This is a genomic window from Halorientalis pallida (genome assembly GCF_004118325.1).
Lineage (GTDB): Archaea > Halobacteriota > Halobacteria > Halobacteriales > Haloarculaceae > Halorientalis > Halorientalis pallida.
This window is the reverse complement of sequence record NZ_RDFA01000001.1, coordinates 752,735-957,082: the sequence shown is the minus strand read 5'-3', so window position 1 is coordinate 957,082 and position 204,348 is coordinate 752,735. Positions and strand designations below refer to the sequence as shown.

Below are 204,348 nucleotides of genomic sequence, written 5' to 3'. Positions count from 1 at the left end.
CATCCACACCCTGATTCTCGGGGAGGATCTGACCGGGTTCGCAGCCTACGAGTGAGCCATGACTGGTGAAGCACGCACGTCCGACGGGGACGCGCAGCCCCTCGATGGACTGACTGTCCTCGACGCCTCGCGGGTTCTCGTGGGACCGTTCTGCACGATGCAACTGGGCGATCTGGGTGCGGAGGTGATCAAGATCGAACGGCCGGACGGCGGCGACCAGACCCGCGGCTGGCACCCGCCGACCTACGGCGAGGAGAGCGCCTACTACGTCAGCATCAACCGCAACAAACGCTCGCTGACGCTGAATCTCGCCAGCGAGGAGGGTCGCGAGGTGTTCCGCGATCTGACGACCGAGGCCGATGTCCTCGTCGAGAACTTCCGGGTCGGAAAGATGGAAGAGTGGGGGCTGGACTACGCGACGCTCAGTGAGGGCAACCCAGAGCTGGTGTACTGCTCGCTCTCGGGCTACGGCGAGTGGGGGCCACAGAAGGATCGTCCAGCCTACGACATCATGATGCAGGCCGAGGGCGGCCTGATGAGCATCACTGGTGAGGAAGGCGGGCCGCCGGTGCGCGTCGGCGTCGCGATCGCCGACATCGGGGCCGGGATGTACGCCACGCAGGCCATCCTCGCGGCGCTGCTCTACAGAGAACTGGGCGACGGCACCGGTCAGAAGATCGACGTGAGTCTGCTCGACGGCCAGGTCGCCTGGATGAGTTACATGGCGTCGTACTACTTCGCGACCGGTGAGCCGCCGGGCCGCATGGGGAGCAAACACCCGACCATCGCGCCCTACCAGGCGTTCGAGACCAGCGACGGCTACGTCGTCGTCGCGACCGCCTCCGAAAACCTCTGGCCGAAGTTCTGCCGGGCGCTCGACCGTGAGGATCTGATCGACGACGAACGCTTCGCAGTCAACGCCGACCGCGTCGCGAACCGATCGGAGCTCGATCGAATTCTCGACGAAGAGTTCGAACAGTATTCGACAGCCGAGGCCGTCGCGCGGATGGAAGACGCCGGCGTCCCGGCCAGTCGCGTCCGCGACATGGAGGACGTGTTCGAGAACCCGCAGGTGCAGGCCCGGAACATGCACCAGACCGTCGACCATCCCACGATCGGGTCCATGGAGATGGCCGGGAGTCCGATGCACTTCTCGCGGACGCCGACCGCGATCGACCGACACCCGCCACTGCTGGGTGAACACACCGAAGAGATCCTCGACGAGTTCGGCTACGACGGCGAGACGATCGCCGGCCTCGCCGAGCGAGACATCATCTGACGGGCCAGCATCGACTCGCCAGGGGACCCCCTCCTTCATTCTCTCCGTGCTCTCGACCTCGACGCTCGCTCCAGTCCGATCGTGTCTTTCCCGGTGTGGCTCCGTCTCACGGACCGCCAACGACGATAACGACAGCTATTATGATCTCCAGAGTATTGTGTTGAATTGTGGCTACTACACACAACAAATCGCGCGTCCGGACGGAATCGCTGACGACGTTACACTGGCTGGCGGTCGCACTGGTCGTCGTGACGGGTGTGTTGCACGTGTACGCGGGCGTCGTCGAGGGTCGGCCACCGGTGGCGCTGGCGGGTGTCGGATACGCGGGCGCGCTGGTGCTGTTTCTGCTAAACTATCGACGTCGGTTGCTCTACGCGATCGGGATTCCGTACACGGCCGTCCAGATCCCGATCTGGGTGGCAGTCAAATCCGAGTACACGACCGTCGGATACGTGGACAAGACTGTCCAGGTCGTGTTGATACTGGTGCTGGTCGTGCTCTACCGCAACTACTCTGACTGACACGCAGATGCCACACCAGGGACGTGTGGTGGCGCCACCACTACTTCGCTAACGCTTCGATCAGCGTCTCGGCCTCGAAATCGTTGAGGGGGTTCTGTTCGTCTTTGACCGTCGTGATGACGAACTTGGAGGAGGTTCGCTCGAGCTCTTCGATGGCTTCGTAGTCCTCGACGAGCGACTCGACCATCTCGCGGTTGGCGACGTGGGCGATGGCGACGAAGTCGGTGTCGCCCATGGTGAAATACACCTGATTGACGCCCTCGACGGCGGCGAGTTTCTCGCCGACGCTCTCGTGGTATCCCTCCTCGAACTCCGCCCAGATCTCGGAGATGAGTGTGATCGAGAGTCCGGCCTTCTTCAGGTCGATGTCGTAGAGGTCGTTGGTGATGACGCCGGACTCGCGAAGCTGGTTCAGCCGGTAGTGGACCGTCGATTTCGGGATGCCGGTCGCGTCTTCGATCTCGTCCGGACTTGCTGTGCCCTCTTTGGCGATCGCGGTCAGAATCTGAATATCCTTCTCATCCATAGGAGGCTTCTGAACACTGTCCAATGGTCGGGTGAACATATAAATGTATACTGATCGGGGATTCGAGGCGCTGTTCGGCGGGGGTCGACCGTCGGGTCGTGGCTCGCGGACGGTCAGGGGGCGTGTCGCTCGATGGCTTCGCAGATGACGTTCATCCCTGCGGTGGCCTGTTCCTGTGTCAGCACGAGTGGCGGGATCAGTCGCAGGACGTTCCCGCTTCGGCCGGCCGACCAAACCAGCACACCGCGCTCGTAGCAGTCCTGCTGGATCGCCTTGACGAGTTCTTTCCCGGTCTGCTCGTCCGCGTCGGCGAACTCCGCGCCGACGAACAGGCCGCGACCACGCACGTCGACGAGTCGCTCGTTCTCGCCGGCGGACTCGCGCAGGCGGTCGCGGATGTAGCTCCCGACCTCCCGCGCGTGGGCGAGCAGGTCGTTGTCCCGGATGTACTCGATGGCACGGACGCCACCGACCATCGCGGGGGCGTTGCCGCGGTACGTGCCGACGTGACCGCCGGCGTCCCAGGTGTCCAGGTCCTCGTGGTACATCGTCCCCGACAGCGGGAGGCCGACCCCGCCGATGGCTTTTGCCATGGGCATGGCGTCGGGCGTGACGTCGAAATGGTCGCTGGCGAACCACTCGCCGGTGCGGCCGAATCCGGTCTGGATCTCGTCGACGATGAGTGGGATGTCGTTGTCGTCGGCGATCTCCTTGAGGCCAGGGAGGAACCCCTCCGGCGGCGTGACGATCCCGCCTTCGCCCTGGATCGGCTCGACCCAGATCCCTGCCGGGTTCGCGAGGCCGCTGTAGGGGTCTTCGAGCAGTTCGCGGACGTTCTCCAGTGCCCGGGCACCGGCTTCCTGTGGATCCAGTCCCTGCTGGTGTGCGTAGGGGTAGGGGACGTGGTGGACGTTCGGGAGCATCGGCGCGTAGTCTTCCTTGTACTTCTTGCCCGCTGTGAGGCTGAGCGCGCCGGCGCTGCCGCCGTGATACGCGCCCCGGAACGCGATGAGGCCGTCGCCGCCGGTGTTGTACTTGGCCAGCTTGATGGTGGCTTCGACGGCGTCACTCCCGGTTGGACCGCCGAAGACGACGCGGTTGTTGTCCGGCAGCGCCCCCGGCGCGATATCGTTCAGTGCCTCGATGAGGTCCAGTCGCGCCTCCGTCGGGAAGTCGATGGTGTGGACGACATTCTCGGTCTGTTCCTGGACTGCCTCCATCACGTACGGGTTCGAGTGACCGACGTTCATCACGCCGATGCCGGCGAAGAAGTCGAGGAACGTGTTGCCGTCGGCGTCGCGAATCGTCGCCCCCCTGGCTTCGTCGATGGCGATCGGGATGACTTTGGGGTAGGCGACGGCACTGCTGTCGATGTCGCGCTGTCGTTCGATGAGTCGCTTCGACTCCGGTCCGGGAATCTCCGTCTCGACCGTCGGCTCCTGTGCGAAGTGAAGGTCGTCGAACGCCTGTTCTACGGCCATGGTGGTACAATATCCTACTAGATACTAAATCTTCGTATCTAGTCCAATATTAGATCTTATTACTGAACGAAGTCCACTCTTCGGGCGGCCGGACAGTGCCGAGGCGGGATCGGTCCGCCGTCGTCAAATATCGGATCGTGTTCCACTATTTGTGGGAATACTGGATTTGGTTCTATTGAACGCGTGGATTTAATATCGAGTATCGTCATCGGTCGAGTGATGCTACACACAGTGGGCGACCTCCTGTCGGTAGACCTGACCGCCCAGCGCACGGAAACCGAGTCGATCGACGGCGTCCTCGAATCGTTCATCGGCGGGCGTGGCGTGGCGACGAAACTGGCACACGATCGGATTCCGTTCGATGCGGATCCGCTCGGTCCGGAGAACCGCCTGTACTTCACGACGGGGCCGATGCAGGCCTCGAACATGAGCTTCACCGGCCGGACCAACTGTACCGGCGTGTCACCGCTGACCGACGGGCTGCTCTCGTCGAACGCCGGTGGGTTCCTCTCGCGCAACCTCGCGGCCACGGGCTACGGCGCGGTCGAGTTCCGCGGCGAGAGCGACGAACTCGTGGCGGTCCACGTCTCGGACGAGGGTGTCGAGTTCGAACCCGTGCCGGAACTGGCCGGTGCGGAGGTGCCCGAGACCGTCGCCGCCCTCACCCAGCGGCCGGATCTGGACGTCGACAACACGGCGGTCATCGGCCCGGCGGGGGAAAACGAGGTTCGCTTCGCCTGTATCATGACTTCGGAGACGCGCGCGTTCGGTCGGGGCGGGCTCGGGGCGGTACTGGGCGGCAAAAACGTCAAGGCCATCACGTTCGACGGCGACGCCGCGCCCGATCTCGACGTGCCCGACATGCAGATGGAGGTCCACCGCGAGGCGGCGACGAGCGACCACATCATGAAACGACAGGGGACGACCAGCGTCACCGAGTACGCCAACGAGATCGAGGCGCTGCCGACCCGGTACTTCTCGGAGTTGTCCTTCGAGGGCGCAGCCGACATCGGCGGTGATGCCGTCGAGCGCAAGAAGTTCGAGAAGGGGACCTGCTCGGCCTGTGCGTTCGCGTGCAAACTCCCCACGAGAGACGAGGAGACCGGCATCGAAACCGAGGGGCCGGAGTACGAGACCGTGATGGCCTTCGGGTCGAACGCGGGCGTCGACGACGTGGTGGACGTGATGCGCTCGAACGAGCAGTGCGACCGCTACGGCCTCGATACGATCAGTACCGGCGACGTGGTGTCGGCCTATCTCGCGGCCGAAGGCGAGTTCGGCAACGTCGATCTCATCGCGGACCTCGTCGAGAAGATCGCCCACCGCGAAGACGAGGGCGACCTGCTGGCGGAGGGCCTCGACCGCATCCACGACGAACTCGGCGTCGCGAACTGGTCGGTCAAAGGGATGGAGTTCCCCGCCCACGACGGCCGGACGCTCAACGGGCAGGGGCTCGGGTACGCCACGGCCAATCGCGGGGCCGACCACATGTTCGCGGTGTTTTACTCCTACGAGTACCCGCTGGTCGGCGAGGACGCCGCCGTGGACCGCGAGGGACTCGACGGGAAACCACAACTCCTCGTCCGGCAGGAGAACCAGCGCGCACTCGAAGACTGCGGGATCATCTGTCGGTTCTCGCGTGACTTCCTGACCCACGACCGACTCGAACAGCTGTTCGGCCGGAACGTCAACGCCCTGCTGGCCGTCGGTGCCGAGGTCATCGCGCTCGAACGCCACTTCAACAACCAGCGCGGCTTCGACCGTGCCGACGACCGCCTGCCCTACGAACTGCCTGGCTTCGAGGATGCCCTCGACGAGTACTACCGGATCCGCGGCTGGCGTGCCGACGGCACGGTCCCCGACGAACCCGTCGTCGCCGGTGACTAGATCGTGTCCCGGACCGCCCCCGACGTGGTCGTGTTGCGAGAAGGGACCGAGGGGCTCTCGATGACTGACTACGCCGACGAACTCACTGCCCGCCTCCCGGACCACACCGTCAGGCTCGCCCGGACGCCCGACGCGGAGCGTGACCTCGTTCGGCACGCGCCGGTCGTCACCGGCAACGACATCGACCGGGACCTGCTGGATCGGGCCGAGAAACTGGAGTTGTTCGCCTGTACGTTCGCCGGGACGGACCACCTCCCGCTCGACGCGCTCGCGGACCACGGCGTCACGGTGACCAACGCGAGCGGCATCCACGCCCCGGGCATCGCCGAACAGGTACTCGGCTACCTGCTCACGTTTGCCCGCCGGTTACACGTCAGCTGGGAGCGAAACCGGCACGGTGTCTGTCGACACGTCCAGTCGACCGAACTGAAGGGATCGACGGTGACCGTCGTCGGACTCGGGGCCGTCGGCACGGCCGTCGTCGACCGCCTCGACGGCTTCGACACCGAGACGATCGGCGTCCGTCACTCCCCGGCGAAAGGAGGTCCCACCGACGACGTGTTCGGGTACGACGCGATCCACGAGGCGCTCGCCCGGACGGACTATCTCGTCCTCGCGTGTCCGTTGACAGACGTGACGCGGCATCTGCTCGACGCCGAGGCGTTCGCGACGCTGGAACCGTCGAGCGTCGTCGTCAACGTCGCCCGGGGGCCAGTCGTCGACACCGACGCGCTGGTCGCCGCCCTCCGGACCAGCGGTATCCGCGGGGCAGCACTCGACGTGACCGACCCCGAACCGCTCCCGACCGACCACCCGCTCTGGGGGCTCGACAACGCGCTCCTCACGCCCCACACCGCCGGACACACGCCGGAACACTGGCCTCGGCTGGCCTCGATCCTCGCCGGCAACGTCCGGACACTGCTCGACGACGGAGACGAGATGCCCCTGGAAAACGTCGTGCAACGCGACTGACCGCCCTCGGTCGCCACCTCGCCCTCCAACCGGACTGGTCGCGCCCATCCGGTCTCCAAAACTGCTGTTCGATGCAACTTCTGTCGTGCGAATGGTGATAATGTTGGATACAGTTCGAACTTTTGGCTAAAAATTGGACTCAGTAAGATATATATGGGCCACTCAAAACAAGTGCGTATGGGTGACACGCAAACGGATGGTGAGTTTTCACGCGTTCTCTCGAAACGGGACGTGTTCGTACTGGCGTTCGGTGCGATGGTCGGCTGGGGCTGGATCATCCAGTCGGGCTACTGGATCGACCAGGGCGGTGTCACGGGGTCGGTCGTGGCGTTCGTCCTGGGCGCGTTCATGGTGGCTGTCGTCGGGCTAATTTACGGTGAACTCGCGTCGGCGATGCCGTTCGTCGGGGGTGAACACGTCTACAGTATGCGTGCGCTGGGGCCGATCGGGTCGTTCGTCTGTACCTGGTCACTGATACTGGGGTACGTGGGCGTGGTCGTCTTCGAGGTGGTCGCGTTCCCGTCGGCGCTCGCGTACGTCGTGCCCGGGTTCAACGCCATTCCGCTCTGGTCGATCGCGGGACAGACCGTCTACGGGACCTGGGTCCTCGTCGGCGGCGTCGGCGCGATCGTCATGACGTCCCTCAACTACAAGGGCGTCCAGCCGGCCGCGCAGTTCCAGACCATCCTGACGCTCGTCATCGGGCTGGCGGGTATCACGCTGGCTATCGGCGCAGTGGCAAACGGTCACACCACGTCGACGCCACCCTTCGCCGACTCCGGACTGGCCGGCGTCCTCACCGTCGCGATCATGACACCGTTCATGTTCGTCGGGTTCGACGTGATTCCTCAGGCCGCCGGGGAAGCCGACGTCTCCGAGCGGGTACTGGGTCTGCTCATCGTGGTCTCCGTGTCGGTCGCCGCGCTGTTTTACATCCTCGTCATCTGGGCGTCGGGACGGGCACTGCCCGGGGCCGTCCTCGTCGAAAGCTCGCTGCCTGCGGCCACCGCCATGGAGGCGCTGTTCAGTAGCGCCGTGATCGGGAAGATCATGGCACTGGCAGGTATCGCCGGGATCCTCACCAGCTGGAACTCCTTCCTGCTCGGCGGGAGCCGTGCGATCTACGCGCTGGCCGAGTCCGGCATGCTGCCCGAGACGCTGGCCACGGTCAACGAGAGCACCGATACGCCGTCGCGGGCGCTCGCCCTCATCGGTGGCCTGTCGGTGTTCGCGCCGCTGTTCGGGGAACAGATGCTCGTCTGGATCGTCAACGCCGGGGGCTTCGGGATCGTCGTTGCGTGGGTGATGGTCGTCGTCTCGTTCCTCGTCTTGCGCGTCCGCGAACCCGAGATGGACCGCCCGCTGAAACTCCCGGCGGGGAAAGCTATCGGCGTCCTCGCGCTGGCGCTCACACTCGGATTCGTCGGCATGTACCTCCCGGGCGCGCCGTCCGCGCTCCAGTGGCCCTTCGAGTGGGGCATCGTCCTCCTGTGGATCTTGCTGGGGGCCGGGCTGGCCGTCCAGTCGCGCCGCTCCGGCAACCAGACACACGTCGACGCGCACGGCTTCGACGGCGACTGATCGTCACCGTACAGTTTCGACTCTCCGAGTTTCGAACCCGTCGCGCCAGTCGAGACGCGACGGCGCTCCACGGTAGAACGTGACCGAGACCGTCAGGAAGACCCGTCGTTTCGTGGGCGACGTACCGAACCGTGGCGGCCGCCAGCGACCGTCGACAGTCAGTGACGCGTCGATCGTGGCCGGCCGATCAGGGCCAGAGACCGCGCGTGCTCTTGGCCTGTGCGACACGGGCGAGGGCGACGACGTACGCCGCGTCACGCCACGTCACGTCGTGGGCCTCGAACTCCCGACGGACGTCGGCCCACGCCGAGAGCATCTCCGACTCCAACTCCTCCCGGACGCGGTCGACCGTCCACTGGCGACGGTTGATGTCCTGTAGCCACTCGAAGTAGCTCACGGTGACGCCGCCGGCGTTCGCGATGATGTCCGGGATCACCGCCACCTCACGCTCGGCGAAGATCCGGTCGGCCGCCGTCGTCGTCGGGCCGTTCGCCCCCTCGACGACGATGTCGGCCGCGACGGCGTCGGCGTTGGCCTCGGTGAGCACGTTCCCGACTGCCGCCGGAACGAGGATGTTCACGTCGAGTTCCAGCAACTCGGCGTTCGTGATCTCCGATGTCGCGTCCACGCGCGTCACGGCCCCGGGCTGTTCTTCGTGGGCGCTGATCTCCTGTGTTGCCAGCCCGTCCGGATCGTAGACGCCGCCGTTCACGTCGCTGGCCGCGACGACGGTCGCGCCCCACTCGTCGAGGAGTCGCGCGGCGTTCGCGCCGACGCTCCCGAACCCCTGGACGGCGACCGTCGCGTCGTCGAGCGACAGATCGTAGTAACTGGCCGCCTCACGGGCCACGATAGCGACGCTCCGTCCCGGTGCCTCTGCACGGCCGTAGCTGCCGCCGATGAGCGGCGGTTTGCCGGTGACCACACCGGGGACCGTCTCGCCCTCCTGCATGCTGTAGGCGTCCATGAACCAGGCCATCGTCTGGGCGTCCGTGCCCATGTCCGGTGCGGGAATGTCTCTGGTCGGCCCGACGAAGTCGCGCATCTCCTCGGCGAATCGGCGGGTGAGCCGTTCGCGTTCGTCCTCGCTCAACTCCTTGGGATCGGCCACGATGCCGCCTTTCGCACCGCCGAAGGGAAGGTCCATCACCGCACACTTCCAGGTCATCCACATCGCCAGCCCCACGCACTCGTCTTCCGTCACGTCCGGGTGGTACCGGAGCCCGCCCTTGTACGGGCCGCGCACGTCGTCGTGCTGGGCGCGGTAGCCGGTGAACACTTCGACGGTCCCGTCGTCGCGCTCCAGTGGAATCGACCCACTGAGTACCTTCGTGGGGTGTTTCAGCCGCTCGACGACACCGTCGTCGACGTCGACGTGCGCCGCCGCGCGTTCGAGCTGGTGGCGGGCCGTCTCAAGCGCTGTTTCCGGGTCTGTGTCTGTCGTGACTTCGGTGTGTGCTGACTCTGCCATCGTGTCTCCTGTCCCGAGTGGTCGGCCACTCGATAGACGGAAGCTAGTTCAATAATATAGTATAAAATCCTTTTGAGTACAATAATTTTGTTTAGAGTTGAACCAAGTACGAAATACGAACCCCATCAACCGCTGGGGGAACGTGAGAAGTGTGTCGACGGTCGCGTGGGACGCGCAGGGGCAGAGAAGGAGGTGGGCGGTCGGGCCGCGGGACTCCCGTGGGCGGGAAAGCTCCCGAGTTCCTCAGGCGAACTCGGTACAGACGGGGATTCCCATCGTGCCGAAGTCGGTCATCGCGTCCAGTCGGTCGGGGATCTTGTGGATGTCGATCGTCTCCGAGACCAGTTCCGTCGGGTCGATCTTCCCGGTCTTGATCATGTCCAACATCTCCGGGTAGCGTGATGGCTGCAGGCCCAGCGAGCCCACGAAGGTAATCTCCTTGGCGACGAACTCGTCGGTCGGCAGCGGGATGATGCCCTGTTCGTCCGAGGTCGTCAGACCGACCTGCACGTGTGTGCCGTTCTTCCCGAGGGAATCGACCGCGTTGCGACAGGTCGTCTCGATGCCGAGGGCGTCGACGGAGACGTCGGCACCCCCGTCGGTCATGTCCTGAACTTCCTTGGCCGGGTCGTCGACAGCCTCCGCGTCGACGGTCGCGACGGCGCCGAGTTCCTCGGCTTTGTCGAGTTTCTCGTCCATCAGGTCGACGCCGATGACGTTGGCCCCCAGTGCATCGGCGATGTGGAGGGCCGAGAGCCCGATCCCCCCCAGACCGTGGACGACGACGTCTTGCCCGTTCCCCACGTCGCCCTGATGAGCCATCGCGTGATACGAGGTCATAAATCGACAGCCGATCCCGGCAGCGGTGTCCGTGTCGATCTCGTCGGGCAGCGGGACGGCGTTGATGTCCGCGTTCGGGATGTGCACCTCCTCGGCGAACGCGCCCGGTGCCTCGTTCATGAACCCGAGTCCGATGTGATTCTCGCAGATGTTCTCGTGCCCGTTCCGACACAGCGAACAGTTCCCACAGGCGAAGTTGAACGGAATGGCGATCTCGTCGCCCTCCCGGACGTTCTCGACGTCCGGGCCGACTTCGATAACCGTCCCGCAGGGTTCGTGCCCCAGCACGTGTGGGGGATCCGGTCGGTAGCCGAACCAGTCCCAGTCGCCCTGCCAGCAGTGCCAGTCGCTCCGACAGACCCCACAGCCGTCGACTCTCGCGACGACGCCGTCCGACTCCGGTTCGGGGCGCTCTACCTCTCGCACGTCGAGTGGTTCCTTGAACTCCTCGAGAACCACGGCATTCATTGACATGGCACTAGGTACCACGGCGTGTCGCAGAATAAGAGCGGGGGGTAGCTATCTTCGGGGAGACGGGTCCGCTGGCCGATGTGACGACGGGTCGTCCTGTTCGGGCAGTCAGGGGTCGGACACCCAGACGGACTTTCGGTTGACGAACTCGCGGATGCCCTCCCCGGAGAGTTCCCGGCCGTAGCCCGAGTTCTTGATGCCGCCGAAGGGGAGTTCGAGGTGCGAGGTGACGAACTCGTTGACGAAGACACAGCCGGCGTCGATCTCCCGTGCTACGGCCTCGCCGCGCTCGCGGTCGTTCGTCCAGACCGTCGCTCCGAGGCCGTAGTCCGTGTCGTTGGCGAGATCGATCGCCGCCGCCTCGGAGTCGACCTCGAAGACGGCGGCGACCGGACCGAACAGTTCTTCGGCCGCCGCGGGCGCGTCGGTCGGAACGTCGGTCAGGATCGTCGGCTGGTAGAAGAACCCGTCTCGATCGAGGGGTTCGCCGCCGAGCTCGACCGTCGCACCCGCCGCGACGCTACGCTCGACCTGGTCGTGGAGATCGTCGCGGAGATCCGCGCGAGCCATCGGCCCGACATCCGTCTCCTCGTCGGTGGGATCGCCCACGGTCAGGCCGGCCATCTCCGCCCGGAGTCGATCGACGAACTCGTCGTACACGTCGGTGTGGACGACGAACCGTTTCGCCGCGATGCAGGACTGCCCGGAGTTGTACGTGCGGGACTGACAGCCGACCGCTGCTGCGCTATCGACGTCGGCGTCGTCGAGGACGACGAACGGGTCGGAGCCACCGAGCTCCAGCACCGTCTTTTTCAGCTGTGCGCCGGCCTCGCTCGCGACGGCGCGGCCGGCGGCCACACTCCCGGTGAGCGTGACGGCACGGACACGGTCGTCGGCGATCACCTCGGCCACGGTCTCGTCGCCCACGCGGAGGGTCTGGAACGCGTACTCGGGGAAGCCGGCTGCCTCGAAGATGTCCGCGATAGCGTCCGCACAGCCCTGGACGTTCGGCGCGTGTTTGAGCAGACAGACGTTCCCGGCGGCGAGAGCCGGCGCTGCGAACCGGAACACCTGCCAGAACGGGTAGTTCCATGGCATCACCGCCAGCACCGGCCCGAGCGGCTCGTAGGCGACGAACGTCTTCGCTCCCGGTTCGATGCCGACCCGCTCGTCCTGGAGGAACGTCCCGGCGTTCTCGGCGTAGTACTCACAGACCCGCGCACACTTCCGTACCTCCGCCCGAGCCTGATTGATCGGTTTGCCCATCTCCGCCGTCATGAGCTGCGCGTACTCCGCTTCGTTGGCTTCGAGCACGTCGCTGACACCGGCGAGCAACGCCTCCCGGTCCGTGACCGGTCGCTCCCGCCACGTCTCGAACCCCCGACTGGCCCGTTCGAGTCGATCCTCGACCGCCCCCTCGTCGTGTCGGTCGAACGCGTCGATCTGTGCCTCCGTCGTCGGATCGATCGTCTGCATCCTGCTTGCCACTCTGGGGTCAATATTGTATAAAATTTCGTTCTATAGAGAAGGTTCGAACTACGTCTAGAACGGGATGGATCAGCCGACGGCGTCGGTCGAGAACCGACCCGGCAGACAGGACGGTGGGATTTTACAGTTCGGGCGGCTACTCCGGGGTAATGAGCAAGCCGAGCCCCGACGTCTACGAGCAGGGCAAGGGGATGGACGCCCACAACAAGGCGATGCGGGAGATCCGTTCTCGCAAGGACGAGACCTACGACCCCCGCGAGCCCACGCGGGTCTGGATCGACGAGGACAACACGCCCGACGGCGTCTACCAGTCGCTGACGATCATCCTCAACACCGGCGGCTGTCGGTGGGCCCGCGCCGGCGGCTGTACGATGTGTGGCTACGTCGCCGAGTCCGTCGAGGGCGGTTCGGTCGCCCACGAGGACTTGATGGCCCAGATCGACGTGTGTCTGGACCACGAGCAGGAGAACGCCAAGGACCCCTCTGGGCTCATCAAGATCTACACCTCCGGGTCCTTCCTCGACGAGCGGGAGGTCCCCGCCGAGACGCGCCGGGCCATCGCCGAGACCTTCGCCGACCGGGACCGCATCGTCGTCGAGTCCCTGCCGGACTTCGTCGACCGCGAGAAGATCGAGGACTTCACCGCCCACGATTTGGAGACCGACATCGCGGTCGGCTTAGAGACCGCGACCGACCGCGTCCGCCGGGACTGCGTGAACAAGTACTTCGAGTTCTCGGAGTTCGAGCGGGCCGCGGCGGACGCCCGCGACGCCGGTGCGGGGATCAAGGCCTATCTCCTGATGAAGCCGCCTTTCCTCTCGGAACCGGACGCCATCGAAGACATGAAGCGGTCGGTGCGGAAGTGCGCCGCCGTCGAGGGTTGCCACACCGTCTCGATGAACCCCACGAACGTCCAGCGCCACACGATGGTCGAGGACCTCTTCCACGACGGCGGCTACCGCCCGCCGTGGCTCTGGTCGGTCGTCGAGGTGCTGAAATCGACGGCCGACGGTGAGGACGTGATCGTCGTCTCCGACCCGGTCGGCCACGGGAGCGACCGCGGGGCCCACAACTGCGGCGAGTGCGACGACCGCGTCCAGAAGGCGATCAAGGACTTCGACCTCCGACAGGACCCATCGGTGTTCGAGCAGGTCTCCTGTGACTGTGAACGGACCTGGGAACTCGTCCTCGAACGCGAGACGGGCTACAACCAGCCGCTCGTGCGGTGAGCGACACAAGACCTTTGCCGGGACCGTCGCGACGGTCCGCATGCGCCACCCTGCACTCCTGCTGGCTGCCCTCCCTCTGCTGAGCGGTTGTTTCGGGACCACGCCGTCCGACTCGTCGCCCACGGATGCAGTTTCACCGGCGCCGACGCCGTCCGCCGGAGCAGCCGACGTGTCGCCCACGCCTCGGTCGCCGCCGCAGGTGCAGGCAGCTGATGGTGTGGGCGGTTCGAGTGTCACCCTGCCCGACCGGGCGCGTCGTGACAGGCCCGAGGCGTTCCAGGGGTTCGCCGTCGGAGACCCGGCGACGAAGCGGTTCGATGGGACGACCATCGTCTTCGTCCGGAACGCCGGCCCGAACCGGACGCTGAACGTGACGATGACCTACGGCCGGAACAACACGACGATCTACGACCGACGGCTTCGGTTCCCGGCCGAGGGGATGCTCACCTTCGGATGTACCGGTCGGGAGACTACACGATCGCGCTCGTGCACGCGAACGGCTCCCGGACGGTGGCACTCGGTACCGGTGCCTTCGACTGCAACGATCAGAGTCATTGGATCTGTCTCGACGAGACTGGGAGCGTTCGGGACCTCTCTGCCACCACGCTATTACGGTGTGAGACGCCGACCGGGTAGCACGCTCACCGCTCCGGCGGCACCGTCACGCCGGGCTGGTCGACGATTTCGGTTCCGTTCTCGGCGTACGAGACGATGGCGTTGAAGCTCGTGTTCGGGGGACGTCGCCGAAGTCGGCGGTCCCTGCGAAGGTCCCTTCCGCGTCGACGGTCGCCTCGAAGTCCTTCAGGAACGGGTCGGACCCGGTCGAACGGAGGTCGACTTCCAGCACCGTGCCCGCCGACAGGTCGGTCTTCCCGAGTATCGACCGGTTCGGGGCCGCCTCGACGTGCACGACGCTCCCACTCGACCGCCAGAGCGCGACAGCGGGATTCTTCGAGACGTACTCGTCGGCGACGATGACACCGGTCGCGTTCGCCAGTCGCGTTCCGTTCTTCGTGACGACTTCGACCTGGAACGTCTCGGTCGACGCCGCCGGCGACAGATCCATGCGCGCGGCGACCGTCCCGTTCTCGCTCACCGTCGCCGTTTCGCTCCGGGCCCATGGCTGTGACCCGGCCGAGCTGACGCGGACCTCGACTCCCGTCCCCGGCGGGAGGTCGGTCTCGCCGCGGAGCCACTGCTTCGTGGTCCCGACGACGTGGAGGCGGTCGTCGTCACCGGTGACGAACGAAACCGTCGGGTCGTCGCCGGCCGCCGATCCGTTCGCTTCGGGTCCGTCGTCGTCCGACGGACCGCCGTCGAACACGCCGAGGACCAGGCCGGTCCCGACGGCCACCACGGCGACGATGACGACGGCGACGGCGGCGAGACGGCGGTCCGTCACGGCCACGCCCCCGTCGTCACGATGCTCGACTGTCGATGCTCGATGCGGGCGCGAGCCCGCCGGACGCGTCGTTCAGGGCGACGAGTCATCGAAAAAGACGTTCGCTTCGAGTGATAAAAACGCTTCCGAACCCGCGAACGGCGCCGACCCGCGCTCCAGTTAGATGCCGCCTTCGGGCTGGCTGCCGCCGGAGGAGCCACGACCCAGCAGGCCCCCGATCTTCGCTTTGAGTTCGTCGTCGTCGTAGTGGCGCAGCAGTGCCCAGGTGGCGATCTGCACGACGACGCCGACGGCGATCAGCGCGGCGGTCCAGCTCGGGGGTGTCGGCACGGAGAGGTTCGCCAGCGGGTCGACGATGGCACTGGCGTCCAGGCCGGCCCAGATCAGCACCGCACCCCAGGCCGCGCTGACGAACACGACGACGACCTTCTGGAGGATCACCGCGAGGACCGCGCCGATGACCGGCCCGGCGAGGATCACGGGGTCGAGCAGGTTCGTCAGCGGGTTCATCGAAGTTCCCGTCAGCGCCAGCGCCGCGCCGAACCCCGTCACTGCGCCCGGGACGACGAGCATGACGAGGTACACCTTGTTAGCGACGGCGAGGCCCACGAATCCGAGCAGGAGGATCACGGCGATGGTGGGGATCGGTCCCAGACTGGCGGTACTGCCCGCGAAAAAGCCCGCGCCGCCGCCGAGCAGGAACCCGAACAGCTTCAGTCCGGTCCGGTAGAAGAAGACGCCGCCGACGGTCAGCGCGATTCCGACGAGCAACAGGACGGCTGTGAGTACGATGTTCGACACCTGAATCACCTATCGGACACGTCGGTCAGCCGACGGATAAGTGTGCTGGGCGGAGGCCGAACGGGGAGTACAACGACCCGTGAGGCGGCGGGCGAGCGGGGAGTACAACGACCCGTGAGGCGGCGGGCGAGCGGGGAGTACAACGACCCGTGAGGCGGCGGGCGAGCGGGGAGTACAACGACCCGTGAGGCGGCGGGCGAACGGGGAAGAAGGAGCCACGACGCCGGGCGAGCGTGTAAAAAGGCCAGCGACCTACAGCGTGTCGTCGCGGTCGTGTTTCTCCGTCATCCGTTCGACCTCGCTGGCGTACCGCTCCCGGGTCTCCGGGTCGTCGACGGTCCCGAGGTTGTCGGCGTCGACGTCCAGCGACACCTGGGTCGCCCGGCCGGGGCCGGTGAAACTCGGGAGCGCCCGCTCTTTCCGGTAGTCCCGCCGGCCGTCCGGCGTGGCGTAGGTCAGGATGATCATGTTCTGCTCGTCGTCGCCGTAGGTGCGTTCGACCAGCCAGACGCGCTCGGTCTCGACGGCCTCGTCTGTCGTCGCCATACACGAAGATAGGGGCCAGCGAAATTTCAGTCTGCCGTGGATTCCCGGAAGAAGAAAACGAACGCCGGACTTTCGGACGCCGGGAGCACCTATCTTGATACAGCGAGAGAATCCCGCCCTTCCCGTGAGTGACGAGTGTTCAGACTGGTCGGAACCGAGGAGCGAACAGGGCGGGCGTGAATCGCGTAAGCTCAGATACGTCTCCGCGGGGTAACAGCCGGGCCGGATATTCTATGTTCACTTTCACCCCGGTTGGCCACCACTTATCAATTCCACACACAACAGGCTATGTATGGCGAATCAGGTCACTCGCACCCACGTTGCATCCATTCGCAACCACCAGCAGGTGTGCGACGATCTTGATTCGCTCGGGTTCGCTGCCTCGAAACTCTGGAACGTCGCTCGATGGACGTGTGACCGGATTTGGGATGAAACCGGTACGATACCAAACGACGGCGTTCTCAAAGCGTACCTCAAGAATCACGAACGCTACGCGGATTTGAACGCACAATCCAGTCAGGCAATTCTCGAAGAATTGGTTGAAGCGTTCGACTCGTGGTACACGCTCCGTGGGAACGGTGACGAGAATGCGAACCCACCCGGCTACCGCAAACATGGCGACGAGCATCCACGCTCGACAGTCACGTTCAAAGAGGATGGATTCAAGCACGACTCCGACCACAACCAGATTCGACTCTCGAAGGGGCGAAACCTGAAAGACGGACGGCAGGATTTCATCCTCTGTGAGTACGACGCTGACCCAGATGTGGCCATCAAGAACGTCCAACAGGTCCGAACAGTCTGGACTGACACCGAGTGGGAGTTGCACATCGTGTGCAACGTCGAGATTGACGACCCGGACCCACCGGGCGACCGGGTAGCAGGTATTGACCTCGGTATCTGTAATTTCGCCGCTGTTGCGGTTGGCGACGATGCTCTGCTGTATCCCGGTGGCGCACTCAAAGAGGATGAATACTACTTCCAGAAGGAGCGGGCGAAGTGCGACGATAGTGACTCACAGAAGGCACGGCGACTGGACCGGAAGCGAGACGAGCGCCGGACACACTTCTTCCACGCCGTCTCGAAGGATATAGTAGCCGAGTGCGCCGCACGTAACGTCGGGAAAATTGCCGTAGGCGACTTGACTGGTATCCGCGAGGACGCCGACTGGGGCGACCACGGCAACCTCGACTTGCATGGGTGGGCGTTCGATAGGTTCACCGAGATGCTGGAATACAAAGCCGCTGAACACGGTATCAGCGTCGAGCGTGTAGATGAGCGTGACACGTCCACGTCTTGCGCGTCCTGTGGAACGACCGAGGGCAGCCACCGTGTTGAACGTGGGCTGTACGTCTGTGAGGAGTGTGGACTGGTCGCCAATGCCGAGGTAAACGGGGCCGAAAACATTCGACAGAAGGTACTCCCGACTCTCGCCTGTGATGGGGGAGATAGGGATAACGGCTGGATGGCACAGCCAGCGGTGCGCCTGTTCGACAAATCCACGGGGCGAGTTGCCCCACAAGAACAGGTGCGCCGCAAATCATAATATCCCAACGCTTGGGAAACCGCGCCGTTTACCGCGCGGAGGATGTCATTCGGCGAAGCCTTCCAGCACGCCCTGGCCGTCCGTGGGACCGATGTCGGGTAGTGCGGCTCGTTCGGGGTGGGGCATCAACACGGCGACGGAATCGCGTTCGCCCAGCACGCCGGCGACGTTGTGTTTCGACCCGTTGGGGTTTGCGTCCTCGGTGACCTCGCCCTCGGCGTCACAGTACCGGAAGAGGACTCGATCGGCGCGTTCGAGTTCGTCCAGCCGTTCGTCGGTGACCTCGAAGCGTCCCTCGCCGTGGGCGATGGGGAGTTCGACGACCTCGCCCTCCTCGTAGGCGGCGGTCCAGGGGGTGTCGGCGTTCTCGACGCGGAGGTGGACGTGTTCACACTGGAAGCGGGCGCTCCGGTTGGTGGTGAACGCGCCGGGGGTGAGGCCGGACTCGGAGCCGATCTGTGCGCCGTTACAGACGCCCAGGACGGGCGTTCCGTCCTCGGCGGCGTCCCGTACTTCATCGACGATGGGCGAGCGGGCGGCCATCGCGCCGGCCCGCAGGTAGTCGCCGTAGGAGAAGCCGCCGGGGAAGACGACGCCGCTTGTGTCCTCGGGGAGGCCGTCCTCGTGCCAGACGAGTTCGGCGTCGACGCCGATCTCCGCGAGCGCCTGCACGGCGTCGCGGTCGCAGTTCGACCCGCCGAACTGGACGACTGAAACGGTCACGCGAGCCACCTCTTGATGGCGAGTGTGACCAGGGAACGGGCGGCGAGCGTCCGCCGGACGTGAGCGGGAGTGAGTGAGGTCATGCGTCCCGTTCGGCGACCTCGATCTCGTAGTCGTGGATGGTCGGGTTCGCGAGCAACCGTTCGGCCATTTCGTCGGCGCGTTCGGCGGCCGCGTCGGCGTCGCTCGCGTCCACGTCGATCTCGAACTGGTCGGCCGACCGGAGGTCCTCCAGGTCGAAGCCGAGCCGTTCGAGCTGGCGCTGTGTCGTCTCGGCCTCCGGATCGAGCACCCCGCGTTTCAGCCGGACCGTCACGGTCGCGGTGTACGCAGTCATTGTCGGGAGTGCCGTGACCACCGACGTTAACGCTTGTTATCTCCGCCCGACGACGGAATTCGTTTCTCCGAGAAAGACCGTACAAAAAACTCACCGAGCGTCGGTCTGTTTAAAACATCCTCGTCATTGGGGCACCAGGGTTAACGCCGAGTGTCGTGTGGGCAAGTACCATCCCATGACACAGATCAGGGACACCAGTCGCGACATGCGCATCGATCCGGAGTCGTTCGCCGGGGGGTACTTCCGCAACGCCGTCTACCGGCACTGGGACCCCTACGAGGACATCCCGCAGGAACTGCTCGAACAGGACCGCGAGCGCCTGCTGGCCCACGACGGCGACGAGGAGAAGTTCGAGGCACTGCGGACGACGCTCGCGCTGTTCGGCGCGGGCGAGGAGGCCGTCACGGAGGACCTGATGCCGCTGGGGATGGTTCTGGAGGACATCGACGACCAGATGTTTCTCTCCACGCAGATCTACGAGGAGGCCAAACACACGCAGTTTTTCGACCGCTACTGGCGCGAGGTGATCGATCCCGTCGCCGAACAGGAGGACGCGGCGGTCACCCAGCCCACGGACCAGCGGTACTTCCCCGAGGGCTACGTCGAGCTGTTCGACCGGACCGAAGAAGCGATGGAACGACTCCTGACCGACGACACGCCGGAGAACCGCGCGAAAGCCTACTGCCACTACCACCTCACCGTCGAGTCGGTGCTGGCACAGACCGGCTACTACGGCATCTCCGCGCGGTTCAGCGAGGGTGGTCCGGACGTGTACGACGACGACGTCGACACGCCCGAACTGGAGGGACTGGTCGAGGGAATCAACTACATCCGGAGTGACGAAGGTCGACACGTCGGCTTCGGGATGCACAAGGTCCGGCACCTCATCCACGAGGAGGGTGTCGACGAAGCCGTCGTGCAGGACACGCTCATGGACCTGCTGCCGTTCGTCTCCGAGGCTGTCGAGGCGACGCGGACCGAAGACGTGGATCCGACGCCGCTGGTCGAGTACGCGACCGACAAGGTGCGTCGCCGGATCGACGTACTGACCGAGGAAGCGGCGGAGCTGCCGCCGGTCGAACAGCTGGTGACGCTCGAAGAGGAGCGCAGCGAAGCTTAGAACTCCTGCCAGCCGTCGGGCTGGTCGGGGAGGCCACGGACGCGGAGCCGGTAGTCGCCGTCGTCGGTCCGGCGAACGTCGACGCGACCGTCGAACGTCTGTTCGACCGAACTGATCGTCTGTTCGTCCTGTGCGCTCGGGTCGATCAGGCAGGTCGCCAGCCCGTCTGCCGACCGGACACGGCCGGTGATCGTGTGGAGAAACCGGTAGACCGGCTGGAATTCCTCGGCGTACATCAACAGCGTCGAGATGGAGAACAGCCCGATCCGCACGCGCTCGACACCTTCCGTGTACAGTCCCTCGTACAGCGAGGAGAACTCGATGCCGATGCCGGTCAGATCGCTGGGCGAGCGCACGGTTCGGATGTTCCCGTCGTCGCTGTCACCGCCCGGCGAACCACACTCGATGACGGCCATCCGCGCCCGGTCGAACGTGCCACCGACCCCGGCGTACGCCTCCAGCGTCGCCGTGCCCGTGTCGTCGGCGGCGACCAGAACGAGCCCCTCTTCGGTCAGTCCGCCGGCCGCCAGCATCCGCAGCGCGACCGCTTTCGTCCCGGCGAACGGCGGCCCGGCCACGAGCAGGTTCGTCCCCGGTCGGACCGGCTCGATCGGCAATCCCTCGAACTGATAGCGCCGCTGCGCGTCCTGACTCATCGGTCGTCGCCCCCCGTCCGAGCCGCCTGCAACTGTCGTCTGAGATCGAGTTGCTCGGCCGTTTCGTCGGCTAGCAGGCGGACGAAGTGGATCTCCTCGTCGGTGAACGCCCGGGGTTCGGCGTCGGTGAGACAGAAGCTCCCGAGGGCCGCGCCGTCGGGACCGTGGAGCGGTGCCCCGACGTACGAGCGGATGTCCAGTCGATCCAGCGCGTCGTTGTGTTTGAACCGGTCGTCCTCGTGGGCGTCCTCGACGACGAGTACGTCGGGTTCGAGGATCGCGTGGGTACACATGGTGTTCTCCCGCTCTAGCGGGTCGAGATCCGCCCCTTGACAGGAGACGAACCGCTCCTCGTGTTCGCCGACGACGCCGACGAACACCTTGTCAACGTCGATGAAGTGGGACGCCAGTTTCGTCAGCCGGTCGAGCGTCTCCTGGGTCGCCAGGTCGTCCACGTCGTACTTTTCCAGTGCCGCCAGCCGTGCGTCCTCGTCGTCGGGGAGGGGATACCCGACCTGCGTCCGGCGAGTGACGAGCTCGTCGACCAACTCCCGCAGCCGCTCGTGTGCATTCGGCGTCTCGCTGGGGAGATACTCCGCGACCAACCCCTCGAAGGCCGCCGTGTCGATCTCGCTCGTCGCCGCGTCGGTAAAGAGGATACAGGGCGTGTCGGGCGCCGCCTCCCGAACCGTCGAAAACAGCTCGAGTCCGGTCCCGTCGGGGAGCTTGTACGCCGTGACGACGCAGTCGACCGCCGTCGTCCCGATCGTCTCCGTCGCCGCGTCGAGAGTTGCGGCCTCGTGCACGTCGAGCCCGGCCGAGGACAGCCTCTTCGCTGTGGCCGTCCGGCCCGACTCGTCGCCGTCGGCGTACAGCACAGTGACCGGCATGCTCGACTCGTCGGGTGTAACCACCCCACGTACAAATGTCTATCTTGATTCCGCGAGAGAATCCCACCCTTCCCGTGAGCGAGGAGCGTTCCGACACTTGCTGTCGGAACGGAGGAGCGAACTGGGCGGGAGTGAATCGCGTAAGCTTCGGGAAGATGCCGCCACCGTTCCTGCTGGCTGGATATTCTACGCCGGCTCACCGTCATGAAGTTACTATACTGTCATTGGCTATGTGTAGTGGATCTAGTTACGACACGCACCATTACGTCGTCACTCACCAATGAAGAACGTCCGCGCGCATGAAGACTGGGGCCGCCACGGGGACAAACGCCTCCACGACTGGGCGTTTGAAACCATTCTGAATCACATCGAGTCCAAGGCTGAACAACGTGGGATTGAGGTAGAGCGTGTTGATGAGTACGAGTTGGCCACGTCGATCACCTGCTGTGAGTGTGGTAGGAAAGCCGATTCGAACCGCGTTGAGCGTGGTCTGTACGTCTGTGAGAACCGCGAACTGGTCGCTAATAGTGACCTGAACGCGGCCGAGAATATGCGTGCGACGGTAACGCCGAGTCCCTCTGTGGATAGGAGTAACGGCTGTCTGTCCCAGCCATCGGTCCGCCTGTTCGATAAATCGACGGGGCGAGTAGCCTCACAAGAACAGGTCCGACCGTAGACCGGCAAATATCCCACCGCTCGGGAAGCCTCGTCGTCGCCGGGCTCCGCCCGGCTGCCTGCGGAGCTTCGCTCCGCTCTGTTCACGACGGGGAGGCGGTCACGGCAGTCCTCACGCTCCCGAGACGACGATTGTGTACCTGGACCGATAGGACCTCGAAAAACAACTTTTTTCGCCGGGCGTTGCCGAGAGGGACCATGACTGCAGTCGCCGACAGCGCCAGCTGGTGGTCACCGTGAAAAAACACAAACTGACTGAGATTACCGTCGTCGGCGAAGACGACACCGGCCTCATCGCGAACGTCACCTCGCTTCTGTTCGAGCGGGGCATCAACATCGAGGACCTCGACCAGGCCGTCCGGGAGGGCGTCTTCCGGATGACCATGCACGTCGACACCTCCGAGATGGTCTGCACCGAGGAGAAACTCCGGGAGGACGCCGACGAACTGGGCGAGGAACTCGGCGTCGACATCCAGGTGCGGTTCCCCGCCGAGCGCGAGACCCAGACCATGGCCGTCCTCGTGACCAAGGAGTCACACTGTCTGGAGGCCATCTTCGAGTCCTGGGCCAACGGTGACCTGGGCGCGGACGTGAGTGTCGTCATCGGGAACCACCCGGACCTGCGGCCGCTGGCCGAGAAGTACGACGTGCCCTTCCACGACATCGGCGACGAGAAGGGGACGCCCGACGAGGACCACCTGCTCGACCTCCTCCAGGAGTACGAGGCCGACCTCGTGGTACTGGCCCGCTACATGCGCATCCTCAGCCCGGACGTGGTCTTTCGCTACGAGAACAGGATCATCAACGTCCACCCCTCCCTGCTCCCCGCGTTCCCCGGCGCGTCGGCGTACATGCAGGCCATCGAGGAGGGCGTCCGTATCGCGGGCGTCACCGCCCATTACGTCACGACCGACCTTGACCAGGGGCCCATCATCACCCAGCGGGCGTTCAACGTGCCCGACGACGCCAGCGAGGAGGACCTCCAGCGGATCGGCCAGCCGCTGGAAGCCGAGGCGCTCATCGAGGCGATCAAACTCCACCTCAACGACGCCGTCTCGGTCCACCGCGGCCGGACGAAGCTCCGCGACGACCTCGACACCGACGACGTGCAACTTGGATCCCCGGAGGTGCTCGACGACGCCAACCCCGACCGGCCTATCGACGGGCTCGGCGAGGTCGTGGCGAATCGCGGCGGGGAGGAGAGCGAGGCCGACGATTGAGCGGTAGCGAAAGAGGAGGCCTCGAAATACCGAGCGGGGAGGTACGACCCGCGAGGAGAGCGAGGCCGACGACTGACGGGAGGCGCGACCAGCGGGAGCGTCTCCGTATGCGCGAGCGGCGAAGCCGCGAGCGGGTGGAGTGAGTGAGTCGGCGTCGAAGTGAACGGCGAACCGCCCGACACGGGTACGGACCTACCCCGTAATTAAATACCGGATTTCATCGGGTGCATTTATTAATACCGGAGGTAAAACTACACGGACGATGGTGTCGAACAAATTGACCGAACTGGGGGGTGTCGTCCTCATCTTCGCCGGAATGTTGACCGTGGGCTATCTGACACAGGACGACAGGTTCGGGTTCATCGTCCCGATCCTGTTCGTGATGAACATGGGGGTCGGCATCTCCGGGATGGGACTGCTGGCACTCTCGAAACCGAAACTCGCGCCAGTCGGGGGCGTCGTCGCGATGGCGCTGTCGGTCACGACGTTCTACGTGATCTGGAGCGCACCGTTGTGGATCGTTCCGACGGCGATCGGTGGGGTCCTCTGTATCGTCGGTCCGGCCTCCGCACGATTCCTCCGGCCGCGGCCCTCGGGGTCCGGCTCGGGCTCCTAGAGGCGCTGGACGGCCTCGACGGCTTCGGAGAGCGGCGGTGCGTCGAACAGCTCCCGTCCGATGTAGGCGTTCGTCCCGGCCGTGTAGAGGTCCCTGGCGGCGTCGACGACGTGGTCCGGGAGGGGCTTGGGCTCGTGGTCACAGAGTGCCTTCCAGTCGGCCACGTCCTCGGCTTTGGCCTGGTCTTTGGCCGCCGACACGGCCTCGACCCACTCGGACTGGGTTCGCTTGTGGTACTGTCGGATGACTTCCTTCGAGACTTCTTGGCCGTCGTAGGAGAAGCGGTTCTCGTCGAAGGTGCCGACGACGTCGGCGACCCGGACCTCGCCGTCGAAGTGGAAACACTCGATCTTGCCGTCCTCGTGGACCAGGCCGACTTCGTCGGCGCGCTCGGTGACGACTTCGTTCACGTCGAGGGCGAGGGCTTCCAGGTCGTCGACGTCGACCGGGCCGGCGATCCGGTCGGCTTCCTGGCGGTCGAGGTAGCGGTCGGACGTCTCCAGTTTCGTCGAGAACTCCACGACCGGGTCGGAGAGGTCCACGACCTCGTCGGGCCACTCCTCGAAGTCGAGGCCGAAGTCGCCGGGGTCGGCGCGGGACCGCAGGCTCGACCCGACGGGGACGGTGTTGCGGAAGACGATCTCCAGGGGGATCAGGTGGTTCTCGCCCGCCTCGGCGTAGTAGGCGTCGTAGTCGTACTCGCGGCCGTCGTGGGGCAGGTCCGGGACCTGCGTGAGTTCGATAGCCATCTCGCGGGGCGGGTCGGCGACCGCGGCGAGTTCGACTGCCTCGCCGCCGCTGACGACGCCCTCGTAGTGAGTGGGGATGTCAGCGGCTTCGAGCAACTCGAAGTTGTACGCGCCCATCGCACAGAGGCTGGCCCCCTTGTTCGGGATGTCGTCGGGCATCTTCCCCCAGTCGAACACGGAGTAGTCGTCGGTGAACACGAACGCGCCCCGGCCGAGTTCGGCGGCCGTGGCCGCCTGGTCGACGCGGAAGTCCTTGACGCTCGTCATCGGTTCCACCCCGTCGGTCCGCGGCCGATCACGGGCGTGGCTGGTACAGCAGTCATCGTCCGAAGGTCCCCGCGGCGTCACTAAGGGGTTACTATCGCCGACTTTGCGGGTCCGACCGACGCCGACCCGCCGACGAGCCCCCGTGATTGCACGGGCTTTCCGTGTGGAATCAAAACTGAAAATTCGGGGCGAACCTACAAGTTGGTTTGTAGCCGATGGTCGATAGCACGGATGCTGGCGAACGCGCTGTGGGCGGGTTGGTACCTGTTCAGTACGGTGGTGATGGCGGCTTTCGCGTACGTGTACTGGACGAACCGGAACGTCCGGGGACTGGAGTACCTGCTCGCCGCCGCGGTGCTGGGCAGTCTGCAGTCGCTTTTGTACCTGCTCTCGCTGGTCGCGCCGACGGTGACGACGAAGGTGATCTTCTGGAAGCTGTTCGGCGTCCTCGCGGCGGTCGTCGTCTTCCTCTGGTACCTGTTCGTGGTCGCCTGGACCGAACGGGCGGTGCTGGCTCGTCGCCCGACGCTCGCGCTGGCCGGCGGCCCGCTGGCGGTCAGCGTCGGTCTGCTCGTGACCAACACCGCGCCGGCGGTGCCGGGACTGCACTCGCTGTACTGGTCGTCGGCGTCGGTCACGACTACGGACGCGTTCCTCTCGCCCATCGTCTTCACGACCGGGCCGGCCGCGATCGTTCAGAGTCTCTACTCGCTGGGCCTGCTGGTCGCCAGCGTCGGCCTGCTGGTCGCCTTCACGCTCCGTTCGGAGCAGCGACTCTACCGCTGGCGCAACACGATGCTGGTCCTGGGTGGCGCGGCCGGCCTCCTCTTCGCCGTCGGCTTCGCCTTCCTCGACCTCCCCTACGAACCCCATCCGCTGGTGTACGTCCTGGTCAACAGCTTCGTCGTCCTCGGCGTGGTCCGCTTCGGCAACTACGACGTGGTCTCCCTACCCGAGAACAGCCTCATCGAGGCCATCGACGGCGCCATCCTCGTCTACAGCGTCGACGGGACCGTCATCGAGTTGAACGAGGCGGCGAAACTCGTCCTCGGCCTGACCGACGAAGCCGTCGGCCGCGGTATCGTCGGCGTGGTCGAACTCTCCGAGTCGTTGCCGAGCGTTCGCGGCGGCGCGGCCGGCACCGCGGCCTCGGCCGCGGGCGTCGCCGACTTGCTCGACGGCCACGAGTTCACGACCGCCATCAACGGCGTCTCCCGCACCTTCGTCGTCCGGGTGTCCAGCCTCGACGACGACGGCGAGCACCTCGGCTGGACGGTGCTGTGTTACGACGTGACCGACCTCCGGCAGAAACAGCAGGAACTCGACCTGCTCAAGCAGGTCCTCTCCCGCGTCCTCCGGCACAACGTCCGCAACGACCTCTCGGTGGTCAAGGCCAACGCCCAGATGCTCGCCGAGGAGACCTCCGGCCTGCAGGCCGAACGGCTCCAGACGATCATGGACAAGAGCGACAACCTGCTCGACGCCAGCGAGAAGGCCCGCACCGTCGAGAAACTCCTCTCGGGCGAGCGCACCCGCAGCGAGTTCGACGTCGTAGAGATGGCCACCGACGCCATCGAGACCACCCGCCGGGAGTTCCCCGACGTCTCCTTCGAGACCGACCTCCCCGACACCTGTCCCGTCCACGCCCACTGGGCCGTGTCCCACGCCGTCGAGAACGTGATCGAGAACGCCGCGATGCACAACGACTCCGAAGACCCACAGGTCGTCGTCACCGCCGACTGCGGCGACGACCACGCGACCATCCGCGTCGCCGACAACGGCCCCGGCATCCCCTACAAGGAGATCGAAGTCCTCGAACGCCGCGAGGAGACCGCCCTCGAACACGGCTCCAGCATCGGCCTCTGGTTGGTCGACTGGATCGTCGACCTCTCGCAGGGCGACATCGAGTTCGAGAACACCGACCGGGGCTGTACCGTCACCGTCGAACTGGAGGCCGCCATCCCCGAAACCGACGTTGACGACGAGGAGGCGACCGACCTGAATCTCGGGATCGGGGCCGACGACGACTAGCCACCTTTTTTCCGCTCGGGTGGCCTGCGGCCACCACTCGCGGCAAAAACGTGGGCGAAAAAGGCTGAATCCCGGCCTTCGGCCTCGATTCAGTGAACCGCGCTCGCTTCGCTCGCGCGGATGCTAGTTTCAGCGCGAATAGTGGACAACTGCCGATAGATTTGGACTGCCTATCAATCACCAACTTCTAAGTATGTTAGCCGACGGCAGGGTAGAGTCAATCAGAAGACATTTACTATATTGATATCGATCCGATATATGTACTATTTCGGTCGCCGTCCCCGTCTATCGCTATCCGTTCTTGGAACCACATCCATCCTAACCGAATATCTCCTCAGCGGAGAGCTTTTCCACGGGTATTCACTGTCGGTCAATGCCGTCCTCCTTCATGCCGGAGTATTTTCACTGCTTCTGCCAGGGACGATGACACTGTGTGTAAAGACATCTCTACGTTCTGATCTCTGTGGAGTTGTGTCTGCACTCCTCACGCTCGCCGTTCTGTATCCACTCGCGGTGGGGTTCATCTGGTACGATCTTGTGGTTACGCTCCCGCCATACAATGCTGGCAATCCAACTCTCGTGGGCATGGCCCGTAACCGACTGACGTTCGTGCTTGGACTTGCCCCGATCACAGCAGGCGTGATCTCCGGTGCATACGTGGCAACACCCCGGGAAAAGCGGTCACTTGCGGTCCCAATACTCGCCTGCGCACTGGTCATCGGCGGCCCCGCGCTGGGCTATTGGCTGGCCGTTCAGAGTGGAGCGCATGGCGGGTTTGCGATGCTCCTGTTCGTCCTCCTCGCACTGGGTGCCGGGCTTGGATCACTGCCACTCGCGGTCTTCACAAAACTCGAATATGACGCTTTCAGTGACGAACAGGAGTCGTAATCGAACGAAACTCATGCTCTCCCCCTTGTTGGATTGAAGCTCTCGGTCAGAACAAAGACTGCGTACCGTTTGTAGCGTGTCAGAGGAATCCCCACGAAATTCTTGACTCGATCAGTACAGCATCTGTACCGAACACCAGCATCCGCGCGAGCGAAGCGAGCGCGGTTCACCGACTGCGAGGCGAAGCCGAGCAGTCGGCCTTTTTCGCCCACGTTTTTTGCCGCGAGTGGTTCGCGCGAAGCGCGAACACGAGCGGGAAAAAGGTGGAAGGATGGCGCCACGTATATAGGGGTCCCGCCCCTGCCACGAGTCAATGTCTGATGCGGTTACGCCGTCGGTTCCGCGGGGCGAGTTCGATTTCCAGCACCGCCCCGAGACCGACCAGTCGTTCGAGAACGCGCTCGCGAAGGCCCGGGCCGGCGACCGGCTCACCGTCGCGGACGGGATCGAGTTGCTCACGACCGGCACCGACCGGCCGGGCATCGACCGCGAGCGGAAAGAACGCGTCCTCGAAGCCGCCGACCGCCGCCGCGCCGAGGTCGTCGGCGAAGAGGTCACTTTCGTCGCCAACCTCAACAACAACGTCACCACCGCCTGCAACACTGGCTGTCTGTTCTGTAACTTCAAGGACCGCTCCGAGCAGTTTCGGACGAGCAATGGAGCGGATCACGGCGGATTCACCAAGACGCCCGCCGAGTCCCGCGAGATCGTCGCCGACGCCGTCGAACGCGGCATCTACGAGGTGACCTCCGTCTCCGGCCTCCACCCCGCGTTCGCGCTGGACGAGGAACACCGCGAGATCCTGGAGACGAGCGAGCGGGGCGACCTGAACTACCGCCCACCAGCCGAGTACGAGACCGACCCCGGAAACTACGTCGAACAGATCGCGGCGATGAACGTCGGCGGCGTCCACGTCCACTCGATGACGCCCGAGGAGGCCTACCACGCCCGCCGGGGGACCGACTGGTCCTACGAGGAGGTGTTCCGTCGGCTGAAGGCGGCAGGCCTCGATTCGGTGCCGGGGACTGCCGCCGAGATCCTGGTCGACGAGGTGCGGGAAGTCATCTGTCCGGGGAAGATCGGGACCGACGAGTGGCTCGAAGCGATGGAGGCGGCCGCCACCGTCGGCCTCGACACGACGGCGACGATCATGTACGGCCACGTCGAGAACGAGGCCCACCGTGCCCTGCACCTGGACCGTGTCCGAGACCTCCAGGATCGGACTGGAGCCATCACGGAGTTCGTCCCCCTCTCGTTCGTCCACGAGGAGACGCCCCTGGCCGAGCGGGGGATGGTGACCGGCGGCGCGACCACTCACGAGGACGAGTTGATGATCGCCGTCTCGCGGCTCTATCTGGACAACATCGAGCACGTTCAGTCCTCGTGGGTGAAGTACGGCGACGCCCAGGGGCTGAAGATGCTCACCTGTGGGGCCGACGACTTCATGGGGACGATCCTCTCCGAGGAGATCACCAAACGCGCCGGCGGCGGCTTCGGCGAGTGTCGCTCGATCCGGGAGTACGCAGACATGATCGCCGCCATCGGCCGCATCCCCGTCGAACGCTCGACCGACTACGAACACCGACGCCGCGTCGACCCCGGCGCGGACACCCTCGGCCCCAGACTCGGCCCACGGGCCGACGGCACGCCACTCCTCCGGGACCACTGAGGACTTGTCGAGTCCCCGACCGCGAACGGTGGCCGTTCGACCACTACCACTCGTTTATAAGCACATTCCTTCAGGAACGAATGCATATAAATCCACTTTGAATAGGCGGGTCAAAATCCAATATAGGTCCCACTCTATCCGGGAGGTGCGGACGGGCCAATTGGAGTGTACGGCCCAGGAATCCCTGATTCGGTGGCTGTCGCCGCCGATCGATTCCCCATCCCCCCTTCTCCACTTTGCACCGGCAAAAGAAATATCTCACAGTTGGGATAACGATCGGACGATGCGACACGTGACCGTTCGGCTCTCGCTGGAGGCGCCGCAGTTCCACCCGTTCGTGGGGGAGTTGCTCGCCGACCCCGTGGTGTCCGTCCAGCGGGTCCACCGGGCCGATCTCCTCGACGACGGGACCCTCGTCGTCCTCGCGGAGGGGGGCGGTGACCGGGAGCGGTTCGAGGCCATCGTGGCGGCCGCGGACCCAGTCCGGGAGTGCAGTCTCTCGGGGGAGCGCACGTGGTACGCATACCTCTCCATCGAGCCGACGGAGTTCGCACGGACGCTGATGCAGACGCGACGTTCCTCGGACGTGTTCGTCAAGTGGCCCATCAGTATCGTCGATCAGAAGACGGTGGAGGTGACCTACGTCGGGCACGACAGCGGTTTCCGCGAGAAACTCGCGGAGTTGCCCGAGGCCATCGACGTGGAGATCGTCCGAACCGGGACCTCCTATCCCGACGCCGCGCAACTGCTGGAGAAGCTGACCGAGCGACAGCGCGAGATCTTCACGGTCGCCGTCGAACAGGGCTACTACGCGGATCCGCGCCGGGTGACCCACCGGGAACTGGCCGACGAACTGGACTGCTCGGCCGCCAACGTCGGCGAGCACCTCCGGAAGATCGAGGCGACGGTGTTTCGCGAACTCCGCGCGCTGGACGGCACCCCGGAACCCGACGAGGATGGCACGGCGACCTCTTTCGAGTGACCTCGAGAAGAGGGGTGGGACTACGACACGTCGGGGGCCGCCTCCTCCCGCGGGCGGAACTCGAACCGGGCACCGCCGCTGTCGCCGTGTCGCTCGGTCTCCCCGGGTGCCGCCCGTGTGTCGTCGGTCACCGCGGCCGCGCCCTCGACCGCGCTGTCCGTCACCGCCACGTCCCAGCCGTGGGCCTCGGCGATTCCCTTGACGATAGTGAGGCCGAAGCCCGTCCCGTCCGTGTCCGTCGTGAAGCCCGACTCGAAGACGGCCTCGCGCTCGGACTCGGGGATGCCCGGGCCGTCGTCTTCGACGTAGAATCCCCTGCGAGCGCGGTCGGTTCGCTGACCCCTGCTCGCATCGCTGGCGGGAGCGCCGTCGGCGAGTGGACCGACGGTGACAGTCACGTCGGGACCACCGTGTTCCACGGCGTTCCGAAACAGATTCTCGAACAATCGGCGCAGCCGGTCGGGGTCGGCCTCGACGTGGGTGTCGTCGGTCACCGTGAGCGTCGCCCCGTCGGTCCGGACCGTCGCCCACGCCTCGTTGGCGACGGTCGCGACCGATACCGGTTCGGTCTCACCGACGGTCCGTCCCTGTCGAGCGAGTTCCAGCACGTCGGCGATGATCGTCTCCATGCGGTCGTGTGCGGTCTCGACCCGCTCGAAGGCGTCCTCGTCGCCGGTGCGGCGGGCCTCGTCCAGGTAGCCCTCGGCGATCTGGAGGGGGTTCCGGAGGTCGTGAGAGACGACGTTAGCGAAGTCCTCGAGCCGTCCGTTCTGCCGTTCCAGTTCCCGTTCGCGGTGTTTCCGTTCGGTGATATCCCGGGAGTTGACCACGACGCCTCTGACGACGGAGTTCTCCAGCAGGTTCCGTGCGATCCCTTCGAGGACGCGCCACTCGCCGTCGGCGTCCGAGATCCGGAACTCGAAGCGCACGGTGGCCCCGGGCTCGTCGACCAGCGACGCGAACCGCTCGCGGAGTTGTGGTCGGTCGTCGGGGTGGATGTGCTCGGCGACGCGTTCACCGACGATGGTGTCCGGGTCGATCCCCAGCACCGTCTCGTGTGACGGGCTGGCGTAGGTGACCGTCCAGTCCTCGTCGAGCACGGCGATCACGTCCGTCGAGTGCTCGATGAGCTCCTGGTAGCGCTTCTCGACCTGACGGCGTTCGGTCACGTCCCGCAGGAGGAGCAGGCTGCCCAGCCCCTCGTCCGTCTCGGACAGTGCCGAGCGGTTGGCCGCCAGGTAGCGGCGCTCGCCGGCGACCTCGACCGACAGTTCCGTCCCGGTCCCATCGTCACCGTCGAGCAGCGGTTCGATCTCGGGGAGGACGGACCGCACGCCGGACCCGATCACGGTCTCGTCGACTTCCAGGAGCCACTGGGCGGAGGGGTTCAGGTCCACGATCCGCTCGTCGGCGCCGAGGACGACGTACCCCTCGCGCATGTTCTCGACGACGCGTGTCCGGGCGATCGGTTCCAGGTCGAGCAACTGGTAGCGTTTGATCGCGAAGATGAACGCGGCCACGGAGAAGGTGAAGGCGATGGGCGAGAGTTCGACCGTGGCGTGGGGCCCAAGTCCGAGGACGACCCACAGGCTCACGACGATAGGTGCGGCAGCCGCGACGATCAGGGCCGCCATCTGACTCCGGTACAGCGTCGGCGACGTGAGCATGAACCGCCCCAGCAAGGCGACGCCCAGCAGTGCGACGCCGAACGAGACGCTCACGAACAGGTAGTACGCGACCGTCCTCTCGTAGGTCAGGGAGGTGAACGACCCGTGATCGACGACGGCCGGTGCCACCCACATGAACTGGTGCAGGTCGTTCGTGAGCGCGAGGGCCGTCCCGACGCCGAGGACTAGGGTAAGCGACCCGATCACGGGCACCGACAGCAGATCGTCGTGATCGGTGTAGCTGGCGGTGAACACGAACCAGCCGATCACGACGATCGGCGTGCCGACGTAGGTCCACTGCTCGGCCCCGACCATCAGCGAAAACGAGGTGGTCGACACCTGCACCAGCGCAGCGCCCGCCCACACGAGCGTCCCGAGACTGACGACGGCGAGCGAGCCGACACTCGCGTCCCAGCCCCGGCAGTGCGCGTCGTACAGCAGGTACCCGCCGAACACGAGACTGCACAGTACCGTCACTGCGAACGGGATCGTGTACGGCGTGTATTCCCAGGCCATCGTTCGGTGACAGCGACCGCCCGCTGATTGCCTCCAATTTCGACTGGGCAGGGATCAACTTCGCGTTTCGTTTCCGAAGCTGATAACTGGAGATTTCGGGGACGGGAGTCGGAAATATCGAACCAGTATCAATCGGACGATGCACTGGTCGGGTTCCGGCCACGGTCCCGGACGGCCCGGAACCGGTCGCCGGCCGCATCGGGAGCGCCGATCGCCGCGGCGATCCGGTCCGAGAGCCACTCGTCGGTCGCGTAGCGGTCGTACACGGGCAGGCGCTCCCGGAGCGGGACGCCCGCGTGGTCGGCGATCGCCCGGAGTTCGTCCAGCCCGGGCCACTCGTAGTCGGGGTTGACGTGATCGACGGTGACCGGCGACACGCCGCCGAGATCGTCGATTCCGCAGTCGACCACCTCGCGGGCGGGTGCGAGGTTCGGCGGCACCTGCACGCTCACGGACTCGGGCAGGCAGTAGCGGGCCATCGCGACCGCACGGCGGAGCGTGTCGACGGTCGGCGAGCCGCCGCGCCAGCGCTCGTTGTCGACGACCGGCTGGACGATCACCTCCTGGACGTGCCCGTGGCGCTCGTGGAGTTCACGGATCGCGAGCAGTGACTCTGCCCTGTCTTCCCAGCCCTCCCCGATCCCGACGAGGATGCCCGTCGTGAAGGGCACGCCGAGTTCGCCCGCCGTCCGAATGGTGTGGAGTCGCTGGCCCGGGTTCTTCGCGCGCGGGCCGCCGTGGGCCTGTACTTCGGCAGTGGTCTCCAGCATGACGCCCATCGAGGCGTTCAGGTCCGCGACCTCGGCCATCTGCTCTCTGGTCTGGTCGCCGGGATTGGCGTGGGGGAGCAGCCCCGCTTCCAGGGCGATCTCGCAGGCCTCCCGCAGGTACGTGTGGATCGACTCGTGCCCCCACTCCGCGAGCTGGTCGTGTATCCCGTCGTACCGGTCGTCGGGGTCGTCGCCGAAAGTGAACAGCGCCTCCGTACAGCCGGCGTCGGCCCCGCGCCGGACCGTCTCCCGGATCGCTTCGGGACTCATCAGCGTGGCCTGTCCCGGCGGGTCGTAGTAGGTGCAGTACGTGCAGGTGTACCGGCAGGCCGTCGTCAACGGGACGAACACGTTCCGGCAGAAGGAGAGTTCGGGGGCCGGGTCCACGTCCGCGGGCGTCACGTCGAGCAGTCGTTCGACGTCGTCGTCGTTGACGGTCAGGTCGACGCCGTACTCGTCGGTCCCCGGAATCACAGGTTTCGGTCGGGGTTCCTGACTCTTCACTCTTGTGCGCGCGTCGCGGTCGCGCGCCCGTCCGTCGCGACCTCGAACCCGGCGTCGACCAGCCACTCGCGAGCCCGTCCCTCGCCGTGTAACAGCACCTCCACGAGGTCGTCGGGCTCGTCCACGTCGGTCGCGAGCCGGAAGCTGTCGACTTCCGTCACGTCGGCACCGACGGCCCGGGCGGCTTCGCGGTGGTCGCGGATCGACGCACCGTGGTAGTCCGTCCGGAACTCCGGCTCGCTCACGACGACGGCGTTCGTCCCGCCGCCACGGCCCGGGGCCAGCACCACGTCGCCGTCGGCCCCGAACAGCCGGCCGAGCGCGGTCGGCGTCACGAGTGCCAGATCGGCCATGACGATTCCGACGCGTTCGGCCCCCGCCTCGAACGCGTCGTCGAGCGCGGCGTTCACCGCCTCCGTCAGCGGTCGGTCGTCGACCCGGACGGGAGCGTCCACGTCGACGGCCGCAGTGGCGAGCACTTCGGGAGCGTGGCCACTCCCACGGATCGAGTCGAGTACGTCCGCACACGTCGCGCGAGCGAACGCCGTCCGTTCGGCAGAAGTGAGCGTCCCCGCGAGCCGGGTTTTCGGCTCGTCGACGGCCAGGGGGACGAGAACGTCCATCAGCGCAGCTTGTCGTAGTCGTCCTGCTGGTTGCGCCAGTACCAGACGCCGCCACCGATCAACGCCAGCGCCAGGACGCCCACGCCACCGTAGATGAGCAGCTGGGTCGTCTGCTGGGACTGCTTGGTCTGTTTGGCCGACTGCTCGGCGCTGTTCGCCTCACGGATCGCGCTCTGGAACTGCCCGCTGTTGTAGAACTCGATCGCGCTCTGGTAGTCGCTCCGGGTCGAGTCGGAGACGCTCCCGGCCTGGTCGATGGCCGCCTTCGCCTGATCGATCTGTTCGCGAGCCTCCTTGCTCTGCTCGGTGTAGTAGGGGACGTGAACCGTCCCGATCTCCGTCTCGCCGCTGTCGGTCACGCGGTAGAGCGTGATCGCCGAGAGGTTCTGCTGGGGCTCGTAGTTGTACACCGACCGGTTGGGCATCGTGCCGGTGACGGTGAGTGTGATCGACTCGTCGTCGTTGCTCTGACTCACCGCGGTCTCGATGCTCGTGCCGGAGCCGCTCTCGTTCTCGATCCCGGATCCGCCGAACTTCCGCTTGCTAATCTGCCAGGTCCGTTCCCCCGTCAGGTTCGTCTCGGCCCGGAGGGTCCACTCGCTGGGCGCACCCTCGTACGGCTCGTCCAGCGTCACCGTCACGCTCGTACCGGTCTCCGCTTCGACTTCGTTGGGTACGTCGTCCTCCGTGACCGTGACAGCAGCCGCTGTCCCGACCGCACCCACGACCGCGACCGCGAGTAGTAGGAATACGATGCTCCGTTTAGAACAGGGGATCGAGTTCATCATCATCGTCCTCGACTAACTCCTCTAAATTCGCTTTGCTTTCCTGCCGGATCTCGTCGATGTTGTCCTGGGCCTCGATGGCCACCTGCTGGAGCTCCTTGATGCGGGGCACGTTGTGCACGCCGGACAGCAGGATGACGCTCGCGACGTAGCCCGACTCGGGGACCGGGTAGTCGCCACCGCGAACCTCCATGCTCCCGGTCTGCTCTTCGAGCCACTTCCGACCGCGCTCGATCCCTTTCCGGTTGAGGTGTCGGGGCGGGCCACTCAGCACGAGCAGTGCCCGCTCGGCCCCGTCGATCTCACAGGGCAGGGTCAACCGTCCCAGCGCTGCCTTGCGGACGAGGCTGGTGATGCGGTTCGTGGTGTTGGCGGTGTCCATGCCGTCGTCGGTGTCGTCGCCCTTGAACCGCGAGAGCAACCCGCCGCCGTCCTTCTCGGGCTCGACCTCCTCGGCGGCGTAGCCGACAGTGGAGACGCCGCCGCCCGCGAGCGTGTTGATGATCTCGCTGGAGTCGACGACGCTCTCCGCCACTGCGCCGCCCTGTTCGACTTCGCCCGCGCCGAAGAGGATGCCGAAGCGCTTGACGATCTCGTCGTTGATCTCGTCGTAGCCGCCCTGCACGCTCTCTCCGGATTTCCGCCAGGCGTCGTTGTCGAACACCAGCAGGTTGTCGACCTCCCGGACGAACGTCTGGAAGGATCGAGCGGCGTTGAGGGTGTAGATCCCACCTTCGTCGCCACCGGGCAGGACGCCCATTCCGTACACCGGTTCGGTGTAGATACGTTTGAGATGTTTCGCCAGGACGGGGGAGCCCCCCGACCCGGTCCCGCCGCCGAGGCCGGCGACGATGAGGAAGGCGTCGACTTCGTGAACCGGGATGTTGTCGATCGCACCCTGGATCTCGTCGATGTCTTCCTCCGCGATCTCGGCGCCGAGCTCGTTGTCGGCGCCGACACCGTGTCCTTTCACCCGGGCCTGTCCGATCAGCACCCGGTTGTCTTGCGGTACGCGTTCGAGGCCCAGTAGGTCGGCTTTAGCGGTATTGACGGCGACCGCGGAGCGGACGATCCCGCTCCCGGTTCGCTCGTCGTACTCCAGGAACTTGTCGACGATTTTCCCGCCCGCCTGGCCGAAACCGATCATCGCGAGTTTCATGACTCGTCTCCGTGTGGAAGGAAACAGTCACATTACGGCTATAAGTTTTACCCCCAAATATCAGCAAATAGAATACCGAGTTTAACACACAACCGCCTGAAAGCAGCCCAGTTAATCGGGGCTTAGCGCCCGGGAAAATGGGTGCTTACGCCCTCGAATCGAGGTATTCCCCGAGCGTCGTCAGCTCCTGGCGGTCGACGCCGAAGGTCGCGACGTCGTTGTCGCTGGTCGTGTTGTCGAACTGCAACGAGCGGTACTGGTCGCCGCCCATCGGGAACCCGGGAATCGACCCCGCGACCTTGAGGCCGACGCCGGCCAGCCCCATCGGGACCGGGAGGATCACACTGCCCCGGACCATCTTGGCGATCTCCCGGAGCGACAGCACCTCGGGCCCGCCGATCTCGTAGGTTTCGCCGACGTGGTCGTCGTCCTCCATCGCGTCGGCGAGCATCGGCACGAGGTCGCCCACCCAGATCGGCTGGAAGTTCGTCTTCTTGCCGCCGCCGGGCAACGGCGCGAGCCCGGGCGGCGTGAGCTTCTTGGTGAACGAGACGAACTCGCCGCCCTCACCGAACACCACGGAGGGACGGAAGATCACCCAGTCCAGTTCGGAGCCAGTCACGATGTCCTCGGCCTGGCCTTTCGCCTGGATGTATGCCGTCGGCCCGTCCGGATCGGCGCCCAGCGCGCTCATGTGGACGAACCGGTCCACGCCGTGTTCCTCTGCCGCCTGGACGACGTGGCGCGTCCCCTCGGTGTGGATCTCGAAGTGTTTCTCGTTGCCGCCCTTTGGCTTGAACAGCGGCGAGAGCGCGACCAGATACACCACCGCGTCCATGCCCTCGAAGGCCCCCTCGATGGAGTCGTAGGCGGTGACGTCGCCCGAAACCGCGTCGACGCCCGCCGGGAGCCCCTCGCCCTCCGGATCGCGTGACAGGACCGTCACGTCGTGGCCGCGCTCGTTCAACTCCCTGCTCAGATTCGTCCCGATGAAACCGCTGCCGCCGACGACGAGAACGTTCATACGGAATACGCTTCGGCTTTTATATGTTTAAAAGTACCGTGCGACCAGTCGGGTATCCGACGGCGGCCACAGGTCCCGGCGTCTTCACGGGTCGAGAACCGTCCGCAAATATATCAGGTCTGCAGAGGGATTTCGGGTACGACGCTGGTCGTTCCGTTCGACGGGTCTCCGCTGGCCGAGGCTGCCCTGGTTCGCGCCACGGCGTTCGGGATCGTCTTCGAGGAGGACGTGCTGGCCGTCAGCGTGATCCCGAAGGATAACGCCGAGTACGCGCGCGGACACGACTGGATCGAGGCCGACGAGGACCCCGACCTGGGGACCGTCGTCTCGCGACTCCACCGGCAGGTGACCGAGCTGTGCCCGACGGCCAACTTCCGCCACCGCGTCGTCGACAAACGCGCTCCCCCCGGTGAGATCGCCAGGCGCCTGCGGAAGCTGGCCGAACACGAGGACGCCTCGATGGTGTTCATCGGCAGCGAGAACGTGGGCCACCTGGTCACCTCCCTCTCCAGTGTCGGCAGTAGCGTCGCCGCCGAGGAGTCCTACGACGTGGTCATCGTCCGGGACCGCAGTCCCGCCAAGGTCGCGAAGCTCAAAGACGCCTCCCCACACCGGAAGGACAAATCCGACTTCTACCCCCCGACTGACCGGGAGCGGCCGATTTACAAGCACTGACCGCCCAGCACCGGCATGCTCATGACACTGGAGGGGATCGACGGCAGCGGCAAGACCACCGTCTGGGAGGGCTTACGCGAGGAACTCGACGGTCCGGTCACCTTCACGCGCGAGCCCACCGACTCCTGGTACGGCGAGGCCGTCGCCCGTTCCATCGGGGACGACGACGCCGACCCGCTCGCGGAACTGTTCCTCTACACCGCCGACCACGCCGACCACCTCTCGCGGGTCGTCCGCCCCGCGCTGGCGGCCGGCGACCTCGTGATCTCCGACCGCTACTCCGATTCGCGGTACGCCTATCAGGGCGCGACCCTCCGGGGAGAGATCGAGGACCCGATGGCGTACGTCCAGCGCGTCCACGACCCGTTCACACGCGCGCCCGACCTGACGCTCTACTTCGACGTGGACCCCGAGACGGGGGCCGACCGCAGCGGCGCGACCAACAAGTTCGAGGCCGCAGACTATCTGACTCGCGTGCAGGACAACTACGAGCGGTTGATCGAGGCCGAACCGGACCGGTTCGTCCGGATCGACGCCACGCAATCACCCGATGCGGTCCTCGCCGCCGCGCGCGACGAGATCGAGCGCCGGCGTTAAGTCCGCTGTCGGCGGTTGTCCGGGACGCTCACGTCGTCCGGTGCGGGCATCCAGAAGAAGTCGAAGGCGATGCCGATGGCGAGGGGCACGAGCACCGTGATCGCCAGCACGGTGCTCGCGCTCCCGAGGTTCGGGCCGAGGATGCTCCCGAGCAGGATCGTCGTCCCGACCAGCGGGACGGGCGTGAGGACCACGGCGTAGAGCGCACTCCCCCACTGCGTGTTCAGTCGGACGCGGAAAAAGCGGGTCGCCAGCGCCGCGATGGCGGTGTTGAGTCCCACGATGACCAGCAACCCGGCGATGTCGACGGCCGAGACCATACCCCCGTTACGGACCGGGACTCCTTGGGGGTGTCGGATTCCCGACCGGCCCCCGCGTTTAAGCGCCGTCGCGACCTGTGTGGGGCCATGCACCGGGTCGTCGGGGAGCGATCCATCGCGGACCCGAGCGAGGCCGACACCGCCCGCACCCTCCTCGCGGAGCTGATCCGCGCCCGTGTCTTCGACGACCGCGCCCTGGCGCTCCAGCGCCGGGGCTGGATGAGCGGCTATCCCCCGTTCCGCGGCCAGGAGGCCTCACAGGTCGGTGCCGCCCGGGCGATGACCGACGACGACTGGCTCTTCCCGACCTACCGGGCCAACGCGCTCCAGTTCGCCCGCGGCGTCCCGCCGACCGATCTCCTCCTCTTTCGCCGGGGCCACCCCGAGTTCCACTCGAACCACGACCTCCCAGTCTTCCCCCAGGCCGTGCCTATCGCCACGCAACTCCCACACGCCGTCGGTGCCGGGATGGCCGCCGACTACCGCGACGCCGACCACGCCGTGCTCGCGTACCTCGGAGACGGTGCGACCAGCGAGGGCGACTTCCACGAAGCGATGAACTTCGCGGGCGTGTTCGACGCGCCCGTCCTGTTCTTCTGTGAGAACAACGGTTGGGCGATCAGCACGCCGCGGGAGCGGCAGACTGCCGCGCCATCCATCGCCGCGAAGGCCGAGGCTTACGGGTTCGCGGGCCGGCAGGTCGACGGCAACGACCCGCTGGCGGTCCGCGAGGTCGTCGCCGACGCGCTCGACCGGGTGCGGCGTGACGGCCCGCTCCTCGTCGAGAGCCTGACCTACCGGCAGGGGCCACACACCACCAGCGACGATCCCGACCGCTACCGGTCGGAGCCGGATCTGCCCGAGTGGCGCACCCGGGACCCCGTCGACCGGTTCGCCGAGTACTGTCGGGCGGAAGGTATCGTCGACGAGCAGTTCCGTGAGCGCGCCCGGGCAGGTGCCGAGCGGGCGATCGACCGGGCTGTCGCGGCCGCCGAAGCGGTCCCAGAGCCCGACCCGGGCGACGCGTTCGATTTCGCCCACGGGACACTGCCGCGGCGGGTGACGACCCAGCGGGAGGCAGTCCGCGACCGCCACGGCGGCGGGTGACGGGCCGCCCGGCGATCACCGCCGGCCGACTACTCCAGGCAGATGTAGGTTCGCGTGTCCGCGACTCCGTCGAGGTCGCGTACGTCCGTCGCGACCGAGTGCATCACGTCGTAGACCTCCTCGCCCTGGGCCTCGATGATGATGTCGTACTTCCCGGCGACGACGTGTGCCTCGGTGACACCGGGAAGCGTCCGCGTCGCTTCCAGTAGTGCCTCCGATTTGCCCGCCGCCGTCTTCACCATGATGTAGGCCCGGACCATGGCCCTTGCTACTCTACCACACATCAAAAGCTTTTATCCGGACGCGATGCCCGCCCGCACCGCGATCGCGAGGGCCACCGGGATAGCTTTAAGCCGTCCCGTGGCAGAATGTGCCATATGAGATTCGTTATCGTGGGTGCCGGTCGCGTCGGGCTCCGGACCGCCCGCGTCTTACAGGAGAGCGGCCACGAGGTCGTCGTCGTCGAGGACGACCCGACCTCGGTCGACCGCGCCCGCAAGGAAGGGTTCGACGTGATCGAGGGCGACGGCTCCACCGAGGAGGTTCTCGCGAAGGCCGACCTGGCGACTGCGGACGCGCTGGGCGCGCTCTCGGGCGACCTGAACGACAACTTCATCGCCTGCATGATCGCCAAACACCACGGCTGTCGCACGGTCCTGCGGATCGACGAGGACTACCGCGAGGACATCTACCGGAAGTACGCCTCCGAGGTCGACGAGGTGATCTACCCCGAACGGCTGGGTGCCATCGCCGCCAAGAACGCGCTGCTGGGCGGCTCGATCCGCGCCGTCGCCGACATCGCCCGCAACCTCCAGATGGTCGAACTGACCGTCACCGCCGACTCGCCGATGCAGGGGTACACCCTCAGCGAACTCGAACTGCCCGCCAAATCCCGCGTCCTGGCCTTCGGCAAGCAGGACGAGGTCTACGGCCTCCCCGACGCCGACGCCTCGCTGGAGGCCGGTGACCGGCTGGTCGTCCTCGCCGACTTCGGCGTGCTGGACGACGTGCGCCGCATCGTCGTCGGCGAAAGTCAGGGCCGCGCCGCGGCCGCTGGAGGTGTCTGACGGTGGTCGTCGCCTACGTCATGGTCAAGGCCCACGCCGGCGACGCCGACCGCATCAAAGCCGACATCGACGCGGTCGACGGCGTCGTCGAGTCCTCCATCGTCGCCGGCGACGTGGACTTCATCGCCAAGGTCGAGGTCGACTCCCCCGCCGCCGTCAAGGACGTCGCCGCCTCCGGCATCCAGGAGATCGACGGGATCGAGAGCACGCAGACGTACATCGCGATGGACTAGCACCCACTTTTTATAAGAGGGGGTGCGCCAGGCGCACCCCCTCTTCCAAAAACTTGGGGAAAAACTCCCCGCGAGTCGCGCCTGCGGCGCGCTCGCGGCGAACCGGCGCGCTCCGCGCGCCGGATGCTGTCCTGACCGCCACCGCACCGCTCCGGTACGCACTTGTTTCTGCCAGCCGACAGCTTCACCATGGCCCAGTCCCTGACCCGCCTCGATGCCATCACCGGCGGACTGGCCCTGCTCACGGCACTGGCCGGTCTCGCTGTCTACCCCCGCCTCCCCGCCGAGATGGCGATTCACTTCTCGGCGTCGGGGCAACCCGACACCTTCGCCCCGAAGGCCGTCGTGGTGGCGGTCATGCCGGTCGCGATGGTCCTGACTCACGTCGTGTTACGGTGGTCGGCACGGGTCGATCCACCCGCCGATCCGCGGACGATGACTGGCATCACGGTCGCGACGATGCTCCTGCTGGCGGCGGTCCAGGGGCTCGTCCTCGCGTGGAACCTCGGCTACGCCGTCCCGTTCGATCTCGTGCTGGTCGGTGTCCTCGCGTGGGGCGCGCTGGTGGCCGGTTACGCAATCGTCCGCGAGTACGGCCTCGCGCTCTGATCCCGACCTACAGCGGTGTGCCGCCGCGCTCGCCGTCGCCGCCCTGACTCGCCGCCTTGCCCAGGAGGTCCGCGACGACGCCCTCGTAGTCGTAGCCCGGCACGACGCCCTCGACGTAGGTCCCCTCGACGTACTCCGCGAAGGCTTTCACCACGTCCGGCGCGTGGTCGGCGTTTCCGAACTCGAACTCGAACGCGACGACCGCCTCGTCCTCGTCCTCGGTGAGCACCACCGCGTCGAGGTCAACGTCTGCCCGGGTGACCGACGGTGCGTCTTCGAGGCGGCGCTCGAAGGTGTCGAACCAGCCCGCCTCGACTGCGTCGCCAACGTCGCCGTCGACGGCCGCCGAGAGCATCGGCGTTCGGACCACGAGCCGGTAAGCCAGTGCCCAATCCTCGGTCTCCTCGGCCGTCACGTCTCCGTCGAATCGCGTCGTCGTCACCCGGTAGCCGCCGCCGTCGCGCTCGAAGGCGTCGTGGCCCTCGAACGCCCGCTCGGCCCGCTCCGGAATCTCGTCTGTCATTGCAGCCCCGTACGCGGGCGGGCGGCAAAAGCCCGTTGTGTCGGACCCCCACTCAGTCTCCCGTGGGACCGTCGACGGCATCTCCTGCCTCTTCGTCCGCCCCGCGGTCCAGCGCCGCGGCGAGTTTCCCCGTCCGCTTGGGCCCGGTCCAGCCCATCTCGCGGCCGCCCACCACGTCGAGGACGCTCTTCAGCATCACCGCGTCGAGGAACTGCCGGTAGCCCAGCACGAACAGCGGCGCGAACGCGGCCAACCTGACGTCGCCGTCACCGATCCGCACCGCGAGCACGGAGACGAGAAACTGCAACAGCGTGCAGAACGTAAACAGCGCCAGCACCTGTACCACCGACCCGAAGAGGAGTTCCCCGACGATGGAGACGACAATCAGGACCCCGACGAACGGGAGCCGGGCGTTCGAGAACAACTCGATCGGAAAGGCCAGGCTGTAGAGGATGCCGTGGCGCGGCGACCAGAACACGTCGCGGTGTTTCAGCAGGGTCTGGGTCCGCCCCCGGTACCACCGCAGTCGCTGGTTGTAGCGGTCTCGCCACGTCTCGGGGGCCTCCGTGAGACAGAGCGCCTCGTTGGCCTTGGTAATCCGCCCGCATTTGAGCACCTTGATCGTCGCGTCGAAGTCCTCGGTCAGCGTGTCGTCGTCGAACCGGCCCACGTCTTCGAGCGCACTCCGTCTGTAGGCCCCGAACGCGCCCGGAACGATGGTGACGGTGTCACAGAGGTCGAACGCCCGCCGGAACAGCTGGATGCCGACGACGTACTCCAGTTCCTGTAATTCCGTGATGAACTGCCCGCGATTGGCGATGGTGATGTTGCCCGCCACCGCCCCGACCTCCAAGTTCGCCTGGAACGCCCCCGCGATCCGTTTCAGGCCCGCCGGTTCCAGCAGGCTATCGGCGTCGACGGTGACCACGATGTCCCCGCTGGCGTGGTCGAGCCCGTGATTCAGCGCCGAGTGTTTCCCGCCATTCTCCTTCCGGAGCAGCGTCACCTGACTGTCGGCGTAGACGTTCGCCTCGAAGGCCGTCTCGTCGGTGCTCCCGTCGTCGACGACGATGATTTCCGTCTTCTCCTCGGGGTAGTCACACCCACAGAGCGCCTCGACCGATGGCCCGATACACCCCGCCTCGTCGTACGCGGGCACGATGACGCTGATCGACGGATACGGTGGTTCGGCCTCCGGTGCGTCGGCCTCGCCGTAGCTCACCAGCACGAGCGGCAGGGTGAACGCGTAGTAGAAGAACACCGTCGCCAGCGCACAGATCAACAGCGCCGAGAACAGCGTCAGTGGGCCCCCCACCACATTCGTGACCGCGTACGCGTACGGGATGGCCAGCACCCCGACCAGACAGAGCCGTGCCACCCTGAGGCTCGTCCGACGCCCCGGGTTCTCCTGCAGGTAGATCGGCACGACGCTGGCGACCGCCCCGCCGACCCCGACCACCCCACAGAGGACGAACACGTCCCGGGGAATCAGCTGGTACAGGAGCCCGAACGACGCGAAGATCGCGACGACCAGTCCCCGTACTCCAGTCGCTCCCTATACCTCGTGCTCGACTCCGATAGATGTCTCTCTCATTCCCTGTCTCCTCCTGGCGCATTCGTCCTAACTTACACTATCTACTCTATTTCAACTTACTAGAAGCTTGACGAACGTATCTACGCGGTGTGGTTCGGAATCGGCCGTAAGAGTGTTGTACGGACCTCCAACCGGTTGGTCGCTCGTATCACACTGCCGACCATGCCGGTCGAGACTGATCGGCTCTCCGTGGTGTCGACCAGCGCGCGACGAAGTGTGGCGCGACTCCATGCGAGGGAGGGGAGTTGAACTACGCCCGAGAACCTGCGCCCCACCCAGAGCCTCGGTCTACTTCAAACCTATCAGACGATTCACCCGCGCCACGACGTGTGGCGCGGTCTCATGCGAGGGAGGGGATTTGAACCCCTGGACCCCTACGGGAGCGGATCTTAAGTCCGCCGCCGTTTCCAGGCTTGGCTACCCTCGCACACTCGACCCTCCATCCGTGAGAGGTTTGTCGGTTTCGGTCCGCCACGACGCTGCCTGCACGTGCCGGCCAGTGGCTTATCCACCGCCTCGGCCTACCCCCACACATGCCCGACATCTCCGACTCCGTCGTCGCCGAGATCGAACACGAGGGCGAGGCGATGACGACGACCGACCTGCTCGCGCTGATCGAACGCCACCATCCCGAAACAGCGGGCCTCGACCGCGACACGCTCGACGCCTACGCCCAGCGTCTGTCCGACGAACGCGACTACGCCTTCGACGCCGATGCGTTCCGGACCACAGTCGAGGACGCGCTCACCGACGCTACCGAGTGGGCCGACGACGGCGCGATCTACCGACTCGACGACGACCGCATCAGCGTCTACCCGCCGGCGTGGCACGACGAACTCGGCGGTTCGACCGACGCCGAAGCCTACGTCGGCTATCTGCAGGATGTTGACGGGCTCCCGACCGCGTCGGCCGACACCGACCTCGGCGTCCCCGAGCGCGAACTCGAGTCCGTGCTGAGCGTCGTCGGGCGAATCAGCCGGGCCGAAGCCCGGACCGTGATCGAGCGCCAGCGCGAGGACGACCGCCTCGTCGAGGACGCCGATCAGCACCGCAACGCCGGCGTGTACCGTTCCGAAGACGCGGAGGGACTCCGGGACACGACCGACTCGTCACAGCCACTCCGCGACGAGAACGCCCACCGCTGACTACCAGTCGACGCTGAGCGTCCCGTCGCCCTCGGGATCGGGCGCGATCTCCTCGTTCGTCCGGCGGTCGACGACGTGGATGATTCCCCTGTCCTTTTTCGCCGGACAGGCCTCCGCGGCCGCGATGTTGTGATCGAGCTCCTCCTCGCCGAAGAAGTAGGTCTCCGGCTTGGCGATGCCCGTCGAGATGTCCAGGTTCCAGTTGTCCGAGTACTCGGCGCACTTGCCCGCGCCGAAGCACTTGTTCGCCTCGAAGATGATCTTGTACGGCTTCTCCGCGACCGGCGGCGCGTCCTGCTCGCCGATCTCGCTGGGGTCCACCGGTCCGTCCGCGTCGCTCATGTCACCGGTTTGGTCCCGGCCGGTCTTTCCGTTGTCGCTTTCGGTCCGGGAGAACCACTCGCCGGACGTGAGCGGTCGTCGACGCTACCGGTGGATCGTGACGCTCTCGATCTCGACGGGATCGCGAGGCTTGTCCTGCCCGTCGGTCGGCACGTCGCCGATCTCTTCGACCACGTCCATCCCCTCGGTCACCTCACCGAAGACCGCGTGTTTGTCGTCAAGGTGGGGCTGGGCGTCGAGCGTGATGAAAAACTGCGAGCCGTTCGTGTTGGGGCCGCTGTTGGCCATCGAGAGCTTGCCGGGGCCGTCGTGGCGGAGTTCGGGGTGGAACTCGTCGTCGAACTCGTAGCCGGGGCCGCCCCGGCCGGTCCCTGTCGGGTCCCCACCCTGAATCATGAAGCCGTCGATGATCCGGTGGAAGGTGACGCCCTCGTACAGCGAGTCGCCGCGGGTCTCGCCTGTCTCGGGGTCCTCCCATGTCGTGGTCTCGACGGCGGGTTCGTCGTCGGCCGCGGGATCGTGTTCCGCGAGGTTGACGAAGTTCTCGACCGTCTTGGGCGCGCGCTCGTCGAACAGGTCGATCTCGATATCGCCATGGTTCGTGGACAGCGTCACTGCAAGGTCACTCATACCTCACACTCCGCTCGGTCGGGAGAAAAGTCTGGTGTTAGTCCCGACCGACGATCGCGGTCACGCCCGCCTCGTCGAAGGTGAGTTCGACCAGCCCGAACGGCGTCCCGCCCCGGACCTTCGTGACCGCCAGACAGGTCTTGACCGACCGATCCACCACGTCCATCCGCACGTCCCACACCTGATCGGCCCGCGCGAGCGTCATGTCCCGACGCAGGACCGACGGCGTGTTCTCGTGGCAATGAAACAGTCCGACGCTGTCGGTCATTCGGAGCGCCCGCTTGCAGGTGTCGAGGAACTCCCTGTACCGGTGCCGGTCGCCCTGCTCCAGTTCCGTCGTCGGGTCGACGATCAACAGCGAGCCCGCGTCCAGCCCGCCGAGAAACTCCTCCGGTGACCCCAGCACGTCGTCGCCGTCGACGGTGCGCACGTCCACGTCCAGCGCCGCCTTCCCCATCGGGACCGCCGTGGTCAACGCGTCGGCCACCTCCTCGGCCGGCCGGAGCGTCGAGAGATATCGGGTCGAATTTGCGGCCGCCATCGCGTACAGGAGCGGCTCACTCTGTGCGCGTGGCAGTGCCGACACCGCGACGAGACTCCCAGCCCTGACGCCCCCGCCGAGACCGCTGTCGAGCAGGTCCACGCCCGTCGAGAGCCGCCCGCTCGGTGTCGTGTCGTCGCTCATGACCCGACCCATGCGATAGGGACCGATAAGCCTGCCGCCCCACCGTTTTCTGCGTCGGGTTCGCGCCGCTGGCGCGAACCACTCTCCGCTCACGGGCCGCGAAGCGGCCCGTTCGCATGGTATGAGGGACCTCCGGTCCCTCACTACTCGAAAAAAGCTGGAGCAAAAACGGGCACGAGCGGCAAAGCCGCTCGCGCGATCCCCGCGAGTGACCACAGGGAACGAGTGGGGGCTCGTCAGACCGTCGCTCTGACGGTGACCGGCGCGCGGAGCGCGCCGGACGCTGGTGCCCCCCGCAACCGCCACCGCATCCGCACCGCCCCCGCCCGACCCAGACAGTGCCTGTTTTACGTGCCTGCCCGCAACGCTCCCGACATGAGCAATCGAGAGGCCGACGCGTCCGGGCCGACGGGGTGGCTGAACCCGGAGAAGGCCATCATCATCGTCTGTGCCGCCATCGCACTCCCGGTCGTCTACGGCCTGACCGAACGACTCGGGACGATCACGTACCCGGCGATCTTCCCGACCCTCGCCATCGTCTTCATGCCGCCCTTTATTTACCGTAGCTACTGGCCGACCACCTACGACGTGGTCCGTGCGACGGGCTGGGGCCTCCTCGCTGGTATCGCCGTCGCGGCGCAGTTTCTCGGCGTGATCCTCCTCGCCGAACCGACGCTCGGCGGCGACGGTGCCGTCCTGCTCGCGTTCGGCGTCGTCGTCCCGGTCGACTACGCCCTGGCCCGGTTCGTGATCGGCCGCTGACGACGCGGGTCAGAACGCCCGGAGGTCCTCGAGCACGTCGGCGGCGTCACCGCTCTCGATGGTCTCGCGAGCGACTTCGAGCCCGTCGTCGAGACTGTCCACGTCCTCGCGAGCGTACATCCGTAGAGCGGCGTTGACCGCCACGGCGTCGGCGAACTGGTCGTCGCGGTCGCCCGCCAGGACTTCCTCGGTGATCGTCGCCGAGTCAGCGGCGATGTCCTCGACTTCCAGGTCATCGCCGCTGAAGTCCATGCCGTAGTTCGCGGTCTCGATCTCGAAGTCCTCTAGCTCTTCGCCCTCGGACCATTCGGCGACGACCGTCGACCCGGGCCGGATGTCGTCGTAGCCCTCCTGACCCTGGAACATCAGGACGCGGGAGACGTCCTGGGCCTGGACTTCCCGGAACGTGTCGACGATCTTCTCGGCGAAGGCGAGGTGGTAGAAACTGCCCAGATGCACGTCGGCGTCGGCGGGGTTGGCCAGCGTCTCGATGGTGTTGACGAACGAACGCACACCCATCATGTCCCGGCGCTCCCAGAGGTCGTCGACCCCGGGGTTGAACGCGGGCTGGTAGTAGTAGCCGAAGCCGACTTCGTCGACCATCTCGGCGCTCTCTTCGGGGTCCAGTTCCGTGCGGACGCCCAGGTCGTCGAGTACGTGCTTGTACGCGTCGAGTTTCTGGGTCGGGACTCGATCCCCGGAGTGGACGACGACTGGCGTCCCGGCTGCGGCGGCGACGGCACCGGACGCGACGCCCAGGATGGCCGTCGAGTGTTTGCCGTCGTAGTTGGCCCCGCAGTCGACGGGGTCGGCGTCGGGCGCGGCCACCTCGACGGACTCCTCGCGCATCACGTCGGTGTAGGCCGCCAGTTCCTCGGGGCTGTTGCGCTTCCAGCGGTTGGCCAGCCAGAACGCCCCGAGCGTCGTGGGGTCGGGCTCGCCGGCGAGGATCCGCTGGAACGCTTCCCGGGCCTGGTCGCGGTCCATGTCCTCGGCGGACTTGTGCCCGGACCCGACGACCTCGGTCATCAACCGTTTGAGCGGCCATTCGCCGAACTGCTGGCTCGCTTGTGCCATACCCGACAGTCGGCACGCCAGCGCGAAATAGTTCACGAAGCCGTCGCTTCCGATCCGTTCGAAAATCGCGTCCCGAACTGTGCGATCCGGGTCGCGACCGCCTACTCCCCGGCCGCTCGCTTCTCGATCATCCCGAGTCCGATCCACGTGATGACCGGCTCGTCGTCCTGATTGTAGCCGGTCAGGCGGCTGTCGACCTCGCCGACGTCGGGGCGGTCGCCCTCGCGTTTCTCGACGACCTCGTACTCGATGGAGAGCTCGTCGCCCGGCCGGACCGGCTTGATCCAGCGGAGTTCGTCCACGCCGCGGGCCCCCTGCGAGGCCCACCCGGCTTTCTCCATGGTCTCGACCAGCAGGCGCATGCAGACGGCGGCGGTGTGCCAGCCGCTGGCCGCGAGGCCGTCGAACATCGTCTCTTCGGCCGCCTCGGGGTCCGTGTGGAACTCCTGGGGATCGTACTGCTTGGCGAACTCGACGATCTCGTCCTCGGTGACCTCGTAGCTGCCGTGTGCCTCCATGTCGCCGACTGCGATGTCCTCGTAGTACGTGGGCATTGGCGAGGCCAAACGCGCCGGCGACTTAGCCGTTTCGCGCCCGAGAAGCGACACCGTTACACGACACAGGTCCTAAGACGAGCCAATGAGTCTCCAGTCGGGCGACTGGCGTGCGGAGCTGGACGACGTGGACGCGGCGCTCGTCGACGGCTACCAGAGCGGCTTTCCGGTGGCGGAACGCCCCTTCGAGGTCGTCGGTGACGACCTGGGGATCGAGGCCACCGACGCGCTGGCCCGCGTTCGGGACCTCCGTGAAGCCGGCGTCTTCCGCCGATTCGGGGCGGTACTCAACCCACCGGTGATCGGCTCGTCGACGCTGGCGGCCGTCTCGGCTCCCGCCGACCGCTTCGACGAGGTGGCCGAAGCGATCAACGACCACCGGCAGGTCAACCACAACTACCGCCGCGAGCACGAGTGGAACATGTGGTTCGTCGTCACCGCCGGCTCCCGGGACAAACGCGACGCGATCATCGACGACATCGAGACCCGGACCGGCCTGGACGTCCTCGTCCTCCCGATGCTGACCGACTACTACATCGACTTGGAGTTTCCCGTCGTCAACGGCGACCGGTTCGCGCGGGAATCGATCAGCGAGACCGACGCCTCGGCGACCCGGATCAGCGAGGACGCCGCCGCGAACCTCTCGGCGCTGGACCGGCGACTCCTGCTGGAAATTCAGGACGGGTTCCCGCTCTCGGAGACGCCCTACCGGGACGTCGCGGCCGCGGTCGACGCGTCGGTCGAGGACGTCCTCGACAGCGTGGTGCGACTGCGGGAGGACGGCTGTATCAAACGGATCGGCTGTGTCGTCAACCACGTCACGACGGGCTTCGACAACAACTGCATGGTCGTCTGGGACGTACCCGACGAGAAACTCGACGTCTGGGGTGAAGCCGTCGGTTCGCTCCCGTACGTCACGCTCTGTTATCACCGCCCGCGCCGCCCGGAGCAGGACTGGCAGTACAACCTCTTTACGATGATCCACGGCCGCGAGGCCGAGGCCGTCGACGCCAAAATCGACGAACTCGCCGCCGAACACCTCCCCGTCGAACACGAACGGCTCTACTCGACGGAGACCCTGAAACAGACGGGCGCGCGATACGACGACATCGTGGGGGAGTAGCGAGCGCGGGTGCCGACGCCGGTCACTGCAGACGAAGTATCAACCAGATGTGTCCTTCTCCGGGCCGAAACGCCCGGAAGTCTTATCCTTCTGTTAGCGTGTATTGACTAGCGATTGGATGAGTACAGGTGACCTCCCCACCGTGCTGGTGGTGGACGACGAGCCGGACGTGGCCGACGCGTATGCCGCCCAGCTAAAACAGGAGTACCACGTCAGGACGGCCTACAGCGGTGAGGAGGCACTGACAGCGCTCGGACCGGACGTCGACATCGTGTTGCTCGACCGGCGGATGCCGGACGTGTCGGGCGACGACGTCCTCGAAGAGATCCGTGAGGAGGGCTACGACTGCCGTGTCGCGATGGTGACGGCGGTCGATCCGGACTTCGATATCATCGAGATGCCGTTCGACGACTACGTCATCAAGCCGGTCTCCCGGGAAGACCTGTTCGACACCATCGAGCGCCTGCTCGTCTGTGCCGAGTACGAGGAGAAACTCCAGCGATACTACTCGCTGACGTCGAAGTACGCGACGCTCCTGGCGAACAAGAGCAACACGGAACTGGAAAACAGCGACGAGTTCCACGACCTCCGCGACGAACGCGACCGTGTCCGGACGGACCTGGAAGACACCGTCGCACGGTTCGACGACGAAGCGTTCGCCACCGTGTTCCGCGAACTCCACGACGGATCCCGCCCCGTCACCGAGGAGTGACGCGACCGAACGACGCGAGCCCCCACGTTCGGTTTCGAACGGTTCGACCGAACCCCGCCTCGTTTCCGCTATTCCGCCCGTTACGGAGTTCGATAACTGGGTATGATGAACTTCTCACCCCTCGCTTGCGGCTCGTCCCGACTTTCGATGTCTGATTTTCACTTCTGAACACCAGGCGGAAACTTTTTTGTTACCGTTCACCACTTTCCACAGTGAGTGGATAGGTTTGGGCGAAACAACAGTCCTCATCGTCGACGACGAGTCCGCCGTTACGGACGTGTATGCGGCTCACCTACAGGATGAGTACGACGTTCGGACGGCGTACAGTGGATCGGAGGCGCTCGAGGAGCTCGACGACGATGTCGACGCCGTGTTGCTCGACCGCAGAATGCCGGGGATGTCGGGGGACGAAGTCCTCGAACACATCCGCGAAGAGGGCTACGACTGCCGTGTCGCGATGGTGACGGCAGTCGACCCCGACTTCGATATCCTCGATATGGGATTCGACGAGTACGTCGTCAAGCCCGTCTCGCGGGACGACCTCTACGATACGGTCGAACAGCTCCTGACGTACTCGACGTACGACGACACGTTCCAGGAGTACTTCTCGCTGGTCTCGAAGCGCGCGGCACTCGAAACCTCGAAGAGCCGATCCGCACTCGAAACCAACGAGGAGTATCAGAAACTGACCGACGAGATCGAAGAACTCGAAACCAACCTCGACGACGCCGTCGGGGATCTCGAAGAAGACGAGTTCGGCGCGCTGTTCAGGATGCCGGAACCCGATCTCGACTCGATGGATTCGCCGTCACAGCCGTAGCGTAGCGCGGCCCCACACATGGCCTGGCAATACACACCCTTTGCACTCCTCTATACAGGTGTCGCCGTAGTCGTTGCCGGGCTCGCCGCGTGGGTGTACCGAGACCGGATGACGACCGGGACGCGACCGCTGGTCGGCCTGCTGGCCGCGACCGCCTTCTGGACGTTCTGTGCCGGCCTCGAATTCGCCCGGACGGACGTGGTCGGCCAGCGCGTGTTCGCGAACGCCACCTACCTGGCCATCGCGACGCTCCCGGTCCTGTTTCTGTACTTCGCGGAGTCGTACTCCGGCCAGGAGACGCCGCTGACGCGGTACGGACCCGGGCCGTTGTTGATCGTCCCCGCGATCACGCAACTTCTCATCTGGACCAACCCGTTTCATCACCTCATGTGGGATCGGTCACAGCTGTTTCAGGCCGGCGCTGTCGCGACGCCGTCGGTGCTCTCCAAGTCGTGGTTTCTCGTCCACACGGCCCACTCCTACGCCTTGCTGGTCGTGGGCTCGTATCTCCTCGTGCGGATGCTCGTCGTCTCGGAGAACGTCTATCGGAGTCAGGCGGTCGCTATCCTCCTGGGGACGTTCACGCCCTGGATCGCGAACGCCCTCTATCTCGGGAACGTCGTCTCCTTTCCCTTCGACCCGACGCCGGCTGCGTTCTCGGTCACTGCGGCGGCGTTCGTGGTCGCCATCTATCGCCACCGACTGCTGGAGATGGTCCCGGTCGCCCGCGAGGTCGCCCGGGACGAACTGATGGACAACCTCGTCGAGGCTGTGTTCGTCCTCGACGACGACCGGCGGGTCATCGACTACAACCAGCGCGCCGAGCGGATCGTCGACGACACCGGCGACTCGCTGGTCGGTCAGCCGGTCGCGGAGGTGTGCCCGGATCTGGAGTCGGTCGTCGCCGAAGCCACGGACGTAGGCCCGGAGACCGACGCCGTCGGCGCGGAACTGGCGCTTCGACGGGACGGGAAGCTCCGGTACTACGACGTGCAGGTGACGGCGTTGCGGCGGGCGGGCGGCCTGCTGACGGGCCACCTCGTCAGTCTCCGTGACGTGACCGAACAGCGCCAGCGCGAACAGCGGCTGAACGTCCTCAACCGTGCGCTCCGGCACGACCTGCGCAACGAGGCCAACGTCGTGCTCGGCTACGCGGAACTGGGCAAGCAGAACAACCCCGAGGCCGAGTGGGTCGACGCCATCGAGAGCCACATTTCGGGCCTGATCGATCTGAGCGAGAAGGCCCGCCAGCTCGAACAGGCGCTGGACAGCGAACACGTCGCCTCGCGCCGGCTCGACGCGGTCGACGTGATCGAGACCGTCGTCGACGACTTCGAGGCCGACCGACCCGACGTGAGCATCGAGACCGACCTCCCCGAAACAGCCCACGTCTCGGCCATCGAGTTCTTCGCCGACGCCGTGGGCAACGCGGTCGAGAACGCCATCGAACACAACGACAACCCGGAACCGCTCATCGAGGTTGCCGTCTCCGCCTGGGTCGAGGACGACGAGGTGGCCATCGAAGTCCTCGACAACGGCCCGGGCATCCACGACGAAGAGCGTGCCGTCCTGTTGCGCGGCCGGGAGACCCAGCTCCGGCACATCAGCGGGCTCGGACTCTGGATCATCAACTGGATCGTCACCGAGTCCGGTGGCACCGTCCAGTTCGAGGAGAACGACCCGCGCGGCTCGATCGTGACGATCCGGTTGCCGGTGGCCGAAGGCGAACCGGACGAACAGGAGGCCGTCTCCGACGAAGCGACAGAGGGCGACGTGGACACCGAGGACGCCGACCCTGCCGTCGGATCACGGGCCCAGGACGCCCACAGCTGACGGCACGGGCCGCCCTCAGTCGTCGCCCAGCACGCGGTCGGCGATGGGCTGGGCCCCTTCGCCGGGCGTCTCGGCGGCCGCCTAGTTGCGGAGTTTCGCCACCACGTCGTAGCCGAAGATGGCGGTCCCGAGGCTGATCATCGTGTCACCCGGCAGGCGCGCCCAGAACAGCGCCTGGACGAGGTCGCCCTCGTAGGAGGACAGACTCCGGCCGGCATCCTACCCCGCCGTGAAGACCGCCTCCAGCTGGAGGCAGCCCACGGGGAGCACGGGGACGAACACCATCAGCACGAGGCCGAGGTTCCACAGATAGAACGACCAGCGGAGCCGGCGTTCCGACCAGGCCCCGCCCCGGGTCGTGAGCCGGAGCATGTAGACGGCCATCCCGATTGCGAGGAAGTCGGACGCACCGAACGTCGCGGCGTGGGCGTGGCCAACGGTGAAGTAGGTGCCGTGTTCGTAGTAGTTGATCAGCGGGCGGTTGATGAAGAAGCCGAGCACGCCCGCGCCGACGAAGTTCCACACGCCGCTGGCGACGATGAACACGAACGGGAGCGTGCAGGGGACCCCTTCGCCGGAGGTGGCCATCACGCGGTACTGGCCCAGCGCCTCGTAGAGGACGAAAACCGGTGGGATGAGTTCCAGCGTGGAGAAGGCGCTCCCGACTGGCACCCAGATGTCGGGCTGGCCGATCCACCAGTAGTGGTGGGAAACGCCGGACGGCGGCGCAATCACTCGCTGCTCGTCGGCACTGCGTTCCCGGTTCGAGGTTTGCCTCGCACCAATGGTCGTTTTCGAAAGCCCTAACGAAGGTTCGGTCCTAAGGAAGTCCCAATGAGTCAGCAACTGCCGGACGTTCAGGCGACCAGTCCAGACGTGTCCGTCGGACTGAACCGTGTCGGTGTCACCGGTGTCGAGAAGCTCGTGAAACTCGGCCGGACCGACCAGCGCCCCATCGTACTGATGGCCGAATTCGACGTATTCGTCGACCTGCCGTCCTGGCGGAAGGGTGCTGACATGTCCCGGAACATGGAGGTCGTCGACGAGACGCTGGAAGCTGCGGTCGCCCAGGAGGTCTACCGCGTCGAGGACGTCTGTGGCGACGCCGCCGAGCGGCTGATCGACAAACACGAGTACACCACCAAGGCCGAGGTCAAGATGGAGGCCGAGTACGTCACGCGCGAGCAGACACCGGAGTCCGAGCGTCCGACCCAGTCCACGGCCGACATCATCGCCTCCGCCACGGCGACCGAGGACGGTACCCACGAGGAGATCGGCGCCCGCGTCACCGGCATGACGGTCTGTCCCTGTTCGCAGGGGATGAGTACCTCCCGGGCCCGCGAGACCCTGCGCGGACTCGACGTGGAAGACGAGGTCATCGACGAGTTCCTCGAAGAGGTGCCCCAGCCGGGCCACTCACAGCGGGGCCACGCGACGCTGACCGTCGAGAGCGAGGGCGCGCCCGAAGCCGACCTCAACGAGATCATCCGCGTCGCTCGCGACTCGATGAGCGCCCGCATCTACAACCTCGCCAAACGGCCCGACGAGGACCACATGACCTACGAGTCCCACAAGGACGCCAAGTTCGTCGAGGACTGCGTGCGCGCGATGGCCGAAGGAGTCGTCGAGGAGTTCCCCGATCTGCCCGACGACGCTATCGTGACGATGAAACAGTCGAACGACGAGTCCATCCACCAGCACAACGCCCACGCCGAACGGGTGGCGGAGTACGGGGACCTGAAAGACGAAGTGAACGGGGAGGACTGAGGCAAGCATCCGACGGCCTCCGGCCGTCGGTTCCCGGGACCGAGCGATGCGAGGTCCCGCTTTTTCGCCACCGAAAGACGCAGAGCGTCTTTCGAGCCTCCGTTCGCCCACGGCTCACGGAGACCACGTTCTTCGAGTAGTGAGGGACCGGAGGTCCCTCATACCATGCGAACGGGCCGCTTCGCGGCCCGTGAGCGGAGAGTGGTTCGCGCCAGCGGCGCGAACCCGACGCAGAAAAGGTGGGTGGGCAAACTTCTTGTCTGTCCTTCTGAATTGAGTGGTGTATGGGGGCTGTCTGTCCGTCGTGTGAGACCGAGGTGTCGAACACATACGACTGCCGGAACTGTGGGGACGCGTACTGTGTCGACTGTCGACTGCCCGACGACCACGACTGTGATGCCGAGGTCGAGGCCGAAGCCGACGGTGGGACGCCGGCGGCCGGTGACATGTCGGACCTCTCGCTGTCGATTCCTGCGGGGCCGAAGATTACGGCGTTCGTGCCGGTCTGGCGCCTGCTGCCCTGGTGGGTGTACGCGGCGCTCGCGGTGGTGCTGATCCCGCTCAGCACGGTGATCTTGGCGCTACAGGTCTACCACGAGCGGGTGACCGCGAGCGAACACGCCTGGCGGCCCAGTCGTGTGTACTACGTGCCGCTGATGGTGTTCGTGATCGCACTGCTGATGTCGCGGCCGTCGCTCCCGGGTATCAACACGCACTGGGTCGTCGTGGCCGGGTTCGGCTACTTTTGGGGGCTTCCGGCGACGGTTATCTACGCCGTGCAGCGACGCGGGCGTTGAGCTACAGGGTGAGGGGTTCGGCTTCGTCCCACCGCGGGTCGAACTCCGACCGGACGTTGGCGGCGAACTCCCGGTCTTTCAGGTCGATCACGGCGAACGTCTCGTCGGCGTTGAGCGGGTGTGGCACCTCGATACAGACCTCCGCGTTGTCGATGAGCTCGAAGGTGCCTGAGACGTTGGGTGCGGTGCGGACGGAGAACTGTTCGTGGCGGGCCAGGTGCGACCGGTAGCGCTCGCCGACGCTCTCGGGCAGTTCGTTGACCAGTTCCGGGCGCATCAACAGCGAGACGTCGACGCCGCGGTCCAGCGCGTTCCCGAGTTCCTCGACGATCAGGTCACCGACCGTGTCCATGTCGAACTGCTGGGACGAGGAGGAGGCGACCATGATGATGCGCTCGTCGGCGGCCGCGAGTCGCTCGACGAGGAGATCGACGGTCTCGTCGGGACCGACGGCGGCGGTCCAGAACGTCTCCTCGACCGGCTCGGCGCTCTCGAGTTCGCCGACGAGTTCGTCGACGATCCCCTCGTACTGCTGGGCCTTCTCCTCGAGTTCGCGTTTCTTGTCCTCGAGCAGCCGATCCAGCGCGGTCTGTGGCTCGACGGCGACGTACTTCTTGGGTCGGCTCGCGCTCTGACTCCGCACGAGGTTGTAGGTCTCGATGCTGTTGAGCACGTCGTAGATCCGGCCCATCGGCACGTCGCTGACGCGGGACAACTCTTTGGCCGTTGTGGGTCCCGTCTTCAGCAACGCGCGATAGGCGCGTGCCTCGTACTCCGACAACCCGAGGTCTCTCAGACTTGCCATTGTAAGCGGGTCGACTGCCGGGGATATAAACGCATCGCAGGTTTACCGCAGTGGTTTTTACGAACCCGTCGCGAGTTCAGCGAGGCCGTCCGGCGTTTCCGCGGTGCCGGTCACCGTCCCGTCGTCGACGACTTCCGCCTCGTCGTCGAGCTCCTCGGCGGCGGGGACGACGACGGCCTCGTGGTCCGCGACGCGGAGCGCGGCCCGGTGGAGGTCGCTCCCGGCGGGGGCGCCGATCCGGAAGACCCGTAACGACTGGAGCCGGGAGGCGACCGTGGCGTAACTCGCGACCTCGACGCCCATGCGCTCGGCCGCGCCAGCGAAGGCCGCGATGGCCTCGCGGGCCCGCTCGCGGTAGCGGTCCTCGCCCGTGAGCGCCGCCAGGTCGATCAGTGCGTCCGCGAGTTCGACGTTGGTGTCCAGCGGATAGAGCGGTTCGTCCAGCAGTCCGGGCCCCTCGGGCGTGCCGTCGCGGAACGCGCCCTCGCCGTCACCGAGTTCCGTCAGGGCGTAGTCCGCGACCGCCGTCGCCGCGTCGCCGTACTCGCCGGTGACCTGCCAGGCCGTCGTCAGCCCCTGCAGGAGGCCGGTCTGGTCGGCGAGGAGGCCGGACTCGCCAGTCTCGTCGTCGGTCCGGTAGTGGGTCACCTCGCCCTCGTCGACCAGTTCGTCCAGAACGTGATCGAGTGCCCGCTCCGCGTAGCGGCGAGCGGGTTCGTCGCCCGTGTACGCGTGGAGCGCGAGCAACGCGCCCGCAGCCATCCCGTTGCGGTCGGCCAGCACCGTCTCGTCGATGCCCGGCGGATCGGCGTCCTCGCGGTCGGTCGGGCTCATCCGGTAGTAGTCGTCGTCGCCGGCCTGGCTGGCGGCGAAGGCTTCCCCCGCCCAGAGGTCGGTGGTGAGGTACTCCACGGTCGTCTCGGCCGTCTCCCGGTAGGAGTCCTCGCCGGTGTAGCGGTACGCGCGGGCGAAGGCCCGGACGAGCGCGGCGTTCTCGTCGAGCAGTTTCTCCCGATGAGGGTCGCTCCAGTCCCGCCCCGTCGCGAACCGGTAGAACCCGCCGTCGTAGGTGTCCAGCAGGTGGGTCTGGATCGCTTCGAGGGTGCGCGTGGCCTGATCGCGGGCCCGGACCAGCGCGAATTCGACCGTGCGGGGGAGCGGGAACTTCGTGTCCGAGCCCCACCCACCGAACTCGTCGTCGAAGGCCCCGAGCAGTTGCTCGACCATGTGCTCCTCGATGCGGGCGCGGACCTCGCCGCTCGGGGGCGTGCCGTCCCGGAGCGCGCGGGGCACGCGGCCGGCTTCCTCGCCCTTGCCGTCCCAGGTGCGTCGCACGGAGTCCAGAATCTCCCGGAAGCCGTCGACGCCGAGGTAGCCCGCCCCTGTCAGGATATCGCCCGACGGCGTACAGAAGACCGTCGAGGGGAACCCGCCCATATTGTAGCGTTCGCGGACCCGCGGGTTTCGGTCCACGTCGACCCGAACCGGCACGAAGCCGTCGTTGATGTTGGCCGCGATGCGTGGCTCGGTGTAGGTGGTCGCGTCCATCTGGTGACAGTGGGCACACCAGGGAGCCGACAGCGAGAGGAGGACGGGCTTTTTCGCCCGTGCGGCCTCGTCGAAGGCGTCCTGGCCCCACTCGCGCCACTCGACGTTGGTGCGCGCCGCGGAGTCGTCCATACCGGGCGGTAGCCGTCCCCGAACAAGTATCCTGCGTCCCGCGCTCGGCGCACGCCCGAAATCCGGCCGGAAGCGGTTCTATTTTGAGTGCTGGCCCGCTACTGCTCCCCATGCTCCGTATCATCGGGCTCCTCCTGCTCATCCCGCTACTGGACATCGTCTTGCTGGTGGCCATCGCGGGCTGGATCGGGCCCCTCTACACCGTGGTGCTGGTCGTCCTCACCGCGCTCATCGGGATGCTCCTGGTCCGGGCCGAGGGCCGCCACACCCTCCGGAAGATCCAGGGCAAGCTCGCGCAGGGCGAGCCCCCGACCGACGAACTCATCGACGGCGGCCTGCTGTTGATCTCGGGCGCGATGTTGCTGACGCCCGGCGTCGTCACCGACCTCGTCGGCCTAGTGCTGGTCGTGCCGTTCACCCGCTATCCCGTCCGCCTGGCGACCAAGAAGTGGGTCGTCACGCCCTACGTCGACGCCAAGACCAGCGGCTTCGCCAGCGGCAACGTCTACGTCGGCGGCTTCCCCGGCGGCGACGGGCAGGGCCAGCCCGGTCCGGGCCAACCTGGACAGGGAGGGCCTGGTCCGGACTCCCAGGACACCTACGACGTGGACAGCGAGTCCTACGACGTGGACGACGACTCGAACGAGCGGGTGTGAACGCCCGTCACCCTCTCGGTGAAAAGAAACGCTTAACATAGGCAGGGCGGAACACTCTGATGCGCTCACCTGGGCCAATAGCTCAGTCAGGTTGAGCGCTCGGCTGATAACCGGGAGGCCTCCGGTTCAAATCCGGATTGGCCCACTTTCACGCGGGCCGAATCTCCCCAGCCACCTCATTTCGGCGTCGTAACGACCCGGAGAGCGGGGACCGTACTCGTCCTCTCGACAGTTGCGTGTCGAGTACCACGTGGGCTCACAGAGGACCCGGTGTCGGACTCGATTCGCTATGGGTGCTCGTCTTCCTGATCGCTCCCGGCGAGATTCGGCAGACGAATCCGGACCGTCGTTCCCGTTTCGTTCTCGAACGAGAGTTCACCGTCGAGCGCGTTGACTCCCCATTTGAGTTGCCAGAGGCCGAGCCCCCGGCTGTGACGGAGGTCAGTTTCGGTACCGGCTGCCAGTGAGTCGACTTCGTTGGCTGGAATTCCCGGGCCGTCGTCGCTGACGACGATGCTGTACCCATCCGGTGTCGACTCGACAGAGACCGTCACCAGCGAGTCGGCGTATTTGATCGCGTTCTCCAGCGGACTCACGAGCGCCGTCCGGAGCGTCTCACTATCCGTCCGGAGCGTGACCGCGGACGGAACGTCGGTTTCGACGACGATTCCGTCGGACTCGACGTCATCGAGGAGGTCGTGCAGCAGCGTCGTGAGATCGACCGCGGACGGGTCGCGGTCACGCGTCATCAGACGGTCGATACGGCGGGCGCGGGTACTGATCTCCGCCAGCCGATCCGTTTCCGACAGTATCGCTTCGGCATGATCGCCGTCGGTCTGTTCGGCCAACTGTTCGGTGTGACTGTTGATCACGTCGAGTCGGTTCCGAAGGTTGTGTCGGAGCACTCGATTGAACACCTCGAGCCGCTGTTCGCGACGTTCCCGTTCGGTAATGAACTGCTCGAGGTCGTCACGCATCGCTACCATCGCCTCACCTACCGGGCCAGGAATGTCCTCGTCGAGGGATTCGTCGTCGAACTCTCGCCGCGCTATTTTTTCGGCCTGTTGTGTAATCGTCTCGATGTACGATTTCGTCTTGTGCAGACTCCGCTGGAGCTGGCCAACCTCGTCGACCCGCCCGTCGTCCGAAATTTCGACCGTCAAGTCACCGCTGGCGATCGCGTCCGCTCGCTTCGACAACCGTCTGATCGACCTGATGGGGCCGTAGTGAATCATCCCACCGAGGAGTAGCAATCCGACGAACACGAGCGCGATCAGCCTGACAAGATTGCTCTGGACCTGACTGGTCACCGCCAGTGCGCTCGAGCGTGGCACTTCCTTGACGACTACCCAGTTGACACCGTCACTCGGCACGCTGTGATAGCCTCTCACCTCCGTCTCGCCCAGATTGGAGCCGTTTATCGGTGCAAACTGATCCGCACGGCTGTCGATCCGAGACTCGACCTCGGTGACGGTGGAGTCGCCTTTGTACGGGCGGAATTCGTTCGGGCTGTCCTTCTCGAACATCACGTAGCCACTCACGCCGCCGAGGACGACAGTGTTCGCGCCCTCGAATGCATCCGCTGTCCCCGCGACCCGGGTACTCGGATGGTACTCGCCGATCAACACGTGATTCCCGTCACGGGTCGGTGACGCGATCGCGACCGACATGTCGCCTTCATCGAGATAGACCCACGAAACGAGCACCTCCTCGGTGTCGTTGAACTGGAACAGCACTTCCTCACCGTCGGCATCTTGGCCCCAGTCGATGCCGGTCGCGGCGAGTGCCTCCCCTTCGACGGGTTCGGTGCTCGAGACGATCCGTTCAGTCGTCCCGTTCGACGGCTGTTCCGTGGCACGCTCGACGACGTGAAGACTGACGAGTTCGTCCGGTGCCTGCGCCAACTGACGTGTGAGCGTTCCGTTCGTAACCGTCCGGTTGGACGGCACGACGCCGTCGTGTGCAGAGAGCAGACGAATCGAGTCCTGTTCGCCCTCGAACCATCTGGCGAGGCTCTCGGCTTCGAGTTCCGCGCTGGCCTCGACCGACTGCAACTGTTCTTCAGTTACCCGGTCGGACACCTGATACGCGATCACTGTCCCGCCAGCGACGATTACCGCAGTGATGAGCAGCGAAACGGCTAAGAACTTGACTGCATACCGGGAGCGAACCTGTTCTCGAAGTCGCTGTCCACCGCCCATCGGGTGGTGAAATATAACAGCTACAACGGTAAAAAAGTCGCCTGTCGGACATGAAACCCGAAACGTGCCCAGTAGCCGCACGGGGCCACCCTGGGGGACGACGAACGAGAGCGCTCCCGTGAACGGCGAGCGCCCGGCTGGTCACGGGTGGTTGGTCACGACCGATTCGGGGTGTACGGAGTCGTGGTCGGTATCAGCCACCGACGCGGCGTCACTGCACGCTTGTGTCACCGCGCATCGAGGAGTGGACCGTACAGATGTAGTAGTCCGTGTCGGCGGCCAGCGCCTCCGTCAGGGTGAACGCGAACTCGTTCCCGTCGTCGACCCAGTTCACGTCCCGGTCGTCCTCGTACCGTCCCTCGGCGTCCTGCGAGAGCAGCGGGCTGTCGTCGCTCGCCCGGAGCGCGAACGGGTGAAACGACCAGCCGTTGTTCTGAACCGTGTACCTGACCCCCGTCTCGAAGGTTATCGTGGGGTTCTCGGCCTCGATCTCTGCCACCTGCCCACTCTCGTCTTCGGTGACCTTCCAGGCGGTGAACCCCTCGTTGTCTATCGTCAGCGCCACCGTCTCCGTCGGCGTCAGCGGTTCGTCCGGTGTCGCCGTCGCCGTCTTCGTTTCGGCCGGTGTGTCGGTCTCCGTCGGTGTGTCATCCGGCGTCTCCGTCTCGGCCTCGGTCGGGGCGTCCGTCTCGGTCGGTGTGTCGGTCTCCGGTTCGGTCGCCGCCGTTCGGTCCGTCGTCCCGGGAGCGGTCGTCCCGTTCGGTGTCTCGCCGCCGGTCGGCGATCCGTCCTCGGTCCCCTGCTGGTCCGTTTCTGCACACCCTGCGAGGGCGCCTGCGATGGCCAGCGCCGTCGTTCCGAGGACTCGCCGTCGATCCTGATCCATGTCCGTCACACGGGCTGCTGACACATAATTGCGTCCCGCGATTGAGGGGGTGGTTCGGCCGCCGACCCGTTCGACCGGAGAGATAGCTTTTCGTGTGCGGCCCTCCTCTGCAGAGTGCGATGATCGTCGTACACGCGAGTTTCCCCATCGATCCCGACAAGCGCGAGGAAGCACTGACACACATCCGGGAGTTGGCCGAGCAGTCCCGCGCCGAGGACGGCATGCTCGACTACCGGGCGACCACCGACGTGGAGGACGAGACCGTCGTCCGCTTCGTCGAGCGCTACGAGGACGAGGCGGCCTTCGCAGCCCACTCCCAGACCGAGCACTTCACCGAGTTCCTCACGGCGCTGAGCGACTGGCTCGCCGGTGACCCCGAGATCCTCCAGTTCGAGGTCGACTCGATGAGCGAAGTGGAACTCTGACCGCCGGTATCCACTCTCTTATAAACGGACCTTCGTATCCGTACGAATTTATATAACGTAGAGTACGGTACACGGTGACACGATGCGTGATTCGGGTGGCTCGGGGTCGGGGGCCCCGGGTCGACGGGGAGCGGAGCGCACTGGGACGTTGAACCGACGGCGATTCGTCCAGGCGGCGGCGTTGTCCGGGCTCACGGCTGGACTGGCCAGCGGCACGGCCGCCGGCGAGACCGGTGGGGACGCGGGTGGACCGCTGACTGCGGGGGTCGCGAAGCGCGACATCACGCCGGAGAACGGCGGCTCTTTTTTCGGTTACGTACGGCCGGACATCCGCGCGGAGGGCGTGGCGATCCGGTTGTTCGCCCACGCGCTGGTGCTGTCCGACGGCCAGCGGAAGCTCGCGCTGGTGTCGGCGGACCTCGGGAAGCCGGCGGTCCGGGACGAGGTGATCGAACACGTCCGCCCGCTGGGGTTCGACCGCGGGTCGGTCCTGTTCGCGGCGACCCACACCCACGCCGGGCCGAACTCGCCGGGCGGGTGGATCGCCGGGCAGATCGGCGACGCCATCGCCGAGGCCGACGCGAACCGCCAGCCAGCGCGGGCGGGCTGGGCCACGGGCACAGTGGAGGAAGGCAACTGGAACCGCTCGATCGAGGCTCACCTCGCCAACTTCGGCCTCGACATTCCCATCGGCGAGGGGTCGCCCGAGGACCACCCCGTCGATCCGGATCGGGCGCGGGACACCACGGTCAGGCTGCTCAGGGTCGAGGGGACCGACGGGACGCCGATCTGTGCGTGGACGCTGTTCGGCACCCATCCGACGGCGTTCACGCCGGCCAACACGACCTTCTCGGCGGACTTCCCGGGCGTGGCGACGCGGTGGTTCGACCGCCGGTTCGACGGCGACGCGCCGATGGCGAGCTACACGACCGGGCGCGTCGGCGACCAGATCCCGCGCTACGACGACTACGCGCAGTACGCGGTCGCCGAGCGGACGGCCATCCGCGTCGAGCGGGCGATGTGGGACGCCTGGCAGTCGGCGGGCGACGCGCTCGCCCGGGACCTGCCGGTCGGCGGTCGCGCGACCCACGACGAGTATCGGGGGCAGGACGTCGAACCCGGCAAGCCCGTCTCCAGCCACGCCATCGTCGGCGTCCCGACGCTTGACGGCGGTGAGAACGGCCCGACGCCGTTCTCGGGCCTGGAACTGGAGGGGAAACGCCGGCCGGAGTGGCTCGCCGACGACGTGCAGGGCCGGAAGATCCCGCTCGCGCCGGCCCCCTACTCGACGGACGTGGAAGTCCAGGCCATGCGGGTGGGGGACCAGTTGCTCGTGACGGTCCCCGGCGAGCCGACCGTCGAGATGGGCCGACGAATGGGCCAGGCTGCGAGCGCGGCCGCGCCCGACGCCGTCGCGGACGTGGCCGTCGTCGGCGTCACGAACGGCTACAACGGCTACTTCACCACGCCCGAGGAGTACAACAAGCAGGACTACGAGGGCGGCAACACCGCGTTCGGGCAGTACTCCTCGCTGTTGATCCGGAACCGCCAGCGCGACCTCGCCGCCGCGTTCGGCGACGGACTGGGCGAGCCTGCCGAGCCATCGGGATCACGCCCCTCGACTCCGGACGCACCCGTGGGCGGCGGCGACGACGGCGGTGAAATCCAGGCCCAGCCCGCCCGAACCGTGGAGCGGATGGACGTGGTCACGCTGGACTGGGAGGGTGGCTGGGCCGGGAAAGACCGCCCGGTCGACGAACCGTTCGTCCTGCTGGAGCGCCAATCGGGCGGCGGCTGGGAGACGGTCACGACCGACCTGGGCCTCGGCTTCGTCTGGACCGAGTGGTTCGGCGACTACACCGTCCGCTACGACGTGCCGCCGGATCTCCCCACTGGAACCTACCGGCTCCGCGTGAACGCCGCGAAGTACGACCTCACCAGCCGACCGTTCGAGGTCGTCCCCTCGACCGGACTGCGCGTGCGGGGCGTCCGCGCCGAGAACGCAGGGCCCGGCGACGAGGCGACGCGGCTGACGTTCGTCGCGCAGAACCCGCCGCCCGAGCCCGAGAAAAATCTCCGCGTGCGCCCGATCAACCCCGAGGGCGGGTCGCTGACCGTCGAGGCCGGCGGCCAATCGTACGAGGCCCAGTGGGACCCCGACACCGAGGGCTGGGTCGCCACAGTCGAGGGCGTCGCTGCGGGCGACACCGTGACCGTCCCCGAGAACGGGCTGGTCGACGGCCTCGGGAATCGGAGCGGCGCGGCGACGGACCTGACGGTGGGGTCGGTCGCGGAACTGGACTGGCCCGACACGATGGGCACTGGCGGGGGCGATCCGCCGGGCCTGTTCGGGATCGGGACGTTCCCGACCTGACCCTCACAACCGACCCACAACCATTCTTACCCCGGCGCTCCTCACCCTGGCCATGACCGACATCGAGGTCACACGCGAAGACGACTACGCGACAGTGACGATCAGCAACCCCGACCGCAAGAACGCCATCAGCGCCGAGGCCTGCGAGGAGATGGCCGCGGAACTCCGCTCGCTGGAACACGACGCCGGCGTCCGCGCGGTCGTCGTCCAGGGCGAGGGCGACGCCTTCTGTTCCGGGATCGACCTCTCGGGCGGGATGGACGGCAAGGGCGTCGTCGAGGAGCTCGAAACCGGGCTGAACGCCATCGCGGCGGGCCTCCTGCGGATGGAGAAGCCCACCATCGCCGTCGTCCGCGGCGTCGCGGTCGGCGCGGGGGCCTCGCTGGCGACCGCCTGTGACTTTGTCTACGCCCGCGACGACGCCGTCTTCGGCTGGGGCTTTACCGACATCGGTCTCGCGCCCGACACCGGCGCGACCTACGTCCTGCCGCGACTCGTCGGCGTCCGCCGGGCGCTCGACCTGCTCATCACCGCCCGCCGCGTCGACGCCGAGGAGGCCGTCGACATGGGTATCGCCACGGAAACCTTCGACGACGAGGAGTTCGAGGACACGGTGGCCGAACGTATCGCCACGCTGGCCTCGCGCCCGACGCTGGCGGTCGGTGAGACAAAGCGCCTGGTCCAGCGCGCTACCCACCGCTCGATGGAGGAGGCGCTCCGGGCGGAGGCCCGCGCCCAGGACCGCATCTTCGAGACCGAGGACTTCGCGGAGGGCGTCGGCGCGTTCTTCGAGGGTCGCGACCCCGAGTTCCAGGGGCGCTGACGCGGCACTCAGCGCGACTGTCGCCCGGACTCACCCGTGCCGATCGTGCGCGTCGCGGACGGCCGCGACGAGTTCCTCCCGGTCCGCGTGGTGGTACAGGTGCGCCGGGCAGTCACAGTCGGATGCGCCGAAGCCCTCGACGACGCCCGAGACCGTCTCGGCGATCTCGGCCGCGACGGCACACTCGATCTCGGCTTCGGGCGAGCGGGCCACCGTCTCGATGCGCGCGGCGGTGTCGCCCAGCAGGTAGTCGATGTGCCAGTGGCGCGTCTCGCGCTCGCCGACGGCCAGTTCGTGGTGGCGGTCCACCCGCTTGAAGCCGCCCGGACCGAACGCGCTGCCGGTGTAGGCGTAGTATCCGGCGGGTACGTCCTGTCGGCCGAGCGAACCGACCGTAAGCGTCTCCGGTTCCGGAAGGTTGACCACGATAGTGTACGTTCCTTCGACCACGCCGGGACTTCACCTCGCGCCCAAATCGACCTTCCGGATGTCGTCACGGACGGTGACGGTGTCACTTGCTACCATAAATGGGTTTAAATACGGGAGGCACTAACCCAAGGTGAAGGCCACCCCCGGCTTTCGATGCAAACTATGCAGGGAAACGCACAACAGCAGGCCTACGACCGGGGCATCACGATCTTCTCCCCGGACGGACGCCTCTATCAGGTCGAGTACGCCCGTGAGGCCGTCAAGCGCGGCACCGCAAGCGTCGGTGTCCGCACCGAGGACGGCGTCGTCCTCGCAGCCGACACGCGGGTGCGCTCTCCGCTCCTCGAGCGTGAGAGCGTCGAAAAGTTGCACAAGATCGACGATCACATCGGCATCGCCAGCGCCGGTCACGTGGCCGACGCGCGCCAGCTGATCGACTTCGCGCGGCGGCAGGCACAGGTGAACCAGCTCCGGTACGGCGAGCCCATCGGCGTTGAGTCGCTGACGAAGGGTATCACCGACCAGATCCAGCAGTACACGCAGACGGGCGGCGCGCGCCCGTTCGGCGTGGCGCTGATCGTCGGCGGGATCGAGAACGGCGAGCCGCGCCTGTTCGAGACCGACCCGTCGGGCACGCCCTACGAGTGGCAGGCACTCGCCGTGGGTGGGAACCGCGAGGACCTCATCAGCTTCTTCGAGGAGGAGTACCGCGACGACCTCGATCTCGACGGCGGGATCGACCTCGCGCTACGGGGCCTCGATACGGTCAGCGACGAGGGAATCGACCCCGAAGGCGTCGCCCTCGGGACCATCGACGTCGAGACCGAGCAGTACCGCCGCCACGAGACCGAGGAGATCGAACAGTACGTCGAGGAAATCGACACCGGAGGTGACGAGGAATGAACGACATGAACCCAGCAGGCGGCCCGCCGAGTCTGGAGGAAGGACTGCAGAACCCCTACGAGCCTGAACTCGGCCAGCTGCCCAACACGACCGGACAGGACAACGAGAAGGTAAACGAGACGGGGACGACCACCATCGGCATCGCGACCGAGAACGGCGTCATCGTGGCGACCGACCGCCGCGCGTCGCTGGGCGGCCGGTTCGTCTCGAACAAGAACGTACAGAAGGTCGAGCAGATCCACCCCACCGCGGCACTGACGCTGGTGGGTTCGGTGGGCGGTGCCCAGTCCTTTATCCGCTCGCTGCGCGCCGAGGTCAACCTCTACGAGACCCGCCGGGGCGAGGACATCAGCATGTCCGCGCTGGCGACGCTCGCGGGTAACTTCGCCCGTGGCGGCCCCTTCTTCGCGATCAACCCGATCCTCGGGGGCGTCGACGACGAGGGCAGCCACGTGTTCAGCATCGACCCGGCCGGGGGCGTGATGGAGGACGACTACACGGTCACCGGCTCCGGGCTCATGGTCGCCTACGGGACCCTCGAGAGCCAGTACGAGGACGACCTCTCGATGGAGGAGGCCAAGACGGTCGCCGCCGACGCGGTCAGCGCGGCCGCAGAGCGCGACACCGGCTCCGGGAACGGCCTCGTGGTCGCCGAAGTCACCGGCGAGGGCGTCGAGATCGACACCTACGAGTACGACGACCTCCTGTAGACGCCCTTCCTTTTCAGTAAAACTATAGTCCGTCCCGGGCGAACCGACAACGTACTGACAGTGTCTGCGTTCCGTTGCGCGGGTGGGGTGCCCGATGGCTGAGGGGGGATCGCCCGCTCGCCAGCGACAGCTCGCCCTGCTCGCGGTGTGTGCGCTCGGTCTGCTCGTGGCGGCCTTCGCCGCGCCACAGGTCGACGCGGGACTGGGTCTCGGATCGGGCGGTCCGGACGGCCCCGGTGAGCGCCCGGACGCCCCGACGGGCGGCGGCGGTGACGGTTCCGGCGACGGTGGCGTCGGATTCGGCGACGCCGTCGAGGAACTGCTGGAGTGGCTCAGCAGTGACGACGAACCCCGAGACGGCGAACCGGCCAGCGTCTGCACCGTGCGGTTCGCCGCGGAACCCGCTCCCGGTGCCACCGTCCCGGTCGTCGTCACCGACGAACGCGGCCGCGTCGAGGGCGCGCGCGTCTCGCTCGACGGCGAAGTCGTCGGCACCACCGACGAGCGTGGCACGGTCCCAGTCGAGGTGCCCTACGAGCGCGAACTCACCCTCGACGCGACGCTCCCGGCGGGCTCGACGTGTTCGACCAGTCGTGACACCGCCGGCGTGGAGGCGGCCCCCGCCAGTGCCGCCGTCGCCCCGGTCGCGGCGGGCGTCGGGGCTCCGGAATCGAGTCGCTGGACCGCCGCGGCTCAGGTTCGACCCGGTGAGGACGACGGCGACGACGCCGACGGGCCGCGTGTCACCAGGGGTGTCACCGTCGACGGCGAGGTCAGGATCGCGGTCGAGGGCGAGCCCATTCCGGGCGAGCGAGTGACTCTCGGGGCCACCGTCGACGGCGAGCCGATGCGCGAGGCGACGGTGTCCGTCGACGGTCAGCGGGTCGGGACGACCGACGACGAGGGACGCTACCGGCTCCGGGTTCCGACCGACGGCCCCGACTCGATCAGGGTCCGCGTCGAACGCGGCGAGTTCGGCGGCGAGAAACGGATCGACGTGACGAATCTTCGGGCGGTCGTGCGACCGGCGACGATCCTGGCGATCCCCGGCGGCGACGCGGTGGTGGTCGCGCGCCTGGGCAACCGGACGGTCCCGAACGCCACGGTGACGCTGGGCGGCGAGCGACTGGGCACTACCGACGCGCAGGGTCGCCTGCGGTTCTCGCTCCCGAGCGATCCGACCGCGGTGATCGCGCTCCGAGCCGGTGACCTGACCGCGCGCCAGTCGCTGGTGCCCCTGTACGCGGTGACCGCGCTCGTCGCCCTGCTGGTCGTCCTCGCGCTCGCGCTCGTGGTCGCGAAACTGCGTGGTCGGACCGGAAACGTCCGGGGGACGGCCATCTCGCTGACCGAGCGGTTGCGGCGCCTCGCGCGGTGGCTCGTCGGACTCGCCTTCCGCGTCACCGCCGCGCTGGAGGGACTGCTCGACTGGCTGGCCGTCCGACTGCGGGCGCTTCGCGCCGTGCTCGCGTCGCTGACGGCATTGGGCTCCCTGGGCGCGGTCCGCGACGCGGTGGCTGGCGCGCTCGCGTGGCTACTGGCGCTCCCGGGCCGTGCGTGGGCCGCACTGTTGACGATGGTGGCCTGGCTTCGCGGACTGCCCGGCCGACTCCGCAGGCGCGGTGCGGACGACGGGACGGCGACGGCCGACGACTCCGTGACGGCGACCGGGGCCGACGAGAGGGACGACCCAGCAGGACTGCGCGAGCGCTGGCGGGCGTTCGCCCGGTGGGTCGCGCCGGAGCGCTGGCCACAGCGCACGCCCGGCGAGGTGGCGCGCGAGGCCGCCGAGACGGGCTTCCCCCACGAATCGGTGCGTGATCTCACCCGGGTCTTCCGGGACGTGGAGTACGGTGGGCGGCCGGAGACGCCCGAGCGCGAGGAACGCGCCCGGACGGCGTTCGACGCCCTCCGCGACCACCGCGAGGCCGACGCCGTCGACGATCGGCCGGACGAGGAGTCGGAGGTGACCGACCGTGGGTAAGTGGCTCTCGCGGCTCCGGATCGCCTTCGGCGTGGTCGCGATCCTGGCGAGTCTCGTGATCGCCGTCCGGGCGACCGTCTCGGGCGCCGTGCCCGAGTCGAACTCGGCGTTGCGCTACATCGCCATCCTCCTCGTGCTGGTCGCCGTCGGCTGGGCGCTGTGGCGGGTCGGCAAGTCCGAACCCGTCGAATCCGCGACGGGGCCGCTCCTGTCCCCGGCACCCGAACGGACGCCCGCGGACACGGCGCTGTCCGGCCGGGCGCTCGCCGACACCACGATCGAGGCCGGCGAACGGGCGCGGGCGGCACGCTCCGTCGCGGTCGGCGTCGACACGGTCCGGCCGACGCTGTCGCGGGCGCTCGAGGACGCGCTGGTCGCGGGCGGTGCCGACCGATCGGCGGCCCGCGAGTCGATCCGGGCTGGCACCTGGACGGACGACCCGGTGGCTCGGGCGGTCTGCTCCTCGACGGTCTCGATGCCCGAGCGGTCGGTTCGCGCGCGACTCGCGGGCTGGCTCTATCCCGAACGGGAACTCAGGCGGCGCGTCCGACGCGCGGTCGCGGCTATCGACGCGGCGGCCGGCGAAGCACTCCCGACGGTCCCCGGACAGGACGCCCCGAAGCGCGTGCGGATCGTCCGACCGCGGCTCGAGACGCTCCAGCGGGACGTAGACGGGAGTCTCCAGCCCGCCGCGGACGGCCCGGCACCTCCGGGGGAGGACGAGGGATGAACCCGACCGCACGGTGGACAGCCGGGCTGATCGCGGCGGCCGTCCTCGCGACGGTCGGCGCGGCGGCGGGCTACGCTAGCCTCTTGCTCGCGGCCGTCGTGCCGCTCCTGTACCTGACCTACGGCGTCCTCTCGACGGCCGACGCCGACGTGGCACTGCGGGCCCACCGCGAGATCGAACCGGCGACCGCACCGCCGGGACAGGAAGTCACCGTCACGCTGACCGTCGAGAACGCCGGCTCCGACCCGTTGCCGGACGTGCGCGTCGCCGATGCGGTCCCCGAGTCCCTGGGCGTGATCGACGGGTCGCCGCGGGGCGGGACGGCGCTGGAGCCCGGCGAGACCCTGTGGGCCGAGTACAGCGTCGTGGCCAAGCGCGGCGAGCACGAGTTCGGCGCGCCGCGCGCTCGCGTCCGGAGTTTCGGCGCGGGTGCGGCAGCCGACCGGGCGGTCGAGGCCAGCGGCGAGCGGCGACTGCACTGCCGACTCGACGCCAGCGCGCCGCCCATCGAACAGCAGGGGGACCGTTTCGCCGGCGGGATGCCGACCGACTCGCCCGGCCAGGGCCTGGAGTTCCACTCGACGCGACCCTACCGGCGCGACGACCCGGCCTCCCGCATCGACTGGCGACACTACGCCAAACGCGACGAGTTGACGACGGTCAACTACCGGGAGCGGCGCGCGTCCAGCGTCGTGCTGGTCGTCGACGCGCGCCCGGCCAGCCGCGTGGTCGCCGGCCCGGCCCGCCCGACCGCGGTCGAGCTGGCTGCGTACGCGGCGACCCACGCGCTGGAGGACCTGCTCGGGGCCGGCCACGAGGTCGGCGTCGCCGTCGTCGGTGCGGACGGCCCCGACGACGCCGGGCTCCACTGGCTCGCGCCAGGCTCCGGCCGCGACCGCCGGGCACGGGCGCGCGACCTGCTGGCGGCGGCGACCGAGGCGACCGCCGGCGAGAACGCGGCCGATCCCGACGCGCAGGCCGCCCGGATCGCGACGCTCGCGCCGCCTCGCGCACAACTCGTCCTCTTCTCGCCGCTGCTCGACGACTGGCCGGTCGAGACGGTCGAGACGTGGGGCGTCCGCGACTACTCGCGGGTCGTCCTCTCGCCGGACGTACTGACACACAACACGGTGACCGGGCAGTTCGAGTCGGTTCGTAGACACACCCGGCTGGCGAACTGTCAGGCGGCAGGCGCGCGGGCGGTCGACTGGAGTCGGGCCACGCCGCTGTACGCCGTCCTCGAAGCGGCCTTCGCGGCCGACGCCCGGGGCGCGCTCACGGGGGGATCGTCGTGATCCTGCTGATCGGGCCGCGGCTGGATCGGCCCTCCGCCATCGGGGACGAGGGGCGGGCACGGGCTGCGAGCCTCGGCGTCGCGGCGGTCGTGACCGTCGTCGTCACGCTCGCGGCCGGACTCACGAGTGGGTTGCTCGACGCGGTGCAACTCGCGGGGCTCGGTGGCGGACTGGTGGCCGCGGGCACGGCACTGCTCGACCGCGAAAGCCTCGACGGACTGGCGGTCGGCCACTTCTGTTTCATGCCTGGCGGACTCCTCTGTCTCGGCGGTGTGGCCGCCGCGACGCTCGTCGGCGGGCCCGGCGGGTTCCTGCTCGCGCTCGGGAGCACCCTCGCCGCGCTGGGGCTGGCCAGCGCGTGGGCGAACGTCACACACGACACGACCGTCCGTGCGATGAAGCAGGGCTGGGCCGGCGTCTTCCTCCCGTTCGTCGCCGGCGTCGTCCTGTCCATCGTCGCGGCCTTCGCCCTCCTGCTCTGGGAGTTCGGGGTCGCACCCGGTGTCCCGTCGCTGTCGACCCTGCTGTTCTTGCTCGCGTTCACCGCGAGTGCGGTCTGTCTGTCCCTGATGCGGCTCCCGCTCGCGCACCTGCTGGCGGTCCCCCGTGAAGAGCTGGCACAGCGACGTGCCCAGTGGCGCGACACGGCGAGAGTGTTCGTCGCCGCCTGCCTCGCGGGCTGGTTCCTGGTCGGCGTGCTGGAACTCGTCGGTGCGACGACCGGCCTCTATCGGACGCCGGGGCTGGCACTCCTCCTCGGCGTGCTGTCGACGGTCTGGGTTCGTCTGCCGGCGTTTCTCGTCGGCGTCGGTGCGGTGCTGGTCGCACTGCTGGCCGCACTCGCTCGGCGCGCGACGGCTGGGAACGCCGACTGGCTCGCCGGGCCGGCCCTCGGGATGCTCGCGCTGTTCGCGATCCCGTTCCCGATTCTGGTGCTCTTGCTCTCCGGTCGTGGCGGTGCGGCCGGGCTGGCAGGCGCGGCCTTCGTCGCCGCCCTGATCCTGGTCGCCGGCATGCTGTTCATGCTGTGTTACTCGGCCGGGCCGCTCGCGGTCCAGGTCGGCGTCCTCCCGGACCGGGCCGGGTCGCTCTCGCTCGCCAGCGCCGGTCTGCTGGTCGCGGGCATCGGCGCGGCCGCCCTCCGGGTGCCCGGACCTGTCGTCTTCGCCTGCGTCGCGGGGTCGATGGTCGTCTGGGACGTGGGCGAATTCGGCCTCGGACTGACGGTGGAACTGGGCCACCGGCCGGACACGCGCCGGCTGGAACTGCTCCACGGCGTCGCCGCCGTCGGCCTCGCCGTGGGTGCCGTGGTCCTCGCGACGGGACTCGCGGTCCTGTTCGGCCGCGTCGGCCCGCAGGGTCCCGTCCTCTCGGCGGTGGTGCTGGCCGTCGCGGGCGTCCTCGCCTTGCTCGGTCCGATCCGCGGGTGAACCCCGGGCGTTCATGTCGGTGGGCTGTGACGTGGCGGGTATGACCGACGCACTGGGGATTCGGGAAGCCGCCGAGCGCAGCGACGCGGTCCTCGACCGCATCGGGTCGGCGGCCGTCGTCGACCGTGAGGTGCTGGAGACGATCCTCACCGCCGTGCTCGCGCGGGGCCACGTCCTGCTGGAGGACGTCCCCGGCACCGGCAAGACCGTGACCGCTCGCGTGCTGGCGGAGGCGCTCGGACTGGAGTTCGCCCGCATCCAGTTCACGCCCGATCTGCTGCCCTCCGACATCACCGGCTCGAACGTTTACAACGAACAGGAGGGTCGTTTCGAGTTCGCCGAGGGACCGGTCTTCACCAACGTGGTGCTGGCAGACGAGATCAACCGCGCGCCGCCGAAGACCCAGGCCGCACTGCTGGAGACCATGGAGGAGCGCCAGGTCAGCGTCGACGGGGAGACCCACCAGTTGCCCGACCCCTTCGTCGTCGTCGCCACGCAGAACCCGATCGAACAGGAGGGGACGTTCCGCCTGCCCGAGGCCCAGCGTGACCGGTTCAGCGTCAAGACGTCGATCGGCTACAACGACGTCGAGGACGAGATGGAGTTGCTCGCCCGCCGGGCCGACCGGCGGACGCTGGCCCCGAGCGTCGACCCGGCGGCCGACGCCGCGACCGTCCGCGCGATGCGCGAGACCGCCGAGGACGTGCGCGTCGACGAAGACGTGCGTCGGTACATCGTCCACCTGGCGCGGGCGACCCGCGACGACGACCGCGCCGCCGTCGGCGTCTCGCCACGGGGCATCCAGCGGACGTTCGAGGCGGCCCGCGCCCGCGCCGTCCTCTCCGGGCGCGAGTACGTCACGCCCGACGACGTGAAACGCATCGCCGAACCCGCGATGGCCCACCGGATCGTCCTGACCACCGACGCCGGCGTCGAGGGCGTCGACGCCCGCGAGATCGTCCGCGACGCGATGGACGCCGTCGACGTGCCCGGCGTAGCACCTGAAATGGACGAGCCTCCGTCCGAGGAGAGTCCGACCGGCGGCGACGGAAACTTCCATCGCCCGGTCGACGGGGACGGCAACGACGACGCCGAGTCCGCGGCCGGTCCGGGCGAGACCGACTCCGAGGAGGACCTGTTCTAGCCCGCTTTCCGCCCCTCGATGTAAACACCAATGAGGGAGCCACGAGCCAACACGGACGGGACATGCGACGGACGAACTGGCACGTGGCAGGCAGTGACAGTGGCGTCGACTCGCGGAGGGATCGACTGCGATGACGGGACCGACCGGCTCGGTCGGTCGCCGGGAGTTGCTCGCAGGTCTCGGCGGCGTGACCCTCGCCTCGGTCGCCGGCTGTACGGCTCGGGAGGACGCCGCGAAGGACACGCCGACCGGTGCCGGATCACCGACCGGTGCCGACGATAGGGGAGCGACCGCCGCGGCAGGCGACGTGACGATGACGTTCGACGCCGACGACGAGATTCTCTCGTCGCCGACGGTGGCCGACGGCACCGTCTACGTGGGCTCGACCGACGGCCACCTCTACGCCGTCGACGCGACGAGTGGCACCCAACGGTGGCGGTTCCGGACGGACGGGGCGGTGTACTCCTCGCCCCAGGTCGTCGACGGGACGGTCTACGTCGGCGCAGGGCTCGAGGACGGACCGGGACGGAGCCTCTTCGCCATCGACGCGGCCACCGGCACGGAACGGTGGCGGTTCGAGACGGGCGACAAGGTGAAATCGTCGCCGACGGTGGCTGACGGGACGGTCTACGTCGCCTCCCGGGACGGACGCCTCTACGCCCTCGCGGCCGAGTCGGGCGAACAGCGGTGGGTTGCCAGCCTCGGTGCGACGGCCGAATCGTCGCCGACGGTGGCCGACGGCACCGTCTACGTGGGTTCGTTCGATGGCGCGCTGTACGCGTTCGACGCCGAAGTCGGTGCCCGTCGGTGGCGGTTCGGAACGGGCGACTTCGTCCGGTCGTCGCCGACGGTCCACGATGAGACGGTGTACGTCGGCTCCTCTGACCGGTCACTCTATGCCGTGGACGCCGCGACTGGGCGTGAACAGTGGCGTTACGGGACGGGCGAGAGCCGTTTCGGGGTCCAGTCGTCGCCGACGGTGGCCGACGGAACGGTCTTCGTGGGTGCTTACGACGCGACGGTCCACGCCGTGGACGCGGGGACGGGCGAGCGAACGTGGGCGGTCGAAACTGGCGATACTGTCGTCTCGTCGCCGACGGTGGCCGACGGGACCGTCTACGTCGGGTCCTGGGACGGGCGGCTGTACGCTCTCGACCGGGAGACCGGTGCGGAGACCTGGACGTTGGCCACGGACGGCGAGGTGTTCTCCTCGCCGACGGCAGCGTCGGGGACGGTGTACGTCGGGTCCGGCGACGCCACGCTGTACGGCGTCGCCCTCGACGGGGCGGGATCGAGCGACGGGTCGCGTGTCCGCTCCCGGACGCTCGGGCATCTCGGGCCGTAATCCGCCGTCGGTTAGGCCGCTCAGTCATCGCGTCGCTCCCGGGGGACGTACGACCGCCCGACGCGCCGGCCGAGCAGCCACTCCCGGCGTGAGAGCCGTCGCTCGACTCCGTCCTCGCGGGCGATGTCGAGTCGCTGTTCGGTCGTCTGAAAGTAGTTGACGACCGTGACCAGCAGGACGCCGCCCAGTGTATTGCCCAGCAGGACCGGGAGCACGAACTCCACGAGACCGGTGGCCAGCGCCGTCCGTCCGCCGACGGCGAGATAGACCACTTCGGTGAACGAGACGACGACGTGAAAGAGGTTCCCGGCCGGGATGGCGAGAAAGGCGACGTAGACGAGGACGACCCGGGAGATGGCGTCCCGGACGGCGTAGACCAGCCACACGACGCTGGCGACGATCAGGCCGGCGAAGGCCCCTTTGAACACCAGGTCCGGGAACGGCGTCGCGACCCCCTCGCTCGCGATGGCCGTCGCCGTCACGGCCACGCCGGTCGGGAATACGCCAGTCTTCGCGAGGACCACCGCTCCGAGGCCGCCGCCGACGAAGTTGCCGGCCAGCACGACGGTCCAGGTCCAGAACAGCCGGGGGAGACTCGCCAGTCGTTCCAGCACGAGGACCACTGGCGGGAGCGTGTTCTCGGTGTACAGCTGGTAGCCACCGACGACGATGAACAGGAATCCCAGCGGGTACAGCACGGCGCTCACGAGCGGGTCGCCGTCGGTCGCGGCCGTCAGCGACGCGTACAGCAGGAAAGTCAGCGTGATCGAAAAGCCCGCCGCGAGGCCGCTGAAGAACAGCTTTCTGGTGCCCGTCGTCGCCTCTACGTCGGCGGCCGCGATGATCCGCTGGAACACCTCGTGGGTCTCGAACCGATCCCGGACGACCGCGCCGGACGCGGGTGCGCCCGATCCAGGGTACTCCTCGGCCGCCGTCGTCCCGGACCACTCGCCGGTGCCGACGGACGGCTCGTCCGGTCCGGTCGTGGAGTCTCGCATCCGGCCGCACATCCACGCCGGCCGGCAAAACGCCTCCCTTTCCGTGGGGAGCCCGCAACCACTCGACATTGACGTCCTCCCACCCCTGAAAGGGTGGGCTTCCGCTCGCTATGTGTCAGACGCCGGGTGGACTCCCCTGGCCGATCCGGATCTCGTGGGCTTCGACGTCCTCGACGGCGGCGACCTGGCCGCCGACCTCGACGGGGCCGTCCTCGGTCTCGACGACCAGCGTCGCGGTCTGTCGGCCAGCCCCGAACGCGGCCTGATCGACGGAGCCGTCGATCTCCAGGTGCTCGCCGGTCACCACGTCCCGGCCCTCGATGGAGGCGTAGAAGTCGCCCTCGGCGTGTCGGAGGTCGGAGATACACCGGCGGATCGTGGCGTACCGGCGCGGGAACGGCCGGTCGTCGACGCCCTCGGCGACGGTCTCGGCGGTCGTCCAGAGGACGGTGTTGAGAAAGCCCGAGACGAGAAAGCCCAGTTCCGAGCGGTTGAAGATCACGCCGTAGCGGTCCCGGTCTCCCTGCAGGGCGTCCTGTGTGGCGTAGATCGAGTAGTTCCCGTCGGCGACTGCGACGACGGGGGTGGTGATGCCGCGGCGCGCGCGGACCGTCGTCGCCACGTCGAGGTAGTCGAACTCCTCGGCGTCGGGCACGTCGGCGGCCGGCGACAGCAGGAGTTCGATCGCGACGCCGGCCTCGTGCTGGGCGCGCAGGTCGTCGGCGAACCGGTCCAAGAGTTCGGGATCGAGCGAGAGGATGAGTTCGTACTCGGCGGCGTCGACGATCTCCGCCAGGTAGCGCAGGATCGTCGACCGGGACTTGATCAGCGAGACGGCCTCCGTGTCCCGTGCTGGGGCGGTGTACCGCCGGGAGAGTCCGTCGACGAGGTCGTCGAGCGAGGTCTGGAAGTCCGCGAAGGCCTCCTCCGGGTCGATAGCGAGCACGCGCATCGGGCGGGATTCCTGGAGTTCCACGAGGCCCAGATCGGCCAGGTCGCGCACGGTGTCGTACACCCGGGGCTGTGGAATGTCCGTCCGGTCGGCGATCTCCGAGGCCGTCAACTGGCCGTGCTCAAGGATCGTGAGGTACGCCGCCGACTCGTACTCGCCGAAGTCGAAGCGGGCGGCGACCCGCTCCAGCGTCGCGTGGAGGTCCTCCTCGCTCATTGTGCACTCCCAGGCCGACGACTCAAATCAGTGTGTCCCTTCACTCGTCGTTGCCCACGCGGATGACCTGCACCAGCGAGTACACCGGGACGCCCTCGATGTCGGAGACGCCCTGCTTGTCGACGAGGACGACGCAGGCGACCGGTTCGCCGCCCTGGTCGCGGATCGCCTGCACGGTTTCGGTCATCGTCGTGCCGCTGGTGATGGTGTCGTCGACGACGTAGCAGTCTCGGTCGCGGATCTGGGCGAAGTTCCGGGAGAACGTGCCCCCGAGGTCGTCCATGTCGTCGTCGTCCCACTGGTGTTTCCGGGGGGCGTACGTCCCCAGGTCCGTGTCGAGTTCGCGGGCGACGGTCGTCGCCAGCGGTGCGCCCGCCTTCTCGATCCCGATGGTCAGGTCGACTTCCTCGCCCTGCTTCGAGAGGAGATCGGCCATCGCGGCGCCGACGTGGCCCAGCCGGTTCGAGTCACGGCCGATGGCGTTCCAGTCGACGTGGATATCCTCGGGGCCGCCCGGCGCGGCCTCCTGCGTACTCTCGGCCTGTGGGCCGTCGCTGCGCTCGACCAGCCAGCTCGCGGTCTCGCGGGACACGTTCAACTCGTCGGCGATCTCGCCTTTCGAGAGCCCTCGCTCGGCAAGCTCCGCCGCGCTGGTCATCAGGTCGTCGATGTTCTTCATACCAACGTGGTTGACCGCCGCCGGTAATGGCCTTTTCCCGTTCTCGGGCCACCCTCCTCACTCTCCCTCCGAAGGGCTTATTCTAATTCGAGTGAAAAACGAAGCGACCGGGTACGCGGGGGCTTCGACGCCGGGAGTGAGCCGTTGTCTCACTGGTTGCCACCCGCTCCCTGGCGACCCCGAACCCGGTCTTCCTCCCGCCCGGTTCGTTCCCAGAGCCTTTTGCCCGTCGCCAGTGCAGAGGGGACATGGAGCGTTACGATCAGCTGTATCGGCTGTTCGACGAGTTCGATACCGGGCGGTTGCGGGCCTACCAGGGCTTCGTCGACCTGTTCCCGCCGGTGGACTCGCGGGTGGCGCTGGAACACTGGCAAAACGCCAGCGAGGAACTCGCCGACGGCAAAGACGAGATTCGCGAGGCTTTCCCCGCGACCGGCGAGACGTTCGCCGACATCGCCGCGACCGCCACCCGCGAACAGGCCTTCACCGCGCTGGACCTGCTCGCCAAGTACGACCACGCGGTCAACGCCCTCGTGCTGGACGTCGACGAGACGCTCCGGTCGGCGGGGCGGACCGACAACGAGATCCCCCGGGACACCCTGCACCTCCTGACGGAGTTCCACGAGGTCGGGATGCCCATCGTCGTCTGTACCGGACAGACCTTGGAGAACGTCAAGGGCTTCCTGATCCAGGGGCTGGGCAACGAACTCGTCCACTCCGGGGACGTGAGCGTCGTCTACGAGGCCGGCACCGGCGTGTTCACGCCCGGTCACGGCGGTGACACCAAGCAACTGCTGTACGAGGACCTGGACCCGGAGATCCAGGCCGTCTTCGACGCGGTTCGATCCCGCGTCCTCTCTGACGCCCCAGAGGCCCTCCGGCGGGGCTGTCACCTGCAGGGCAACGAGTTCAACGTCACGCTGAAACCGAACTTCGAGACGGGGAGTCCCCGCGCTCGCGAGGTGATCGACGACGCGCTGATCTACATGCTCGACCTGCTCGGTGACGCCGTCCTGCAGGAGGTCGACGACGACGCCGAGAACGCCGACGCCTGGGCGCGAGCGTACTACGCCGCCCAGGACCCCGAAATCCGGACGGTGCTGGAACAGCAGGGCGGGACGGTCGACACCGATCCCGACGACGTGCCCGACCCCGTCGCCGCGGTGTTCGACCGGATCGACGTGGCCTACTACGAGGCCGACGCCGCCGAGATCGGCAGTCTCGAACTCAACAAGGTCGCCGGCGTCGAGGCAGCCTTCGACGTGCTGGGGATCGACGACCCCTTCTGCGTCGTCATGGGCGACTCGAAGAGCGACCTCCGGGTGATGGAGTGGGTCGCCGAGAACGACTACGGGCTCGCGGCCGCGCCCGAACACGCCTCTCGGGACGTGCTGGAGCACGTGATGAACACCGACGAACTCGTCTTCGATCCCGGGGACGCGACCGACGTGCTCGCGACGATCTACGCGCTGAATCGGCTGGCGCGGCTCGAGTCGTAACCGCTCGATTCACCCCGATCAGCGGCGGTACAGTGTCTCAGGGCGTGAGGACGACCACGTCTCTGCTGGTGGTGGCCGGCACACCGAGTTGCGCTCGTGTGACCGTTCCACTGGGGGTCACCACCCGAACTGTCGCGGTGTCGCCCGGCTGGAGTCCGTCGTCGATGCGCCAGGTGTCGAGGTGGATGGTCACCTGCTCGTCGTCGGACAGCACGGCATCGTCACCCACTACCGGAGACACGGAGAACTGGTCGGCTGTCGGTTTCCCCGTCGTGTACGTCAGATCGGCGATTCCATCGTCGCTCACGTACGACACGGTAGCGTCACGGAGGTCCACCGCCGACGACCCCGGCGAGAGTCTGACGGTCAGGTCCACGCTCGTGACGTTTCCGCTCGGTCTGGTGAACCGGACCGTTTCGTCGGTATCGGCGAAGTTCGCGATGCTGACGTACCCGGTCCCATCCGGATTGTTGAGGTTGATGAGCTCGTCGTCCGGTCCGGTCGATTCGTCGATAGAAATCGGTGGTGTCGCGGTCACGATCACCTCGTCCCGCGTCTCGTCTCGCACTCGAATCTGGTCCCGGGCGTCGTCACGCTGGACTCTGGTGAACGAGACGAGATCGCCGTCGGAGAGGATGTCCGTCGACTGGCCATCGAATATCAACCTGTCGTCCCCACCCGAGACGTGCCACACGTCGGGGCTGTCACCGGAATCGAGCAAGAGACAGTCGTACGAGATGCCGCCGACGTCGATGCCGTCGATGCGAATCTCGCCCGATCCGTAGCAGGCCGTCTGTGAGACGTTTCCAGTTACACTGTGCACCTGCACCCGGTTGGTGACACCTTGCTGGGCCTGCTCACCGGTTTGCTGGGACTTCGACTGGAGCAGTCCGGCCGTTTCGATCAATGCGCCAGCACCGATACTGGCGACGAGTACCATCGCGATGAAAACGATCAGCGTCCCGATTCCCACCTGTCCGCGACGGCCCTCTCGCGGGGTGGGAATCCGACTACTCATCCCGACCGTTCCGCCTGTGCTTCCGGACCATCACTTCTGCTGTCAGCTACCGAATGGGTGTCAATAAAGCCGAGGTTCGTTTCACCTGCCACGATTCGGGTGCCAGCTGTAGAACGACCGTGAGTGAAGTCGCTCCCCGCGGTCGCGAAGAAGCAAAAACAGAGTGTCTTAGGCCGAGCCGCTCACTTTCTCGTGTTCGGAGGTCAGGTGGAAATCCAGACTGTCGCCGGGCTGGAGGGCCGTGTCGGCGGTGACCGATTCGTGTTCCGTGTCGGGATTGCGGACGGCGATTACGTCCGAGCGCAGGCGATTCCCGTCGAGCATGCCGCTTGCGACCTGGGAGCCGTACTCGGCGGCGAGCCGGTCGATCACGTCACGTACCGTATCGCCCTCGCGCACACCGATGTGTGCTTCCTGGGCCCCAACCCGCGCCGCGAGCGAGCGGCTGATGTCGATGTCGCACATGGATACTCACTCGTACTGGCTCCAGCGTGAAAAAGTTAACTCACACTCGAAAAAGAGAATTGGTTGGGTGGTGTCGGGTGCGGGAAAGGGCTTACCCGCCCGGCCGTGGTGGGTGGTACCGATGGCAGATCCGACCGCCAGGAGCGACGATCCGCTCTCCCTGCACGGTGTGGTGCCACCGATCGTTACGGCCTTCGACGCCGACGAGTCGGTCGACCTCGACGCGACCGCGGCCCACGCCCGCTTCGTCGTCGAGGCGGGCTGTCACGGCGTCTTTCCCCTCGGAACGAACGGCGAGTTCCCCCTCCTGACGCCCGCCGAACGCCGCCAGGTCGTCGAGACCGTCGTCGACGAGATCGAGTCTGTGCCCGTGGTCCCTGGGGTGGGCACACCGAGCACGCGACGGACGGTCGCCAACGCAGAACACGCGGTCGACGCCGGCGCTGACGGCGTCATCGTCGTCACGCCGTACTACTACCCGCTCTCCGACGAGGCGGCCGTGGACCACTACCGCCGGGTCGCCGCGGCCGTCGACGTGCCGGTGTACGTCTACCACATCCCCTCTCGGACCGGCAACGAACTCTCACTGGCCGCGCTCGACTCTATCGCCGCCATCGACGGGATCGCGGGACTGAAAGACTCCAGCAAGGACGTGCCCTGGCTCGCACAGGCCATCGACCGCCACCCCGAGTTGAGTTTCCTCGCCGGGTCGGACTCGCTTCTGTTCCCCGGGCTGGAAGTCGGCTGTTCCGGACTGGTGAGCGCCGTCGCCAACGCCTTCCCCGAACTCGTCGTCGACCTCTACGAGGCCTACGCCGACGGCGACGAGGCCCGCGCTCGCGAGTTGCAGAGCCACGTCTACGACGTGCGCGACGTGATGAAACGCGGGCCCTACATGGCCGGCGTCAAGACCGCGCTCTCCCTGCGCGACCTCGACTTCGACGTGGGGCCGCTCCGGCGGCCGCTCCGCCGGATGGACGAAGACGACCGCGCCGCCCTGCGGAGAGACCTCGAGGACCTCGGCCTGCTCTGATCCATCCCAAACGTTGATGCTATTGCCGGGGCGACTCGGTGACATGTTGCGGTCGCTCAGTCGGCTGGTCACCCTTCCCACGGTCGTCGTCCTGTTGCTGGTCGGGGTCGCGATCATGATCCTCGCCGCTATCCAGAACAGCCCGACCGCACAGCTCTTGGCCGGCTTCGTCGCCGTACTGGCGGTCGCCGCCAGCCTCGTATTGCTCTTTTTCGTCTATCTCAAGCGGCTCAACGCCGACATCGACTCCGACCGACACGAACTCCGCCGGGAACTCGACGAACTAGTCGAGGACGACGACGCCGAGTGACCCCGCGTACCCTTTTAGGCCACGCGCGTGGAACGGACGCCATGGGAATCGACTACGAGACGCTTCGCGACCCCAACGCCGAGTACACGATGCGGGACCTCTCGGCCGAGTCGATGGGCGTCCGGGCGAAACGCGGCGGTGGCCGCGACGTGGAGATCACGGACGTCCAGACCACGATGGTCGACGGCAACTTCCCGTGGACGCTCGTCCGCGTGTACACCGACGCGGGCATCGTCGGCACCGGCGAGGCCTACTGGGGTGCGGGCGTCCCCGAGTTGATCGCGCGGATGAAACCCTTCCTCGTGGGCGAGAACCCCCTCGACGTCGACCGGCTCTACGAACACCTCGTCCAGAAGACCTCCGGCGAGGGGTCGGTCGAAGGCGTCACCGTCACCGCCATCGCGGGCATCGAAGTGGCGCTGCACGACCTCGCGGGGAAGATCCTCGAACTGCCGGCGTACCAGCTGCTCGGCGGGAAGTACCGCGACGCGGTGCGGGTCTACTGCGACTGTCACACCGAAGAGGAAGCGGACCCCGAGGCCTGCGCCGACGAGGCCGAACGCGTCGTCGAGGAGCTGGGCTACGACGCCCTGAAGTTCGACCTGGACGTGCCCAGCGGGCTCGAGAAGGACCGCGCAAACCGCCACCTCCGGCCCGGTGAGATCCGTCACAAGGCCGAGATCGTCGAGCGGGTCACCGAGCGCGTCCGCGACCGGGCCGACGTGGCCTTCGACTGCCACTGGACGTTCTCGGGGAACTCCGCCGAGCGGCTGGCAGCGGCCATCGAGGAGTACGACGTGTGGTGGCTCGAAGACCCCGTGCCTCCCGAGAACCTCGACGTACAGGAGCGTGTGACGCGCTCGACGACGACCCCGATCACGGTCGGGGAGAACCGGTATCGCGTGACGGAACTCCGGCGGCTGATCGAACGCGGGGCCGTCGACATCGTCGCCCCCGACATGCCCAAAGTCGGCGGGATGCGCGAGACCCGGAAGATCGCCGACGTGGCCAACCAGCACTACGTCCCCGTGGCGATGCACAACGTCTCCTCACCGGTGGCCACCGTCGCCGCTGCCCACGTGGGCACGTCGATCCCGAACGCACTGGCCGTCGAATTCCACTCCTACGAACTCGACTGGTGGGCGGACCTGGTCGAGGAATCGGTCATCGAGGACGGCCGGATCGAGGTTCCCGAAGCGCCGGGGCTCGGGGTCACGCTGGACATGGATTCGGTGGCCGAGCACGTGGTCGACGGTGCGGAACTGTTCGATGCGGCCTGACTACAGCTCGACCCGCTCGCCGCGCTCGCCGGCCTCGTAGATCGCCTCGATGAGCCGCATGTCGGTCAGCCCGTGTGCGCCGTCGCCCTCGGGGTCCCGGCCAGTGAGCACGCAGTCCGCGAAGTAGTCGAACTCCTCGCGCATCTCGTCGACCTGCTCGAACTCCACGTCGACGGTCGTTCCGCCGCTGGCGACGGTCACCTGCCGTGGCTCGCTGGGGAAGAACGCGGGGTCGATACGGGCGCGACCCTCCGTCCCGATCACTTCGATGTGACTCGACTGGGTGGCGTGCTGGCTGGCCGTACAGGTCGCGAACACGCCCCCCGGAAATTCGAGGGTGAACGCGGCCCGTTCGTCGGGCACGTCGGCGAAGGCCTCACCCGAGGAGTCCGTGGAAGCCTGCACGGCCACGGGATCGGATTCGAGCAGGAAGCGGGCGGTGTTCAGCGGGTAGAGCCCGATGTCGGTGACGGAGGCTCCGGGGCCGGCCAACTCGGGGTCCAGCCGCCACTGATCGGGGTTCGGGATCATCTCCAGCAGTGGCTGGGACATGTGGCCGTGGACGGCGACGGGATCGCCGAGTAGTCCCTCCCGGAGGAGGTCCCTGACCCGGCGCACGGCGGGTTCGGTGTGCATCCGGTAGGCGATCATCAGCGTGATGTCGGCGCTGTCGGCGGCCGCGACCATCCGTTCGGCCCGCCCCACGCTGGCTTCCATCGGCTTCTCACAGAGGACGGCCTTCCCGAAATCCGCGGCCGACTCGACGTATTCGAGGTGAGTGGCGTTGGGCGTCGCGACGTAGACGGCGTCGTACGCGTCGGTCGCCGCGCCGTCGTGGAACGCCTCGCCCGAGAGGCCGTGTTCGATCCCGTCGACGCCGTTCGCGACCTCGCGGGCCTTCTCCCGGGTCCGGCTGACGGCGACGGTCGTCTCACACAGTCGCGAGTCGGCGATAGCGGGGATCGCTTCCTCCCGGGTCCACCAGCCGAGCCCCACCACGGCAACGCGGAGCGGACCGGCGTCGTCGGCCGCGACCTGCCAGTCCCGCGCGGTGAACTCGTCGAGCACGGTGGCGAGATCCATACCTCCGGTTCGACCCGCACGCGAAAATGCGTGTGGGTCGGGGCAGCGACAGATCGCCGTGACCCCCGATTCCTCCCATTCTGTTATCATCACTGATACCTTCGTGCGTACACTTAACCGGTGAAACGACGAGATCTAGCCATGCAAACCGGCATCCCTGTGCTCGCAGGGTTGCTCGTCATCTCCGGTGCGCTCTCGACTGCGGTCGCGGCGTTTCTCTGGAACGAACGACCGAAGTCGGGAACGACGCCGTTGATGTTCGTCGAGGTCAGTCTTGCGCTGTGGGCGTTCGGGCAGGCGCTCGTCGTCGCTGGCGGGCAGGTGGCCGTGGCCGCCGGGGCCGCCCTCTCGCTGTTCGCGATGTCCTTTATCGGCGCGGCGCTGTTCCTCTTCGCCCGCCAGTACACGGGCCACACGGGCGCGGTCTCGACGCGACTCGTGGCCGGTCTGTCGGTCGTTCCGGTCGCCGTCTTCGCCGTCGGCGTCCTGAGCGTCGCTGGCGCCGTCGGCGTCGGTCCAGTCCGTCTCGGTCACGCCGGTCAGCCCACGCTCGCGGCCGACTTCGGCCCCGTCTTCTGGGGCGTCGTCGCCTACTCGTACACGCTGCTGTTCGTCGGCGACTACTACCTGTTCGGGAAGTTCGTCGGCTCCCGGAACGTCTACCGGAAACGCACCTTCTTTTTTCTGACGTACAGCCTGTTGCTGACGGGCTGTCACCTGCTGAGTACCCTCGGCCTGAGCCCCGTGCCACAGTACACGCTCGCCCCGCTGGCGAACCTCGTGTTCGGTTCGCTCTCCCTGCTGGTGTTCGTCGGCTACCGGTCCTACGGGTTCCTCCCGCTGAAGCCGATCCTCGAACTGTTCGGCTCACAGTCCAAGAGCCTCGCGCCGGTCGCCCGGACCGCGATGATCGAGGAGATGGGCGGCGGGATGCTCGTGACCGACCACCGCAACCGCGTCGTCGACATCAACCCGATGGGTCGGAAGATCCTCGGCGACCCCGACGCCCGCGTGGTCGGCCGCCCGCTCGAAGAAGTCCTCCCGCCGGACATCTTCGTCGACGACGACGATACGCGACTCCTCGACCCGGGCGTCGCCGGCAACTTCTCCGGCGTCTGGGTCCGGACGCCGACCGGCGAGAAGCGCTGTTTCGACGTGATGATCACCGAACTCGACGGGGCGGGCGCGACCGGCCGCGTCTCGTTGATCCACGACGTGACCGAGCGCGAGCGCCGCAAACAGACCCTCGAACAGCGGACCGCCGAACTCAGACGACAGAACGAACAACTCGAAGATTTCGCCGGGATCGTCTCCCACGACCTCCGGAACCCGCTGAACGTCGCGTCGGGCGCGATCGAGTTGACCCGCCGGAACGAGCAGTTCGAGTTCCTCGACCGTGCGGAGAACGCCCACGAGCGGATGGAAGTCATCATCGAGGACGTACTGACGCTCGCCCGGCAGGGACAGACCGTCGACGAGACCGAACCGGTCTCGCTCCGTGGCGTCGCCACGGAGGCCTGGGCGAACGTCGACACCGACCGGGCGACTCTGGAGTGTCGGGACGACGCCGAGTTCGAGGCCGACCGGAACCGCCTCCTGCAACTGTTCGAGAATCTGTTTCGGAACAGTATCGAACACGGTTCAACGGATCCCGACTCGCGAGCGGACGCCGACCCGTCCGAAGACCACGTGGTGACGGTGACCGTCGGCGTGATCGACGGTGAGCCGGACGGGGACGAGCGAGGCGTGACCGGTCCCCGTGGGTTCTACGTCGCCGACGACGGCCCGGGCATCCCCGAGGACGAACGCGAGGCCGTCCTGGAGCAGGGGTACACCACCAGCGAGGACGGGACCGGACTCGGCCTGTCCATCGTCAGGACCATCGTCGACGCCCACGGCTGGCGGATCAACGTGACCGAAAGCGACGCGAAACGCCGTTCCGCGGGCCGTAAAGGCGGGGACTCGGGAGGCGAACCCGGCGAGTCTCCCGGTGGTGCTCGCTTCGAGATCACCGGACTCGTCGGCGACGAACCCGCACTGGAGGACGAAGCGGTCCCCTGACTCACTCCACGTGCCGGACGACGGTGTGACGACACTGCTCGTGAGGAACGAGGTCGTCCGCTCGTTCGGGCGTCCCCGACGGATGTTCGCCGGCCGCCTCGCGGATGATCGACTGCAGTTCGCCGAGGCTGACCGGCCCGCGTTCGTCGATGGCCGTCCGGACGTCCGCACACACCGGCGAGTCGTCATTGCCGACCGAATCGATCCAGCGGAACCGGACCTCGTCGCCGGCCTGCTCGGTGAACTTCCGGACGCGGGCCAGGTTCCGGATCGACGCGACCTCCGTGTCGACGATAGTCCGGGCGCGGTCCGCGTCCATGTCGAGTTCCCGGGCGACCCGGTCGGCGATCATCGACCGGGCATAGCCCTCTTCCCGGGCCAGTTCCGCGGACAGAATCTCCGCGACCTGGCGGGCGTCCTCGCCCGAGAGCCCGTAATGCTCCAGGATCGACCCGGCGCGACGCTCTACGTCGACGGCGAGTTCGAGCTGTCCGTCGCCGGCGTCGCCGGCCTGCGGCCGGCTGACAGAGGGACTTCGTCCCTCGCTGTCCTCGGTCGCCTCCACCCCGTCGCCGAGCAACCCGGTGACCCAGCTACGCAAACCCATGTCCCCTGCTATCCCGTGTCTCCGATATAAAGTTCCGGCGCGTTTCACGCTGGAAACTGTTCCCGGCCGGTTCACCCCGACCCCGAATCGGTCTCGCGATCAGCTCTCGACCAGCGCCGCCTCCAGAATCTCCAGCGGGTGGCGGATATCGTAGCCCGTCCCGTGTTCCATCTGCATCGCACAGGTCGGACACTCCGTCATCCCGGTCCGACCCTCGGCCTCGTCCATCTCCTCGAACATCTCCTCGCCGATGGCCATGGACTTCTCGTACTTCTCGGCCTTCCAGCCGTACGTCCCCGAGATGCCCGAACAGGAGTCGCCCACGTCCTCGACCGCGACGCCGTCCAGATCCCGGAACAACTCCACGGCCTGCCGAGCCAGCCCCTGGTTGCGAGCGTGACAGGGCGCGTGGTAGGCCAGGTCCTCGCCGTCCCCGTCGACCTCCGCGCCGGCGAGCGCCCCGCGGAGATCCTCGTGGATGCGCAGATACTCCAGGGCCTCGTAGGTGTGGGCCGCCACGTCGGCGGTGCCCTCGAACGTAAAGAGCTCCGGATACTCCTGGCGCAGCGCCATCGAGCAGGAGGTGCAGGAACAGATCACGTCGTAGCCCTCGTCGATCAACTCCGAGAACGACGAGATGTTGGTCGCTGCGTCCCGGCGGGCGTCGTCGAGCATCCCGTTGGCGAACATGGGGGTACCCGAACAGCCCTGCTCGGGGACGACGATCTCGTAGCCGAACTGCTCGAAGGTTCGGACCATCGCTTTGGCCACTTCGGGGGTGTTGTAGTTGGCGTAACAGCCGTGGAAGTAGGCGACGCGTTTCTCCTCGCTCTGAACCTGCGCGCCACCTCGTTCCGCCCACCACTCCCTGAACGTCTGCGTGGCGAAGGCGGGGAACTCACGTTCGGCAGTGAGGCCGAACAGTTTCTCGCCGAGTTTCCTGAGGGGGCCGTTGTTCGCGAGGGCGTTGGTCAGGCGCGGGAACTTGCTCCCGAGCCACGCCCCTTTGCGGTAGTTGGCGAGGACGCGGTTGCGCCAGTACTCCACCGAGAGTTTGCTCATCTGCTCGTCGACGTACTCGGCGCGGGCCTCGTTGTGCATCTGACTGAGGGGCACGTCGGACGGGCAGGCGTTGTCACAGCGCATGCAGTTCGAGCAATCCATAATGGAGGGGTCGATCTCCCGGTCGTCCTTGCGCTTGAGCCGCCACTGTTCGGGCCCCTGGAACTTCGGGCCGGGGAACTCGTCGTCGACCTCGGCGACCGGACAGTTCGTGTCGCAGGTCGAGCATTTGTAACAGTCGTCGGCCCCGGAGCGCAGGTCCAGTTCCGACTCGGGGAACACGTCGACGGGCTCGAACTCGTCGTCGGGGATCTCGTCGTCCGGTACGCCTGGGTCGTGGGGGGAGTCTGCGTCGCTCACGTATTCTCACCTGCCAGCCTGCCCGCGTGGAAACCGGTCGCCAGCGAGACGCCGCTGCCGGACTTCTCGGCCGCGAAGTCGTAGTTGCCGAGCACCGCGCCCGCCGCCCGGAGGTTGTCGAACTCGACTGCGCCTCGGCCGTTCCGGGGCCGCAACTCCCGGTCGGGATCGACGCCGAACCGGGCGAAGCGGTGGTCCCCGAAGGCGCGGTCGTCGAACCAGTCGTAGCGGTCCGGCGGGTGGCCGACGTGGCAGTCGAAGACTGGCTCTTCGACGCCCTCGCGGTCCGAGTCGATGCCCTTCCCGACCAGTCCGCCGGTCGCCAGCACGAACTGTTCGGCCGCGTATGGGACCGTCGCACCCGACCGGTCGACCGCCACCGCCTCGACCCGGTCGCCGTCGGCACCGGCCTCGTAGCCGACCACCGGATTCCCGGTCTCGATGCGCACGCCTTCGGCGTCCAGCGCGTCGTAGAGCCGGTCTTCGAGCCGAAGACCGGGGAGGCTCGGCGGCCCCATCGGAACCTCGAACACGTCGACGCCGAGGTCGGCTTCGAGGTCGGCCCGCACCTCCTCGGGGTGGTCGTCGCCCAGCACCGCCGGGAATCCGACTCGCTGTTCGCCGTCGAGGTGAGTGACGACGCGCTCGACCAGCGCCCGCCGGACGCTTCCTTCCTGACGCTCCTCGCCGGCTTCGTCCCGGTCGAGCAGGTGGGCGAAGCGAGTCACCTTCGGGTCCGCACTCAACGCGACGGGAAACTCGACGGTCGCGCCGCGAGCCTCGAAGGGCGCGCCGGCCGCGTTCAGCCTGGCGGCCGACAGCGGGGCGTCGAATCCAACCAGCCGCTCGAAGCCCACCAGAAGGGCGTCGCGCTCGTCGCTGGCCAATCCCGCGGCCACGCTGGCGGGATAGCGGGCCGTCGGCTTGACACGCCCGCCCTGCGTCGGAATTAGCGCGTTGCGCTCGGTGTGATTACCCTCGTAGGTACTGTCTGTGAGGTCGTCGAACAGTGCCAGTCCGGACTCGACCGCGTCCGCTCCAACGCGTTCGTAGGGATGGCCCTCGGGGAGGTCGTCGAGGGCGGCGAACGGGTCGACCAGTGGGCCCTCGCCGTCGGGCGTGTAGCCCAGCACGTCGATCAGGCCGCTGGCGTTCCGGAGCGTCGGCTGTTTGTACGAGACCAGGCGCACGTCCGCGCCGGTCCGGGCGGCCGAGACGGCGGCGGTGACGCCGGCCAGTCCGCCGCCGACGACCAGCACCTCCTGCTCAATCGCCACCGGGGGCACCTCCGTCGAAGGCCTCGAAGTCGACGGTCTCGCCGGCGTCGGCGTCGGACGCCGTCCGACTCCCGGCGGCGCTTCGCGTCGCGTGATCCCGGTTCATCGTCGTCGCGTGCAGGGCGTAGGAGAGCATCGCCTGGGAGAGCTGTTCGCCCCACAATCCGTGTCGCTGACCCTTCCAGCGCTCCTGGTACAGTTCGTCCAGTGCCGCCTCGGCCTGGCCAGGCTCGTACTCGGGGTGGAGTTCCTGTGCCATCGCGTGGGTGCAGAAGCCGCCCTGGCAGTTGCCCATCGAGGCGCGCGTCCGGATGCGGACCGCGTTGAGATCCGTCCCGGACTGGTCGATGGCGTCCTGCACCTCCGCGCGGGTGACGCCCTCGCAGGAACAGATCACGGGGTTCGGGCCGTCGGTGTCGAGGACCTCCGAGGCGCGGTCGCCCAGCCGCTGTTTGCTCCGGCGGGCGACCGGCGAGGTCAGCCCGAACTCGTCCATCGCGTCGTCGAGGACGCGCTCGTCGCGGCTCCCCGGCAGGGGGACTTCGGCGGTCCGGCAGGACGCCGAGACGCCCAGTCGGTCGCAGACGTGATCGCTGATGTCCTCGGCCATCATCCGGTAGGTGGTGAACTTCCCGCCGACGATGGTGGTGAGCCCCGGCAGGCCGTCCCGGTCGGCGTGGTCGAGCAGGAAGAAATCCCGCGTGATGTCCTCGGAGTCGGCGGTGCCTTCCCCCGGCGGTTCGTACAGCGGGCGCACGCCCCAGTACGACCGGATGGTCCGGGCCTCCTGGAGGACGGGGAGGAGTTTCGACAGTTCGTCGATCATCAGGTCGACCTCCCACTCCTCCTCTGGGTAGTCCTCGGGGTCTTCGACCTCCTCGTCGGTGGTCCCGAGGATGCAGGTGGTTTCGTGGGGCACCACGATGTCGGCGTTGCCCTTCGGGATACAGCGGTTGATGACGGTGTCGACCTGCCGGACGTTCATGACGGTCATCACGCCCTTCGAGGGGCGGACGTTCACGTCGAGGCCGGCCATGTCGCCGATCCGGCCAGCCCACGCGCCCGTCGCGTTGATCACGTGGTCGGCCTCGATTCGCTCGGTCGTGCCCGCCTTCCCGTGGGTCCGGGTGCCCGGGCCGCTCTCGTGGGTCACCTCCGCGCCGACGACCTCGCCGGCCTCGACGAGCAGGTCCGTCACTTCGGCGTGGGTCTCGATCCGCGCGCCGTGGTTCTGCGCGCTCGCGGCGTTCGCGACGCAGAGCCGGAAGGGGTCGACCGCCCCGTCGGGCACCGCGATGGCCTTATCGACGTCCGCGGCGAGGTAAGGCTCGCGCTTCCTGGCTTCCCGCCCCGAGAGGACTTCCGTGGGGATTCCACACTCCTCACAGCCCCGGAGCTTCTGCTCGAAGTACTCCTCGCTGTCTTCCGGGCGTTTGACGAACAGGCCGCCGGTCTCCTCGACGCAGTGGCTCGCGATATCTTCGAGGACGCGGGTCTCCTGGATGCACTCTTCGGCGCTGGCCTGGTCGGCCACGGCGTAGCGCCCCCCGCTGTGGAGCAGGCCGTGCATCCGCCCAGTCGTCCCGTGGGTCAGGTTGCCCTGCTCGACGAGCGTGACCGACAGGCCCCGCATCGACAGATCACGCGCGATGCCACAGCCCGTCGAGCCGCCGCCGATCACCAGGACGCTCGGTGTTGCTCCCATCGCACTGTCGGTCACTTGGACCGCTCGCACATATTTTTACCGCCGCAACCTCGGTGTCAGTAAATTATGGGCAGGTGGCGACAGGTCGGCCCGTCGACGCGTCGATATCCCGACCACTCACCGGGCGTCGACGGCGACCGAGTGCCGCGACGATATCGGACGAACCGCCGGAAGCGAATCTAAACCGAACGATTCCGATCGATCCCACGCTACCGACCGGCGCGGGGCTGCGGAAGGTTTTTCATGGCCGCTGTGGATTTTCACCATCACGCCGCTGCCGACCGTAAAGAACGTCGTCGGTGGTACTGGAGACACCAATGACAGCCAACACGTACGTCGGGGCGATCGACCAGGGGACGACCGGCACCCGATTCATGGTCTTCGATCACGGGGGGCAGGTCGTCGCCAACGCCTACGAGAAACACGAACAGATCTATCCCGAACCCGGCTGGGTCGAACACGACGCCGTCGAGATCTGGGAGAACTCGAAAGCGGTGATCACGCAGGCGCTGGCGGAGGCGGGACTGGACGCCACCCAGCTCGCGGCGCTGGGCATCACCAACCAGCGCGAGACGACGGTCGTCTGGGACGCCGAAACGGGCGATCCGATCCACAACGCCATCGTCTGGCAGGACCGGCGGACGACCGACCGCGTCGAGCGTCTGGAACGCGATGAGAAGGTCGAGTGGATCCGGGAGAAGACTGGGCTGGAAGCGGACGCCTACTTCTCGGCGACGAAAGCCGAGTGGTTGCTCGAGAACGCCGACCCGATCAAGATGGAACGGACCCGGCCGGAGGACGTCCGGGACCGCGCGGAGGCCGGCGAACTCCTGCTCGGAACCATCGATTCCTGGCTGATCTACAACCTCACCGGGAACCACGTCACCGACGTGACCAACGCCTCGCGGACGATGCTGTACGACATCCACGAGATGGCGTGGTCTGACGACCTGCTGGCGGAGTTCTCGGTCCCGCGAGCGATGTTGCCCGAGGTCCGCCCCTCCTCCGACGAGAGTCACTACGGCTACACCGACCCCGACGGCTTCCTCGGCGCGTCGGTCCCGGTCGCGGGCGCGCTGGGCGACCAGCAGGCCGCCCTGTTCGGGCAGACCTGCTTCGACGCCGGGGACGCCAAGAACACCTACGGCACCGGGTCGTTCTTCCTGATGAACACCGGGAGCGAGGCCGTCGAGAGCGACCACGGCCTGCTGACGACCGTCGGGTTCCAGCGCTCCGGCGAACCCGTCCAGTACGCGCTGGAGGGCTCGATCTTCGTCACCGGCGCGGCCATCGAGTGGCTCGAAGACGTGGATCTCATCGAGAGCCCCGGCGAGACGGCCGAACTCGCCCGCTCGGTCGACGGGACCGACGGCGTCTACCTCGTCCCCGCGTTCACGGGCCTCGGGGCACCCCACTGGGACGGCCGCGCCCGCGGGACCATCGTCGGGATGACCCGCGGAACGCGCCGCGAACACATCGTCCGGGCCACCCTGGAGGCCATCGCCTACCAGACCCGCGACGTGGCCGAGGCCATGGAGGCCGACGCCGGCGTCGAGATGGGTAGTTTGCGAGTCGACGGCGGCGCGGTCAAGAACAACTTCCTCTGTCAGCTCCAGTCCGACATCATCGGGACCGACATCGTCCGGCCGGAGGTCGACGAGACGACCGCACTGGGCTCTGCCTACGCCGCCGGCCTCGCGGTCGGCTACTGGGACTCCCTGTCGGAACTCCGGGACAACTGGCACGTCGACGCCGAGTTCGGCCCCGAGATGGATCGCGCCGACGCCGACGCGCGCTTCGAGCGCTGGCACGACGCCGTCGAACGCTCGAAAGACTGGGCTCGCGACGGTGGTGACTGAGGGTGACGCTATCCGCCGTGATCGCCGCGCTGAGCGACCCGACGCTCTGGATCGCGGCGTTCGCGGGCGGGGCGTTCGGCGCGGCGCTCGGGGCACTCCCGGCGTTCTGTTTCACCGGAATCATGGTGATCGCCGGCGAAGCCGCGAACCTCGTCGGAGTCGATCTCGCCGAGGAACTGGCGGCCGTCTCCCCGGGAGAGATCGCGACCGGCATCACGGGATCGGTCGCGTTCGGCCCCGTCTTCGGCCCCCACATCTCCTTCGCGGCCGGCACCGCAGCCGCCGCCTACGCCGCCCGCAGGGGGTACATGGACACCGATTTCCCCTACCACGAGGCCAAGAACATCACCTGGGCGCTCGGCACGAAACCCGACGTGCTGGCGGTCGGCGGCGTCTTCGGTGTCCTCGGCATGGTGATCCGGCAGACCTCGGCCGGCTTCGGGTTCCCCTGGGACCCCATCGCGATGGGCGTCGTCCTCTCGGCGTTCGCCCACCGACTCGTCTTTCGCTATCCGATCGTCGGCCCGATCCGTGGGCGAAACGTCCTCGACATGACCCCCTTCGCGCGCGGTGAGACGTACCCGGCGGATACGTCCAGGGCCACCGACGACGGGCGGATCAACGACGGGGGCACCACGTCGGGGCGGCTGGCCATCGAGCCGTGGCTGGGCCACCAGTACGAGTGGGCCAACGTCGCCACCATCGGCCTCGTCGGTGGGATCCTCGGCGCGTACATCGGGATCGCGACGGGCAGCCCCTTCCTCGGGTTCGGAATCAGCGCGGCCAGCCTGCTCTTTTTGAACCTGGGCGTCGAGCAGATCCCGGTCACCCACCACGTGACGCTGCCAGCAAGTACTGCCGCACTCGCCGTGACCGGATCGGGGACGGCGGTGCTGACCGGCCTCGGCTCGACCGCCGGCCTCCTCGTCGGCGCTGCCTTCGGCGTCGTCTGTGCGCTGTTCGGCGAGCTGTTCCAGCGGGTGTTCTACGCGCACAGCGACACCCACGTGGATCCGCCCGCCGCGGCCATCGTCTTCGGAACTTTCATCATCGCCGTGCTGGCACTGGCGGGTATCTTCCCGGTGACCGACAACCAGGCGGTCTGGATCCCGCTCCCCTGAGCCTATGAATCTGAGAGAACGAATCCGTCGTCGGCGCGAGAGTAGCGGCGACACGCCGCTCGTCCGCGATTACGACGCCATCAGCCCCGTCTCGCACGTCCCCGAACCGACCGGCAGGGGGCCGATCCTCGAACGCCTGCTGGACGCCCTCGATCCGGTCTTCGACGGCGATCTCCCGCCCGAGACCTACGTCTGGGGCCCGGCTGGTGCCGGCAAGACCGCGGTCGTGACCGCGCTGTTCGACCACCTCTCGACCCAGGTCACCGGGTCGGGCACGGTGATCCACACCGCGACTCGCGCCGACACCGGCGGCGACCTCGCGTTCGTCTACGTCGACGCCCGGACGGCGGACAGCCCCTTCGCCCTCTATCGGGCCGTCCTCGACGCCCTCGTCGACGAGCAGGTCCCCACCCGCGGTGTCGGGACCGACCGGCTCCGGGATCGCCTCGCACGCGAACTCGCCGGCGGTCGTGCCGTCGTCGTCGCCGTCGATCACGTCGGCGAGCCCGCGACGCCCGATCTGGGCACCGTCACCGACCACCTCTCGCCGCTCGCCCGCCTCTCGTGGGTGGCCGTGGGCCGAACCGAACCGGCCGCCGTCGAGGCGTCGCTCCCGGCCGAGTGCATCGAGATTCCCGCCTACCGCCGGCACGCGCTGGCGGACGTCCTGACGAGTCGCGCCTCGGCCGGCCTGGCCGACCAAGCCATCGAACACGAGGGGATCCGCGAGATCGCCAACTGGGCCGACGGCGACGCCCACGACGCCCTCGCGGCGCTGTTCGGGGCCGCCGACCGCGCCGGCGCGGCCGACCGATCACGGATCTACGGCGAGGACGTCACCGCCGCCATCGACGACGTCCCCCGCCCGACCTGCGCGCTCGGTCGGGTCGTCGCGCTCCCCGAGAACCGCCAGCGCGTCTGCCGCGTCCTGGTCGACCTGACCGACGACGAGCGCGCCTCGGTCGACGCCGCCACCGACGCCATCACCGCCCGGGTCGACCTCTCGCCGGGAACGGTCAAGCGATTCCTCTACGAACTCGCCGAAACCGGGATCGTCGAACGGGTCCGCAGCGACGCGTCGGGCGATCACGGCCGCCCGCCCAGCCGCGTCGAACCCTGCTTCCCGACCGCCGTCTTCCGCCGGCTCTACGACCGCCGGGACCGCTGATTATCTGCGGATTCGCCCCCGGTCACCAGTCCCAGCGGTCATCGCACTCGCGACTGCCCCTTTCACCACGATGTCGTCGCCGTACTCGGTCAGCCTGATCTCGGGGACGTTCGAGACCACGAGGTCGGGCAGGCGCTCGCGGACGGGATCGAGGACCAGTTCGGGGTTGTTCAGCGCGACAGCGCCCCCGACGGAGATCGTGATCGGGGCGTAGGCGTGGACGATGGTCGCGATGCCGTGGCTGTTCCAGTGGGCCAGCCGATCCAGCACTCGGTCGGCCAGCGGGTCCGCGCCGGCCGCCTCGAACACGGCCGCCGCGCCGAACTCGCCGTCGACGGGCAGGTCCGTCTCCACGTCCTCCCGGTCGTGGACGATCCGGGCGTACTCGGGGATGTTCTCGCCGGAACAAAAGGCCTCCCAGTGCCCGGTGCCGCCACAGCCACAGGTCACTGGCCTCTCCGAATCGAGCGCGACGTGGCCGATCTCGCCCGCGTTGCCGTCCCACCCCGAGAGCAGGTTCCCGTCGACACAGACGCCCGCGCCGATCCCCGAGGAGATCGTCAGGTACACCATGTCGTCGGGCGCGCGGTCGGCGTAGAACCGCTCGGCCAGCACGCCGGCGTTGGCGTCGTTGTGGAGGTAGACGGCGTCGCTGTCGACGAGGTTTCGGACTGGGCCCACGAGCGGGATCCGGTCCGCGCCGTCGACGTTCACGGGATTCTCGACCGCGCCGGCGGCGGTGTCGAGCGGGCCGATCGAGCCGATCCCGACGGCGTTGATCCGGGTCGTCGTCGTCCCCGTCGCCTCGCAGGCCGACCGGAGCGAGTCGAGGACGGCCTCGGTGACGGCGATGCCCCCCTCGTTCTGGGGCGTCGACCGTCGATCACGGCCGAGGATTCGCCCCTCCACGTCCGTCACGACGGTCCGGAGATTCGTCGCCCCGAGGTCTACTCCCGCGTACATTCTCGTCTGTACGGTCGCCCGGCGCGCACTTAAGACCGTTCGCTCGGCGTGTCTTCTGATGCAACCGGAAACCACGTCCCAGGGGTTAGCTCACGTCGCCCTGTCCGTGATCCGGTCGGCGTAGACCACGCCACGCTCGCCGTCCAGCGTCACGTCGGTGCCGGCCGCCACGTCGGCGAGTTCGGCACCCGCGATGGTCGGGACCCCGAGTTCGCGAGCGACGATGGCGGCGTACCCAGTCACGCCCTCGTGGCCGGTGACGATGCCGCCGACCGCCGAGAGGTCGCCCTCGAACTCGCCGTCGAAGTCGGCGGGGACGGCGAGGATCGCGCCGTCGGGCAGTCCGTCGAGGTCGCCGTCCGTGACGTGGAAGACGGGGCCCGACACCACGCCGTCGACGACCGACCGGCCCGACACGAGGGTCTCGGCGGCGACGTGGACCTTGAGGGTGTTGGCGGTGTCGAGTCCGTCGAGTTCGGTCATCATGCCCGCGAGGACGACCACCGTCTCGCCTGGGTCGACGACGCCCGCGTCGATGGCCGACTGCACCGCCGTCTGGATCACCGCGTCCGCGCCGTTCTCGGTGTAGTCGGCGTACTCGGGCTGGATGCCCCAGGACAGCGAGAGCTGTCGGCGGACGCGTTCGCTGGGCGTCGCGGCGACGATGGGCATGTCCGGGCGGTACTTGGCGGCCTTCCGGGCGGTGTAGCCCGATTCCGAGGCCGCGACGATGGCGCTGGCTCCCACGTCGCGAGCGAGGAAGCGGGCCGATCGAGCCAGCGCGTCCGTCCGGCTCTCGCCGGCCGGCGGGACCCGCTGTTCGCGGGACTCGGCGTACTCCGCGCTGCCCTCCACGTCCCGGACGATCCGGTCCATCGTCTCGACGACGGTCCCGGGGTGGTCGCCGATGGCGGTCTCGCCCGACAGCATGACGGCGTCGGTGCCGTCCAGGACGGCGTTGGCCACGTCGGAGGCCTCCGCGCGGGTCGGCCGGCGCTCGTGGATCATCGAGTCCAGCATCTCCGTCGCGGTGATGACCGGGACGCCCGCGCGATGGCACTGCCGGATCACCCGCTTCTGGATCAGTGGGACCTCCTCCATGGGGCACTCGACGCCGAGGTCGCCGCGGGCGACCATGACCCCGGCGGCCTCGTCGGCGATGGCTTCGATGTTCGCAACCGCGTCGGCGCGTTCGATCTTGGCGACGACGGGAATGTCGCCGCCTTCGTCGTCGATCGCCTCGGCGACCTGGTACACGTCCGCGCCGCTGCGGACGAAACTGGCCGCGACGAACTCGACGTTGCGCTCGACGGCGACGGCGATATCCCGGCGGTCCTGGTCGGTGACCACGGGGAGACCGAGATCGACGCCGGGGACGTTGACGCCCTTGTTCCCGGCGAGGTCGCCGCCGTCCTCGACGCGGGCGGTCACGGCGTCCTCGCCGCTCTCCTCGACCACGGTCTCGATGCGGCCGTCGTCGAGCAACACGCGGTCGCCGGGCTGGACGGCCGCGATGGACGACGACAGCCCGATCTCCTCGGGGGTGGCCGTCTCACTGGCCGAAAAGCGAACGGTCGAGCCGGTCTCGACGTGGATCGGGTCCTCGGTGGGGGCGGTCCGGATCTCCGGGCCGGCGAGGTCGTACATCACGGCGACGGGGGCCGAAAGCTCGCCGCCGACCTCGCGGATGCGGTCGACGACCGCGCGGCGGTCCGCGGGTGTCCCGTGGCTCGCGTTCAGTCGCGCCACGTCCATTCCAGCCTCGATCAGCTCGCGCAGTCGCTCGCGCGAGTCCGAAGCCGGGCCGATGGTACAGACGATCTTTGCGTTGCGCATAGATGGGTGACCGGGCGGTCTCGTCCGCGATTCTCACCGCAGGCGCATAGATGTGTGGGAGTGTCCGCTCGCTCACAGCACGATGGTCTTGGTCGTCGTGAACGCCTCGATGGTGTACCCGATCCCCTCGCGGCCGATGCCCGAGTTCTTCACGCCGCCGAACGGGATGTCGCCCAGGCCGTGGGAGGGGGTGCCGTTGATCCGGACCGCGCCGGCCTCGATGCGTTCGGCCAGTCGCATGGCGCGGTCGTGGTCGGCGGTGAACACCGCCGCGTCAAGCCCGAGATCACCCGCGTTCGCGAGGTCGAGCGCCTCGGCCTCGTCGGCGAATCTCGTCACGACCGCGACGGGGCCGAACTGCTCTTCCGCGATCAGGCGCGCGTCGTGGGGCACGTCCGCGAGCAGGGTTGGCTCGAAGAACTGTCCGTCCCGCTCCCCGCCCCGGACCAGTTCCGCACCACGCTCGACGGCGTCCGCGACCAGTTCCTCGACGTGATCGGCCTGTTCCTCGCTGATGAGCGGGCCGAAGGTGGTGTCCTCGTCGAAGAGGTCGCCCGCGGTCCAGGCGTCCATCTCGGTGTCGAGGCGGGCGACCAGCTCGTCGTGGACGGACTCGTGAGCCAGCACACGCGAGACCGCCGAACAGCGCTGGCCGGCGTACTTGAACGCCCCGCTGGCGCACTGGCCGACCGTCTCATCGAGGTCGGCGTCGGGGAAGACCAGCGCGGGCGCGTTCCCGCCCAGTTCCATGTGGAGCGTGACCATCCCGCTCTCGTGGGCGACGTGGTTCCCGGCGGCCGACGACCCGGTCATGGCGATGGCGTCGATCCGGTTGTCGCCGGCCAGCGTGTCGCCGATCTCGCTGGCCCGCCCGGGAACGTAGTTGAACGCGCCGCGGGGCAGGTCGACGGCGTCGACCGCATTCGCGAGGATCGCGGCGCTCACAGGCGTCTGCGTGGCTGGCTTTACGATCACGGCGTTGCCCGCGGCCAGCGCCGGGGCGACCTGCAACGCCGTCGTCGCCAGCGGGTAGTTGTACGGCGTGAGACAGAGGACCGTCCCGACGGGCTGGGGCTCGACGATAGCCCGCCAGCCCTCGTGGGCCGCGGTGGTCCCCTCCAGATACTCGCCCTGGAGGTCGCGGACTTCCTCGACCGCGCGCCGGAACCGCTCGACTGCAGCCGTGACCTCGCTCCGGGCGCTCGTGATGGGTTTGCCCGCCTCCCGGACGATGGCTTCTGCGAGTTCTTCGCGCCGTGCCTCCAGTTCGTCGGCGATCCGGTCGAGCCAGTCCGCGCGTTGGACCAGCGTCGTCTCGCGCATGGCCCGCTCGGCGCTCTCGGCGGCCCCGACTGCGGTCCGCGCGTCCGCCGGCCCCGCGGCGTGTACCCGGGCGAAAGTCCCGCCGTCCGCGAGGTCGGTCACCGCCAGTGTCTCGCCTTCGGGGTCGTCCCCCCGGATCACGTGCTCGGTCGGCGCGTATCGTGACGTGGCCATAGGGCGACCTACGCGATAGAGCGATAAAATCTTTACTCGAATACGAGTTATTTCCTTCCCGGCTACTCACACCAGCGGGCCAACTGCGGGCGGGTCACCGTTCGATTCCGCCGGTCGCGTCCGCGAGCGCGCGCTCGACGGCCGCGGGTGTGACGACGGCCGCGTCGCCCGGGACCGTGCGTTTCAGTGCCGCCGTCGCCGTCCCGTAGGCCAGCGCGTCCGGGACACTCCCGCCCTGGAGACGACTGGCCAGGTACCCGCCGACGAAGGCGTCGCCGGTACCGACCGGGTGGGCGTTACCGGCGGGAACCGCGGGCTGTTCGTGGGTCTGCCCGTCGTGGACCGCGACTGCGCCCTCGTCGCCGCGGGTCACCACGACCGTCTCGAAGTCGTGGTCCGCGTCGAGCCGCTCGGCCGTCTCGACCGGTGAGCCGGTCAGCCCGAGGACCCGCTCTGCGTCCCTGTCGGCGACCACGAAGCGGTCGACGAGGTCCAGGAGGTCGGTAACGGTCTCCCGGGCCGCCTCGGGCGACCAGAGTTTCGACCGGTAGTTCAGGTCGAACGCGGTCGTCGTGTCGGCCTCTTGAGCGAGTTCGAGCAGGTCGGCGGTGGTCGTCGCCAGCGTCGCCGAGAGCGCGGGCGTGATGCCGGTCGTGTGGAAGACGTCGGCGCGTTCGATCCGACCGGTCGGGAGTTCAGCGGCCGTCGCGGTCCGCACGGCCGCGCCCTCGCGGTCGTAGGTGACCGTTCGCCCGCGGGGCGGGTCGGCACTCTCCAGGTAGTAGGTCCCCTGCCGGCCCTCCTCGGTCAGGACGACGGCGGGCTCGACGCCGTGCTGGCGGAGCGCGGCCAGCACGCGGCGACCGGGCGGCGACTCCGGGAGCTTCGAGAGCCAGGTCGACTCGACGCCGAGGCGCTGGGCCGCGACGGCGACGTTGCTCTCGGCCCCGGCGGCGTGAACCTCGAAGGTCCCGGCCGTCTCGACCGGTTCGTCGCCGGGCGGGGACAGGCGCAACATCGTCTCTCCGAACGTGGCGAGTTCCGGCATGGACCTACTGTCGTCGGCCGCGAGCAAAAAGGTGCGAGACGAGGGAGTGCAGCGGCTGGTCGGCCCGCGGCCGTCGCCCCTCAGGCAGTTCACCGTCGGTCCGTGACCGACACCGCGCCGTCGGACTGGAGCCAGGCGCGGTGGTTGTGCCGGTCGTAGACGATGACGCCTTCGGCGGCGTCCAGTCCCACGAACTGGCCGGCGGCTACTGGTGCGTCTCGTCCGGCGTCCGCGTCGTCGACAGGTACTCGTGTCATCGTGATTCCCCCTCCGGATAGACGTAGGACTCCTATCGTGTTAAGTGTTACCGCACCACATGGTAAGTCCGTGAGCGTCAGGTAACCGTGGAGTTTCAGCTACCGATATCACCGCGGAAAGGCGGATCGGATCGGGAGTGAGGTCGAGCGTCGAGCGAACTGTGGACTCGCGTCTGTCCGCTGTCGATTATCCGGAAGTGCAACGCGGTAATACCGGCCACGTCGTGCGTTTATTTTTCGCGCCCAAATCTTTATAATTCAGTAAATTGATTGGTACGGACACCCGGGTACAATGACCACTGAGACTACTGCGGAGAGGGTCACCGTCGATCTCCACGTTCGATCACTCACACCCCGTGCCGGGCACGGCCGCCAAGAAGCGGTGATCGAACGACTCGAACGACTCGTAGATACCGGGCAGATCAACGAGTTCAACCTCGACGTCTGGGGACGGCAGGTCAGCCTCTCGACGGCTGCTGCACGCACCGACGCGGGTCAGAACGTGCTGGACCGCGTCGAACAGTTTCGCGACTGGGCCGCGGACACGGACCGCTCGATCAGTTCCTTCTTCGAGACGCGGCGGGTCTCCTCGGAGATGACCGAGGAGAGTTACGTCGCGCTCGTGTTGCCGATGTTCACCCTCGCGGAGTACCACGACGGCGAACTGGCGTACGTCGCGCCCTGCAGTGATGGCGACGGCGTCTGCACCGTGACCGACCGCCTCGACACCCTGGAGCACAGTACGACAGTCACCGAGACGCTCGAAGCCGACGGCAACGGGCAACTGATCGCAGAAGAGGCCGAGGAGTAGTCAGGCCGGTGACCCCTCGTCCGGCGCGGGGACGAGGTGATCACGGCCCCACTCACGCATCGCCTCGATGACCGGCGCGAGTTCGTCACCGCGCTGGGTCAGCGCGTACTCGACGCGGAACGGTTTCTCGCTGACGACCGAGCGCGTGACGATCCCGCGCTCTTCCAGGTCCTCCAGACTGTCCGACAGCACCTTGCTCGACACCCCGTCGACCGCGTCTTTCAGCGCGTTGAACCCCAGCGGCCCCTCCGCGAGCAACCGGTCGACGATGACCGGGTGCCACTTCTTCCCGATCAACGAGGCCGTCGCGGTCACCGCACACCAGTCCTCGCCGGCACACCAGATCTCGATCGGATCGTCGCTCATACACGGACGCAGAACGTCCACCGGCATATAGTTACGTCCCGATACCTGGTTGTCGTGGGTAACCCTGGTACGCACCCGCCCAGTTCGACCGGTGGTCCACCCCTGGCCCGTCCAGTTCTCAGAATCTGATACGTTACACCCCGATTTAACACACTGCCGGGCCAGGAGGGTGATATGTACGAGATACTGATGCCCATCGACACTGACACCGACCGCGCGCTCAGACAGGCCCGGGCGGTCGAGGACCTGCCGGGCGGCCCCGAGGACGTCCACGTCACCGTCTTGCACTCCTTCACCGACAACCCATCGGGGGCGTCGATCACACAGTTGCAGTCGGCCCGCCGGACCGAGTCACACCTCCAAGACGCCGGCTACTCGGTGACGCTCGACGAGCGTTCCGGAAGCCCGGCCGATGCCATCCTCGACGTCGCCGCCGAGGACGACGTGGACCTCATCTGTATCGGCGGCCGCAAACGGTCCCCGACAGGCAAGGTCCTGTTCGGGAGCGTCACCCAGAGCGTCCTGCTGGACGCCGACCGGTCCGTCCTCGTCTGTCGCCGGGACGTCGACGCCTGACGCGAGCGGGATAGCTATTTAAACGACCAAGCATTTCCGGGTAAAAATTTAATTGCAGAAGAGGTGATATTATTCCTTGCCGGTGGGTGGGTGGTTCATCGCTTCCGATTCTCACCGGCGGGAGACGCGCCCACGTCTCCCTCAACAGCCGTCCCGCAAGCACCACGTGCCAGCTTGCCGCGATGCCGTTCCTCAGGCGGCATCACGGCATCTTCTGACCGAACGTCACCGACCGGGTTGGCGGTCGATCTCGCGAAACGCCAACTCGAAGTCCTCGAAGTCCGACAGTGACTCGGCCATCTCCGCTTCGAGCCGGTCGGCCCGCTCTCGTAACGCCGCCACGTCCTCGTTTGCCTCGAGTTCCTGGGGTGTCTTCTCCGCTTCGAGCAGGGCCAGTTTCGAGGTAACTTCGTAGTACTGTGTCAGTCGGTCGTCGTAGGTGTCGGCCGCGAGTTGCTGTTCGACGGCGCCGACCAGATCGTCGCTCTCGACCGGCTTACAGAGGTAGTCGTCGAACGGCATCTCGATGATGTCGAAGTCGGGGTCGACGGCGGTGATCATGATGACCCGGCAGTCGTCCCCGCGGTCGCGGAGTTCCGCGAGGACTTCGTCGCCCGACAGGTCGGGCATCCGGCGGTCGAGCAACACCACGTCGACGTCGTCGTCGGCCTTCTCCAGCGCTTCCTGCCCGCCGTAGGCGACCCGGACGTCGTAGTCACGCTCCAGTTTGAGCGCGTACACGTCGGCGACTTCCGTCTCGTCGTCGACGACGAGGACCGTCGCCGCCGAATCGTTCCCCATACCACGTTCGTCACGGACCGACGAGTTATAATTTTGCCCGTCGAGTGACACCGACGCCGCCGAACCAAACCATTCACACCCATCCGGCCCCTGGACGGTTGTATGAGCGGCCACGAGACCGACGCGGCGACGGGCCTGTCCGAGAAGGCCAAGTTCGCACTGGTACTGAGCGGCGGTGTCGTCCTCCCCGGGCTGGCTAACTACGCGCTCGGGGCGGCCGGCTACAGCACGCTCGGCAGTCTGGTGTGGGCTCTGGGCTACGTCGGGGCCATCCTGTTCATCTGGTACGTCTGGGTCCGCCCGCTGGATCTGAGCGGTCCCACGTGACGGTGGGCGCGTAACGGAAGTTTTTAGAGCGCTACAGGGTCAGTTCTAGCCAAGAATGCTCGCGCTACCATTGCAGGTGATCGACAACTTCCTGCTCCAGTACAACGTCGGGCAGGCGCTCCTAGCGATCTTTATTCTGTCTGCCCTGGCAGCCCTGCCGCTGAAGTCCCAGCGTGTCTACGCCATGCAGTTCCTGGGCTTCGGGCTTCTGTTCCTGTTGACGCCCCAGAGCATGCTCGCGAAACCCCACTGGAAGTTCCTGGGCATCGCCTTGCTCGTGCTCGCCCCGATGGTGTACGTCACCGCCAAGAAGTAATCAGTCGAGTTTTCCGAGTCCTGCGAAGAAATCCAGCGGCGGCCCCGCCACTCTGACCGGGTTCGCCGCCCGTGTCAGCGTGACCGTCGCCGGCGGTGTCACCGTCTCGCTCGTCCGCCCGTCCCCGACGACGACCGCTTCCGCGCCGTTCTCGACGATCACTTCTACTTCGCTGTCGACACCGACCACTAGCGGCGGCATCTCCGACTCGCCCGCCATCTCCGTGACGATCAGGCCCGACACGTCCGGGTGGACGAGCGGGCCGTCCTCGCTGAGGTTGTACGCGGTACTGCCGGTCGGCGTCGCGATCAACACGCCGTCGGCGTGCCCCGCGGTGTAGGTCGCGCCGTCGACCGTGACCTCGAGGTCGACGCCCTGGCCGTGCCCGCGCTGTGTGCCGAGGACGGCGACCTCGTTGATCGCCGGCGGGAGCGACCAGCCGTCGCCGCGGGCCTGCAGTCGGTGCATCGACCGGGTGTGCGGGCCGCCGTCCTCGCGGATCTCCCGGACGACGTCGTCGACGGTCTCGACGGCCGCGTCGGGCGAGACGGCGTTCAGGAACCCGACTTCGCCGAGGTTGACGCCCATGATCGGCGTCGCCCCTGCGCCCCGGGCGGCAAAGAGGAAGGTGCCGTCGCCGCCGATGCTGACCACCAGCTCACGGCCGGCCATCTCGTCGACCGGGACGCCCTCGGCGTCGGGGCCGAGTTGCGTGGCAGTAGTCTCGTCGACGACTGTCGGCACGTCCGCGTCGTCGAGGTGCGTCCGGATCTCGTTGGCCAGCGCGGCGGCGCGGGGATTGTCCCGCTGGGCGACGATGCCGACGTTCATCCGTCTCGGGTTTGGCAACGGGTCATTATAAACCGGGCGGACCAGTCCCGGCCCCTGCGGACGTATCGGCACGTGAGACCCGGGCAACATATATGTCGCAGCATACCCAGGGTCGGACATGGCCACCCGGCCGTCAGTGAACCACTCATGAGTGAGGAGGACGACTGGTTCGAGAGCGCCGTCGGCGACGAGGACGCCGACGGTGACGACGCCGAAGGCGCTGACGACGGGCACGACGACAGTGGCGCCGACGGTGCGGAATCACCGTTCGGCGACGACGCCGGCGACGAGTCACCGTTCGGCGACGGGAGCGACAGTCCGTTCGACGGTGACGACGCGGCCGGCGAGTTCGGCGACGGAAGCGCCGAGGCTGACGACAGTCCGTTCGGCGGCGAGAGCAGTGACGACGCGGCCGCCCTCGGGGCCGGCGAGAGCGACGGCGCCGACGGCGAGAGCCCGTTCGGTGGGGGCGGCGATGCCGACGATGGGGGGTCGTTCGGCGACGGCAGCGACGAGGGCGGCAGTCCGTTCGGTAGTGGCGGCGGTGACGAGGACGGCGGGCCGTTCGGCAGCGGCGGCGGGGGAGACGGCGGTGGCGGCGACGACGGCGAACTGTTCGACGACGACTTCGCCTCCGCGTTCGGGTCGGCCGGCGGCGGTGGCGGCGGTGGTGGCGGCGGCAGTGAGTTCGACGACGAGGACTTCGAGTCCGACATCCCCCGCCTCGACGTGGGGATTCAGGGCCTCGACGACATGATTCAGGGCGGCATCCCGCGTCGCCACCTCATCGTGACCATCGGATCGGCCGGGACCGGGAAGACCACTTTCGGGCTCCAGTTTCTCCACCACGGCCTCGAAAAGGAAGACACCGAGAAGGCCGTCTTCATCACCCTCGAACAGAGCCACGACGCCATCATGGCGACCGCCGACGAACGCGACTGGAACTTCGCCGAGCACGAGGAGGAAGACAACCTCGCCATCATCGACTTAGACCCCGTGGAGATGGCAAACAGCCTCCAGAACATCCAGGCCGAACTCCCCGAACTCATCAAGGACTTCGGGGCCGACCGCCTCGTGCTGGACTCGGTGTCCCTGCTGGAGATGATGTACGACAACCAGGCCAAGCGCCGGACCCAGGTGTTCGACTTCACCCGGTCGCTAAAAAAGGCCGGCGTCACCACGATGCTCACCTCCGAGGCCAGCGAGTCCCACGAGTACGCCTCCCGGCACGGCATCATCGAGTACCTGACCGACGCCGTCTTCCACCTGCGCTACGTCCGCCAGGAGACCCGCGAGACCCGCATGGCCGTCGAGATTCAGAAGATCCGGAACGCCAACCACTCCCGGGAGACCAAACCCTACGAGATCACCGGCGACGGGATCTCCGTGTACCAGCAGGCGAACATTTTCTAACGACCTTTTTGCACCCCCCGGACGCGCGGGCGGCGAGTTTCTCGCCGCCCGCGCGAAGAGTCGGGCAAAGAGCTCGGTCAAAAATCGGCCCTCCCTCCCGTGCGCGCCGAGGGCGCGCGTGGTCACTCGGGCCGGTTCCGCGCGCTCGCGAGCCTCCGGCTCGCTCGCGTGCGGGTGCTGTGCTCGTCCGCTAGCGGATTCGTCACTGCTCGATCATCACCGAGAACCGCTCCGGTCGGATCCAAACGACGAAATTCGACCCGGCTTCGAGGTGGTACTCGCCGATCGAGGCGGAAGACTGTCCCGTCTACCGCCGTCGGTTTCTGCGATCAGTTCGTACTCTCCTTTCTCGTCGATGCCGGGATCGAGCATCGTCGATTCGCGTGTCGCCAGGGTCACGCTGTCCTCGAAGGTCGTCGCTCCGTCGGCGGTGACGGTCGCAGTGACCGTTCTGGTCGGCTCGCTGTAGTTCGCGACCGAAATTCCGACGTCCTCGGCAAAGTCGAACGTCCCGGTCGAACCGGAGCCAGTGGTCGAATTCGTTGTCGTGGTCGGAGCGGAGTCCAGTGCCGACGCGGGTTCCGTCGTCGGGACGGGCGTATCGTCGCTGCCATCACTGAGACACCCACCGAGGGCGACACAGCCGGCACCGACCGCGGCGAGGAGGGCGCGCCGTCGCATGGTCGGGGGTCGTCCAGTCCGGGTAAGTGCTTTCTGTCGCGCGTCAGCGCGCGACGGTCACCGGAACGGTCGCGTTCCGGACGACGTTCTCGGCGACGCTACCCAGCAGGATGCGGGTGACCCCCGAGCGGCCGTGACTCCCCATCACGATCCGGTCGACGTCGTGTTCTGCGGCGTACTCGACGATGGCGCGGGCGGGCTTGCCGACCACGGTGTCGGTCGTGATCGCTGCGTCGAGGTCGCGGCCTTCTTCCTCCAGTTCTTCGAGCAACGCCGCGGCGTCTTCCTTGGCGTGTTCGTACCACTCCTCTGACGCGGCCGGGAACGACGCCCCCGCACTGTACCCCGCCTCCGTCGGGTTGATGACGTGCAACAGCACGAACTCCGCCTGCGGATGTTCCCGCATGGCGAAGTCACAGGCCGCCCGGGACTGGTCGGAGCCGTCGACGGGAACCAGGATGCGCTTTCCCATGTGTAACGGTAACATGGCACCCGACAAAGGTGTAGCGGCCGTGGCGGCGTTGGCCGCGACGAAAGAGTCCCCGTGATTAAGTGACCGTTATCCGAAACCGCCCGCATGCGAACGGACCGCATCGCTCTCGTGGCAGTGGGACTGCTGGTGGTGCTGGCCGGCTGTAGCGGTTCACCCGGTGGGTCCGGCACCGACCCGGCGGGGAACGGCACGGATACACTGGAATCTCCGGCAACAGACGGAGACGCCGGCAACGCGGCCGGTACCGCGTCGACGGGTATCGAGAACGCGAGCGCGCTGATCGCGGCGACCGACCAGCGACTCGCCACGACCGACTACGCGCTCACCCAGACGCTCGAACAGCAGGCCGGCGGGGAGTCACTGACGGTGACCCAGCGGACACGGAGCAGTCTGACCGACGAGCGTCGGCTGTTCGTCTTCGACGCCACCAGCGAGACCAATCGGCTCTTCCTCGCGGACGGCACGCAGTACATCGACGCCGTGTCCGACGGCGAGACGACGACCAGGAGCGCACCGCTCCAGGGGTCGTTCGAGGCACGTCACGAACCCGAGATGCTCGGCGGGGGAGAGAGCCTCGGCGGTATCCTCCGCAACGGGAACTACACCGACGCCGGCACCGTCGAGCGCGACGGGCGGACGCTCGTTCGGTTCGAACTCGTCGAGGCGGATCGGAGTCGGATCAGCGGGACCGTCACCGACGCCAGCGGCGAGGTACTGGTCGGTTCCGACGACGTCGTCTACGACGCTTCGCTCCGCATAGAACTGGAGAGCGGCCACCTGGAACAGACGTTCCGCATCGAACACCTCGGTGACGTGACAGTCGAGCGACCGGACTGGGTCGACGAGATCGACGAGACGAACTGACGCGCTCTGCCGCGGTCAGTCCCGGCCGTGTTTGGTCACACAGACCGGCAGACCGATCAACTCGACGGGTTCGGAGTTGTCCGGCGAGTAGACGACCATCTGTCCTTTCTCCATGTAGGGCACCTTCGCCTCCAGATTCGACGGGATGTTCACCGCCGAGATGGCGTCCTCGTCGCCCAGGTTCAGGACCACGGTGGTGTTGATCTGTTTGAACACGGGTTCGGCGATGTCTTGTGGGTCCTGCGTGATGAGGAAGAGCCCGAGTCGCTCCTTGCGGCCCTGTTTGGCGGCTTCGGTGAACTTCCCGATGACCTTGCGGGCCTGCACGCTGTCGGCGTCGGTCAGGAAGTTGTGGGCCTCGTCCATGCCGACCACGAGCGGCGTCTCTTTGATCCGGTCGTAACGCGGGTCGTTCGAGAGTTTCTGGTCGACGACCAGGCTCGACAGCGCCAGCACGACCGTCTCGGTCGCCCGCCGGTCGTTGACGTGGTAGGTCGGCACCACCGTCAGCCCGCCGGGACGGACGAAGTCGGTGACCAGTTCGGTGATCGGTCGGGCGTCTTGATCGAAGACGTCGCCGAACCCACGGACGCGGCGGCGCACGGCGTCGAAGGTAGCCTCGTGGACGCGCCCGTTCTCGTCGAGTTGCTCCTTCAGCGCGGGGTCGTCGAGGAACGAGACGAACTGCTCGTACTGGCCGTCGTTCCCGTAGTTGTCGAAGAAACGCTGCAGGAGGTAGCGCAGGGCCGAGTACTGGTTGTCGTTGAGACCGCCGCCGGAGACGAGCCAGGGGTTGCCCCGCACCATCGAGAAGGGGATGGTGAACTCCACCTGCTCGGCGCGGTGGTGGTCGGCGGCGTAGGTCGCCCCGCCCACTTTCGGGACGAACGCGACGGTGTCGTCGTGGCCGCCGTAGGCGACGCCCTCCCGTTCGAGGCGGCGGCGGTCGTCCTCGTCCAGGTCGGGGTTGTCGTCGTGCATCTGGGCGTACTCGTCCTGGGGGTCGAACTGGACGACGGCGGCCTGGACCTCGCGGTCGTCGCCGGACTCGACTGGGTAGGTCCGGTCCTCGCTGAGGTACTGTCTGAGGATGTTCTTCGAGCCGTGGGTCTTCCCCGACCCCGTCCCGCCGGCGACGAGGGTGTGCCGGAAGACGAGGGGGTCGCCGGCGTCGTAGTCGTCTTTCAGCCGGTAGTCGATGGTTGGCGGCTCCGCGGCGGTCTTGACGCGCTCGCCGCCCACGGCGAGGTGACCCAGGAACACGCCGTCCTCGGGCATCTTCAGTCCGGTCTTGATCTCGGACTTGTCCGTGGCGGGCCGCACGACCGTCTCGGGTTTGGGCACGCGGTCGGTCATCCGCCGTTTCAGTTCGCCGTCCTGTTCGAAGAGGACCGCCACGGGTTCCAGCGTGGCCATGAACTTGAAGTCCTGTTCGTCGATCCCCCGGGAGCGCATCGCCCGGCGGGCGTGGATCTCGGTGGCGTCGTCGGTGCGGAACTCCTGGGCGTATTCGAGGGCGGTGATCCGGCAGAAGAGGCGTTCACCGTCGGGGTAGGGGACGAGCAGGTACTTCCCGATCCGGACGGTCGAGCGGTTCTCGACGGTGACGTAGGCCCGCAACGTCGTGTCGTCGGGGTCCTCGCTGATCGTCAGCCCCTCCGAGGCCGAGAGGACGCCGATGCCGCGGTCGTTCCCCGCGGGCGACACGTCGACCGTCTCGAACGCCGGCGTCTCGTCGTCGTCGGGGGTGCCCACGTCGTCGCTCGCCGACGATTCGCTCGCCCTCTCGGCCGCGTCGGGCGTCTCGTCGGCGGTGGCCTCGTCCTCGTTGCCGCCGCCGGACGCCTCGTCCCCGCCGCCGTCGAAATCGGTGAAATCGCCCAGATCTGACATACCAGTCCCATCGGACCGACGGGTCAAACGCGTTTCCCCACCGACCCGCGACCCTGCACCACGGGGTCGCACCGATCACCGGCGACGCGGGCTTTTTGCCCGCCGGTCGCGTACTTGCGGCTATGTTACTCATTCGCGGCTCCGCCGGGGGGACGGACCTGACCGGCACGCTGTACGAGCGCGGCGAACCCTCGCCGTCGTTCAAGGGCGCACCCGACGAGGACGCTCCCTACATCTGGGTCTGTGATTCGTTCTACGAGGTCGAGAGCGGCGGGCAGGAGACCACCATCGACGGCCGCGAGCTCAACGTCGCCTTCGAGACGCCGATGCCCCACGGCTTCGAGACCCGCGAGCGCGCCATCGAGGCCGCCAAGGAACACGTCCGCACCCAGTTCGCCCGCGTCGGCGTCGACGCCGACGCGGTCGAGATCGAGGTCACCAAGACCGAAGCCGAGACCCACTAGAACTCCGCACCCTCCCAGCGCACGTCGTTGTACTCGCGCTGGCGGTCACTGGAAAACGTCTCCTCTAACTGACGCTGGAGGGCGGCTTTCTCCTGGCGGCTGATCCGTGCCAGTTCGTCGGCCTTCTCGACGGCCAGCGGTGGGCCGGTCCGGGCGGCCACATCGGAGACGATCTGCATGGTCAACTCCTCGCGCAGGGCCTCGTCTCTCGTGAACGCGTAGGGGGCTTCGACCCGGTAGACAAGTTCCTCGCGCGGGTCGTAGACCACGAAGAACGTGACCTCGTAGGCCTCGGGGCCGAGTTCCTTGGTCAGATCCAGGTCGAGGTCGCTCTCGACGGAGAGCGGGCAGTCCGCGCCGGCCCGCGAGACGAACCAGTTGGTGAACGTCAGCACGTCGGTGTCGGTCTCGCCGTCGTCGTCGGTGCGCTGGAGGATCTGCTCGAAGAGGGCGGCGTCGTTGACCCACGGCGCGGCGGATTTGCGGCGCACGGTTCTGGTGATCGCCTTCGAGGCCGTGCTCTTGACGAAGCCCACGAGGGGCACGTCCCGCTGGACGAACCGCTCCACGAGATCGACGTAGTGCTGGACCACGTCGCGTGGGCGTTCGTCCTCGACGAGCAACTCCGCGAGCGTGGGGTCCTGATCGGTCCACTTCAGCAGGCCGGTTGGGTAGATCGGCCCGTCCAGAATCAGGAGGTCCTCGACCACGTCCGCGTTGAGTTTGGCGTGAGTACTCTCCGCGAGGTAGAGGGCGAGCGCGTGGACGACGGTCTGCTCGAACCGGTCGACGCGGGGGGCCTGGAGGATGCGGCCGCGGCCGTAGCCGGCGTCGAAGAGGCTCCAGTCGTCCTCGGTCACGTCGACGGTGCCGTCGTTCGAGTGGACGGTACTGACGATGGTGCGCCCGCGGTGGAGGTCCAGGTCGGAGGGGACGGCGGCCATCGCAGCCTGGGCCACGTCGATGACGAGGCCGTTCTTGAACGTCGTGGGATTGATAGTCCCCGAGTCGAGGCCGTGCTGGGTGGGGAAGGGGGACTCCATGAGGGCGGCGTCCTCGACGTCGACGAGCCGACAGCGCTGGTCGCCGAGCGGTTCGAGGATGGGTGTCCCCTCGTGGTAGAGCGGGTCGAGGAAGTCGGCCCAGACGGTGCCCGCGAGGTCCCGGTGGTCGCTGGCGTCGACACCGCTCTCGATGCGGCCGGCGAGTCGAGCGATCCCGTCGAAATGCACCGGGTCGAGCGTCATTACCCGGTCGAAGGGAGGGGGACGGCAAAAGTGTCCGGGGCCGCAGTCGGTCGACGGACCCGACCCCCCCGTCGCCGCTCGCTCGACAAGCCGGACGGAGAACGTCTCCACTCGAACGGAACTGATTGCCACTTCGTTCGGGCTCCGGAGCCAGTCGGACACCGTCTGATACACCAGACACCCGTTTAACTGCCCCTGTACCGTCCCTCTAGGTATGGCGCACGATGGCGGACCGCCCGCGCCGCCACCGCACACACGGCGCGGTTCGGCGGTCGCGGACTCTCCATCTCCGGTGAGCCGCCGCCGGTTTCTCTCGACGGCCGGTCTGACCGGGGCCACGACCGGCGTCGGCTTCCCGGACCGGGAGGGGGGTGCGGTGGCGGTCGGGCGACCGAACGAACCGGGGCGCACCGAATCGGGAACTGGCCACCAGTTACGCCAGCGACAGCGCGTGACGGCAACGGCGTCCGACCGCGGCGACCTGTTCGGTGGGGCCGTGGCGCTCGACGGGAATCGGGCGTTGATCGGTGCTCCCTTCGACAGCGACGCCGGCGAGTTGGCCGGCGCGGCATACGTCTTCGAGTTCGACGCCGACGACGAGGCGTGGCGACAGGTCCGCAAACTCACGGCACCGGACGCGTCGGCGGTCGCCATGTTCGGATCCGCGGTCGCACTGGACGGGCCCCGAGCGGTCGTGGGCGCACCGTTCGACGGGCAGCAGGCACCCTCGGCGGGTGCCGCCTACGTGTTCGAGGCGGTCGGTGGCTGGGACGGTGACCGGGAGGTCCGGGTCGAGAAACTCCTCGCGGACGCCAGGACGCCCGAGAGCTGGTTCGGGTGGGCGGTCGCGCTGGACGACATCCAGGTGTTCGTGGGCGAACCGGGGGCCCAGCGGCCGTCGGCCGCCGGGCCGGGTGCCGTCCACGCGTTCGGCCGTCAGCCGGACGGTCGGTGGCGACGGCTGGAGACGCTCACGCCGCCGTCGAACGAACCGACCGTGTCGTTCGGAGCGGCGGTCGCGCTGGACCGAACCGTTGCACTGGTCGGGGCCGGCGTGGCACGAATCGGCGGCGCGCCCGCGACGACGGACAGTACCGGCCGGTGTCACGTCTACCGGTTGCGTGGCGGGGCCGACGGCTGGGTCCGGTCGGCGACGCTCACACCTCCCTCGGCCGACGTGGACGGGTTCGGGAGCCGCGTGGACCTCGCCTGGCCGCGTGCCATCGTCGGGAGCCCCGGCCCGACACCCGGGAGCCCCGGACGGGCCCACGTGTTCCAGTACCGGACCGAACCCGACGAGTGGGCGCGAGTGGATCGGTTCACGCCGCCGCGTGACGAACGCCGACACCGGTTCGGGGGCTCGGTAGCGGTCGGCAGCGACCGTGCGCTCGTCGGCATCGACCCCGATCGATTCGCCATGGCCAGTCAGGCGTACGTGTTCACGGCCGCGAACGGCGGGATCCGCTGGCGGCGGGCACAGGTCCTCCCGAGCGTCGATCACGACGTCGTGGACAGTTTCGGCGGGGCCGTGGCGCTCGACGGCGACCGCGCGCTGGTCGGCGCGCCCTTCGACAGCCGGACGGACGACAACGCTGGAGCGGCGTACTTCTTCGCCATCCCGGACGACCCCGTACCGAGCGACGGTGGACGGCCGGTCCCCCCGAAGTACGTCTGGGCGAGCGCGCCCGGGCTCGTCCTCGGCTTCGCGGTCGTGAACCTGATCGACAGCCGCCGACTCGGCGAGCAACTCTCCGACCTCGCCAAACGGGCGCTCGGGACGGTCGGTGGACTGGCCGGTCTCGTCTCGCTCGCTGTGTTTCTCCTGCAGTGGGGACTGTTCTACGAGACAGCGGTCGGGGTCTCCGGATTCCTCGCGGGCGGGGCCGTCGGCGTGGCCGTCAGACGGTGGCTGTTGCCGGAGCCCGATGCGGCCGGAGAGACGATATCGGGCACGCAGGCGGAATCGGCCGGCAGCGACCGGGCGAGTACGGCAGTCCGAGAGGGTGGAAACGAGAATCAGTGACGTCGGGGTCGCCTCACTCGTCGCGGCCGGTCTTCTCGTCCAGGACCTCCGTGATCGCGGTGACGTAGGAGTTGAAGTCCCGGATCGTCGCGCCGTCGGTGGTGAGGAACACACCGTCGCGGTCGCTGGTCACGCGGAGCAGGAAGCCGTTCTCGAAGACGCGGATGGTGTAGCGGTACTCGCCGAGTTCGGTCCCGCGGTAGGCGTCGGTCGTGTTTTTGAAGCCGCGCCACTCGTGGCCGATGAAGCTGTCCAGGTCGGCGTCGCGTTCGAGGTCATCGCGGAGGTACAGTTGCTCGAAGTTCGAGCGCGTGAAGTAGGTCAACGAGCGGAGGCTGTCGCCCGCGGCCGTGCGTGCGGTCGTCACCAACTTCTCCGCGAAGGGCTCGTCCACGATGGTCGTCTCCATGCGTTAGCCCTGGCTGCCCTGTTATATAACGTCGGTGGTCTCGTACACTGCTGCCGGGGGCTCGGACGCGGCGGGGCAGGTCCGACGACTCTTTACCGCACCGTGGCGACGCCTCGCGTATGAACGTGGGTCTGGTCATCCTCGACGGCTGGGGACTCAACCCCGACGAATCGGCCCGGGACGCCGTGCGTGCCGCCGACACACCGAACGTCGACCGATTCCGCGAGCAGGGCGCGTCGAGCACCCTGGAGACACACGGCCGCCGGGTGGGACTGCCGGAGGGACAGATGGGCAACAGCGAGGTCGGCCACCTCAACATCGGTGCCGGCCGCGTCGTCAAACAGGAGACGACCCGGATCACCGACGACATCCGCGACGGCGACCTCGGCGCCAACGAGGCCCTGAACTCGGCGTTCGACTACGCCCGCGACCACGACGGCCGCGTCCACTTCATGGGGCTGGTCAGCGACGGTGGCGTCCACTCCGCTCAGTCACACCTCCACGCGCTGATCGACATCGCCGCCGACCGAGGGGCGGAAACCGTCACCCACGCGTTCACCGACGGACGGGACACCGCACCCACCGGCGGCCAGGAGTTCCTCGCCGCCCTGCAGGACCACGCCGACGAGCGGGGCACCGGCCACGTCGCCACCGTCACCGGTCGGTACTACGCGATGGACCGCGACCAGAACTGGGAACGGACGGAGAAGGCCTACGACGCCATCGTGAACCGGACGGCCGAGTACACCGCCGACACTGCCGTCGACGCCGTCACGCAGTCCTACGACCGCGACACCACCGACGAGTTCGTCGAGCCGACGCTGATCGAGGGCCGCCCCGCCCTCCGGAGCGGTGATTCGATCGTCTTCTTCAACTTCCGCTCGGATCGGGCCCGCCAGCTCACCCGGATGCTGGCCGACATCGATCCCGTCTGGGACTTCGAGACCGACCCGCCCGAGACGCGACTGGTGACGATGACCGAGTACGACGAGACGTTCGACCTGCCGGTCGCGTATCCGCCTCACCAGCCCGCGGACGTGCTGGGCGAAGTGCTGGCCGACACCGGCCACACCCAGTTGCGCATCGCAGAAACCGAGAAGTACGCCCACGTCACGTACTTCCTCAACGGCGGCCGGGAGGTCGAGTTCCCGGGTGAGAGACGTGAGATCGTCGATAGTCCGGCCGTGCCGACCTACGACCAGCAACCAGAGATGAGCGCGCCCGAACTGACCGACATCGCCGTCGAGACGATCGAATCCGAAGATCCGGACGCGCTGGTCCTCAACTACGCGAACCCGGACATGGTGGGCCACACCGGCGACTTCGACGCCGCCGTCGAAGCCGTCGAAGCCGTCGACGAACAGGTCGGCCGGCTGGTCGCGGCCATCCACGCGGCGGGCGGCGACGCGCTCGTCACCGCCGATCACGGCAACGCCGACGACATGGGCACCGTCGAGAACCCCCACACCGCTCACACGCTCAACCCCGTCCCGTTCGTCTACCTCGATTCCGACGGCACCGACGGCGACCGGACGGTCAGAGCGGGCGGCACGCTCGCGGACGTGGCGCCGACCCTGCTGTCGCTGATGGGTATCGACCAGCCCGACGCGATGACCGGCGAGTCGCTCCTGGAGTGATCACTCCGGGTCGGGCATCTCCTCGGGGACGGCCGCCGCGAAGAGCCGGTAGCCGGAGACGGCACCCAGCAGCCCCAGGGCCACGGCCAGCGCCACCGACCCGGAGAGAAACATGCCGAGGAACAGCAGTGGCGCGCTCCCGGTGAGGGCGACGCCGGCCGGGATCGGATCGACGCCGGCGGTTCGGCGGGCGCTCGCGTCGCGGGCCACCTGCCCCGGCGCCAGCAGCAGGGGGACCAGCAGGAAGACCCCGGCGGCGGTCGCCAACCCCGCCAGCAGTCCCGGGAGCGGATCGGGGAACACGACGTACCCGACGACCCCGAGGCTCCCGCCGGCCGTGACGGCGAGGACGGTCCGTACCACTACCACGCCGAAGCCCCGCGAACTCGTCTCGTCGGCCATGTCCGCCCAGAGCGGGCCGGGCCACTTAACCGACCGGAAGCGGATCGGTCAGGCCGCCTGTCCGCGGACCGTCCCGGACGTGCCGACGAGTAGCGTCCCCGCGGCCAGCGCGAGGACGCCGGCCGGGAGCAGGAGGACGGGTGCACTCTCGATCAGGCCGAGCAGTTCGATCCCGACGACGACGGCGCCTACCACCAGCGCCGCCGCGCCAGCGAGCAATCTCGTGTCCATGCGGGTCACCTCACCGGGAGTACGACGGCCTCCCTGGTGAACTCGCCTGCGTGATCCTGGCCGGTCACGTCCGCACTGACTGCCGAGTCCTGTCAGTCGGTAGTAAGTTGTATACACGGGGAGTCCCTACCCGTCGGGAGATGAGCCCCTTCGGCTCTTTCGATCTGGATGACGACGACCGGATGTCGATCTATCGGTACGTCGAACGTCACGGGACCGTCGACACCAGCGCGGCCGCCGAACACGTCGGTATCGACCCCGAAACCTTCCGACACCACGTCTCGATCCTGAAACGGGACGGGTACGTCCGCGAGACCGACGACGGCAACCTCCGGGTCCAGCTCGACTGCGGCGAGAGCGAAGAACACGAGACAGCGGGTCTGAACTACGAGATCAGACCGGCGTGTCAGGCCGACGCGACGGGATTGCTCGGCGTCGTCCGACAGGTCGCCGACAAGCAGGAGCACCTGGTCGCAGAGAGCGTCGCGGAACAACTCGAGTACGAGGACGCGCTCTTCCGGAACAACGCCGGCGAGACGCGCGTGTTCTTCGTCGCAACCGTCGAGGACGAGGTCGTCGGCTGGTGTCAGGTGGAGATTCCGAGCCTGGCGAAACTCGCCCACACAGCCGAGATCACCGTCGGCGTCCTCGTCGAGTACCGCCGGTACAGTATCGGCAGCCACCTCCTCCAGCGCGGGATGGAGTGGGCTCGCGCCAACGGCTGTCGGCGCGTGTACAACTCCCTGCCCGAGACGAACGATCTGGCCGTCTCCTTCCATCAGGAGAACGGCTGGCGCATCGAGGCCGTCCGGACCGATCACTTCGAGATCGACGGCGAACCGGTCGACGAGGTCATGCTCGCCGCCGACCTCGGGGGGCCTCGGCCGGTCCGGGACCGGTGACCGTCACCCCGTCCGGAACGAATAGTCCAGCGTGTCCGCCGAGTGGGTCAGGCTCCCCATCGAGATCACGTCCACGCCCGTCGCCGCGTAGTCGGGCACGTCTTCGACCGTGATCCCGCCCGACGCTTCCGCCAGCGTGTCGTCGTCGTGCTCGCGGAGCTTGGCGACCGCTTCCGCGGTCTCGTCGGGCGTCATGTTGTCCAGCAGAACGATGTCCGCGCCGGCGTCGGCCGCCAGCGGCGCGTCCTCGGGCCGCTCGACTTCGACTTCGATCTTCGTGGCGAAGGAGGCTCGTTCGCGGAAGTGGTCGACGGCTCCTTCCAGGCCCATCTCCGCGACGTGGTTGTCCTTGACCATCACCATGTGCGAGAGGTCCAGGCGGTGGGTGTCGCCGCCGCCGGCGACGACCGCGCGTTTCTCGACCCCGCGCAGCCCCGGCGTCGTCTTGCGGGTGGCCGCGATGGTCACCGCGTCGTCGACTTCCCGGGCGGCCGCGACCGCACGGCGGGTCTTCGTCGCGACGCCGGAGGCGTGGCCCGCGAGGTTGACCGCGACGCGCTCGCCGCGCAGCACCTCGCGTGCGGGGCCCGCGACCCGGAGGACCGTCCCGCCGCTCTCGACGCGGTCGCCGGCCGCCGCGGCGCGCTCGGCACGCACGTCCAGATACTCGAAGACGGCACAGGCCGCGTCCAGGCCGGCGACGATTCCGGGCTCCTTGGCGACGAGGCGGCCCGTCGTCTCCCCCGGAACCTCGTTGGTCACGTCGTGGTGGCCCAGGTCCTCCCGGAGCCAGTCCTCGACTGTCGACTCGGGGAGCATCAGTCGTCGGCCCGCGGTTCGGGTGCCCGGCCCCCGTCCGCGCTCGCCTCGTCGACGAGGTGGTGACAGCCGACCGACTCCTCGTTCTCGGCGGCCTGCCGGGCGATCAACAGCGCCGTGACGCTGGCCGACCGGAGTTCGTACAGCGACCGCGAGGTGCGGGTGCGGGTGTAGGCGTCGACCTCACCCTTCAGCCGGCGCAGGACCGCCATCGCCCGGCCCAGATCGTCGGGGTCGCGCTCCAGCCCGACGTACTCGTCCATCACGCGCCGGAGGCGGTGGAACTTCTCCCCGGCGAACCGCTCGGGGAGCTCCGGGTCGCGTTCGAGCAGTTCCGGCGCTTCGATCACGTCCACCTCTTTCCCCGCGGCGTCCTCGCCGGCGCGCAGGCCCCAGACGAGCCCCTCCAGCAGGGACGTGGAGGCCAGCCGGTTCGCGCCGTGGACGCCCGTGCGGGCACACTCCCCGACGGCGTAGAGCCGGTCGAGGCTCGTCCGCCCGTGTTCGTCCACGTCGACTCCGCCACAGAGGAAGTGTTCGGCCGGCGCGACCGGGATGCCGTCCTCGTAGGCGACGCCGTGATCCTCGCACTTCCCGACGAGGTCGGGGAACTCGCCCGCGAAGTCCAGCGGACTCACGTCCAGGGTGACCTCACCGGTCGCGTCGCGTTCGGTCTTCACGGCCCGGGCCACCACGTCGCGGGGTGCGAGTTCGGCGTCCTCGTGGTAGTCGGGCATGAACCGCTCGCCCTCGCCGTTCCGGAGGACCGCGCCTTCGCCGCGGACGGCCTCGGAGACGAGGAAGGGACTGTCGTTCGCCACGCAGACGGTGGGATGGAACTGGACGTACTCCATGTCGGTCACGTCCGCACCCGCGAGGGCGGCCATGGCGATGCCGTCGCCCGTCGAGCCGGCGGGGTTGGTCGTCCGCGGATAGAGGTCGCCGATGCCGCCGGTGGCGAGGACCACCGCGCCCGCGTACGTGGGCTCGAAATCCCCGTCCGACTCCAGGACCGCGCCGTGGACCCGGCCCTCGTGGCGGATCAGTTCGAGTGCGGCGGTGTCGTCCCGAATCGTCACGTCGTCGTGGTCGTCGAGGTAGTTCAGGAAGGGGACGTGGATGTGCTTGCCCGTCGAGGCGTCGACGTGCAGGATGCGGTTCGAGGAGTGGGCGGCTTCGCGGCCGAAGTCGAAGTCGGCTTCGCCGTCCCCGTCCTCGTCCATCCCCGTCGTGTCGAACTCCACGTCCAGCGTCTCCAGCAACACGTCCTGGACGGCGGCGTTGGCGTTCTCGACCAGCACGTCCACGGCCTCGGGGTCGGCCGTGTCACTGGAGGCCTCTACGATGTCGGCCTTGAACTGTTCGGGATCGTCGCGGGCGATGGCGATACCGCCCTGAGCCCACCACGAGGACGCCCCTTCGGGGCGAGTGGCCTTCGTCGCGACGGTCACGTCCGCGCCCTCGCGGGCCGCGGCGAGGGCGCTCGCGAGGCCGGCGATACCGGAGCCGACGACGAGCACGTCGGTTTCGTCGTGTTCAGTCATGGATCATATTTCGAGCATCCGGTCGAGGGCGACCTGTGCGAGTTCCTTCTCCTCGGGCGCGACCTCGATGACGTTGCGCTCGCGCCCCTCGACGAGCTCTTCGAGCACCCACGTCAGGTAGTTCGGGTCGATCTGTCGCATGGCGTTACAGTCCATGCAGGCGTCGCCACAGAGGGGGAGCACCTCCACCTCTGGGTGCCAGCGGTCGAGGTGCTTGGCGAGGTGGATCTCCGTACCGATGGCCCAGGTGTCACCGGGGTCGGCGTTCTCGACGGTCTCGGTGATCGTGGAGGTCGAACCCACGACGTCGGCGGCCTCGACGACCTCGCGGCGACACTCGGGGTGAACGACGACGTTGGCGTCCGGGCGCTCCTCCCGGAGGTCCTCGATGTGGCTCGCGCGGAACCGCTCGTGGACCTGGCAGTAGCCGTCCCAGAGGATGATGTCGTTCTCGGCCGCGGCGCTGGCGTCCTTGCCCTCGGGGTCCCAGGGGTCCCACTCGACGATCTCGTCCTCCATCCCCAATCTGTGGGCCGTGTTCTCACCGAGGTGCTTGTCGGGGAGGAACAGGACCTTGTCGCCCTTGTCGAAGGCGTACTCGAAGGCCTTGTGGGCGTTCGAGGAGGTACAGACCAGCCCGCCCTGCTCGGCACAGAAGGCCTTCAGGTCGGCGTAGCTGTTCATGTACGTGATCGGGATGATGTCGTCGTCGGTCTCGGCGGTGATCTCGGCCCAGGCGGCGTCGACCTGCAGGGCCTCGGCCATCCCGGCCATCGGACAGGACGCCTCCATGCTCGGGAGGATCACCGACTGCTCGTCGTCGGTGATGATGTCCGCGGACTCGGCCATGAACGTCACGCCGCCGAAGATCACGTAGTCGGCGTCGGCGTTGGCCGCCTCCTTGCTCAGCTGGTAGGAGTCACCCACGAAGTCGGCGTGTTCGACGATCTCGCGGCGCTGGTAGTTGTGTCCCAGGATGACGACGTCGTCACCCAGTTCGGCCAGTGCGGCCTCGATGCGCTCGGTGCGCTCGTCCTCGTCGAGGTCCCGGTAGGCCGGCGGGAGCTGTTCCAGGTTGTCGTACTTGAATAGACTCAGGTCCGTCTCGAACTGCGCTGTTTCCATTTCCGGCACGTGGACCACCCGATTGGTGTTGTACGTCGTACGGTATGCGGTATTGAAAAGATTTTGCCTTCAATGTCCGGGACCGGTGGGATTTCACGCAGATATTGCCGGGGTCTGGGACGCAGTTCGGCCGGGACAGCGGCTCAGCGGCCGTCGGCGGAGATCTCGCCGTCGACGACGGTCATCGCCACGTCGATATCCGCGATGGCGTCGTCGTCCGCGTCCCACGGCGACGCCGAGAGTACCGTGAAGTCGGCCCGCTTGCCTACCTCGACCCTCCCCAGTCGGTCTTCGTCGAAGCCGGCGTACGCCGCGCCCTCGGTGTAGGCCCGCACCGCTTCGGTCACCGAGAGTCGCTGGCCCTCGGCGGGTGCGGTGACGGCCTGCTGGATGCCGAACAGGGGGTCTATCGGCATACAGTCGCTCCCGAACGCGAGGGTCGCGCCGGCGTCCAGGAGGTCACGGAACCGGTCGCAGGCCCGCGCTCGCTCGCGCCCGAGTCGCGACTCGTAGAGCCCGCCCTCGCGGGCCCACTTCAGGAAGTTCGGCTGGACCGACACCACGAGTCCCGAGTCGGCCAGCCGCTCGACCAGGCCGTCGGTGAGCAGTTCTGCGTGTTCGATGCGGTGTCGGGCGGCCGCGTCGCGACCTCCGAACGCGTCGAGGACCGCGACGATCGCCGCGTCCCCGATGGCGTGGACGGCTCCCTGGAACTGGCCGTCGATCCGGTCGGCGAACGCCGCCAGCGCCTCGGGATCGGTGTCCCACCGCCCGGTCGTGTCCGCGCTTCCCTCGTCGCCGGGCTCTGCGTCCGCGTAGGGCTCGTCGAGCTTCGCCGTCCGGCCGCCGATGCTCCCGTCGGCGAAGGCCTTGATCGCCCCGACTCGCACGCGGTCGCTCCCGTGATCCGTCGCGAGTCCGGCCGTCTCCACCGCGTCGAGCAGTTCCCGCTGGTAGTTCAGCCTGACCCGCAGGTCGAGGTCGCCGGTCCGGTCGAGGTCGCGGTAGGCGCGAGCGACCGCCGGCCGGGCCACCATGTCGTGGACGCCGGTGATCCCCAGTTCGAGCGCGCGCTCCTGTCCGGCCAGCAGGAGGTCGCGGGTCCCCGCCGGGTCCGGTTCGACGGCCGAAAACACCGCCCGAACCGCGTCCTCGACGACCACGCCGGTCGGCTCGCCGTCGTCGGCTCGCACGTCATCGGCCGGGAGGTCGAGCCGATCCAGTGCGACGCCGTTGAGCGAGGCGACGTGCAGGTCCTCGCGGAACGCCGCGACCGGTCGCTCGTCGCTGACCGCGTCCAGGTCCTCCCGGGTGAGATACTGCCCGTCCCACGCGCTCTCGTCGTAGCCGAAGCCGAGGATCCACGCCTCGCGGGCGTCGGCGGCGTCGGCCAGTCGGGCGATACAGCACTCGGGATCGGCGGCGTCCCGCAGGTCGGCGTGGCGCGCGTACCGCCCCACCATCGGGAGGTGGGTGTGGGCGTCGACGAACCCCGGCAGGAGGACCCGGCCGCCGAGGTCAACCACGTCGGTCTCGACGCCGACCAGAAACTCGACTTCGGACGCGCGCCCGACGCGGACGACCGTCCCGTCCCGGACCGCGACGGCGCCGGCGCGCTCTCCGGTCAGCGTCCGAACGGTTCCGTTCGTGAAGACTCGGTCTGCGGCCTCGGTCACGTCTCCGTGGGCGGTGCGCACCGACTAACCGTTTCGGGTCGGTGACCGTTCCGCCCGGACCGCCACGGAGGGACCGACGGTCGCTCCGGGCCTGCCTTCCGGTGAGACGACCGTTTCGGCGTTCGTCCGAACAGTAGGATTAAAGTATAGGTTGGCATGATGACAAACAAGCATGGACCGCCGCAAGTTCCTCGCTGCGACCGGAAGCGTCCTCGGCGCGACGAGTCTGTCCGGGTGTGGCCTGCTCGGCTCCAGTGAGCTGCCGCCGCCGCGTAGGTCGGACGTGTTCCAGGAGATTGAGGTCTCCACGAACGCGCTGGTCGTGCCGCTAGAGAGCCAGCCCGAGGCCGAAGCCGCCGCCACGGACGGCAACGACGCCGTGGCCGCGGATGCGGTCGGGTCGCTCGCGCCCGTCGGAGTCGCTCGTGCGGCCAAGGGCCGCGGTGCCGTCGGTCGCGGGAGTGGCAGTTCGTACGCGGGCGCGCCCCACGGCGCGCACGGACGTGCCATCTGGCACGGTGAGGACGACGACGACGACTGGCGTGACAACCACCGGAGTCAGATCGAGATGTACCGGGTAGCCATCCCCGCCGTCGCGTTCGCCCGCGTCGGCCGCCCCGGCGACGACGAAGACGACCTCCCGGGTGCCGGACCGCCGGGCAACTGGGACGCGCGGATGGAGAACGTCGACGCGGGCGAGCCGGTCCGCTGGGAGCGCGACCTGAGGGAAGGCTGGTACCGTGTCGGTGCCAACCTCCAGGCCGAGAACGGCGACCGCAACCTGGGCTGGTCGGCCGTCGATCTGAACGTCGTCGAGAGTGGCGGCCAGTACGAGATCGACGAGAAGTGGAAAGTCGAGCCCCGACTGAACACGTCGGACTGACGCCCTCGTGACCTCGCCCTCCAGACGCAGCACGGTTTTCGGACTCACGTTCGTCGTCGCCTTCTGTAGCATCGTCTACGAACTCGTCTATTCGGAACTGTTGACGGTGATCTTCGGCGGCACGGTCGTCCGCTACTCGATCACCATCGGTCTGTTCCTGTTCTCGCTGGGCATCGGTGCCTTCGCCTACCGCTACGTCGACGACGACCCGGCGAACTTCTTCCGGCTGGAGGTGTACCTCGCGCTGGCTGGCCCCCTCGGCCTGGTCTTCATCGTCGCCGTCAACTCCGTCCCCGTCCCGGGCTCTCAGACCGTCGAACTCGTCGCCGAGACGGTCGCCCTGTGGCTCTCACACCTCCCGATCGTCGTCGTGGGGATCCTCTCGGGCCTGGAGATTCCCTTCCTCACCGACCTCGCCGACGCCGAAGGGGACGCCGACCTCGGCGCGGTCGCGGTCGTCGGCTCGCTCGGCCGTGGCTCCCGGCGACTCGCGAGGGGTCTGCTGGGCCTGCTGTTTCGGATTTCCGAGGCCGGTGAAACCCCAGAGGAAGCCGACGAAGCCGGCCAAGAGGGAAGCTTCTCTGCGATCCTCGGGATGGACTACCTCGGGAGCCTCGTCGGGACGGTCACCTACGCGCTGGTGCTGTACCCCTCGTTGGGACTGATCGCGGCGGTGTTCGTCCTCGGCCTCCTGAACGCGGCGGCCGCCTTCGCCGTCTACCTGCTGTACCGGGACCGGCCGGCGGCCGATCCGTCGGTCGGGTCGGGCGTCACCTTCGGGAGCGGCGTCCGGGCGTTGCTGGTCGTCTGTGTCGTGGCCTCGACGGCCTACGCCGGCGCACTGGCGGTCGACGACCGCGTCGAGTCGGAACTCCGGACGCTGTACCTCGAAGAGGGTATCGAAGACGAGTACCCCGACCGGAACATGGCCGTCTCGATCACCGATCACGAGACGACCCGGTACCAGGACGTCGTCCTCTACGACCGCGAGTGGACCGGTTCCGGTGCGACCAGCCCCTTCCCCGACGGCCCAGAGACCTGTCTCCGGCTGGACGCGGCGATCCAGCTCTGTGAGAGCTGGGTCGAATCATACCACCACGGTCTCGTGGACGTGCCCGCGGCCTTCGAGCCGCTGGCCGACCGGAACCTCTCCGGCGACCGCGTCCTCCTGCTGGGCGGCGGCGACTGGATCGCCGCCAACTACCTGCGCGACCACGGTGCGACCGTCGACATGGTCGACCCCGACAGGGAGTTCCAGCGCTACACCAAGGATCACCCGTTCTTCCAGCGGTACCACGACGACGCCTACCGGTACGAGAACCTCACCGTCCACCGCCAGGACGGCTACGCCTACCTCCGGGAGACCGAGCGCCAGTACGATCTCGTCCTGCTGGACCTGCCCGGCGCGCGCAGTGACGACCTCCTGCATCTCTACTCGACGGAGTTCTATCGGCAGGTTCGCCAGCACCTCACCACCGACGGGCTGGCGGTGACCTGGGCCTACTCCCGGTACGGCTTCCCGCAACACCGGAGCGCGTACCTCACGACCGTCGAAGCCGCCGGCTTCGACTCGTACTTCCCCTACCACGCCTACGGCGACTCGAACGGCGACGGCCGGGCCGAACAGGGCGAACTGTTCTACGCCCTCTCGCCGGGGCCGGCGCCCGACCTCGACCTCGATTCGGGCGGCGCGTACCTCGACCGCCACCGTGACCGCTACGCTGGCCGGGAGTGGCGGCCGGTCCCGTCGTTCCGCGGCGTGGCACCCAACAGCGTCTTCCACCCGAACTATGACATCATCGTCGACTACGGACCCTGAGGTCCACACGGATCGGCTGTTCGTCGGCTTCGGGAGCGACAGCCCCGACTGCGACCGCCTGACCGTGTTCGCCGAGACCACCGTCGACCTCCGTGGCGTGCCCGCCGAGATCGCCGTCATCGGGAGCTCCCACTACGTCTACGCCCCCGACCTCGACTTCCGGGAGATCATCTCCTGTCAGTCCCTCTCCCACGACGCCGTGGCCGAACTCCCCTTGCCCGACGGCGACGACCGGCGACTCCGGTACGCCGGCGAGTCGGTGACCGCAGAGACCAGCGTCTCGATCCGCGACATCGACACCTACCCCGCCGGACGCGACTTCGAGCTGGCCTACGAGTTCGCGCCCGAGGCCTACACCGCCATCGCGGTCGACGGCGACAGCTACGAGACCTACCACACCTACCCCGAACACGGCTGTCTGGTGTACTCAGAGACCGCCCTCCAGCGGACCGATCAGCGGTAGATCTCGCGGCGCTCCCGGTCAGAGAGGTCGACGCTCCCGTTCGCGGGCACTCGGCAGAAGGAACACTCGTCGGAACTGGCGACCGTCTGGACCGTGACCGTGAGGCCGAACAGACAGAGGACCTTCTCTTCGCGGCGTTCGATCACGCGTTCGGCGTCGTGGCCGCAGTACTGGCAGTGGTCGCGCTCGATCTCGGTCTGGTAGGAGACGAGATCGAACCCGAACCAGCCAAGCCCCGCGTACGCCTCGTCGCGGGTCGTCTGCACGAGGTCGGGTTCGCTTCCGGTGTCGAACGACTCCCGCGAGATGGAGTTGGCCTCCCCCTCGTCGCGCTCGCGTCGGAGCGACATCTCCTCGCCCAGGGCCAGCGAGTTGCGGTCGCCGGTGAGTTCGAGGACGACCGTCTCGTCGCTGCCACGGACGCGGACGGAGTTGTGGTCGCCGGTCAGCGCGAGCCGGAACGCGTCGGTCGCAGGGGTCACGTCGACGGCACAGCGCTCGCCGGTGACGGCCAGGCTCTCGACGGTGCCGGCGTCGACGCTCTCGCGCTCGCCGCCAACCGTCGCCTCGTACTCGCCGGACTCGGGTGCAGAACTCATAGCAGGGCGGATTCGTTTACACTGGAACGGCGGCGGGCTTGAAAGTTCGTGGTTGCGAGCCGGACTCGACGGTGCACCCGGACGCACCTTCGACTACCCCAGGGCACCGGTACCGTTGAGTCCATAGAGCGCCTACGTGGTGCATGCCTGCGGGTATCACCAACACCGGCATCGACGACGAACGTGGCGATGGCATCGTCAGCGTGTCCCGGACGACCCTCGGCGACACGCTCCGCAGTGTCGTCTATTTCACGCCGGCGGCGTTCGACATCCTCTACGTCCGGCAGGATCTCGACGAGTCGACCGAAGCCGCCCGGCCGACGAAAGAACAGCTGGTCGAATTCGAGCGACTCGGGTTCGCCGAACGCCCCGTGCGGACCGCCATCTCGACGAGCGAGCCGGTGGCCGGGATCGGTTCCTACGAGTTCACCGTCCGGTTCCACGAGGACGGGTTCGTCTGTCGCGTCATCGAGGGAAACGCGGGTGTCGTCCTGACGACCGACGCGATGGACGTCGACGCCTTCGAGGACGTGGTGACCGCGATCAGACGCCTCCTCTCGGGGACGGCTACATCTCCGAGCGCTTGATCAGCGCGTACAGCACGAGGCCGCCGAGGATGACCGAGAGGTACACCTCGAACGGCGCGAGGATGCGCGCGGCCCACCCCTGTGGCCCGTTGAACCCGTAGCCGATCGTGAGGAAGGTGATGTAGCTAAAGGAGAGAATCTCGAAGAGCTGTGCCTGTCCACCCGGGCTCGTGAACGCGGCCGAGATGGATTCGGGCTGGCTGACGCCCTCCAGGGCGAAGGCGGGACCGCCGAAGGCGTAGACCGGCGCGAAGAGGAGGGGGACGATGGCGAACACGGCGAAGATACGGAAGATGCGCATGCCGTGGCCACAGGTGACGCCGAGGAAGGCGTTCTCGGCGGCGCGGACGCCGTTTTTGAACCGCGAGCCGAGGTCGCTCGCGCCGTCGGCCGCGATGGCGAGGTGTTTCTTCCGAGCGTACTGCTGGCGCTTCACCCGGAACTCGCCGGCGGCTTTCATGTCGCCGGCCGCCGAGGCGCTGTTTTTCGCGTTGAGGTAGGTCGTCTCGATCACTTCGGGCGTCATCTCGACGGCGTAACTGCGGTCGGTCGTGTCGTCGAACTCGTGGAGGACCCAGTCGTTGCGGTCGAGATAGTCCGTGTGGGTCGAGAAGTCGAACTCGTTGCCGTCGAACTCGCTGAAGACGGTGTTACAGAAGCGGAAGTAATCGAGCAGGCGCTGGCTCCCGCCGCTCTCGTCGGCCGACTGGAGGGTGATGTCGCCGATGGAAGCCCGCGTGAGGTCGTAGCGGACCCATCCCTCTTTGGGCTGGGAGATCGTGCCGCCACGGATCGTCGCGTCCGTGAGGTTCACGTACGGGTCGTCGTCGATGGCCAGCACCAGCATGTCGATGCGGTCGGTGAACGTCGCGTCCGCGAACTGGATGGTGCCGGCGAACTCGACGCGCATGAAGTTGGCCGAGGTAAACTCCGTCCCGGAGAAGTTGGCGTCGTCCACGAAGGTCGCACTGTCGAACGTTGCGTTGTCCTCGAGTTGGTTGGCGTGGCCCCGGAACTCCGCGCCGCGGAAGACGGCCTTTCCCCGGAAGGTCGTCTCCGAGAAGTCGGCGTCCTCGACGAAGCGGGCTTCGTCGAAGTCGGCCTGCCCGTCGAAGGTCGCGCCCACGAAGTCGGCGTCGGCCATGAACCACGCCTCCTCGAAGACGGCCTCGCTCCGGAAGGTGGCGGCCTCGAAGTTGGCGTAGCGGAACTCGGCCTCTCCGAACTGCGTCAGACCGGCGAAGGTCGCGTCCGCGAAGGACACGTCGTCTTCCAGCGACCGTGCGCCGCCCTCGAACACCGCGCCCTGGAAGTCGGCGTCGGCTGAAAAGGTTGCACCGGCGAAGGTCGCGTCCTCCGTGAACCGCGCCTCGGCGAAGTTGGCCTCGGCCTCGAAGGTAGTGTCGGTGAACCGAACGTCGCCGTCGACACGCAGTTCGCGGAACTGCGCCGGTCCCTCGAAGGTCGCGCCGTCGAACGTGCTGGCCCGGAGCTGAACCTGCTCGAAGACGGCCTCGTCCGCGAAGGTCACGTCGGCGAAACTCGCGTTGTCGTCCATCGCGTTCGAGCGGCCGGCGAAACTCCCGCCCCGGAAGGAGACGAAGTCCTCGAACAGCGCACCGTCGAAGCAGGTGTCGTCGCCGCAGGTGATCTCTTCCAGGCGTGTCTCGGCCTCGAAGACGGTGTCGGCGAACTCACAGTCCCGATCGAACCGTGACTCCTCGGCGGCCACCGGCCCGGTGATCGTCGAGTCGGTCACTTCCACGTCGTACTCGAAGCGGGCGTCCTCGATTTCGAGGGCACCGATCTCGCAGTCCTCGAAGATGAGCGGGACCATCACGTCGGCGTGTTCGACGCTGATCCCGTCCTCGAAGGTGCAGCCGTGGAACTCGACCGGGTGGTTGTTCTCCCGGCCCACGTCCAGATAGTCGAGTTCGAGTCGCGGGAAGGTCCGGTCCTCGAACACCTTCTGGTCGCCCTCGCCGTAGCGGATCACCTCGATCAGGGCGTCCTCAACGGCCGTCGGGTCGATCCCGTCCGCGGCCCGCTCGCTGGGGGATAGCTCCAGGATCGACCGACTCTGTTTGAGTGACGTGTCGGTCATTTGTCGGACCGTCGTGGACCGGGCTCAAAAATTTTTGGAGAGTGAAACGTACTCACAGGTCGTCCTTCGGAAACGCTTAGGACGTACCCGCCACACCGTCGGGTATGACCGATCCGTCCGACCTGGCCCGTCGCGTCCGCGAGGGCGAGCTTCGGCTCCACGAACTGGACGACCACGCCGACCCCGAGACGGCCGCCACCGCACGCCGGCTGTTCGTCGAGGGCGAGACCGACACCGACCTCGACACCGTCGGCGAGTACGCCTTCGACGCCGCGACCGCCGAACCCAACATCGAGAACATGATCGGCGGGACGCAGGTCCCCGTCGGCGTCGTCGGGCCCGTCGAGATCGACGGCGGGGCCGTGGACGGCGAGCGCTACCTCCCGCTGGCGACGACCGAGGGTGCGCTGATCGCCAGCGTCAACCGCGGCTGTTCGGCCATCCGCGCGGCCGGCGGCGCGACCGCGCGCGTCCTCAAGAACGGCATGACCCGCGCGCCCGTGTTCACCGTCGAGGACGTGGGCGAGGCCGCGACGGTCGCCGCCTGGGTCCGCGAGAACACCGACGCCCTCGCCGCCGCGGCCGAGTCGACTACTAGCCACGGCGAGTTGACCGACGTGACGCCCTACGTCGTCGGGGACTCCGTGTTCCTGCGCTTCACTTACGACACCAAAGACGCGATGGGGATGAATATGGCCACGATCGCCACCGAGGAAGCCTGTGGCGTCGTCGAGGCGGAGACGCCCGCCTCACTCGTGGCGCTGTCGGGGAACCTCTGTACGGACAAGAAACCGGCCGCGATCAACGCCGTCGAGGGGCGGGGTCGAACGGTCGCCGCCGACGTGTTCATTCCCCACGACCTGGTCGAAGAGCGGTTCAAGACGACGGCCGACGCCATCGCGGAGGCAAACACCCGCAAGAACCTCGTGGGCAGCGCCAAGGCGGGCAGTCTGGGGTTCAACGCCCACGCCGCCAACACCGTCGCCGCCGCGTTCCTCGCGCTGGGACAGGACATCGCCCAGGTGGTCGAGGGCTCGAACGCCATCACCACGGTCGAGGAACGCGAGGACGGCCTCTACGCCAGCCTCACCATCGCCTCGCTGGAAGTCGGCACCGTCGGCGGCGGGACCGGCCTCGCCACGCAGGCCGAGGCGCTGGAAGTGGTCGGCGTCACCGGCGGCGGCGACCCGGCGGGGAGCAACGCCGACGCGCTCGCGGAGGTGATCGCGACCGCCGCGCTGGCCGGCGAACTCTCCCTGCTCGCGGCGCTGGCCTCCCGGCACCTCTCCAGCGCCCACGAGGAACTGGGGCGCTGACTACCGGCCCGGAACGCGGCCGGTCGGACCGATCTCGTCGAGGCGGCGCGCGTCCCCGATGATGCCGAGAACGACCAGCGCTCCGCCCAGCGCCAGCACGCCGATCAGGAGGGCGAAGAAGACGCCGTCCAGTAGCGGCACCAGCAGCCAGTCGACGAACAACAGCGCCCAGGCCACCGACAGACAGGCGAAGCCCACGGCCTGGACCTCGTGGCCGAGGACGTGGTGGTACCCGCTCCCGAGCGCGAACCCGGCGACGAACAGCACCTGCCCGAGTCGGTGGAGGCCGACGGAACCGACCGTCGGTTGGGTGGCGCTGCCGGCCGCCACCACGACGAGCGCCCCGAGCGCGATGGCGGTCCCCGACGCCAGCACGAGCACGTCGGCGGACTCCGGTCGCTGGTCGGCCATAGGTGTGTGTGTCACGGTGTCGCATGTTAAAGTCCACAGTCGGCGGGCGGACACCTCGGGTCGCCGTCACCTGGCGTCGCGGTTCCGGGAGACCTGCACGACCAGCGCGACGGCACCGCCGACGACCACGGCCAGGCCGAGGACGAGCGCCGTCTCGCTCCCCACCGCGGGTGCGAGCGCGAGCAGCCCCCAGCCGACCGCGCCGACGGCGTGGGCCGTCCCGATGAGTCGCTGTCCGCGTCGGAGGTAGACCACGCCGCCCAGTCCGAAGCCAAGCGCGAGGACGACCGTCGAGAGCGCGACGGGTCTGACCCGGAGGCCGCCGAGCGCGAGCGGATCGACCACCGGTTCGGCAAGAAAGAGCAGGCCCGCCAGTCCCACGAGCGTGCCGACGGCGGCAGACCCGTAGTCGATGTCACGGTCGCGGAAGCTCATAACAGTCTATAGGTGCCGCCGCTCTCGGTCACTTCGCCCCGGCGGACGAGTCTGTCGAGGGCGTCCCGGACGTACTCGGCCGGGACGCCGCGCTCGGTGGCGTAGTCGACGACGCTCGCTTCGGTCGGCGCGTCCTGCTCGCGGAGCGCTTCGAGCACCGTCCCCTTGCGGCTCTGTCCGCCGCCCGCCCCCTGCTCGGCGCGGTCGGCGGCGGCACCGACCGCCGCGGTGTCGACGCCCGACTGCTCCAGATACTCCGCCTCGTCCACGCCGGCCTCGTCGAGGTAGCGGTCCATCTCGGCGAAGGAATCCAGGTCGGCGAAGGCGTCCTCGTGCCCCTGACGCTTGGCCAGCATCGCCGCCCGGACCTCACGCGCGTGGTCCGGGTCCTCGGTCGTGACGAACTGCTTGAGTTTCGAGAACTTGCGACTCGTCCCACAGCGGGGGCACTCCGACCGCTCCGGGCGGCCCTCGACGACCCGGAGCGCGTCACAGTCGCTGCACCCGACCACCGCGTACATGGTCGTCAATGGGGCCCGTTCGGGGAAGAATCTGCCGTCCCGTCCGCGAGGCGAACCGTTAGGTGGGTCCGGTCCCTGTACTGCCACGAATGCGACGCTCCCGCGCCGTGGCCGCTGTGTGTCTCCTCGTCGCCCTGGCTGGGTGTGGCGGACTCCTCGACGACCGGGCGACGCCCGAACCCGTCGAACTGGGGAACGCGTCCGTCCCTGCGGGGATCACGGCCGACGGCGTCGACGCGTCGACGCTGGCCGCGAACCACGACGCCGTTCTCGGATCGACCAGCTACACCGTCCGGGTCAGCGAGGTCGTCACGAGCAACGGGACCGTCCTGCGGAACGCGACCCGGGACCGGAAAGTCGCCGCGGGCGCCGACCGGTACCTGTTCCGGCGCGTCCAGCGAACGAACGGCTTCCCCACGTCATCGCTCGCCCCGGTGTTGACCTACTGGTACGACGGGACGGCCGTCATCCAGCGAATCGGGACCGGCGCGGACGCCCGGGTCGACCGGTTCCCCACCGAGCCACCGGGGCCGCTCCGCGACCCGACGAGCCACCGGGGCGTCGCCCGCATCTTCGGCGCGTTCGAGTTGCGCCCGAATCGCACCCTCGGGGACGGGCCGGTCCGGCTGACCGCGGTTCGGCTCGTCGATCCGGCAGTCGCACCGACACCGTCGTTCGTCGGCCCGCCGCGGAACGCGTCGCTGACGGCCGTCGTCGACGGCCAGGGGTACGTCCGACGCTACAGCTACGCGTACGACGCCGGCGCGAGCAGTGTCTCGGGACCGGTCCGTGTGGTTCGCCGCGTCCGGTTCGTCGCTGTCGGTGCGACGACCGTCGAGCGGCCGGGCTGGGTCGACGACACGGCGGGCGGTGGAGCCTGATCCACCCCGGTGGTCCCGTGGTTCGGCTCGCTGGTGATCCCGTCACTTCCCGCCTGACTCGAACGTATCCGATCCGACCCTGAGCGTCGCGGTGACGGGTGCGTCCAACTCCGGCGAGCCCGACAGCCGCACTATCGCCTGACGCCTGTCAGCTCCGACGTCCAGTCGCGTGTCCGGGTCCGGTGGCGTCCGAGTCAGCGTCGCCGTGGGCTCGTCTCCGCCCGGTTCGAGCGAGAGGTACGACACGTCACCCGGGCCGAACGACCGGTCCGTCCCGAGCGTAAACTCCTGTCCCCGGGCCGAGAACTCGACGGTCGTGTTCGCGGGGACCGTCGACCCGCCGGATCACAAAACATTCGTGGCGGTCGTCGGAATCGGCTGGTGTGCGCGAGCCCTCCCTGTTCGCCCTCGGAGCCGGCGGCTACGTCGCCGGCACCGTCGGGACACTCCTCGTCCTGCTCGGTCCCACGGCCGCCCCGCTCGTCGTCGCGGCCGGCGTCGCGGTCGCGACCGCGCTGGCCGTGACCGGAGCCGTCAGCGCCGTCTCGACGCCCGCCAGTGTCGAGCGGTTCCAGTCCCTGCCCGCTCAGGTGCCCGTGGTCGTCGCCCCGGTCGTCCTGACGGCCCCGGTGGTGACCGTCCACTACGGGCTGCTGGGTCCCGGCCGTGACGTGTTCGGTCCCGGGATGGTCGGCGTCGCCGTCGCCTTTCTCGGCGCGGTTGGGATACTGCAGGCCGCCGAACGGCGGTACGCCCGCCGCGTCGAAGCCGAGAGCGACGTGCGCGTCGTCCTGCCCGACCCGAGCACCGACGGCCCCGGCAGGCGTGGGCAACTCGCCGGCCGCACACTCGGGATCGTCGCGCTGGCACTGTTCGTCGGCTCCGCGTTACTCGGCGACGGCCTCGACACGACCTGGCTGTTCGCCACGCTCGCGGGGCTGGTTCCCCTGCTGGCCGCCCGGCAGGACGCCGAACTGGTGGTTCTGGACGCCGGCCTGAAACAGGGTGTGTCGATCCGACCGTGGCGCGACTTCGAGAGTTACGAGATCACCGACGACGAACTGGTGATCCGAGACGGGAGCTGGTTCCCGCGGGCGTACGCGATCCCGCGTGCAGAGATCGACGACGAGGACGCGGCCGTCGCTGCGCTGTCGCGGTATCTGACAGAAGAATAGCGACCGACGGCCGTTCAGGCCAGGTCGTGGATGTTGTCGGCGACGCGTTCGGCGTACTCGCTGCAGGCGAGTTTCTCGCCGCCCTGGATCTGTCGTTCGATGTCGTAGGTGACGTGTTTTCCCTTGATCGTCTCCTCGACGGCGTCCCGGATGAGTTCACCGGCGTCCTTCCAGCCCATGTACTCGAGCATCAGCTTTCCGGAGAGGATCATCGCCGTCGGGTTCACCTTGTCCTGGCCGGCGTACTTCGGGGCCGAGCCGTGGACGGGTTCGGCCAGACAGCGGCCGTCACCGAAGTTCGCGCCGGGGGCGATGCCGAGGCCGCCGATCTGGGCGCCACAGGCGTCGGAGAGATAGTCGCCGTTGAGGTTGGGCATGGCCAGCACGTCGTACTGTTCGGTGCGGGTGAGGATCTGCTGGAGCATGTTGTCCGCGATGCGGTCGTTGACGACGACGGCGTTCTCCGGCTGTTCGCCGTCGCGTTCCTCCCAGAGCGTGTCCTCGGTGATGACCTCGCTGCCGTACTCTTCCTCCGCGACCTCGTAGCCCCAGTCCCGGAACGCGCCCTCGGTGAACTTCATGATGTTCCCCTTGTGGACCAGGGTGACCGAGTCGCGGTCGTTCTCCAGGGCGTAGTCGATCGCCTTGCGGACGAGCCGCTTCGTCCCGAATTCGGTGATGGGCTTGATGCCGATGCCGACAGGGCCCTCGTGGATGGTCTCGTCGTACCCCATCTCGTCTTCGACGAACTCACGGACCTTCTCGGCGCCCTCGGTGCCGGCCTCCCACTCGATGCCGGCGTAGACGTCCTCGGTGTTCTCCCGGAAGGTGACCATGTCCATCTGATCCGGGCGGGTGACGGGCGAGGGGACGCCCTCGATGTGGTAGGTCGGCCGGACGTTGGTGTACAGGTCGAGTCGCTTCCGGAGTGCGACGTTCAGCGAGCGAAAGCCGGCACCGACGGGCGTCGTCAGCGGCCCCTTGATGCCGACGTTGAACTCCCGGAACGCCTGCAGTGTGTCCTGGGGGAGGTTCTCGTCGTACTGCTCGCGGGCAGTTTCGCCAGCGTAGACCCGCATCCAGTTGATCGAGCGGCCGGTCGCTTCCGCCGCCGCCTCGAGTACCTTCTGTGCGGCCGGACCGACGTCAACGCCGATACCGTCGCCGTAGATGATGGGGATGATGGGGTTCTCCGGGACCGAAAGCTCGTCGTTGTCCGGATCTACCACCTCGATTTTGTCCCCGTCCGCGGGCACGTCGACCTTCTCGTAGGGCATATCTCGGAACATCACACGTCGGGCTAAAAGGCCTACCGCTTCCTGGGAAACTGTAGACAACGACCGTGGTATTTCTGAACTGTCACACCGAAACTGACCCGCCGCCGTCAGACCGGGCCGTCCCGGTCCACGTCGATGTCGGCCCGGGCGAGCGGGTCCTCCAGGTCGAACACTGGATCGCTGTCGCTCGTGGCACGCGCCCTGGCAACCGCCTGCTCGGTCCGGGCCATCAGCAGTTCGTGGGTGTCCCGTACTGGCTCGCCCTCGTCGGGCGTCACTCGCTCGTACTCTCCGTCCGGCCCCATCTCCCAGGCCCGTCGGTTGTCCGCGAGCATGATTGTCACGATCGCCCGGAGGTGCTGGCGGAGCGACTCGTCCTCTATCGGCGTGATCGCTTCGACCCGCCGGTCGAGGTTCCGTGTCATCCAGTCGGCCGAGCCGGTGAAGTACTGGGGCTCGCCCGGTTCCGCCGTGTCCGTGTCGACGGTCGCGCCGTTCCCGAAGTAGAAGATCCGGGAGTGTTCGAGGAAGCGCCCGACGATGCTGCGCACCGAGACGGTGTCGCTGACGCCGTCGATTCCGGGCCGTAACCGACAGATGTCCCGGACGACCAGGTCGATCTCGACCCCGGCCATCGACGCTTCGTACAGCTCCCGGACGAGGTCGGGGTCCTCCAGCCGGTTCATCACGCAGACGATCTTGCCCGCCTCGCCGTCGGTCGCCTCGGCGACGGCCGCCTCGTTGCGGATCAGATCCCGGAACCGCCCGCGCATGTTCTCCGGCGCGATCAGGAGCTTCCGGTAGGTCTCGTACAGGGAGTGCCCGGTGAAGAAGTTGAACAGCCGCACGAGGTCCTGCCCCACGTCCCGGTCGGCGGTCAGCAGGCCGAGGTCGACGTACGTCTTGGCCGTCTGGGAGTGGTAGTTGCCGGTGCCGACGTGGGCGTACTGGCGGACGGTGTCGCCCTCCTCGCGGACGACCAGGGCCGTCTTCGTGTGTGTCTTCAGCCCCAGCGTCCCGTAGGCGACGTGGATGCCTTCTTCTTCGAGGCGTTGGACCCACCGGAGGTTGTTCTCCTCGTCGAAACGAGCCTTCAACTCGACCATCACGGCCACCTGCTTGCCGTTCTGTGCGGCGTCGATCAGGCTCTGGATGACCTGTGAGTCACGGGCCGTCCGGTAGATGGCGGCCTTGATGGCCAGCACGTCCGGGTCCTCGGCGGCCGTCCGGAGGAACCGCTGGACGGTGTCGTCGAAGGAGTGGTACGGGTGGTGGACGAGGATGTCGTCACGTTTGATCTCCGCGAACAGGTCGGTCTCCTCGCCGTCGCTCGGGAGCAGGCGCGGGTGGGGCTGGGGCGTCCAAGACTCCCGCTGCAGTTCGGGCCGGTCCAGGTCCGCGATCGTGAGCAGGTCCCGGTAGTCGAGCATGCCACGGCGCTCGACGACCTCCCGGTCCGCCAGATCGAGCTGGTCGACCAGCAACTCCCGGACGGCGACGGGCATGTCTTCGCTGATCTCCAGGCGGACGACCGTCGCGAACCGCCGCTCCTGGAGCACCCCCTGGATCATGTCGATGAGGTCCTCGGCGACCTCCTCGTTGCGCCGGACTTCGGCGTTGCGCGTCACCCGGAACATGGAGTGGTCGAGCACCGCGACGTCGGGAAAGAGCAAATCGAGGTTCGCCGCGAGCAGGTCGTCGATGCTGACGAACCGGGTCCCGTCCCCGGCCGCCTCGCTCACGTCCCCGAGCCTGACGAACCGCGGTCTGTTCTCGGGAATCTTGATCCGGGTGAACGTGGGGTCGTCTTCGCTCTCGGTCAGGACCGCCATCGAGAGGCTCAGGTTCGAGATAAACGGGAACGGGTGGGCCGGGTCGAAGGTCAGCGGCGTCAGCGTCGGCAGGATCGACTCCTCGAAGTACGATCGCAGGTCCGCGCGCACGGCCGGGTCGAGGTCGTCGTGATCGACGATCTCGATGCCCGCCTCCGCCAGTGCCGGTTCGATCTCCTGGACGAAACAGTCCGTCTGTTCGGCGAACAGCGGGCGCGCCTGCGCGAAGATTTCTTTCCACTGTTCCTCGGGGGTCCGGCCGTCCGGCGTCAGCTCCGAGACGCCCGCGGCCATCTGCTGTTTGAGGCCCCCGACCCGCTTCATGAAGAACTCGTCCATGTTCTTCGTGAAGATAGCGAGGAACTTCACCCGCTCCAGCAGCGGGTTTCGCTCGTCGAGTGCCTCCTCCAGCACGCGACGCTGGAAGGCCAACTCGCTCAGCTCGCGGTTCAGGAAGTACTCCGGATCGGTCAGAGCAACGTCCTGCGTCGTCGAGGCCGCTTCGTCTCCGGCCGTCTCGGCTGCCGTCTCGTCGTCGGATCGTTCTCCGTCGGCGCTGTCCGCCAGTTCCGGGCTCGTAGCGTCCGTGTCGTCGTCTTCGGTTCCGGTCTCGGTTCGCCTCTCGCTTCCGTCGTCGGGCGTGGTGTCGTTCCCGTCCATCCTCAGGCGGTGGGATCGACGATCTTCCGGTCGGCGCGTTGTTGATGGGTCCGGGCGGCGTCGACGCTGAACCACTCGCCCGAACGGGTGGCGAGCGCGGTCAGGGACCCGCCGTACACACAGCCAGTGTCCAGCCCGACTGCCCACTGCGTATCGACCGGATCGTCGAGGACGGTGTGTCCGAAGAACACCCGCGGCGGCCCCTCGTACTGCTCGAACCAAAAGGGGCCGTCGTAGCCGTTCCCCGCCGGGATCGACCGGGTTTCGAGCAGGTCCTCGACGCCGTGACTCTGCAGGGGTCGCGTGGGGTCGACACCGCCGTGGACGACGAGTCCGCCGTCCCAGGAGAGCGCGACAGGCAGGCTCTCGATGTAGGCCTCGACGGGATCGAGTTCCGGGCGCGACACCTCACCGTTCAGTACTTTGGCCTCGTTGTTTCCCCTGACGCTCGTGGCGTTGTCCCGGTCGCGAACGAACTCGACGACCGCACGACTGTTCGGTCCCTTCCGCACCAGATCGCCGACGAAGACCACGAGGTCGTCATCGTCGGGGGCCATGGCCGTCCAGAGCTGCCGTAATTCGTCGAGACAGCCGTGTACGTCGCCGACGACGAATATCTCGTCGTACCGGTCGGCATCGATCCGGCGGTGGAGCGGTGATATCGCCGGGCCGAACTCGACGGGTGCGTTCACCTCGCTCATCGGTTCTCCCCGGCCGACTCACTCCTGCGGTCACCGTCCTGGGTGGTCGCTCCGACTCTATCCATACCCTCGAGAGGTTCTACCAGTCCTAAGGAAATTACTAATACGTATACTGTCTTCTCTATGCCGATACATAGCGGAACGTATCCGCAAGCGAAAGCCCCCGCTGGGCCCTCTCAGAGCGGACCGCCCGGCGTGGTCGTCTCTGTGGGCGTCTCACCCTCCGTCGGAGTTGCGCCCTCGGCTGGCGTCTCGGTCCCGGGTTCCAGCGGCGTCGCGGGCGTCGCTTCTGGTTCGCCGACCGGCGTTCCCGTCTCGCCGGGGGTGCCCGCGGGCGTCGCCGCTTCGGTGTCGTTGGTGACCGTCACCGTGCTGGTGACGACCGAATCTCTGGTCTCGACGAACTGGCTGTAGGCACCGCTCTCGAGGTCGGCGGCCGACACGTTGATCGTCACGGTGCGGCGTTCGCCGGGGTCGAGGATGACCAGTTCACGCTGTGCGGCGGTCGGTTCGATCCGGTAGCCGACGTACCCGACGGTCCGCTGGTCGTCGGCGTTCACCACGGTGATCGAGACCGTGTAGTTCTCGTCGGCCGCGACCTCCGCGGGCGCGGACACGTTCGCGACGTGGAACTGGCTGTAGGCCTCGGTCAAGCGGGCGCTGACGCGACTGGCGGTCGCGGACTCGACCTCGACCTGCGCCACCTGGCTGTCGGCCGCCGGTCCGCCACCGGCCTGTGCCTGCTCCGGGGGTGCTCCCGGTCCGGGCTCACCCGCCGGCGTCGCACCTGCGGTGGTGTTCGCTCCAGTCGCCCCGTCGGCCTCCGGAACGGCGGTCGTGACGACCATCTCCTCGACGTTCAGGGTGGTCACGTTCACCCGCTGGACCGCGACGGACTGCCCCTCGCCGGTTCCCTGGTCACCGTCGGGCGTCTCCTGGGGACCGTCCGCCTGGTTCCGGAGGTCGAACACCGGCGTCTCACCTGGCGTGCCGGGTTCGGCCGGCGTCTCACCTGGCGTGCCGGGTTCGGCAGGCGTCTCACCTGGCGTGCCGGGTTCGGCCGGCGTGCCGGCGGGTTCTCCCGCACCCGCGGTTTCGTTCTGCTCCTCGAAGGTCAGCGAGCCGACCTCGACCCGTTCGACCGAGAGCGTCGCGATCCGGACGCTGTCGACCTGGTCGGCCGCCGGTTCACCCGCTGCTCCGCCGGGCGTCGCCGCGCCCGGGGCCGTCTCGTTGGCCTCGCCGGGCGTGGCTGGCGGTGCCCCCCCTGTGAGTTCGTCGGCGGTGACGCCCGGCAACTGCAGCGACGAGATCTCGACGTCGACGAAGGTGCCGTTGGATATCGTCCGGTTGTCGCTCGCCAACTCGTCGACCGTCAGCCGGCCGACGGTGACGTTCTCGACGGTGGTGTTCTGCAACTGGAGTCGTTCGACCGTGACGCCGTGGAGCGCCACGCCTGTCGTCGCTACCGTCTCGTCGGTGGTCGTGGTCTGTCGCGTCGCCCGTTCCCCGCCCGCAGTCAGGGCGACTGTGGCCGCGACCACGAGCAGGAGCGTCGCTGTCACTGCCGCGAGGTACTTGTCTCTCATCCACCAGCCGTTCCCCGACCCCGGAAATAAGGTGCCCAGACCGTTTTCGCGGCGTAGCGACCGACTGTCTCCGATAAGCGGTCGCTGATTGTCGGTCGGTTACGGAGCGGCCACGGATTGGAACCGATTCCCCCCGACGTGCGCGCGACTGGGCACCGTCCCGTGAGCGGGTAAGCACCGAATTTCACCGGATTCGTCGGGTGGGTCCCGCCGGCGTCGGTCGAGTGGAGGAGACGTGTCGACTGACCCGCTGGAGCGCAACTCCTTTGCCGCCCTTCGCCGAACGGGCGGGTATGACCGACGTGGACCTAGACGCCGAGCAGTACGAGAAAAACCGGGAGGCAGGCGAGATTCTCGCCGAAGTACGCAACGAGGCCGCCGACCGGGTGGCCGTCGGTGCGAGCCACCTGGAAGTCGCCGAGTGGGCCGAAGAGCGGATCCGCGAACTCGGTGGCGAACCCGCGTTCCCGGTGAACATCAGCATCGACGAGGAAGCCGCCCACGCCACGCCGGGGGTCGACGACTCGACGACGTTCGGCGAGGACATGGTCAACCTGGACATCGGGGTCCACGTCGACGGCTGGCTCGCCGATACCGCCGTCACGGTCGACCTCTCCGGCAACGACGAGCTGGCCGAGGCCTCCGAGGCCGCCCTGGAGGCCGCCCTCGATACCGTCGAAGCCGGCGTCGAAACCGGCGAGATCGGCGCGGTCATCGAGGAGACCATCGACGGCTACGGGTTCAACCCCGTCGTGAACCTCACGGGGCACGGCCTGGGCCACTGGCAACAGCACACGCCGCCGAACATCCCGAACCGCGCGGTCGACCAGGGGATCGAACTCGAAGTCGGCGACGTGGTGGCCATCGAACCGTTCGCCACCGACGGCGGCGGCAAGGTCCGGGAGGGCAGCGAGGAGGAGATCTTCGCGCTCGAATCCGAGGGCTCGGTCCGGAATCGTGCGGCCCGGCAGGCCCTGAACCAGATCACCGAGGAGTTCAAGACGCTGCCGTTCGCCACGCGCTGGCTCGACGTAGGCCGCCCCGAGATGGCACTCCGCCGGCTGAAACAACAGGACATCCTCCACGGCTACCCGGTCCTCAAAGAAGAGGCCGGCTGTCTCGTCAGTCAGAAAGAACACACCGTCATCGTGACCGAGGACGGCTGTGAGGTCACGACGCGGCTGTAACGGCCGCTACCGGGACTCGGGTCTCGGAGACGTCGATGTCAGCGTCAGGCGTTGTTCATCCGCAACACGGTCCGAGCGCCACAGACCCGACACTCGCTGACGCGGTAGGGTTCGCGCGAGTACTCGGCGTTCTCCGGGGTGGCACTCTCCGTGAGGATCTGCACCGACACCTCGTGGGGCGTCTCGCGACTACACTCCTCGCACTCCTCTGTCATCCCGTCGGACGCGTCGTTCGTCGCTGACATCGTACCACCTCCTTCCGCCGAAGAGAGCATAAAAACCCCAATCCGTTCTGCTTCGTTCACGGGACTTTCCGTCGCCGTCTTGCGTTCTTCCGTGAAACGGTCCGAGAAGAGATAAAATCGTTTATCGCCACTTCTCGTGGCTTCGACCTGGTATTAAACTGGAAAACGGCCGAATGATTTATATACTATGCTGGCGGAGGCTTCGGGGATCGAACCGGTCGGTGTCGACAGGGGTCTCCGTGGCGATTAAGCCACGGGCGGTCACAGGGCCGGCATGGAGCAGGTGTTCGCGCCCTGGCGGATCGACTGGATCGAGCGACCCGACAAGAGCGAGGACGTCGACGGGTGTGTGTTCTGTGCGTTCGCGGAGCGTGACGACGATCGGACGAACAAGGTCGTCGCCAGGAGTGACCACGCCTTCGTCCTGCTGAACAACTACCCGTACAACCCGGGGCACGCGATGGTGATCCCCCACCAACACACCGGGGACTATCGCGACCTGGACGAGCCGGTCCTCACGGACCACGCGCGTCTCAAACAGCGGACTATCGAGGCCATGGAGACCGCACTCCGCCCGCAGGGGTACAACGCTGGACTCAACCTCGGCGGCGGTGCGGCCGGGGGGTCCATCGACGACCACCTGCACACCCACGTCGTCCCCCGCTGGGAGGGCGACACGAACTTCATGCCGGTCATCTCGGAGACCCAGGTCATCGTCGAGGCCGTCGAGGATACCTACGACCGGCTCCACGAGGGATTCGCCGAGCAGGACGGCGCGACGATCCCGGACGAAGACAGCGCGGTCGAATTCGTGTAGGGGCTCGACAGGGCGACTTTTCTACCCGGGTGTCCAAAGCCGGACGATGGCACGCTCGACGGCGCTCCGGCGGGTTGGCCTCGTGGTACTCGGGGTCAACCTCCTGCTCGCGCTGGCCAAGGGCGGGGTCTGGTATCTCACCGGCAGCCTCGCCGTCGGGTCCGAGGCGGTCAACAGCCTCGCCGACACCGTCTACAGCGTCGTGATCGTCGCTGGCCTCTACCTCACCACCCGACCGCCGGACTTCGAGCATCCCCACGGGCACGAGCGTATCGAGCCGTTCGTGGGGCTGTTCGTCGCACTCGGTATCTTCGCGGCCGGTGGGGCCGTCATCTGGCAGGCCCTCACCGCCGTCCTCGCCGGCCCGACAGCCACCACGTCCAACCCGGCCGCCGTCGGCGTCCTCGCGCTGGCTGCCGTCACGAAGTACCTCCTCTACCGGTACTGTCTGCGCGCTGGAGAAGCCCACCGCTCGCCCGCCCTCGTCGCGACGGCGCTGGACAACCGCAACGACATTCTCACCGCCGTGGCGGCCTTGGGCGGGGTCGTTGGCGCGGCGCTTGGCTTTCCGCTGCTCGATCCCCTCGCCGCCGCCGTCGTCGGTATCGGCATCCTCTACACTGGCGTCGAAGTCGTCCGGGACAACCTCGACTACCTCGTCGGGGCGGCCCCGCCTGAGGACCTGCGGGCCGAGATCGTCAGGCGGGCGCTCGCTCACCCCGACGTCGAGGGCGCACACGACGTGATCGCCCACTACGTCGGCCCGGAGATCGACGTGAGTCTCCACATCGAGGTCGAGGGCGACCGCACGCTGCTGGAGGCCCACGACATCGAGACGGCCGTGATCGAGTCGGTCCAGGAACTCTCGGAAGTCGACGACGTGTTCGTCCACATCGACCCGAAGGAAGCCGGCGAGTGGAAACCCGACGAGGAGGTCGACCGACTCGCCGACCACGGTCCCGACCCCGAGGGCCGGAGTTGAGTGGGACCACGAACACTTACGATGATTTCGGTCCCACGTCCGCCAATGTCGCCCTCGCTGATCGACACGCCACCGTACACCTACGTGTTCTACGCCGTGTTCTTCGGGTGGTTCCTCGTGAACTCCCGGCTGCTCGGCCGTGAGCGGTCCGGTGACGTCCGCCGCGAGCGCCGCCACTCGAAACGCGTCCTCTGGGCCGCGACGACGGGCGGGCTCGTGGTAGCGCTGGGGTGTCACTATCTGATCGGATGGGCGGCGATGGCGGCCCCTGAACTGGCCTTCTGGACCGGCATCGGCCTGTTGATCGCCGGCGCGATCATCCGGGAGTACGCGGTACGGACGCTGGGCCGGTTTTTCACCGTCGACCTCGGCGTCGACACAGACCAGCCCGTCGTCGACGAGGGCCCCTACGCCTGGGTTCGCCACCCTGGCTATCTCGGTAGCTTCGTCTCGCACGCCGGGATCGGCGTCGTCCTGGCGAACTGGCTGAGTTTCACGGCACTCACCCTGTCACTGCTGGCCGGCTACTGGTACCGGATCCGGGTCGAAGAGGACCTCCTCCGGACCGAACTCGGTGCTGCGTACGAGGCGTACGCCGAGCGGACGCCCTATCGGCTGGTCCCCGGTCTCTGGTGACCTAAAAACATACAAGTCGTGTGAACGAACAGACAGCCGAGATGAAACGAATCCTCTCGAGCGTCGGCATCGGCTCCGCCGAGGTCGACCTCGTCCTCTCGGACACGACAGTCACGCGGGGCGAAACCGTCGACGCCGACGTCGAGGTGATCGGCGGCAACACCGACCAGGAGGTCGAGGAGATCTACTACGCGATCCTCACCCAGTACGCCGCCGACGACACGCGCCGGACGGGCGTCGTCGACGAGGGACCTCTCGTCGACGGGTTCACGGTCGACGCCGGCGAGGAACGCTCGATCGACGTGGCACTGGACATTCCGCCGGCGACGCCGGTGACGATGGGCGGTACGAGCGTCTGGATCGAGACCGGCCTGGACATCGAGTGGGCGGTCGACCCCGACGACCACGACGACCTGCAGGTCCAACCCGACGAACGCACCCGTGACCTGCTGGAAGCGATGGAAGCGCTCGGCTTCCGCTACGACAGCGCCAACAACGTCGCCGACGAGAACGGGCAGTTGACGAGCGAGTACAACTTCGTCCAGGAGTTCGAGTTCAAGCCCCGAACCGGCGAGTACGTGGGCGAACTCGACGAACTGGAGATCGTGCCGTTGCCGGACGAGGACCACGTGGAGTTCGTCGTGGAGATCGACCGCGACGCCGACGCCCTGATCGAGATGGCCGGTGCCGACGAGTCCATCACGACGGTCACCTTCGAGGGCGTCGACGAAGAGGACAGGCTGGCCGAGAAGTTCGCGTCAGCTATCGACCGCAAACTGTAGCCGGGTGCCGGAGTCTGCCGGTCAGACCGGCTCGCCGAACGCGTACACCGTGTTGTGGCTCGTGATCTCCACGTCGACCGTGTCACCCACTGCCAGTCCCCGCTGCTCTGCGTCGGCAATCACGACCTGTCGGTAGGCCTCGTCGTAGCCGACCAGTGACTCCTCTGTGCCGTCCTCGGTGAGCAGCACCGACTGCTCGGTGCCGACCATCTCCTCGTGAGCCTCGCCCACCAGGTCCATCTTCAGGTCCGTCAGCTCCTTCGACCGGTCCTTCTTGACCTGGCCGCCCAGCCCCTTCATATCGGCGGCGTCGGTGCCGGGCCGCTTCGAGAACCGGGTGACGTTGATCTTCTCCGGGCGCGTCTCGCGCATGAGCGCCAGGCTCCGCTCGTGGTCCGCGGGCTCTTCGGTCGGGAAACCGCAGATGAAGTCCGTCGAGAGTGTCCAGTAGTCCAGATACTCGTCGAACGTCTCGACGACTTCGACGTACTCGGCGACGGCGTGCTGGCGGCGCATGTCCGCGAGCACGTCGTCGCTACCCGACTGGACGGGCGCGTGCAGGAAGTTGTAGAGTTCGTCGTTCTCGGCGAACACCCGAGCCAGCTCGTCGCGGACGCCGTGGACGCCCTTCGGGTTGGCCATGCCCACGCGGACACGGAACTCGCCGTCGATGTCACAGACCCGGTCCAGCAGTTCCGGGAGCAGGCTCTCGCCCTGGTTGACGTCCCAGCCGTAGACGCCGGTGTCCTGCCCGGTGATCCGGATCTCCTTCGCGCCGGCGTGGACGAGTGCGCGGGCCTTCTCGACGTTCTCGTCGACGGTCGGCGAGTCGATCCGGCCGGTCGCCTGCTTGGTGATGCAGTACGAACAGTCGCTCATACAGCCACGGGCGATGGGGAGGATGCCGACGACGCCGTTCAGCACCGGGTCGGTCCCGTCGGTGACGGTCGGACACTCACCGTTGAGGACGTGGTCGGGGACCTCGTCCCAGTGGAGGATCTCGGCGTCGACATCTTCCTCGCGGAAGAGATCGCCCTGTGCGAGCGCCATACAGCCCGTCACCACCAGATCGCCGGGCGTCTCGGCGTCGAGTTCTTTGGCCCGCCGGAGCATGTTCTGCTCCGTCTTTTCCAGGACGGTGCAGGTGTTGAGGATCGCTACGTCGGCGGCTTCCGGGCCGTCGACGGGGTGGTGGCCCCCCTCGCGGAGCGCCTGCTCGATCTGCTGGGTCTCACCTCTGTTGGAGGTACACCCGTACGTCTCGATGTGATAGCGGGCCATTCGCTACTCTCGACTCCGTGCTCACCGAGCAAAAACGAAACGGATCCTACTCCCGGGCCGCGCGCCACTCCTCGACTATTGTGACGCCGCTGCTGGCCCCGATCCGCTCGGCGCCGGCCTCGAACATCGCCTCGGCGTGCTCCCAGCTCCCGACCCCGCCGCTGGCTTTTACCGGTAGGAACTCGCTCAGCAGGGCCACGTCCTCGACGGTCGCGCCACCCTCGCCGAAACCGGTGGCGGTCTTGAGCATGTCGGCGTCGGCCGCGACGGCGAGTTCGGCCGCTCGTTCGGCCTCCGAGTCGGTCAACAGCGGGGCTTCGACGATTACTTTCACCGGGAGCGGTGTCGCCGCGACGACTTCGGCGATTTCCTCCCGGTACTCGTCGTCTTCCCCGCCGAGCAGGCGGCCGGCGTTGGCGACGAGATCGAGTTCGTCCGCGCCGTCCTCCCAGGCGCACTCGGCTTCCTCTGCTTTCGCCGTCGGGGCGTGCTGGCCGTGTGGGAAGCCGATCACGGTTGCGACCGTCGTCTCGGGTGCGTAACTCGACGCCATGTCGACGTAACACGGGGGGACGCAGGCGTTCGTGCCGTACTCGATGGCTTCGTCGAGGACGGCCAGCACGTCGTCGCCCGTCGTCGCCGGTCCCAGCACCGTGTGGTCGATCCGCCCGGGAACGTCCATGCCCCCGATAGCGGCCGCCGGGATAAAAATCGACGTGGCCGACCGGAAGGCTTTCGGCCGCTGCGCGACCCCCTCCGCCATGTTCCTCCAGATACTTCCCGAGGGACTGGTCGTCCCAGGACTGGCGTATCTGCTCGGTCTGACGGTCGTCGGTATCGTGGTGGGCGCGGTGCTCCTCACCCGCCGTCCACCGGTCACGCAACGACTGGTCGTTGCCTTCACGCCGTGGATGGCGGCGGGCGCGGCGTTCCACGTCCTCTACCAGCTGGAGGCGGTCTCCGATGCCGTCGCCCCGCTGTTCTCGGCCCCGACGGTGTACGGGACGACGTTCCTCGTCGCCGGTGGGATCTGGGCGGGACTGGTGCTCGCGGAGCGGCCGGTCCCGCCGGCACTCGCGGCGACTGGTGGCGTGGCGACCCTGGCTGGTACCGCGCTGGTCGTACAGACGGCCACGGCCCGGGGCACGTTCGCGCCGATGTTGCCCGTCGCCGCACTGGCGGCCTCGATCGTCGTCGCGATCGTGACCTACGCCGTCCTCGACCGGATCCGTCCGACCGTGACGGCGCGGACCGGAACGCTGGGCGCGGTCGTCGTGTTCGGCCACGCGCTGGACGGTGTCTCGACGGCCGTCGGCGTGGACCTGATCGGGAGCGGCGAACGAAGTCCGATTCCTGCGGCGATCATGGAGTTCGCCGGCACGCTGCCGACGGCGTCGGTCGTCGGTAAAGGGTGGCTGTTCGTCCTCGTGAAGCTGCTGATCGCGGCCGCCGTCGTGGTCCTGTTCGCCGACTTCGTCGAGGAAGATCCCACCCAGGGCAACGCGGCGCTGGGCGTGGTCGCGGCCGTCGGGCTCGGGCCGGGGACGCACAATCTTCTGCTGTTCAGTGCCGCTGGACTGTTCTAAGCGCCGCTGGTCGGCGTGATTTCCGAAAGGGAACGAGAGTGAGGGTCGGTACCGGTCAGCCCCGTGGTGTTGGGCGTAGTCCGTCCGGCGTGGTTGCGGACGCGTGGTGTTGGCTTGGAGTGGCGTGCTCCCACTTCCCCCGCGCCCTCATCACACCCATGTTCACCCGAGAGTATAAAGGTTACTGCTCGTGAACCTTACTTCGTAAGGACGAAATTCGCGTTAATCAGGTCTGAAGTCGCGATCTAGACTCCCCAAGATTAATGCGCATGGCTGAAATATGGATTCCCATGCCCTCAGACTCCGGTTCCGAGGAGTATCCGCGGGCACCCGCCCAGAAGGCCCGGGACGAGAACATTCTGGGTGTCTTCGAGGGGACGGACGATCCCGTCCTGACCACCTCGGAGGTCGCGGAGGAACTTCCGATCGGGAAGCGTGCGACGCTGAACCGACTGGAGGACCTCGTGGACCGGGAGGAGCTCGACTCGAAGGACGTGGGAGTCGGTCGCGTGTGGTGGCGCGCCGCGCCCGACGCGGACGAACCCGACCCGGACGGAGTGGCGGAACCGGAACCGGCGTCTACCGGGCCTGCGACGCCTGCGGAGACGCCCGAGGCACCGCCGGCACCCCCGGCGGCTCCGGCGACCGGATCCGACGACGCCGCGGAACCGCTGGAGACCGAGAGTCCCCGCTGGGCCTTCGTCGGGAGTCTCGGCCGGCACTCGATCCTCGCCGGCGTGTTCCTGCTCGGCCTCGTGATCGTCGAAGCGATCACTCAGCCCCAATCCTTGCTCCCGGTACCGATGATCTCACTGACGTTGACGGCGTTCGTCTTCTTCCTGATCGGGTTCCCGGCTCGGGGTGCCTACCGGGCGAAGAAGTTCTTCGAGTCGACGGACCTGTCGGTCTCGCAGTTCATGGGACCCGTCGGCCGCCTGATGGGCCGGGACGACTCGAAGTCCTGACCGCCGATCCCCGCCCGTTTTGTAGCCGCTGGCCTGAAAGACCCCATGGCCAAACAGCCACACCTGCTGGTCGAACCGGGTGACCTGGCGGACGTCGCGCTCCTGCCGGGCGACCCTGGTCGCGTCGACCGCATCGCCGATGCCTGCGACGAGGCGACGACCGTCGCACAGAACCGCGAGTACAAGGTCGTCAACGCCACCTACGGGGGCCGCGATCTGACGGTCTGTTCGACCGGGATCGGTTGTCCGTCGGCGGCCATCGCCGTCGAGGAACTCCACGCCGTCGGCGTCGAGACCGTGATCCGGGTCGGTACCACCGGTGCGCTCCAGTCCGGGATCGAGATCGGCGACATGGTCGTCGCCACGGGCGCGGCCAAAGACGAGGGAACGACCGGTCGCTACGAGGCCGACACCGTGCCCGCGGTGCCCGACTACGGCGTCCTCTCGGCGCTGGTCGACGGCGCAGAAGCCAACGGCGAGGACGTTCACGTCGGGCCGGTCGCCACGGACGACGCCTTCTACGCCGAGACCGACGAGTACGTCCAAGCGTGGGAAGCGGCGGGGCTGCTGGCCGTCGAGATGGAGGCTGCGGCGATCTTCTCGCTGGCCCGCCGGAAGGATATGGCGGCCGGCGCGATCTGTACCGTCGACGGGAACCTGGTCGAGGGGACCCAGAAAGGCGAGACAGAGGCCGACGAACTCCCCGAGAAAGCGAAAAACAACGTCGAGCGGGCCATCGGCATCGCGCTGGACGCCGCGACGGCCCTCTGAACCTGCCCGACTCGACACGCCGACGGCGGCACGCAGTTAAAGTAGGCGGCTCCTGAAGAACTGGTATGCGCGACCGGGTGCGCGAACGACTCGCCGCCGCACGGGCCCGAGTGCGCCGGTTCGAGCGCCGCGAACTGTGGACGATCCGTCGCTGGCTGGAGAACACGCGGAACCTCGTCCACCTCTCGGTGCTCGTGTTCGTACCCCTGCTCATCGCCGCCGTCACCTGGCTCTCGAATCTGGTGTCGGTTCTGCCGTTCCTGCTCTTTCCGCCCCTGGCGTCGGGGACGTACACGCTCTTCGCGAGGCCGGAGAGCGAGTACGCCTCGCCGACGCGGTTCGTCGGCGGGTTGACCGTCGGCGCGCTCTGTGGCTGGCTCGCGTACGCCGTCGCGACCGCGCTCTGGGCGGCACCGGGCCGCACGGCCGTCGATCCCGGGGCCGCGGCGTTCTCGGTCTTTCTCACGGGACTGGTGACCTGGTTGCTCGCCGTCGAGGAAGCCTCCGCCTACTCCAGTGCCCTGCTGGTCCACGTCATCGACGTCAGCAGCGCGAACTCGATCACGCTCGACGTGATGGCGGGCCTATCGGTGGCGTTCACGCCGCGACTGGCCTACGTCGGGAGCGTCCTCGCCTCCTCGACGCTAGTCGCCGGCGTCTTCCTGCTGTGGCGCGAGACCTTCTTCGAGGAACGAGCCCGCTATCTCTACCAGTCGACGAAGGGCGACGACCACGTGCTGGTGCCGATGCGAACCGACGACGCCGAAGCGACGGCGATGCTGGCCGCGAAACTCGCCGCCGCTCACGAGGCCGGGAAGGTCGTCCTGCTGGACATGGTCGACGACGAGCAGGTGGCGGCCGCCGAACGACGACTCCTCGACCGGACGGCCGGCGCCCGGGCGGACGGTGGTCGCCCGGACGACCCCGAGGCGGGCGGCGACGCCGGCGACTCGGACCCTGCGGGCGCGGAGGGCGAACTCGACGCCGAGGCGCTCGACGAGATCGCCGAACATCGCGCCGCCTCGACCGCCGTCAACCGACTGGAAGAACAGGCCGCACAGATCGAGACGAAAGTCGGCGTCCCCTGTGAGGCCGTCGTGGCCACGACCGGTGGAACGCCGGCTGCGACTGTCATCTCGACCGCCCACGAGGCCAACTGCGACCTGATCGCGACGCCGTACGAACAGCGCCACGGCAGCCTCTCGCCGTTCGTCCGACTCCTCTTCCGTGGCGACGTGGACGTCCTCGTCCACCGCTCCTGTGAGGGTCGGACGCGCTGGCGCCGCGTCCTCGTGCCGGTCCGTCGGGCCGGCGACGTGGCCCACGCGATGATCGACTTCGCGCTCCGGTTGACTGGCCGGACCGGCCACGTCGGCGTCGCAAACTGTCTGCAGGGTGATAGCAACCGTCGCCGTGCGGAGAACATGCTCTCGGATCTGGTCGCGCCCTTCGACGGTTCGCTGGAGACGCGCGTCTCGCGGGCTCGGATCGAGGACTTCCTCTCGGAGAACGCGACGAACTACGACCTGGTGTTCATGGGCGCGAGCATGGACCGGAGCCGTGCTTCGCGACTGGTCTCGCCGCCCACCTTCGAGCGCATCCGCGACCTGGACTGTGACGTGGCCATCGTCGACCGCAACCGCTGAGAATCACCCGCCTGGCACGCTCCCGCCGGAACTCTCGAGCAACTGGTCGGCGACGGTCTCGACGTTCTCGTCGCCCAGTGCCGACTCGACCAGCAGGTGACCACCGATCACCATGGGGCTGATGACCGTGTCCGCGCCCGCGCGTCTGAGCTTCTCGACGTTCTCGCGGTCGGTCGCGCCCGCGACCACCCGGATGTCGGCGTTGAGCGACTTCGCGGTGAGGATCGCCAGCGCGTCGTTGGCGTCGTTGTTGGTCGCCGCGACGACCGCGCGGGCGTCCTCGATGCTCGCGCGATGGAGCGGGTCCTCGTCGCTGGGGTCGGCCGATAACACCGCGATGTCCCGGGCGTTGAGTTTCGCCGCCGCGTCCTGATCCGGCGTGATGACGACGAAGGGTGTCGTCCCGTCCAGTTCGTCGATGATCGGTTCCGTCAGGTCGCCGTAGCCGAGGACGATCACGTGGTCCTCGAGCAGTTCGAGTTGTCGTTCTGTCATGGTGCCGAGCGCTTGTGCGAATCGCGCCTCGATGGCCGGGCCCAACAGTGATCCCAGCGCGAGCGTGAAACTCGCCACGCCGAGCACGAGCACGGAGATCGAGAACAGGCGCGCCTGCTGGGAGGTGGGGATCGCGTCACCGTACCCGACCGTGCTGGCGGTGACGATGGTGTAGTACACCGCGTCGAGGAGGGTCTCGACGTTCGCGAAGTCTTCGCGGAGTCGGTAGGTCCCGGCCGTGCCGTAGACCATCGTGCCGACGAGGGCGGCCGTCGCCGCGAGCTGTGTCGTCGACAGGTCGATGTTCCGGTCGAACCGGCGATAATTGACCAAGACGAAGGGGAGCGAGAGCAGTGAGAGCGCGATCAACGGCGTGGAGAAGATGCTGGACTGAGCGAGCCCCTGGATCGCGGTCACGGGCAACAGGAAGACGGTCGAATACCACGCGATCCGGAGTCCGCGGCGGAGCCCGAACACGCTGCCCAGCATCAGAAAGCCGGTGAGTGCGCCCGTGAAGCCGGCCGCCCGCTCGATATCTTCGGGGATGTACGTGGCCAGCGGTCCCGAAACCTCCGTGACGCCGATGTTGATGACGCCAGTCGCGAAAGAGAGGATAGCGACGAGCGTCACGAGCACCAGCGTCACACGAGTGCCGAACAACACGCGCCGGGACGCCATGCTCCCCCGTCCGACGTGAGCGCGGATAAAACCGCCGAACCGGACACATGCCGGCGGTACTGGTTTGTACGAGGCGGTCCCAGCGGGCCCATGGCCTCTCTTCCGGTCGAAGTTCTGCTGGGCATCTACCTCGGCTTTCTCACCGGTATCGTTCCCGCGCTGGTCGCGTGGACGCTGGGTTTCGGCTTCAAGTACTTCACCGGCGTCTCGATCCCCGGGTTCGGTGTGGTGGTGCTGGCGGTCGCGCTGGCGGGCGTCAGCGGCGGCCTGCTGGCACTCGCGGATCCCAGCGTCACGCAGGCGACCAACGCGCCGACGCTGGTGACAGCGATCTTGGTGGTGACGGCGCTGTCGCTGTACGCCCACGCCAAGGGCGACCAGCTCGGTGCGAACGCACCCCGGAAACTCTCCCTGTCGAAACTCCGCGAGCGCACGCTCTCACGGGATCTGTCCGATCTGGTCGCCGGCGGCCAGGTCCGCATCGACGTGGTCGGCGACGTGTCGGACATGGAGGGGTACCCGCCGCTCTCGGACGACCTCCGGACCGAGATCCGCGAGGCCGAGTACACCTTCCCGGCGGATCTGCGCGTCTCGGAGCTGGAAGAGCGGGTCGCCGAACGGCTCCGGACGGAGTTCGACCTCGGGGACGTGACGGTGACCATCGACGAGCGCGGCCGGGCGTCGGTCGCGGCCGCGCCGCCCTTCTCGGGTCTCTCGAAGCGCGTGCCTGCGGGCAAACGGGCCGTCTCGGTCGACGCCCTCGTCCCGACCGGGCTGGCCCGCGGCGACGAGGTGACGCTCATCACGGCCGACGCGCAGGTCCGCGGGACGGTCCTGAGCGCGAAGTCCGCCGACCTGGAGGCCGACAAGCGCCTGACCGCACCGACGACACCCGCCCACGTCGAGGACGACGACGCGGAGTCGACCCCCCGGGCCGTCCGTGCGCCGACGACGGCCGGCGGTGAGGGACGGCTCACGGCCGCGGTCACCCGGACCGACGCGGAGCCGCTGGTCCGGGCCGACCGGGCCCGCGTCGTCGTCGAGGCGCGGGGGACCCGGCTGGAGTACGAACTCATCTCCCTGCTCCGGCGCACCGGCAAGCGGTTCCGCCGGTTCACGGTCGCCGCCGAGAGTGACCTCGACGGCGTGACGCTCGGGGCTGCCAACGCCAGGGAGACACACGGCGTGGCGATCCTGGCCGTCAGGAAACCGACGGGCTGGCAGCTGGTGCCCCAGGGCACGACCGCGCTGGCCGGCGGTGACGAAGTGTTCGCGGTCGGACCGCCCGACAGACTCGACGCGTTCGGGGAGGTGGTCGTGTGATCCTGCAGGCGGGCACGCTGTCCGACCGGCTGGCGCTCGCGCTCGCGCAACTGGTCGGCCTCGCCGTCCTGGCGGGCGTCCTCTCCGGCATCGTCGTACTGCTGTACCGGTGGTACACGCGCGACCGGATCCAGCGTGGGCTCCCCGTGCTGGTCGGCCTCGCCGGTGTCTCGGTCTCGCTGAACACGATGACTGCGCTCGGGCAGGTGATCGAGCCGACGGGCGCGAACAGCCCGCTCTCGCCCGAGACCGCGCTGTTCAACATCGCAGCGTTCGTCGTCGCGGGTCTGACGGCCGCCGGGGCCGTCGACGTGGGCGACCGATTCGGCAACGACCTCTTCGCCGCGACCGGGAGCACCAGCGTCGAGGGCGAGGTCAGCCGCGTCGTCGAGGCCGTCGGCCGCGTGATCGCGGTCGACCTCCCCGAGGAGATCGACGACATCGTCGGCTACGACCCCGTCGCCGCCGAGACCAAAGCGCAACTCGCCAACCGGACCTTCCTCTTTCCAAAGCGGCTGACCGTCTCGGATCTGGAGGACCGACTGCGAACCCGGATCAAGGGCGACTTCGGCGTCGGCCACGTCGACGTGGACCTCGCGGACGACGGCAGCGTCGAGTACCTCGCCGTCGGCGCGCGGGTCGCGGGTATCGGCCCGACGCTCCCGCCCGAGACCGCCGCCGTCGCCGTGCAGGCCGACCCCGCCTTCGCCGCCAGTTCCGGCGACGTGGTGCAGGTGTGGCGACCCGACCCGTTCGAGCGGGTGACGACCGCCGAAGTTCGGGGGATCGCCGGCGACGTCGTGACCCTCGCCGTCGACGCCGCCGACACGCCCAAACTCGACGCCGAGACGGAGTACCGGCTGATCACCCTGCCCGTCGAGTCACGGACCGACCGGGAGTTCGCCTCCCTCCTGCGGGCCGCAGAGGAGACTATGAGCGTCGTCGAGATCGAGTCCAGGAGCCCGCTGGCGGGCCAGCCCGTCGGCTCGCTCGACGTGGCCGTGATCGCGGTTCGGCAGGCCGACGACGGCATCGAGGCGCTCCCGGACCGGAGCCACGTCCTCGCGGCCGGCGACGCGGTCTACGCCGTCGCGAAACCCGAACGGCTGCGCAAGCTCGAAGCCGCCGCGACGGCTCCCGAAGCGACCGCGCCCACCGAGACGGCCGACGCCACCGACGACGACTGACGGGCGGTTCGACCTGAACCGCCGACCGTGCGAGCGGGCCCAGAGCCCGCGAGCAGCGAGGTCGACGACCGAAGCAGAACGGCTTTTGCCGCCGCGGCCGCTCCTCCGGATATGGAGTGGAAGCTGTTCGCCAATCTCAAGGAGGTCGTCGGCCAGTCCGAGGTCGAGGTCGACGTACAGTCGGGCGAGACCTTCGGCGATGCGCTCGACGCACTGCTGGAGGCTCACCCCGAACTCGCCGCGGAAGTACTGAACGACGACGGCGAGTTGCGCGACCACATCCGCGTCCTCCACAACGGGGACAACCCCTTCGTCTCCGCCGAGGGCCGGGACACCGAACTGGAAGCGGGCGACGAACTCGCCCTCTTCCCGCCGGTCAGCGGCGGGTGAGGCGGACGACAGGAACGCAGGTTAGTACGTCACGACCGAGAGCCCGTCGATCCGGCGGAAGTCGTCCGGATTCCCGGTCAATACGCTCTCGTCGTGGACGATACCGGTCGCACCGATAATCTCGTCGCCCGGATCGTCGAGTGGTCGGCCGTCGCGTCTGAGTCCGCCACCGATCCGACCCGTTTTCCGGAGGATTTCCGGCGTCACGTCGTACAGCGTCCGTGAATCGACGATCGCTTCGATTTCCGCGCGCTCTTCGGCCGATCGGTCGCTGTACCCGAGTCCCCAGTGGAGTTCGTAGAGCGTCATCGCGGAGAGCCGTTGTGGGACTCCCGCAGATTCGAGCTCACGGATGCGCTCGACGGCTGCGGAATCGTCCCGCATGAGATCCAGCAATACCGATGTGTCGAGGATCATCGCTCGTCCCAGTCCGCAGCGAGATCGTCGGCGTACCCCTCGTAACTGTCGGCGAGCGCGTCTTCCATGGCGTCCGCCTCCGTCTCGTTGAGTACCCCTCGAAGTTCGAGCAGTGATCGCTCGCCGGCGAGTCGAGCGACCACGTCAGAGAACGACTCTTCCTTCCGTTTCCGGCTCCGGAGTTTCTCGTAGGCCTCCTCGGTCAGCCGGACGTTCTTGTACTCGGTGCCCATGTGTATACATCTGTGTGCATCGAATAAAAGGGTTCGGTGGGACGACCGTCCGGAGAGTGACACGACCAGCGGCGAGTGAGGCGGGTACCGACGAGTGCGCTGGCAAGGATGGTCAAAACGGCCAGGCTCGCACCGAAGCCGGGGCCAGTTCTGTCGGTGGCGGTCGTTGCGGGAGTGGTCTGACTCGGTGGAATCTGATGAATGTCGGTCGATGTCGGCGACTCCACCGCTGGTGTGGTACGGGTTTCCAATGTCTGTGCTCGTGGAGTGTCACCAATCCCGTTGACAGATGCCTGTGAACCGACCACAGCGACGGTCTCCGAGTCTCGATACCCGACCACGCTCGCCGTCGCGCGCGTGCCCTGCGGGACGGACGAGAGGTCGAACGTCGCTGTGAACCGCCGGTTCGATCCCACCGTGGCAATCGTGCGCCTGGGGTTCGGCTCACCGCTGATGTTCAGCACGATCCTGAGATCCGTGCCCGGTAAGGCGGTCACGGATCCGGTGACGGTCGCAGTCTCCGAGGTGTTCAGGTGGAGGGGCTCGCCCCCCACGAACTGTGCGTCCGGGTCCTGAACGTCGAACCAGAACGAATCTTCGCTCGTGGTCGTTCCGTTTCCGACCGTCAGTTCGACGACTTGGCCTCTCCCCCGCAGACTCGGGTAATCGACGACCGCAGCCCCGGGGTCGACGACTACGTAGATCGAATCGTTGTGGTCGTCGAAGGCGTACTCGATTGCGCCCGCGTCGTCGGAGGACGAGAGGTTGATTTCGGCAGAACAAGTGTTGACACCGATCCCGAAACTGACGTTCCCGCCAGCGGCGAGGCGACGGTCGACCGCGCGGTCGATTTCTCTCTCGGAACCGTCGAGACCCTGGAGGACCCGCGTCGACTCGCCCTCGAACCGAAGCCGATAGATGCGAGTGCGACCGGTCGTGACAACCGGATCGCCGCTCTCGTCGCCCAGTGCCGGCACGATCCGCCCGGCGGTGAGTCCGTCGCTGATCGCGTCCGTGTCGTTCAGTTCACCGAACGAATCGTCGGGCGCGACGAACAGGTCGACTGTGACGTTCGCGGTATCGCCACTTTGCGGCGCCCCAGTGGGACAGATTTCTCCTTCGGCGGCCGTCGCTGTCCCCGCAACGACGGCCAGACACAGGAGACAGCACAGGGCAACCCCACCAAGTGCCAGCGCATTTCGACCCACCGACCTGTTGCTCATACGAACGAAACCGTCAGCGCGATTGAATAGCTTGTGTCACGCTGACAACTACCCACCGCGCCCGGTCAGATCGGCTTCCAGCACGAAATCGGGTTCTTCCCCGAGTTCGATCCCGGCGTAGGCCGCGTCGCTGACCGCCCGCGCGGTCTCGGGGATCAAGACGCGCGTCCGGTCCGCACCGACCGCCGCGGCGTCGCGAGCGATGGCCGCGAAGAGCGCACGGGCGGCCGGCACGTCCGCCCACGCTGCGACGCCGTACTCCGCGACTCGCTCGTCACCCTCGCCGGGCTCGTAGTCCCGGACGCGGTATGCCATCCCCCGGGTCCCGTCGCCCTCTTTCTGTACTGCGAACACCCGAGTTTCCTCGGCGAGTCGCTGGAGACCCTCGCGTCGCAGTTCACGGACGGCCCAGGACTCCCCCGGAGCGAGGGTCAGTCCGTAGAGGGCCCGATTGGCGTCGCTGCGCTGCCAGAAAATCCAGGCGGCGTCCGCGTGGTCGGTGACGGCGTGGTCGGTGTCGGCGCTCGCGTCGGCGACGGGTTCGGGATGGACCCACCGGAACTCGGAGACCGGCTCGAAGCCGATACCCCTGGAGGTGCCCATCCCCTGTGCGTTCCAGGAGAACACGAGGTTGCGACAGACGGTCGCGCCCTGCTCGACCGCCCAGTCGAAGACGGCCCCGGTGAGTCGGTGGGCCAGTCCCAGGCCGCGGGCGTCGGGCGCGACGCGCATCCCCTGGGCCCAGGCCTCGTACTCGGAGAGTATGACTCCCTGCAGGACGCCCGCGGGGTCGCCGTCGACCGTCGCGACGAACGTCCGCTGACCGGGGCCGTCGCTCTCGACCCACTCGGGGAACACGCGCGGGAGGTAATCGCTCACGTCGCGGTCCGGCCAGGTGTCCTCGGTGAAGGCGACGATCCCGTCGTGGTCGGCGGCGCGGGCCTGTCGGACGTGGACGGTCGGGTCCTCGCCCACGCCGTCCCCCTCGTCGGCCATCTCAGGTCCAGGGCCGTGACTGGGCCTGGATCTCGCCGGCCAGCGGTTCGCGCATGGCTCGGGCGGGGTCCTCGGCGTTTTCCAGCACCCACATCAGCTTCACCTTCGCCGTGCCCGGGAGCATGTCCTCGCCCTCGATCACGCCGGCGTCGAGCAGGTCGCGACCGGTGTCGTACACCCGGTCACAGACCCGACCCGCAAGACACTGGCTGGTCATCACGACCGTCGTCCCCGCGTCGGTCACCGCTTCGACCGTGTCGATCCAGTCGGTGTTGACGTGACCCAGGCCCGTGCCCTCGATCACGACGCCGGCCGCGCCGTTCGCTGCGGTTTCGAGCATCGCGGGGTCGGTGCCGGGCGTGAACTTCACGAGGCTCACGTCCGTTGCCAGGCCATCGTGCAGTGCGAGGTCGGCCTCGCCGCGTTCGGCGTACTCGCGGCGGAACGTGATCTCTTCACTTTCGTAGTCGACTTCCCCGAGTGGCTTCGTGCCGACGGTCTCGAAGGCGTCCCGCCGGGAGGTGTGGTTCTTCCGGACGCGGGTGCCCCGGTGGAGCGCACAGCGCTCGTCGGCCTCGTCGGCGTGCATACAGACCAGTACCTCCGCGCAGTCGGATTTCGCGGCCTCGACCGCACAGACGGCGTTCATCACGTTGTCCGAGGAGGGGCGATCCGCCGACCGCTGGCTCCCCGTGAAGACGATGGGCACGGGCGTGTCGAGCATGAACGCGAGCGCGGAGGCGGTGAACTGCATCGTGTCGGTACCGTGCATGACCACGACGCCGTCTGCGCCCGCCTCGATCTCGTCTCTCACCGCCCGTGCCAGCTCCTGCCACACCTCGGGCGTCATGTTCTCGCTGAGGATGTTGGCGACGACGCGGCCCCGATAGTTCGCGCGGCCGGCCAGGTCCGGCACCGCCCGGAGCACGTCCTCGGCGTCGAACTGGGCGGTCACCGCGCCCGTCCGGTAGTCGACCGTCGAGGCGATGGTCCCGCCGGTCGAGATGAGCGAGATGGTCGGCAGGTCGTCGTCGAACTCGATGGCCGACTCGCCCTCGGCGTCCTGTGCGCCTTCCACGTCGTAGGTGTCGGCTTCGAGCACTTCGACCGACGCCGCGTCCCGGTCGACGCCGACGTTGTACCCGCTCTCGAGTTTGACGACGAGGTTCTCCGCGGTCGTCGAGGGCAAGAGGACGCCCTCGTACGTCTGGTCCGCGCGCTCGACGCGGACCCGGTCCCCTGGGTTCATACTCTCGCGTACCGCGTGCCCGGACTTGAAACCATCCTTCCGACCGCCCCGCGGGAAAAGACTCACGTCGCCGCGCGCGGAACGTCTCGTATGGCCGAACGTTCCGATCAGCGGACCCGGCCGGACGAGTCCGTCGAGGAATCGCTCGATGACGCGACGTTCGGGCTCGACGACGAGCCGACGGTCACGAGCGACACCGGCCCGTCACCGTCGAGTGACACCGGCAAGTCCGGGCTCGCCGGTCGCCTCAGTGCCGCTGTCCGCGCCCCGTTCGGTGCGGTCGCGTCGCGACTGTCAAGCCCCCTGGAGGGGCTGTTCTCGCTCCGGGCGTTCCTGCTCCTGCTGGTCACCAGCGTCGCCGGGATGGTGCTGGCGGGGATGGTTCTCCCCTTCGGGTCCATCGGCGGGCTCGTCGGGATCGCCGCGGTGGCGTTCGGGGCCGGCCTCGCGAGCGAGCGGTCCCGCTACGTCGAGGCGTCGGTCAGCGGCGCGCTCGCGTCGGGGATCAGCTGGGTGCTCGGGAATCTGGTCCTGACGGCGGTCGGGCCGGGCGTGCCGCTCGTCGCCGTCGGCGTCGGGTTCGGTGTCCTCGCGGCGCTGCTCGGACACTACTTCGGTCGCGACCTGCGGTCGGGGCTGACCCGTGACCTCTAGTCGACGAGCCGCCACCGGTCGCCCTCACGGGCGAGCACGCCGTTCCCTTCGAGTTCGGTCAGTGCCTCGCGGACGACCGGCGGCGGCGCTTCGACGGTCTCGACGATCTCGTCCGTGGTCGCCGGCTCCTCGACCAGCGCGTTCAACACGTCCGCGTAGAGGCGGGTGTCGTCCACGTCCAGTTTCTCACCGAGCTGTTCCATGACGGCCGCGAGTCGCCCCTGGACCCACCGCTGAGCCATCGACAGTTCGTTCTCCAGTTGTTCGAGCCGTGCCAGTTCCGTCGCCACGTCGCCCAGATCGGTCGGATCCCGCGTGCTCACGTCGATCTTCAGGTGCCGACAGCTGGCGGCCACGTCGAGGCTCTGACTCGCCGGATAGGCGCTTTTGACGCCGAACCCGTACGGTGAGACGCTGACCTCCAGTCGGAGGTTCTGCGAGATGAAGTAGTATTTCCGGCGCTGGTCGTCGGTTCGGCTCTCGACGAGGCCGGCCTCTTCGAGCTTTCGGAGGTGGTCGATGACCGCTTTCGGACTCACGCCGAGATACTCGCTGATCTCGGTCACGTAACAGGGCTTCCGGGCGAGCAGCCGCAGGATCCGTCTACGGTTCTCGTTTCCCAGGAGGTTGAGTAACTCGGCCGAATCCATTTACCGAACGTAAGCGATGACCCGTGAAAAGGCTAACTGGCCGCGGTCAGTTGCGGCCGGGCGGTCCGTCGTTGCCTCCACCGCCCCTGGCGGGGTCCGCAGGCCCGCCGTCAGGGCCGCCGTCAGGGCCGCCATCCCCGGGGTCGTTCGAGCCGGCGTCCGATCCGCCGCCAGTGTCGTCGGCACCGCCTGCCGCGTCGCCCGCTGCGTCACCCGCGTCGTCGGCCGTCTCGTCGGAGCCGTCCCCCCCGGCGTCGCCGTCGGCGCTGCCCGACCCGCGGTCACTGCTGTTTGATCTCCCGTCGGCCGGTGACTCGCCGTCGGTCCTCGGTCCGGTCTCACCGTCGTCCGGTGGCCCGCCGTTCCCGCCGCGGTCGACGGGCGGTCCCGGCTGCTCGTCCGCCGTCACGTTCTCGGACGGCCCCACGTCCTCCGGCGGACCGACGTCACCGGGCCCCCTGTCTTCGGGCGGGCTGGCCTGGTCGGGTCGGCCGACGCCCAGATCGCGTGCGACGGCCGCGACCTCCCGTCCGCTCAGGTTCCGCGCCCGCGTTCTGAGCTGATCGAGCTGGCTCGTGTTCACGCCGACCGATCGCGCTCGTTCGTCGGTCTCGTTGATCGAGTCACCGAGTGCGTCCAGTTCCGCAGTGAGGCGGCTCGCTCGTGCCCTGTAGGCCGCTCGTGGGATCGTGTCGTTCTCGTATCTCGCCTGGAGGTCCGCCATGCGCTCGCGAAGCCGCTCGCTCCGGCGCTCCAGTCGATCGATCCGGGACTGGACGACGGCCGGCCGCTCCCCCTCCTCGGACTGGTTGTACTTGGCGGCCCACATCCCCGACTCCACGGAGCTGTCGGTCTCCGCACTGCTGGCCTGCATGAACGAGGAGATCCGGGCCCCGATGCTCACGTTACTCGCCGTGTCGTTCGTTTCGTTCGTCTGGACTGCCGACGCCCCGTCGCTGGCCGGCGCGATGCCACCGACGGCACCGAACACCGGGACGGCGACCAGGGCGACGCCGACGCCGACGACGACCGCGGTCAACAGCGTCCCACGAGCACTCATATCGAGCGTATCTTTATCCGTAAGCCACAAAAAAGCGGAGATCCGTTCTCACTGTTCACCGGATCGCTCTGACGGCCCCAGACCGTCCAATAGCGTTCACGCGGTCCGCTCCACCTTCGACTCACGAAACCGTCTCGGCCCGGTCCGGGCGTGCTACACGCCGTCACCGCCTGCACTCCTCGCTCCCGCCACCGCGACTCCCAGCTGACCGCCGAAATCCCCTGAAAGCGCGACGACATAAGGGCACCGGCCAAGGTTTTTCTACGCTGATGTGGTACGTGACACCGTATAGCATGTTCGAGCGGTTTTCGAGCGGGTACTACCTCGGCCGGTTGTACGTGACGCCGGGCGAGAGTGAGACCGCAGCCATCAGTCGTGAACAACACGAGCGGGTCAACGAGCAGCTCTACGCCGACGGTGACGGCGTCGAGCGGCTGGACCGACCGCTGGTGATGAAAGTCGACGAGCGACACTTCCCAGTGACCGGCGCGGACGGGGTCCCGGAGGACACACTCGCCGTGCCGCCGTCGGTGCTCGAGGACACGCGCGTCAGGAACCCGCCGGCGCTCACGGAAGTTCTGCTGGCGAAGGCCGACCGCGCCGAACAACTGCTGGCCATGCTCGGTGGCCACGTCGCCGTCGACGACCTCGACGACGGCCCGGGTGGCCCCGCAATTTAAGCCCTCTCCGCTGTCCCTTCCGGTGATGCTCGACGAGCTGCTGGGGCGCGCCGAACTCAAAGAGCGCATCGCGGAGCTAGAGGAGGACAAGCGCCACCTCGAACGACAACTGGAGGCCGAACAGGAGCGCCGCGCCGACGCCGCCAGCGACCGACAGGAGGCCGAACAACGGGCCAACCGGCTCGAAGACCGGATCGCCGACCTGGAGGGGACCGTCGACCGCCTCGAAGGAGAGGAGACCTCGCTCGACTACCGCCGTCGCGAGCGGCTCCGTGGCGAGCGCCTGATCGCGGTTCTGGACCGCCTCGAATCGGTCGAGACCGACCCCGAGGGCGCGCTGACGGCCTTCGTCGCCGACGACACGCCCGACGCGGTGCGGGACGCCTTCGGCGAGCGCGCGACGCTCGTCTCCGAGGCCGCGCCCTGTCTCGCGGTGACCGACGACGCCGGCCTCCTCGGCGCGACCCTCTCCGTCCCGGCCCCGCCGGAGCCCTTCGCCGAGTGGAGCGACGGGTTCCAGTTCGACCCGGCCTGGTTCGCGCCCGAGGGACAGTTCTCCCTCGCGCTCGTCCGGTCGGACCTGTTCGCCATGGGCGAGTACGACGGTCGCGAGCGGACCGCGTTCCACGGCTTCGACTCGGAACTCAAGAGTCAACACTCCAAAGGCGGGTTCTCGCAGGCCCGGTTCGAGCGACTGCGCGACGAGCAGATCGACTCCCACGTCGACCGCTGTCTAGAGGCCCTCGACGAACGGACGACCGACCCGCTGTACGTCGTCGGCGAACGGACGGTCCTCCCGGCGTTCTCGTCGGTCGCGGACGTGACCGCCACGGTCGACGCGACCGGGGACCCCGAACCCGCGCTGGCGGACGCCTTCCGTGACTTCTGGACGGTGCAGTTGCGCGCTATCTGAGCCGGGCGGCGAGCAAGCCACTACTCCCGAGGGCGACGGCGAGGAGCGCGGCCAGCGGCGTGAACCCGGGCCCGAGCGCGCCGGTTTCGGTGACTGCCCCCGTGGCCGGTCCGGCCGTTCCATCGGCCGACCGATCAGTCGTCGTCGCCGCTGCCGTCGCTCCGGTCCCGGCCACCGATCCGTCGGTAGCCCGGTCCATACCGGTGGCCGCGTTCTCGGCGCTCGACAGTGCCGCCGATTCGACGGCAGTGGGAAGGTCGGTGACCGACAGCGACACCGGATACGCGCCCGACCGGAGGGTGACGGACAGCTGTTCGGCCGCGCTCAGATTACTCGTCGTCACGAGGAACGAGGGGTTCGCGACGAACTCCCCGTTTCGCATGGCCTGGGCGAGTTGTCGTCCCATCGACGCCGTGTACAGCACCTCGCCGTCGTCGACCGTGTAGAGACAGTGGCCGCTCGCCTCGTCCGGGTTCCGATCGGCGTCGGGTGGACACGTCCCGATCCCCTCGCCGGTGAACCCGTACTCCTGGAGGTCCTGTGAGTAGTTCCGGGCCGCGCTCGCTCCGAGCGTGATGGGCACGTGTGGCTGGATGGTTCCGCGCCCGGCCTGTGCCTGGCCTACCTCCACGAAGTCGTCGGTCGTCAACAGCGTCTCCTCGCGGTAGACCGTCGAGCCGTTCGCCTCGACCGGGAACCGGGCGACCATCTCTACCCGACCCTGGTCCCGGAGCAGTTGGGTGACGGTCTCCCTGTCGGCGTCGGTGACGACGGCGACGTACTGCGTGCCACCGACACTCGCGGTCGCGACGTGACCGTCGATACCCGCGAGATCGAGTCGCGTTTCCAGGACGGCGACGACGGTCTCCACCGTCCGGTCCGACACGTCGTCGCCGATCTCGGCTCCGACGACCGTCTCGTTCTCGTCCGGTGTGAGCTGTGCCCCGGCTCCCGGCGCGGCGACGAGTGCGAGCGCGAAGGCACCCGCCACAAGGAAGGCTATCGCTGCGCGGCGCATACCTGAAAGTGTATCCTCTTTCACACAAAAAGATACGGTTCGGTCGCGTCCTATCGTGACCGGGCGGCCAGCAGCGAGACGGTCGCGAGAACCAGGGCGACCAGTGCCGTCGCCGGCGAGAAACCCGGGCCGGTCGCGTCGGTGACCGTCACGACGCCGGTCGAGTTGCTCGTCGACTCGCCGGCCGGGGCGGTGGTGTCCGTCGACTCCCCGGTGGCTGGTGTCTCGGGTGCAGGGGTGTCGTTGGTCTCGTCGACCGTGGCAACGTCGTCGGGTGCGTCCGTCGGCGTTCCGCCAGGTGTCACGTCGTCGATTGGCGTGTCGGTCGTGGGTGCGTCGGGCGTGTCGACCGGCTCCTCGACCGGTGCGTCCTCGTTCCCGAGTGCGGCCGCTCTGACCGACTCCGAGAGACGGGTGACCGACACCGGGGCCGGGAACGCGCCGCTCCGAAGCGTCGCGGACAACCGTTCGGCTTCCCGAACCGTCTCGGCGATCAGGAAGACAGATGGATCCTCGTCGTACTCCTGGAAGTTGATCGCCCAGGCCACGTTTCCGCCAAGCGACCGCGCCGAGACGATCTCGCCGTTGAATTCGGTGTACAGACAGTAGCCCTGAGCGGTGTCGGGGTTCTCGGCCGCGTCCGCCGGACACCCCGTGACACCCTCGTCGGCGAAGCCGGCTCGTTTCACCGTCGCGGCGGCTTCACGGGCCGCTTGGACGCTGAGGAAGACTTCGACGGTCGGCCGGTCGGTGAACGGGCGGCTCGCGACGGCCGGCCCGACGCGAACGAAGTCCTCGTTCTCGAGAATCTTCGTCTCGCGGTAGACCGTCTGCCCGTCGACCGTGACCGGGTAGTGTGCGATGACCTCGACCTGCCCGCGGTTCCGGAGTATCGTCCCGACCTGGGTCCGGTTCGCGCCCGTGACGACGACGTGTGGAATGCCGTCGACGGTGACGGTCTTCGCGGTCGCGTTGCTCCCCCGCATATCGAGTCTGCCCTGCAACACTCGAACGATGTTCGCCCGCGTCCGGTCGGTCGCCCCCTGGCGCACCGCGTTCGGCGAGAAGCCGGCCGCGGCGAACCCGTCCGCGATGGCGGCCGTCGACAGGTTCGGGCCGAACACCTCGGCCGTGCCGTTCGCCGGTTGCACCAGGACGTTGTCGGCCGGGACGCTGAGGTTCGCGGCCACGCTCTGCCGGGTCCGCTCTCTGGACTCGGTGCCCTCGGCGATCGAGAGGCCCGTGACGGTCCAGGTGTCGATTTCGACGCCGACGGCCGTCTCGTTCCCGTCGGTCGTGGACTGTGCGCCCGCCGCCGGCGTGGCGACGAGTGTCAGCACCAACACGCCCCCCACCAGGAGCGCTGTCGTCAGACGGCGCATACCAAACTGTCACACGATATCTATACAAAAAGATGGGTGTAGTGTTTATGCCCGACCCGTTCCAGGCGTCGGTATGAACGTCGCCGTTCTCGCCCACGAGCGGTTCCCCGACCGCGCCAAGACCGCCGTCGGCGTCCTCCGGTACGCAGACTACGACGTGACCGCCGTCCTCGACCGCGACCGCGGCGGCGAACGCGTCGCCGACTCCCTCCCGGACGTCCAGGACGCCCCGATCGTCGCCGGCATGGACGAGGTAGCCGACCCGGTCGACGCGCTGGTGATCGGTATCGCCCCTATCGGCGGCGAGTTCGACGAGTCCTGGCGGCCCGACGTGCGTGGGGCCATCGAACGCGGCTGTGACGTGCTCTCGGGGCTGCACTACTACCTCGCCGAGGACGACGAGTTCGCCGCGCTGGCCGACGACCACGGCGTCGACCTCCGTGACCTGCGCCGGCCGCCCGCGGAGCTGTCCGTGGCCGAGGGTCGCTCCCGCGAGGTCGACGCCGACGTGGTGCTCACCGTGGGGACGGACTGTTCGACCGGGAAGATGACCACGAGCGCCGAACTCGTGGCGGCCGCCCGCGAGCGTGGGATCGACGCCGCCATGATCCCCACCGGTCAGACCGGCGTCTTGATCGAGGGGTGGGGGACCGTCGTCGACCGCGTCCCGAGCGACTTCGTCGCTGGCGCGGTCGAGCGGATGGTCCGCGAGCGCGGCGACGACCACGACCTGCTGGTCGTCGAAGGGCAGGGGTCGATCACCCACCCCGCTTACTCGGCGGTGACCTGCGGCATCCTCCACGGGGCGATGCCCGACGCCCTCGTCCTGTGTCACGAGGCCGGCCGCGAGGCGATCCACGGCTACGAGGAGTTCGCCATCCCGCCCGTCGCCGAGGTCGGCTCGCTCTACGAGAGCCTCGCCGCACCCGTCGCGGACACCACCGTGGCCGCCGGCGCGCTGAACACGAGCGAACTTGACGAGGCCGACGCCAATCGGGCGGTCATCGAGTACGCCACGGCCATCGACGCGCCCGCGACCGACCCCGTGCGCTTCGGCGCGGACGAACTCCTCGACGCCCTGCGATGACGCTCGCTACCGACTTCGAGTGGTACGACCTCGAACTGGCCGAACCGTTCGGCATCTCCCGTGGTACCACGACGGTCTCGGAGAACCTCGTCGTCCGGATCGAGGACCCAGCGGGCAATCTGGGCGTCGGCGGCGCGGCTCCCGCCGACTACTACAGCGCGTCCCGCGAGCGAATCACCGACGCGCTCCCCGCCCTGCTGGCGGCGGTCGAGGACTGCGACCCGCACGACCGCCAGCGGATTGCCCGTCGCCTCGCCGACGCCGCCGGTGGGCCCACCGCCCATCCCGGAGCCCGCGCCGCCGTCAGTATCGCACTGGCCGACCTGGCCGCCAAACAGATCGAGATGCCCCTCTATCGGCTCCTCGGTCTCGATCCCGGCCGCCCGGTCACCACTTCCTTCACCGTCGGCATCGACGACACCGACCGGATGGCCGAGCGGGCGGCCCGCGCGGCCGAGACGTACCCGATCCTGAAACTCAAACTCGGGACCGACCGGGACCGGGAGATCGTCCGGGCCGTCCGCGACCGGGTGCCCGACGCGACGATCCGGGTGGACGCAAACGGGGCCTGGGACGCCGACGAGGCGGTCGCGATGAGTCGATTCCTCGACGACCACGGTATCGAGTTCGTCGAACAACCCGTCCCCGCCGCCGACCTCGCGGGACTGGCCCGGGTCGGCGAGGCCGGCCCGCTCCCCGTCGCCGCCGACGAGAGTTGCGTGGTCCCCGACGATATCCCGCGCGTGGCCGAGGCCGCCGACATCGCGGTGCTGAAACTCACGAAAAGTGGCGGGGTCTGTCCCGTCCTCCGGATGTGCCACGCCGCCCGCGCGTGCGGACTGGACGTGATGCTGGGATGCATGACAGAGACCAACGCCGCTATCGCGGCGGCGGCCCACCTCACGCCGCTGGCCGACTACGCCGACCTCGACGGGGCGCTGTTGCTCGCCGAAGATGTCTTCGGAGGTATCGAAATGTCGGGCGGGGGGATCGACCTGTCACGGGTCGACCGGCCGGGCACTGGTGCGTGTGAGAGATGACGCTCAGAGCCAGTCCGCGAAGGTATCGTGCTCCCGGGACAGCCGGGCGTACTCGGACTGGACCGTCGCCAGCGCTGCTTCGAGGCTCGCGCCCGCGTCCAGTTCCGCGCGGGCGCGGTCGATCTTCCACTGGCTCGGTGTCGTGCGCGCCTCCCAGCGAGCTTCGAGTGGAGCGAGGTAGCGGTCGGCGGTGGCGTCGTCGATCCCCTGTTCGTCGAGGCCGCGGCGGGCGTACTCGAAGACCTCGGCGAAGATGGTCTCGCTGTCGCTCGTGCGTTCGCCGTCGGCGGTGACCCAGGCTAGCTCGCCGTCCAGCCCGTGCTCGACGGCCTCGTAGAAACCCCGCTCGGCGGCGTCGTGGTCGAGGTCGGCGAGCGGGTGGTCGGCGGCGACCAGGCCCCGGAGGAGGCCGCCGACGAGCGCCTGGAACCCCACGATGTCGCGGATCGACGGCTGGGTCGGGAGCGGGCGATACTCGATGCGGATGGAGCGCCGGCCACCGATCCCTTCGACGTGATCGCCGCCGATGACGCCGCGAAGCCACCGCCAGAACGTCCCGCGTTTGTGGTCGAACTCCCAGATCTCGCCGGTGAAACCTTCCTCGGCCCCCTCGACCCACTCCGCGAGGAAGGGCGCGATCAGCGGATCGTCGACCACGTGGTCGACGGCGTCGGTGTCGTCTTTCAGGTCGTCGGGTACGCGGCACTTCGTCGGGTCGGTCTGGTTGACCGACTGCTCGAACGCCGCGATCCGGAGTTCGTGGTGGGTCTCGGCCAGCAGCGTCTCGGGGTCGACGCCGTTGTCGTACATGTCGCCCGGGAGGAACGGGGAGTTGGTCGCGAGCGCCAGCACGGGGCCGAGCGTCCGGATCCCGAGGTTGTGGTACCCCGGGAACTGTGTCGCGTCGGGAATCTGGACGTGGGGCTGGATCGACGTGGCCAGCGACTCGAACAGGATCGTCGGGAACTCGACGGTCGCGCCGGGCACGTCGAAGGGAATGGCTCCGTCGGCCAGGTCCACGCAGTGGCGGTCGATGGCCCAGTAGCGTGGCACCGACCGCATGTTCGTCGGGAGGTCGGTCCCGTCGTGGTCCTCGGTGTCGCCCAGATACGCCACACTGCCCTCGGCCGGGGGCGTCGTCCACATCGCGTCCAGCACGAGGTCACAGCCGTGGTCTCGGGCCACTGTCTGGGCTCGCTCCCACTGGGTCTCCAGCGCTCGCGCCTGCGCGTCGAGTCCCTCGGCAGTGAACGGGTCCGGATCGGTGTTCAACTCGGCGTTGTGGAGGCCCAGTTCCTCGTTGCACGACTCGAAGACGCCCTCCGGGATGGCCGTGAGCCGCCCGTCGTCGTCGACGGCGTACACTTCCAGTTCCAGCCCGATGGCGAACCCCTCGGTGTCGAGGTCGTCTCGCTCCAGGGCCGCCCTGAGAAACGCTGCCTGCTCGTCGACGCGGTCCTCGAAGGCGTCCCGCGTCGCCGGGGAGAGCGACTGCCCCACCAGATCGACCGGATCGGTCATTGCCAAAGGATCCCAGGAGCGAGGGATTCAGTGTTGCGGATTGCTCGCGCCCACCGAACCGGCAGGCCCGACCGGGTGACGCGAACACGTTTCACTCACGTTTTATTTAAAACACCATCTTTCACCCGCGATATTTATTTGAGTTAGCGGAAGGTATTGTCGATAACTCATGGCTGGGGACGTGTACACGGTTGCGGGCGGCAAGGGTGGTGTGGGCAAGACGACGACGGCTGTCAACACGGCGATCGCACTGCAAGACGCGGGTCGACGGACGGTCGTGGTGGACGCGGATCTGGGGATGACGAACCTGAGCGAACTGCTCGGGCTCGAGCACGAACCGCGGCTCCACGACGTACTGGCCGGCGAGGCCGAGCTGGGCGACGCCATCGCCGAGGGGCCCAGTGGTCTGTCGGTGCTGGCCGGGCGGGGGACGCTGGAGTCGTTCGCGGAGGCCGACCCGTCGAACCTCCGACCGGTCCTGCGCGCGCTCCAGCGCTCCTACGAGGCGGTCATCGTCGACACGGGCGCGGGACTCTCCCACGAGACGCTGGTGCCGGCGGGGATGTCGGACGGGATCGTCCTCGTGACGACGCCCGACGAGGTGTCGCTGACCGACGCCAGGAAGGTCGGTGAACTGGCGGATCACGTCGACGGGTCGATCGTCGGGGCCGTCCTGACGAAGGTGCGCGACGACATCGACGTCTCCGCGGTCGGCGAGGAACTCGGCGAGGAGATCCTGGGCGTGGTGCCACAGGACGACGAGGCGACGGCGAACGAACCGCTCGTGGTCACGTCGCCGGACAGTTACGCCGCGCAGGCGTACCGCCGTCTCGGGACGAAACTCGCCGACTGGATCGACGACTCGCCGGTCGAACGGCCCGTCGAGTCCTGAGCGCGTCGCTGACTGTCGGCTCGACGAGCCCGAACTGGTCGCACGGTTCTCAATACACTTATCCCGCGGTGCCGACTTGCCACGGGTATGAGCGAGGTCACGGTCACGCTCCCCGACGGGTCGACCCTCGAGATGGACGAGGGGGCCTCCGTCGAGGACGTCGCGTTCGAAATCGGACCGGGATTGGGTCGGGACACCGTCGCCGGGGTCGTCGACGGCGAACTCGTCGACAAGCACGCCCCCATCGAGGCGGACGTGGACGTCGAGATCGTCACGGAGAGTGCCGACGAGTACCTCGACGTACTCCGCCACTCCGCGGCCCACGTGTTCGCACAGGCGCTGGAACGACTCTATCCCGAGGCGAAACTCACGATCGGCCCCTGGACCGACGACGGCTTCTACTACGACATCGCCGGCGTCGATCTCGACGAGGACGACCTCGAAGCGATCGAGGCGGAAGCCCACGACATCATCGAGGCGGACCTCGATATCGAGCGGGATATGGTGCCCCGCGAGGACGCCTTCGATCGGTACGAGGACAACCGTTTCAAACGGGAGATCCTCGACGACGAGGCCGCCGGCGAGGACCCCGTCCAGTTCTACCAGCAAGGCGAGTTCTACGACCTCTGTCAGGGACCCCACGTCGAGTCCACGGGTGAGATCGGCGGCTTCTCCCTGCTGGAGATCTCCGGTGCGTACTGGCGCGGCGAGGAAGACAACGAGATGCTCACGCGCGTCTACGGTACAGCCTTCCCCTCCGAGGACGACCTCGAGGAGTACCTCGAACAGCGCCGGAAGGCCCAGGAACGGGACCACCGCAAGATCGGCCAGGAGATGGATCTGTTCTCCATCGACGAGACGACCGGGCCGGGTCTGCCCCTCTATCACCCCAACGGGAAGACGATCCTGAACGAACTCTCCGACTACGTGGCCGGCCTCAACAGGCAGAACGACTACCGCGAGGTCGAGACGCCCCACGTCTTCCGCACGGAACTCTGGAAGAAGTCGGGCCACTACGAGAACTACGTCGACGACATGTTCCTGCTGGACGTGAACGACGAGGAATACGGGCTCAAACCCATGAACTGCCCCGGCCACGCGACGATCTTCGACCAGGGGCAGTGGTCCTACCGTGACCTCCCGGTCCGGTACTTCGAGGACGGCAAGGTCTACCGCAAGGAACAGCGCGGGGAACTCTCCGGGCTCTCGCGGGTCTGGTCGTTCACCATCGACGACGGCCACCTGTTCGTCCGCCCGGACCAGATCGAAGACGAGGTCGAGGCGATCATCGACATCATCCTCGACATCCTCGACACCTTCCAGCTCGACTACACCGTGCAGTTCGCCACCCGCCCCGACAAGTCCGTCGGGAGCGACGAGATCTGGGAGCGCGCCGAGTCACAGCTGGAATCGGTCCTGGAGGGGGCCGACATGGAGTACGTCGTCGAGGACGGCGACGGCGCCTTCTACGGCCCGAAGATCGACTTCGCGTTCGAGGACGCGCTGGGGCGGGACTGGGACGGGCCGACGGTCCAGTTGGACTTCAACATGCCCGAGCGGTTCGACCTGACCTACGTCGGCGAGGACAACGAGGAACACCGCCCGGTCATGATCCACCGCGCGCTCTACGGCTCCTACGAGCGGTTCTTCATGGTCCTCACCGAACACTACAACGGGAAGTTCCCCACTTGGCTCGCGCCCGAACAGGTCCGGATCCTCCCGATCAGCGACGACCACATCCCCTACGCCGAGGAGATCAAACGCGAACTCGAGGACTACCGCGTGACCATCGAGGAACGCTCCTGGACGGTCAAGAAGAAGATTCGCCAGGCCCACGAGGATCTGGTGCCGTACATGCTCATCCTCGGTGACGACGAGGAGAGCGAGGGCACCATCTCCGTGCGTGACCGGAAGGAACGCGAAGCGAACGACGTGGACCCGACGGCCTTCCGTGCCCACCTCGACGACGAAGTGGGTGCACAGCGGACCGAACCGGACTTTCTGGACGACTAGGACTCGTCCTCGCTTCCCCGGAGGACGAACGGGCCGATAGCCAGCGTCCGCTTGGCCACGGTCGCGATCCGAAGGATGTACGCGACCAGGAAGACGAACGGGACCAGCGCGACGGTCACTGCGCCGCTGGTGAGCCACACCGGCCCGGCGACGCCGAGCACCGACCACGAGGCCACGCCCGCGTCGAAGAAGACGATCATCGACACCGCGACCACGAGCGCCGGCAGCGCCGCGTAGAGGAGCACTCGCGAGAGGTTGATCAGTTCCCACTGGAAGTACAGCGTCTTCACGTGTTCCCTGGCCGGTCCGAACAGTTCGAGCGCGTCCAGTAGCTCCGCGAACGCCGCGTCGGTCTCGTCCGAGAGGTCGTCGGCACAGGCGGCCCGGAGCCGGCGGGCCTCGTAGATCTTTCCGGAGTAGTTGAAGTTCAACGCCGCCGAGACGACGCCGAACGTCCCGAATTCGGCGGCGTCGAGCTGATCACCGACTTCGTCCGCGTTGTCGACCACGCTCTCGGCGAACGTTTCGATCCGGTCACGAACGTCCTCTTCGGCTCCGTCGCTCGCCGCCACGAGGCGGTCGCTCCGGTCCCGGGCTGCCTCGACGATGACCCGCAGGAAGGCACTGGGGTCGGCCGGGGCGACGTCCACGTCCAGTTCCGACTCGATGGCACGCCGGGCGTCGAGTGCGCCCTCCATCCGGTCGCGCTGATCGCCCAGCGGCCCGAGTTCCTGTGAGAGGACGAGCTGGTTGATCGTGACGACCAGCGTGACGCCGGTGATGATCGCGGTGACGAACGCCTGGAACACCGTCTCGACGGGGTCCACGCTCTCGATGGCCTCGCCGAGCGGGACCGGATCGACGGCCCCGACGATCAGCAGCGAGACGAACACGAGTCCGAGCAGGGCGGCGGCGACGTGCCACCGCGTCGCCTCCAGCAACACCCACAGCTTCACCCGATTCCCCGGGACGCGGCCCCGCATCGTGTCCTGGCGTCCCGCACCGTCACCGGGGTCCGGCACGGAGTCTCCGTCCATACTCCAGCCTCGACTCCCGGCCGGAAATCACTGTGGGACCGTCCAGCAGAAAGTACCCGTCACCGCGAGACGCCCGTCCGGCTCAGTTTTTCTCCTCTTCTCTCAGCTCTTCGAGTTCCGCGTCGAGTTCCGCGTCGCTGACCTCGGTCTCCTCGGCGTCGGGGGTCTCGACGTCCGCCGGATCGACGTCGGCGGTCTCGGCATCGGCCTCGGTGTCGGCGGTTTCGGACTCGCCTTCGGCCTCTCCCTCCTCGGCCCCCATCTCGGATTTGAGCGTGTCGAGTTCGGCGTCGACCTCGCCCGTCGTGCGGATCTCTTCGAGTTCCCGATCCAGCTGGTCCTTGTCGCTCAGGGCGTCCTCGAAGGCACCGCTCTCCTGCAGTTCGTCCATGGCGGCCGAGCGCGCTTCCATCTCCTCGGTACGTTCCTCGGCCCGCTGGATGGCCCGGCCCACGTCTTCCATCTCGTCGCCGGCTCCGGTCATCGCCTCGGAGACGCGGTTGGAGGCCTCGGCGGCCTTGTACCGTGCTTTCATCGTCTCCTTTTTGGTGCGGAACTGCTCGATGCGGTTCTGGAGTTCGTCCTTTTTGTCGATCAACTGGTCCTGCTGCCGTTGGAGTTGCTGGATCTGACTCTCCAGATCCTCGATCTGGTTCATCTTCTGTTTCTTCTTCTCCAGTGCCCGGCGCGCGAGGTCCTCCCGGTCCTGCCGGACTGCCTCGCGGGCCTGGTCGTTGTGCTTCTCGACGTTCTCTTCGAGGCGGCGCTGCTGGATCTCCAGCCGTTTCTTCTGGGTCGTCAGGTCGGCGATGCCCTGCTTGACGTTCTGGAGTTCGTCCCGCATCTGCTCGTAGGAGTAATCGAGGGTCTCGGAGGGGTCTTCGGCCCTGTTGAGGAGCCCGTTGACCTTCGAGCGGACGATGTAGGAGGCGCGCGAGAGGATGCCCATATCTGTCTTAGGTGACCGCTGCCCTTAAAACTCCGACACCCCGACGCTGATCAGTGAGCGAAGAGCTTCGTCTCGACGGTGCCCGCGAACTTCGAGTCACCGTCGACACGCCCGCGGCCGACCGCGCCGTCGTCGCCTGCCCGCCACACCCGCAGATGGGCGGCACCCGGTCGGACCCCCGCCTGCGCGCCGTGGGCGGAGCGCTGGCCGACCGGGGGATCGCCTGCCTGCGCTTCGACTACGGCCCCTGGGACGAGGGCGAGGGCGAACGCCGGGACGCGCTGAACGTCCTCGCGTCGGCGCGGGGCCGCTACGACGCCGTGGCGCTGTTCGGCTACAGTTTCGGTGCCGGCGTCGCCTTGCTGGCGGCGGCCGAATCGGAACCGACTGCGGTCTCGGTGCTCGCGCCGCCCGCGACCATCGGGGACGCCGACACGGTGGCGGCTCTCGATTCCCTCGCCTGTCCCGTCCAGGTGCTCCACGGCGAGCGCGACGGGACGGTGGACTGGGAACCGGTGATCGAGCGCGCACGCGAGCGCGGGGACGTGGTGGAAACCATTTCGGGCGACCACTTCTTCGTGGGCCAGGGCGACCGGATCGGCGAGTCGGTCGCGGCGTTTCTCGGGACCGCGGCGTAACCGGGTCCCGGACGGCCGGTGTGCCCGGTCGAAAAGTGTGCATTCGTTGCACACTCGGGGCTTCCCGTAACCGTTTTGAGCGCGCCGCGCGCACCGTCGGTATGCCGACCGAATCAGAGACGAACTACGACCCCGAGCTGGGTCGGAAGTTCATTTTCGTCACCGGCGGCGTGATGTCCGGACTGGGGAAAGGCATCACTGCCGCGAGCACGGGACGGTTGCTGGCAAACGCCGGCTTCGACGTCACGGCGGTCAAGATCGACCCCTATCTCAACGTCGACGCCGGGACGATGAACCCCTACCAGCACGGCGAGGTGTACGTGCTGAAAGACGGCGGGGAGGTCGACCTGGACCTGGGGAACTACGAGCGGTTCCTCGACATCGACATGACCTTCGACCACAACGTCACCACTGGGAAGGTCTACCAGCACGTCATCGAGAAGGAACGCGCCGGCGACTACCTGGGCAAGACCGTCCAGATCATCCCGCACATCACCGACGACATCAAGCGCCGCATCCGGGAAGCCGCCGAGGGCCACGACGTCTGTATCGTCGAGGTCGGCGGCACGGTGGGGGACATCGAGGGGATGCCCTATCTGGAAGCCCTGCGCCAGTTCGCCCACGAAGAAGACGACGACGACATCCTCTTTACCCACGTCACCCTCGTCCCCTACTCGAAAAACGGCGAACAGAAGACCAAGCCGACACAGCACTCCGTCAAGGAACTCCGGTCGATCGGCCTCCAGCCCGACATTCTGGTGGGTCGGTGTGAGGACAAACTCCACGCCGACGTGAAAGAGAAGATCGCGCTGTTCTGTGACGTGCCCACCGACGCCGTCTTCTCCAATCCCGACGTTGAGGACATCTACCACGTCCCGCTGATGGTCGAGGAGGAGGGCCTCGACGAGTACGTGATGGACCGACTCGACCTCGAATCGGAGGCCCTACCCGAGGCCGAGCGGGACAATCGCTGGCGCGACCTCGTGACCCGCGATACGACGGGCGAGGTCGAGATAGCCCTCGTCGGGAAGTACGGCCTCGAGGACGCCTACATCTCGATCCACGAGTCGCTGAAACACGCCGGCCTCGAAGCCGGTGTGGACGTGACCACGACGTGGGTCCACAGCGAAGACCTCGCGGACGGCTACGACGGGGAACTCGACGACGTGGACGGCGTCGTCGTCCCCGGCGGTTTCGGGTCGCGAGGCATCGAAGGGAAGATCGAGGCCTGCCGGTACGCCCGCGAGAACGACCTGCCGTGGCTCGGCCTCTGTCTGGGCTTCCAGATGGCCGTCGTCGAGTACGCGCGCAACGTCCTCGACCTCGAAGACGCCCACTCCGCCGAGATCGAGGAGGGGACCGCCCACCCCGTGATCGACCTGCTCCCCGAGCAGTACGATCTGGAGGACATGGGCGGGACGATGCGGCTCGGGGCCCACGAGACCGACATCGACGCCGGAACGGTCGCCCACGCCCTCTACGGCGACACGTCCTGTACCGAACGGCACCGCCACCGCTACGAGGTCAACCCCGAGTACATCGACGACCTCGAAGCCGCCGGCCTCGTCTTCTCGGGTCACACCAACAAGCGCATGGAGATCCTGGAACTGCCCGATCACCCCTACTACCTGGGGACGCAGTTCCACCCCGAGTTCCGCTCGCGGCCCGGCCGTGCCAGCCCGCCCTTCGTCGGCCTGCTGGAGGCGGTGCTCGACGAGACCGACGTCGCGGCCCGTGAGGAGGTGGAGGCCTGATGGTCGACGTGGATTCCTTTATCGACGAGAAGATCGACGAGATCGCGACCGAGGTCGGCGACGCGAACGCCGTCATCGCCCTCTCGGGGGGTGTCGACTCCTCGACGGCCGCCGCGCTGGCCTACGAGGCTATCGGCGACCAGCTCACCCCCGTCTACGTCGACACCGGCTTGATGCGGAAAGGCGAGACCGAGCAGATCGCAGAGACCTTCGACTACATGGACTCACTCCGGATCGTGGAGGCCAAAGACCGCTTCCTCGACGCGCTCTCCGGTATCACCGATCCCGAGGAGAAGCGCCACGCCATCGGCGAGCAGTTCATCCGGGAGTTCGAGACGGTTGCCCGCGAGGTCGACGCCGACTACCTCGTCCAGGGGACGATCTACCCCGACCGCATCGAGAGCGAGGGCACGATCAAGTCCCACCACAACGTCGGCGGCCTGCCCGACGTGGTGGACTTCGAGGGCATCGTCGAACCGATGCGGGACCTCTACAAAGACGAGGTGCGGGAGGTCGCACGCGACCTCGACCTGGAGGCGATCATCGCCGAGCGGATGCCGTTCCCCGGCCCCGGCCTCGCGGTGCGGATCATCGGCGAAGTGACCGAGGAGAAACTGGGCGTCGCCCGCGAGGCCAATCACGTGGTCGAGGAGGAACTGGAGGAGCACGACCCGTGGCAGGCGCTGGCGGCCGTCATCGGGAAGGCCACGGGCGTCAAGGGCGACAACCGCGTCCACGGCTGGGTCGTCGCCGTCCGGTCCGTCGAGAGCCGGGACGGCATGACCGCCCGCGCACAGAACGTCGACTGGGAGACCCTCCAGCGCATCCAGAGCCGGATTACGGGTGAAAACGAGAACGTCGCGCGCGTGCTGTACGACGTGACCCACAAGCCGCCGGCAACCATCGAGTACGAGTAGCCGACCCAACCGCTTTTCTCGCTGGCGCGAGTTCGGAGAGCCGATGCCCGCAAGCGCCGAGTCCGATCCCGACTATCAGGCGCTCGACCTGCCGGGCCGTCCCGAGCCGATCCGGGCGGAAATTCGTGCGGTGCCAGTGCTGAACCCGCTGGCCGTGGCCGTCGCCGGCCTGGTCTACGCGGTCGTCCTCGCCCTGCTCTTGTCGCTGTGGTGGGGGCTGGGACTGCTAATCTCCCTGCCCGCGCCGCCGATCTCCCTGCGCACGGGGCTCGTCCTGTGGCTCGTGGGGATCGGACTCGCGGTCGGGCGCGACGCGGCCCGGAAGGCCCGGACGTCCGCCGAGATCTCGCCGGGCTGGATCACCCGGTCGTTCGGGTCGCAGTCCGTGACGGTGCCGCGTGCGGAGATCGAACGGGTGCGGGTTCGGACGACGCTGGTCGACCGCCTCGTCGGGACCAGGACCGTCGACGTGTACGACGCGGACGGCCACCGGCTCCGAATCCCGCGCGTCCGTGCCTCGCCGCGCCTCGAACGGGAATTCGCCGTCTACGACGAAGCCGCGCCGTGACTGTGGCCGACGAGACGCGACCGTGAGAGCCAAACCCCGGGGGGCACAGAGAGCAATCATGAACGCAGTTATCGCCGGTCCCGACGAACACGACCTCGGGGCGGCACTGTCGGCAGTGGGCTTCTCGGTGACGCGCGCGGCGGGCACGGCCAACCGCCCGGCGCTGGAGGAAGCGGGGATTCACGACGCGGAGCTGCTGGTCCTGACGGACGCCGCACTGGCGACCGCCATCCCGGTCGCGACCGACCTGACCGACGACCTCCGGATCATCGCGTACACCACCGACTCGCTCCCGGAATTCGTGAAAGGCCAGGCGCACATGGCGTTGGACCCTGCGCTGTTCGATCCCGAGGACGTGGCCGAGGAGGCCGCCGACACGGGCGAATAGGATTGCGGGGCTAGCTACAGCGAGTCGGCCAGTTCGTCGAAGGCCTCGCGGCCGTGGGCCTCGAAGGGCGTGCCGTGCCCCATCGCCGCCACCGAGAACTCGGGCGCGCGGGCGGCCAGGTCCCGGATGCTCTCCGCGACGGCGTCGGTATCGTAGCTCATGAGCCACGGCGAGGCCTGCAGTTCGCCGCCGGACTCCGTGACGAGATCGCCCAGGAAGGCCGCGTCCAGTTCCTCGCTGACGTAGGCGACGTGGCCGGGCGTGTGCCCCGGCGTGTGGTAGGCGGTGAACGACCCGATCTCGGCCCCGTCTTCGACGGCCTCGACGGAGAGGGCGGGAGAGTTCAGGAACGGGCCCAGCGCGTTCTGGAGCGCGCCCTTGTGGTTCGAGAGCGGCGGCCGTTCCTTCCCGGTCAGGTACGGTTCGTCGCCCGGCCCGACGTAGACAGTCGCGTCGAGCCCCTGCAGGCGGCCCAGCCCGCCCACGTGGTCGAAGTCGTAGTGGGTGAGCAGAACGCGATCCACGTCCTGCAGAGAGTAGCCGGCCTGATCGACGCCGAGCACGAGGTTGCGCCCGTCCCACGGGTTGCCCGCGTCGACGAGCGTCACCGTCCCGTCGTCGACGAGGTAGGCGTTCACCCCGCGCAGGTCGTACCACCACACGTCGTCCCCGAGTTCGGTTACCATCGCTACGATCTGGGGACGCCAGCGGCTAAAAGCCACGCCAATCGACAGGCTCGACGGCGATGAGGGTGAGAACCCGTGTCCGGGACGGCGCCAGTGGTGCGAATCCGTCTGGGGCGTCTCGGGGCAGGATCGGACGACGGGACGTGTGTGGAGGCAAAGGCGGGGTGGGTGGAGTGTGGGTGGGGGTGCGAACGGGAGACGAACCGTTTCCGGTCGAGTCCGTCAGCGTTCGAGGACGGTCCCGCCGGCACCGCCGGCGACGTAGACGTTCGCCTCGCCGGCCTCGCCGGTCACCGCCACGTCGTTGAAGTTGTTGGTCACGTCCATGGGCGCGGCGCGACTCGTCAGACTGCCGGTCGCCACGTCGTACTCGCCGATGGCACCGGAAGACCCGACGAACCAGAGGCGCTCGCCGTCGTCGGTCACGTCCGAGCCGTAGAAGTTGTTGCCGTTACCCGTCGGGCCGCCGTCCAGTACTTTCCGCCGGCCCCGCGGCGTCGGCTAGACGACGACGCCCCCAGTCCCCACCGCGTACGCGCCCGCGGCCGCACGCTCGAGATCGTAGAGCGTGCTGTCGACCGGCGTCTCGGCGACCGCCCAGCCGTCACCGTCGGCCCCTGCGGCCGTCGGGACCGCCGCCGCGGCGACTGCGACACTACCCGCCTGGAGGAGCCGTCTGCGCGAGAGGTCTCGGTCGGACATTGCAGGTACCAATCACGGTGCGTGCCACTTAGTGGGAGGAAGCAGTTGAAGCGAATTCACGCGTTTTGTTCCGTTCACGGGGACACAAACTCGGACGACCGGTTCCGTGAACCGGTGACGGGGGCGCAAAATCGCGTAGAACGGTGTGAAACCACAGAAGATATTCGAAGGGGAGCGGTCGACGGAACCGCTAAGGCCAGGCCGCCCGACCCGTCGGGTATGCCACTGGATCGACTGTCCGATCTCGACCCGGACGCGGGCGAGGTGATCGACGAGGAACTGGCCGTCAGCGACGACGTGCTCGTGAAGGTCTTCGCCCTGGGACCGGGCGCTGAACTCGACCCGCACGTCCACGACGACGCGTCCAACGTGTTCCACGTCCTGACGGGGACGGTGACCGTCGTGCAGGACGACACCGAGGAGACGATCACCGCGCCCGGCGTGGTGTTCAACGAGCGGGGCCAGTCACACGGTGCGCGAAACGGGACCGACGACGTGGTGATCCTGACCGCGAGTCTCTGCCCGCTCCCCGGGTGACCGACTCGGCCACGGGGTCGGGTGTCGGTGACTGACGTCGGTAGGCACTGGATAGCGGCGGAACTGTCGCCCGTCGTCGAAAGGGCTCGGTTCCGGGTCGTCGCTCCCCGTCGACCCGTTCGGCGCCGGCGAAGGGAGTGACTGCGACCGCGCAGTACGCCTATAACAATGAGTGGACACGCGGTAGGCCGGCCTATCGCATGATCGGCGCAACCAACCGATCCGTCACTCGCGGACAGTTCCGAACGATTGGGTGCCAAGCGGAGGCGACGAGCACTGCACCGTCGACGGGGGGAGCGTGATGCGCGCCGAGTCCGTCAGCGTCGGCCGTCGACCGCTGCTACTGCTTATCGTCCTCGCGATCTGCGTGGCCGCGGTCCCGCCGGGCATCGCGGCCGGCGCGACCGACACGGACCGACCGGCGTCGGTGACCGCCGACGGCGTCGCGACCGTGAACGCCCCGTCGCCCGACGACGTGACGATCACGGTCGAACAGGGGGAGGAGTGTTACGATGTCGAGCCGCTCGGGAACGGAACCCGGACGGTCGAAGCCTTCTACGACTACGACGTTTCGACCAACTACAGCTCGAACGGAACGACCGAGTTACAGGAAAACCAGGTCAGCAACCTCCTGATCTACCACGGCAGTGAGGGATACAGTCTGGTGCTCGTCCACGACAAGTACGAGGACGGGGCCTACGGCGGGGTCACTTCGATGACCTTCACCGGGCTCCCGACCGACGGCGAGTGGGCCGTCGAGGACGACGGATACGACGGTCGCGACGACGACTTCGAACACCAGGGCACTCGGAGCGAGATCGACTGGATGTGGTACGAGGACCGGACCGACGGCGCCGCGTTCCGCGGGCTGACCGCGAGTGAAACAGTCTCTATCACGATCGAGCCGGCGTTCAACGAGGACGCCGCGGCCTGGGGCGAGTGGAACGCCTCGGACAACCCGGACGATCGAATCGAGGAGTGGCGGCTGTTCACCGGTCCGGAGGAACAGGCCACGCTCGACCGCGACGCGAACGTGACGGTCAACCGGGGCGGCTGTGACCAGCCGCCGTCGGCCGCACTCGCCGCCGATCCCGCGACCGCCGCGGTCGACGAGTCGGTCACGCTGAACGCCACCGACGCGACCGACGACGAGGGCATCAGGCGCTACGGCTGGGACTTCGACGGCGACGGCACCGTCGATCTGAACACGACGGCCCCGACCGCGGCCTACACCTACGAATCGACCGGCGACTACGAGGCCGCCGTCACGGTGTGGGACTACGCGAACAACACCGCCACCGCGTCGACGACCGTCACGGTTACCGAGAACAGTTCCGACGGCGACTCCGGCGACGAGGACTCCGGGAACGACGGCGACGAGTCCGAGGACGGCTCGGAGACCGACGGGCCCGACGACGTGCCGGTGCCCGCACTCACCGGACCGGCGACCGCGGCGGTCGGCGAGACGGTGACGCTGGACGCGAACGCGTCGACCGACGGCGACGGCATCCAGAGCTACGGGTGGAACTTCGACGGCGACACGACCGTCGACCGGACGACGACGGCGCCGACGACCGAGACGAGTTTCGACGCGGCGGGGACCTACACCGTGGTCGTCACGGTCAGCGACGAGAACGGGAACGAGGCGACGGCCGAACACGTGATCGAGGTGGACACGGCCGGCGACGACCCGCCGACCGGTGAGATCGACGCGCCCGACGAGGCGACCGTCGGCGACCCGATCACCGTCGAGGCGGTGAACCTCTCGGACGGCCTCACGCACGTCTGCTGGTTCTTCGACGGCGAGAGCGGTCCCGAGGAACCGACCGCACAGCACACCTTCGACGAGCCCGGAACCCACGAGATCGTGCTGCAGCTGAAAGACGAACGCGGCCAGGAAACCGAGATCACCACCGAGATATCCGTCGCAGAGGACGGCGATTCGGAGGGCGGTGCGAACGACGGTGACTCGGGAGGCGATGGATCGGACGGCGGTGCCGACGACGGTGACGGATCGGACGGGGACGCTGGTGACAGCGACGAGGACACCGACGACGGCGACTCGGAAGACGACGGATCGGACGGGGAGACTGGTGACAGCGACGAGGACACCGACGACGGCGACTCGGAAGACGACGGATCGGACGGGGAGACTGGTGACAGCGACGAGGACACCGACGACGGCGACTCGGAAGACGACGGATCGGACGGGGACAGTGACGAAGGAAGTGAAGACGGCGCGAACGACGGCGCCGAAGACGACGGTACCTCCGGTGTCGTCGGTGTCGCCGACGACATCAACCCCCAGGGTCCGGGGATCGGCCCCATCGACTTGTCGGAGCCGGAATCGGACGACTCCGCCGACACGTCGAACGGGACGGAGAACGACTCGTCGGTGTCGGTCGCGGCGGTTCGGACGGGTCGGACGACCGTCGACGCCGGGTCGTCGGTCGAGATCACCGTCAGCTTCGACGAGACGAGCGACGGGACGGACCAGGTGCCACTGACCCTGCGCCGGCAGCGCGAGAACGGGACCGATACCGTGGTCGACGAGCTAGCGGTCGCCGTGCCCGAAAACGAGACGGAGACGGTCTCGGTCGCGACGACGGTCGAGCGACCGGGTGAGTACCGCGCGGGCGTCGGCAACCGGACCGCCGCGTTCTCGGTGCTGGCACCCATGCCGGACGGGAACGACGACGGATCGGCGACCGACCAGTCGACGGCCAGTCGGTTCGGTGCGTCCGCACCCGCGGACGACCCCGCCGAGTCGACCGACGCGACGACGGACGACACGACGACCGGCGCGAACGGACCCGGATTCGGCCTCCTCGCGGCGGCGCTCGGACTGGTGCTGGCCGGGTTGCTGGCCGCCCGCCGGCGGTTCGACTAGCTCACTCCCGCCGGGCGAGTCCCGCGAGGTGGGGGGCCTGTTCGACGATGATCTCCTCGGTGCCGAGGCGGGCGGCGTTCTCGCTGCCCGGCAGGCAGAAGACGACTGTGCCGTCGACGATGCCCGCAGTAGCGCGGGTCCCGACCACTTTCGTCCCGATCTCGTCGTAGGAGAGATTCCTGAACAGTTCGCCGAAGCCGGGTAACTCCTTGTCGAACAGCGGGCCGACGGCTTCGATGGTCACGTCGTCGGGCGTGACCCCGGTGCCGCCGGTGGTGACGACCGCGTCCACGTCGCCCCGGCCGGCGACCGCGTCGACGGTGTTTTGCACGCCGTCGTGGTCGTCCCGGATCACGTCTCTGACGACGACGTCGTGGCCCGCCTCGGTCACGCCAGTCTCGATGGCGTCGCCCGCGGGGTCGTCCTCCCGTGTCCGCGAGGACGAGACGGTCACGACTGCCACGCCGAGGGACTCCGGGTCGTGTGCGTGGTGGTCGTGGTCGTGATCGTGATCGTGGGTGTGCTCCTCGTCGTGTTCACCGTCTTCGTGTTCGGCCGTTTCGTGTCCGTCCGCCTCGTGTTCGTCGGCCGCCTCCGCGTCGTCTTCGTCCTCGTCGAGAGAGCGGCGGGTGTCGCGTGACTGGAAGTCGACCATAGCGGTCCTTCTGGTTGCGCCCCCTAAACACTCCCGCCGGTCCGCCGGCGATCCGCGCTGTCGAGTCGGCCGCAGGCCGGTCCCCCGAACGGGCGTTTCGGGGGCCAACAGTCCAACCCTACACGTAATGGCACGGTACCACTTCGTCTGCCACGACTGTGAGGCGGAAGCGATCGTGGCCGATCGGGAGCCGGTTGCGGGACGGCGTGACGCCCACGTCTCACGGACCGGACACGAGGCGAGTTTCGCGGCGTTCGTCGCCGCCTCCGACGGTGCCTGAGGGGCCCGATCAGTCGACACCGTTTTGCACACGCCGGCCGAGCAGACGGATATGCAGGCAGTCCAATTCTCGGAGCACGGCGACACCGACGTCATCGAGTACGACGAGTTCCCGGACCCCGAACCGGCCGACGACGAGGTACTCGTGGACGTGAAGGCGGCGGCGCTCAACCACCTCGACGTCTGGACACGACGCGGGCTTCCGGGAATCGATCTGGAGATGCCCCACATCCCGGGCAGCGACGCGGCCGGCGTCGTCACCGAGGTCGGTACGGACGTGGACCGCTTCGAGGAGGGTGATCACGTCGCCGTCTCGGCCGGCGTCTCCTGTGGCTCCTGTGAGTTCTGCCGCGACGGCGAACCGACGATGTGTGTCGACTTCCACATCCTCGGCGAGCACGTCCGGGGTGTCCACGCCGAGCAGGCTGCCGTCCCCGCGGACAACCTCGTCCCGGTGCCCGACCACGTCGACTGGGAGGTCGCGGGCTCGGCGTCGCTGGTCTTCCAGACCGCCTGGCGGATGCTGGTGACGCGGGCCGACCTCAAACCCGGCGAGACGGTCCTGGTTCTGGGGGCGAGTGGCGGCGTGGGCCACGCCGCGCTCCAGATCGCGAAGTACGTCGGGGCGGAGGTGTACGCGACCGCCAGTAGCGAGGAGAAACTCGAGTACGCCGACGAACTCGGCGCGGACGAGGTCATCAACTACGAGCAGGAGGACTTCGACGACGCGATCCGGGACATCACTGGCTACCGCGGCGTCGACGTGGTGGTCGACCACATCGGGGCCGCGACCTGGGACAAGTCCCTGGCCAGCCTCGCGAAGGGCGGCCGGCTGGTGACCTGCGGGGCGACCACGGGCCCCAACCCCGAGACGGACGTGAACCGCATCTTCTGGAACCAACTCGAAGTCATCGGCTCGACGATGGGCACGCCCGGCGAGGTCGACGACGTGCTGGAACTGGTCTGGGAGGGCGAGTTCGAGCCCCGGATCCGTGACACCCTGCCGATGAGCGAGACGGCCCGCGCCCACGAGATGCTCCAGGACCGGGAAGGGTTCGGCAAGGTCGTCGTCAGACCCGACAGCGAGCTGTGAGCGACGACACGTACGTCCACGAACCGGGTACCGTCGAAGGCAGCGACGGCGACACGACCGAAGAGGAGGACGATCCGGCGGACGCCTACCCGCGCAACACGGTGGGCGACGTGGACGAGGAGTTCGACTGGCGCGGCTGGCTCCTGGTCGCCGCCATCGTCGTCGCCTTCCTGATCGTCCCGGGTGCGCTGTACCTGCTGCCCGCGGCCCGCGGGAGCGTCGCCGCTCTGGGCTGGGGCTGGCGCAACACCTATCTCGCCCTGCCGCTGATCCCAGCGCTCGTGCTGGCCGCGATCGCCGTCTGGTCGGCGGTGCGCTCCCGAACGGACTGACTCGGCTCTCAATTTTGATAGCGCCGAGGGAACCCTTATTCTCGACGTCCGTCATGTTCCGCCAACGTCCGATGGAGCTCCAGTACACGCCCTACACCGCGCCGGTGTTCCTCTCGGCAGTCGTGGGGCTCGGTGTGGGTGCCTTCGCGTTCCAGCATCGGGAACGCCCGGGTGCCTTCCCGCTCGCGGTGTTCATGATCGGTGCGAGCGCCTGGTCGTTCGCGGAGGGAATGAACCTCGCAGCGGCGGGGCTGGGACCGAAGGTGTTCTGGACGCGGCTAGAGATCGCCGCCTCCTGTGTGGTCCCGCTGGCGTGGCTGGCGCTCGTCCTCGAGTATACCGGTAACGACCAGTGGATCACCAGGCGAACGGTCGCCCTCCTGCTGGTCGAACCAGCAGTCTTCGTCGGGGTCCTCTGGGCAGAGCCCTCCCTCGTCAGGACGGGACTCACCCTCGATACGAGCGGATCGTTCGCCGTCATCACCGAGTCGATCGGCCCGGTGTTCTACGCGCACCTCATCTACTCGTACCTGCTCTTGCTGATCGGGGGCGCGCTGTTGTTGCGGGTCATCCTCTTCGCCGAGGGTGTCTACCGGACCCAGGCCACCGCGCTGCTGGTCGCGCTGTTCGTTCCGCTGGTGGGTAACGTGCTGTACGTCTTCGAGTACCTGCCAGCGGGCGTCGATCCGACGAACGTCGGGTTCCTGTTCAGCGGGATCATCGTCGCGGGGACGATCCTGCGTGGGCAGTTACTGGAGGTCGTACCGGTCGCCCGACACCTCGCGCGCGACGAAATTCTGGAGAACATGGAGGACCGCGTGATCGTCCTCGACGATACCCAGCGGATCGCGGACGTCAACCCGGCGGCCGCCGAGTTGTTCGACCGGTCGGAAGCCGCCGCGGTCGGTGAGCGAATCGAGACGCTCCTGCCCGATCTGTCCGCGTTGCTCGACGACGAGACCGGGACGCACGTCCAGACGGAACTCTCGCTGGAGGGCGAGGAGGGTGTCCGGTACTACAACGTCCGGATATCGCCGCTCCACCGGGCTCGGGGCGCGGTCGCCGGGACGCTCGTCAGCCTCCGGGACGTGACCGACAAGCGCCAACAGCGCCAGCGACTCGAAGTCCTCAACCGCCTGCTCAGACACAACCTCCGCAACGAGATGAACGTCGTCGCGGGCAACGCCGAACTCGTCGAGCGCCAGCTGGCCGATCCGGACCTCCGCGAGCGTCTCGATCTGATCGCGGAGACGGCGACCCGAATCACCGACCAGAGCGACAAAGTGGGACAGGTCTCGCGGACGTTCGACGAGGACGGGACGGTAACGGTCGACCTCCGTGAGACGGTCACGACCGAAGTCCAGGACGCCCGGGACCGCTACCCGGTCGCGGAGATCACCCTCGAACTGCCGGCGGAACTGGACGTCGGAGTCGACCCCGCCATCGCCATCGCGCTCGACGAACTCCTCGCCAACGCCGTCGAACACAACGACCACGACGACCCGACGGTGAACGTCCTGGTCCGCGACGAGGGCGACGTCGCAGTCCTCGAAGTCGCAGACGACGGCCCGGGGATCGACCCCCACGAACTGGCCGTCCTCGAAGAGGGCGAGGAGACGGCCCTCAAACACGGGAGCGGTGTCGGACTCTGGGTCGTCTACTGGACCGTCGAACAGTTCGGGGGTCGCCTGGAGTTCGAGAACGACGACCACGGCTGTACCGTCACGGCGTGGTTGCCGGACACCGACGAGGCGGACGACTCGGGCACCGAGCGAACCGCGGCAGTCGGTGGGCTCAGACAGGCCCTGGACCCGACCGAGATCGGGTTCTCCGCCGACGACTGAGCTACCCCTCGCCTTCCGACTGGTAGGGCTCCCCGACGGCGCGCCGCGGAAGCTGGCTCAGAACCTCGCTCCGGAGCTCGTCGACCGACTCGAACCGCTCGGCATCGGACCGGTCGATGGTCCGCCCGAGGTTCGCCGTTCCGTCGGCCAGCGCCAGCGTTACGTCCTCGAACGCCGCCACCGCCTCGTCCCGCTCGACAGGATACTCCACGTTCGCCAGTTCCTCGTCCAGCCGCGCGAGTTTGACCTCTCGTGCCATCACGGATCCTTGGCGCGGAACGCGCAAAACCACGTGTGACCACCTCGTTTCGAGGTGGTTGCCGATCGGGTTCGCGACCGGATCGCGAAAATAGTTACGCTCGAAATATTATGTAACAAAGCACCGTCGATATTCGGGACAATCTGCAACAATGATACGACAGAACGCACACCTGTAGTGGCGACGATACGAGGACGATATCCGGGTGGATCGGTCGCACCTGCGCCGTGACGGCGGCGCCGGGGGTGTGGCATCTAGGTCGCTGATACTGCGCGACGTCGCAGGGGGGATCGGGGACCTCTCTCCAGGCCTGGAGCCGCGTCGCCACCGAACATCGATCTCACAGACATGAATACAGGACAGTGGATCCACGACGCGGGGATTCCCGTGACGATCGCGACGGTCGTCGTGATCGGCGTTCTCGCCGTCGGCACGGCACCAGTGGCAGCGACAGGGAATCAGGCATCCATCGCACAGGATTTCGGCTTCGACGACGACGGCGACGGCCCCGGCTTCGGGTTCGAGTCCGACGACGAGCCCGGCTTCGACTTTGGCGACGGCGACGGGCCGGGTTCCGGTGACGACGACGGTGACGAGAACGAGCCCGGACAGAACGAGCTACGGCTCGATCTCTTCTTGAACCTGCAGGACGCAAGCTGAAGCGCACGTAATCTCGACTTTTCGTTCGGCGGCTCACCAGTCGATTATCTGCCGGTCCCGCCAGAACTGCCCGCGCGGGCACCCGAGTTTGAATCGGGCGAGCCAGGCGGGCGTGTCAGCGCCCTCTTCGGGACTGCGCTCGGCGTCCGGGCCGCCCATCTCCGTGCGGGTCCAGCCCGGGCAGGCGGCGTTGGCGATGAGGCCCTGGTCGCCGTACTCGGCGTCGAGGTATGCGGTCAGTGCGTTCAGCCCGGATTTGGAGATCCGGTAGGCGGGCATCCCGCGGCCAGCGTCGCCACGGAGCGACGCCAGCGCCGAGGAGACGTTGACGACGCGGCTGCCGTCCCGCCACAGCAGGAGCGGGAGTGCGTACTTCGTGAGCACGAGCGGGCCGCGAAGGTTGGTGTCGAGAGTGTCGTCGATCACGGTCGTCGGCATCTCCGCGAGGGCCGACCGGCTGTCCATCACGCCCGCGTTGTTGACGAGGATGTCGAGACGGCCCTTCTCGTCGTCGATCCGGTTGACGGCGTCGACGAGGGCGTCCTCGTCGGTGAGATCGATTTCGAGCGGACGCAGGGCCGGGCCGGTCACGTCCTCGGGATTCCGGGCTCCTGCGTACACCGTGGCCCCGCGGTTCGAGAGGTCCGCGGCGATAGCCGCCCCGATGCCGCGGGTCGCACCGGTGACCAGCGCGACCTGGCCGCCGAGCGAATTGTACGTCTCGACCTCCATGCCTCTCCCAGCGACGGCCACCGATAAAAAGCCGACCCGCCAGTTACCAGCAGTGAAAAACTCTCTTGCCGGTTTTGAACCGCCGGCTCGCAATTTTCTTTCGCTCCCCAACGAATAAATTACTGTCTCGTTTTGGCGAAATATTATATGTATGGAACAATCTATGAAGACCTGGGGGTAGCGGAATGCAAACCTTGCAAACGAATCGTAAGTTACTGTACTCAGCCGGGTTGACGGCACTGCTTATCGCTGTCGTGGCGATGGGGATGGTGGCGGTGCAACCCGCAGCGGCGACAGACGCATCGACGCAGACGACGGACCAGGCGGAATTCGGGAACGTTACCGCGGCGGTAACGAAGGAGACCCTCTTCACGGGGAAAGTTTCCAAAGTACGAGTCACCTTCACCGCTCCTGAGGGGGAGCAGGTGGACATCACCGTCGCGGACGAGACCGAGACCGTGACGGCCACCGGATCGGAGCAGAGCGTGTCCCTGCGCGTGGGCGCGTTCTTCTTCTTCGGTGAGAAGTACCCGGTCGACGTGTCGGCGTCCATCCAGGACGGCGAGACGGTCGAGGGGACCATCAACGCGGACGACGGCGTCGTCGTCCTCAAGGAGGTCAGTGGTGAGCCGGACCCCGCCTTCTTCGAGGTGGGCGACCTGAGCACGAACTCGCCGGTCACGGAAGGCGAGACGCTCGAGGTCACCACGACGGTCACGAACACCGGCGACGAGACGGACACGAAGGGTGTCGGGCTCGTCGCTGCCCAGGAGATTCGCGACGTGCAGAACCTGACGCTGGCCGGTGGCGAGAGTCAGACGGTCACGCTCACCTGGACGACCCAGGCCGGCGATGCGGGCGACACCATCGCCGTGGTCAGCACGGCTAACGACTCGGCCCAGGCCAACGTGACGGTCGAGGAACCGCCGACGCCGACGGCGAACTTCCAGGTCTCGAACCTGCAGGCGCCCGCCGAGGCGACGGTCGGTGACACGATCACCGTCTCGGCCGACGTCGAGAACACGGGCGGCGCGGAGGGCACCCAGTCCGTCGACTTCGGTCTCGACACCGACGGCGACGGGTCGCTGGAGACCCAGGCCTCCCAGCAGCAGACGCTGGCGGCCAACGACAGCACGACCGTGACGTTCGACGTGGACACGAGCGGTCTGCCGGCAGACACCTACACGCACGGTGTCTCCACGGCGAACGATACGGAGACCGCACAGATCACGCTCAACGAACCGGTGCCGGACAACGGCACCATCAGCGGAACCGTGCTGGACGCCAACGGCAACGCCATCGCTGGCGCGACCGTCTCGGCCGACGGTGTGACGACCACGACGGCGACCGACGGCAGCTACTCACTGTCGATCGCGCCGGGCACCTACGACGTGACGGCCAGCGCCACCGACTTCCTGTCGGCGACGCAGTCGGCCACGGTGACCGAGAACAACGTCACCGACGTCGACTTCACGCTGGAAGCGGAACCGCCGGGTAACGGCACGATCGCCGGGACCGTGACGGACACGAACGGCAACGCGCTGGCGGGCGCGACGGTCACGGTCAACGGCCAGTCGACGACGACCGCCTCCGACGGCAGCTACTCGCTGACGGTGGCGCCGAGCGACTACACGGTCGAAGCGAACGCCGACGGCTACCAGTCTGCGACCCAGCAGGCCACGGTGACCGAAGGCGACACGACGACGGTCGACTTCTCGCTGACGCCCGAGGACGGCACCATCAGCGGTGTCGTCCAGGACACGAACGGCAACAACCTCGTCGACGCGACGGTCACGGCCAACGGCCAGTCGACGACGACTGCCTCCGACGGCAGTTACTCGCTGACGGTCGCACCGGGCACCTACACGGTCGAGGCCTCGGCGCAGGACTACGACAACGCCTCCGCCTCGGTCTCGGTCGGTCCCGGTGAAGCAGTGACCCAGGACTTCACGCTCGAGATGGAAGACATGGGTCCGAAGCCGTTCACGGCGTACGTGCGCGGTGAGGAGAGTTACCTCCACACGGGCACGCCGAACAACTCGCGGCCGATCCTGTACTCGCGGTGTCGCGACGGCGAACCCACGCCGGCCGAGCAGGGTCCGGACTTCCTGCCGACCGACGGCTGTATCCAGATCGACGGGACGATCTTCCCGTCCAACAACACCTGGCGGGGTGACGTCGACTTCCCGCCCGCGCGGGACATCATCAACGAGACGCAGTCCGACACCATCGGGAACGTCTACTTCCGTGCCAACCTGACCGTCGTCGGGCAGGCTGGCGGGACGTTCAACGTCGACACCGGTCGGACCTCGCTCGAAACCACGGTCGACATCGGGATCACGGTGTGGACGATCGGCAGCATCTTCAACGTCTCACCGCCCGCGCAGAACCCGTACGACCAGGTCACGAGCGACTCGGCCAACCGGCTCTCCGATCCGGGTTGTAACCTGCCGAGCGTCTCGATCAACGTCTCGACCGAGAAGTCCTACCAGACCGGCTCGCCGTTCCCGGCCACCAGCACGGTGTCCGGCGAGCGGATCAACGACTCCGACATCGGCAAGCTGGTCTCCGACGACTTCGACGTCCAGACCGCGGAAGGCTGTGGCTCGGTCTTCGGTGTCAACATCAACGACCAGGTCAACGCCGAACAGGGTCTGCCGGCCGGACCCGGCGACAACGAAGCGGCGTACCTGACCGAGTTCAACATCCAGACCGGTAGCTAACGGATCGACGACGATTCCGTCGCCTATTTTTTCGGACGCGACACCGCGTAGCCGTCGGCTCGTCGGCGAGTGTCGACGGCGTCTGACGGCAGAACAGTCGACCCGTTACTCGACGTCGCGCCGCATCGCGATCTCGAACCAGGGACAGAGCCGGAGCTGTCGGTACCACTTGGGGTTCCGGTGAAGGCGCTCGTAGGGGACCCACATGAGGCCGGCCACTTCGTCGGGGTCGGGGTCGAGCGTCCGGTCGGTCAGCGTCGCCTGCAGGACCGCACAGACCTCCCACTCGACGCCCTCGTTGGGGTAGTAGCGTTTGTACTCGAAGCGGTCGGTCACTTCCAGGCCCTCGTACTGGTCGGGTGTGACGCCGAGTTCCTCTTCGAGACGCTGGCGGGTCGCTTCCTCCTGGCTCTGACCCTGGATGGGGTGGGAAGCGACGGTACCGTCCCAGAAGGTGTCCCAGAGGCGCTTGTCCGGGCTGCGCTGGGCCAGCAGGATGTTGTCGTCCTCGTCGAACAGCAGCGACGTGAACGCGCGGTGCCGGATCCCGTCGCCGGTGTGGGCGTCGAGGCGGTTGGCCGTCCCGAGTTCGGTGTCGTCCTCGTCGACCGTGACGACCGCCTGGCGTGCGTTCTCGTGCTCCGGTTCGCCCCCGCCGGAGTCTGTCTCCCCGGCCGTCTCCTCTGAACTCATGCCTGTGCAATCGACCAGCGGGTTGAAAAAGGAATCGAGGTTGCGCCACACGCTCAGTCCGTGTCGGGGGTCGGCTCGTACGCCGGCCCGACCGGGAGGCGGACGGCCGCCGGTTCGGTGCGGAACCGGACCCGACTGGCCCTGTGCATCTCGCCGTCGAGACTGAACGTCGCCGTCTCGTCGCCGACCACTCGAACCGTCAGCGCCGGTGCCTGCAGTCTCGTCGTGAGATCCGTGTCGGGGCCGAGGATCCGTTCGAGCAGGGCCGTCCGCGCGAGTCCAGCCAGGTCCGACCCGGGTCGCTCCTCGACGACGGTCACGTCGAGCGCGCCGTCCTCCACGTCCGCCTGCGTCCGACCGCGGACCGGGAACCGGCGGCCGTTGCCGACGAGCAAGAGGACGGCCGAGCCCTCCCAGGTCCGGTCCCCGTCGACGCCGCCGAACGCCGCCACGTCGAGTTCGACGCCCTCGTAGGAGACGGCTGTCCGGACGGTTTCGAGGGCGTACGCCACGACGCCGAGTTCGGACTTCCGCGCGTCGTCGGTGTCCGTACTGGCCTCGGCGGTCAGCCCGCAGATCGACGAGTTCAGGAAGGGTTCGTCGTTGGCGAACCCGAGGTCGACGCGGCGACGCTCGCCCGTCTCGATCACATCGAACGCGTGTTCGACGTCCTCGACGCCGAGGTTCGTCGCGAAGTTGTTGCCCGTCCCGGCGGGGACGACGGCGAACTCGACGGCCGGAAGTGCTCCGGCGTCGACCAGCCCGCGGACGACCTCGTTGCACGTGCCGTCGCCGCCGGCCGCCGCGACCAGCGTGGCTCCCTCGGTGGCCGCCTCGGCCGCGAAGGCCATCGCGTCGCCCTCGGACTCGGTCTCCCGGACTACGAAGTCGTGTTCGGCCGCCAGTCCCCGGACACGGTCGGCGTGGTCGCCGTCCCCGCTGACGGGGTTCAACACGAGGACGCGCTCGTTCGCGCCGGTCGCGTCGCCGACCGTGACCGACTGCTTCGAGTGCCGCTGGGGAGAGGTCACTACTCTCTAGTGAAGTGGACAGAACGCAAAAGGAATCTTACCGCTTCCTTGCGGTCGTGTTCGCCGTTGACGTCCACACGCACACGCGATTCTTCCACGGCTTCGAGTCGCGTCCCACGCCGGTGGATCCGGTCGGTGCGAGAGCGCTGGCGGTGGTCGCCCGCTACCGTGGCCTCGACGGCGTCGCCTTCACCAACCACGACTACACCGCCGACTTCGCGGTCCCGGGCCTCGTCACGATCCCGGGCATCGAGGTCTCGACGACGCGCGGGCACGTCCTCGTGATCGGTCCCGACCCGCCGGCGGCGACGCGGGTCGGCGGCATGACTCCGGCGGAGGTAGTCGACCTGGCCCACCAACGGGACTGCGCGGCCATCGTCGCCCACCCCTACCGCAACAGCACTGTCCGGGCGGTCGAGGCCCCCTTCGACGCCATCGAGATCAACGGGAAACACCCCCGGACCCGCGACTCGGTCGAGCGACTGGCCGAGGGCCACGACCTCCCCACCGTCGGCGGGAGCGACGCCCACTATCCCTTCGAGGTCGGGCGCGCACACACGCTGGTCGACGCCGACGAACTCACACCCGCCGCAGTCGTCGACGCCATCCGCGACTGCCGCGTCGCCCCCCGTGTCGACACCTGGCTCCCCCACAGTCTCCTCAGAGCCCTCTACCGGCGGATTCACTCCGAGAAAGGGCACCTGACCGAACCGGAGTGGCTCTCACCCGGCGTCGGCTCCCCGCCCGGAGAGGAGTGACCGCCTACGACGGCCTCGCCCGCCGCGGTTACTCCCAGTTGTAGCCGAACTCCTCGGAGGACCGGTGGACGTAGTCGGTCTCCAGCACGTCGCTGACGATCCGGCCCAGTTCGTCGAGTTCCTCTTCGATCTCCTGTCTCTCGTCGCGGTCGAGCGTTCCTCCGTCGGGACGATCCGACGGGACCTTCGGTACCAGATAGCCGACGTCCTCGGCGGCCGGGTTCCAGAGGAAGTCGAACCGCTCGATCAGACCCAACTCGCGAACGACCCGGAATTGATCGTCCGTGAGGGAAGTCACCTCGCGCCACTCCTCGAAAGCGTCCGCCCAGGCCCCGGCCGACAGCATCTCGGCCAGTGCCTCCCGTGGTGCGTCCTCGCCGGCCCATTCCGCCGGTTCCTCGACGGCGTCGTAATCGCCCGGATCGCCCGGGCCGCCGAGTCGCGGTGGGTCTGGTCGCTCCACGTCGAGTGTCATGCGAGTCAGTTCGGTCGGGAGCGATATGTGCGTTCCCCCGGCCTGCGCTCGCGGACTCCGAGGTCGCTCCGCGACCTCGCCTCGCTACCCGAGCCGCTCGTCTAGAATGAGACGGGTTTTGGTCGAGACGACTTCGTCTAACTCCCGGGCCTTCGTGATCAACTCGTTGACCCGCTCGGTGTCGGCGGCGTCGACGACCAGCACGATGTCCTCCTCCCCGGAGACCTGCCAGACGGAGTCGACCTCCTGCCACTCGACGATCCGATCCGAGACGGCGGCGGTGTCGACGTTGACGTCGACGCTGATCTCGATCATCGCCTTGACGTTTCCGGTGGACGTGGCGACGGTAAAGCGCTCGATGACGCCGTCTTCGACCAGCCGCTCGACGCGGTTCCGGACCGTCCCCTCCGAGGTCCCCACCCGATCCGCGATCTCCGTGTAGGCCGTCCGAGCGTCCCGTCGCAGAATGCTCAGAATCTGCCGGTCCAGCTCGTCCATTGAGATTCGAGAGTATTCACCCGGCGTACTTGAGGATTGCGAAATTCGTAACTGCGCTTCGAAAGCAACACTTATGAACGGTGGACGGATACGCATCTCGTAATGACGGACGCCTACGTGGCTATCGAGGGCGGACGCGTCGTCGAGGCGCGCTCCCGCGCTCCGGGCACGACTCGCGGGGAACTGGTATTCACGACCGCGTACACAGGGTACGAGGAGAGTCTCACGGACCCGTCCTACGAGGAGCAGATTCTGACGTTCTCCTATCCCCTCATCGGGAACTACGGCGTCCGAGCGGAACGGTTCGAGTCCGACCGCGTCCACCCGCGCGGCGTCGTGGCCCGCGAACTCACCGAGGACGTGGCCGAGTGGCTCGAATCCGAGGGTGTCCCGGCCGTCGACCACCTGGACACGCGCGAGATCGTCACGGGCATCCGCGACGAGGGTGCGATGAAGTGCGGTATCGCCGCCGGTCCCGACGCCACCGAGGAGGACGCCCTGGCCGAACTGGAGCAGTGCAAGCACATGTCCGACCACACCGAGATCGGCGCACAGGTCAGCGTCGGCGAACCCGAAGTCTTCAACGAAGACGGTGCCGGATCGACGGTCGCGCTGATCGACTGTGGTGCGAAGGGCTCGATCATCGACTCGCTGGTCGAACGCGACGCCGTGGTCCACGTCCTGCCCTACGACGCCACCGAGGACGACGTGGCTGCGATCGACCCCGACCTGCTGTTCATCTCCAACGGCCCCGGCGACCCCGAGAACTTCGAGCAGACCAAGACCCTCGTCGACAGCTACGTCGGCGAGACACCCATGGCCGGGATCTGTCTCGGCCAGCAGGTCGTCGCCAGCGCGCTCGGCGGCTCGACCGAGAAGATGGAGTTCGGCCACCGCGGGGTCAACCAGCCCGTCCGTGACCTCCGGACCGATCGGGTCGTCATGACCACCCAGAACCACGGTTACACCGTCGCCGAACCCGGCGACCGGCTGGAAGTCACGCAGGTCAACGTCAACGACGACACGCCCGAAGGCCTCGAAAACGACGACCTGGACATCATCACCCGCCAGTACCACCCCGAAGCGAACCCAGGCCCCAACGACTCGCTGGACTTCTTCGACGACGTGCTGGCGATGGTCGAGGACTAGTCCCGGTCGACCGGCCGTCCCCGGTACGTGACGGTAAACTCTTCTTCCGTCTCGCCGTCGGTCGACTCCGCCGAGCCACTGCTAGTGTCACCCGATTCGTCGGTCGCGTCCCGTGCGACCGGTCGCCCGCGATACATCACGCGGCTCACCGCCTCGTCGTCCTCGACCGGCTCCGGCCGCTCGACTTTGCGCTCTCTCAGGAACTCGGTCACGCTTTCGAGCAATCGCTCGCCCGTTTTCCGGTGGACCCAGCAGTGATACGCGCTCTCGGGCGTCTGCAAGACGAGTCTGTGCTTGCGGAAGCCGGTACTGTACCGGACCGCTGCCACCGACTCGTGGGGAATCGTGATGACCGCGTCACCGTCGGTCCGTCCGACGAGACAGAGCGTCCGTCGACCGGTCACGAGGACGACCGTCCTGAAGCTCCCTTCGGGCGCGACGGTATTGCTCTTGACACCGCGACCGACCCCTCGCTTCCCGTTCGTCAGCACGAAGACCGGTGCCTCCGTCTCTTCGAGGTACGTCACCGGTGGATCGTTCAGCGGTTCGCTCGCCGAGAACCGGCTCTCGCGTCCAGCCAGGACCGCCATCGTCACGGAGTCGTCGGAAGACATCTCCGCGAGCACGAACGCCCGCTCGGCGACATCGGAGTCCGTCATTCCGCCCTCACGTCGACGTAGACAACTGCCGTTGGGTGGTTCACACCTCAGTCGTCGTCCCGTTCTGTTATCATAGTTACGAACGTGTTCTTATATGAGCTATAAGGGCCTATTATCTTTTGTTCTGGGAAAAAACTGAGCATTCGAAGGAATACACTTCCGATAGTAGGAAATGTTTGCTTTCGTGTACGGCACAGACGACACGTGGCGTCGTCGTCCGCTCGCAGCGAGAAGCGGACAGCCATCGTGCACACGGATACGTCCGAATTAGACGGCCGACCGCCCGCCGGCTTTGATTTCGCCGAGTTCGGTCTCCATGATCTCGTACTCGGCGAGGTACTGGCTACGCACGTCCTGGAGGCGTTCCTCCATGTTCTCGTCGTTCGCCTTGAGCGTCTCCAGTTTCCGGTGGACGAGGTCGATCTCGTCGGCGATTTCGTCCTCGCCTCGCAGGTTCATGAACTCGCGCCGGTGGGCGTCGAGAAGTAGCGTGGCGTAGTCCTCGGTGTCGAGGTAGGCAGCCCCGTTCAGGGACGGCTCCGGGTTCGTGAGGACGAGTCGGCCGAACAGACGCGGGTGGGCGTCGACGAACTCGTTGGGTTCGGCCCACGGGTCGACGCCCTCGGCGCGGGCGGCCCCCTCGTAGTTCTGTGGGACCACCTCGTCGATGGTCTCGGGCGGGTCCTGCAACTCGAAGGCGTGGTCGACGATCCTGGCGAGGTCGGTGTGGAGGTCCTGCCAGACGTCGCGGTACTCGCGGCTCGCCGTGAGGAAGGCGCTCACGTCGGCGACGAGGTCGGGGTGATCGCGGGAGATGTCGGCGACCACGTCGTCCGGGACACCGGTGTCCTCGATCTCCGGATAGGCGGGCATGCCGGCCGGCGGGTTCGTCCGATCCCACCGGTCGCGGTTGGTCGTGAGCCACTCCAGAATCCGGTCGATCCCCGTCGCGACGATGCGTTTGACGTACGGCCGGCGACGGAGTTTTCGGCTCTCGGCCGCGGCGTCCTCCAGCCGCCTGGCGTACCAGCCGACGATCACGAGCAGGACGACCGTCGCCAGCGCGCCCGCCACCGTCGCGAGCGTCCGGGCCGTCGCCAGGCTCTGTGTGAAGGCGGTGATGAGTACGCTCACGACCACACCCACCACCGCGATCGCGAGTATCTGAACGACTGCCGAGATGATCCGCGTCGTGCTGTTGTCCCTATCGAGCATCTCCCGTCCCCTCGAACATGTTGCTTCGATTTCCTGTGTGGGTACTTAGGGACTATCATCTTTCACCTCGCCTGTCAGGCGTTTCGGAGGTCGTCGAGGGCCGCCGTCCGAATCGCCGCCGCGGCCGCTTCGTCGGCCCGCCGGACGACCTCCGCCTCGATGGTCGCCGGTTCGACGGCCGTCCGGGACGTGTGCGAGAGGACGATATGTGCCAGTTCCATGGGCAATCCCGCCCGAGCGACGACGTGGACGCCGTAGTACGGGTGGCCCAGCAGGTCGTACACCGGTGTCGGCTCCAGTCCGTCGAACTCCGCGAGCTTGCTCACGTCGTGGACCGGCGCGCCAGCGATCACCGTATCGAGGTCGATCTCGATACTCCGACGCGCGACCAGCCGGTCGGCGATGGCGACGGCACAGGCACACACGTCCCGGACGTGCGGAACCAGCCGTTCGTCGTCCAGCCCGAGGTCCCGCTGGGTCGGCGGGAGCCAGGGGACCGATTCGAGGGCGTCGATTCCTGCCTGGTTCATCGCGCCGACCCAGGCGTCGATTACGCCGGCACGAAGCTGATCGCGCTCGATCTCGTCGAGTTCCGGGAACGCGGTTCGGACGACCTCGCGGCTCATACCCCGGGTTCAAAACCGCGCGTAAAAACAGTCCCGGCGGCGCAGGTCAGTAGTCGCCCCAGTCGCGGGTGTCCTTGGGACGGGCGGCCACGTCCTGCACGTTCAGCGGCTGATCCGAGGACTCGATGGCTTCCAGCGCTGCCTCGGCGCTCTCGAGGGTCGAGAAGTACGTGATCGTCTCCTCGACACAGACTTCGAGGATCTCGCGGTTGCGCGAGACGACGAGGTCGATCTCGCCGTCACGGAGGCGCTGTTTCACGGCCTCGATGTCGGCGCTGTCGAGGTCCTCCACGTCGAAGTGGTCCTCGAAGCCGATGACGGGGAGGTCGACGATGGCGTTGCCCGCGAGCGGGATCGCCTTCCCGACGGACATCTGGGCCTTCTGGTAGGCCTTCCCGAAGGAGCCGGCGGTGCCCATGACCTCACCGGTCGATTTCATCTCAGGACCGAGCCGCGGGTCGCTGCCCGGGAGGCGGTCGAAGGGCAGAACGACCTCCTTGACCGAGACCTGGTCCGGGATCTGCTCGTCCACGTCCAGTTCGTCGAGGCTCGCGCCGGCCATGACTTTCGCGGCGAGCTTGGCGATGGGGACGCCCGTCGCCTTCGAGACGAACGGTACGGTACGCGACGAGCGCGGGTTGGCCTCCAGCACGTACACCGTCTCGTCTTTGACGGCGAGCTGGACGTTGAGCAGGCCGACGGTGTCCAGTGCCGTGGCGATGTCTTCGGTGACCTCGCGGACGCGTTCGAGGACGTCCTCCGAGAGCGAGCGCGGCGGGATCATACACGCCGAGTCGCCGGAGTGCACACCCGCAGTCTCGACGTGTTCCATGATGCCGCCGATCAGCACGTCGTCGCCGTCGGCGACCGCGTCGACGTCCAGCTCGACGGCGTCGGCGAGGAAGTCGTCGATGAGGATCGGCTTGTCCGGGGACACCCGAACCGCCTCCTCGATGTAGGTCTCGAGGTCCTCGTCGTTGTACACCACGTCCATCGCGCGGCCGCCCAGCACGTAGCTCGGGCGCACGAGGACGGGGTAGCCGATGCTGCGAGCGATCTCCAGTGCCTCCTGCTCGGAGGTCGCCGTGCCGCCTTCGGCCTGGTCGATGCCCAGTTCGTCCATGAGCTGGTTGAACCGGTCACGGTCCTCCGCGAGGTCCATCGCCTCGACGGCGGTGCCCATGATCGCACAGTCGAGCCCGCGGCGCTCGATCTCGTTTTCGAGGGGTTCACCGATGTCGACGGAGGTCTGACCGCCGAACTGGACCATCACGCCGTCGGCGTCGGTGGTCTCGATCACGTCGGCGACCTCCTCGGCGGTGATGGGCTCGAAGAACAGGCCCTCGGAAGTGTCGTAGTCCGTCGAGACGGTTTCGGGGTTGTTGTTGACGACGTGGGCGTCGATGCCCATCGCCTCGAGCGCCTGGACGGCGTGGACCGAACAGTAGTCGAACTCGACGCCCTGCCCGATCCGGATCGGGCCGCCGCCGACCACGACGACGCTCTCGGCGTCGGTGTCGACCTGGACCTCGTTGCGACCCAGTCCCGAGAGCGGTTCGCGGGCGGAGTAGTAGTACGGCGTCGAGGCGGCGAACTCCCCGGCGCAGGTGTCGACCTGCTTGAACGCGCGGTCAGGGGTCTCGGCGTCGACCTGTTCGACGGTGACGCCGGAGCCGTCGGCGGACACCTCGTCGGCGTCCACCTGCTGGGCCTCGTCCCGATCCGGGAGCCAGGAGGCGTGGGTGTCGTTGAACTCGCCGCCGGCGATGGCGGTGATCTCCTGGTCGGTGAACCCTTCCTCGGCGGCCGCCGCGAAGTCACCCTCGGCGGCCGCGATGGCGGCCTCGGCGATGCGCCTGTAGCGTTCGAGGTACCACTCGCGGATCTCGGTGAGTTCGTTGACGTCCTCGACGGAGTAGCCCCGCTCGAAGGCCTCGAAGACCGCGTAGGTGCGATCCGGTGTCGGCCGTTCCAGGTACTCCGATTCGAGTTCCTCGTCGCTCACGTCCGCCCAGTCGACGGCGGGGTCGTACTCGGAACTCCGGAGCGCCTTCAGCATCGACTCCTCGAACGTCCGGCCGATGGCCATGGCCTCACCCGTGGACTTCATCGCCGGCCCGAGGGCGAACTCCACGTTGCGGAACTTGTCTTTGGGCCACCGGGGCACCTTGGTCACGATGTAGTCGATGGCCGGCTCGAAGGCGGCGGTGGTCTGACCGGTGATCTCGTTTTCGATCTCGTGGAGGCGCTTGCCCATCGCGACCTTCGCGGTGACGCGGGCGATGGGGTAGCCGGTCGCCTTCGAGGCCAGCGCCGAGGAGCGGGAGACGCGCGGGTTGACCTCGACGACGCGGTACTCGCCGCCGGGGGTGCCGTCGTCGTGCCAGGCGAACTGGATGTTACAGCCGCCCTGGATCCCGAGTTCGCGGATCACCTTCAGCGCAGTGTCGCGCATCTCTTGGTGGCCCTCGTCGGGGATGACCTGGCTGGGCGTGACGACGATGGACTCGCCGGTGTGGATGCCCATCGGGTCGATGTTCTCCATGTTGCAGATGATGATACAGGAGTCGTCGGCGTCCCGCATGACCTCGTACTCCAGTTCGATCCAGCCGTCGATGGACTCGGTGATCATCACGCGATTGTCACGCGAGAGGTTGAGCCCTTTGCGGACGGCGTCTTTGAGCTCGTCCATGTCGCCGATGACGCCCGACCCCTGTCCGCCCAGGGTGTAGGTCGTCCGCATGATGACCGGCAGGCCGCCGACGGCCTCGACGGCGTCTTCGACTTCGTCCATCGAGTCGATGGTGACCGACTCGGGGACGGGTTCGCCGATGGACTCCATGCGCTGGCGGAACATGTCGCGGTCCTCGGTCGCGTAGATGGTGTCCAGCGGCGTGCCCATCACGTCCACGTCGTGTTCGTCGAGCACCCCTTCCTCGGCGAGTTCGGCGGTGACGTTCAGCCCCGTCTGACCACCGAGCCCGGCGATGACGCCGTCGGGCTGTTCCTTCCGGATGATCTCGGCGATGGCCTCGGTGTTGATCGGCTCGATGTACACCTTGTCGGCCATCTCCGGATCGGTCATGATCGTCGCCGGGTTGGAGTTGACCAGCACGACCCGCGCCCCCTCCTCCTGGAGGGCACGACAGGCCTGCGCACCGGAGTAGTCGAACTCCGCGGCCTGTCCGATCTTGATCGGCCCACTCCCGATCAGCAGGATTGTGCGGTCTTCTGATCCGTCTGTCATTGTCCGTCCTCAGTCCGCTCATCGTAATAAGCCCGGCGATAGATTGCGAGCATCGTAACCGAATTTCGAAATTCGTATTGTCGCCGGTTGACACGGATCGGTCGACGCGTGCCGGGCCGGTCAGCGGAGCCGGTCGGCGAACTTGCCGACGCGCTCGCGGACGAAACCGTCGTGCTGGTCCCCGAACTGCCGG

201 protein-coding genes, 2 tRNA genes and 3 pseudogenes (1 of these 206 running past the window's edge) are annotated in these 204,348 nt (G+C 67.6%); 103 read left to right on the top strand and 103 right to left on the bottom strand.

What is annotated here, in order from left to right:
- Positions 1 to 58 precede the first annotated feature (58 nt).
- Together EAF64_RS05135 and EAF64_RS05130 are read left to right on the top strand one after the other, a co-directional pair.
- Positions 59 to 1,279 carry a CaiB/BaiF CoA transferase family protein gene (locus tag EAF64_RS05135; protein WP_129067871.1) on the top strand — a complete coding sequence of 407 codons (1,221 nt, stop codon included), beginning with the start codon at positions 59 to 61 and terminating at the stop codon, positions 1,277 to 1,279.
- Between the two features lie 167 nt (positions 1,280 to 1,446).
- Positions 1,447 to 1,800 (top strand): DUF7475 family protein, encoded by a 354-nt coding sequence (locus EAF64_RS05130; RefSeq protein WP_129067870.1) that lies wholly within the window; start codon positions 1,447 to 1,449, stop codon positions 1,798 to 1,800.
- A gap of 40 nt (positions 1,801 to 1,840) precedes the next feature.
- Here EAF64_RS05130 and EAF64_RS05125 read toward each other — a convergent pair whose 3' ends face one another.
- Both EAF64_RS05125 and EAF64_RS05120 read right to left on the bottom strand, forming a co-directional pair.
- The gene (locus tag EAF64_RS05125) at positions 1,841 to 2,326 is read right to left on the bottom strand and encodes an Lrp/AsnC family transcriptional regulator (RefSeq protein WP_129067869.1); all 486 of its coding nucleotides are present in this window, start codon (positions 2,324 to 2,326) and stop codon (positions 1,841 to 1,843) included.
- A 113-nt stretch (positions 2,327 to 2,439) separates the two neighbouring features.
- Entirely contained in the window at positions 2,440 to 3,807 is a 1,368-nt protein-coding gene (locus tag EAF64_RS05120; RefSeq protein WP_129067868.1) for an aspartate aminotransferase family protein, read from the bottom strand.
- 219 nt (positions 3,808 to 4,026) lie between these two features.
- Here EAF64_RS05120 and EAF64_RS05115 point away from each other — a divergent pair, with 219 nt between their 5' ends.
- From EAF64_RS05115 to EAF64_RS05105, 3 genes are all read left to right on the top strand, one after another.
- Entirely contained in the window at positions 4,027 to 5,694 is a 1,668-nt protein-coding gene (locus EAF64_RS05115; RefSeq protein WP_129067867.1) for an aldehyde ferredoxin oxidoreductase family protein, read from the top strand.
- Between the two features lie 60 nt (positions 5,695 to 5,754).
- On the top strand, positions 5,755 to 6,666 hold the full coding sequence (locus EAF64_RS05110; protein WP_129067924.1) for a D-2-hydroxyacid dehydrogenase: 912 nt from the start codon (positions 5,755 to 5,757) through the stop codon (positions 6,664 to 6,666).
- Between the two features lie 177 nt (positions 6,667 to 6,843).
- Positions 6,844 to 8,247: an APC family permease gene (locus EAF64_RS05105; RefSeq protein ID WP_129067866.1), complete on the top strand. Its 1,404-nt coding sequence runs from the start codon at positions 6,844 to 6,846 to the stop codon at positions 8,245 to 8,247.
- A gap of 187 nt (positions 8,248 to 8,434) precedes the next feature.
- On the opposite strand, the gene gdhB is transcribed toward EAF64_RS05105, so the two are convergent.
- From gdhB to EAF64_RS05090, 3 genes are all read right to left on the bottom strand, one after another.
- Entirely contained in the window at positions 8,435 to 9,718 is a 1,284-nt protein-coding gene (gene gdhB / locus EAF64_RS05100) for a glutamate dehydrogenase GdhB (protein WP_129067865.1), read from the bottom strand.
- 243 nt (positions 9,719 to 9,961) lie between these two features.
- Complete coding sequence (locus EAF64_RS05095; protein ID WP_129067923.1) at positions 9,962 to 11,026, bottom strand: zinc-dependent alcohol dehydrogenase family protein; 1,065 nt, start codon at positions 11,024 to 11,026, stop codon at positions 9,962 to 9,964.
- Between the two features lie 111 nt (positions 11,027 to 11,137).
- Entirely contained in the window at positions 11,138 to 12,505 is a 1,368-nt protein-coding gene (locus EAF64_RS05090) for an NAD-dependent succinate-semialdehyde dehydrogenase (RefSeq protein WP_129067864.1), read from the bottom strand.
- 161 nt (positions 12,506 to 12,666) lie between these two features.
- Between EAF64_RS05090 and EAF64_RS05085 the strand changes: the two genes are divergently transcribed.
- Positions 12,667 to 13,746 carry an archaeosine biosynthesis radical SAM protein RaSEA gene (locus tag EAF64_RS05085; protein ID WP_129067863.1) on the top strand — a complete coding sequence of 360 codons (1,080 nt, stop codon included), beginning with the start codon at positions 12,667 to 12,669 and terminating at the stop codon, positions 13,744 to 13,746.
- Between the two features lie 453 nt (positions 13,747 to 14,199).
- Positions 14,200 to 14,382, top strand: a complete 183-nt coding sequence (locus tag EAF64_RS05080; RefSeq protein WP_129067862.1) for a hypothetical protein — start codon at positions 14,200 to 14,202, stop codon at positions 14,380 to 14,382.
- 25 nt (positions 14,383 to 14,407) lie between these two features.
- Here EAF64_RS05080 and EAF64_RS05075 read toward each other — a convergent pair whose 3' ends face one another.
- The 3 genes from EAF64_RS05075 to EAF64_RS05065 all read right to left on the bottom strand — a co-directional run bounded on the left by EAF64_RS05075 (position 14,408) and on the right by EAF64_RS05065 (position 16,495).
- On the bottom strand, positions 14,408 to 15,148 hold the full coding sequence (locus EAF64_RS05075) for a BGTF surface domain-containing protein (protein ID WP_129067861.1): 741 nt from the start codon (positions 15,146 to 15,148) through the stop codon (positions 14,408 to 14,410).
- 159 nt (positions 15,149 to 15,307) lie between these two features.
- Entirely contained in the window at positions 15,308 to 15,958 is a 651-nt protein-coding gene (locus EAF64_RS05070; RefSeq protein WP_129067860.1) for a hypothetical protein, read from the bottom strand.
- A gap of 243 nt (positions 15,959 to 16,201) precedes the next feature.
- A complete protein-coding gene (locus tag EAF64_RS05065; RefSeq protein WP_129067859.1) occupies positions 16,202 to 16,495 on the bottom strand; it encodes a hypothetical protein in 294 nt (97 codons plus the stop codon).
- A 292-nt stretch (positions 16,496 to 16,787) separates the two neighbouring features.
- Here EAF64_RS05065 and EAF64_RS05060 point away from each other — a divergent pair, with 292 nt between their 5' ends.
- Positions 16,788 to 18,041 (top strand): RNA-guided endonuclease InsQ/TnpB family protein, encoded by a 1,254-nt coding sequence (locus tag EAF64_RS05060; RefSeq protein ID WP_129067858.1) that lies wholly within the window; start codon positions 16,788 to 16,790, stop codon positions 18,039 to 18,041.
- A 45-nt stretch (positions 18,042 to 18,086) separates the two neighbouring features.
- Here EAF64_RS05060 and purQ read toward each other — a convergent pair whose 3' ends face one another.
- Positions 18,087 to 18,764 carry a phosphoribosylformylglycinamidine synthase I gene (purQ, locus tag EAF64_RS05055; RefSeq protein ID WP_129067857.1) on the bottom strand — a complete coding sequence of 226 codons (678 nt, stop codon included), beginning with the start codon at positions 18,762 to 18,764 and terminating at the stop codon, positions 18,087 to 18,089.
- 79 nt (positions 18,765 to 18,843) lie between these two features.
- Positions 18,844 to 19,101 carry a phosphoribosylformylglycinamidine synthase subunit PurS gene (purS, locus tag EAF64_RS05050; RefSeq protein ID WP_129067856.1) on the bottom strand — a complete coding sequence of 86 codons (258 nt, stop codon included), beginning with the start codon at positions 19,099 to 19,101 and terminating at the stop codon, positions 18,844 to 18,846.
- A 175-nt stretch (positions 19,102 to 19,276) separates the two neighbouring features.
- On the opposite strand from purS, the gene EAF64_RS05045 reads away from it, so the two are divergent.
- The gene (locus tag EAF64_RS05045) at positions 19,277 to 20,221 is read left to right on the top strand and encodes a ribonucleoside-diphosphate reductase (protein WP_129067855.1); all 945 of its coding nucleotides are present in this window, start codon (positions 19,277 to 19,279) and stop codon (positions 20,219 to 20,221) included.
- Here the strand turns inward: EAF64_RS05045 and EAF64_RS05040 are convergent.
- Both EAF64_RS05040 and EAF64_RS05035 read right to left on the bottom strand, forming a co-directional pair.
- Entirely contained in the window at positions 20,218 to 20,877 is a 660-nt protein-coding gene (locus EAF64_RS05040) for a DUF7504 family protein (protein WP_129067854.1), read from the bottom strand. The two genes, EAF64_RS05045 and EAF64_RS05040, sit on opposite strands and share 4 nt — an antisense overlap.
- On the bottom strand, positions 20,874 to 21,767 hold the full coding sequence (locus EAF64_RS05035; RefSeq protein WP_129067853.1) for a GAF domain-containing protein: 894 nt from the start codon (positions 21,765 to 21,767) through the stop codon (positions 20,874 to 20,876). The genes EAF64_RS05040 and EAF64_RS05035 overlap by 4 nt, the downstream gene beginning before the upstream one ends.
- A 280-nt stretch (positions 21,768 to 22,047) precedes the next feature.
- Here EAF64_RS05035 and EAF64_RS05030 point away from each other — a divergent pair, with 280 nt between their 5' ends.
- From EAF64_RS05030 to EAF64_RS05020, 3 genes are all read left to right on the top strand, one after another.
- Entirely contained in the window at positions 22,048 to 22,443 is a 396-nt protein-coding gene (locus EAF64_RS05030) for a transposase (protein ID WP_227738878.1), read from the top strand.
- 235 nt (positions 22,444 to 22,678) lie between these two features.
- Complete coding sequence (locus EAF64_RS05025) at positions 22,679 to 23,662, top strand: formyltetrahydrofolate deformylase (protein WP_129067852.1); 984 nt, start codon at positions 22,679 to 22,681, stop codon at positions 23,660 to 23,662.
- Between the two features lie 262 nt (positions 23,663 to 23,924).
- Positions 23,925 to 24,278, top strand: a complete 354-nt coding sequence (locus EAF64_RS05020) for a hypothetical protein (protein WP_129067851.1) — start codon at positions 23,925 to 23,927, stop codon at positions 24,276 to 24,278.
- On the opposite strand, the gene EAF64_RS05015 is transcribed toward EAF64_RS05020, so the two are convergent.
- Positions 24,275 to 25,294 carry a phosphoribosylaminoimidazolesuccinocarboxamide synthase gene (locus EAF64_RS05015; RefSeq protein WP_129067850.1) on the bottom strand — a complete coding sequence of 340 codons (1,020 nt, stop codon included), beginning with the start codon at positions 25,292 to 25,294 and terminating at the stop codon, positions 24,275 to 24,277. The genes EAF64_RS05020 and EAF64_RS05015 overlap by 4 nt on opposite strands.
- A 231-nt stretch (positions 25,295 to 25,525) precedes the next feature.
- On the opposite strand from EAF64_RS05015, the gene EAF64_RS05010 reads away from it, so the two are divergent.
- The 4 genes from EAF64_RS05010 (at position 25,526) to EAF64_RS04995 (ending at position 30,864) form a co-directional block, all read left to right on the top strand.
- Positions 25,526 to 27,325 carry a sensor histidine kinase gene (locus EAF64_RS05010; protein ID WP_129067849.1) on the top strand — a complete coding sequence of 600 codons (1,800 nt, stop codon included), beginning with the start codon at positions 25,526 to 25,528 and terminating at the stop codon, positions 27,323 to 27,325.
- Positions 27,326 to 27,583: 258 nt separating this feature from the next.
- Entirely contained in the window at positions 27,584 to 28,213 is a 630-nt protein-coding gene (locus EAF64_RS05005; protein WP_129067848.1) for a hypothetical protein, read from the top strand.
- A 313-nt stretch (positions 28,214 to 28,526) separates the two neighbouring features.
- A complete protein-coding gene (gene cofH / locus EAF64_RS05000; RefSeq protein WP_129067847.1) occupies positions 28,527 to 29,882 on the top strand; it encodes a 7,8-didemethyl-8-hydroxy-5-deazariboflavin synthase subunit CofH in 1,356 nt (451 codons plus the stop codon).
- 283 nt (positions 29,883 to 30,165) lie between these two features.
- Positions 30,166 to 30,864, top strand: coding sequence for a helix-turn-helix domain-containing protein (locus EAF64_RS04995; RefSeq protein WP_129067846.1), 699 nt, complete (start codon positions 30,166 to 30,168; stop codon positions 30,862 to 30,864).
- 20 nt (positions 30,865 to 30,884) lie between these two features.
- Here the strand turns inward: EAF64_RS04995 and EAF64_RS04990 are convergent, their stop codons facing one another.
- From EAF64_RS04990 to EAF64_RS04965, 6 genes are all read right to left on the bottom strand, one after another.
- Positions 30,885 to 33,047, bottom strand: a complete 2,163-nt coding sequence (locus EAF64_RS04990) for a histidine kinase N-terminal 7TM domain-containing protein (RefSeq protein WP_129067845.1) — start codon at positions 33,045 to 33,047, stop codon at positions 30,885 to 30,887.
- 128 nt (positions 33,048 to 33,175) lie between these two features.
- Complete coding sequence (gene cofG, locus EAF64_RS04985; RefSeq protein WP_129067844.1) at positions 33,176 to 34,291, bottom strand: 7,8-didemethyl-8-hydroxy-5-deazariboflavin synthase subunit CofG; 1,116 nt, start codon at positions 34,289 to 34,291, stop codon at positions 33,176 to 33,178.
- A 26-nt stretch (positions 34,292 to 34,317) separates the two neighbouring features.
- Positions 34,318 to 34,944: a 2-phospho-L-lactate guanylyltransferase gene (gene cofC, locus EAF64_RS04980; protein ID WP_129067843.1), complete on the bottom strand. Its 627-nt coding sequence runs from the start codon at positions 34,942 to 34,944 to the stop codon at positions 34,318 to 34,320.
- Positions 34,944 to 35,729, bottom strand: a complete 786-nt coding sequence (locus EAF64_RS04975; protein WP_129067842.1) for a hypothetical protein — start codon at positions 35,727 to 35,729, stop codon at positions 34,944 to 34,946. Before EAF64_RS04975 ends, cofC begins: the two co-directional genes overlap by 1 nt.
- Positions 35,707 to 36,888 (bottom strand): tubulin/FtsZ family protein, encoded by a 1,182-nt coding sequence (locus EAF64_RS04970; protein WP_129067841.1) that lies wholly within the window; start codon positions 36,886 to 36,888, stop codon positions 35,707 to 35,709. The genes EAF64_RS04975 and EAF64_RS04970 overlap by 23 nt, the downstream gene beginning before the upstream one ends.
- Before the next feature lie 145 nt (positions 36,889 to 37,033).
- Positions 37,034 to 37,912 (bottom strand): complex I NDUFA9 subunit family protein, encoded by an 879-nt coding sequence (locus EAF64_RS04965; RefSeq protein WP_129067840.1) that lies wholly within the window; start codon positions 37,910 to 37,912, stop codon positions 37,034 to 37,036.
- A 129-nt stretch (positions 37,913 to 38,041) separates the two neighbouring features.
- On the opposite strand from EAF64_RS04965, the gene EAF64_RS04960 reads away from it, so the two are divergent.
- Both EAF64_RS04960 and tmk read left to right on the top strand, forming a co-directional pair.
- Positions 38,042 to 38,587: a universal stress protein gene (locus EAF64_RS04960; protein WP_129067922.1), complete on the top strand. Its 546-nt coding sequence runs from the start codon at positions 38,042 to 38,044 to the stop codon at positions 38,585 to 38,587.
- Between the two features lie 15 nt (positions 38,588 to 38,602).
- The gene (tmk, locus tag EAF64_RS04955; protein WP_129067839.1) at positions 38,603 to 39,184 is read left to right on the top strand and encodes a dTMP kinase; all 582 of its coding nucleotides are present in this window, start codon (positions 38,603 to 38,605) and stop codon (positions 39,182 to 39,184) included.
- Here the strand turns inward: tmk and EAF64_RS04950 are convergent.
- Positions 39,181 to 39,504: a hypothetical protein gene (locus tag EAF64_RS04950; RefSeq protein ID WP_129067838.1), complete on the bottom strand. Its 324-nt coding sequence runs from the start codon at positions 39,502 to 39,504 to the stop codon at positions 39,181 to 39,183. The genes tmk and EAF64_RS04950 overlap by 4 nt on opposite strands.
- Positions 39,505 to 39,591: 87 nt before the next feature.
- Here EAF64_RS04950 and EAF64_RS04945 point away from each other — a divergent pair, with 87 nt between their 5' ends.
- The gene (locus EAF64_RS04945; protein WP_129067837.1) at positions 39,592 to 40,611 is read left to right on the top strand and encodes a thiamine pyrophosphate-dependent enzyme; all 1,020 of its coding nucleotides are present in this window, start codon (positions 39,592 to 39,594) and stop codon (positions 40,609 to 40,611) included.
- Between the two features lie 29 nt (positions 40,612 to 40,640).
- Here the strand turns inward: EAF64_RS04945 and EAF64_RS04940 are convergent, their stop codons facing one another.
- The gene (locus EAF64_RS04940; protein WP_129067836.1) at positions 40,641 to 40,871 is read right to left on the bottom strand and encodes an Lrp/AsnC family transcriptional regulator; all 231 of its coding nucleotides are present in this window, start codon (positions 40,869 to 40,871) and stop codon (positions 40,641 to 40,643) included.
- Positions 40,872 to 40,988: 117 nt separating this feature from the next.
- On the opposite strand from EAF64_RS04940, the gene EAF64_RS04935 reads away from it, so the two are divergent.
- From EAF64_RS04935 to EAF64_RS04925, 3 genes are all read left to right on the top strand, one after another.
- Complete coding sequence (locus EAF64_RS04935) at positions 40,989 to 41,678, top strand: potassium channel family protein (RefSeq protein WP_129067835.1); 690 nt, start codon at positions 40,989 to 40,991, stop codon at positions 41,676 to 41,678.
- Positions 41,679 to 41,680: 2 nt separating this feature from the next.
- The gene (locus EAF64_RS04930) at positions 41,681 to 41,911 is read left to right on the top strand and encodes an Lrp/AsnC family transcriptional regulator (RefSeq protein ID WP_129067834.1); all 231 of its coding nucleotides are present in this window, start codon (positions 41,681 to 41,683) and stop codon (positions 41,909 to 41,911) included.
- Between the two features lie 189 nt (positions 41,912 to 42,100).
- On the top strand, positions 42,101 to 42,520 hold the full coding sequence (locus tag EAF64_RS04925; RefSeq protein WP_129067833.1) for a DUF1648 domain-containing protein: 420 nt from the start codon (positions 42,101 to 42,103) through the stop codon (positions 42,518 to 42,520).
- A 7-nt stretch (positions 42,521 to 42,527) separates the two neighbouring features.
- On the opposite strand, the gene EAF64_RS04920 is transcribed toward EAF64_RS04925, so the two are convergent.
- From EAF64_RS04920 to EAF64_RS04910, 3 genes are all read right to left on the bottom strand, one after another.
- Positions 42,528 to 43,043: a DUF5813 family protein gene (locus tag EAF64_RS04920; RefSeq protein ID WP_129067832.1), complete on the bottom strand. Its 516-nt coding sequence runs from the start codon at positions 43,041 to 43,043 to the stop codon at positions 42,528 to 42,530.
- A 52-nt stretch (positions 43,044 to 43,095) separates the two neighbouring features.
- Positions 43,096 to 44,520, bottom strand: a complete 1,425-nt coding sequence (locus EAF64_RS04915; protein ID WP_193767571.1) for a glycosyltransferase — start codon at positions 44,518 to 44,520, stop codon at positions 43,096 to 43,098.
- Between the two features lie 460 nt (positions 44,521 to 44,980).
- Positions 44,981 to 45,064, bottom strand: a tRNA-Leu gene (locus EAF64_RS04910).
- A gap of 106 nt (positions 45,065 to 45,170) precedes the next feature.
- Here EAF64_RS04910 and EAF64_RS04905 point away from each other — a divergent pair.
- Positions 45,171 to 45,782, top strand: a complete 612-nt coding sequence (locus EAF64_RS04905) for a hypothetical protein (protein ID WP_193767570.1) — start codon at positions 45,171 to 45,173, stop codon at positions 45,780 to 45,782.
- On the opposite strand, the gene EAF64_RS04900 is transcribed toward EAF64_RS04905, so the two are convergent.
- The 3 genes from EAF64_RS04900 to EAF64_RS04890 form a co-directional block, all read right to left on the bottom strand.
- A complete protein-coding gene (locus tag EAF64_RS04900; RefSeq protein WP_129067830.1) occupies positions 45,783 to 46,124 on the bottom strand; it encodes a ferredoxin in 342 nt (113 codons plus the stop codon).
- Between the two features lie 84 nt (positions 46,125 to 46,208).
- Positions 46,209 to 46,754 (bottom strand): peptidylprolyl isomerase, encoded by a 546-nt coding sequence (locus tag EAF64_RS04895; RefSeq protein WP_129067829.1) that lies wholly within the window; start codon positions 46,752 to 46,754, stop codon positions 46,209 to 46,211.
- 37 nt (positions 46,755 to 46,791) lie between these two features.
- The gene (locus tag EAF64_RS04890; protein WP_129067828.1) at positions 46,792 to 47,439 is read right to left on the bottom strand and encodes an RAD55 family ATPase; all 648 of its coding nucleotides are present in this window, start codon (positions 47,437 to 47,439) and stop codon (positions 46,792 to 46,794) included.
- Between the two features lie 375 nt (positions 47,440 to 47,814).
- Here EAF64_RS04890 and EAF64_RS04885 point away from each other — a divergent pair, with 375 nt between their 5' ends.
- Positions 47,815 to 48,201 (top strand): hypothetical protein, encoded by a 387-nt coding sequence (locus EAF64_RS04885; protein WP_129067827.1) that lies wholly within the window; start codon positions 47,815 to 47,817, stop codon positions 48,199 to 48,201.
- A 9-nt stretch (positions 48,202 to 48,210) separates the two neighbouring features.
- On the opposite strand, the gene EAF64_RS04880 is transcribed toward EAF64_RS04885, so the two are convergent.
- Positions 48,211 to 49,278 (bottom strand): anthranilate phosphoribosyltransferase, encoded by a 1,068-nt coding sequence (locus tag EAF64_RS04880; protein ID WP_129067826.1) that lies wholly within the window; start codon positions 49,276 to 49,278, stop codon positions 48,211 to 48,213.
- A 101-nt stretch (positions 49,279 to 49,379) separates the two neighbouring features.
- Complete coding sequence (locus EAF64_RS04875) at positions 49,380 to 49,832, bottom strand: MaoC family dehydratase (RefSeq protein ID WP_129067825.1); 453 nt, start codon at positions 49,830 to 49,832, stop codon at positions 49,380 to 49,382.
- Positions 49,833 to 49,917: 85 nt separating this feature from the next.
- On the opposite strand from EAF64_RS04875, the gene ahbB reads away from it, so the two are divergent.
- The 4 genes from ahbB (at position 49,918) to EAF64_RS04855 (ending at position 54,320) form a co-directional block, all read left to right on the top strand.
- Positions 49,918 to 50,955, top strand: coding sequence for a siroheme decarboxylase subunit beta (ahbB, locus tag EAF64_RS04870; RefSeq protein WP_129067824.1), 1,038 nt, complete (start codon positions 49,918 to 49,920; stop codon positions 50,953 to 50,955).
- A gap of 118 nt (positions 50,956 to 51,073) precedes the next feature.
- Positions 51,074 to 51,667 (top strand): response regulator, encoded by a 594-nt coding sequence (locus tag EAF64_RS04865; RefSeq protein ID WP_129067823.1) that lies wholly within the window; start codon positions 51,074 to 51,076, stop codon positions 51,665 to 51,667.
- A 220-nt stretch (positions 51,668 to 51,887) separates the two neighbouring features.
- Positions 51,888 to 52,487 carry a HalX domain-containing protein gene (locus EAF64_RS04860; RefSeq protein ID WP_227738887.1) on the top strand — a complete coding sequence of 200 codons (600 nt, stop codon included), beginning with the start codon at positions 51,888 to 51,890 and terminating at the stop codon, positions 52,485 to 52,487.
- Between the two features lie 18 nt (positions 52,488 to 52,505).
- Entirely contained in the window at positions 52,506 to 54,320 is a 1,815-nt protein-coding gene (locus EAF64_RS04855) for a histidine kinase N-terminal 7TM domain-containing protein (RefSeq protein ID WP_129067821.1), read from the top strand.
- 93 nt (positions 54,321 to 54,413) lie between these two features.
- Here EAF64_RS04855 and EAF64_RS04850 read toward each other — a convergent pair.
- Positions 54,414 to 55,037, bottom strand: a pseudogene (locus EAF64_RS04850) (cbb3-type cytochrome c oxidase subunit I); the annotation flags it as partial.
- Positions 55,038 to 55,154: 117 nt separating this feature from the next.
- On the opposite strand from EAF64_RS04850, the gene mptA reads away from it, so the two are divergent.
- Entirely contained in the window at positions 55,155 to 56,087 is a 933-nt protein-coding gene (gene mptA, locus EAF64_RS04845; RefSeq protein ID WP_129067820.1) for a GTP cyclohydrolase MptA, read from the top strand.
- Positions 56,088 to 56,371: 284 nt separating this feature from the next.
- Positions 56,372 to 56,884, top strand: a complete 513-nt coding sequence (locus EAF64_RS04840; protein WP_129067819.1) for an AN1-type zinc finger domain-containing protein — start codon at positions 56,372 to 56,374, stop codon at positions 56,882 to 56,884.
- Position 56,885: 1 nt separating this feature from the next.
- Here EAF64_RS04840 and EAF64_RS04835 read toward each other — a convergent pair whose 3' ends face one another.
- Positions 56,886 to 57,689: a TrmB family transcriptional regulator gene (locus tag EAF64_RS04835; RefSeq protein WP_129067818.1), complete on the bottom strand. Its 804-nt coding sequence runs from the start codon at positions 57,687 to 57,689 to the stop codon at positions 56,886 to 56,888.
- 57 nt (positions 57,690 to 57,746) lie between these two features.
- Complete coding sequence (locus EAF64_RS04830) at positions 57,747 to 59,369, bottom strand: DUF255 domain-containing protein (RefSeq protein WP_129067817.1); 1,623 nt, start codon at positions 59,367 to 59,369, stop codon at positions 57,747 to 57,749.
- Between the two features lie 110 nt (positions 59,370 to 59,479).
- On the opposite strand from EAF64_RS04830, the gene EAF64_RS04825 reads away from it, so the two are divergent.
- Together EAF64_RS04825 and EAF64_RS04820 are read left to right on the top strand one after the other, a co-directional pair.
- Positions 59,480 to 60,025: an FxsA family protein gene (locus EAF64_RS04825; protein ID WP_129067816.1), complete on the top strand. Its 546-nt coding sequence runs from the start codon at positions 59,480 to 59,482 to the stop codon at positions 60,023 to 60,025.
- A gap of 71 nt (positions 60,026 to 60,096) precedes the next feature.
- Positions 60,097 to 60,170, top strand: a tRNA-Ile gene (locus tag EAF64_RS04820).
- Positions 60,171 to 60,312: 142 nt separating this feature from the next.
- On the opposite strand, the gene EAF64_RS04815 is transcribed toward EAF64_RS04820, so the two are convergent.
- A complete protein-coding gene (locus tag EAF64_RS04815) occupies positions 60,313 to 62,226 on the bottom strand; it encodes a HAMP domain-containing sensor histidine kinase (protein WP_129067815.1) in 1,914 nt (637 codons plus the stop codon).
- Between the two features lie 211 nt (positions 62,227 to 62,437).
- Complete coding sequence (locus EAF64_RS04810; RefSeq protein ID WP_129067814.1) at positions 62,438 to 63,112, bottom strand: hypothetical protein; 675 nt, start codon at positions 63,110 to 63,112, stop codon at positions 62,438 to 62,440.
- A gap of 119 nt (positions 63,113 to 63,231) precedes the next feature.
- On the opposite strand from EAF64_RS04810, the gene EAF64_RS04805 reads away from it, so the two are divergent.
- The 3 genes from EAF64_RS04805 (at position 63,232) to EAF64_RS04795 (ending at position 66,734) form a co-directional block, all read left to right on the top strand.
- Positions 63,232 to 63,537, top strand: a complete 306-nt coding sequence (locus EAF64_RS04805; protein ID WP_129067813.1) for a putative quinol monooxygenase — start codon at positions 63,232 to 63,234, stop codon at positions 63,535 to 63,537.
- Positions 63,538 to 63,619: 82 nt separating this feature from the next.
- The gene (locus EAF64_RS04800; protein ID WP_129067812.1) at positions 63,620 to 65,911 is read left to right on the top strand and encodes a neutral/alkaline non-lysosomal ceramidase N-terminal domain-containing protein; all 2,292 of its coding nucleotides are present in this window, start codon (positions 63,620 to 63,622) and stop codon (positions 65,909 to 65,911) included.
- Positions 65,912 to 65,963: 52 nt separating this feature from the next.
- Entirely contained in the window at positions 65,964 to 66,734 is a 771-nt protein-coding gene (locus EAF64_RS04795) for an enoyl-CoA hydratase/isomerase family protein (protein WP_129067811.1), read from the top strand.
- Positions 66,735 to 66,764: 30 nt separating this feature from the next.
- On the opposite strand, the gene EAF64_RS04790 is transcribed toward EAF64_RS04795, so the two are convergent.
- Positions 66,765 to 67,184, bottom strand: coding sequence for a GIY-YIG nuclease family protein (locus EAF64_RS04790; RefSeq protein WP_129067810.1), 420 nt, complete (start codon positions 67,182 to 67,184; stop codon positions 66,765 to 66,767).
- Positions 67,185 to 67,325: 141 nt separating this feature from the next.
- Here EAF64_RS04790 and psmA point away from each other — a divergent pair, with 141 nt between their 5' ends.
- The 8 genes from psmA to EAF64_RS04750 all read left to right on the top strand — a co-directional run bounded on the left by psmA (position 67,326) and on the right by EAF64_RS04750 (position 76,704).
- The gene (psmA, locus tag EAF64_RS04785) at positions 67,326 to 68,066 is read left to right on the top strand and encodes an archaeal proteasome endopeptidase complex subunit alpha (RefSeq protein WP_129067809.1); all 741 of its coding nucleotides are present in this window, start codon (positions 67,326 to 67,328) and stop codon (positions 68,064 to 68,066) included.
- Complete coding sequence (gene psmB, locus EAF64_RS04780; RefSeq protein ID WP_129067808.1) at positions 68,063 to 68,776, top strand: archaeal proteasome endopeptidase complex subunit beta; 714 nt, start codon at positions 68,063 to 68,065, stop codon at positions 68,774 to 68,776. The genes psmA and psmB overlap by 4 nt, the downstream gene beginning before the upstream one ends.
- Before the next feature lie 94 nt (positions 68,777 to 68,870).
- A complete protein-coding gene (locus EAF64_RS04775; RefSeq protein WP_129067807.1) occupies positions 68,871 to 70,760 on the top strand; it encodes a DUF4129 domain-containing protein in 1,890 nt (629 codons plus the stop codon).
- On the top strand, positions 70,753 to 71,490 hold the full coding sequence (locus EAF64_RS04770) for a DUF7269 family protein (RefSeq protein WP_129067806.1): 738 nt from the start codon (positions 70,753 to 70,755) through the stop codon (positions 71,488 to 71,490). Before EAF64_RS04775 ends, EAF64_RS04770 begins: the two co-directional genes overlap by 8 nt.
- On the top strand, positions 71,487 to 72,785 hold the full coding sequence (locus tag EAF64_RS04765; protein ID WP_129067805.1) for a DUF58 domain-containing protein: 1,299 nt from the start codon (positions 71,487 to 71,489) through the stop codon (positions 72,783 to 72,785). The genes EAF64_RS04770 and EAF64_RS04765 overlap by 4 nt, the downstream gene beginning before the upstream one ends.
- Positions 72,782 to 74,215 carry a DUF7519 family protein gene (locus EAF64_RS20805; protein ID WP_193767568.1) on the top strand — a complete coding sequence of 478 codons (1,434 nt, stop codon included), beginning with the start codon at positions 72,782 to 72,784 and terminating at the stop codon, positions 74,213 to 74,215. Before EAF64_RS04765 ends, EAF64_RS20805 begins: the two co-directional genes overlap by 4 nt.
- Positions 74,216 to 74,255: 40 nt before the next feature.
- Positions 74,256 to 75,359: an AAA family ATPase gene (locus EAF64_RS04755; RefSeq protein ID WP_129067804.1), complete on the top strand. Its 1,104-nt coding sequence runs from the start codon at positions 74,256 to 74,258 to the stop codon at positions 75,357 to 75,359.
- A gap of 130 nt (positions 75,360 to 75,489) precedes the next feature.
- Positions 75,490 to 76,704 carry an outer membrane protein assembly factor BamB family protein gene (locus EAF64_RS04750; protein WP_129067803.1) on the top strand — a complete coding sequence of 405 codons (1,215 nt, stop codon included), beginning with the start codon at positions 75,490 to 75,492 and terminating at the stop codon, positions 76,702 to 76,704.
- Positions 76,705 to 76,745: 41 nt separating this feature from the next.
- On the opposite strand, the pseudogene EAF64_RS04745 reads toward EAF64_RS04750, so the two are convergent.
- The 3 genes and pseudogenes from EAF64_RS04745 to gfcR form a co-directional block, all read right to left on the bottom strand.
- Positions 76,746 to 77,714: pseudogene (locus EAF64_RS04745) on the bottom strand (formate/nitrite transporter family protein); the annotation flags it as partial.
- 103 nt (positions 77,715 to 77,817) lie between these two features.
- Positions 77,818 to 78,870 carry an HTH-type sugar sensing transcriptional regulator TrmB gene (gene trmB / locus EAF64_RS04740; protein ID WP_129067801.1) on the bottom strand — a complete coding sequence of 351 codons (1,053 nt, stop codon included), beginning with the start codon at positions 78,868 to 78,870 and terminating at the stop codon, positions 77,818 to 77,820.
- A 40-nt stretch (positions 78,871 to 78,910) separates the two neighbouring features.
- Positions 78,911 to 79,549 carry a transcriptional regulator GfcR gene (gene gfcR, locus EAF64_RS04735; RefSeq protein WP_129067800.1) on the bottom strand — a complete coding sequence of 213 codons (639 nt, stop codon included), beginning with the start codon at positions 79,547 to 79,549 and terminating at the stop codon, positions 78,911 to 78,913.
- Between the two features lie 248 nt (positions 79,550 to 79,797).
- Here gfcR and EAF64_RS04730 point away from each other — a divergent pair, with 248 nt between their 5' ends.
- On the top strand, positions 79,798 to 81,048 hold the full coding sequence (locus EAF64_RS04730; protein ID WP_129067799.1) for an HAD family hydrolase: 1,251 nt from the start codon (positions 79,798 to 79,800) through the stop codon (positions 81,046 to 81,048).
- 37 nt (positions 81,049 to 81,085) lie between these two features.
- Here EAF64_RS04730 and EAF64_RS21570 read toward each other — a convergent pair whose 3' ends face one another.
- The gene (locus EAF64_RS21570) at positions 81,086 to 82,021 is read right to left on the bottom strand and encodes a hypothetical protein (RefSeq protein WP_394345746.1); all 936 of its coding nucleotides are present in this window, start codon (positions 82,019 to 82,021) and stop codon (positions 81,086 to 81,088) included.
- A 213-nt stretch (positions 82,022 to 82,234) separates the two neighbouring features.
- A complete protein-coding gene (locus EAF64_RS04720; protein WP_129067797.1) occupies positions 82,235 to 82,531 on the bottom strand; it encodes a MoaD/ThiS family protein in 297 nt (98 codons plus the stop codon).
- A 121-nt stretch (positions 82,532 to 82,652) separates the two neighbouring features.
- Here EAF64_RS04720 and EAF64_RS04715 point away from each other — a divergent pair, with 121 nt between their 5' ends.
- From EAF64_RS04715 to EAF64_RS04705, 3 genes are read left to right on the top strand one after another with little or no spacing between them, the layout of a single operon-like run.
- Positions 82,653 to 83,564 (top strand): dihydrodipicolinate synthase family protein, encoded by a 912-nt coding sequence (locus EAF64_RS04715; protein WP_129067796.1) that lies wholly within the window; start codon positions 82,653 to 82,655, stop codon positions 83,562 to 83,564.
- 43 nt (positions 83,565 to 83,607) lie between these two features.
- Entirely contained in the window at positions 83,608 to 83,874 is a 267-nt protein-coding gene (locus EAF64_RS04710; RefSeq protein WP_129067795.1) for a hypothetical protein, read from the top strand.
- 41 nt (positions 83,875 to 83,915) lie between these two features.
- Positions 83,916 to 85,154, top strand: coding sequence for a mandelate racemase/muconate lactonizing enzyme family protein (locus EAF64_RS04705; RefSeq protein WP_129067794.1), 1,239 nt, complete (start codon positions 83,916 to 83,918; stop codon positions 85,152 to 85,154).
- Here EAF64_RS04705 and gfo6 read toward each other — a convergent pair whose 3' ends face one another.
- Positions 85,155 to 86,237, bottom strand: a complete 1,083-nt coding sequence (gene gfo6, locus EAF64_RS04700; RefSeq protein WP_129067793.1) for a D-xylose 1-dehydrogenase Gfo6 — start codon at positions 86,235 to 86,237, stop codon at positions 85,155 to 85,157. It abuts the gene before it with no gap.
- A 141-nt stretch (positions 86,238 to 86,378) separates the two neighbouring features.
- Here gfo6 and EAF64_RS04695 point away from each other — a divergent pair, with 141 nt between their 5' ends.
- Positions 86,379 to 88,298 carry a histidine kinase N-terminal 7TM domain-containing protein gene (locus EAF64_RS04695; RefSeq protein WP_129067792.1) on the top strand — a complete coding sequence of 640 codons (1,920 nt, stop codon included), beginning with the start codon at positions 86,379 to 86,381 and terminating at the stop codon, positions 88,296 to 88,298.
- 1 nt (position 88,299) lies between these two features.
- Here the strand turns inward: EAF64_RS04695 and EAF64_RS04690 are convergent, their stop codons facing one another.
- The 4 genes from EAF64_RS04690 to glpA all read right to left on the bottom strand — a co-directional run bounded on the left by EAF64_RS04690 (position 88,300) and on the right by glpA (position 93,309).
- On the bottom strand, positions 88,300 to 88,905 hold the full coding sequence (locus tag EAF64_RS04690; protein WP_129067791.1) for a hypothetical protein: 606 nt from the start codon (positions 88,903 to 88,905) through the stop codon (positions 88,300 to 88,302).
- 99 nt (positions 88,906 to 89,004) lie between these two features.
- Positions 89,005 to 90,327, bottom strand: a complete 1,323-nt coding sequence (locus EAF64_RS04685; RefSeq protein WP_129067790.1) for an anaerobic glycerol-3-phosphate dehydrogenase subunit C — start codon at positions 90,325 to 90,327, stop codon at positions 89,005 to 89,007.
- Entirely contained in the window at positions 90,324 to 91,604 is a 1,281-nt protein-coding gene (gene glpB / locus EAF64_RS04680) for a glycerol-3-phosphate dehydrogenase subunit GlpB (protein ID WP_129067789.1), read from the bottom strand. The genes EAF64_RS04685 and glpB overlap by 4 nt, the downstream gene beginning before the upstream one ends.
- Complete coding sequence (glpA, locus tag EAF64_RS04675) at positions 91,594 to 93,309, bottom strand: anaerobic glycerol-3-phosphate dehydrogenase subunit GlpA (protein ID WP_129067788.1); 1,716 nt, start codon at positions 93,307 to 93,309, stop codon at positions 91,594 to 91,596. Before glpA ends, glpB begins: the two co-directional genes overlap by 11 nt.
- Positions 93,310 to 93,626: 317 nt before the next feature.
- Between glpA and glpK the strand changes: the two genes are divergently transcribed.
- From glpK to EAF64_RS04660, 3 genes are read left to right on the top strand one after another with little or no spacing between them, the layout of a single operon-like run.
- Positions 93,627 to 95,168: a glycerol kinase GlpK gene (gene glpK / locus EAF64_RS04670; RefSeq protein ID WP_129067787.1), complete on the top strand. Its 1,542-nt coding sequence runs from the start codon at positions 93,627 to 93,629 to the stop codon at positions 95,166 to 95,168.
- 17 nt (positions 95,169 to 95,185) lie between these two features.
- Positions 95,186 to 96,289 carry a hypothetical protein gene (locus EAF64_RS04665; RefSeq protein ID WP_129067921.1) on the top strand — a complete coding sequence of 368 codons (1,104 nt, stop codon included), beginning with the start codon at positions 95,186 to 95,188 and terminating at the stop codon, positions 96,287 to 96,289.
- Between the two features lie 4 nt (positions 96,290 to 96,293).
- Positions 96,294 to 97,457 (top strand): Cdc6/Cdc18 family protein, encoded by a 1,164-nt coding sequence (locus EAF64_RS04660; protein ID WP_129067786.1) that lies wholly within the window; start codon positions 96,294 to 96,296, stop codon positions 97,455 to 97,457.
- On the opposite strand, the gene EAF64_RS04655 is transcribed toward EAF64_RS04660, so the two are convergent.
- The 5 genes from EAF64_RS04655 to EAF64_RS20800 all read right to left on the bottom strand — a co-directional run bounded on the left by EAF64_RS04655 (position 97,458) and on the right by EAF64_RS20800 (position 103,058).
- Positions 97,458 to 98,420 (bottom strand): ROK family protein, encoded by a 963-nt coding sequence (locus tag EAF64_RS04655; RefSeq protein WP_129067785.1) that lies wholly within the window; start codon positions 98,418 to 98,420, stop codon positions 97,458 to 97,460. It lies immediately after the preceding gene.
- A gap of 90 nt (positions 98,421 to 98,510) precedes the next feature.
- Complete coding sequence (gene pyk, locus EAF64_RS04650; RefSeq protein ID WP_129067784.1) at positions 98,511 to 100,256, bottom strand: pyruvate kinase; 1,746 nt, start codon at positions 100,254 to 100,256, stop codon at positions 98,511 to 98,513.
- Between the two features lie 72 nt (positions 100,257 to 100,328).
- Positions 100,329 to 101,753, bottom strand: a complete 1,425-nt coding sequence (locus EAF64_RS04645; protein WP_129067783.1) for an aldehyde dehydrogenase family protein — start codon at positions 101,751 to 101,753, stop codon at positions 100,329 to 100,331.
- A 94-nt stretch (positions 101,754 to 101,847) separates the two neighbouring features.
- Positions 101,848 to 102,801 carry a bifunctional 2-dehydro-3-deoxygluconokinase/2-dehydro-3-deoxygalactonokinase gene (gene kdgK1 / locus EAF64_RS04640; protein ID WP_129067782.1) on the bottom strand — a complete coding sequence of 318 codons (954 nt, stop codon included), beginning with the start codon at positions 102,799 to 102,801 and terminating at the stop codon, positions 101,848 to 101,850.
- Between the two features lie 89 nt (positions 102,802 to 102,890).
- Positions 102,891 to 103,058 (bottom strand): DUF7331 family protein, encoded by a 168-nt coding sequence (locus tag EAF64_RS20800; protein WP_193767566.1) that lies wholly within the window; start codon positions 103,056 to 103,058, stop codon positions 102,891 to 102,893.
- 292 nt (positions 103,059 to 103,350) lie between these two features.
- On the opposite strand from EAF64_RS20800, the gene EAF64_RS04635 reads away from it, so the two are divergent.
- Positions 103,351 to 103,869 (top strand): HTH domain-containing protein, encoded by a 519-nt coding sequence (locus EAF64_RS04635; RefSeq protein ID WP_129067781.1) that lies wholly within the window; start codon positions 103,351 to 103,353, stop codon positions 103,867 to 103,869.
- On the opposite strand, the gene EAF64_RS04630 is transcribed toward EAF64_RS04635, so the two are convergent.
- Positions 103,870 to 104,235 (bottom strand): winged helix-turn-helix transcriptional regulator, encoded by a 366-nt coding sequence (locus EAF64_RS04630; protein ID WP_129067780.1) that lies wholly within the window; start codon positions 104,233 to 104,235, stop codon positions 103,870 to 103,872.
- Between the two features lie 174 nt (positions 104,236 to 104,409).
- Here EAF64_RS04630 and EAF64_RS04625 point away from each other — a divergent pair, with 174 nt between their 5' ends.
- Positions 104,410 to 104,811, top strand: a complete 402-nt coding sequence (locus EAF64_RS04625; RefSeq protein WP_129067779.1) for a universal stress protein — start codon at positions 104,410 to 104,412, stop codon at positions 104,809 to 104,811.
- Between the two features lie 225 nt (positions 104,812 to 105,036).
- Here EAF64_RS04625 and EAF64_RS04620 read toward each other — a convergent pair whose 3' ends face one another.
- Positions 105,037 to 105,612, bottom strand: coding sequence for a response regulator (locus tag EAF64_RS04620; RefSeq protein ID WP_129067778.1), 576 nt, complete (start codon positions 105,610 to 105,612; stop codon positions 105,037 to 105,039).
- Positions 105,613 to 105,714: 102 nt separating this feature from the next.
- Between EAF64_RS04620 and EAF64_RS04615 the strand changes: the two genes are divergently transcribed.
- Both EAF64_RS04615 and EAF64_RS04610 read left to right on the top strand, forming a co-directional pair.
- Positions 105,715 to 105,939 carry a hypothetical protein gene (locus EAF64_RS04615; protein WP_129067777.1) on the top strand — a complete coding sequence of 75 codons (225 nt, stop codon included), beginning with the start codon at positions 105,715 to 105,717 and terminating at the stop codon, positions 105,937 to 105,939.
- 55 nt (positions 105,940 to 105,994) lie between these two features.
- The gene (locus EAF64_RS04610; protein WP_129067776.1) at positions 105,995 to 106,255 is read left to right on the top strand and encodes a hypothetical protein; all 261 of its coding nucleotides are present in this window, start codon (positions 105,995 to 105,997) and stop codon (positions 106,253 to 106,255) included.
- Here EAF64_RS04610 and EAF64_RS04605 read toward each other — a convergent pair whose 3' ends face one another.
- Positions 106,256 to 107,086 carry an NAD(+)/NADH kinase gene (locus tag EAF64_RS04605; protein WP_129067775.1) on the bottom strand — a complete coding sequence of 277 codons (831 nt, stop codon included), beginning with the start codon at positions 107,084 to 107,086 and terminating at the stop codon, positions 106,256 to 106,258.
- A 147-nt stretch (positions 107,087 to 107,233) separates the two neighbouring features.
- Between EAF64_RS04605 and EAF64_RS04600 the strand changes: the two genes are divergently transcribed.
- A complete protein-coding gene (locus tag EAF64_RS04600; protein ID WP_129067774.1) occupies positions 107,234 to 108,499 on the top strand; it encodes a KaiC domain-containing protein in 1,266 nt (421 codons plus the stop codon).
- Positions 108,500 to 108,715: 216 nt separating this feature from the next.
- Here EAF64_RS04600 and EAF64_RS04595 read toward each other — a convergent pair whose 3' ends face one another.
- Positions 108,716 to 109,180: a hypothetical protein gene (locus EAF64_RS04595; protein WP_129067773.1), complete on the bottom strand. Its 465-nt coding sequence runs from the start codon at positions 109,178 to 109,180 to the stop codon at positions 108,716 to 108,718.
- A 43-nt stretch (positions 109,181 to 109,223) separates the two neighbouring features.
- Positions 109,224 to 109,652 (bottom strand): universal stress protein, encoded by a 429-nt coding sequence (locus EAF64_RS04590; RefSeq protein ID WP_129067772.1) that lies wholly within the window; start codon positions 109,650 to 109,652, stop codon positions 109,224 to 109,226.
- Positions 109,653 to 109,757: 105 nt separating this feature from the next.
- Here EAF64_RS04590 and EAF64_RS04585 point away from each other — a divergent pair, with 105 nt between their 5' ends.
- Complete coding sequence (locus tag EAF64_RS04585; RefSeq protein ID WP_129067771.1) at positions 109,758 to 110,537, top strand: DUF7537 family lipoprotein; 780 nt, start codon at positions 109,758 to 109,760, stop codon at positions 110,535 to 110,537.
- A gap of 15 nt (positions 110,538 to 110,552) precedes the next feature.
- On the opposite strand, the gene EAF64_RS04580 is transcribed toward EAF64_RS04585, so the two are convergent.
- Positions 110,553 to 112,430, bottom strand: coding sequence for an ATP-binding protein (locus EAF64_RS04580; RefSeq protein WP_129067770.1), 1,878 nt, complete (start codon positions 112,428 to 112,430; stop codon positions 110,553 to 110,555).
- 122 nt (positions 112,431 to 112,552) lie between these two features.
- On the opposite strand from EAF64_RS04580, the gene EAF64_RS04575 reads away from it, so the two are divergent.
- On the top strand, positions 112,553 to 112,894 hold the full coding sequence (locus EAF64_RS04575; RefSeq protein ID WP_129067769.1) for a DUF7113 family protein: 342 nt from the start codon (positions 112,553 to 112,555) through the stop codon (positions 112,892 to 112,894).
- Here EAF64_RS04575 and EAF64_RS04570 read toward each other — a convergent pair.
- Positions 112,891 to 114,141: a DNA double-strand break repair nuclease NurA gene (locus tag EAF64_RS04570; RefSeq protein ID WP_129067768.1), complete on the bottom strand. Its 1,251-nt coding sequence runs from the start codon at positions 114,139 to 114,141 to the stop codon at positions 112,891 to 112,893. The two genes, EAF64_RS04575 and EAF64_RS04570, sit on opposite strands and share 4 nt — an antisense overlap.
- 214 nt (positions 114,142 to 114,355) lie before the next feature.
- Between EAF64_RS04570 and EAF64_RS04565 the strand changes: the two genes are divergently transcribed.
- A complete protein-coding gene (locus EAF64_RS04565) occupies positions 114,356 to 116,164 on the top strand; it encodes an FG-GAP repeat protein (RefSeq protein ID WP_129067767.1) in 1,809 nt (602 codons plus the stop codon).
- A 13-nt stretch (positions 116,165 to 116,177) separates the two neighbouring features.
- Here EAF64_RS04565 and EAF64_RS04560 read toward each other — a convergent pair whose 3' ends face one another.
- Positions 116,178 to 116,573, bottom strand: coding sequence for a DUF7522 family protein (locus EAF64_RS04560; RefSeq protein WP_129067766.1), 396 nt, complete (start codon positions 116,571 to 116,573; stop codon positions 116,178 to 116,180).
- A 119-nt stretch (positions 116,574 to 116,692) separates the two neighbouring features.
- On the opposite strand from EAF64_RS04560, the gene gpmI reads away from it, so the two are divergent.
- Positions 116,693 to 118,210 (top strand): 2,3-bisphosphoglycerate-independent phosphoglycerate mutase, encoded by a 1,518-nt coding sequence (gpmI, locus tag EAF64_RS04555; RefSeq protein ID WP_129067765.1) that lies wholly within the window; start codon positions 116,693 to 116,695, stop codon positions 118,208 to 118,210.
- Here gpmI and EAF64_RS04550 read toward each other — a convergent pair whose 3' ends face one another.
- On the bottom strand, positions 118,211 to 118,612 hold the full coding sequence (locus EAF64_RS04550; protein ID WP_129067764.1) for a hypothetical protein: 402 nt from the start codon (positions 118,610 to 118,612) through the stop codon (positions 118,211 to 118,213).
- 48 nt (positions 118,613 to 118,660) lie between these two features.
- Positions 118,661 to 118,843 carry a hypothetical protein gene (locus EAF64_RS04545; RefSeq protein ID WP_129067763.1) on the bottom strand — a complete coding sequence of 61 codons (183 nt, stop codon included), beginning with the start codon at positions 118,841 to 118,843 and terminating at the stop codon, positions 118,661 to 118,663.
- 140 nt (positions 118,844 to 118,983) lie between these two features.
- Here EAF64_RS04545 and EAF64_RS04540 point away from each other — a divergent pair, with 140 nt between their 5' ends.
- Positions 118,984 to 119,745 carry a GNAT family N-acetyltransferase gene (locus tag EAF64_RS04540; RefSeq protein ID WP_129067762.1) on the top strand — a complete coding sequence of 254 codons (762 nt, stop codon included), beginning with the start codon at positions 118,984 to 118,986 and terminating at the stop codon, positions 119,743 to 119,745.
- A gap of 3 nt (positions 119,746 to 119,748) precedes the next feature.
- On the opposite strand, the gene nadC is transcribed toward EAF64_RS04540, so the two are convergent.
- The 4 genes from nadC to EAF64_RS04520 all read right to left on the bottom strand — a co-directional run bounded on the left by nadC (position 119,749) and on the right by EAF64_RS04520 (position 124,909).
- Positions 119,749 to 120,564 carry a carboxylating nicotinate-nucleotide diphosphorylase gene (gene nadC, locus EAF64_RS04535; RefSeq protein ID WP_129067761.1) on the bottom strand — a complete coding sequence of 272 codons (816 nt, stop codon included), beginning with the start codon at positions 120,562 to 120,564 and terminating at the stop codon, positions 119,749 to 119,751.
- Entirely contained in the window at positions 120,564 to 122,108 is a 1,545-nt protein-coding gene (locus EAF64_RS04530; RefSeq protein ID WP_129067760.1) for an L-aspartate oxidase, read from the bottom strand. The genes nadC and EAF64_RS04530 overlap by 1 nt, the downstream gene beginning before the upstream one ends.
- A 3-nt stretch (positions 122,109 to 122,111) precedes the next feature.
- Complete coding sequence (gene nadA, locus EAF64_RS04525) at positions 122,112 to 123,233, bottom strand: quinolinate synthase NadA (protein WP_193767565.1); 1,122 nt, start codon at positions 123,231 to 123,233, stop codon at positions 122,112 to 122,114.
- A gap of 143 nt (positions 123,234 to 123,376) precedes the next feature.
- On the bottom strand, positions 123,377 to 124,909 hold the full coding sequence (locus EAF64_RS04520; protein WP_129067758.1) for an amidohydrolase: 1,533 nt from the start codon (positions 124,907 to 124,909) through the stop codon (positions 123,377 to 123,379).
- 172 nt (positions 124,910 to 125,081) lie between these two features.
- Here EAF64_RS04520 and EAF64_RS04515 point away from each other — a divergent pair, with 172 nt between their 5' ends.
- From EAF64_RS04515 to EAF64_RS04505, 3 genes are read left to right on the top strand one after another with little or no spacing between them, the layout of a single operon-like run.
- Positions 125,082 to 125,792: a hypothetical protein gene (locus EAF64_RS04515; RefSeq protein ID WP_129067757.1), complete on the top strand. Its 711-nt coding sequence runs from the start codon at positions 125,082 to 125,084 to the stop codon at positions 125,790 to 125,792.
- 7 nt (positions 125,793 to 125,799) lie between these two features.
- Positions 125,800 to 127,611, top strand: a complete 1,812-nt coding sequence (locus EAF64_RS04510) for a spermidine synthase (RefSeq protein ID WP_129067756.1) — start codon at positions 125,800 to 125,802, stop codon at positions 127,609 to 127,611.
- Complete coding sequence (locus EAF64_RS04505; RefSeq protein ID WP_129067755.1) at positions 127,583 to 128,074, top strand: DUF2617 family protein; 492 nt, start codon at positions 127,583 to 127,585, stop codon at positions 128,072 to 128,074. The genes EAF64_RS04510 and EAF64_RS04505 overlap by 29 nt, the downstream gene beginning before the upstream one ends.
- On the opposite strand, the gene EAF64_RS04500 is transcribed toward EAF64_RS04505, so the two are convergent.
- The gene (locus EAF64_RS04500; RefSeq protein WP_129067754.1) at positions 128,065 to 128,673 is read right to left on the bottom strand and encodes a hypothetical protein; all 609 of its coding nucleotides are present in this window, start codon (positions 128,671 to 128,673) and stop codon (positions 128,065 to 128,067) included. The two genes, EAF64_RS04505 and EAF64_RS04500, sit on opposite strands and share 10 nt — an antisense overlap.
- 143 nt (positions 128,674 to 128,816) lie before the next feature.
- On the opposite strand from EAF64_RS04500, the gene EAF64_RS04495 reads away from it, so the two are divergent.
- Positions 128,817 to 129,260, top strand: a complete 444-nt coding sequence (locus EAF64_RS04495) for a DUF7522 family protein (RefSeq protein WP_129067753.1) — start codon at positions 128,817 to 128,819, stop codon at positions 129,258 to 129,260.
- Here EAF64_RS04495 and EAF64_RS04490 read toward each other — a convergent pair.
- On the bottom strand, positions 129,241 to 131,364 hold the full coding sequence (locus EAF64_RS04490) for a pentapeptide repeat-containing protein (RefSeq protein ID WP_129067752.1): 2,124 nt from the start codon (positions 131,362 to 131,364) through the stop codon (positions 129,241 to 129,243). The genes EAF64_RS04495 and EAF64_RS04490 overlap by 20 nt on opposite strands.
- A gap of 104 nt (positions 131,365 to 131,468) precedes the next feature.
- Here EAF64_RS04490 and hmgA point away from each other — a divergent pair, with 104 nt between their 5' ends.
- Complete coding sequence (gene hmgA / locus EAF64_RS04485; RefSeq protein WP_129067751.1) at positions 131,469 to 132,680, top strand: hydroxymethylglutaryl-CoA reductase (NADPH); 1,212 nt, start codon at positions 131,469 to 131,471, stop codon at positions 132,678 to 132,680.
- Here the strand turns inward: hmgA and EAF64_RS04480 are convergent, their stop codons facing one another.
- The 3 genes from EAF64_RS04480 to EAF64_RS04470 all read right to left on the bottom strand — a co-directional run bounded on the left by EAF64_RS04480 (position 132,681) and on the right by EAF64_RS04470 (position 134,047).
- Positions 132,681 to 133,091 carry a hypothetical protein gene (locus tag EAF64_RS04480; protein ID WP_129067750.1) on the bottom strand — a complete coding sequence of 137 codons (411 nt, stop codon included), beginning with the start codon at positions 133,089 to 133,091 and terminating at the stop codon, positions 132,681 to 132,683.
- A gap of 66 nt (positions 133,092 to 133,157) precedes the next feature.
- Positions 133,158 to 133,526, bottom strand: a complete 369-nt coding sequence (locus EAF64_RS04475; RefSeq protein WP_129067749.1) for a hypothetical protein — start codon at positions 133,524 to 133,526, stop codon at positions 133,158 to 133,160.
- Positions 133,523 to 134,047 carry a DUF5817 domain-containing protein gene (locus tag EAF64_RS04470; RefSeq protein WP_129067748.1) on the bottom strand — a complete coding sequence of 175 codons (525 nt, stop codon included), beginning with the start codon at positions 134,045 to 134,047 and terminating at the stop codon, positions 133,523 to 133,525. Before EAF64_RS04470 ends, EAF64_RS04475 begins: the two co-directional genes overlap by 4 nt.
- An 89-nt stretch (positions 134,048 to 134,136) precedes the next feature.
- On the opposite strand from EAF64_RS04470, the gene EAF64_RS04465 reads away from it, so the two are divergent.
- Together EAF64_RS04465 and EAF64_RS04460 are read left to right on the top strand one after the other, a co-directional pair.
- Positions 134,137 to 134,928 (top strand): hypothetical protein, encoded by a 792-nt coding sequence (locus tag EAF64_RS04465; RefSeq protein WP_129067747.1) that lies wholly within the window; start codon positions 134,137 to 134,139, stop codon positions 134,926 to 134,928.
- A gap of 383 nt (positions 134,929 to 135,311) precedes the next feature.
- Entirely contained in the window at positions 135,312 to 136,103 is a 792-nt protein-coding gene (locus EAF64_RS04460) for a hypothetical protein (RefSeq protein ID WP_129067746.1), read from the top strand.
- Positions 136,104 to 136,117: 14 nt separating this feature from the next.
- Here EAF64_RS04460 and icd read toward each other — a convergent pair whose 3' ends face one another.
- The 4 genes from icd to EAF64_RS04440 form a co-directional block, all read right to left on the bottom strand.
- The gene (gene icd / locus EAF64_RS04455; RefSeq protein ID WP_129067745.1) at positions 136,118 to 137,380 is read right to left on the bottom strand and encodes an isocitrate dehydrogenase (NADP(+)); all 1,263 of its coding nucleotides are present in this window, start codon (positions 137,378 to 137,380) and stop codon (positions 136,118 to 136,120) included.
- A 107-nt stretch (positions 137,381 to 137,487) separates the two neighbouring features.
- A complete protein-coding gene (gene ppk1, locus EAF64_RS04450; RefSeq protein WP_129067744.1) occupies positions 137,488 to 139,872 on the bottom strand; it encodes a polyphosphate kinase 1 in 2,385 nt (794 codons plus the stop codon).
- Between the two features lie 2 nt (positions 139,873 to 139,874).
- Positions 139,875 to 140,573: a metallophosphoesterase family protein gene (locus EAF64_RS04445; protein ID WP_129067743.1), complete on the bottom strand. Its 699-nt coding sequence runs from the start codon at positions 140,571 to 140,573 to the stop codon at positions 139,875 to 139,877.
- Positions 140,574 to 140,749: 176 nt separating this feature from the next.
- A complete protein-coding gene (locus EAF64_RS04440) occupies positions 140,750 to 142,162 on the bottom strand; it encodes a hypothetical protein (RefSeq protein ID WP_129067742.1) in 1,413 nt (470 codons plus the stop codon).
- Positions 142,163 to 142,455: 293 nt separating this feature from the next.
- Here EAF64_RS04440 and map point away from each other — a divergent pair, with 293 nt between their 5' ends.
- A complete protein-coding gene (gene map, locus EAF64_RS04435; RefSeq protein WP_129067741.1) occupies positions 142,456 to 143,349 on the top strand; it encodes a type II methionyl aminopeptidase in 894 nt (297 codons plus the stop codon).
- Between the two features lie 44 nt (positions 143,350 to 143,393).
- On the opposite strand, the gene EAF64_RS04430 is transcribed toward map, so the two are convergent.
- Positions 143,394 to 143,594, bottom strand: coding sequence for a DUF7835 family putative zinc beta-ribbon protein (locus EAF64_RS04430; RefSeq protein WP_129067740.1), 201 nt, complete (start codon positions 143,592 to 143,594; stop codon positions 143,394 to 143,396).
- 274 nt (positions 143,595 to 143,868) lie between these two features.
- On the opposite strand from EAF64_RS04430, the gene EAF64_RS04425 reads away from it, so the two are divergent.
- The 4 genes from EAF64_RS04425 to EAF64_RS04410 are packed head-to-tail and all read left to right on the top strand — an operon-like array spanning position 143,869 to position 146,811.
- Positions 143,869 to 144,411: an HIT family protein gene (locus EAF64_RS04425; protein WP_129067739.1), complete on the top strand. Its 543-nt coding sequence runs from the start codon at positions 143,869 to 143,871 to the stop codon at positions 144,409 to 144,411.
- 46 nt (positions 144,412 to 144,457) lie between these two features.
- Positions 144,458 to 145,393 (top strand): cation diffusion facilitator family transporter, encoded by a 936-nt coding sequence (locus EAF64_RS04420; protein ID WP_129067738.1) that lies wholly within the window; start codon positions 144,458 to 144,460, stop codon positions 145,391 to 145,393.
- Between the two features lie 45 nt (positions 145,394 to 145,438).
- Positions 145,439 to 146,029 carry a methyltransferase family protein gene (locus EAF64_RS04415; protein ID WP_193767564.1) on the top strand — a complete coding sequence of 197 codons (591 nt, stop codon included), beginning with the start codon at positions 145,439 to 145,441 and terminating at the stop codon, positions 146,027 to 146,029.
- Positions 146,030 to 146,070: 41 nt separating this feature from the next.
- On the top strand, positions 146,071 to 146,811 hold the full coding sequence (locus EAF64_RS04410; RefSeq protein WP_227738876.1) for a sporulation protein: 741 nt from the start codon (positions 146,071 to 146,073) through the stop codon (positions 146,809 to 146,811).
- Positions 146,812 to 146,832: 21 nt separating this feature from the next.
- Here the strand turns inward: EAF64_RS04410 and EAF64_RS04405 are convergent, their stop codons facing one another.
- Positions 146,833 to 148,092 carry a tRNA (N(6)-L-threonylcarbamoyladenosine(37)-C(2))-methylthiotransferase gene (locus tag EAF64_RS04405; RefSeq protein WP_129067736.1) on the bottom strand — a complete coding sequence of 420 codons (1,260 nt, stop codon included), beginning with the start codon at positions 148,090 to 148,092 and terminating at the stop codon, positions 146,833 to 146,835.
- Between the two features lie 46 nt (positions 148,093 to 148,138).
- Complete coding sequence (gene deoC, locus EAF64_RS04400) at positions 148,139 to 148,774, bottom strand: deoxyribose-phosphate aldolase (RefSeq protein WP_129067735.1); 636 nt, start codon at positions 148,772 to 148,774, stop codon at positions 148,139 to 148,141.
- Between the two features lie 79 nt (positions 148,775 to 148,853).
- On the opposite strand from deoC, the gene EAF64_RS04395 reads away from it, so the two are divergent.
- The 4 genes from EAF64_RS04395 to EAF64_RS04380 all read left to right on the top strand — a co-directional run bounded on the left by EAF64_RS04395 (position 148,854) and on the right by EAF64_RS04380 (position 153,060).
- Positions 148,854 to 149,678, top strand: coding sequence for a DUF63 family protein (locus tag EAF64_RS04395; protein WP_129067734.1), 825 nt, complete (start codon positions 148,854 to 148,856; stop codon positions 149,676 to 149,678).
- A 290-nt stretch (positions 149,679 to 149,968) separates the two neighbouring features.
- A complete protein-coding gene (locus EAF64_RS20795; RefSeq protein ID WP_193767563.1) occupies positions 149,969 to 150,643 on the top strand; it encodes a hypothetical protein in 675 nt (224 codons plus the stop codon).
- A gap of 45 nt (positions 150,644 to 150,688) precedes the next feature.
- Entirely contained in the window at positions 150,689 to 151,414 is a 726-nt protein-coding gene (locus EAF64_RS04385; protein WP_129067733.1) for a nucleoside phosphorylase, read from the top strand.
- 65 nt (positions 151,415 to 151,479) lie between these two features.
- The gene (locus EAF64_RS04380; RefSeq protein WP_129067732.1) at positions 151,480 to 153,060 is read left to right on the top strand and encodes an HPP family protein; all 1,581 of its coding nucleotides are present in this window, start codon (positions 151,480 to 151,482) and stop codon (positions 153,058 to 153,060) included.
- Between the two features lie 3 nt (positions 153,061 to 153,063).
- On the opposite strand, the gene EAF64_RS04375 is transcribed toward EAF64_RS04380, so the two are convergent.
- Positions 153,064 to 154,233: an NAD-binding protein gene (locus EAF64_RS04375; RefSeq protein WP_129067731.1), complete on the bottom strand. Its 1,170-nt coding sequence runs from the start codon at positions 154,231 to 154,233 to the stop codon at positions 153,064 to 153,066.
- Positions 154,234 to 154,323: 90 nt separating this feature from the next.
- On the opposite strand from EAF64_RS04375, the gene EAF64_RS04370 reads away from it, so the two are divergent.
- The 3 genes from EAF64_RS04370 (at position 154,324) to EAF64_RS04360 (ending at position 157,133) form a co-directional block, all read left to right on the top strand.
- Positions 154,324 to 155,556, top strand: a complete 1,233-nt coding sequence (locus EAF64_RS04370; RefSeq protein ID WP_129067730.1) for a potassium channel family protein — start codon at positions 154,324 to 154,326, stop codon at positions 155,554 to 155,556.
- Positions 155,553 to 156,743: a TrkA C-terminal domain-containing protein gene (locus tag EAF64_RS04365; protein ID WP_129067729.1), complete on the top strand. Its 1,191-nt coding sequence runs from the start codon at positions 155,553 to 155,555 to the stop codon at positions 156,741 to 156,743. The genes EAF64_RS04370 and EAF64_RS04365 overlap by 4 nt, the downstream gene beginning before the upstream one ends.
- A gap of 111 nt (positions 156,744 to 156,854) precedes the next feature.
- Positions 156,855 to 157,133 (top strand): ubiquitin-like small modifier protein 1, encoded by a 279-nt coding sequence (locus EAF64_RS04360; RefSeq protein WP_129067728.1) that lies wholly within the window; start codon positions 156,855 to 156,857, stop codon positions 157,131 to 157,133.
- 21 nt (positions 157,134 to 157,154) lie between these two features.
- Here the strand turns inward: EAF64_RS04360 and EAF64_RS04355 are convergent, their stop codons facing one another.
- From EAF64_RS04355 to EAF64_RS21720, 3 genes are read right to left on the bottom strand one after another with little or no spacing between them, the layout of a single operon-like run.
- A complete protein-coding gene (locus EAF64_RS04355) occupies positions 157,155 to 157,550 on the bottom strand; it encodes a PIN domain-containing protein (protein ID WP_129067727.1) in 396 nt (131 codons plus the stop codon).
- Positions 157,547 to 157,783 (bottom strand): antitoxin VapB family protein, encoded by a 237-nt coding sequence (locus EAF64_RS04350; RefSeq protein ID WP_129067726.1) that lies wholly within the window; start codon positions 157,781 to 157,783, stop codon positions 157,547 to 157,549. The genes EAF64_RS04355 and EAF64_RS04350 overlap by 4 nt, the downstream gene beginning before the upstream one ends.
- Positions 157,753 to 158,280 carry a hypothetical protein gene (locus EAF64_RS21720; protein WP_394345748.1) on the bottom strand — a complete coding sequence of 176 codons (528 nt, stop codon included), beginning with the start codon at positions 158,278 to 158,280 and terminating at the stop codon, positions 157,753 to 157,755. The genes EAF64_RS04350 and EAF64_RS21720 overlap by 31 nt, the downstream gene beginning before the upstream one ends.
- Before the next feature lie 36 nt (positions 158,281 to 158,316).
- Here EAF64_RS21720 and EAF64_RS04345 point away from each other — a divergent pair, with 36 nt between their 5' ends.
- Positions 158,317 to 159,036, top strand: coding sequence for a hypothetical protein (locus EAF64_RS04345; protein ID WP_129067725.1), 720 nt, complete (start codon positions 158,317 to 158,319; stop codon positions 159,034 to 159,036).
- Positions 159,037 to 159,054: 18 nt separating this feature from the next.
- Here the strand turns inward: EAF64_RS04345 and EAF64_RS04340 are convergent, their stop codons facing one another.
- Positions 159,055 to 160,002: a GNAT family N-acetyltransferase gene (locus tag EAF64_RS04340; RefSeq protein ID WP_129067724.1), complete on the bottom strand. Its 948-nt coding sequence runs from the start codon at positions 160,000 to 160,002 to the stop codon at positions 159,055 to 159,057.
- Position 160,003: 1 nt separating this feature from the next.
- A complete protein-coding gene (gene gatD / locus EAF64_RS04335) occupies positions 160,004 to 161,251 on the bottom strand; it encodes a Glu-tRNA(Gln) amidotransferase subunit GatD (protein ID WP_129067723.1) in 1,248 nt (415 codons plus the stop codon).
- 90 nt (positions 161,252 to 161,341) lie between these two features.
- On the opposite strand from gatD, the gene EAF64_RS04330 reads away from it, so the two are divergent.
- Complete coding sequence (locus tag EAF64_RS04330; protein ID WP_129067722.1) at positions 161,342 to 161,905, top strand: hypothetical protein; 564 nt, start codon at positions 161,342 to 161,344, stop codon at positions 161,903 to 161,905.
- Here the strand turns inward: EAF64_RS04330 and EAF64_RS04325 are convergent.
- The gene (locus EAF64_RS04325; RefSeq protein ID WP_129067721.1) at positions 161,902 to 162,555 is read right to left on the bottom strand and encodes a metalloregulator ArsR/SmtB family transcription factor; all 654 of its coding nucleotides are present in this window, start codon (positions 162,553 to 162,555) and stop codon (positions 161,902 to 161,904) included. The genes EAF64_RS04330 and EAF64_RS04325 overlap by 4 nt on opposite strands.
- 46 nt (positions 162,556 to 162,601) lie before the next feature.
- A complete protein-coding gene (locus EAF64_RS04320; RefSeq protein WP_129067720.1) occupies positions 162,602 to 163,615 on the bottom strand; it encodes a hypothetical protein in 1,014 nt (337 codons plus the stop codon).
- Positions 163,616 to 163,908: 293 nt separating this feature from the next.
- Between EAF64_RS04320 and EAF64_RS04315 the strand changes: the two genes are divergently transcribed.
- Both EAF64_RS04315 and EAF64_RS04310 read left to right on the top strand, forming a co-directional pair.
- Positions 163,909 to 164,295 carry a DUF5802 family protein gene (locus EAF64_RS04315; RefSeq protein ID WP_129067719.1) on the top strand — a complete coding sequence of 129 codons (387 nt, stop codon included), beginning with the start codon at positions 163,909 to 163,911 and terminating at the stop codon, positions 164,293 to 164,295.
- Between the two features lie 25 nt (positions 164,296 to 164,320).
- Positions 164,321 to 165,208 carry a Vms1/Ankzf1 family peptidyl-tRNA hydrolase gene (locus EAF64_RS04310; protein ID WP_129067718.1) on the top strand — a complete coding sequence of 296 codons (888 nt, stop codon included), beginning with the start codon at positions 164,321 to 164,323 and terminating at the stop codon, positions 165,206 to 165,208.
- Here the strand turns inward: EAF64_RS04310 and EAF64_RS04305 are convergent.
- Both EAF64_RS04305 and EAF64_RS04300 read right to left on the bottom strand, forming a co-directional pair.
- Positions 165,201 to 166,226 carry a hypothetical protein gene (locus EAF64_RS04305; RefSeq protein ID WP_129067717.1) on the bottom strand — a complete coding sequence of 342 codons (1,026 nt, stop codon included), beginning with the start codon at positions 166,224 to 166,226 and terminating at the stop codon, positions 165,201 to 165,203. The genes EAF64_RS04310 and EAF64_RS04305 overlap by 8 nt on opposite strands.
- A 50-nt stretch (positions 166,227 to 166,276) precedes the next feature.
- The gene (locus tag EAF64_RS04300; RefSeq protein WP_129067716.1) at positions 166,277 to 167,608 is read right to left on the bottom strand and encodes a hypothetical protein; all 1,332 of its coding nucleotides are present in this window, start codon (positions 167,606 to 167,608) and stop codon (positions 166,277 to 166,279) included.
- Between the two features lie 73 nt (positions 167,609 to 167,681).
- Here EAF64_RS04300 and EAF64_RS04295 point away from each other — a divergent pair, with 73 nt between their 5' ends.
- Positions 167,682 to 168,695, top strand: coding sequence for a DUF1611 domain-containing protein (locus EAF64_RS04295; RefSeq protein WP_129067715.1), 1,014 nt, complete (start codon positions 167,682 to 167,684; stop codon positions 168,693 to 168,695).
- Entirely contained in the window at positions 168,692 to 169,735 is a 1,044-nt protein-coding gene (locus EAF64_RS04290; RefSeq protein WP_129067714.1) for a dipeptide epimerase, read from the top strand. Before EAF64_RS04295 ends, EAF64_RS04290 begins: the two co-directional genes overlap by 4 nt.
- A 3-nt stretch (positions 169,736 to 169,738) precedes the next feature.
- On the opposite strand, the gene EAF64_RS04285 is transcribed toward EAF64_RS04290, so the two are convergent.
- Positions 169,739 to 171,256 (bottom strand): hypothetical protein, encoded by a 1,518-nt coding sequence (locus tag EAF64_RS04285; protein ID WP_129067713.1) that lies wholly within the window; start codon positions 171,254 to 171,256, stop codon positions 169,739 to 169,741.
- A gap of 169 nt (positions 171,257 to 171,425) precedes the next feature.
- Between EAF64_RS04285 and EAF64_RS04280 the strand changes: the two genes are divergently transcribed.
- Both EAF64_RS04280 and thrS read left to right on the top strand, forming a co-directional pair.
- Positions 171,426 to 172,148, top strand: coding sequence for a MinD/ParA family ATP-binding protein (locus EAF64_RS04280; RefSeq protein ID WP_129067712.1), 723 nt, complete (start codon positions 171,426 to 171,428; stop codon positions 172,146 to 172,148).
- 87 nt (positions 172,149 to 172,235) lie between these two features.
- Positions 172,236 to 174,161 carry a threonine--tRNA ligase gene (gene thrS / locus EAF64_RS04275; protein WP_129067711.1) on the top strand — a complete coding sequence of 642 codons (1,926 nt, stop codon included), beginning with the start codon at positions 172,236 to 172,238 and terminating at the stop codon, positions 174,159 to 174,161.
- On the opposite strand, the gene EAF64_RS04270 is transcribed toward thrS, so the two are convergent.
- Both EAF64_RS04270 and EAF64_RS04265 read right to left on the bottom strand, forming a co-directional pair.
- Positions 174,158 to 175,198: a hypothetical protein gene (locus EAF64_RS04270; protein WP_227738875.1), complete on the bottom strand. Its 1,041-nt coding sequence runs from the start codon at positions 175,196 to 175,198 to the stop codon at positions 174,158 to 174,160. The genes thrS and EAF64_RS04270 overlap by 4 nt on opposite strands.
- 82 nt (positions 175,199 to 175,280) lie before the next feature.
- Positions 175,281 to 176,147, bottom strand: coding sequence for a PspA/IM30 family protein (locus EAF64_RS04265; RefSeq protein ID WP_129067710.1), 867 nt, complete (start codon positions 176,145 to 176,147; stop codon positions 175,281 to 175,283).
- Positions 176,148 to 176,200: 53 nt separating this feature from the next.
- On the opposite strand from EAF64_RS04265, the gene EAF64_RS04260 reads away from it, so the two are divergent.
- From EAF64_RS04260 to EAF64_RS04240, 5 genes are all read left to right on the top strand, one after another.
- Positions 176,201 to 176,785, top strand: a complete 585-nt coding sequence (locus EAF64_RS04260) for an alpha/beta hydrolase (protein WP_227738874.1) — start codon at positions 176,201 to 176,203, stop codon at positions 176,783 to 176,785.
- A 101-nt stretch (positions 176,786 to 176,886) separates the two neighbouring features.
- On the top strand, positions 176,887 to 178,539 hold the full coding sequence (locus tag EAF64_RS04255; RefSeq protein ID WP_129067709.1) for a CTP synthase: 1,653 nt from the start codon (positions 176,887 to 176,889) through the stop codon (positions 178,537 to 178,539).
- Entirely contained in the window at positions 178,539 to 179,456 is a 918-nt protein-coding gene (guaA, locus tag EAF64_RS04250) for a glutamine-hydrolyzing GMP synthase (protein ID WP_129067708.1), read from the top strand. The genes EAF64_RS04255 and guaA overlap by 1 nt, the downstream gene beginning before the upstream one ends.
- A gap of 43 nt (positions 179,457 to 179,499) precedes the next feature.
- The gene (locus EAF64_RS04245; RefSeq protein WP_129067707.1) at positions 179,500 to 180,024 is read left to right on the top strand and encodes a PH domain-containing protein; all 525 of its coding nucleotides are present in this window, start codon (positions 179,500 to 179,502) and stop codon (positions 180,022 to 180,024) included.
- Positions 180,025 to 180,082: 58 nt separating this feature from the next.
- Positions 180,083 to 180,412, top strand: a complete 330-nt coding sequence (locus EAF64_RS04240; protein ID WP_129067706.1) for a DUF7126 family protein — start codon at positions 180,083 to 180,085, stop codon at positions 180,410 to 180,412.
- A gap of 14 nt (positions 180,413 to 180,426) precedes the next feature.
- On the opposite strand, the gene EAF64_RS04235 is transcribed toward EAF64_RS04240, so the two are convergent.
- Positions 180,427 to 181,098, bottom strand: coding sequence for an MBL fold metallo-hydrolase (locus tag EAF64_RS04235; protein WP_129067705.1), 672 nt, complete (start codon positions 181,096 to 181,098; stop codon positions 180,427 to 180,429).
- 243 nt (positions 181,099 to 181,341) lie between these two features.
- Positions 181,342 to 181,800 (bottom strand): annotated as a pseudogene (locus EAF64_RS21715) (hypothetical protein); the annotation flags it as partial.
- Positions 181,801 to 182,019: 219 nt separating this feature from the next.
- On the opposite strand from EAF64_RS21715, the gene EAF64_RS04220 reads away from it, so the two are divergent.
- Both EAF64_RS04220 and EAF64_RS04215 read left to right on the top strand, forming a co-directional pair.
- Positions 182,020 to 182,337, top strand: a complete 318-nt coding sequence (locus EAF64_RS04220) for a cupin domain-containing protein (RefSeq protein WP_129067702.1) — start codon at positions 182,020 to 182,022, stop codon at positions 182,335 to 182,337.
- Between the two features lie 301 nt (positions 182,338 to 182,638).
- Complete coding sequence (locus tag EAF64_RS04215) at positions 182,639 to 185,227, top strand: PKD domain-containing protein (protein WP_129067701.1); 2,589 nt, start codon at positions 182,639 to 182,641, stop codon at positions 185,225 to 185,227.
- Between the two features lies 1 nt (position 185,228).
- On the opposite strand, the gene EAF64_RS04210 is transcribed toward EAF64_RS04215, so the two are convergent.
- Complete coding sequence (locus tag EAF64_RS04210) at positions 185,229 to 185,882, bottom strand: MogA/MoaB family molybdenum cofactor biosynthesis protein (RefSeq protein WP_129067700.1); 654 nt, start codon at positions 185,880 to 185,882, stop codon at positions 185,229 to 185,231.
- 127 nt (positions 185,883 to 186,009) lie between these two features.
- Here EAF64_RS04210 and EAF64_RS20790 point away from each other — a divergent pair, with 127 nt between their 5' ends.
- The 4 genes from EAF64_RS20790 to EAF64_RS04195 are packed head-to-tail and all read left to right on the top strand — an operon-like array spanning position 186,010 to position 189,430.
- On the top strand, positions 186,010 to 186,162 hold the full coding sequence (locus tag EAF64_RS20790) for a hypothetical protein (protein WP_193767562.1): 153 nt from the start codon (positions 186,010 to 186,012) through the stop codon (positions 186,160 to 186,162).
- A gap of 51 nt (positions 186,163 to 186,213) precedes the next feature.
- Positions 186,214 to 187,254 carry a zinc-binding dehydrogenase gene (locus tag EAF64_RS04205; protein WP_129067699.1) on the top strand — a complete coding sequence of 347 codons (1,041 nt, stop codon included), beginning with the start codon at positions 186,214 to 186,216 and terminating at the stop codon, positions 187,252 to 187,254.
- Positions 187,251 to 187,586: a hypothetical protein gene (locus EAF64_RS04200; RefSeq protein WP_129067698.1), complete on the top strand. Its 336-nt coding sequence runs from the start codon at positions 187,251 to 187,253 to the stop codon at positions 187,584 to 187,586. The genes EAF64_RS04205 and EAF64_RS04200 overlap by 4 nt, the downstream gene beginning before the upstream one ends.
- Before the next feature lie 53 nt (positions 187,587 to 187,639).
- A complete protein-coding gene (locus EAF64_RS04195) occupies positions 187,640 to 189,430 on the top strand; it encodes a histidine kinase N-terminal 7TM domain-containing protein (RefSeq protein ID WP_129067697.1) in 1,791 nt (596 codons plus the stop codon).
- Between the two features lies 1 nt (position 189,431).
- Here EAF64_RS04195 and EAF64_RS04190 read toward each other — a convergent pair whose 3' ends face one another.
- Entirely contained in the window at positions 189,432 to 189,689 is a 258-nt protein-coding gene (locus tag EAF64_RS04190) for a DUF5789 family protein (protein WP_129067696.1), read from the bottom strand.
- Positions 189,690 to 190,037: 348 nt separating this feature from the next.
- Here EAF64_RS04190 and EAF64_RS04185 point away from each other — a divergent pair, with 348 nt between their 5' ends.
- The gene (locus EAF64_RS04185; RefSeq protein WP_129067695.1) at positions 190,038 to 190,349 is read left to right on the top strand and encodes a hypothetical protein; all 312 of its coding nucleotides are present in this window, start codon (positions 190,038 to 190,040) and stop codon (positions 190,347 to 190,349) included.
- Between the two features lie 33 nt (positions 190,350 to 190,382).
- On the opposite strand, the gene EAF64_RS04180 is transcribed toward EAF64_RS04185, so the two are convergent.
- On the bottom strand, positions 190,383 to 191,081 hold the full coding sequence (locus tag EAF64_RS04180) for an SDR family NAD(P)-dependent oxidoreductase (RefSeq protein WP_129067694.1): 699 nt from the start codon (positions 191,079 to 191,081) through the stop codon (positions 190,383 to 190,385).
- Between the two features lie 275 nt (positions 191,082 to 191,356).
- Here EAF64_RS04180 and EAF64_RS04175 point away from each other — a divergent pair, with 275 nt between their 5' ends.
- Complete coding sequence (locus tag EAF64_RS04175) at positions 191,357 to 193,804, top strand: carboxypeptidase regulatory-like domain-containing protein (protein ID WP_193767561.1); 2,448 nt, start codon at positions 191,357 to 191,359, stop codon at positions 193,802 to 193,804.
- Between the two features lie 105 nt (positions 193,805 to 193,909).
- On the opposite strand, the gene idi is transcribed toward EAF64_RS04175, so the two are convergent.
- Together idi and EAF64_RS04165 are read right to left on the bottom strand one after the other, a co-directional pair.
- Positions 193,910 to 194,497 carry an isopentenyl-diphosphate Delta-isomerase gene (gene idi, locus EAF64_RS04170; RefSeq protein WP_129067692.1) on the bottom strand — a complete coding sequence of 196 codons (588 nt, stop codon included), beginning with the start codon at positions 194,495 to 194,497 and terminating at the stop codon, positions 193,910 to 193,912.
- Positions 194,498 to 194,550: 53 nt separating this feature from the next.
- Positions 194,551 to 195,528, bottom strand: a complete 978-nt coding sequence (locus EAF64_RS04165; protein ID WP_129067691.1) for a diacylglycerol/lipid kinase family protein — start codon at positions 195,526 to 195,528, stop codon at positions 194,551 to 194,553.
- Between the two features lie 56 nt (positions 195,529 to 195,584).
- On the opposite strand from EAF64_RS04165, the gene EAF64_RS04160 reads away from it, so the two are divergent.
- The gene (locus tag EAF64_RS04160) at positions 195,585 to 196,286 is read left to right on the top strand and encodes a PHP domain-containing protein (protein ID WP_129067690.1); all 702 of its coding nucleotides are present in this window, start codon (positions 195,585 to 195,587) and stop codon (positions 196,284 to 196,286) included.
- Positions 196,287 to 196,314: 28 nt separating this feature from the next.
- On the opposite strand, the gene EAF64_RS04155 is transcribed toward EAF64_RS04160, so the two are convergent.
- Both EAF64_RS04155 and EAF64_RS04150 read right to left on the bottom strand, forming a co-directional pair.
- The gene (locus tag EAF64_RS04155) at positions 196,315 to 196,761 is read right to left on the bottom strand and encodes a hypothetical protein (RefSeq protein WP_129067689.1); all 447 of its coding nucleotides are present in this window, start codon (positions 196,759 to 196,761) and stop codon (positions 196,315 to 196,317) included.
- Between the two features lie 84 nt (positions 196,762 to 196,845).
- Positions 196,846 to 197,259 (bottom strand): Lrp/AsnC family transcriptional regulator, encoded by a 414-nt coding sequence (locus tag EAF64_RS04150; protein WP_092656901.1) that lies wholly within the window; start codon positions 197,257 to 197,259, stop codon positions 196,846 to 196,848.
- A gap of 102 nt (positions 197,260 to 197,361) precedes the next feature.
- On the opposite strand from EAF64_RS04150, the gene carA reads away from it, so the two are divergent.
- Positions 197,362 to 198,408: a glutamine-hydrolyzing carbamoyl-phosphate synthase small subunit gene (gene carA, locus EAF64_RS04145; protein ID WP_129067688.1), complete on the top strand. Its 1,047-nt coding sequence runs from the start codon at positions 197,362 to 197,364 to the stop codon at positions 198,406 to 198,408.
- Here the strand turns inward: carA and EAF64_RS04140 are convergent.
- The 5 genes from EAF64_RS04140 to EAF64_RS04120 form a co-directional block, all read right to left on the bottom strand.
- Entirely contained in the window at positions 198,405 to 199,067 is a 663-nt protein-coding gene (locus EAF64_RS04140) for a hypothetical protein (RefSeq protein ID WP_129067687.1), read from the bottom strand. The two genes, carA and EAF64_RS04140, sit on opposite strands and share 4 nt — an antisense overlap.
- 267 nt (positions 199,068 to 199,334) lie before the next feature.
- On the bottom strand, positions 199,335 to 200,282 hold the full coding sequence (locus tag EAF64_RS04135; protein WP_129067686.1) for a hypothetical protein: 948 nt from the start codon (positions 200,280 to 200,282) through the stop codon (positions 199,335 to 199,337).
- Positions 200,283 to 200,356: 74 nt separating this feature from the next.
- Complete coding sequence (locus EAF64_RS04130; protein WP_129067685.1) at positions 200,357 to 200,908, bottom strand: HD domain-containing protein; 552 nt, start codon at positions 200,906 to 200,908, stop codon at positions 200,357 to 200,359.
- Positions 200,909 to 200,954: 46 nt separating this feature from the next.
- The gene (gene carB / locus EAF64_RS04125; protein ID WP_129067684.1) at positions 200,955 to 204,155 is read right to left on the bottom strand and encodes a carbamoyl-phosphate synthase large subunit; all 3,201 of its coding nucleotides are present in this window, start codon (positions 204,153 to 204,155) and stop codon (positions 200,955 to 200,957) included.
- A gap of 120 nt (positions 204,156 to 204,275) precedes the next feature.
- Positions 204,276 to 204,348, bottom strand: partial view of a phosphatase PAP2 family protein gene (locus tag EAF64_RS04120; protein ID WP_129067683.1) — the 3' portion only. Its footprint extends 776 nt past the window's final position; only the last 73 of its 849 coding nucleotides appear in the window; its start codon lies beyond the right edge, outside the window; its stop codon occupies positions 204,276 to 204,278.

Excerpts from the sequence above, each read along its gene's own strand:
- EAF64_RS05065 (WP_129067859.1), bottom strand. The coding sequence starts at position 16,495 with ATGGCGACGACAGACGAGGCCGTCGAGACCGAGCGCGTCTGGCTGGTC.
- EAF64_RS04920 (WP_129067832.1), bottom strand. The coding sequence starts at position 43,043 with ATGACAGACGAGATTCCGGAGCGGGCCGAGCGGGCGTTCGAGGGCCAC.
- hmgA (WP_129067751.1), top strand. The coding sequence starts at position 131,469 with ATGACCGATCCGTCCGACCTGGCCCGTCGCGTCCGCGAGGGCGAGCTT.
- EAF64_RS04545 (WP_129067763.1), bottom strand. The coding sequence starts at position 118,843 with ATGGACACGAGATTGCTCGCTGGCGCGGCGGCGCTGGTGGTAGGCGCC.
- psmA (WP_129067809.1), top strand. The coding sequence starts at position 67,326 with ATGCAGGGAAACGCACAACAGCAGGCCTACGACCGGGGCATCACGATC.
- EAF64_RS04360 (WP_129067728.1), top strand. The coding sequence starts at position 156,855 with ATGGAGTGGAAGCTGTTCGCCAATCTCAAGGAGGTCGTCGGCCAGTCC.
- EAF64_RS04935 (WP_129067835.1), top strand. The coding sequence starts at position 40,989 with ATGAGATTCGTTATCGTGGGTGCCGGTCGCGTCGGGCTCCGGACCGCC.
- EAF64_RS04130 (WP_129067685.1), bottom strand. The coding sequence starts at position 200,908 with ATGAGCCGCGAGGTCGTCCGAACCGCGTTCCCGGAACTCGACGAGATC.
- EAF64_RS04645 (WP_129067783.1), bottom strand. The coding sequence starts at position 101,753 with ATGGCCACGTCACGATACGCGCCGACCGAGCACGTGATCCGGGGGGAC.
- EAF64_RS04205 (WP_129067699.1), top strand. The coding sequence starts at position 186,214 with ATGCAGGCAGTCCAATTCTCGGAGCACGGCGACACCGACGTCATCGAG.
- EAF64_RS04150 (WP_092656901.1), bottom strand. The coding sequence starts at position 197,259 with ATGGACGAGCTGGACCGGCAGATTCTGAGCATTCTGCGACGGGACGCT.
- EAF64_RS04440 (WP_129067742.1), bottom strand. The coding sequence starts at position 142,162 with ATGAGAGACAAGTACCTCGCGGCAGTGACAGCGACGCTCCTGCTCGTG.
- EAF64_RS05040 (WP_129067854.1), bottom strand. The coding sequence starts at position 20,877 with ATGAGTCAGGACGCGCAGCGGCGCTATCAGTTCGAGGGATTGCCGATC.
- EAF64_RS04710 (WP_129067795.1), top strand. The coding sequence starts at position 83,608 with ATGTTGCGGTCGCTCAGTCGGCTGGTCACCCTTCCCACGGTCGTCGTC.
- EAF64_RS04315 (WP_129067719.1), top strand. The coding sequence starts at position 163,909 with ATGTTCGAGCGGTTTTCGAGCGGGTACTACCTCGGCCGGTTGTACGTG.
- EAF64_RS04255 (WP_129067709.1), top strand. The coding sequence starts at position 176,887 with ATGCCGACCGAATCAGAGACGAACTACGACCCCGAGCTGGGTCGGAAG.
- EAF64_RS04290 (WP_129067714.1), top strand. The coding sequence starts at position 168,692 with ATGACGCTCGCTACCGACTTCGAGTGGTACGACCTCGAACTGGCCGAA.
- EAF64_RS04195 (WP_129067697.1), top strand. The coding sequence starts at position 187,640 with ATGTTCCGCCAACGTCCGATGGAGCTCCAGTACACGCCCTACACCGCG.
- EAF64_RS04480 (WP_129067750.1), bottom strand. The coding sequence starts at position 133,091 with ATGGCCGACCAGCGACCGGAGTCCGCCGACGTGCTCGTGCTGGCGTCG.
- EAF64_RS04755 (WP_129067804.1), top strand. The coding sequence starts at position 74,256 with ATGACCGACGCACTGGGGATTCGGGAAGCCGCCGAGCGCAGCGACGCG.
- tmk (WP_129067839.1), top strand. The coding sequence starts at position 38,603 with ATGCTCATGACACTGGAGGGGATCGACGGCAGCGGCAAGACCACCGTC.
- EAF64_RS05090 (WP_129067864.1), bottom strand. The coding sequence starts at position 12,505 with ATGCAGACGATCGATCCGACGACGGAGGCACAGATCGACGCGTTCGAC.
- EAF64_RS04355 (WP_129067727.1), bottom strand. The coding sequence starts at position 157,550 with ATGATCCTCGACACATCGGTATTGCTGGATCTCATGCGGGACGATTCC.
- EAF64_RS04550 (WP_129067764.1), bottom strand. The coding sequence starts at position 118,612 with ATGGCCGACGAGACGAGTTCGCGGGGCTTCGGCGTGGTAGTGGTACGG.
- EAF64_RS04605 (WP_129067775.1), bottom strand. The coding sequence starts at position 107,086 with ATGAACGTCGGCATCGTCGCCCAGCGGGACAATCCCCGCGCCGCCGCG.
- EAF64_RS04420 (WP_129067738.1), top strand. The coding sequence starts at position 144,458 with ATGGCACGCTCGACGGCGCTCCGGCGGGTTGGCCTCGTGGTACTCGGG.
- EAF64_RS04590 (WP_129067772.1), bottom strand. The coding sequence starts at position 109,652 with ATGGGAAAGCGCATCCTGGTTCCCGTCGACGGCTCCGACCAGTCCCGG.
- EAF64_RS04210 (WP_129067700.1), bottom strand. The coding sequence starts at position 185,882 with ATGGTCGACTTCCAGTCACGCGACACCCGCCGCTCTCTCGACGAGGAC.
- psmB (WP_129067808.1), top strand. The coding sequence starts at position 68,063 with ATGAACGACATGAACCCAGCAGGCGGCCCGCCGAGTCTGGAGGAAGGA.
- EAF64_RS04155 (WP_129067689.1), bottom strand. The coding sequence starts at position 196,761 with ATGACACTCGACGTGGAGCGACCAGACCCACCGCGACTCGGCGGCCCG.
- EAF64_RS04330 (WP_129067722.1), top strand. The coding sequence starts at position 161,342 with ATGGCCGAACGTTCCGATCAGCGGACCCGGCCGGACGAGTCCGTCGAG.
- EAF64_RS05015 (WP_129067850.1), bottom strand. The coding sequence starts at position 25,294 with ATGACGAGCGTCAAGGACTTCCGCGTCGACCAGGCGGCCACGGCCGCC.
- glpA (WP_129067788.1), bottom strand. The coding sequence starts at position 93,309 with ATGGGAGCAACACCGAGCGTCCTGGTGATCGGCGGCGGCTCGACGGGC.
- EAF64_RS05045 (WP_129067855.1), top strand. The coding sequence starts at position 19,277 with ATGACACAGATCAGGGACACCAGTCGCGACATGCGCATCGATCCGGAG.
- cofC (WP_129067843.1), bottom strand. The coding sequence starts at position 34,944 with ATGGACGTTCTCGTCCCCCTGGCCGTCGACGAGCCGAAAACCCGGCTC.
- EAF64_RS04560 (WP_129067766.1), bottom strand. The coding sequence starts at position 116,573 with ATGGAGACGACCATCGTGGACGAGCCCTTCGCGGAGAAGTTGGTGACG.
- EAF64_RS04615 (WP_129067777.1), top strand. The coding sequence starts at position 105,715 with ATGAGCGGCCACGAGACCGACGCGGCGACGGGCCTGTCCGAGAAGGCC.
- EAF64_RS05060 (WP_129067858.1), top strand. The coding sequence starts at position 16,788 with ATGGCGAATCAGGTCACTCGCACCCACGTTGCATCCATTCGCAACCAC.
- EAF64_RS04385 (WP_129067733.1), top strand. The coding sequence starts at position 150,689 with ATGGCCAAACAGCCACACCTGCTGGTCGAACCGGGTGACCTGGCGGAC.
- EAF64_RS20790 (WP_193767562.1), top strand. The coding sequence starts at position 186,010 with ATGGCACGGTACCACTTCGTCTGCCACGACTGTGAGGCGGAAGCGATC.
- EAF64_RS04715 (WP_129067796.1), top strand. The coding sequence starts at position 82,653 with ATGGCAGATCCGACCGCCAGGAGCGACGATCCGCTCTCCCTGCACGGT.
- EAF64_RS04975 (WP_129067842.1), bottom strand. The coding sequence starts at position 35,729 with ATGAACTCGATCCCCTGTTCTAAACGGAGCATCGTATTCCTACTACTC.
- EAF64_RS04425 (WP_129067739.1), top strand. The coding sequence starts at position 143,869 with ATGGAGCAGGTGTTCGCGCCCTGGCGGATCGACTGGATCGAGCGACCC.
- EAF64_RS04380 (WP_129067732.1), top strand. The coding sequence starts at position 151,480 with ATGCGCGACCGGGTGCGCGAACGACTCGCCGCCGCACGGGCCCGAGTG.
- EAF64_RS05010 (WP_129067849.1), top strand. The coding sequence starts at position 25,526 with ATGCTGGCGAACGCGCTGTGGGCGGGTTGGTACCTGTTCAGTACGGTG.
- EAF64_RS04690 (WP_129067791.1), bottom strand. The coding sequence starts at position 88,905 with ATGGGTTTGCGTAGCTGGGTCACCGGGTTGCTCGGCGACGGGGTGGAG.
- EAF64_RS04695 (WP_129067792.1), top strand. The coding sequence starts at position 86,379 with ATGCAAACCGGCATCCCTGTGCTCGCAGGGTTGCTCGTCATCTCCGGT.
- EAF64_RS05080 (WP_129067862.1), top strand. The coding sequence starts at position 14,200 with ATGTACCGGTCGGGAGACTACACGATCGCGCTCGTGCACGCGAACGGC.
- EAF64_RS04795 (WP_129067811.1), top strand. The coding sequence starts at position 65,964 with ATGACCGACATCGAGGTCACACGCGAAGACGACTACGCGACAGTGACG.
- EAF64_RS04950 (WP_129067838.1), bottom strand. The coding sequence starts at position 39,504 with ATGGTCTCGGCCGTCGACATCGCCGGGTTGCTGGTCATCGTGGGACTC.
- EAF64_RS04570 (WP_129067768.1), bottom strand. The coding sequence starts at position 114,141 with ATGACGCTCGACCCGGTGCATTTCGACGGGATCGCTCGACTCGCCGGC.
- EAF64_RS05020 (WP_129067851.1), top strand. The coding sequence starts at position 23,925 with ATGGTGTCGAACAAATTGACCGAACTGGGGGGTGTCGTCCTCATCTTC.
- EAF64_RS05105 (WP_129067866.1), top strand. The coding sequence starts at position 6,844 with ATGGGTGACACGCAAACGGATGGTGAGTTTTCACGCGTTCTCTCGAAA.
- EAF64_RS05030 (WP_227738878.1), top strand. The coding sequence starts at position 22,048 with ATGAAGAACGTCCGCGCGCATGAAGACTGGGGCCGCCACGGGGACAAA.
- glpK (WP_129067787.1), top strand. The coding sequence starts at position 93,627 with ATGACAGCCAACACGTACGTCGGGGCGATCGACCAGGGGACGACCGGC.
- trmB (WP_129067801.1), bottom strand. The coding sequence starts at position 78,870 with ATGAGCGAGGAGGACCTCCACGCGACGCTGGAGCGGGTCGCCGCCCGC.
- EAF64_RS04905 (WP_193767570.1), top strand. The coding sequence starts at position 45,171 with ATGCCCGACATCTCCGACTCCGTCGTCGCCGAGATCGAACACGAGGGC.
- EAF64_RS04815 (WP_129067815.1), bottom strand. The coding sequence starts at position 62,226 with ATGGGCGGTGGACAGCGACTTCGAGAACAGGTTCGCTCCCGGTATGCA.
- guaA (WP_129067708.1), top strand. The coding sequence starts at position 178,539 with ATGGTCGACGTGGATTCCTTTATCGACGAGAAGATCGACGAGATCGCG.
- EAF64_RS04855 (WP_129067821.1), top strand. The coding sequence starts at position 52,506 with ATGGCCTGGCAATACACACCCTTTGCACTCCTCTATACAGGTGTCGCC.
- EAF64_RS04475 (WP_129067749.1), bottom strand. The coding sequence starts at position 133,526 with ATGAGCTTCCGCGACCGTGACATCGACTACGGGTCTGCCGCCGTCGGC.
- EAF64_RS05110 (WP_129067924.1), top strand. The coding sequence starts at position 5,755 with ATGACTGACTACGCCGACGAACTCACTGCCCGCCTCCCGGACCACACC.
- EAF64_RS04810 (WP_129067814.1), bottom strand. The coding sequence starts at position 63,112 with ATGGATCAGGATCGACGGCGAGTCCTCGGAACGACGGCGCTGGCCATC.
- EAF64_RS04890 (WP_129067828.1), bottom strand. The coding sequence starts at position 47,439 with ATGAGCGACGACACGACACCGAGCGGGCGGCTCTCGACGGGCGTGGAC.
- EAF64_RS04235 (WP_129067705.1), bottom strand. The coding sequence starts at position 181,098 with ATGGTAACCGAACTCGGGGACGACGTGTGGTGGTACGACCTGCGCGGG.
- mptA (WP_129067820.1), top strand. The coding sequence starts at position 55,155 with ATGAGTCAGCAACTGCCGGACGTTCAGGCGACCAGTCCAGACGTGTCC.
- EAF64_RS04505 (WP_129067755.1), top strand. The coding sequence starts at position 127,583 with ATGACATCATCGTCGACTACGGACCCTGAGGTCCACACGGATCGGCTG.
- EAF64_RS04310 (WP_129067718.1), top strand. The coding sequence starts at position 164,321 with ATGCTCGACGAGCTGCTGGGGCGCGCCGAACTCAAAGAGCGCATCGCG.
- EAF64_RS04610 (WP_129067776.1), top strand. The coding sequence starts at position 105,995 with ATGCTCGCGCTACCATTGCAGGTGATCGACAACTTCCTGCTCCAGTAC.
- EAF64_RS04370 (WP_129067730.1), top strand. The coding sequence starts at position 154,324 with ATGGCCTCTCTTCCGGTCGAAGTTCTGCTGGGCATCTACCTCGGCTTT.
- gfo6 (WP_129067793.1), bottom strand. The coding sequence starts at position 86,237 with ATGGATCTCGCCACCGTGCTCGACGAGTTCACCGCGCGGGACTGGCAG.
- EAF64_RS05005 (WP_129067848.1), top strand. The coding sequence starts at position 27,584 with ATGTACTATTTCGGTCGCCGTCCCCGTCTATCGCTATCCGTTCTTGGA.
- EAF64_RS04655 (WP_129067785.1), bottom strand. The coding sequence starts at position 98,420 with ATGTACGCGGGAGTAGACCTCGGGGCGACGAATCTCCGGACCGTCGTG.
- EAF64_RS04825 (WP_129067816.1), top strand. The coding sequence starts at position 59,480 with ATGCTCCGTATCATCGGGCTCCTCCTGCTCATCCCGCTACTGGACATC.
- EAF64_RS04595 (WP_129067773.1), bottom strand. The coding sequence starts at position 109,180 with ATGCGACGGCGCGCCCTCCTCGCCGCGGTCGGTGCCGGCTGTGTCGCC.
- EAF64_RS04430 (WP_129067740.1), bottom strand. The coding sequence starts at position 143,594 with ATGTCAGCGACGAACGACGCGTCCGACGGGATGACAGAGGAGTGCGAG.
- EAF64_RS04320 (WP_129067720.1), bottom strand. The coding sequence starts at position 163,615 with ATGAGTGCTCGTGGGACGCTGTTGACCGCGGTCGTCGTCGGCGTCGGC.
- EAF64_RS04635 (WP_129067781.1), top strand. The coding sequence starts at position 103,351 with ATGACCACTGAGACTACTGCGGAGAGGGTCACCGTCGATCTCCACGTT.
- EAF64_RS04515 (WP_129067757.1), top strand. The coding sequence starts at position 125,082 with ATGGACCGCCGCAAGTTCCTCGCTGCGACCGGAAGCGTCCTCGGCGCG.
- ahbB (WP_129067824.1), top strand. The coding sequence starts at position 49,918 with ATGAGTCTCCAGTCGGGCGACTGGCGTGCGGAGCTGGACGACGTGGAC.
- EAF64_RS20795 (WP_193767563.1), top strand. The coding sequence starts at position 149,969 with ATGCCCTCAGACTCCGGTTCCGAGGAGTATCCGCGGGCACCCGCCCAG.
- EAF64_RS04990 (WP_129067845.1), bottom strand. The coding sequence starts at position 33,047 with ATGGCCTGGGAATACACGCCGTACACGATCCCGTTCGCAGTGACGGTA.
- EAF64_RS04840 (WP_129067819.1), top strand. The coding sequence starts at position 56,372 with ATGGGGGCTGTCTGTCCGTCGTGTGAGACCGAGGTGTCGAACACATAC.
- EAF64_RS04445 (WP_129067743.1), bottom strand. The coding sequence starts at position 140,573 with ATGAGCGAGGTGAACGCACCCGTCGAGTTCGGCCCGGCGATATCACCG.
- EAF64_RS04575 (WP_129067769.1), top strand. The coding sequence starts at position 112,553 with ATGTTACTCATTCGCGGCTCCGCCGGGGGGACGGACCTGACCGGCACG.
- EAF64_RS04270 (WP_227738875.1), bottom strand. The coding sequence starts at position 175,198 with ATGGACGGAGACTCCGTGCCGGACCCCGGTGACGGTGCGGGACGCCAG.
- EAF64_RS04375 (WP_129067731.1), bottom strand. The coding sequence starts at position 154,233 with ATGGCGTCCCGGCGCGTGTTGTTCGGCACTCGTGTGACGCTGGTGCTC.
- gdhB (WP_129067865.1), bottom strand. The coding sequence starts at position 9,718 with ATGGCAGAGTCAGCACACACCGAAGTCACGACAGACACAGACCCGGAA.
- EAF64_RS04285 (WP_129067713.1), bottom strand. The coding sequence starts at position 171,256 with ATGACCGATCCGGTCGATCTGGTGGGGCAGTCGCTCTCCCCGGCGACG.
- EAF64_RS04300 (WP_129067716.1), bottom strand. The coding sequence starts at position 167,608 with ATGCGCCGTCTGACGACAGCGCTCCTGGTGGGGGGCGTGTTGGTGCTG.
- EAF64_RS04415 (WP_193767564.1), top strand. The coding sequence starts at position 145,439 with ATGTCGCCCTCGCTGATCGACACGCCACCGTACACCTACGTGTTCTAC.
- EAF64_RS04295 (WP_129067715.1), top strand. The coding sequence starts at position 167,682 with ATGAACGTCGCCGTTCTCGCCCACGAGCGGTTCCCCGACCGCGCCAAG.
- EAF64_RS04580 (WP_129067770.1), bottom strand. The coding sequence starts at position 112,430 with ATGTCAGATCTGGGCGATTTCACCGATTTCGACGGCGGCGGGGACGAG.
- EAF64_RS04185 (WP_129067695.1), top strand. The coding sequence starts at position 190,038 with ATGAATACAGGACAGTGGATCCACGACGCGGGGATTCCCGTGACGATC.
- EAF64_RS04750 (WP_129067803.1), top strand. The coding sequence starts at position 75,490 with ATGACGGGACCGACCGGCTCGGTCGGTCGCCGGGAGTTGCTCGCAGGT.
- EAF64_RS04265 (WP_129067710.1), bottom strand. The coding sequence starts at position 176,147 with ATGGGCATCCTCTCGCGCGCCTCCTACATCGTCCGCTCGAAGGTCAAC.
- EAF64_RS04945 (WP_129067837.1), top strand. The coding sequence starts at position 39,592 with ATGCACCGGGTCGTCGGGGAGCGATCCATCGCGGACCCGAGCGAGGCC.
- nadC (WP_129067761.1), bottom strand. The coding sequence starts at position 120,564 with ATGCTCCCCGAGTCGACAGTCGAGGACTGGCTCCGGGAGGACCTGGGC.
- EAF64_RS04240 (WP_129067706.1), top strand. The coding sequence starts at position 180,083 with ATGAACGCAGTTATCGCCGGTCCCGACGAACACGACCTCGGGGCGGCA.
- EAF64_RS04245 (WP_129067707.1), top strand. The coding sequence starts at position 179,500 with ATGCCCGCAAGCGCCGAGTCCGATCCCGACTATCAGGCGCTCGACCTG.
- carB (WP_129067684.1), bottom strand. The coding sequence starts at position 204,155 with ATGACAGACGGATCAGAAGACCGCACAATCCTGCTGATCGGGAGTGGG.
- EAF64_RS04830 (WP_129067817.1), bottom strand. The coding sequence starts at position 59,369 with ATGGACGACTCCGCGGCGCGCACCAACGTCGAGTGGCGCGAGTGGGGC.
- EAF64_RS04620 (WP_129067778.1), bottom strand. The coding sequence starts at position 105,612 with ATGGGGAACGATTCGGCGGCGACGGTCCTCGTCGTCGACGACGAGACG.
- EAF64_RS04325 (WP_129067721.1), bottom strand. The coding sequence starts at position 162,555 with ATGGATTCGGCCGAGTTACTCAACCTCCTGGGAAACGAGAACCGTAGA.
- EAF64_RS04500 (WP_129067754.1), bottom strand. The coding sequence starts at position 128,673 with ATGAGTTCTGCACCCGAGTCCGGCGAGTACGAGGCGACGGTTGGCGGC.
- purS (WP_129067856.1), bottom strand. The coding sequence starts at position 19,101 with ATGACTGCGTACACCGCGACCGTGACGGTCCGGCTGAAACGCGGGGTG.
- EAF64_RS04565 (WP_129067767.1), top strand. The coding sequence starts at position 114,356 with ATGGCGCACGATGGCGGACCGCCCGCGCCGCCACCGCACACACGGCGC.
- thrS (WP_129067711.1), top strand. The coding sequence starts at position 172,236 with ATGAGCGAGGTCACGGTCACGCTCCCCGACGGGTCGACCCTCGAGATG.
- gfcR (WP_129067800.1), bottom strand. The coding sequence starts at position 79,549 with ATGAAGAACATCGACGACCTGATGACCAGCGCGGCGGAGCTTGCCGAG.
- EAF64_RS04190 (WP_129067696.1), bottom strand. The coding sequence starts at position 189,689 with ATGGCACGAGAGGTCAAACTCGCGCGGCTGGACGAGGAACTGGCGAAC.
- EAF64_RS04885 (WP_129067827.1), top strand. The coding sequence starts at position 47,815 with ATGAGCAATCGAGAGGCCGACGCGTCCGGGCCGACGGGGTGGCTGAAC.
- EAF64_RS04215 (WP_129067701.1), top strand. The coding sequence starts at position 182,639 with ATGCGCGCCGAGTCCGTCAGCGTCGGCCGTCGACCGCTGCTACTGCTT.
- EAF64_RS05035 (WP_129067853.1), bottom strand. The coding sequence starts at position 21,767 with ATGCCGGTCACTGTGCTGTACGCCGACGGCGACGAGTCGGGCCGGACG.
- EAF64_RS04800 (WP_129067812.1), top strand. The coding sequence starts at position 63,620 with ATGCGTGATTCGGGTGGCTCGGGGTCGGGGGCCCCGGGTCGACGGGGA.
- EAF64_RS05115 (WP_129067867.1), top strand. The coding sequence starts at position 4,027 with ATGCTACACACAGTGGGCGACCTCCTGTCGGTAGACCTGACCGCCCAG.
- EAF64_RS20800 (WP_193767566.1), bottom strand. The coding sequence starts at position 103,058 with ATGACACGAGTACCTGTCGACGACGCGGACGCCGGACGAGACGCACCA.
- EAF64_RS04875 (WP_129067825.1), bottom strand. The coding sequence starts at position 49,832 with ATGCCCACGTACTACGAGGACATCGCAGTCGGCGACATGGAGGCACAC.
- icd (WP_129067745.1), bottom strand. The coding sequence starts at position 137,380 with ATGCCCTACGAGAAGGTCGACGTGCCCGCGGACGGGGACAAAATCGAG.
- cofH (WP_129067847.1), top strand. The coding sequence starts at position 28,527 with ATGTCTGATGCGGTTACGCCGTCGGTTCCGCGGGGCGAGTTCGATTTC.
- EAF64_RS04405 (WP_129067736.1), bottom strand. The coding sequence starts at position 148,092 with ATGGCCCGCTATCACATCGAGACGTACGGGTGTACCTCCAACAGAGGT.
- EAF64_RS04630 (WP_129067780.1), bottom strand. The coding sequence starts at position 104,235 with ATGAGCGACGATCCGATCGAGATCTGGTGTGCCGGCGAGGACTGGTGT.
- EAF64_RS05085 (WP_129067863.1), top strand. The coding sequence starts at position 12,667 with ATGAGCAAGCCGAGCCCCGACGTCTACGAGCAGGGCAAGGGGATGGAC.
- EAF64_RS04705 (WP_129067794.1), top strand. The coding sequence starts at position 83,916 with ATGGGAATCGACTACGAGACGCTTCGCGACCCCAACGCCGAGTACACG.
- EAF64_RS04970 (WP_129067841.1), bottom strand. The coding sequence starts at position 36,888 with ATGAAACTCGCGATGATCGGTTTCGGCCAGGCGGGCGGGAAAATCGTC.
- EAF64_RS04660 (WP_129067786.1), top strand. The coding sequence starts at position 96,294 with ATGAATCTGAGAGAACGAATCCGTCGTCGGCGCGAGAGTAGCGGCGAC.
- EAF64_RS04465 (WP_129067747.1), top strand. The coding sequence starts at position 134,137 with ATGCGACGCTCCCGCGCCGTGGCCGCTGTGTGTCTCCTCGTCGCCCTG.
- EAF64_RS04220 (WP_129067702.1), top strand. The coding sequence starts at position 182,020 with ATGCCACTGGATCGACTGTCCGATCTCGACCCGGACGCGGGCGAGGTG.
- EAF64_RS04490 (WP_129067752.1), bottom strand. The coding sequence starts at position 131,364 with ATGACCGACACGTCACTCAAACAGAGTCGGTCGATCCTGGAGCTATCC.
- EAF64_RS05120 (WP_129067868.1), bottom strand. The coding sequence starts at position 3,807 with ATGGCCGTAGAACAGGCGTTCGACGACCTTCACTTCGCACAGGAGCCG.
- map (WP_129067741.1), top strand. The coding sequence starts at position 142,456 with ATGACCGACGTGGACCTAGACGCCGAGCAGTACGAGAAAAACCGGGAG.
- EAF64_RS04495 (WP_129067753.1), top strand. The coding sequence starts at position 128,817 with ATGCCTGCGGGTATCACCAACACCGGCATCGACGACGAACGTGGCGAT.
- EAF64_RS04305 (WP_129067717.1), bottom strand. The coding sequence starts at position 166,226 with ATGCGCCGCGCAGCGATAGCCTTCCTTGTGGCGGGTGCCTTCGCGCTC.
- carA (WP_129067688.1), top strand. The coding sequence starts at position 197,362 with ATGACGGACGCCTACGTGGCTATCGAGGGCGGACGCGTCGTCGAGGCG.
- EAF64_RS04135 (WP_129067686.1), bottom strand. The coding sequence starts at position 200,282 with ATGCTCGATAGGGACAACAGCACGACGCGGATCATCTCGGCAGTCGTT.
- deoC (WP_129067735.1), bottom strand. The coding sequence starts at position 148,774 with ATGGACGTTCCCGGGCGGATCGACCACACGGTGCTGGGACCGGCGACG.
- EAF64_RS04600 (WP_129067774.1), top strand. The coding sequence starts at position 107,234 with ATGAGTGAGGAGGACGACTGGTTCGAGAGCGCCGTCGGCGACGAGGAC.
- EAF64_RS04470 (WP_129067748.1), bottom strand. The coding sequence starts at position 134,047 with ATGTACGCGGTGGTCGGGTGCAGCGACTGTGACGCGCTCCGGGTCGTC.
- EAF64_RS05125 (WP_129067869.1), bottom strand. The coding sequence starts at position 2,326 with ATGGATGAGAAGGATATTCAGATTCTGACCGCGATCGCCAAAGAGGGC.
- EAF64_RS04775 (WP_129067807.1), top strand. The coding sequence starts at position 68,871 with ATGGCTGAGGGGGGATCGCCCGCTCGCCAGCGACAGCTCGCCCTGCTC.
- EAF64_RS04995 (WP_129067846.1), top strand. The coding sequence starts at position 30,166 with ATGCGACACGTGACCGTTCGGCTCTCGCTGGAGGCGCCGCAGTTCCAC.
- idi (WP_129067692.1), bottom strand. The coding sequence starts at position 194,497 with ATGAGTTCAGAGGAGACGGCCGGGGAGACAGACTCCGGCGGGGGCGAA.
- EAF64_RS04835 (WP_129067818.1), bottom strand. The coding sequence starts at position 57,689 with ATGGCAAGTCTGAGAGACCTCGGGTTGTCGGAGTACGAGGCACGCGCC.
- EAF64_RS04530 (WP_129067760.1), bottom strand. The coding sequence starts at position 122,108 with ATGACTGAACACGACGAAACCGACGTGCTCGTCGTCGGCTCCGGTATC.
- gatD (WP_129067723.1), bottom strand. The coding sequence starts at position 161,251 with ATGAACCCAGGGGACCGGGTCCGCGTCGAGCGCGCGGACCAGACGTAC.
- EAF64_RS04940 (WP_129067836.1), bottom strand. The coding sequence starts at position 40,871 with ATGGTCCGGGCCTACATCATGGTGAAGACGGCGGCGGGCAAATCGGAG.
- EAF64_RS04965 (WP_129067840.1), bottom strand. The coding sequence starts at position 37,912 with ATGAACGTTCTCGTCGTCGGCGGCAGCGGTTTCATCGGGACGAATCTG.
- EAF64_RS04805 (WP_129067813.1), top strand. The coding sequence starts at position 63,232 with ATGATCGTCGTACACGCGAGTTTCCCCATCGATCCCGACAAGCGCGAG.
- EAF64_RS04180 (WP_129067694.1), bottom strand. The coding sequence starts at position 191,081 with ATGGAGGTCGAGACGTACAATTCGCTCGGCGGCCAGGTCGCGCTGGTC.
- pyk (WP_129067784.1), bottom strand. The coding sequence starts at position 100,256 with ATGCGCAACGCAAAGATCGTCTGTACCATCGGCCCGGCTTCGGACTCG.
- gpmI (WP_129067765.1), top strand. The coding sequence starts at position 116,693 with ATGAACGTGGGTCTGGTCATCCTCGACGGCTGGGGACTCAACCCCGAC.
- ppk1 (WP_129067744.1), bottom strand. The coding sequence starts at position 139,872 with ATGGACGGGAACGACACCACGCCCGACGACGGAAGCGAGAGGCGAACC.
- EAF64_RS04540 (WP_129067762.1), top strand. The coding sequence starts at position 118,984 with ATGAGCCCCTTCGGCTCTTTCGATCTGGATGACGACGACCGGATGTCG.
- EAF64_RS04280 (WP_129067712.1), top strand. The coding sequence starts at position 171,426 with ATGGCTGGGGACGTGTACACGGTTGCGGGCGGCAAGGGTGGTGTGGGC.
- nadA (WP_193767565.1), bottom strand. The coding sequence starts at position 123,233 with ATGGAAACAGCGCAGTTCGAGACGGACCTGAGTCTATTCAAGTACGAC.
- EAF64_RS05135 (WP_129067871.1), top strand. The coding sequence starts at position 59 with ATGACTGGTGAAGCACGCACGTCCGACGGGGACGCGCAGCCCCTCGAT.
- EAF64_RS04765 (WP_129067805.1), top strand. The coding sequence starts at position 71,487 with ATGAACCCGACCGCACGGTGGACAGCCGGGCTGATCGCGGCGGCCGTC.
- EAF64_RS04895 (WP_129067829.1), bottom strand. The coding sequence starts at position 46,754 with ATGAGTGACCTTGCAGTGACGCTGTCCACGAACCATGGCGATATCGAG.
- EAF64_RS04140 (WP_129067687.1), bottom strand. The coding sequence starts at position 199,067 with ATGACGGACTCCGATGTCGCCGAGCGGGCGTTCGTGCTCGCGGAGATG.
- EAF64_RS04925 (WP_129067833.1), top strand. The coding sequence starts at position 42,101 with ATGGCCCAGTCCCTGACCCGCCTCGATGCCATCACCGGCGGACTGGCC.
- kdgK1 (WP_129067782.1), bottom strand. The coding sequence starts at position 102,801 with ATGCCGGAACTCGCCACGTTCGGAGAGACGATGTTGCGCCTGTCCCCG.
- EAF64_RS04865 (WP_129067823.1), top strand. The coding sequence starts at position 51,074 with ATGAGTACAGGTGACCTCCCCACCGTGCTGGTGGTGGACGACGAGCCG.
- EAF64_RS04350 (WP_129067726.1), bottom strand. The coding sequence starts at position 157,783 with ATGGGCACCGAGTACAAGAACGTCCGGCTGACCGAGGAGGCCTACGAG.
- EAF64_RS04585 (WP_129067771.1), top strand. The coding sequence starts at position 109,758 with ATGCGAACGGACCGCATCGCTCTCGTGGCAGTGGGACTGCTGGTGGTG.
- EAF64_RS04730 (WP_129067799.1), top strand. The coding sequence starts at position 79,798 with ATGGAGCGTTACGATCAGCTGTATCGGCTGTTCGACGAGTTCGATACC.
- EAF64_RS04880 (WP_129067826.1), bottom strand. The coding sequence starts at position 49,278 with ATGGCACAAGCGAGCCAGCAGTTCGGCGAATGGCCGCTCAAACGGTTG.
- EAF64_RS04720 (WP_129067797.1), bottom strand. The coding sequence starts at position 82,531 with ATGTGCGACATCGACATCAGCCGCTCGCTCGCGGCGCGGGTTGGGGCC.
- EAF64_RS04625 (WP_129067779.1), top strand. The coding sequence starts at position 104,410 with ATGTACGAGATACTGATGCCCATCGACACTGACACCGACCGCGCGCTC.
- EAF64_RS04395 (WP_129067734.1), top strand. The coding sequence starts at position 148,854 with ATGTTCCTCCAGATACTTCCCGAGGGACTGGTCGTCCCAGGACTGGCG.
- EAF64_RS04410 (WP_227738876.1), top strand. The coding sequence starts at position 146,071 with ATGAAACGAATCCTCTCGAGCGTCGGCATCGGCTCCGCCGAGGTCGAC.
- EAF64_RS04900 (WP_129067830.1), bottom strand. The coding sequence starts at position 46,124 with ATGAGCGACGCGGACGGACCGGTGGACCCCAGCGAGATCGGCGAGCAG.
- EAF64_RS05095 (WP_129067923.1), bottom strand. The coding sequence starts at position 11,026 with ATGAATGCCGTGGTTCTCGAGGAGTTCAAGGAACCACTCGACGTGCGA.
- EAF64_RS04340 (WP_129067724.1), bottom strand. The coding sequence starts at position 160,002 with ATGGCCGACGAGGGGGACGGCGTGGGCGAGGACCCGACCGTCCACGTC.